Origin of the sequence: Streptomyces sp. RG80, from assembly GCF_040446465.1 — a bacterium.
Taxonomy (GTDB): domain Bacteria; phylum Actinomycetota; class Actinomycetes; order Streptomycetales; family Streptomycetaceae; genus Streptomyces.
Map to the genome: position 1 here is coordinate 1 of NZ_JBEAAJ010000012.1, position 226,387 is coordinate 226,387.

Below are 226,387 nucleotides of genomic sequence, written 5' to 3' on the forward strand. Positions count from 1 at the left end.
GCCCCTACCCGTCCCATCCTCCAGGGGCTGCCGCCCCTTCGACCCCGCACCCAGGGGGCTCCGCCCCCTGGACCCCCGACGGCCCTGAAGGGGCCTTGTCCTCAAACGCCGGACGGGCTGAAAGACACGACACGGACCGGCGTCGGGAAGTGCGGCCTCCGGCGGGTGGGTGGGGAGGCGCAGCCCCCTCCCGGGTGGGTGGGGATCGGGACGGCGAGACCTCGTCCTCGGACGCCGGGCGCGCTGAATTGTTGCGGATCGGTGCTGAGAGGCGTGGCCCCTTGGGGGGTGGCAGGTGCTCGTCCTCGGGCTGGCCCTGGATGGGCTGGAAGGAGTCTTAGGCCGCCAACGGGCTCTCGGGGTGGCGGGTTGTCATCCAGAGGCCGTTGCCTGGGGGGAGGGTGACCTGGTGGGGGTGGCGGAAGCCCAGGGGGCGTAGTTGGTCCATGTGGCGGGGGGAGAGGGTCAGGGCCACGGCGGGGGTGTTCTCGGCGTCCACGGCTTGCAGGCCTGGGGTGAGGAGGTCGGTGACCACTGTGCGGTCCCAGGCCTCCGAGTCGTCGGGTATGCAGACGGTGACCACCGTCCAGTGGGGCGCGGCGGGCTTGGCCTGCTTCAGTGCGGTCGACAGGAGCGGTTCCGCGGGCAGCGGGGTGGTGAGTTCACGGGCGAGGAGGCCGCTGAAGCGGGTGTGCGGGGACTCGGTGCCGGGCGGCAGCCAGACGGCGGCCGCGAGGAGGGTGCCGTCGACGCGCTCGGCCACCCAGACCTGGCCCTCCTCCAGCGCGTAGTGGGCCAGTATCAGGCGCAGGGCGCGCTGGGCCTGGTCCCAGTCCACGGCCGGGTGTTCCGGCGCCTCGAACAGGCGCACCACCGCGGGTACGTCCACCAGTCCCGCCCTGCGCACGGTGGTCCGGGCGGGCAGCGTCAGGATCGTCATCTTCGGGTTCTGCCTCTCACGCGGCCCGGCTCGCGCCGGTCAGTTCGACGGTCATGGGGCGAAGGGGTTCGGTGCGCAGGGTTTCGGTGCGCACCGGCTGGACGGGGAGCGACGGCGGCTTCCGGTCGGCCGCGCGGGGGTCACTGAGGAGGGTCACGCCGTGTACCGCGGCGGCGGCTCCGACGAGGGCCAGCAGGGTGCCCGTGGCGCCGTACTGGAAGCCTTCGCCGAGCAGGGTGATGCCGACGGCAGACGCGGTGACGGGGTTGACGAGGGTGAGCAGGGCGAGGGGGGCGCCGAGGCCGCTGCGGTACGCCCGCTGCGACAGCAGCAGGCCACCGACCGCGAACGCGACCGTGAGGACCGCCACCAGCGCCGTGCCCCAGGAGAGCGTCGGGCCGACCGCGAGCTTCTGCGAGAGCGTGGAGCCGACGCCGGAGGCGATGCCGGACGCGGCGGCGACGGCGAGGCCGCCCCGGGCCGCGAGCAGCGCGACGGCCGCGGTGGCCGCGAGTGCCACCAGCAGGACCTCCGCGGTGCTCAGGGTGTCGCTCGGGGCGTGCCCCGAAGCCGTGACGACCAGCAGGGTCATCAGGCCCGCGAGGGTGAAGGCCATACCGCTCCACTGCGCGCCCGAGGTCCGCCGCCGGGCGACCAGGGCACCGAGCGGCACCGCCAGCACCAGGCTCAGCGCGCCGAGCGGCTGGACCAGGGTCAGCGGGCCGTAGCGCAGGGCTACCACGTGCAGCAGCGCGCCGGAGGCGTTGAGCGCCACGGATCCCCACCAGGCCCCGCGGGCCAGCGCGCCGCGCACACCCTCGGTGTCGGCGGCGGTCCGCTCCTGGACCACGGCGGCCGCGGCGTAACAGATCGCCGAGATGAGGGAAAGGACCACGGCCACGAACATCGGAGAACCCGCCATCGTGGTCCACCTCCTTCTCGGGCACCGCGCCTTCGATACGAAACGGTTTCGTACTGAGAGACTACGAGGGGGCTTAGCGAAACGCAAGCGTTTCTCTAGCCGGGGTGGATTTCCGACGCGGACCTCACCTCACCGCGGCGAATCCGAACAGTTCCGGCACCCCGCCCGCCCCGGCCTCGACGGTCCGTTCCAGCCGCAGGCCCGCCGAGAGCGCGGCGTTGAGCAGGTCGGCCAGCGGAAGGTGCCAGGCGCCGACCCGGGCCCGTACGCCCGTGGGATTCCAGGAGTCGAGGGTGCGGGAGCGGTCGGCGTACCGCTCGTCCAGCACCACCCGTCCCGGCTCCCGCCAGTCGGCGAACGCGCCGACGAAACAGGGGTGGATCCCCAGGTGCACGAACCGGCCACCGGGCCGCAGCACCCGGGCGATCTCCCGGAGCACGGCGGCGTAGTCGGGGACGTCCGTGCTCGCCAGCACACACATCGCGGCCGGCACCGAGGCGTCGGCCAGTGGCAGCGCCGTCGCGTCGGCGACCGCCACCGGCAGCCGGGCCGCCGCGTGCCGGAGCTGGCCGTGCGAGAGGTCGACGCCGACCGGGGTCCGGCCGAGCTCCGCGGCCACGGACGCGTGGGCGCCGGTGCCGCAGCAGACGTCCAGACAGATCCCCTCGCCCGGTCCCAGCAGCTGCCTCAGGGTCGTATGCACGCGGTCGAAGTAGTCACCGCCCAGGGCCGGTGACATGTAGGCGTTGTACCAGTCCGCGTGGGCGTCGTACGCCGGTGTGGTCGTCATGTCCTTGATGCTGGTTACAACTCCCCCGTCGCAAACGGCTGTTCGCCGACGGCGTGCGCGGGCGAGGGCTGAGAAAGATCTTGAGCTTTTCCCGGGGAGTGCCGATGACTTCCGCGCCGGCCCCCGGTCTCATTGCCGTAACCGATCGACGACCGACCTACTGGAGTGAATCCCATGCGCATCGTGGTCAGCGAGTTCATCAGTCTTGACGGTGTGGTGCAGGCGCCCGGCGGTCCGCAGGAGGACACCGACGGCGGGTTCGCGCACGGTGGGTGGTCGCATCCGTACTTCGACGAGGAGCTGCTCGGCCCGGCGTTCAGCGAGGGGATGGAGCGGGCGGAGGCACTGCTGTACGGGCGGCGCACCTATCTGACGATGGCGGGGGCGTGGCCGGAGCGGGCCGGCGACCCCTTCGCCGACCGGCTGAACTCCCTGAAGAAGTACGTCGTGACCGACACCCTCACCGACTCCGAGCTGACCTGGCACAACACCACCCGGATCCCCGGCGGCGAGGCCGTCGCCCGGATCCGCGAGCTGCGCGAGACCGAGGGCGGCGAGCTGGCGATGATGGGCAGCCCCACTCTCGTGCGCGCCCTCATCGCCGAGGGGCTGGTCGACGAGCTCCAGCTCATCGTGATGCCGGTGCTCCTCGGCGGCGGCAAGTCGATCTTCCCGGAGGACGGCGGCAAGCGACCCTTCGAGTTGGTCTCCTCGGTGGCCGGCAAGACCGGTGTGCAGCTGTGCGTCTACCGGCCCGCCGCGACCGAGGGGTAGCCGCAAGGGGCGCGGGCGTCCTAGGCTCGAACCGGTATCTCTGACTGAGTCAGACATCCTCAGTCGCACATCCCGAGTCGACCACCGGGGGACGAGCACCATGACCGTCCAGGACATCCGCGCCTTCAACCGCTTCTACACCAACGTCATCGGCGCCCTCGACTACAGCCGCCACCTCTACGCCCCGTACACGCTCACCGAGTCCCGCGTCCTGTACGAGCTCGCGCACTCCCCGCGTACCGACGCGGCGGACCTGCGCGGCGAACTCTCGCTGGACGCGGGGTATCTGAGCCGGATCCTGAACAAGTTCGAGCAGGACGGGCTCATCGAGCGCACCGCCTCCCGGCGCGATCCCCGGCGCCGGCACGTCACGCTCACCGCGCGCGGCCGGGAGACCGCCGCGCTGCTCGCCGAGCGGGCGGACGAATCCGTGGGAGCGCTGCTGGCGACGGTCCCGTCCGGCGACCGGCCGCGGCTCGCCGAGGCGATGCACACCGTCCGCGAGCTCCTCTCCGACGGCCGCCCGCCCCGCCGCGACGACGTCCTGCTGCGCGAACCGGGCCCGGGCGACCTGGGCTGGATCGTGCAGCGCAACGCCGCCCTCTACACCGCGGAGCACGGCTTCAACGCCGACTACGAGGGACTGGTGGCCCGGATCGTCGCCGACTTCGCGGAGGACCACGACCCGCATCTGGAGCGGGTGTGGATCGCCGAGCTCGACGGACGGCCGGTGGGGTGCGTGATGTGCGTACGGGACGAGGCGCCGGCGACGGCCCGGCTGCGTCTGCTGCTGGTCGAACCGGACGCGCGCGGCCTCGGCATCGGCGACCGCCTCGTCGGCGCGGTCGTCGACTTCGCGCGCGGCGTCGGCTACCGCGACCTGGTCCTGTGGACCAACGACATCCTCAACTCGGCCCGGCACATCTACCAGCGGCACGGTTTCGTCCTGGTCGCCGAGAAGCCGCACCGCTCCTTCGGCAAGGATCTGGTCGGCCAGGACTGGCACCTGGATCTGCACGGCGTCCAGGAGTGACGCGTAGAGTCCGTGGACATGAAGCTGGCGTTCTCCACTCTCGGCGTCCCCGGTCTCCCCGTCCCCGAGGTGCTCCGCCTCGCGACCGCGCACGGCTATCACGGCGTAGAGCTGCGCGCGCATCCGGAGGAGGCGGTCCACCCGGGCATCGACGCGGCGCGACGCACCGATGTGGCCGCCGAGTTCAAGGCGGCCGGGGTGGAGATCCTGGGCCTGGCCGGGTACGCGCGCGTGGCCGCGCCCGGCGACGACGAGCCAGTCCTCGACGAGATCCGCGCCCTCCTGGACCTCGCCCACGACCTGGGCGCCCCCTACATCCGGGTCTTCCCCGGCGCGAGCCCCGAGCAGAGCACCGCCGAGGCCGACGCGACGGCGGCCCGGCGGCTGGGCACGGCGGCGGAGTACGCGGCCGACGTCGACGTACGCGTCCTGCTGGAGACCCACGACTCGCACCGCACCGGCGCCGACGCCATCCGCGTCCTCGGCCTGGTCGGTCACCGCCAGGTCGGCTCCCTGTGGGACGTCATGCACACCTGGCTGGGCGGCGAGCAGCCCACGGAGACCTACGCGGCGCTCTCCCCGTTCCTCGGATACGTCCAGGTCAAGGACATCTCCTCGCCCGACGACACCACCCCGCTCGCCCTCGGCGCCGGTGTCCTGCCGCTCGCCGAGTGCGTGGAGGTGCTCTCCCGGCACGGCTGGGACGGCTGGCTGTGCTGGGAGTACGAGAAGCGCTGGTACGAGCAGGCGGCACCGCTGCCGGGGCTGCTGGGCTCCGGGCGCGAGCACCTGGGACGGCTGCTGAACGAGAGCGCGTGAGTGAGCGCGTGACTTGAGCGCGTGACTTATTGAGTGGCCGGTCCGGGAGCGGCCCGTTAAGGTCCCGGGGTGCATCAGCCCGCCCCGTTCCCGGTCCCGCTCTCATGAGCCTGTCCGACGTCCTGCTCGACGTTCGGCCCCTGCGCACCTCCCCCGTCTTCCGGCGGCTGCTGTTCGGTCGCACGGTGTCGACGCTCGGCTCCTTCATGACCATGGTCACCGTCATGTTCCAGGTCTGGGACATGACGCACAGCACCGTGTGGAGCGGTGCGGTCGGGGTCGCGCAGGCGGTGCCGATGGTCGGGGTGAGCCTGTTCGCGGGGGCCTGGGCGGACCGGGTCGACCGCCGCTGGCTGTTCCTGACCGGCACCGTCGGCTCGGCGGTCTGCTCCCTGCTGCTGACCGTGCAGGGCTTCGCCGGCCACGCGCCGGTGGCCGTGGTCCTGCTCCTGGTCGCGGCCCAGACGTCGTTCGCCGCGCTCGGCGCCCCCGCGGCGGGTGTGTTCGTGCCGCGGCTGCTGCCCAAGGAGCAGGTGGCCGCGGGGCTCGCGCTCCAGCAGGTCACGGCCCAGGCGATGATGCTGGTCGGCCCGGCCGTCGCCGGGGTCGTGCTCGGCTGGTGGGGCATCGGCGTCTGCTATCTGGTGGACACCCTGAGCTTCGCCCTTTCCTTCTACGGCGCCTACGGCCTGCCCGCGCTGCCGCCCGAGGGCGACAAGTCCCGCCCGGGCGTCCACGGCGTCCTGGACGGGCTGCGCTTTTTGACCGGCCACCGCGTGGTGCGCGGCGCGCTGCTGACGGACCTCGCGGCCACCGTGCTGTCCATGCCGACCAGCCTCTTCCCGCTCGTCAACGAGGAGCGCTTCGGCGGCGATCCACGCACGCTCGGCCTGTTCCTGTCCGCGCTGGCCGTGGGCGGGGTCACCGCGACGGCCTTCTCGGGCCCGGTGACCCGGCTGGCCCGCCCCGGCCCGGTGATGCTGTGCGCGTCCGCGACCTGGGGTGCGGGCCTGTGCCTCTTCGGCCTGACGAGCAGCGCCTGGCTGGGGCTCGGCCTGCTCACGGTGGCGGGCGCCGCGGACGCCCTCGCCGTCCTCTCCCGCACGACCATCGTCCAGACCCGCACCCCGGACGCCCTGCTCGGCCGGGTCACGGCCGCCGAGACGGTGGTGGGCCAGGCGGGCCCGCACCTCGGCAACCTGCGTGGCGGCCTGGTCGCGGGCTGGACCTCGGGCGCGACGGCCCTGGTGGCGGGCGGAGTGCTGTGCGTGCTGGCGGTGGCCTACGTCGGTACGAGCACCCCGGAGCTGCGGACGGCCCGCGTCAAGGACGGGAAGTGAGCTCCGCCGCCGGGTCCAGGCACCACTCCAGTACGGCGGGCCAGGGGCCGTAACCGGCGTCCAGGTCCAGGTGGCCGGCGCCGGGGAGCAGCCGGGTGGGGAGGTCGAGGGGGTCGCCGTAGAGCGTCCGGGCGCCCTCCGGGCAGTAGGGATCGTCGTCGCCGGCGACGAGGAGGGTCGGGCCCGGGAGGGTGAACTCCAGTGGGGGCGGGGCGAATCCGGCGACCTCGGGGTACCGCGCGAGGACGGACGCGGAAGGCGGGGAGACCAGCAGGACCCGGTCCACGTCGGCCACCCCGGCCGTTCCCCGGGCCACGGCGTGGAGCCACAGCACGGCGGAGGCGCTGTGGGCGAGGACGACGTGCGGTGGGCCCTCGGCGAGGTGGCGGGCGAGTTCGCCGAGCCAGGTCTCCAGGTCCGGGTCGTCGGGGTCGGGCAGCTGCGGGTAGGTGACCCGGTGGCCGAGTTCGCCCAGCCGGTCGGCGAGCCAGTGCTGCCAGTGGCCCTCGGGGCGGTGGTTCTGCCAGCCGTGGAGGATGAGGTAGGCGGTCATGGTGCCGATGGTTTCCGATCCCCTCCCCTCGGTCCAGTTAACCTTTCTCGATGGAACCGGTAAGCGAGACCTTCACCGTGGATCTGCGCCGGCTGACCGTCCTGCGCGAACTCCAGCGCCGGGGCAGCCTGGCGCGTACGGCCGAGGCCCTGCATCTGACGCCGTCGGCGGTCTCGCAGCAGATCGCCGCGCTGTCCCGGGAGATCGGCGCGCCCCTGACGGAACGGGACGGCCGGGGCGTACGGCTCACCGGGCAGGCCCGGGTCCTGCTGGCCCACGCCGACGAGATCGCCGCCCAACTGGAGCGGGCGCGGGCCGACTTGGCGGCGTACGGGAGCGGTGGCCGCGGTTCGGTGACGATCGGCTGCTTCTCCAGCGGGATCCTGGGGCTGCTGCCGGGGGTGCTGCGGGGGCTGGCCGAGCGGCTGCCGCACGTCCGCGTGGACGTGGTGGAGGCGGAGCCACCCAACCTGTTCACGGCGCTGGACGCCGGTCAGGTGGATGTGGCGGTGGCCGTGGACTTCGCGGCGACCCCGCCCCACACGGACCGCCGCTACAGCCGGGACGACCTGCTGACGGATGTGCTGGACCTCGTCGTCCCGGCCGGTCACCGGCTGGCGGAACGCGAGGTCGTCGCCCTGCGGGAGCTGGCCACCGAGACCTGGATCACCGGGGACGCCCGCAGTTGCGTCGGCGCCATCACCCGCGCCGTCTGCGCGACCTCCGGCTTCACCCCGGACATCCGGCACGCCGTCGACGACTGGGCCGCCCTCGCGGCGCTGGTGGAGGCGGGGGCGGGGGTGGCCCTGATGCCGCGCCTGGTCCGGCCGTTGTACGCGCACCGGCGGCTGGCGGTGCCGGCGACCGAGGGCGAGCAGCCGTCCCGGAACATCTTCGCGGCGGTGCGCACGGGCTCGGAGGGGGATCCCGTACTGGCGGCGGTACGAGAGGAACTGCGCGCGTCCGCCGCCGAATTGACCACCCTCAGTGCGTGAGGCCCGGGTAGCGCGCCACCCGCTTCTCCAGCCGCTCCCGGCACTCGGGCCATTCCGCCGCCGTGATGGAGAAGATCGCGGAGTCCCGCAGCCGGCCGTCCTCGCCCGGCACCCAGGAGCGCGACCAGTTGCGCAGGACGCCCTCGAAGCGGGCGCCGACGCTCAGGATCGCCGCGCGGGAGCGCTCGTTGCGGGCGTCCGTCTTGAGGTCGACCCGGGAGACCTCCCACACCTCGAAGGCGTGCCGGAACAGCAGCAGCTTGGCCTCGGCGTTCACGCCCGTGCCCTGGGCCGAGCCGGCCAGCCAGGTGAAGCCCACCTCGATGGCGTCGAGGCGGTCCTCCGAGAGCCAACTGCGGGGCTCCCAGAAGGAGGTGGCGCCGACCGCCCGTCCCGTCGCCACGGAGATCTGCGCGTACGGGGCCAGGCGTCCCGTGGCCGCGCGGGCGAGCTGCGCGTCGACGTAGTCGGCCACCTCGTCGGCGCGCGGGACCCAGGTGAACTCGTACGTCCCCCGCTCCTCCTCCGCCGCCACGGCCAGTTCGGCGGCGTGCCGGTGCTCCAGCGGCTCCAGGCGCACCAACGCGCCCTCGAGGACCGGCCCTTCCAGGGTGAAACTCAAAGCCCGATGCTCCCTCGCAACTCGGCGAACGCCTCGTGGAAACCCGGGAAAGTCTTCCGTACGCACCCCGGGTCGTCGAACGAGATACCGGGCGCCCGCAGTCCGGTGACCGCGAAGGACATCACGATGCGATGGTCGCCGTAGGTCTTGATCTCGGCGCCCTCGGGCCGGCCGGACCGGATCTCGATCCAGTCGGGTCCGGTCGCCACCGTCACCCCCAGCCGCCGCAGGTTCTCCGCGCAGGCCTCCAGCCGGTCGCACTCCTTGACGCGGGTGTTCGCCACGTCCTCGATGCGCACGGGGCCGGAGGCGAAGGGCGCGATGGCCGCGAGGGTCGGCATGGTGTCGGAGATGTCCCGCATGTTGACCGTGAGGCCGCGCAGTTCGCCCGTACCGCGGACCGTCGTGCCCGCGTCCCCGACCGTCACGTCCGCGCCCATCCGGCGCAGTACGTCGACGAAGCCCAGGTCGCCCTGGAGCGCCCCGGTGCCGAGGCCCGGCACCGTCACCTCGGCGCCCGGTGTCACGGCCGCCGCCGCGAAGAAGTAACTGGACGTCGAGGCGTCGGGTTCGATCGCGTACGTCGTGGCGCGGTAGCCGCCCGGCGGGACCACGAAGACGTCCCCCTCCCGGGTCACCTCCGCACCGAAGGCCCGCATCATCGCGATCGTGATCTCCACATACGGCACGGAGACCAGGTCCGTCACCCGGATCCGCAGGCCCTCGCGGGTCAGCGGGCCCAGCAGCAGAAGCGCCGTCAGGTACTGCGAGGACTGGCCCGCGTCCAGCACCACCTCACCGCCCGTGACGCCGGCCGCGTGGACCGTCAGCGGATGGTGGCCCTCGGCCCGCTCGTGGCGCAGGTCCACGCCGAGGTCGCGCAGGGCGCGGGTGAGCGGGAGCAGCGGTCTGCGGCGCATCTGCTCCGAGGCGTCGAAGCGGTAGGTGCCGTGGCCCGCCGCCGCCAGGGTCGGCAGGAAGCGGGCCGTGGTCGCGCCGTCCCGGCAGTACACGTCGGCTTCCGGCACCGCGGGGCCCTCGGGGCGGCCGTCGACCTGCCAGGCGTCCGGGGTGCGGCCGAGGCGGTAGCCGAGCCCCGTCAGTCCCTCGGCGAAGCCCTCCGTGTCGTCCGACCGCAGGGGGCGTACGAGGGTGGTGACTCCGTCGGCCGCCGCCGCCAGGAAGAGGGCGCGGGCGGTGATGGACTTGGAACCGGGGATGTCGACTGCGGGCATGCCCACATGATCGGCCGACGGTGGCCCGCCGCGCCGGGACGTCCACGGGATGGACCACCGCGCGTCGCCGACCGTGTGCGCACCGCACAACCGTTGGCCCAAGGTGACGGCCCATCCGTCCCGTTGAACCCCGGAGCACCAACTTCCGGGATTCGGGGCCGACCCGGGAACCCGGCCCCACCCCCGCTCGTCCAACCCGCAGGCTGTCGGAGAGTCACCGCGGTGCGGTGTCGGCCTCGCTGCTGGCTGCGAACGCTGACCTACCCTCTCCGCCGCACCCCGGCCGACAGCACACCGCCATCGGCGCGCCCCCCTCCAACAGCGCCGATGGCGGCCCCCTCCCCCGGATCCACGCCGCGACGGACAACACAGCCACACCGCACAACACCCACTCCGGCCCCTCCGACCCACCCCCTGCTGGGGGCCCGGGGGTTATCCCCCGAAATGACGCAGTACCGCGGTGCGGTGTCGGCCTCGCTGCCGGCTGCGAACGCTGACCTACCCTGTCCGCCGCACCCCGGCCGACAGCACACCGCCATCGGCGCGCCCCCCTCCAACAGCGCCGATGGCGGCCCCACCCTCCCGACGGGCAACACAGACGCACCGCACGACATCCACTCCGACCACTCCCACCGACCCGCCCCTGTGCTGGGGTTCGGGGCTATCCCCGGAATGACGCAGTACTGTGCGCTCCCTTGACTGGCAGAAACTTCCCGGATATTGGTGACTTCTCGGAAGTTTCCTTCAACGGATCACCTCCGGAAGGAGCGCACGTGCCCTCCAGACGCACCGTCCTCGCCGCCACCGCGGGCGCCGCCACCAGCCTCGCCGTGGGCGGGGCCGCCTCCGCGGACGACAAGAAGCGCGACGAACACAAGCTCCGCTCCCTCGTCTCCCGTATGACCCTCGAGGAGAAGGTCGGCCAGCTCTTCGTGATGCGGGTCTACGGCCACTCCGCCACCGCCCCCGACCAGGCCGACATCGACGCCAACCTCAAGGAGATCGGCGTCCGTACGGCCGCCGAGCTGATCGAGAAGTACCGCGTCGGCGGCGTCATCTACTTCACCTGGGCGCACAACACCCGGGACCCGCACCAGATCGCCGACCTCTCCAACGGCATCCAGCAGGCGTCCCTCACCCTCCCCCGCGGCCTGCCGGTCCTGATCTCCACCGACCAGGAGCACGGCATCGTCTGCCGGGTGGGCGAGCCCGCCACGCTCTTCCCGGGCGCCATGGCCATCGGCGCGGGCCGCTCGCCCAAGGACGCCCACACCCTCGGCCGGATCGCCGGGCGGGAGCTCAGGGCCGTCGGCATCCGGCAGAACTACTCGCCCGTCGCCGATGTGAACGTCAACCCGGCCAACCCGGTCATCGGCGTCCGTTCCTTCGGCGCCGCGCCGGGCGCGGTGGCCCGGATGGTGGCCGCCGAGGTCGCCGGGTACCAGCGCTCCCGGCAGGTCGCGGCCACCGCCAAGCACTTCCCGGGGCACGGCGACACCGCCGTCGACAGCCACTACGGCTTCCCGGTCATCACCCACACCCGCGCCCAGTGGGAGAAGCTCGACGCCCCGCCGTTCCGTGCCGCGATCGCCGCCGGCATCGACTCGATCATGACCGCGCACATCATGGTCCCGGCCCTCGACGACTCCGGCGACCCGGCCACCCTCTCCCGCCCGATCCTCCAGGGCATCCTGCGCGAGGAACTCGGCTACGACGGGGTCGTCGTCACCGACTCCCTCGGCATGGAGGGCGTCCGCACCAAGTACGGCGACGACCGGGTGCCGGTGCTCGCGCTCAAGGCCGGCGTGGACCAGCTACTCAACCCGCCGAACCTCGCCGTCGCCTGGAACGCGGTCCTGAAGGCCGTACAGGACGGGGAGCTGACCGAGGCACGGCTGGACGAGTCGATCCTGCGGGTGCTGCGGCTGAAGTCGAAACTGGGGCTGTTCAAGGAGCCGTACGTCACCCAGGCCGGGGTGACCCGCACGGTCGGCATCCCCTCCCACCTCGCGGCGGCCGACCGGGTCGCCGAGCGGACCACGACCCTGCTGGTCAACAAGGGCGGCCTGCTGCCCCTGTCCAAGGGCAGGCTCCTCGTCGTCGGCGCCGACCCGGCCTCCCCGTCAGGTACGACGGGCCCGCCGACCGGGGTGCTGGCGGCCGCGTTCAACGAGCTCGGCTTCACCGCCACGGCCCTGTCGACCGGTACGGCACCCTCCGCGGCGACCATCGCCAAGGCGGTCGCCGCGGCGGCGGACGTGGACGCGGTGGTGGTGGGGACGTACAACGTCTCGGCGACCAGTGGCCAGAAGACGCTCGTCGAGCAGCTGGTCGCGACCGGGAAGCCGGTGATCGCGATCGCGATCCGCAACCCCTACGACGTGGCCCACCTGCCCACCGTGCCCGCCCACCTCGCGTCGTACGCGTGGACCGACGTCGAACTGCGGGCCGCCGCACGGGTGATCGCGGGCAGGGCGGCGCCTCGCGGGAAGCTGCCGGTGCCGGTGCAACGGGCCGATGATCCGGCCGCGGTGCTCTATCCGATCGGGTACGGACTGTCGTACCCGACGTAGTGCGCGTACGCCATGCACCCGGCGTACGCCCACCAAAGGGCGCAAAGCATCCCACATGTCTGGCGTGTGCCCGCCGCGGCGGGTCACGCTGGGCGGGGGGATCGCGATGCGTGAGAGATGTTCGGTGGGGATGGTGTGCGCACTGCTCGCGCTGCTCGTCGCCCTGCTGGCGGGGTGCCAGAACTCTTCGGGCGGCGGTGCCACGGACACCCACAGCCGGATCGGCGAGGTGGTGACGCCGACGCGCCCCTCGGGGTACGGGGCGGTGTTCCTCGGCGTCGACGAGTGCAGTTCCTTCGGGACGACCAGCTTCACCGAGGTGGCCTGCACCGGCGAGCGGGCGGCGGCGCGGGTCGTGGCGCGCTTCGACGGCACGGTGGCCGACGGTCCGCTGTGCCCGGGGACCACGGACTTCGTGCTGCACATCAGCGCCCAGAGCCCGGCCGGCGACGAGGACGGCGACGGCGAGGTCCCGCAGGGCTACGCCTGTATGCGCAACCTCACCCCGCCGCACCCGGGCGACCCGGGCGGTGGAGGCGGGCCGCGCACCATCGTCGGCGACTGCGTCTACGGCTCCGGCGACGGCCAGGTCCGTGAGACGTCGTGCGACGGCAAGGGCGAGAAGAAGCCGCAGTACGAGGTGACGAAGGCCGTCGCGAGCCGCGCCAAGTGCCCGGTGTCGACGGCGTTGTACGTGCAGCTGCGGGGCGAGAAGCCGGTGGGCTGCGCCCGGCCGGTCTGAGCGACGGCCGGGCGCGGCACCGGGGTTACGGACGCAGCGTGGGCTCGCGCTCCACGTCCCTGACGTCCAGCTTCCTGTCGAACTTCGCCAGCGGCTTCGCCTGGGCGACGGCCGCGTCGGAGACACCGGCCCAGTCCAGGATGCGGGCGGTGGCGAGGGCCTTCTGGTCGGCGACCAGACCGGCCACGTTCGCGCCGTGGTTCATGCCGGGCGCGGTGAAGACGTAGGAGTCCTTCGCGCCCTTGCCGAGGTGGAACGGCTCGGCGCCCCACGGGTCGTTCTGCCCGTAGACGTAGAGCATGTGGCGGGCGTTGTGCTTCACCCACGTGTCCACGTCGCGCATCGCCGACGGCTGGAACTTCGTCGGGATGTCCCGCGGCACGAAGTTGCGCGGCGGCTGGTAGCCGTAGCGGATGTACTTCTTCTCGATGTGCGGGAACTTGATCGTCGGCGCGCCGAGCTGGGTGGCCGCCTGGTAGTAGTACGGCGTGTACGGGGACAGACCCTGGTCGGTGTAGAAGGAGAAGCCGGAGACCGTGTCGATCGAGTTCCAGATCTGGTCGTCGGTCGCGGTCTTGGCGTCCGCCGGGATCAGCTCGTCGTCACCGCAGTTCTCCAGCAGGTTGTACTGCCAGTAGCCCCAGACGTAGTCGAGTACGACGGCCTCGTAGGCCTTGTCGAGGCTGCCGACGGTGTCGAAGGTGAAGCCCTCGGCGGCGGCGTACTCCGCGTACTTCTTCTCCAGCGGCTCGCGGCGTACGAGTGCCTCGCGCTGCACCGCGTTCAGGCGGTCGCGGCACTCCTTGGTGCCGACCTTGGCGAAGAAGCGGTCGTAGGCGGAGTCCTCGTTGTTCACCACGTCGTTGGGGGCGACGTAGGCGACGACGCCGTCCATGTCCTTCGGGTAGAAGCGCTCGTAGTAGGTGGCGGTCATGCCGCCCTTCGAGCCGCCCGTGGTGATCCAGTTCTTGGAGTAGATCTTCTTCAGCGCCTTGAAGACGCGGTGCTGGTCGCTGGCGGCCTGCCAGATGTCCAGCTTGCTCCAGTCGGCCGGGTCGGGCCGGGACGGGGTGAAGAAGCGGTACTCCAGGGAGACCTGGTTGCCGTCCACGATCTGGGTCGGCTCGCTGCGGCGGGGCGTCGTGGAGACGTTGTAGCCGCTGGTGAAGAAGACCGTCGGACGGGCGACGTCCTTGTGCAGCACGGTGATCCGCTGCTGGAACGTGCCCTTGGACGGGTGGCGGTGGTCGATCGGCTGGGTGAAGCCCAGGACGAAGAAGCGGTAGCCGGTGTACGGCTTCTCCTCGATCAGGCTCACACCCGGTATGGAGAGCAGCCTCTCCTTGATGTCGGTGGTACCGGTGGCCTCCGGCTGGGCGGCGGTGGCCGCCCCTGCCGTGCTCAGCGTGCCTATGAACACGGTGAACGCCAGCAGCCATCTGAGCGCCTTGCGCATGCACCCTCCCCTGTGAGACAGATGTGCGAGCGGAACGTATCGGAGCAACTCCCGTACGCACCAGGGGAGATAGGGAAAACCTTCGGATATTGGCGGGTTCGGGTGGGACCCGGCGCCCGCCCTACAGGCGAACCCAGCCGCCGGTCGAGTACGACCCGTTGCCGACCCGGCCCTTGATCCACACCTTGCGGCCCCCGACGTACGACTCCACCGGACCGGCGCGCTTGGTGTAGACGCCCTCGTCGCGGACGGCCTCGAAGCCGCGCGTCTGAAGGCTGACCATCATGGTGCGCGGGGAGCCGACCCGCTTGGGGACGGTGATGGCGCACAGGGAGGTGCCGCGCTTGTAGACCTTCACCGAGCCCGTGGAGAAGGTGTACGTCCGCACCTTGCGCCCCTCGCACTGTCCCCCGGCGGCCTGCGCCTCCCCGGGCACCGCGACCCCGAGCACCCCCGAAGCGGTCAGCACGGCAAGACCGACGGCCAGCCGCCGCCGCATCGCCCCCATGGCCACTGTCGTCCCTCCCGTACCCCGGCGATGAGCGTACTGGTGTACGGACGCACGACGTATGTCGGATGGTTGCACGACCGTCACCGGTTCAAGCCACGAGCCGCCCCCACGAACCGTCCGCCCCCCTCACGCCACCGCGGCCGCGTCCTCCCCCACGAACGTCCGCCACAGCGCCGCGTACCGGCCGCCGAGGGCCAGTAGTTCGTCGTGGGTGCCGTCTTCCGTGACCTTGCCGTGGTCCATCACGATTACTCGGTCGGCTCGGGCCGCTGTGGTGAGGCGGTGGGCTACGACGAGGGTGGTGCGGCGGCCTGCGAGGCGGTCGGTGGCCTGGTTGACCTGGGCTTCCGTGGCGAGGTCCAGGGCCGCTGTCGCCTCGTCGAGGAGGAGGATGTCGGGGTCGACGAGTTCGGCGCGGGCCAGGGCGATCAGCTGGCGCTGGCCGGCGGAGAGGTTGCGGCCGCGCTCGGCCACCTCGTGGAGGTAGCCGCCGTCGAGGGTCGCGATCATCTCGTGGGCGCCGACCGTACGCGCCGCCGACTCCACCTCGGCGTCGGTGGCGTCCGGGCGGCCGTAGGCGATGGCGTCGCGGACCGTGCCCTGGAAGAGGTACGCCTCCTGCGGGACGACCCCGAGCCGATGCCGGTACGAGGTGAGGTCCAGCGCCCGCAGATCCGTGCCGTCGACCGTCACCCGGCCCTGTGTCGGGTCGTAGAACCGCGCCACCAGCTTGACCAGGGTCGACTTCCCGGCGCCCGTCTCGCCGACGAACGCGACGGTCTGTCCGGCGGGGATCCGCAACTCCACGTCACCGAGGGCCTCCTCGGGTTCGTCGGCGGAGCCGTACGCGAAGTGCACGCCCTCGAAGGCCACCTCGCCCCGCAGCGAGAGCACCTCCAGCGGCTCGTCCGCCGCCTTCGTGGAGGTCGGCTCCTGGAGCAGCTCCTGGATCCGGCCGAGCGAGACGGTCGCCTGCTGGTAGCCGTCGAAGACCTGCGAGAGCTGCTGCACCGGCGCGAAGAACAGGTCGATGTAGAGCAGGTACGCCACCAGCGCACCGGTCGTCAGCGTCGCGTCGTCGATCCGCCCGGCGCCCGCGATCAGCACGGCCGCCGCGGCCACCGACGACAGCAGCTGCACGAAGGGGAAGTAGACCGAGATCAGCCACTGCCCCCGGATCCGCGCCTGCCGGTAGCTGTCGCTGCGCTCCGCGAACCGCGCCCCGCCGTCCCGCTCCCGCCGGAACGCCTGCACGATCCGCAGCCCGGACACCGACTCCTGAAGGTCGGCGTTGACCACCGACACCCGCTCACGGGCCAGCTCGTACGCCTTCACGCTCGCCCGGCGGAAGAAGTACGTGGCGACGATCAGCGGCGGCAGCGTCGCGAACACCACGAGCGCGAGCTCCACGTCGAGCACCAGCAGGGCGACCATGATGCCGAAGAAGGTGACGACCGAGACGAACGCCGTGACCAGGCCGGTCTGGAGGAAGGTCGAGAGCGCGTCGACGTCGGTGGTCATGCGGGTCATGATCCGGCCGGTCAACTCCCGCTCGTAGTAGTCGAGTCCGAGCCGCTGGAGCTGCGCGAAGATCTTCAGGCGGAGCGAGTAGAGGACGCGCTCGCCCGTCCGTCCCGTCATCCGCGTCTCACCGATCTGGGCCACCCACTGCACCGCCACGGTGAGCAGCCCGAGCAGCGAGGCCGCCCACACCGCGCCGAGGGCGAGTTCGCTGACGCCCGAGTCGATGCCGTGCCGGATCAGCACGGGCAGCAGCAGGCCCATCCCGGCGTCGACCGCGACGAGGCCGAGGCTGATCAGCAGGGCGTAGCCGAAGCCGTGCAGCAGCCGGCGCAGGCCGTACGACTCCTCCGGCGTGACCGCGCGGGCCTCGTCGATGTCGGGGGTGGCGTCCGCCGGCGGCAGCGCGTCGACCTCGGCGAGCAGCTCCGGCGTGGCCGGCATCCCGTCCAGGGCGGCGTCCCTCGGGCCGCGCTCCCCCGCCCACAGCCGGGGCGTGATGCCGCGCTCGGCGTCGAACTCCGCGTCCAGCTCCTCCCGTACGGAGGTGTCCTCGCAGGGCGCGACGGGCTGGGCGTGGCCGGGTGAGACGCCGCCGAGTTCGTCGGGGTCGGTGAGCAGCCGCCGGTAGAGGGCGGACCGTTTCTCCAGCTCCTCGTGGGTGCCGAGGTCGGCGAGGCGGCCCTCGTCGAGGACGGCGATGCGGTCGGCGAGGTTCAGGGTGGAGCGGCGGTGGGCGATCAGCAGGGTGGTGCGGCCCTGCATGACCTGCTTCAGCGCCTCGTGGATCTCGTGCTCGACGCGGGCGTCCACCGCGGAGGTGGCGTCGTCGAGGACGAGGAGCCTCGGGTCGGTGAGGATCGCCCGGGCGAGCGCGACGCGCTGACGCTGGCCGCCGGAGAGGGTGAGGCCGTGCTCGCCGACCTTGGTGTCGTAGCCCTCGGGCAGCTCGGCGATGAAACGGTCCGCCTGGGCGGCGCGCGCGGCCTGCTCGATCTCCTCCTGGGTCGCCTCGGGGCGGCCGTAGGCGATGTTGGCGCGGACCGTGTCCGAGAAAAGGAAGGAGTCCTCGGGGACCAGTCCGATCGCGGCCCGCAGGGATTCCAGGCTCAGCTCGCGGACGTCGTGGCCGCCGACCAGGACGGCGCCGTGCGTGACGTCGTAGAAGCGCGGCAGGAGGAGGGAGACCGTCGACTTGCCGGAGCCGGAGGAGCCGACGACCGCGAGGGTCTCGCCGGGGCGGATCTCGAAGCTGAGCCCACGCAGGACGGGCTGTTCGTCCTCGTAGCCGAAGGACACGTCGTCGAACTCGACGGTCGCGGGCGCGTCGGCGGGCAGTTCCTTGGTGCCGTCGGTCATCGACGGCTCGGTGTCGATCAGCTCCAGGACCCGCTCGGTGCCGGCGCGCGCCTGCTGGGCGACGGTCAGGACCATTGCGAGCATCCGGACCGGGCCGACGAGCTGGGCGAGGTAGGTGGAGAAGGCGACGAAGGTGCCGAGGGTGATGTGGCCGCGGACGGCCAGCCAGCCGCCGAGGGCGAGCATCGCGACCTGGCCGAGGGCGGGGACGGCCTGGAGGGCGGGGGTGTACCGGGAGTTGAAGCGGATGGTGCGCAGCCGCCCCGCGTAGAGCCGGCGGCTGACCTCCCTGAGCTTCCCGGTCTCCTGCTCCTCCTGCCCGAAGCCCTTGACCACGCGGACCCCGCCGACGGCCCCGTCGACCACGCCCGCGACGGCGGCGGCCTGGGCCTGGGCGTACCAGGTGGCGGGGTGCAGCTTGCTGCGGCTGCGCTTGGCGATCCACCACAGGGCGGGCGCCATGGCCAGCGCGACGAGGGTGAGCGGCGGCGAGAGCCAGGCCATGACGACCAGGGAGACCAGGAAGAGGGCGAAGTTCCCGATGGTCATCGGGAGCATGAAGAGCAGGCCCTGGATCAGCTGGAGGTCGCTGGTGGCGCGGCCGACGACCTGGCCGGTGGAGAGCTCGTCCTGGCGTCGCCCGTCGAGGCGGGTGATCGTCTCGTACATCTCGGTCCGCAGGTCGTGCTGGACGTCGAGGGCGAGGCGGCCGCCGTAGTAGCGGCGGATGTAGGTGAGGACGTAGACGACGACGGCGGCGCCGATGAGCAGGCCCGCCCAGGTGGCCATGGACCGGCTGTGGTCGCCGATGACATCGTCGATGATCACCTTGGTGATCAGGGGGACGAGGGCCATCACCGCCATACCGACGAGGCTCGACCCCAGGGCCAGGACGACGTCCTTCGGATACCGCCAGGCGTATCCGGCCAGTCGCCGTGCCCATCCCCGTTGCGGTGTCACTCGGGTGCCCTCCGTCGGTCCGCGGTCCTGATCTTCCGGAAGGCTGCAACGCGAAACGAACCGGATTTCATCCCTCCGCAACAATCGGACCGGGTGTCGCTCCTCATACGGGCTGAGTAGCGCACCGAGGAGTTCCGTGACCACGTCCGGGCCACCACCCGGGCCGGCGAGGACGTCTACCGCGCGCTGTCCCCGACGCCGGCCAAGGAGCCGTACGCCTCCCAGGAGGGCAGCTCGTCCTGTGTGGACGACTTCGGCTTCGACGAGACCGGCGTCGCCCGGGACGAGCCGTCCTTCACCTGGGACCTGGACTTCGCGAGCGACGCGGACTTCCGGAAGGCGGTGGCGTCCCTGCGGTCGAGAACGGCATCGGGACGACCGTCGACGACGGCATCCGGGTCACGCTCCACCTCGGGTACTACGACGGTGAGCCCGAGCTGCGCACGGAGGGCTCGTGCATGCGGTACCGCAGCAGCTACGGCGACGGATACACGTACATGTACGACGACAACGGGGACGGCACCGTCGACGAGTACGAGCGGCCGAGCTGAACTCCGGGACTCAGGGCAGCAGCCGCTGCTCCTTCGCCACCGCGACCGCGCCCGCCCGGGTGTCGACGCCGAGCTTGTCGTAGATGCGGCCCAGGTGGGTCTTGACCGTGGCCTCGCTGATGAACAGGGCCTTGGCGATCTCCCGGTTGCCGAGGCCCTGCGCGAGCTGGGCGAGGATGTCCCGCTCGCGGTCGGTGAGGGTGGGCCGCGGGCTGCGCAGGTTGGCCATGCCCCGCCCGGCGACCGGCGCCGACAGGGCGGTGCGCCCCTGGGCGGCGGCGTGGATCGCGGCGAACAGCTCCTCGGGGCGCTCCGCCTTCAGCAGATAGCCCGTCGCGCCGGCCTCGATGGCACGGGTGATGTCGGCGTCGGTGTCGTAGGTGGTGAGGACCAGGACGTGCGGGCCACCGCCGGGGGCCGAGGTCAGACGGCGCGTGGTCGTCACCCCGTCGATCCCGGCCCCGAGCTGGAGGTCCATCAGCACCACGTCCGGCGCCACCTTCGCGGCGAGCGCCAGCGCCTCCTCACCGGTGCCCGCCTCCCCGACCACCTCGATGCCCGGGGCGCTGTCGAGCAGGGCGAGCAGTCCGGCGCGTACGACGGCGTGGTCGTCGCAGAGGAGGATGCGGACGGGCGCCGCCTGGGCGGCATGCGTGGCAGGGGGTACGGGGTCGGTCATGGGCGGGCCTCCAGGATCTGTCGGTGTGCCGGCGGTGTTCCCACACGCCGGCAGATCAGGGCGGCAAGGCCGGTCGCCGCGGCGCGGGGCAGCCCGGCGGTCACGAGCGGGGCTCCAGGATCTGGCGGTGTGCCGGCGGTGTTCCCACTCGCCGGGCGATCAGGGCGGCGAGGCCGGTCGCCGCGGCGCGGGGCAGCCCGGCGGTCACGAGCGGACCTCCAAGACCTGGCGGTGTGCCGGCGGTGTTCCCACACGCCGGCAGGACAAGGCGACAAGGCCGGTCGCCGCGGCGTGGGGCCACCCGGGCGGTCACGAGCGGACCTCCAAGACCTGGCGGTGCGCCGGCCGTGTTCCCACCCGCCGGGCGATCAGGGCGGCGAGGCCGGTCGCCGCGGCGCGGGGCCACCCGGGCGGTCACGGTAGGGGCTCCGGGCGCTCCCGGGGTCCCTCGCCGGACAGCGGGATCGCGGCCGACAGGACCGTGCCCTCGCCGGGGGTGGACTCGACGGTCAGGGTGCCGCCGAGTTGTCGTACCCGGGCGCGGATCGCCGGCAGGCCGTGGCCGCGGGTTCCGGTCGGGGTGTCGGGGAGGGCCGCGGGGTCGAAGCCGTGGCCGTCGTCGGCGACGTCCAGGACGGCCTGGTCGTCGAGGAGGGTGAGGGTGAGCGCGGCGCCGGCGGCACCGGAGTGCTCCCGTACGTTGGCCAGGGCGCCCTGCGCGATCCGCAGCAGCGCCGACTGGACGCGGTCGGGCAGCGGGGAGGTACGGGCGCCGCCGTCGATGTGGGCGCGGACGGTGAGGCGGTCGCCGGACTCCCGGGCGGCGAGCGCGCGCAGCGCCTCTTCCAGGCTTCCGCCGCGGGCCAGGTCCGCGGGGGCCAGGTCGTGCACGAAGCGGCGGGCCTCGGTGAGGTTGTGCTCGGCGACCGACTCGGCGGTGCGGACATGGGCGCGGGCCTTGACCGGGTCCGACTCCCAGACCCGGTCGGCCGCCTGGAGCAGCATCTGCTGGCTGGACAGCCCCTGGGCGAGGGTGTCGTGGATCTCCATGGCGAGGCGCTGGCGTTCGGCGAGGGTGCCCTCGCGGCGTTCGGTGGCGGCCAGTTCGCGACGGGTGCGGACGAGGTCGTCGATCAGGGTGCGCTGCCGGGCCGCCTGACGCTGCATGTGCGCGAAGATCGCGGTGGCGAAGCTGGCCACGACCGCCGGACCGACGACCAGGTCGAGGTCGAAGCGGTGGGCGAGCTGGAGCTGGGCGACGATCACGAAGACGGTGAGTACGCCGACGAGGACGTACGCGGCGACCGGGGGCAGCCGGCGCAGGGCCACGTAGAAGAGCGGGACGGCCACCCAGGAGAAGCTGGGGGCCAGGGCGACCAGGACGGACCAGACGGCGACGACGCCACCGAGCCACAGCAGCCGCGGCGGCGCCCGGTGCGCGCGCTCGCGGAGCGGCCCGGCCGCGTACAGGACCGCGAGGACCACGGCCAGCGCGATCACCCAGGGGGCGCGGGCCTCGTCCTCGTGGCGGTGGACATAGCGGGCCATCGACGACGCCAGCAGCACGAGGAAGGTGACGTGCATGACGGCGGCGAGCCATCGGGCGTCGGGGTCGGCCGGGGTCGGGGCCGCCCCGTCGTGCCGTGGTGTCCGCATCGCGCCGGACCGCCTTCCCACTTCCCACCGAGCCCCTCGGAGGGCCGTGAACAGGACGAACACCTTCAGTGTCCCCCGCTCCGCACAAGGCGGGGGTCAACCGATCGGATGACCCCCGTATCGGCCGTCCCGCCCGCTGTGAGCAGCCAGAACGTCGACGGGGAGCGGCCGGGTCCGGGCCCAGGCTGGAAGCACACCGGACGTCGGGCCACCGACGCCGCAGACGAGTTCCAGGAGCCCCGAGCCATGAAGAAGTTCTCCCGCCGCGCCCGTGTCGCCACCGGCGGCGTCGTCCTCGCCGCCGCGGCCGCCGGAACCTTCGGCACCGTGTCCGCGAACGCCTCGGCGCCGGCCGCCGCCGAGGCCCGCCCCGCCACCGTGAAGGCGGCGGACACCGTCACCTCCACGCACCTGTCGATCGCCGCGGCCACCGAGGCGGCCGAGGCCGTCCTGGACGCGGCGAAGAAGGAGAACCAGCGGGTGTCCGTCGCGGTCGTCGACCGCAACGGCAACACCCTGGTGACCCTGCGCGGCGACGGCGCCGGCCCGCAGTCCTACGAGTCCGCGGTCCGCAAGGCCTTCACCGCGGTGTCCTGGAACGCCCCGACCTCCGAGCTGGCCGAGCGCCTGGAGACCGCGCCGAACCTGAAGGACATCCCCGGCACCCTGTTCCTGGCCGGCGGCACCCCGGTGACCGCGAACAACGCCCCGATCGCGGGCATCGGCGTCGCGGGCGCCCCGTCCGGCGACCTGGACGAGAAGTTCGCGCGGGCGGGGGCGGCGACGCTGCGCTAGGAAGCGGTCCGCACCCTCAGGTAGTAGAACCGCGTCGTCTGCACCGCGTTCTGGTTGTCGTCGCTGACCAGCAGAACCCGCCACGCGCCCTTGCTCCGACCCGTCACCGTCATGCCCTCGATGTTGTCGAGGAGCGGGTTGGGCTGGGGCTGCTTGGCGGTGGCGCCGAGGGTCGGGCAGTTCACCAGGTCGGCGAGCAGGGTCTTCTTGACCAGGCGGACGCCGTCCTGCCCCGTCAGGTTCTCGACGCCGCCGGTGTCGGTGGCGTGCCGCGGGTCGGCCAGGTACAGCCGGACGGTGTTGCCGACGCCGGAGGTGAAACCGCGTTCCAGGACGAGGAGGCGGCCGTCGGGCAGGGCCTGGACCTCGGGAACGCCGAGGCCGGTGTCGGCGCGGTAGGCGTACTGCCGGGCGAGCTCGAAGGCCTTGCCGTGCCGCTGCCAGGTCTGGAAGCGGACCGCGCCGGAGGTGTCGCCCGAGAGCGCGTACTCCATCGACGCGAGCAGCGTGTGGCCGCCCGGCAGCAGGGTCAGCCCCTCGAAGGTGCCGTTGGAGACGGCCCGCCCGGCCGGCGCGACCCGCAGCGCGTCGGGCACGGGGAGCCGGCCGAGTATCGCGCCGTCACGCGCGTACCGGCGTATGGACGGCTCGGTCTCCGAGGTGACCAGGCGGCTGCCGTCGCGGTCGATGACCAGGCCCTCGGAGTCGAGCGGCGCCCCGCTCTCGTCGGCGAGCGGGACGACCGACGTGGGCGCGAGGCTCTTCGCGTCCAGGCCGAACAGCGCCGAACGGTCGGACAGCGCGGCGAGTGAGCCGTCCCGGTCCACCGCGAGGGCGGAGAGGTTGCCGACGAAGGTGCCCGCGTACGTCGTCTTGTCGAGCGCGTCGGAGAAGCGGTCGATCGAGACGGACGGCGAACAGGCGTTGTTGTACGGGGCGTTGTCCTGCCGGGCGGCGGCGGGCCCGGCGGCGGACAGACAGGTGGCCGCCGCCAGGCCGGCGGTGAGGGTCGCGAGTACGGTTCTCATGCGCATGGCCGTCACCGTAGGGCGGGTGGGTGACGTGCGGGAGTCCGGCAGGCGTCAGGACGCGGCCAGGTCCTTGTGGATGACCTTCGCGACGCCCTGGATGGTCGTGATGCCGTAGTTCATGGTGCTGTTGCCGTGGGTGAGCACCGTGATCATGTAGTCGTGGCCGCCGCCCTTGAAGGTGCCGACGCTGTGCACCCGCCAGCCGTGCGTGGAGCGCTGCAGCCAGCCGTTCTTGACGTGCACGGCGATACCGGATCCGGCCCCGTACGGCGTGCCCCAGCGCTGGGACGACACGACCTGTCCCATCAGCTTGAGGATGTAGGCACGGGAGTTGTCACTGAGGACCGCGTTCTTCGCGGTGACCAGCTTGAGCAGCTTCTGCTCGTCGGTGACCGTGATCTGGGTCAGGCCCCAGTAGCCGTTCGCACCGGGCTTGGTCTGGGTCATGCCCGCCGCGGCGAGGAACCCCTTGATCTTCGTCATGCCCAGCTGCTTCCACAGCTTGCTGGTCGCGTCGTTGTCCGACTTGGTGATCATGGCCTTGGCGAGGGTGGTCTCGCGGTCGGTGAGATACCGGTCGTTCCTCTTCGCGTCCCACAACAGCGTGGCGAGCACGGTGACCTTGACGACGCTCGCGGAGTCGTAGGCCGTCCCGGCGCGCAGGGTGCAGGTGGTCTTGCTCGTACGGTCGTACAGCCCGATCGCGATGGTGCCCTTGCGGTTGGCGATCGCGGCCGTGATGTCCTTCTTCAGCTTGCCGGCGAGTCCGGCGGTGGCCGACGTACAGCTGACGGTCGGCGTGGTCGCCGCGGCGGCGGGCGTGGCGGCGACGACGCAGCCGACGAGCGCGGCCCCCGCCACCCATCTGGCGCGTCTGGATATCCCCTGAGTCATGCCCTGTTGACTCACAGGTTCGAGTGAAAGGTTGCACGAATTGGCGAATGGTTGTGCGATCCGTTACCCGCCCCTTGGGCAATTCACAGCAAACCGCCAGGTATGGCACAGCCCACGCCCACCCCGGCTTTGCACCATGCCCGGGTGACATCTGCCACCGATCCACACCCCCACACCGACACCGAGTCCGCCGAGCCGACCGGGTCGCCCCGATCCGCCGCGTCCGCCGACTGGCCACCGCCGACGCCACCCGCGGCGACCCCGGACAAGGCGCCCCGCTGGTCGCTCCCCGCGCTGCTCGCGATCCTCGCCCTGGCGGCGGTCCTGTACTCCTGGAACCTCTCGGGATCCGGCCTCAACAGCTTCTACAGCGCGGCCGTGCTGAGCGGTACGCAGAGCTGGAAGGCGTGGTTCTTCGGTTCGCTGGACGCGGGGAACTTCCTCACCGTCGACAAGCCGCCGTTCGCCCTGATGGTCATGGGGCTGTCGTGCCGGATCCTCGGCTTCGGCACCTGGCAGATGATGCTGCCGATGATCCTGACCGCCCTCGGGTCGATCTGGATCGTGCACGCGTCCGTGAAGCGCGTGTGGGGCCACGCCGCGGCGACGGTCGCCGCGCTGGTGCTGGCGCTCACCCCGATCACGGTCGCCATCAACCGGGACAACAACCCCGACACCCTGCTGGTGTTCCTGATGGCGGCGGGCGCGGCCCTCGCGCTGCGCGCCACTCGTGACGGCAGGCTGTGGCCACTGCTCGGCTCGGCGGCCTGCTTCGGCCTCGCCTTCAACACCAAGATGCTCCAGGGCTGGATCCCGCTGCCGGTCGTCTTCGCGGTCTATCTCTACGCCGCCAAGCCGAAGCTCGTGAAGCGGATCGTGAACCTGCTCCTCGCGGGCGTGGTCCTCGCCGTCTCCAGCTTCTGGTGGGCCGCCGCGGTCTCCCTGGTCCCCGCCGACGACCGCCCCTACATCGGCGGTTCGACGGACGGCACCGCCTGGAACCTGATCATGGGCTACAACGGCCTCGGCCGGATCTTCGGCGGCGAGGGCAACGGCGGGGGCGGCGGCGGTGGAGGCGGCGGCTTCTCCGGTACGGCCGGAATCGGGCGCCTCTTCAACGACGTCCTCGGCGGCCAGATCTCCTGGCTGATCCCCTTCGCGACGATCGCCCTGATCGGCGGCCTGGTCCTGTGCGGCCGCGCCCCGCGCACCGACATGACCCGGGCCGCGCTGGTGATGTGGGGCGGCTGGACAGGCCTGCACTACCTGACCTTCGCCATGGCCGAGGGCACCATGCACCCGTACTACACGACCGCCCTCGCCCCGGGCATCGCGGCCCTCGCGGGAGGCGGCGGCGTGATGCTGCTGCGCGCCTTCCGCGCCGACCGGCGCTGGGCCTGGGTGCTGCCGCTCGCTCTCGCGGTCACCGCGATCTGGGCGGCCGTGCTGCTGCGACGCGCCTCCGGCTGGAACACCTGGCTGTGGCCGACGATCCTCGTCGTCATGGCGCTGGCGATCGTCGGGCTGCTCCTGTTCCGGTCCGGCGGCAACACCAACAGGGCCCGGCTGCTGGCGGCTTCGGTCGCCGCGGCGGTCGCCGCCTCGGTGGCCGGTCCGGCCGCGTACGCGTGGTCGGTGCCGTCCGGTTCGGGCGCCGGCATGGGCGGTACGAACCCGACGGCCGGGCCGTCGACGGGCAGCGGTGGCTTCGGCGGGGGCGGTGGCGGACGGGGCGGGATGCCTGGCGGCACGGGTGGTCCCGGCGGTACCCAACAGGGCGGTCAGCAGGGCAGCCAGGCCGGCGGTCGAGCCGACGGTCAGGGCGAGGGCGGCTTCCCCGGCGGCGGGCAGCAGGGCCAGAACGGTGAGGCGGCCGGCGGCGGCCAGATGATGCCGGGCGGCGGGAACGGCGAGCTGCCGAGCGGCACGACCGGCGGCGCCCCTGGTGGCACCCCCGGCGGCGGTGGCGGCATGGGCGGCGGTACGAGCAGCGAGCTCATCTCGTATCTGAAGAAGCACCAGGACGGTGCCACCTGGCTGCTCGCGGTGTCCAGTTCGCAGAGTGCCGCGCAGCTCATCATGAGCAGCCGTGAGCCGGTCATCTCGATGTGGGGCTGGTCCGGCTCCGACCAGGCGATGACCCTGGCCAAGCTGAAGGAGCTGGTGAAGGCGGGCAAGCTGCACTACATCCAGCTCGGCAGCGGCGGCATGGGCGGTGGGCCCGGCGGCGGTTCGAGCCTGAGCACCGCGGTCACCGAGTGGGTGCAGAAGAACGGCACGGCGGTGAAGGAGAGCGAATACAGCTCGAACTCGACGTCGGGCACGTCCGGTTCGTCCGGCTCCTTGGATTCGTCCGACTCGTCGAACTCGTCGAACACCGCGACCGTCTACCGCCTGGACGCGTCTGACGTCGACTGACGTTCCGACCCTCGACGACCGCCGAACGACCCCCGACCGAAAGGCCGGGGGTCGTTTTGGTATGTCAACTCGCGTAGATCGGAGGCGATATGCCGTTTCCGGTCACCTGATCGACATCTACCGGCCATTTACAGGAGCGCATGTCCATGTCACGCTCCCGATTGCCCGCTCCATTCAACACGCGTAGAACGGACAGCCCCCGATGCCCGTGAATCCCATACGCACGCGCCGCTGGAAGTCCCTGGCGCTCACCGTCTCAGCCGTACTCGTCGGCTTCACCGCTCCCGTCGTCGCCTCGTCCCCGGCGGCGGCCACCACGACGGCGTACGACGCGACGTACTACAAGAACGCGATCGGCAAGACCGGTACGAGCCTGAAGTCCTCGCTGCACACGATCATCAGCAGCCAGTCGAAGATCTCGTACTCCGCGGTCTGGGACGCGCTCAAGGCCACCGACCAGGACCCGAACAACACCAGCAACGTGATCCTGCTCTACAGCGGTGTCTCGCGCAGCAAGTCCCTCAACGGCGGTGACGTCGGCGACTGGAACCGCGAGCACACCTGGGCCAAGTCCCACGGCGACTTCGGCGAGGTGACCGGTCCGGGCACGGACCTGCACCACCTGCGCGCCTGCGACGTCCAGGTCAACAGCATCCGCGGCAACCTGGACTTCGACAACGGCGGCAGCTCCGTCACCAACGGCGGCGGCTCCACCGTCGACTCCGACTCCTTCGCGCCGCGCGCCGCGGACCGGGGCGACGTGGCCCGCATGATCCTCTACATGGCCGTGCGCTACGAGGGTGACGACGGCTTCGCCGACCTGGAGCCCAACGAGAAGGTGGGCAACGGCAGCAACCCCTACATGGGCAAGCTCTCCGTCCTCAAGGCCTGGAACGAGGCCGACCCGCCCAGCGCCTTCGAGGAGCGCCGCAACCAGGTCATCTACGACACCTACCAGCACAACCGCAACCCGTTCATCGACCACCCGGAGTGGGTCGAGGCGATCTGGTAGGAGCCGCGAACGCGTGATGCCGGCCGGCCGCAAGGGAGTTGCCCTGCGGCCGGCCGTTCATCATGCTCGGGGCAGGGGGCCCATGGCAGAGAAGATCCGGAACGCCGTCCTGTGCGCGGCCGGGATGTGCTTCGCCCTCGCGGCACTGTCCTTCGGGCTCGTGCTCACCCTCGACACCCTGGCCGCCCGCCGGGCCTTCGACGGGGCCGGCGAGGTCACGGCGGTCGTGACACGGACCGAGTACGCCAAGCCGAAGCTGAAAGTGGACGCCGAGGCCATCGAGGTCACCCTGACGAACGGGTCCGGCACCGCCGCGACGATCGACGACGTCACGACCGCCCCCGACGGCCTCACCCCCGGAGACCGCGTTACGGTTCTCCACGACCCCGCCCGCCCGGGCCACGCCCTGTTCCCCAGCCAACTCGGCTGGAGCGCGCTGATGTTCCCGGGCCTCTCCTTCGCCGTGCTGGGCCTGATCCAGACACTCGTCGTGGCAGGCGTCGCGACGCGGGCCGTGCTCGTCCGGCGCACGCGGGGCGGACGTCTAGGCGAGATGCGTGGGCGCGAACATCCGGAGCAGCGCCGGGAGGACCACCACGGACGGACCCGGCGTTGACAGCGCCTTGCCCAGATCCGCCTCCAACGTCTCCGGCGAAGTCCGCACCCCCGGTACCCCGAAGGACTCGGCCAGCGCCACGTAGTCCGGGCGGGTCAGTTCGGTGGCCGTCGCCTCGCCGAAGGCGTCCGTCATGTATTCGCGCAGGATGCCGTAGCCGCCGTCGTCGACGATGAGCCAGGTGACGTCGAGGTCGTACTGGCGTGCCGTGGCGAGCTCCGCGATCGAGTACAGCGCGCCCCCGTCCCCGGACACCGCCAGCACCGGCCGCGTGGGATCCGCCGCCGCCGCACCCAGGGCCGCCGGGAAGCCGTACCCCAGCCCGCCCGCGCCCTGGGCTGAATGCAGCAGGTTGGGGCCCTTTGCGTCGAAGGCCGACCAGGCCCAGTAGGCGAGGATCGTCATGTCCCAGAAGGACGGGGAGTCGGCGGGCAGCGCCTTGCGGACCGCCGTCAACACGTCCTGTTCCAGGGTGAGTTCCTGGGCGGCGATACGCTCCGACACCTTCGTGAGCACCTCGCGCACCCGCTCCGGGGCCGTGGCGTCCTCCCTCGCGGTCACCGTCTCCAGCAGCGCCTGCAACGCCAGCCGCGCGTCCGCGTGGATGCCCAGCGCCGGATGGTTGGACTCCAGCTTGCCGAGGTCCGCCTCGATCTGGATCACCCGGCCGCGCGGCTTGAACGTGTGGTAGTTCGAGGAGAGTTCGCCCAACCCCGAGCCCACCACGAGCAGGACGTCCGCGTCCTCCAGGAAGTCCGTCACGTACCGGTCCTCGATCCAGGACTGGAGGGACAGGGGATGCTTCCAGGGGAACGCGCCCTTGCCGCCGGGCGTCGTGACCACAGGCGCCTTCAGCGCCTCCGCCAGCTGCTTCAGCTTGCCGCTCGCGTCCGCCCGTACGACTCCACCGCCCGCGATGATCGCCGGACGGGCCGCACGCGACAGCAAGTCGGCCGCCACCGCGGTCAGTTCGACCCGCGGCGGCAGCTCCTCCGGGAACGCGTCGCCGCCCGTCACCACCGGGATCAGGGTCTCCGCGAGCAGCACGTCCTGCGGGATCTCCACCCACACCGGCCCGTGCGGAGCCGTCAGCGCCGACTTCCAGGCCGCCTCGATCGCGGACGGGATCTGGGACTGGGTGCGCACGGTGTGGACCGACTTCACCACGCCCCGGAAGGACGCGGACTGGTCCGGGAGTTCGTGCAGGTAGCCGTGTCTGCCGCCGCCCAGCCCCGCCGTCGGGATCTGGCTGCTGATCGCCAGCACCGGCGCGGAGGCCGCCGCCGCCTCCTGGAGCGCGGCCAGCGAGGTCAGCGCGCCCGGGCCCGTCGACAGCAGCAGCGGGGCCGCCTCGCCCGTGATCCGGCCGTACGCGTCCGCCGCGAACCCCGCGTTGTTCTCCACCCGCAGACCGATGTACCGCAGGGACGACCGCCTGAGCGCGTCGAACATGCCCAGCGCGTGCTGGCCCGGCAGCCCGAAGACCGTCGTCGTGCCGAGCGCGGCCAGCGTCTCCACGACCAGGTCTCCGCCGTTCCGGCCGGCGGGCGGGTTCAGGGCGGCGGCGGTCTGTGCCTCCGTCGGGCGGAGCACCAGGTCGTGGTCGTGGGTCACTTCGAACGAGCCTCTGCAATCTGGCGGGACATGATCGTGGTCAGTTCGTACGCCGTGTGGGACGCGGCCACCGACGTGATCTCCGCGTGATCGTACGCGGGGGCCACCTCGACGACGTCCGCCGAGACCAGGTTGCAGGAGGCGAGCCCGCGCAGGATCTCCAGCAGCTCGCGCGAGGTCATGCCGCCGGCCTCGGGCGTGCCGGTGCCGGGCGCGTGGGCCGGGTCCAGGCAGTCGATGTCGATGGAGATGTACAGGGGCCGGTCGCCGATGCGCTGACGCAGCTGGTCGGCGACCTCGTCGGCGCCCCGGCGGTAGATGTCCGCCGAGGTGACGATGCCGAAGCCCATCTTCTCGTCGTCGGTGAGGTCCTGCTTGCCGTAGAGCGGACCGCGGGTGCCCACGTGGGAGAGCGCCTCGGTGTCGAGGATGCCCTCCTCCACGGCCCGCCGGAACGGGGTGCCGTGCGTGTACTCGGCGCCGAAATAGGTGTCCCAGGTGTCGAGGTGCGCGTCGAAGTGGAGCAGCGCGACCGGACCGTGCTTCTTGGCGACGGACCGCAGCAGCGGCAGCGCGATGGTGTGGTCGCCGCCCAGGGTCATCAGCCGGGCGCCGGTGCCGAGCAGCTCGTCGGCGGCGGCCTCGACCGTCTCGACGGCCTCGTTGATGTTGAACGGGTTCACCGCGATGTCGCCGCCGTCCGCGACCTGCGCGAGGGCGAAGGGGGAGGCGTCCTGCGCCGGGTTGTACGGCCGCAGCAGCCTGGACGCCTCGCGGATCGCGTTGCCGCCGAAGCGGGCGCCCGGCCGGTAGGAGACGCCCGAGTCGAACGGCACCCCGACGACGGCGACATCGGCCCGGCCGACCTCGTCGAGGCGGGGCAGCCGGGCGAAGGTCGCGGGTCCGGCGTACCGCGGGACGCGGGAGGAGTCGACGGGGCCGCGGGGCGTCTCGTTGCTGGTCATGAGGTACTGCCTTCTTTCCTACGCTTCATCGCATATGGAGCGATATGTACTACTTCTTGTACGACTCTACTGGGGAGCCGGGACCGGTTCGGACACGGGTTCGGGGGCGCCCCGGCCGGCCAGCCGCTCCCGCCAGGCGGCCAGCACGGCCGCGTCGGTCGCCGGGGTGGCCAGCGACACGACCACGTACACGGCGAGCGAGGACAGCAGGCCGTAGTAGACGGGCTCGTTGGCGAGGATGCCGTAGCCCGCCATCAGGCCGATGACGGCGAGACCGCCGACGATCACGGAGGCGAGCGCGCCCTGGGCCGTGCCGCGCTTCCACAGCAGACCGCCGAGGATCGGGACGAGGAGGCCGCCGACGAGCAGGTTGTAGGCCACCGTCAGCGCCTCGACGACGTTGTTCAGCGCGATCGCCGTACCGACCACGGCCACGCCCATGACGAGGATGAAGGCACGGTTGCCCCGCACCTCGTCGTGGTCGCCGGAGGCCATCCGGCCGCGCAGCCGGGACCAGATGTCGTTGTTGGCGACGGTCGCGCAGGCGATCAGCGCGCCGGAGGAGGTGGACATGACGGCCGCGAGCGCGGCAGCGAGGACCAACCCGCGTACGCCCACCGGCAGTTCGTCCTTGACGATGGTCGCGAAGGCGTCGTCGGCGTTGGCCAGGTTCGGGTAGAGCACCTTGGCCGCCGTGCCGATGACGGCGCCGGCGAGGGCGTAGGCCAGGCAGTAGGTGCCGGCGACCGTGCCGCCCCACTTGGCGGTCGTGTCGCTGCGGGCGGTGAAGACCCGCTGCCAGATGTCCTGCCCGATGAGCATGCCGAAGGTGTAGATCAGCACGTAGGTGAAGATCGTCTCGCCGCCGATGCCCAGCGGGTCGAAGTACTCGGTGGGGAGCTTCGCCTTCATCTCGCTGAAGCCGCCCGCCTTGACGACGGCGATGGCAGCAGGAGCAGCAGCACACCGACGGTCTTCACCACGAACTGCACCATGTCGGTGAGGGTGATCGACCACATGCCGCCGAGCGTGGAGTAGGCGACGACGATCGAGCCGCCGAGGACGATCGCGACGGTCCGGTTCATGTCGAAGAGGACGTCGAAGATGGTGGCGTAGGCGATGGTGGAGGTCACCGCGAGCATCAGGGTGTACGCCCACATGACCACGCCGGAGATGACACCCGCGCGGCCGCCGTACCGGAGGTCCAGCATCTCGGAGACCGTGTAGACCTTGAGCCGGGCGATGCGGGCGGAGAAGAAGACGGACAGGGCGAGGAGTCCGAGGCCGATGGTGAAGACCATCCAGGCGCCGGACAGTCCGTACCGGTAGCCCAGCCCCACGCCGCCGATGGTGGAGGCGCCGCCGAGGACGATGGCGGCCATGGTGCCGGAGTACATCGTGGGCCCGAGCCGGCGGCCCGCCACCAGGAACTCGCTCTTGGACCTGGCACGCCGCATGCCCCACCAGCCCATGGCCAGCATGCCGAGCAGATAGACGACGATCACTGTGTAGTCGACGGCCACGGGGGCCTCCTTCGCTCGGGTCGCCCGGGGGGTGGCGAACACCGACACTAGGTGGCCGGACAGTGGCTGCGAAGTGTACGTTTCATCCATTCAGGCTGTACGGAGTGAAGGAAACGCACATCATGCCGGATCCCGCGGTTCCGCCCACTCCCCCGGTGCCCCTCGCGGCACTCCTGGCCCGTGAGGACCTCGCCCTGCGGCAGATCGCGGGACCCTCCGACCCCGCCACGGTGATCCACTGGGCGCACACCTCGGAGATGGCGGACCCCTACCCGTATCTGCTGGGCGGCGAGCTCCTCCTGACCGCCGGAGTCCATGTCCCGGAGGCGGCGGGCTCGGGGACCTACTTCGACGACTACGTCTCCCGGATCGTGGCGGCGGGCGGCGCGGCCCTCGGCTTCGGTGTGGCGCCGGTGCACGACACGGTGCCGAGGGCGCTGGTGGCGGCCTGCGACACCTACGACCTCCCCCTCATCGAGGTCCCGCCCCGGACCACCTTCTCCGGCGTGGCCCGCGCGGTCTGGCAGCTCATGGCCCAGGCCCGCCTCGCCGAACTCCGCCGCGTCACAGAGGCCCAGCAGAGCCTGGCAGCAGCAGCCTCCCGCCCCGACCCGGTGCCGTCCGTGCTCCGGCAACTGGCCCGGCGGGTGGGGGGCCGGGCGGTGATCTACGGACCGGAGGGAGCCGAGCTGGCGACGGCCGGGCGGGAGCCGGGTGGCGAGGCGACGGCCGCGCTGGCGGAGCTCGCGGGGGTCGTACGCCCGGGCGGCGGGGTGTCCCGGGCGGGCGCCTCTACGCGACAGCCGGGCGCGGCAGCGGCACCGGCACCGGCACCGGCACCGGCACCGGCACCCGAGGCGGGCCTGCCCGGAGCAGCGAGCCGTATGCGGCCCCCCGGCCGACCGGCCCCCGGCGCCGACGGCCCCCGCCCGGCCTCCACCACCGCCTCGACCCCCACCGGCTCACCCCCGCGCACCGACACCGACCGACAGACCCCCGCCGCCACCCCGGCCGCGCCCCTTTCCCCCGACCGCCCCGCCCCCACCTCCGCCACCGACACCGTCGCCGGTACCCATCTCGCCGCCTACGCCCTCGGTGCCGGGCGGGGGTTCGTGCTCGGGGTCGCCTCGCCCGAGGGGGTGCCCGGGGATCACACCATCGCCTCCGTGGCCGCCGTGCTGCTCTCGCTGCTCACCGGCGAGCATCAGAGCGGGTCGGGCGCGGCCCGGTCCTCGGCGCTCGTGCGGCTGTTGCTGGGCGCCCCGCCCGAGGGTGTGGCGGGGCTGCTGGGGGCGGCGCGGTGGGTCGTCGTGCACGCACGCCCCGACACCCACGCCCCCGACGCGGTCGCCGCGTCCGCGCTGGGGGCGGCGCTCGGGTCGCCGTTGGTGGACCTCGCGGACGACGTCGTACGGGTTCTGGTGCCCGCCGAACGGGAAACGCCCCCGCAGCCCGGCTGGACCCTCGGTGTCAGCGCCCCCGTGGGCCCGCGCGACTGGCCGGCCGCCGATACCCAGGCCGCCCGCGCGCTGGCCCGCGCCCGGGCCACCCGCGCCGAACTCGTCCGGCACGGCGGCCGTCCCGGCCTCGCCGCACTGGTCCCGCAGGACGAAGCCGAGGCACACGCGCGTGCCCTCCTCGCGCCCCTCGAAGGCAACTCGGCCCTCACCGACACCCTGCGCACCTGGCTGTCCCTGCACGGGAGTTGGGACCGCACCGCCGTCGCCCTCGCCGTGCACCGCAACACCGTCCGCCAACGCGTCGCCCGTTGCGCGTCGCTGCTGGACACGGACCTGGACGACCCCGACGTACGCATGGAGTTGTGGTTCGCGCTGCGGCAGTGACCCGCGTCCCAGCGTCCGGGACGGCGGGCACTCCCACAGCGGTCTGCCTCACAATGGACACCATGCCGATACCCGGGACTCCCAGCCGCGCCGAGCTCGTCGACCACCTCGTACGGACCCGCATCGCGGGCGACGTCGCGACGCCCCGCGAGAACAACCTCTCCCACTACCGTCAGCTGGCCAACGGCGTCCGCAACTTCTGGCTCGGACTGGAGCTCGGCGACCGCTGGACCGACGAGCAGGACGTGCTCGCGGTGATGGCGGAGCGGGTGGGCGTGAGCGACGACCCGGAGCACCGGTACGGCCAGGACACCATCGACCCCGAGCTGACGGTGGACGGCCTGGACCGGATGGCGGCGCGGCTGCGGAAGGCCGCCGACGGGCAGCAGCGGGTGCTGTTCGCCACCGGCCACCCCGGCGGTCTCCTGGAGGTCCACCACTCCACGGCCGTCGCGCTGCGGGCCGCCGGCTGCGAGATAGTCGTCATCCCGGAGGGCTTGCAGACGGACGAGGGCTACGTCATGCAGTTCGCGGACGTGGCGGTCCTGGAGCACGGCGCCACGCTGTGGCACACCCACTCCGGCGAGCCGATGAAGGCGATCCTGAACGGCCTGGAGCGCGAGGGCCGTCCCCTGCCCGACCTGGTGGTCGCCGACCACGGCTGGGCGGGCTACGCCGGTCAGCACGGCGTCGACTCGGTGGGCTACGCCGACTGCAACGACCCGGCGCTCTTCCTCGCCGAGGCGGAGGGCACCGTGCAGGTGACGGTCCCCCTCGACGACCACGTCATCAGTCCTCGCCACTACGACCCGATGACGGCGTATCTGCTGGCGGAGGCGGGCCTGAAGTAGGCGTCGGGTCCAGGTGGACCCGACTGCTTCCGGGAACACCGCCCGCAGCCGCTGCTCGGCGAGTACGAGTACGGGTACGAATACGGCCTCGATCTCCGAAGTCCCGCGTGTCATGCCCCTCAGTGTTGGCGAGGTGCGCGGACCACGCCTTCCTGGATGACCGAGATGGCGAGCCGCCCGTCCTGGGTGTAGATGCGGGCCTGGCCTAGGCCGCGGCCCGCGGCGGCCGAGGGGGACTCCTGGTCGTACAGGAGCCACTCGTCGGCGCGGAAGGGGCGGTGGAACCACATCGCGTGGTCCAGGGACGCGCCGACGACGTCACCCGTCGCCCAGCCGCCGCGGCCGTGCGCGAGCAGGACCGAGTCGAGCAGGGTCATGTCGGAGACGTAGGTCGCGAGCACCACGTGCAGCAGGGGATCGTCGGCGAGCTTGCCGTTGGTGCGGAACCACACCTGGGAGTGCGGGTCGCGCGGCTCGCCGTACTTGCCGTACGGCGGCTCGTCGACATAGCGCAGGTCGATCGCCTCGCGGGCCTCCAGGAACCGCTCGACGACCGCCGGGTCCAGGTGGTCGTAGCCGCGCAGCCGGTCCTGGGAGGTGGGGAGGGTGGCCGGGTCGGGGGCGGCCGGCATGGGGGCCTGGTGGTCGAAACCGTCCTCGTGCCTCTGGAAGGAAGCCGACAGCGCGAAGATCGGCTTGCCGTGCTGGACGGCGACCACGCGGCGCGTGGTGAAGGAACGGCCGTCGTTCATGGGCTCGACCGTGTACACGATGGGGGCGCCCGGGTCCCCGGTGCGCAGGAAGTACGCGTGCAGGGAGTGCGCGAGGCGGTCCTCGGGGACCGTCCGTCCGGCGGCGACGAGCGCCTGGGCCGCGACCTGTCCGCCGAAGACCCGGGGGACGATCGCGGGCCGGGAGCGGCCGCGGAAGATGGTCTCCTCGATCTGCTCGAGGTCGAGCAGATCGAGGAGATCCTGAAGTGCCTGACTCATGGAGCCGACGCTACTGGTGAGGGATTTCCGGAACCTACAGCCCCATGTCCTTGGCGATGATCGACTTCATGATCTCGCTGGTGCCGCCGTAGATCCGGTTGACGCGGTTGTCCGCGTACAGGCGGGCGATCGGGTACTCGTTCATGAAGCCGTAGCCGCCGTGCAGCTGGAGGCAGCGGTCGATGACGCGGTGCGCGACCTCGGTGGCGAACAGCTTGGCGCTGGCGGCCTCGGCGGGGGTCAGCTCACCGGCGTCGAGGGCCTCCAGGGCGCGGTCCACGACGGCCTCGGCCGCGTCGACCTCGGCCTGGCAGGCGGCCAGCTCGAACTTCGTGTTCTGGAAGTGCGAGACGGGCTTGCCGAAGACGGTGCGCTCCTGCACGTACTCCTTGGCGAACCGCACCGCGGCCTTGGCCTGCGCGTAGGCGCCGAAGGCGATGCCCCAGCGCTCGGAGGCGAGGTTGTGGCCGAGGTAGTAGAAGCCCTTGTTCTCCTCGCCGAGGAGGTCCTCGACCGGGACCTTGACGTCGACGAACGCCAGCTCGGCGGTGTCGGAGGTCTTCAGGCCGAGCTTGTCGAGCTTGCGGCCGATGGAGTAGCCCTCGGACTTGGTGTCCACGGCGAACAGGGAGATGCCGAAGCGGCGGTCCTCGGCGGTGGGCGCGGAGGTGCGGGCGCAGACGATCACGCGGTCGGCGTGCACGCCACCGGTGATGAAGGTCTTGGAGCCGTTGAGGACGTAGTGCGTGCCGTCCTCGGAGAGCTTGGCGGTGGTCTTCATGCCCGCGAGGTCGGAGCCGGTGCCCGGCTCGGTCATCGCGAGGGCCCACATCTCCTCGGCGGAGACGAACTTCGGCAGGAACCGCTTCTTCTGCTCGTCGGTGGCGAGCATCTTGATGTACGGCAGGCCGAGCAGCACGTGCACACCGGAGCCGCCGAACTGCACACCGGCGCGGGCCGTCTCCTCGTACATCACCGCCTCGAACTTGTACGAGTCGATGCCGGCGCCGCCGAACTCCTCGTCCACGCGGATACCGAAGACGCCCAGCTCGGCGAGCTTGTAGTAGAAGTCGCGCGGCGCCTGGCCCGCGGCGAACCACTCGTCGTAGACGGGAACGACCTCGGCCTCGATGAAGGCCCGGAGGGTCTCCCGGAACGCCTCGTGATCCTCGTTGAACACCGTACGGCGCACCGCCGCCACCCTTCTTTGCGCCTAAACCGGCGCCGCTCTCGCGGATGTGGTTGCTCGCCGTGGGGGTTGCTCAATCAATGGTTGCGGTCCCATGGCTAAGCGCTTGCTCATCCACCGTACCGGCCAGTAGTGAGCAACGTCCAGAGGAACCCGTCCGTAACGCTCGTCACGCTGTCTCAGCGGTACCGGACCAGAACCGGCCGTTCGGTGATCCGTACGACGTCCTCCGGACCCGTCTCGCGCGTGGTGCCGTCGAGGTGGTCGACGCGGTACGCGCCCGGGCCCGCCGGGACGTCCGCCGTGCCGGAGAGGGTCCAGCGGATACGGCAGGGGTCGGGGGTCAGGAACTCGCACTGCCAGACGTGCTCCGGCAGCCCGATCTCCGCCCCGCGCCCGCAGGAGCGGATCTCGGCGTTCGCGAGCCACCGCTGGAGTCGGTCGACGAAGAGCCCGGCCAGGGTGGGTGCCTGGCCCTCGGCCTGGACGACGAGGGGGATCTTGCCGTTGCCCCAGGCGTAGAAATACATCCGCTCCACGATCCTGGCGTACAGGCCGGTCAGATAGAAGCGGACGGCGTGGTTGGCGGCCGTGTCCGGGTCCAGGGGGTCGTTGAGCTGGATCATCTGGCTGGTTCCCGTGCTCCACAGCGGCAGGTGGTAGCCCGCGAGCTGGAAGGTCCGCTCGACCCCGCGGACGGTCTCCAGCATGGTCTCCGGCGGGTCGGTCACGCTGCGCTGGAAGAGGTTGACTGCCGCCGCGTCGCAGTACTGGTAGGCGCCCGCCTCGGCGAACCGGAGCAGATACGCGTGGGCCGCGTCGTCCCAGAGGTCGGTGATCGAGGGAGCGACCACGCGCGCGTCCGGGCGGTACCGCCGGATGATGCCGCTCGCGCGCCGGGTCATCTCGACGAGCGTCTCCACGTCGCCGTTGTAGTGGTGCCCGTGGTTGGCCGTGATCCACGGCTCGTAGGCGTCGATACGGTGGCCCGCGTGCCGCACCACGGCGTGCACGAAGGCGTCCCAGTCGGCCAGGTCGTCCGGCGGGGCGGCCCGGCAGTCCTCCCGGTAGGCGGCCTTGCGACCGTTCGGGGCGGCCCAGCCGGGCGTACCGCCGAAGACGAAGGTGACGGGCAGACCGTGGCGTTCGGCGCCGTCGAGCAGCCGGTCCAGGGTGGCGAAGTCGAACACGCCCCGCGCGGGCTCCAGTTGGGACCAGCGGGTCTCGCTGTCCCACAGTCGCACCGCGCCCACCCGGAAGGCGGGCATGTCCCCGCTGAAGCTGTTCATCGTCACGCCGAACATCTCCGGGGCGACCGGCAACGGGGCCTGGGACCAGCTCTCCGCCCCGACCGGGGCACTCGCGAGCGGCCCTGGATCGCGCACCTCCGCCGGCCCCTGTCCCGTCGCCGCCTCCCAGTACCGCAGCAGGTCGTTGAGCTCGGCCGGTCTCGCCCCGCACTCCTTGGCGAACCTCAGGACGATGTCGTAGTCCCCCGGCACCGCCTGGCCGGTGCAGTACCGGTGCAGGGTGGAGCCGCTGATGAAGATCCGCCGGCCCAGCGCCTGGTAACTGAGCCCGCTGCGCGCCTTCAGACCGCGCAGCGCCGTGGCCAGCTCCCGTCCGCTCATGACACCCACCCCCGTGACGGCCTGCTCCACCCTCCCAGGCTTGTCCCGACACGTCTGCGTCATTCCTGGTCAACGGTGTGACGCGTGTCCCACGACGAGACGGGACAGGTGTCCTCTGGCCACCGGGGCGACCGACTCGGCACCATGATCGAGCGGGCCGGTGGGGAGGGGATGCCGGTCCGGCAGGGTTCACCGACCGGGTCGTGGCGCTCCGCGCCACGGCCTGACCCGTGGGCGGGGGGCGAGCCACCCAGCGCCCCCCGCCGTCACTCGGTCCCGGCCGTCACTCCGTCCCGGCCGCCGCGAACGCCCCCCGGGCCATCCGGTGCAGCAGCTCCGAGGTGGCCGCCCGTCCCGGCAGCGAGCCGGGGCGCCCCAGGTGCGGGGTCGAGTTCAGCAGCCCGAAGACCGAGTGCACGGCCGAGCGGGCCGTGGGTTCCGTCAGCCCCGGGTACATCTCGCGCACCACCTCCACCCACAGCTCGACGTACTGCCGCTGGAGCTGTCGTACGAGCTTGCGGTCGCTGTCGCGCAGGCGGTCCAGCTCGCGGTCGTGCAGGGTGATCAGGGGGCGGTCGTCGAGCGCGAAGTCGATGTGGCCCTCGATCAGGGAGTCCAGAACCTCCGACGCCGTGGCGCCGTCGGCCTCCGCCAGACGGTGCCTGGCACCCCGTAGCAACTGCTCGCTGATGCCCACCAGGAGCTCGGCGAGCATCGCGTCCTTGCCCGCGAAGTGGCGGTAGAGGCCGGGGCCGCTGATGCCGACCGCGGCTCCTATCTCGTCCACGCCGACGCCGTGGAAGCCACGCTCGGCGAAGAGTCGAGCAGCCTCCTTGAGGATCTGCTCGCGGCGGGTGGGGGCGTCGGTTCTGGTGGCCATGGAAGCAATTCTAGACAGGGAGGTTAGCGCTCGTTAACCTGAAGGAAATGCGTTAACGCTCATTAACAGGTGAGGGGATCGCGAGGATGCATCAGGCACCGGAGCTCCACAGCGCGGCGGACCCCGCGTCGGAGGCCTGGCGGGCCAATGAGCAGGGTCACCGGCAGCTCGTCGAGGAGCTGCGCGACAAGCTCGCCGCAGCCCGGCTCGGCGGCGGCGAGAAGGCGCGCGCCCGGCACACCGTGCGCGGCAAGCTGCTGCCGCGGGACCGGGTCGACGCCCTGCTCGATCCCGGCTCCCCCTTCCTGGAGCTCGCCCCGCTCGCCGCCGACGGGATGTACGAGGGCCAGGCCCCGGCCGCCGGTGTCATCGCCGGGATCGGTCGGGTCAGCGGGCGCGAGTGCGTGATCGTCGCCAATGACGCGACCGTCAAGGGCGGGACGTACTACCCGATGACGGTGAAGAAGCATCTGCGGGCCCAGGAAGTCGCCCTGGAGAACCGGCTGCCGTGTCTGTACCTGGTGGACTCCGGGGGCGCCTTCCTGCCGATGCAGGACGAGGTCTTCCCCGACCGTGAGCACTTCGGGCGGATCTTCTTCAACCAGGCCCGGATGTCCGGCGCGGGCATCCCGCAGATCGCCGCGGTCCTCGGCTCCTGCACGGCCGGCGGCGCGTACGTCCCGGCCATGAGCGACGAGGCGGTCATCGTCCGCAACCAGGGCACGATCTTCCTCGGCGGCCCGCCGCTGGTGAAGGCCGCCACCGGCGAGGTCGTCACCGCCGAGGAGCTGGGCGGCGGCGAGGTGCACTCCCGGGTCTCCGGGGTCACCGACCACCTCGCCGAGGACGACGCCCACGCCCTGCGGATCGTGCGGAACATCGCCGCGACGCTCCCCGCGCGCGGGCCGCTGCCCTGGTCCGTGGAGCAGCCGGAGGAACCCAAGGTCGACCCGTACGGCCTGTACGGCGCCGTGCCCGTCGACTCCCGCACCCCTTACGACGTGCGCGAGATCATCGCCCGCATCACCGACGGCTCCCGTTTCTCGGAGTTCAAGGCCGAGTTCGGGCAGACCCTGGTCACCGGGTTCGCCCACATCCACGGCCACCCGGTGGGCATCGTCGCCAACAACGGCATCCTCTTCTCCGAGTCCGCGCAGAAGGGCGCCCACTTCATCGAGCTGTGCGACCAGCGCGGCATCCCGCTGCTCTTCCTCCAGAACATCTCCGGCTTCATGGTGGGGCGTTCGTACGAGGCCGGGGGCATCGCCAAGCACGGCGCCAAGATGGTGACCGCGGTCGCCTGCACGCGCGTGCCCAAGCTGACCGTCGTCGTCGGCGGGTCGTACGGGGCGGGCAACTACTCCATGTGCGGCCGGGCCTACTCCCCCCGCTTCCTGTGGATGTGGCCCAACGCCAAGATCTCGGTCATGGGCGGCGAACAGGCGGCCTCGGTCCTCGCGACCGTCAAGCGGGACCAGTTGGAGGCGCGCGGCGAGGAGTGGGCCGCGGAGGAGGAAGAGACCTTCAAGGACCCGATCCGTGCGCAGTACGAGCGTCAGGGGAACGCTTACTACGCGACGGCCCGCCTGTGGGACGACGGGGTCATCGATCCCCTGGAGACCCGGCAGGTGCTGGGACTGGCCCTGACCGCCTGCGCGAACGCCCCGCTGGGTGACCCCCAGTTCGGCGTCTTCCGGATGTGAGGACTCATGTTTGACACCGTTCTTGTGGCGAACCGGGGCGAGATCGCGGTCCGGGTGATCCGGACCCTGCGCTCGCTGGGCGTGCGCTCCGTCGCCGTCTTCTCCGACGCGGACGCCGACGCCCGGCACGTCCGGGAGGCCGACACGGCGGTACGGATCGGTCCGGCACCGGCGGCCGAGAGCTATCTGTCGGTGGAGCGGCTCCTGGAGGCCGCCGCCCGGACCGGCGCCCAGGCCGTCCACCCCGGGTACGGCTTCCTCGCGGAGAACGCCGCCTTCGCGCGCGCATGCGCCGACGCGGGCCTCGTCTTCATCGGGCCGCCCGCCGACGCCATCGCCCTCATGGGCGACAAGATCCGCGCCAAGGAGACCGTCGAGGCCGCGGGCGTCCCCGTGGTCCCCGGCGGCCGCGACCCGGAACTGGCCGACGCCGCCCGCGCCCTGGGCGCCCCCGTCCTGCTGAAGCCCTCCGCGGGCGGTGGCGGCAAGGGCATGCGCCTGGTCCGGGACCTCGACCTCCTCGACGAGGAGATCGCCGCCGCCCGCCGCGAGGCCCGCACCTCCTTCGGCGACGACACCCTCCTGGTCGAGCGGTGGGTCGACCGCCCCCGGCACATCGAGATCCAGGTCCTGGCGGACGGCCACGGCAACGTCGTCCACCTCGGCGAACGCGAGTGCTCCCTCCAGCGCCGCCACCAGAAGATCATCGAGGAGGCTCCCTCGGTCCTGCTCGACGAGGGCACGCGCGCGTCGATGGGCGAGGCGGCGGTCGAGGCGGCCCGCTCCTGCGGCTACCGGGGCGCGGGGACCGTGGAGTTCATCGTCCCGGGCGACGACCCCTCCTCGTACTACTTCATGGAGATGAACACCCGCCTCCAGGTGGAGCACCCGGTCACCGAGCTCGTCACCGGCCTCGACCTGGTGGAGTGGCAGCTGCGGGTCGCGGCGGGCGAGAAGCTGGCCTTCGGCCAGGAGGACGTACGGCTGACCGGGCACGCGGTCGAGGCGCGGATCTGCGCGGAGGACCCCGCGCGCGGGTTCCTGCCGTCCGGCGGCACGGTCCTCAAGCTGTCCGAGCCCCAGGGCGACGGCGTCCGCACGGACTCCGGGCTCAGCGAGGGCACCGAGGTCGGCAGCCTGTACGACCCGATGCTGAGCAAGGTCATCGCCTACGGCCCGGACCGGGAGACCGCGCTGCGCAGGCTCCGGGCGGCGCTCGCCGAGACGGTGACGCTGGGCGTGCAGACGAACGCCGGGTTCCTGCGGCGCCTGCTGGCCCATCCGGCGGTCGTGGCGGGCGAGTTGGACACGGGGCTGGTGGAGCGGGAAGTGGCGGGGCTGATCCCCACCGACGTACCGGAAGAGGTCTACGAGGCGGCCGCCGCCGTACGTCTGGAGGCGCTGCGGCCGCGGGCGGACGGCTGGACGGACCCGTTCTCGGTGCCGAGCGGCTGGCGGCTGGGCGGGACCCCGAAGCCCGTCGCGTTCCACCTGCGGGTGCAGGACCCGGTGGAGTACGCCCCGCGCGGCACCGCCACCGTCACGGACGACCGGGTCTCGGTGACCGTGGACGGCGTCCGGCACACCTTCCACCGCGCCGCCGACTGGGTGGGCCGCGACGGCGACGCCTGGCACGTGCGCGACCACGACCCGGTGGCCGCCTCGCTCACCGGGGCCGCCCACGCGGGCGCCGACTCGCTGACCGCGCCCATGCCCGGGACGGTGACGGTCGTGAAGGTCGCGGTCGGCGACGAAGTGGCCGCGGGACAGAGCCTGTTGGTGGTGGAGGCGATGAAGATGGAGCACGTCATCGCGGCGCCGCACGCGGGCACGGTCGCCGAACTGGACGTGGCGCCGGGCGCGACGGTCGCCATGGACCAGGTGCTCGCGGTGATCGCACCTCACGAGGAGGCGACGGAATGACGCTCCCCCTGGCACTGCCCATGGTCGTACCGGAGAAGGGCCTGCCCGCCCGCGTCCGTATCCACGAGGTCGGCGCCCGCGACGGCCTCCAGAACGAGAAGGGGACGGTCCCGACCGAGGTCAAGGCGGAGTTCATCCGCCGCCTCGCCGACGCGGGCCTGACCACGATCGAGGCCACCAGCTTCGTCCACCCGAAGTGGGTGCCCCAACTGGCCGACGCGGAACAGCTGTTCCCGCAGATCGCCGACCTGCCGGTGGACCTCCCGGTCCTCGTGCCGAACGAACGCGGCCTGGACCGCGCCCTGTCGCTGAAGGCGAGCCGTGTCGCCGTCTTCGCGAGCGCCAGCGAGTCCTTCGCCAAGGCCAACCTCAACCGCACGGTGGACGCGGCCCTCGCGATGTTCGCCCCGGTCGTGACGCGGGCCAAGGAGGCCGGCGTCCATGTCCGCGGCTATCTGTCGATGTGCTTCGGCGACCCCTGGGAGGGCCCGGTCCCCGTCCCGCAGGTGGTGGACGTCTGCCGGGCACTGCTCGACATGGGCTGCGACGAGCTGAGCCTGGGCGACACCATCGGCGTGGCGACACCGGGGCACGTACGGGCGCTGCTGACCGAACTGACCGGTCAGGGCGTGCCCGTGGAGCTCCTGGGCGTGCACTTCCACGACACCTACGGCCAGGCCCTCGCCAACACCTACGCCGCCCTCCAGCACGGCGTCACCACCGTCGACGCCTCCGCGGGCGGCCTGGGCGGCTGCCCCTACGCCAAGTCCGCCACCGGCAACCTCGCCACCGAAGACCTCGTGTGGATGCTGCGGGGCCTCGGCATCGACACCGGAGTCGACCTCGACCGCCTCGTCGCCACCAGCGTCTGGATGGCCGAACAACTGGGCCGACCCAGCCCGTCCCGCACCGTCCGAGCCCTGTCCCACAAGGAGCAGTGACCCGCAATGGACCACCGACTCTCCCCCGAACTCGAAGAACTCCGCCGCACGGTCGAGGAGTTCGCGCACGACGTCGTGGCGCCGAAGATCGGCGAGTACTACGAGCACCACGAGTTCCCCTACGAGATCGTCCGCGAGATGGGCCGTATGGGCCTGTTCGGTCTGCCGTTCCCGGAGGAGTACGGCGGCATGGGCGGCGACTACCTCGCCCTGGGCGTGGCGCTGGAGGAGCTGGCCCGGGTCGACTCCTCGGTAGCGATCACGCTGGAGGCGGGGGTGTCGCTGGGCGCGATGCCGTTCCACCTCTACGGCACGGAGGCCCAGAAGCGGGAGTGGCTCCCCCGGCTCTGCTCGGGCGAGATCCTGGGCGCGTTCGGACTGACGGAACCGGACGGCGGCAGCGACGCGGGCGCGACCCGTACGACGGCCCGCCTCGACTCGGAGACGAACGAGTGGGTGATCAACGGCACCAAGTGCTTCATCACCAACTCCGGCACGGACATCACGGGCCTGGTCACGGTCACGGCGGTGACGGGCCGCAAGCCCGACGGCAAGCCCCTGATCTCCTCGATCATCGTCCCGTCGGGCACCCCCGGCTTCACGGTCGCGGCCCCCTACTCCAAGGTCGGCTGGAACGCCTCGGACACCAGGGAACTGTCCTTCGCGGACGTTCGCGTCCCGGCGGCGAACCTCCTCGGTGAGGAGGGCCGCGGCTACGCCCAGTTCCTGCGCATCCTCGACGAGGGCCGCATCGCGATCGCGGCGCTGGCGACGGGGCTGGCCCAGGGCTGCGTGGACGAGTCGGTGAAGTACGCCAAGGAACGGCACGCCTTCGGCCGGCCCATCGGCGCGAACCAGGCCATCCAGTTCAAGATCGCCGACATGGAGATGAAGGCCCACACCGCCCGCCTGGCGTGGCGCGACGCCGCCTCACGTCTGGTCTCGGGCGAGCCCTTCAAGAAGGAGGCGGCCCTGGCCAAGCTCTACTCCTCCACGGTCGCCGTCGACAACGCCCGCGACGCCACCCAGGTCCACGGCGGCTACGGCTTCATGAACGAGTACCCGGTGGCCCGCATGTGGCGCGACTCCAAGATCCTGGAGATCGGCGAGGGCACGAGCGAGGTGCAACGGATGCTGATCGCACGGGAGTTGGGGCTGGTGGGCTGAGTGAAATGACAGGCGGCCTGTGCCACACAGACGCAGGCCGCCTCCGTCTAGGCCCGCTCGCTCGATACTGTGTCGGAACAAGTACTGGTCCCTACGGCAACCGGACGCAACTACTGTTCAGAGCTCGACAGGTAAGAGATTTAACGGGGAGTGAATGGCAGAGGCCAGCAAATTTCTAAACCATTTGCTACATCATCTTGCGTTCGACGTACGGGAGAGCGACCTAAAAGGAATGGGAAAATGACTCTACCCCTGGACCTGGAAGACGCAATCGTTCAGCTAAGCGACAGAGCGTCGACCAAACGTCGCTCAGCCGCGAAGCGACTTAGTAAACTGGCAGACATTGAAGCAGGCCCAGCACTGCTCCATGCACTCCAACGCGAAATCACCCGCCCTCGCACTTGGGAAACCCAGTACGAAATCATTCAAGCCTTGGGAAATTGCAGTTACACTCCCGCCATTAAATTCTTGAGTGATCTAGCCAAAAAGCCTACTGAATTTACCGCGATACACTTGGCATTGGGGGACTCAATCATGAGGCTGCGAAGCCGGGAGGAGGGTTTCGCAGCCCCACTGGATTGGTGCCTGGATCGAGAAGAGCCATTGCTTGTCGATGGCGCCTTTCGCGCCATTGCAGCATTGCACGGAGCCCTGGACGCCGAGAGCATAGATCGCGTCCTGGCGTTCCTCGAACCACTGGACCCTTATGACGGACTACGCTATTGGGCCGCCGTCGCGGCCGCTCAGTGGCCCGGCGACCGGGTCTGCGCGTTCCTCGAGTCCTGTGCCACAGGCCCCAGGGCGGACGTGGCCGATGCCGCGGCCACGTCCCTGGAGATTCTGAGTCAGAGGACCTAAGGGAGCGTCCCTAATCCGCTGCTCCCCCGGGGTACCCCGAGTCAGGTCGCACCTTGCCACCAGGCAAGAGGATTTCCCTCCTCGTCAAAAACATTGCCGTACTCCCACTCCACGCCGCCTTCGGGAAGCGCACCCAAAAGCGACTCAATCGCGGGGAAACCGACCGTGACGGGAAACGTCAGGACTACCAACGACTCCAGCTCGCCATCGACCCTCCCGCCAATCTCGACCGAGGTATTTTTGAGGGATTCGATTACATCGCGAGCAAGCCCCTTGTGAAACACTTGAACCGCAACATTACCCCCGCGTTCAACTATCTTTGCGGTCTTGTTGCGCTCATCGTACGCGATCACATCGCCAGCTGCGATGCCTCTGAAGAATCCAGGCGATAGACGGACAAGGTAATGACCGTTGCCTATCGACTTGACAGCGACGACTTCATCGGCAGTGGCCCCAAGCTGGGACTCCACTTTGAGTCGAATACCAGCGAATCGGCTACTGCTAATCCCATCTTCCGAATCCGGCACCGCAACCTCCTCTCTCAGCACATGACATCCCTGGACTCGGGGCACCTCGGTTTTGGGCGCTGCTATTGCATGCCGCGCCTTCTATACAAAGGTTCGCCGAATCCAAGTTGCCACCATTAGCCCTGGCCTCGTTGACATGGCCTATCTGAACATTGTCGGGATTTCCGGTTTTCATTCCACAACGCCAGCACTGCAGAGTGCCATCACCTGCTGCCTGAGCATCGGTAATCATGCCATCCCGAATCGAACGACTGACGCTCTTTCTCGCTGTCGGACCGCCACGACTCGCGGCCATCTGAGCCGGCGAAGCAACTTCTCCGTCTCGCAGTACGAAGAGCGGAAGCTGGCAGGCTTGCGGTGCTCCTACGTTGGTGTTGTGAACTAGAACAGGAGTTGAACCCGCCAGCACATAGTACGTGTGAAGATCACTAACGGTGAGGTTGTGGACGGTCGCCGTCAGCACCGTCCAGCGCTCCACCGTGGTGACCTGAACCCGGACGCCAGCGCTCGTGCGCAGCCAATCCCCGCTGTTCAAGTCCGTGGCGTCGACCCATTCTCCGAGCTCGGGTACCCAGAAGGGGTGACCATCGGTCGCAGTGACCGACGCGGTCTTCGTCCCCGTCTTGCCGTCACTGTCGATGGTGATCTTGACAAGGTGCTTCAGACCGGTGCCTTTGATCTCGGCGGTGACCGTTTCGGTCTTGGTCTTACCGGTTTCAGGGTCGGTGGCGAGCACCTCGTCGCCGATGTCGACGTCTTCGATGGCCTTGGTGGTTCCGTCGGCCATCAGTACCTGTGTGTCAGGGAGGAAGCTGTTGCACCCCTCGGCAGCCTCTTCAGCGGCTTCCGCTGCCTTTTGGGTCTTCTTCCAGTCCTTGAAGCCGGCCCATAGCTTCTTGCCGAGACCATAGATGCGCTTACCGAGCGCATAGGCCTTGTCGAGCCGGTACCAGTACTTCGAGGCCAGTCGGCCGAGCGGACCGCCGCTGATGAGCGAGGAGATGATGTTGACGGCAGTCGAACCGCACGAGCCTAGGCTGCCAGTGGTGAAGCAGTCGAGTGCGTCGGTGATGCCGAGTTCGTCGGCGACGATCTGGGCCAGTTCCTTGGCTATGAGGATCGCGCGCTGCTTGGCCGCGGCCGCCTCGGCCTGCGCCTGGCGCTTCTTCACCTCGGCGGCGGAGTCGGAGCCCAGGGCTTGCTCGAGGGTGACGCCGGCGGCCTGTGCGTTGGCCGAGACCCGTACGGGTCCCGGCTCATGGCCGGGGGTGCTGTTCTCGCATTGAGGGCAGGGACGGGTCGGGCAGTCGATCTCGGCGCAGGTGCCGCTGGGGTCGGCGTTGACGACAGGGTTGTTGTTGCCGTACGCGTAGCCATTGATCTGCTGCGGGTTGGTGTAGTTGATGACCGGGTCGGCGGAGAGGAAGCGGCCGGTGTCCGAGTCGTACTCGCGTGCCCCGAGGGTGGTCAGGCCCGTGGACTCCTGGACGGTGCCGCCCACGAAACCCTTGTCGTTCACCCAGCCCGACGTCGAAGACGACGACTCGTCGCGTTCGTTGCCGAACGGATCCGACCTGCGGCGCTGCGTCGTACCCGTCTTCGCGTCGACCGAGAGCTGCGCCGTGCCCTGGTGGTCGGAGGCGAGGAAGTGGACGCCGTCCGCCTCCCGCATCGCGACCGTCGCGCCGCCGAAGCCGTAGTAACGCGTCGTCGTCACCTTCGACGTCGACTTGTCGTAGTGCAGCTCCATGCCGGGCAGGTAGAACGTCTTCTCGGTCGGGGTGTTGCGCAGGATGCGCTCACCTGTCGCGTCGTACTTGTACGACGTGACCGAGCCGTCGGCGTTCGTGACGGTCGTCAGCTCACCCTGCTTGTCCCAGGCAAGCGACTGGGTGTCGCCGGACAGGGCGCGGGTGGCCGTGCTGCCGGAGGCGTTGTAGGTGTAGGTGTCCTTGGAGGTGACCTCCGGGGTGGTGCTGGTCGCCGCCGTCTTCTCCGTCACGGACGAGACCGTGTGCGGGCCGGAGGCCGCGCCGTTGGGACCGGAGCCCTTCTCCCCGTACGCGTACGTACGACTTGAAGTCGCCGCACCGTTCAGGCCGTGCCGGACCTCGCTCGTCCGGTTGTTGAGCGAGTCGTAGCCGTACTCCGTCCAGTACGGAGACGTACCACCGACCGTCGAGGACGACGCACCCGACGCACACGCCGAGTCCGTGCTGCCCGTGCCCTTCGCGTCGTTGGGCGTCACCAACGACGTCCACGTCTCCGACAGCCGCTGCAGACCGTCGTACGCGAAGCACTGCACGTCGCTCGCCGCGCCGGTCGGGGTGTCCGCGATGGAGAGGACGTTGCCGATCGCGTCGTACGTGTAGTTCGCGTCGTACGCCCTCGCCGAGCCGCCCTCGACCGTTACCGACGAGTTGGTGAGGCGGTCCGTGCCGGTCTCGTAGGAATTGGTGATCCACGTCTTGCGCGTCGAGGAGACGCCCGTGTACAGCTCGATCTGCTCCAGGTTCGAGGTCGGGGAGTACGACGCGTCCGTCACATAACTACCGCCGGACAGCGACGTGTTGAGACCCACCGGACGCTGGAGTTCGTCGTACACGAAGCCCAACGCCTCGGCGCTGAGGTCACCCGCCGCCGGCAGGCCCTGGCCCTGCACCGTGCCGTCGTCGTTGTACTGGGTCGTGTACTCGTACGTGCCGCCGAGTTCCGGCTCCGCCGTCTTCGACAGGAAGTACTTCGTGGACACAGGCTTGTAGTCGTTGTCCACGTCGAGCGTCGGGTACGTCACCGACGAGTAGACCGCGCCGTCCTTGTACGTGTAGACCCCGTACAGCTCGCCCTTCACGGCGGTGTCGTACTTGGTCACCGACAGCTTGGTACCGGTCGTCGCCTCGCCCTGCCAGGTCGAGACCGTGCGGCCCAGTTCGTCGTAGACCGTGGACGTCTTGTCGCCGTTGATCGTGGTCGACGCCAGGCGGTCCAGTTCGTCGTACTTGTACGAGGCGGATCCCGTGTCCGGGTCCTTGGCCGTGTCCTTCAGGCCCAGCTGGTTGTAGGTGTACGACCACGCGTTGCCCGTGTCGTCCGTGACCTTCGTCAGGCGGCCCGCGTCGTCGTAGCCGTAGGACGTGGTGACCGCGTCGCCGTCCGTGGGGTACTGGATCTGGGTCGTCGTGCGCTCCCGGGCGTCCGTCACGACCGTGGTCTTCGTGCCGCCCGCGGGAGGCGTGGTCGTGACGCGGTCGCCACCGTACGCGTACGTCGTACGGTGCTGCTCCGTGCCCTGGACCTTGAAGATCGACGCCGTGGTGCGGCCCGCGCCGTCGTACTCCGTGACGGTCTGTCCGTCGAGGTCGGAGTTGAGCGGCTCGAAGAGCGTCGAGGACGGGGTGCCAGTGGTGTAGTAGGTGCCGTTCGTCTTCACCAGGCGCCCGGATCCGTCGTACAGCGTGTCGGCGACCATTCGGCCACCTTCGCCCTCGGTCTGCTCCTGACGAGGCCTCAGGAAGCCGTCGTACAGCGACCATTCACTGCCGTACGACGTCCCGTCGTTCTCGATCTTCTGGGTGTGGATCGCGGTCGGGGCGGTGTTACGGATCAGGTACTCGTACTTGATCGACGCCGTCAGGCCGATCCGGTCCGGGAGCCAGACCGAAGTCAGACGGCCCAGGCCGTCATAGACCAGCTCCGTGCGCTTGCTGTTCTGGTCCACCTTCGCGGACGGCACACCCCACTGCGGGGCGTACTCCGTGGACGTCGTCCAGCCGAGACGGTTGGTTGTCGTCGACTTCGTCGCCAGACCGTAGGTGTCCGTGTACGTCGTCGAGGACGTGTACGTCGACGTCAGCGCCGCCGTCTGCGCGTCCATGACCACCAGCGGACGGCCATAGTCGTCGTACGTGGTCACGGCCGTCGTCTGGTACGTCGCCGTCGTGCCATTGTGCGACTGCAGACGCTTGACCGTGGTCGGGTCGCCCTTCGTCGGAGCCGCGCCCAGGGTCGTCGAAGCGTCGTAGTAGGTCAGGTCGTCGGAGATGACGTCCTTGCTGCGGTCCGGGGTACTCGCGCAGTCGACGCCGACCTTCTCCACGCGCGAGATGTACGAGTACAAATGCAGGCTCGGGTTGTCGGCGTACTCGGTGCGGGTGCACTGGTTGTCGGCGACACCGACCTCGCCGTCGTCGTCCACCCGGACAGGTCGGCCGGTCTCATCGTCGTACGTCGTGGTCGACTTGGTGTGCCGCCAGCCGCCCACGGCGAGTGCGGTGTACGAGTCCGTCGAATCCGTCGCGACATAGCGGGCCTTGCGGGTACCGAAGTCCTCGCTCTGGGTCGCGGTCACTACCGTCCACGGCACCGTCACGGACTTCTGCGTAACGTTCGAGCCGTTGTAGGCGACCGTCTCCAGCTCCCGGCCGGCCTTCCAGTCGGTGTCCTCGTACGAGGTACCGAGGGAATCCGTGACCGTGGCGGAGCGGGAGGCACCGTTCTTGTCGATGTCACCGTCGAGGCCGCGGAAGAAGGTCTGCTCGGTTTTCGTGTTGGAGGCGGAGTCGGTGCCGTCGGAAGTGACGGTCCGGACCGTGCCGTAACCGCGCCAGTCGCTCCACGTGCGGTACTCGTCCTTGGAGATGCCGTCGGCCTTGGTCTTGCGCCAGCCCGCGTCACCCACGTAGGTGTACGACGTGACCTGGTCGGCGTTGCCGCCGGTCAGGTCGGTCTCGACGACCGACTCGACCACGTACTTGTGGAACCAGTCGGTCACCGGGTCCTCGGCTCCGGGCGGGTTCCACTTCACCGGGAAGCAACGCTTGGTGGAGGAGTCCTCCGCCGGGACGTTGGCCGACGTGCACTGCGTGGGCGCGTAGTTGACGCTGAGCGTGCCACCGCTCTCGTTCTTCACCGCCGAGAGGCGGAAGCGGTGGAACGGCTGAAGGTTGTCGCCGGACTCGTCCACACGGTTGGCCAACTGCTGGCCGTACAGCTCGACGGACGGCACGGACACATCAGTGCCGACCTTGCCGGTGTGGTCGATGGCGTTCAGCCACAGGGACTTGGAACCGTCGCCGTTGTCCGTGAAGACGTGGGAGAGGCTCCACTCGTCGACCGCGGAGAACGTCGCGTCACCGGTACGGATCTGCGTGGTGACCTTCGCGAGCATCTTGCGGGTCCAGAACGTGGGCGAGTTCTGGCCCGCGCACTTGGTCTCCGCCTTGCAGTTCTGGTCCCACGGCACGTCCGGCCAGCGGGCGGCCGTGCTGTCGGTGAGGTCGGAGGCCTCACAGTCGGTCAGGTCGCCGATGCAACGCTCGACGGTGGTGAAGACGACCCGGGCGGCCGGCTGGGTGGAGTACACCTTGCCCGCGCGCTGACCGTAGTCGATCCGCTTGAGGTAGCCGCCACGGATGTACGGCTTGCCGTTCTCCGTGGTCTTCAGACCCTGCGTGTAGTAATTCGTCTCCGTGCCGTAGTAGTACGACGTCACGTTGCCGTGCGAGTCGACGACGTGGTCGAGGTTCCAGCGCCAGGCCTGGGTGCAGTAGGCGTCGGCGAACGTGGCGTTGTAGCAGGGCTCCCCGGAGTCGTCGCCGTAGACCGGCTCGGTCCAGGTGGAGTTGGTCTCCTCGTTGCCGCTCGCGTAGCCCGGCAGTCGGTTCTGACCGAAGAAGTACTGGGTGCCGTCGGTGGTCGTGATCTTCCAGTACTCGCCATTGTTGTCACCGTTGGTGGCGCCGGTCAGGTGCTCGACCTTGGAGTTGTTGTCGGAGCTGATCCGCCACTCGCCGGTCTTGGTGTCCTTGATGAGCTGGCCCGAGGTGCCGCCGCTGAGCGAGAGGGTGGCGTTGTCGTACGCCCAGCAGTGGTCCCCGATGGTGTCGTCGTGGCCGTCGTCGGCGCATGCCTTGTAGCTGCGCTCGATATAGCCGGGGTCATAGGAGAAGCCCTGGCCGATCCACGAGCCCTGGTTGTTCGTCGTGGCCGTCTGGCCGTCGATCGTCTGGGAGTTGTAGCTCAGACCGACGCTCGGCTGCGTGCCGCCCGGGACGGGAGGCGTCGTGATCGGGTAGTCCCAGGTGAAAGCGCCCGACGAGGTGTTGACGCCCCACTCGGAGGACAGTGCCAAACCGGTCGCGTTGTAGTCGCCGCCGTCACCACTGCTGCCGGAAGTGGCGGCGACGACGGTGGCGGAGGCGGTGGCCGTCTCGGCATCGAGCAGCTGGGTCGAGGGCCCCGAGGAGTCACCGGCCGCCTGCACGGTCGCGGTGAGCGTCTGCTTCTCCGCGTTGTTCGTGCTCTTCAGGTACGTCGGTGTCGAACAGGCCTTCTTCTCGGGCGTCGTCAGTACACACTCGGGGTACCGCGCGAGCCGGAGCCGGGAACCGTAGCCGCCGCCGTAGGCGTTCGCGAAGTCGGAGTAGTCGAGGGTGACTTGTGCGGCGCCCTTAGCAGACTCGCCATCGGTGCGGCCGACCGTGAACAGGACTCCGTCGATGCCGGCGGCAGCCGTGGCCTTGCGGCCGAGCACCTCGACGCGGACGGAATCGGCGCCCTTGGAGGCGGACTTCGCGGAGAGGGGCAAGCCCTCGGCCTTGGCGGCTGCCTTGCCGGACAGGTCGACCTCGGCGCTGCCGGCCTTCGGCCAGTGCGTCTCGTCGGCCTGCTTGACGGCGGCCTTCTCAGCCTCGTCAGTCTTCTTGAACTTCTTGGCCTTGACGCTCTTGCCGTCGACAGGATCGTTCGCCTGTGTCTTCGGTTTGGTCAGACCTTCGGCGGCCGTGGCCGCGGGGGGCACGTACTGAGGGAGCAGGCCGATCGACAGGGACAGACCCAACAGCAACGCGGCCCGTTTACGGCCGGTGCGCCAGGCCGGTCTTGTCGACCGGAACCAGGGAGGCGAGGACATGACATCTCCATCTGAGTAGAGGGATGGCGACAGGTGAAAAGAGGCAGCCAGACGTGTGGGCGGGCGGCCACGCTGCCGCCCGCCCACACTGTCGGGGTGTTACGCCGAGGTCTCGGTCTCCTCGATGCTGGCGCCGGCCGGCATGACCGCCACCAGCGTCACCAGCGAGGCGTCCAACGGGCCCTGGTACATGCGGACCTCGTCGACCCCGCCGGAGAAGTACTCCCCGGCGGTGGCGCCGGCCAGGTTGCGGCCGACCTGGAGACGCGTGGTGCTGAAGTCCCAGGTGTTGTCCCAGGCGGCATCAGCCACCGCGACCCCGTTGACGTACAGGAGGACGTCGCCGAAGACAGCGTTGTAGACGAGGGTCAGGTGGTCGCCGTCGCCTTCCGAACTCGGCCGGTCACCGGCGTCGAGGATCGTGGTCGTCACCGGCGACGAAGAGTCCGCATCGGTCACCACCAGCTGCCAACGGGCCGCAGCCGCTGAGTACTTCACCCTGATCGCGCTGCCCTTGGTACCGGTCAGCGCCAGCACCGTCTCGTCCGCGGTCGGGCTCGCCGAGGCCAGCCGGGCACGGGTGGTCAGAGTGAAGCTGTCCTCCGCGGAGAGCGGTCCGGTCGCCGCACGGGTGGCGTAGGCGTTCGTGCCGTTGAGCGCCAAGTGACCGTCTCCCCAGAGGGGTTCGGCCGGCGGCACACAGTCGGGGTCGGCCTCGGGGTCGCAGGAGTCGTCCGGCTGATAGATCGCGGCGCCGCCGCCCAAGGTCAGGCCGGTGCCACCGTCCGTCTCCGGGGACAGGCCCGAGGTCGCCTCGTCCAGCTGCCAGTAGGAGAGCTGGTGCGGCTGGATGCCGCCGATCTCCTGGCCCTCTACGGGCGGGACGACACGGTCGTAGAACTTGACGTCGGCAACGCTGCCCTTGAGGGGGGCGGTGTAGCCGTCGAGGTCCAGCCTGCGGCCGACCTGTACGGGGCCGCTCGCGCTCCAGGTGCTGTGCCGGGCCTGGACATCGTTCGCGACGAGGGTGCCATTGACGTACAGCATCATCTTGCGGAGTTCGACGTCGTACACACCGATGAGGTGGGTCCAGCTGTTGATGACGGCCGTCGCGCCGGAGACCTTCCAAGTGCCGAGGGACTCCATGTCGCTGACCGGGATGCGGAAGGTCCAGGACGCGCTGTCCACGTCGTAGCCGAGTTCGAAGCCGGGTTGGCCGGTGCCGTCCTGGCTGACCACGGTCATGTTCGTGGTGGGCTTGGACGGCAGCATCACCCAGGCGCTCACCGAGAAGGTGCCCGCGGTGTCGACGGCGGGTGCGCCCGCGTCCAGGTAGGCGTTGTCGGTGCCGTCGAAGGAGGCCGCGGTGTCGGTCGTGCCAAGCGGGCCCTTGACCCCGAAGTCGACCCCGGAGCCGGCCGTGGCGTCGGGCGCACCGCTCGCACCGGCCGCCTTAGTTGCCCCCTTGGCGTCACCTAGGGTCCAGGCGGCGACCGGTGCGCGGCCGTCGCTGACCAGGAACACATGGGTCGTCGGCGTCTTCTGCGGGTTGCCGGCGCCGTCGATGGCGGTGACGTGCAGGGTGTACGAGCCTTCGCTCGGCGGCATCCAGCGGACTGTCGCCGGACCGCCTGTTGACACTGCGGCCACGATCTTCTTCGTGCTGTCGGCCTGCGGGCCCGTGAAGTAGTACGAGTACCCGGTCACGTCAGTGTCCGGCGAGTCCATCGTGAAGTCGCCGTAGTCGCCGACGCCCGCGTGCCAGGCCTCGTCGTCCGGGTACTCGGTCGAGGTGATCGTGGCCGACTTCGGCCGGTTGGCATCGTAGATGAACTCGCAGCGGGTCTGGTCACCGTCGGTGGACCAGGCGCCGTAGGCGGATTCGTCGACGGTGCCGTCTTTATCGGTGGTGCTGTCCTTACCTCGCACCGCCCAGGCGACCGTGGTGTTCGGCGGGATGGTGAAGCCCGCCTCGCCGTCACCGGAGACTTCCGCGCCGATGGTGTAGTAGAAGGTGGCCTGACCGGTCTGACTGCCCTTGGTCACGCCGACCGTGGTCTTCTTCGGCGTGGTGGCGTAGTGGACGACCTCGGTGCCGGAGCCGTTGGTCCACCAGACCTTGAACTGCGCCTGAAGCGACTCGGTATTGGAGCCAGTGTCGTTGTGGTCGTAGTCCTTGATGACCGCGGTGACGCGGGGTGCCTCGGTGACGTAGTGCTCGGTGGCACTGCCGTACTCACAGGAACCGCCCGGCTTCATCTGCAGGTCGTCCTGGTCAGGTTGGAGCGGCGGCCGGTTGTAGGTGACCTCCAGGTGCGCGTTGCCGCAGAACCGCTTCCAGTACGACGTGTCGGACTCACTGCCCGCCTTCAAGCGGAACGTCGTGGTGTCCCAGCCGTTGTCGGCGGCCTTCTGAACGGTGCTCGTGACGTCGAAGCGGACGTTCTGGTTCGTCGAGGTGCACGAACCGGCGTTGTCCGTCGGCGACTTGGAGCCGATGGTCTCCTTCGACGACGGCTGGTTCGACCAGGTCGTACCGGAGTTGATCGCGCTTGCCCCACTGCTGTTGACCCGGGCCAGCTGCACTTCGCGGGCGGCACTGCTGTACGTGAACACCTGGGTCACGGCGAATTGCGCATCGACGATGTGCTTGTCCTCGAAGCCCGCCGTCGGGATCGCGAAGAACTGCCGCTTGATGTCGGTGGCGGAGGCACAGAGAGCGGACACGTCGGACGGGCACTTGCCCACGCCCTCGTTGTCGCCGAACTTCCAGAAGGAGCTGCCCGCGTAGTACGAGGACACCAGAGCCCAGGCACTGCGGTTGGCGGTCTTGTACACCGGGTCGATGTAGACGGGGTAGACGGTGTCCGCGTCGGTGAGCAGTTCCTGGTCCGGCGTCAGGGTCACGGCGTCGGAGGAGACGTCCACGGCGACGTCGGAGACCTGAGCGCCCTGGGGCGGGGTGACGTCGGCGGTGGGGTCGACGGTGGCCTCCGAGGCGTTGCTCGCCTGGCCTGCGGAGTCCCACATCAGTGGCTGCGGCGCTTCGAAGACCGCGCCGCCGGAGCCGGTGTCGGTGGCGGTCAGCCCGCCGGTGGAGTCCTCCGTCACATCCAACGACGTGGTGTCGACGGGGAGTTCGAGTGAGGTGAGCTCAGGGTTGACCGCCGCTTTCTTGGTCTTGACCACCAGGACGTGCGAGAAGCCTTCGGCGCTCGCGGTGACCTTGAGGTCGACACCGGGCAGGACGTTGGCGTAGGTGGCGGTGGAACCGTCCAGCTTCGGCTTCGGCAGCTCGCCGGGCCAGTCGAGGGACAGGGCGCGCCCGTCTTTCTCGATCGACGCGAACGTCGGGTCGCCGCCACCCGAGAAGGACATGGTGGACAGGGCGGCCTTCGGCGCGATCGTGCCGTTCTTCTGCTTGACCAGGGTGGTGTCGATGTCCGTCCACTCGCCGTTCTTGCGGGTGCGGACGGGCTGGACATACTCGCTGACCGTGAAGGTGCCGTCGGGGTTGGCGACGGTGGTGCTGCGCTCGTCACGCAGGCTGAGGATCTCGACCGGCTTGCCGGACTTCGCCGCCTTGGCCTGGGCGGCGGTCGGGGAGAGCGCCGGAGAGGCTGTGTCCGTCGTGACCTCTGCCACGGCGGGTGTGGACACGACACTCAGACCGGGGGTGAGAAGGGCCGCGACGACGACGGCGACGACGGAGCCGCGTCGCACTGAGGTGCCGGATTTCATGGAGATGTGCCCTCTTCTTCTACTGCTTCTCGGCTCAGCGCTCATCGCGTGGCCCCGAGCGCCGCGCCCGCGTCGGGCAGTCCGCCGGATCCAGGCCGGTAGGTGGTGGCCCCGGTGCTGGTCGTGCCGTCGACGTCGGTCCAGGGCTGGACGTAGAGAACGCCCTTGGACGTGGCCGATTCCTTGCTGTAAGGCACGCCCACATAGAGGTAGGTGGATCCGGCGTTCAGGGCGAGGCCTGTGTAGTCGCGCGCCGTCGCCGTGCCGGGCAGGCCCGAGCCTCGGGTGAGGACCTTGTCGTTCGTGCCGATTGCCGTATCGAGCGGCCGGAAGATGTGGACGGCCCCCGCATCCTTGGCCGTCCCCGTGTCCTTGCCGGGTTCACCAACCGCGAGACGGACCGTGGCCGTGGTGGTCACGACGCTGGTGTCGGTGTTGGTGATCGCGACGCGCTGACCCATGAAGTCACCAGCGACGGCATCGCCCTCGAGGTCAGGGGTGCTGCCGTCCATCGCCGTGACCTGGGTGTACGCACCGGACGGCTGGACGCGAACCACCGCGACGCCGCCGGCGTCCGCCAGCGTTCCGACGTCCTCGCCGGGCATCCCGATGGCGAGCAGTACGTCGGAGTTGTACGTCTGGTCGCTCGGCCGATAACCGGTCATGGAGATCGAGGTGCCGAAACCGTCGTTGGCCTCCGGCGCACCGGCGATTCCGGTGCTGTCCTGATCCAAGCCCAGGAGCGGTGTAGGTATGCCGCCGGAGAGGGTGTGGCTGAACACCTGGACACCCCCGGCGAACTCCTGGTCGCCGATGCTCTCCCCCGGGCTGCCGACGGCGAAGTAGCGGTTGGTCCCGGCTAGCGAGGAGCCGAAACGGTCGTTGGCCTCGACCGTGCCCGTCACTCCGGTGGAGTTCTGGGAGACGCCGATCCTGGTACCGCCCTGGGCATACTCGATGAGCCCGGCGCCGATGTACGTCGTTCCGTCAACCGCGATGTTCTCTCCGGGGACGCCGACGACCAGGTACGGCGCGTTGCTCGCGGTCGCACCGGCCTTCAGCGCATAGCCGAACCAGTCGTAGGCCTCGGTCGTGCTGACCGAGTTGAACTCGCCCTGGGTGTAGCCCTCGATCGTGGAGCCGGCACCGATTCCGGTGGCGGTGCCGTGGACGACGTAGATCGCTCCGGCATCCACGAGTTGCGTGCCGCCGCTGGCGACGTCCTCGTACGGTGCGCCGACGACCAGGTCGGCGCAGCCGTCCTGGTCGGCGTCGTAGACGGCGTAGGAGGTACCGAAACCGTCACCGGCCTCCGCAGTCGCAGCCATTCCCGAGGTGGCCTGGGAGATCTCGGAGACCCCCTTGCCGCCGCCGAGCACGATGCGCACCAGCCCGGCCTTCTTGGCGCCATTCACCGGGGCATCCGGGTCCGCGAGCACCGTGTCGCCCAAGCCGTCGCCGTTGAAGTCGTTCGCCGTACCCGCCGTGCATGTGGCCGCCACGGCCTGTGGTGACGTAAGCGTCAGGCCCCCTGTAGCGGCCAGGAGCAGGCCGGTCAATGCGGCCAACCTCCCGACCAAATGTGTACGCGCGCACACTCCACCCCTTTTTCCCCTTTGGGTCCGCCCACGTTAGGACGCCCCCATGAATGACGTAAGAGGAGACTAAATACGAGTTAAATAAACACCGTCAATACCTATAGGAAAATTGGCACACCCGGCATTTGCGCAGACCGTGGCGATCCTTGCGTTACCTGCAGCAACCAGGGAGAAGCGGAGCGTTGCCCTAAATTCGCCACACAAGTGATCAATTCAGTCACCAAAGAACCCATATCGGTCACCACTTCACGAAACATTCACATGACCGGTGCGTGAGGGCCGTGATACCTTCATGAGACAACTAGGTGCGTCCATGTAAAAGTCGGGCGCTCATTTTGATTTTCCAGGAATGCACTGTCGCGATTATTTACGCGCCTCTAATTGCTCATTGCTCAGCAACCGGTCCGTCAGCGCGCGGGCGGCCAGGTAAGGTCCATGGAATGCCGAGAATCAAGGTCAGCGTGATCGTCCCCGTCTACAACACGGGCAAGTACGTGGACGAGTGCGCCCCGTCGCTGCTCGGGCAGAGCCTGCCAGCCGACGAGTACGAAGTGATCTATGTCGACGACGGGTCGACGGACGACACGCTGGGCCGCTTGGAGAAGATCGCCGCCGCGCACCCGAACGTCCAGGTGCACACCCGGCCGAACTCAGGCTGGCCGGGCGCCCCGCGCAACCACGGGATGCGTCATGCCACGGGCGAGTACATCCAGTTCGTCGACCATGACGACACGCTCGGGCCGGAGGCTCTGGAACGGCTGTATGAGCACGCGAAGCGGAACGACGCGGACGTCGTGATCGGCAAGATGTCCAGCACGATGGTGCGGCCCCGGCGGCTGTTCCGGCACACCGTGGACGCCTGCACGATCGAGAACGACGAGCTCATGCAGAGCATGTCACCGCACAAGATGTTCCGGCGGGCCTTCGTCGAGAAGCACGGGCTGCAGTTCCCGGAAGGGCCCTGGATCCTGGAGGATCTGCTCTTCGTCAGCGCCGCCTACCTCAAGGCGGAGCGGATCTCGATCCTCGCCAACTACCCCGCCTATTACTGGATGAAGCGGGATGACGGCGGAAACAACACCCAACACCGCTTCAACCCACGACACGGCTTCTGGCCCAACGCCCGCACCATCGTCCGCCAGATCAAGGACGGGACCACTCCCTCCAATGACATCGACGGGCTCCAGAACCGGCTGCTCCACCGCCTCTACCACATCGAGATCCTTTCCCGGGCGCGTGAGCCCGAGATCCTCCGCGAGGATCCGGTCGAGCAGCGACAGCGGTTCGAGGCGGCCCGGGAGATGGCGACTACGGAGTTCCCGGCGGCCGTACGGGAGGGCCTGCCCGCGATCTCCCGGCTGCGCGCCGAGCTCCTCGAACGCGGCGACTTCGACGGCGCCGTCGCCCTCGCCGAGCGTGTCCGCGGCGTCAAGGCCCGGAGTCGGATCGGTGGACTTCGCTGGGAAGGCGGCAGTCTCGTCGCCGACGTCACGCTGGACCTGCTTCGCGGGGACGGCGAGCCCCTTGTCCTCGTCGAACGAGACGGCAAGCAGTGGCTCGACCCGGAGCTGCTGGACGGCGTGCCAGGCATCGAGGACGGCTGGGAGGTTTCCGACCCCTTCCGGCTGGCGTACGGGGAACTGGTCGTCAAGGACCGGGACCGTGAGGACTGGTGGTACCCGGAGGGGGACCTGGAGGTGCGGCTAGAGGCACTCGAGGAGGGGCGGTCGCAGGTGATCGCCGCCGGGCGGCTGCGGCTGGACCCGGAGCGCCTCGCCGGTGGCCGGCCGTTGCAGCGCGGCGTGCACGACGTGTGGGCGTACATCCAGCTACTGGGCGTTGAGCGGATGCTCCGCGTGACCGGCGAAGCCGAGCCCGGCGCCCCGGCGGCCGCCGGCCCGGCACTGACCGGCGGCCGACTCGCGATCCCGTACTGGACGATCAAGGGCCAGCTCGCCCTCGACATCGACCAGCGGCAGCGCGAGCTCGGGCCCGACACGGACGGTCTCGCCGGAGCGAACCCCGAGCGCGCCCGACGCTCGCTCGGGCTCCCTTACATGACCGCGACGGACGGAGCCCCGCTGCCCGTCGAGGTCACCGTCGCCACCGTGAAAGTCGAGGCCAAGCTGCTCCCCGGCGCCGACGGCACTGCACGGCTGCGACTGCCCGCAACCCTCAAGAAACTCCCCGACGGACGCCACCCGGTCACCCTCCCGAAGGCGGAGACCCCGGTCGCGTACGCCGTCGTCCGTGACGGTGGCCTGCTGCGGCTGGAGGGGCCGGCGTATGAGGCAGACAGGGGCCGTCGGTTCCTCGATGCGGTCGGGGACAACCGTCAGGTGCGGCGCGTGCGGGGACAGCTAGGCAGGTAGGACGACGGGCTCAGCGCCCGCGGGTGGGCTGCTTGCAACCCGCCCGGGAACCTTACGGTGCACAGGCCGCTCGTAAGCGACTGGCGGATACCTTGAGGCGCCGCCTCTCACCCGCGCACACTGCACCATCGCAATCACCCGACCACTCTGCGAAGCCATCAGTACGCTTTGGGCATGGACTACGCGAAGATGCGCGCGATCGCCGAGGAACTCGGGGCTCACGCTGAGCGTCTTGAGGGAGCCTGGAGCGTCGAGATCGGCCCGTCGGGTCCGATACTGGCCATGATGTGCCCCTCGAAGCGGCACGAGGGCACCGTGCGCCGCATCCGCAACCAGCTCAACAAACAGCTCCCCTCCACGCACCCCGGCTACATCTGCGAGAACGGCCCCGAGATCGAGCACCCGGCGATCGGCCGCATGCGCCGCCCCGACGCCGTCGTCATCCCGGAGCACGTACTCGACGAAGAAGGCCTCGCCGTCGACGCCACGGAAGTCCTGGCCGCCATCGAGATCGTCTCCCCGTCCAACCCGAACAACGACTACGGCGACAAGCTCACCGACTACCCCGCCATGGGCATCGCCCACTACCTGATCGTCGACCCCCGCACCGGCACGATCGAGGTGCACTCGGAGCCTTGCAAGGGCCGCTACAGCAGCAAGGAACCGTACATCTTCGGGGACTCGGTGCCGTTCGGCCCATGGACGGTGGAGACGGCGGACTTCCGGCGCTACGGCAAGGCGGGAAGCGGCGGCGCCTGACGGAGCGAGTGAGGGGCGAGAACGGGCACGCCGTGCCGTCACCCAACACGCATTGATTTAAAAGGAGTTGGGTCACCCAAACCTCGACAGACCACGCCACAGGGCTCCCACAGCTTTCAATCAAAGGCACCCTCACCCCTGGACAAGATCTGAGGTTAGGCTAACCTACGTTCGAACTTGTCCGGCGGGCGCTCCGCCCCGTTCGAAAGCAGCCACACACATGTCCAATGCCAGAGCCACCCACCTCACCCGCCGTGGCATCCTCGCCGCGGGCGGCGCCCTCGGCCTCGGTGCCGTGCTCGCGGCCTGCGGCGACGACGACGCGAAAAGCGGTGGCTCTGACAAGGAGACGACCGCCGCGAAGTCGGGCCCCTGGACCTTCAAGGACGACCGCGGCACCGAGGTCAAGCTCGACAAGACCCCCGCGAACATCGTCGCGTTCACCGGTGTCGCCGCCGCGCTGTACGACTACGGCATCTCCGTGAAGGGCGTCTTCGGCCCGACCAAGACCGCCGACGGCAAGGCCGACGTCCAGGCCGGCGACATGGACATCTCCAAGGTCGAGATCCTCGGCAACGTGTGGGACCAGTTCAACGTCGAGAAGTACGCCGCGCTCGCCCCGGACGTCCTCATCACCACGATGTTCGACGACGCCGGCACCCTCTGGTACGTCCCCGCCGCCTCCGCCGAGAAGATCGCCAAGCTCGCCCCGAGCGTCGGCATCTCCGTCTACGACCGCCAGATCACCGAGCCGCTCCAGCGCATGTGGGAGCTCGCTCAGTCCCTGGGCGCCGACATGAAGGCCGCGTCCGTCACCGACGCGAAGAAGAAGTTCGAGGCCGCCGCGACCCGGCTGCGCGCCGCGGCGAAGGCGAAGCCCGAGATCAAGGTGCTGGCCGGTTCCGCCAGCCAGGACATCTTCTACGTCTCCGGCACCAACCTCTCCATCGACCTGGAGTACTTCAAGGCCCTCGGCGTGAACTTCGTCGAGCCCTCGGAGAAGGCCAAGGCGAAGGGCGGTGGTTGGTACGAGTCGCTCAGCTGGGAGAACGTCGACAAGTACAAGGCCGACATCATCATGATGGACGACCGCTCCTCGACGATCCAGCCGGCCGACATCACCGAGGCCACGTGGAAGAAGCTGCCCGCGGTCAAGGCCGGGCAGGTCATCTCGCGTTCGCCCGAGCCGATCCTGTCGTACGACAAGTGCACGCCGCTGCTCGAGACGCTCGCCGAGGCGCTCGAGAACGCGAAGAAGGTCAGCTGACCCACAGGGGAACTGCGGGGCTGTAGCTGGTCGCGCCCGCGCGGCGGAGCCGCAGATCGATACAGCCCCGCGCCCCTGAAAAGCATCCCCTCGCCCCCTGATCAGGAGCGCACCCCATGACCACCGCCGTCGTCGCCCCGTTCCGGTTCTTCTCGCTCCACGTCGTACGGACGATGCGGCTCGGTCCGTCTCTCGTCCGGGTCACCTTCGCCGGGGACGAGTTGCGGGAGTTCCACTCCCTCGGCTGCGACCAGTCGCTGTCTCTCTTCATTCCGCACCCGGGGCAGGACGCGCCGGTCGTGCCGATCGAGCTCGGGGACGGATGGTGGCAGGCGTGGCGTGAACTGCCCGACGACGTGCGGGCCGTGATGCGGTCGTACACACTGCGGTCCCTGCGTCGCGACCCCGACGAGATCGACATCGACTTCGTGCTGCACGGCGTCGAGCCCGGCGCCGCCACCCCGGCAGGGCCCGCCTCCCGCTGGGCCGCCGACGCCGGTGCCGGTGACCGGGTGCTGCTGCTGGGGCCGGCGATCGCCGACAACCGGGCCATCCGGTTCCGGCCGCCGCAGGACGCCGACCTGGTCGTCGTCTGGGGTGACGAGACCGCCGTACCGGCGGCCTCCGCGATCGTCGAGTCGCTGCCCGCCGGCACCCGTGCCCGGGTCTGGCTCGAGGTGCAGCACACCGAGGACATCCAGGATCTGGTGACCGAGGCCGACGCCGAGGTCACCTGGCTCGTCCGGGACCACCATCACGACGAGCCCGGCGTCGAGGGCTCCCCCATGGCCCTCGGCGCCATCAGAGACGCTCAACTTCCGGACGCCGAGCGGCCGTACGTCTGGATCGCGGGCGAGTCGAGCTGTGTGAAGCGGCTGCGCCGGCACTTCGTGGGCGAGCGGGGCGTCGACCGCCGCAGCGTCACCTTCGTCGGGTACTGGCGACAGGGGATGACCGAGGAGCAGCTCCGCGCCGCGGAGTAGCCCACCGACAGGTATCCCACCGACAGCTGTCCCACCGAGAGGCACCCACCGCCGTACACCCGACTCCCCGGCGTGCGGCGGTGACTGCTGTGCGCGCGGCGCCCACTGTGGCCGACGTGATCACAGTCACGCATGGTGCTGCGCTTGATCAGAGTTAGTTAGGTTAGGCTTACCTAAGTAACGCGAAGCGAGATCCGAAGATCGCGTCCCCACCCCCGTCCGACCCGCACGGACTGCTCCCCCCGGAGGACCCCCGCCATGCGCTCGCACCTGCTCAATGACACGACCGCGGAGCGGTACCGCAGCTCCGTGACCGAAGGTATCGAGCGGGTGGCAGCCAAACTCGCCGCCACCGACCGTCCGTTCACCGGTGTCACCGTCGACGCCCTCGCCCCGGTCATCGACGCGATCGACCTGGACAAGCCGCTGCACGACACCGCCGCGGTCCTCGACGAGCTGGAGGACGTCTACCTCCGGGACGCGGTCTACTTCCACCACCCGCGCTACCTCGCCCACCTCAACTGCCCGGTCGTCATACCGGCCGTGCTCGGCGAGGCGATCCTCTCCGCGGTCAACTCCTCCCTGGACACCTGGGACCAGTCGGCCGGCGGCACCCTCATCGAGCGCAAGCTGATCGACTGGACGACCGCACGGGCCGGGCTCGGCCCCAACGCCGACGGCGTGTTCACCTCCGGCGGCTCCCAGTCCAACCTCCAGGCCCTGCTCCTCGCCCGCGAGGAGGCCAAGACCGACTCCCTCGGCAAACTGCGCATCTTCGCCTCCGAGGTCAGCCACTTCAGCGTGAAGAAGTCCGCGAAACTACTGGGCCTCGACCACGACGCCGTGGTCTCCATCCCCGTCGACCACAACAAGCGGATGCAGACCGTCGCGCTCGCCCACGAGCTGGAGCGCTGCAAGGCCGACGGCCTCGTCCCCATGGCCGTCGTCGCCACCTCCGGCACCACCGACTTCGGCTCCATCGACCCGCTGCCCGAGATCGCCGAGCTGTGCGAGCAGTACGGCGTCTGGATGCACGTCGACGCCGCCTACGGCTGCGGACTGCTCGCCTCGGTGAAGTACCGCGACCGGATCGACGGCATCGAGCGCGCCGACTCGGTCACCGTCGACTACCACAAGTCCTTCTTCCAGCCGGTGAGTTCCTCCGCCGTGCTGGTCCGGGACGCGGCCACCCTGCGCCACGCGACCTACCACGCGGAGTACCTGAACCCCCGCCGGATGGTCACCGAGCGCATCCCCAACCAGGTCGACAAGTCCCTCCAGACCACCCGCCGCTTCGACGCCCTCAAGCTGTGGATGACCCTGCGGGTGATGGGCGCCGACGGCATCGGGCAGCTCTTCGACGAGGTGTGCGACCTCGCGGTGGAGGGCTGGAAGATCCTCGCCGCCGACCCGCGCTACGACGTCGTGGTCGAGCCCACGCTCTCCACCCTCGTCTTCCGCTACATCCCCGCTGCCGTGACCGACCCGGCCGAGATCGACCGCGCCAACCTGTATGCCCGCAAGGCCCTGTTCGCCTCAGGCGCCGCGGTGGTCGCGGGCACCAAGGTCCAGGGCCGCCACTACCTGAAGTTCACCCTGCTCAACCCCGAGACGACGACCGACGACATCGCCGCCGTCCTCGACCTGATCGCCGGCCACGCCGAGCAGTACCTGGGAGAGTCCCTTGACCGCGCGTCCTGAACACCCGACCAGAACCCATGACTTCGTGGGGATCGGGCTCGGCCCGTTCAACCTCGGCCTCGCCTGTCTGACCGAGCCCATCGACGAACTCGACGGTGTCTTCCTGGAGTCGAAGCCCGACTTCGAGTGGCACGCGGGCATGTTCCTCGAAGGCGCCCACCTGCAGACGCCGTTCATGTCGGACCTGGTCACCCTCGCCGACCCGACCTCGCCGTACTCCTTCCTGAACTACCTGAAGGAGAAAGGCCGGCTGTACTCGTTCTACATCCGCGAGAACTTCTATCCGCTGCGGGTGGAGTACGACGACTACTGCCGCTGGGCCGCGAACAAGCTGAGCAGCGTGCGCTTCAGCACGACGGTCGCGGAGGTCACGTACGAGGACGGTCTCTACGTCGTGACGACGACCGCGGGTGAGACCTTCCGCGCCCGCCACCTCGTCCTCGGCACCGGCACCTCCCCGCACCACCCGGAGGCCGTCCGCGGCCTCGGCGGCGACTTCTTCCACAACTCCCGCTATGTGCAGAACAAGGCGGAGCTCCAGAAGAAGGACTCGATCACGATCGTCGGCTCCGGCCAGTCCGCCGCCGAGATCTACTACGACCTCCTCGCCGAGATCGACGTATACGGCTACCGGCTGAACTGGGTGACGCGCTCCCCGCGCTTCTTCCCGCTCGAATACACCAAGCTCACGCTGGAGATGACCTCCCCGGAGTACATCGACTACTACCGCGAGCTGCCCGAGGCCACCCGCTACCGGCTCACGGCCGAGCAGAAGGGCCTGTTCAAGGGCATCGACGGCGATCTCGTCAACGAGATCTTCGACCTGCTCTACCAGAAGAACCTCGGCGGGCCCGTCCCCACACGGCTGCTCACCAACTCCTCGCTGAACGCCGCGCGGTACGAGAACGGCACGTACACCCTCTCCTTCCGCCAGGAGGAGCAGGAGAAGGACTACGACCTCGAGACCCAGGGTCTGGTCCTCGCCACCGGTTACAAGTACGCCGAGCCGGAGTTCCTCGCGCCGATCCAGGACCGCCTGGTCCGTGACACGCACGGCAACTTCGACGTCGCCCGCAACTACTCGATCGACACCACCGGCCGCGGCGTCTTCCTCCAGAACGCCGGCGTCCACACCCACAGCATCACCTCGCCCGACCTGGGCATGGGCGCGTACCGCAACGCCTACATCATCCGCGAGCTGCTCGGCAGCGAGTACTACCCCGTCGAGAAGACGATCGCGTTCCAGGAGTTCTCCGTATGAGCACCACCGCCCCACAGGTGGCCACCTACACCTTCCGCCCTCTCGACCCCCTCAAGGACGCAGAGCTCCTGCACACCTGGGTCACCCATCCCAAGGCCGCGTTCTGGATGATGCAGGACGCGAAACTGGAGGACGTCGAGCGGGCGTACATGGAGATAGCCGCCGACGAGCACCACCACGCGCTGCTCGGTCTCGACGAGTACGGCGTCCCCGTCTTCCTGATGGAGAAGTACGACCCCGCCCACCGCGAGCTGGTCGGCCTGTACGACCCGCAGCCCGGCGATGTCGGCATGCACTTCCTCACCCCGGCGACCGAAACCCCCGTGCACGGGTTCACCCGGTCCGTCATCACCGCCGTGATGGCCCACCTCTTCGAGGACCCGGCGACCGTCCGTGTCGTGGTCGAGCCGGACGTCTCCAACAAGGCCGTCCACGCCCTGAACGAGGCCGTCGGGTTCGTGCCCGAGCGCGAGATCCGCAAGCCGGAGAAAATGGCGCTGCTGAGCTTCTGCACCCGGGAACAGTTCGTGACGGCGACGGGGGTGGCGGCATGAGTCTCGCCGACGCCGTCGCCCACCTCTCCCCCGAGCGCTGGGAGCAGGCCAACCGCCTCCTCGTCCGCAAGGCACTCGCCGAGTTCGCCCACGAGCGGCTCATCACGCCGGAGGCCACCGCCGACGGCCGCTTCGAGGTCCGCAGCGACGACGGTCTGACCCGGTACCGGTTCACCGCCGTCCGCCGCGCCCTCGACCACTGGCAGGTCGACGCCGACTCGATATCCCGTCATCGGGACGGCGTCGACCTCCCCCTCGCCGCGCTGGACTTCTTCATCGAGCTGAAGCAGGCGCTCGGTCTGAGCGACGAGATCCTGCCGGTCTACCTGGAGGAGATCTCCTCCACCCTCTCCGGCACCTGCTACAAGCTCACCAAGCCGCAGATCCCGGTCGCCGAGCTCACGAAGAGCGGCTTCCAGGCCATCGAGACCGGCATGACCGAGGGCCACCCCTGCTTCGTCGCCAACAACGGCCGGCTCGGCTTCGGCATCCACGAGTACCTGTCGTACGCCCCCGAGACCGCGAGCCCGATCCGCCTGGTCTGGCTCGCCGCGCACCGCGACCGGGCGGCCTTCACGGCGGGCGTCGGCATCGAGTACGAGACCTTCGTACGGGACGAGTTGGGCGCGGAGACCGTCGAGCGCTTCAACGACCGCCTCACCGAACTCGGCCACGACCCGGCCGACTTCCTCCTCATCCCGGTCCACCCCTGGCAGTGGTGGAACAAGCTCTCCGTCACCTTCGCCGCCGAGGTCGCCCGCGGCCTGCTGGTCTGCCTGGGCGAGGGCGACGACGAGTACCTGGCCCAGCAGTCCATCCGGACGTTCTTCAACCGGTCCAACCCCGAGAAGCACTACGTGAAGACGGCCCTGTCCGTCATCAACATGGGCTTCATGCGCGGCCTTTCGGCGGCGTACATGGAGGCGACCCCGGCCATCAACGACTGGCTCGCCCAACTCATCGACAACGACCCCGTGTTGAAGTCGACGGGCCTGTCGATCATCCGCGAGCGCGCCGCCGTCGGCTACCGCCACCTGGAGTACGAGGCCGCGACCGACCGCTACTCGCCGTACCGCAAGATGCTGGCCGCGCTGTGGCGGGAGAGCCCGGTGGCCTCCCTCCAGGACGGCGAGTCCCTGGCGACGATGGCCTCCCTGGTCCACGTCGACCACGAGGGGAAGTCCTTCGCCGGGGCCCTGATCGAGCAGTCGGGCCTGACCCCCAAGGAGTGGCTGCGCCGCTACCTCACGGCGTACTTCACCCCGCTCCTCCACAGCTTCTACGCCTACGACCTGGTCTACATGCCGCACGGCGAGAACGTCATCCTCGTCCTGAAGGACGGCGCCGTCGAGCGCGCGATCTACAAGGACATCGCCGAGGAGATCGCGGTCATGGACGTCGACGCGGTACTGCCGCCGACGGTCGAGCGCCTGCGCGTGGACGTCCCCGAGGAGAAGAAGCTCCTCTCCATCTTCACGGACGTCTTCGACTGCTTCTTCCGCTTCCTCGCCGCGAACCTCGCCGCCGAGGGAATCCTGGAGGAGGACGACTTCTGGGGCACGGTCGCGGACATCACCCGCGAGTACCAGTCCTCGGTACCCGAACTCGCCGACAAGTTCCGCCAGTACGACATGTTCGCCCCCGAGTTCGCCCTCTCCTGCCTCAACCGCCTCCAACTCCGCAACAACAAGCAGATGGTGGACCTCTCGGACCCGGCAGGCGCACTTCAGCTGGTGGGCAACCTGAAGAACCCGATCGCGGGGTTCTGACACAAAGACAGACGGGCGCCCGGGGTCCGGTCCCCCGGGCGCCCGTCAGCTTTTAAGCCACCTGAGCCGCGACCCACCTAGGGGCGCGGGGAACTGCGCGACCAGCCCCCACCGAGCCCGCAGCCAAAATGTCACCAAGGAACCTGCGGCGACCGATAGAAGTCGATGCCGAGCGCCTCCCACCGCGGAGCCTGCGCAGCAAGCCGCACCTTGTACCGCTCCCAGTCATGCGTGGAAGCCGCCGACCACCCCAACTCCGCCGCCCCCGCAAGCCTCGGAAACGCCATGTACTCGACGTCGTCGGACTTGGTGATCGTCTCGGTCCACAACGGCGCCTCGACCCCCCGGACCGCCGAACCCGGCACCCCGGGAAGATAGTCACCCGGATCCCAGTCGTACGCCCGCTTCACCTCGACCAGCCCCGCCCAGTCCAGCCCCAGCGGAGTGTCGGCGGTGTACTTCATGTCGAGATAGATCCGGTCGGCCGGCGACAGAATCAGCCCGGTCCCGGCCCGCGCCGCCGCAGCCACCCGCTCCTTCTCCTCAGCCCCGGTGTCGTCCAGCCCCCAGTACTGCGCCAACGCCCCCTTCGCCGGCGTCGCCCCGGTCAGCTGATGCCAACCGACCACGGTCTTCCCGTACTTGGCGACGACCGGCTGCACCCGATCCATGAACTTGACGTAGTCCTCATGGCTCGTGGAGTGCGCCTCGTCCCCGCCGATGTGCAGATACCGCCCCGGCGTGATCGCGGCGAGCTCCCGCACCACGTCGTCCACGAAGTTGTACGTGACGTCCTTGCCGACGCACAGCGAGCTGAAGCCGACCTCGGTGCCGGTGTACAACGGCGGCGCCACACCGTCGCAGTTGAGCTCGGCGTAGGACGCGAGCGCCGCGTTGGTGTGCCCCGGCATGTCGATCTCGGGCACGACCTCCAGATACCGCGAGGCCGCGTACCGCACGATCTCCTTGTAGTCGGCCTTGGTGTAGTAACCGCCGGGCCCACCCCCGACCTGCGTGGAGCCGCCATACGTCGCGAGCCGCGGCCAGGAGTCGACGGCGATCCGCCAGCCCTGGTCGTCGCTCAGATGCAGATGCAGCTTGTTGACCTTGTACAGGGCGAGTTGGTCGACGTACCGCTTGACCTGGTCGACGGTGAAGAAGTGCCGGGAGACGTCGAGCATGGCGCCGCGCCATTCGTAGCGCGGGGAGTCCGTGATCGTGCCGCCCGCGACCAGCCACGGTCCCGGCTGCACCGAGTTCTTCTCGACGGCGGCCGGCAGGAGCTGGCGCAGTGTCTGGACGCCGTGGAAGAGGCCGGCGGGTTTGGCGGCGGTGATGGTGACGCCCTTGGCGCCACTGTCGAGACGGTAGCCCTCGGCGCCGAACGGCCCCTTGGAGAGCCGTAGTTGGATACCCCCACGACCGCTGGAGGTGACCGGCAGCGGGTACCCGGTCGAGGGGCGCAGGACGCCCGCGACGTACTCCCCGATCCGGCGCGCCTCCCGGGAGCCGTCGACGCGGATGCGGGTGTCGCGGGTGATGCGGTACGGCGATCCGCTAGGCGCGACCGACGCGGGCGCCGGGACCACCTCTTCGAGCGGTCTCGCCTCGCCGCCGGACGCCTCGGGTGCGGCCCCGACGGTGAAGGAGCCCGCGGCCGCGACCAGCAGCAGCGAGCCGAGCAGCCGGGTCATACGGGGAGTCGATCTGTGGCGCGGCCTCACCGGTGTCTCCCTTCAGCCCTGAATTGGTAGAGACCACTGTGCGGGGGTCGTCGAGCGGAGTCCACCCCCCTGGCCTGGAATGCCAGAATTTACCCATGGCGGAAATCATCCAGAAGGACGGCACCTGGGCTTTCGACGGCGACGCCCTGCGGCTGACCCCGGGACGCGACAAGAACGTGAGCCTGTTCCGCAAGACCTTGGGTGAACTGGTCGTCCCGCTGGGCGCGTTGGCGGGGGTCTCGTTCGAACAGGGCCGCAAGGCGGGGCGGCTCAGGTTACGGCTGCGGGACGGCGCCGACCCGCTGCTGCACGCCACCGGCGGCCGGCTGACCGAGCCCAACGACCCGTACCAGCTCGTCGTGGAGTCCGACCGTTACGGCGTCGCCGAGTACTTCGTGGACGAGGTCCGCGACGCCCTGACCCTCGACCAGGTGCCGGCCGCGCCGGTCGCCGAGTATCTGCTGCCGGGCCCGGCGGTGCCGCTGGCCGTCTCAGCCGGGGACGGCACGGCGAGCTTCGACGGGGAGCGCGTCCGGTTGGAGTGGAACTGGAAGACCGAGGACGCCAAGGCGGCCGCGGGCATCCGCACCCTCGCCGTCACCGACCTCGCCGCCGTGGAGTGGGTCCCGGCGGTCGGTCTGGAGAACGGCTGCCTCCGCTTCACCGTACGGAACGCGCCCACCAAGGCGCCGCCGAAGTACGACCCCAACTCGGTGGAGCTGTGGGGCTTCAAGAAGGACCCGCTGATGGCCCTTGTCGCGGCGGCCGTCCAGGCCAGGCTTCCGCACCCGGCCCGGGCGGCCGCCACCGACGTGGCGAAGACCCCGGAAGTACGACCGGAACTGCCCTCTGCTCCGGTCCCGTCCGCCGAGGACGACCATGACGCCCTCCTGCGCCGTCTGCGCGAGCTCGGCGAGCTGCGCCGCACCGGGGTGCTGACGGACGAGGAGTTCACCCTGGCCAAACAGGCGGTCCTCAAGCGGATGTGACAGCCCTCGCGGGAGGGCTACTTGGCCTTGCGCGCCACCGTGAAGTGGTCGATGCGGTCACCGGTCTCGGCGATGCCCGACACCTTGAGCTTGGCGTAGTGCCCGCGCGGCGCCGGTTCCACGTCCACCCGCAGGAACGAGTAGTTGAGGTAGCGCACCCGGGACCAGGCGACGGTCTCGTTGACCTTGCCGTCCTTGGTGTTGATGAAGGACGCGACGGACTCGACCTCGTTGAGGTGCCCCTCGTAGGAGTCCGGCGCGGTGAACGCGTAGAGGCTGCGCCCCGCCGCACCGGCCGTCACGTAGACGACGCCCTCGGTCTCGGAGTAGGCGGTCTCCCCGATCGGCAGCTTCTTGGCGACCTTGTCGCCCTTGATGACGTCGGTGCGCTCGTACTGGTGGTTGTGGCCGTTGATGACCAGGTCCACCGTGTACTTCTCGAACAGCGGCACCCACTCCTTGCGCACCCCGCCTTCCGAGGCGTGCGCGGTGGAGGTGCAGTAGGCGCAGTGGTGGAAGAACACGATGACGAAGTCGATGTCCTTGGCCGCCCGGTACTTCTTCAGCTGCCCCTCGAACCACGTGGTCTGGGTGCCGCCGGAGATACCGAGGTTGGCGGGGATCTCGTACGACACGTCGTTCGGGTCGAGCGAGATGATCGCCGTGTTGCCGTGGACGAAGGAGTAGACGCCCGGCAGGTTCTTCTTGTCGGGCCCGTTGTCGGGGAGGGTGAAGCGGGCCTCCTCGCCGCCGTAGCCGTTGGGCGAGTACCAGGCTTCCATGTCGTGGTTGCCGTAACTCACCATCCACGGCACGGACTTGGCGACCGACTCGGTCTGGGCGAGGAACTGGTCCCACACCCGCGAGTCGAAGCCGGTGTCGGCGCTCTTGCCCTGCCCCGCCGGGTCGGCGTACGCGATGTCGCCGGCGTGCAGGTGGAAGGCCGGGTTCTGGCCGAGGAGCAGGCTGTCGTTGGCGAGGCCGTGGTAGCTGACGCCCTGGTCGCCAAAGGCCGTGAAGGTGAACGGCTTCTTGTGCGCGGGGGCGGTGGTGAAGGTGCCCAGGGTGCCGGCGAGGTGCGGGGCGGCGGGGTCGAAGCCCTGGTGGCCGACGCCGTAGTAGTACGTCTTGCCGGGCTTGAGGTGGGTCAGCTTGGCGTGCACGTAGTACTGCGTGTGGTCGGCGCTGGCTCCGACGCCGGTCGGGGTGTAGAGGGTGCGGACCTCGGCCTCGATCTTGCGGGAGAGGTCCCAGGGGTGGGCGCCGACGCGGACGAAGGGCTTCTTGACGGCGACGGGCACCTGCCACGAGACGGTCATCTCGGTGCGCGCGTCGTTGCCGTAGGCGAGGTGGCGGCCGAAGGGGGCGACGAGCGCGCCGTCGACGTGCTCGGTGCGCGGGGTGGCCATCGGGGTGGCCTGTGCGGTGGCGCCGGGGACGAAGGCACCGCCGGTGACGGCGCCCAGAGTGACCGCGCCGCCCCTGATCATCGTGCGCCGGGAGAATCTGGCGCGCAGGTACTCGTGCTGCTCGGCCATGCTCATGCGGTCGGCGAGCTGCTCGGGTACGCCCATGCGAGGAATGTCCATGGCGTCTGAAACTCGTCTCCTCAGGCGACGAAGCGCAGGACGCGGGATGGACAGCGCGCGAACAGCCACTCATGAGAGATTCAATGTTCGCTCAAGGATTCCCTACAGAACCCTGCCCGAAATCGGGCAGGATTCTTGCGAACGTCTCGCTGATACCTCAGGATCTACCGGGTGCACGACGAACTCGTTGATCATCTGACGCGCTCCTCCTCTCTCAACCGGGGCGAGGCGCTGCGGGTGATCCAGGACGTGCTCGCCTACTTCGACGAGACGACCGAGGACTACGTCCGTCGCCGCCACCGCGAGCTCCAGGCCCAGGGCCTGGTCAACGCGCAGATCTTCGAACGGATCGAGGCGGACCTCAAATACCGGGCGGTCGCGCCGCCGGAGCTTACGCTCAGGCAGCTGCGCCGCATCGTCTACGGCTGAGGAATATCTGTATATGTGTGGAATCGTCGGATACATCGGGAAGCGCGATGTGGCCCCCCTCCTCCTGGAGGGCCTCCAGCGCCTGGAGTACCGCGGCTACGACTCGGCGGGCATCGTCGTCACGTCCCCGAAGACGGCCGGCCTGAAGATGGTCAAGGCCAAGGGCCGGGTCCGTGACCTGGAGGCCAAGGTCCCGGCGCGCTTCAAGGGCACCACCGGTATCGCCCACACCCGCTGGGCCACCCACGGCGCCCCCTCCGACGTCAACGCCCACCCGCACATGTCGGCCGACCTCAAGGTCGCCGTCGTCCACAACGGCATCATCGACAACGCCTCCGACCTGCGCCGCAAGCTGGAGGCGGACGGCGTCGAGTTCCTCTCCGAGACCGACACCGAGGTCCTCGTCCACCTCATCGCCCGCTCCCAGGCGGAGAAGCTCGAGGACAAGGTCCGCGAGACCCTCCGGGTCATCGAGGGCACCTACGGCATCGCCGTGATGCACGCCGACTTCAACGACCGCATCGTCGTCGCCCGCAACGGCTCCCCGGTCGTCCTCGGCATCGGCGAGAAGGAGATGTTCGTCGCCTCGGACATCGCCGCGCTGGTCACCCACACGCGGCAGATAGTGACTCTCGACGACGGCGAGATGGCCACCCTCAAGGCCGACGACTTCCGCACCTACACGACGGAGGGCACCCGTACGACGTCGGAGCCCACCACCGTCGAGTGGGAGGCCGCCTCCTACGACATGGGCGGCCACGACACGTACATGCACAAGGAGATCCACGAGCAGGCCGACGCCGTGGACCGCGTGCTGCGCGGCCGCATCGACGACCGCTTCTCCACCGTGCACCTCGGCGGCCTCAACCTGGACGCCCGCGAGGCCCGCCAGATCCGCCGCGTGAAGATCCTCGGCTGCGGCACCTCGTACCACGCGGGCATGATCGGCGCCCAGATGATCGAGGAGCTCGCCCGCATCCCCGCGGACGCCGAGCCGGCCTCCGAGTTCCGCTACCGCAACGCGGTCGTCGACCCCGAGACCCTCTACGTGGCGGTCTCCCAGTCGGGCGAGACCTACGACGTCCTCGCGGCCGTCCAGGAGCTGAAGCGCAAGGGCGCGCGGGTCTTCGGCATCGTGAACGTGGTCGGCTCGGCGATCGCCCGCGAGGCGGACGCCGGCATCTACGTGCACGCCGGCCCCGAGGTCTGCGTGGTGTCGACCAAGTGCTTCACGAACACCACGGTCGCCTTCGCGCTGCTCGCCCTGCACCTGGGCCGCACCCGCGACCTCTCGGTCCGCGACGGCAAGCGGATCATCGAGGGCCTGCGCAAGCTGCCCGCGCAGATCACCGAGATCCTGGAGGCCGAGGAGGACATCAAGAAGCTGGCCGAGGCCTACGCCGACGCCCGCTCGATGCTCTTCATCGGCCGCGTCCGGGGCTACCCGGTGGCCCGTGAGGCCTCCCTGAAGCTCAAGGAGGTCTCGTACATCCACGCCGAGGCCTACCCCGCCTCCGAGCTCAAGCACGGCCCGCTGGCCCTGATCGAGCCCGCCCTCCCCACGGTCGCGATCGTCCCCGACGACGACCTCCTGGAGAAGAACCGCGCCGCCATGGAGGAGATCAAGGCCCGCAGCGGCAAGATCCTCGCGGTAGCCCACCAGGACCAGGAGAAGGCCGACCACACGATCGTCGTCCCGAAGAACGAGGACGAACTCGACCCCATCCTCATGGGCATCCCCCTCCAACTCCTCGCCTACCACACGGCTTTGGCCCTGGGCAGGGACATCGACAAGCCCCGCAACCTGGCAAAGTCGGTAACGGTGGAGTAGACGCGCCCCTTCAGGGGCGCGGGGAACTGCGCGAGCAACCACAACGCTCCTGCACAGGCCAGACAACAGAACGGACCCCCACGTGTGCCACCTGCACGTGGGGGTCCGTTTTCATTGCCGGGGCCGCCCAAGTCCCCGGCATCGGCTGCCACTTAGCCGGTTGCCGTCACGCCCCGACCCGCAGCCCGCCTCGGAAGCACCGTCGGCCAGTGAGCCATCGCCGCAGTCGCCGCATACCAGGCGACCGCACCGGCCGCGACGGCGAACCAGCCGCCGACCTTGGCGAGACCGTCGTTGTCGGCGAACGCGGCGATGGCCATCAGCACCAGCGCCACGAAGAACAACCCGTAGGAGCCCTGCCCGAGTTGATCCCCGCCCGCGAGGGTCAGAGTCAGCACCACGAGGGCGAAGAGCACCAGGAACAGCCCGGCCGCGTTGGCGGATCCGGCATCCGAGACGGCCCAGGTGAACCACAGCGCGCCAAGCGCCGCGAAGGCCGTGCCGTTGGCGGTGTCACGGTCGCGGAAGGCCATCAGACCCGCGACGAAGAGGGCGATTCCGCCCACGTAATGGGCGATTGATACGGCGTCAGCGGCTGTCACACCGTCGATCACGTCGGTGTGGCCGAGTCCGAACGCCAGGAGGGTGATCCCGAGAGCGAGTCGGCCGACGATCGTGGTGGTTGCTCCCGCAGAGACGTCGTTGTCCACGGCGGGCTCCCTTCATGCTGTGCAGTTGTGCGGTGAGCGATATATGCCCTTCACAAGCGCACAAACACCTCTACGCGCGAGTAGATTTACGCGCGGCACAAGGGATTTCGAAAGCCGGACCGGGCGTTCCCACTTCGCATCTCACCTGGGAGAACGGCGAGTTACGGAATCACAACGACAGGCCGCTTCGCCCGCTTGGCGAGCCGCCCCGCGACGGAGCCGAAGATCCGGCCCACGATGCCGTGCGTGGAGCCGACGACGATCGCGTCCGCCTCGTACTCCCGCCCGACCTCTTCGAGTTCATGGCAGATGTCACCGCCACGCTCGACGAGGATCCACGGCACCTCGGCGAGATAGTCGGCACAGGCGAGCTCCAGACCGAGCACCTCGGTGCGATGGTCCGGCACGTCGACGAAGACCGGCGGCTCGCAACCGGCCCACACGGTCGTGGGCAGCCGGTTGGCGACATGGACGATGATCAGGCCCGACCCGGAGCGATGGGCCATGCCGATGGAGTACGCGAGCGCGCGCTCACTGGAGGTGGAGCCGTCGAAGCCGACCACTACGCCGTGCTTGAAGGCGGGGTCGCAGGAATGGCGTGGCTCTTCCGCCGCGAGGGGCTCGGCCGCCGTGGGATCGGCGACGGGCCGCTTGCGGTCCGCGGGTTCGAAGAATTCGTGACCGGCCATGGCTGTCTCGGCGTATCGATCCTTTTTGGGAGGGACGACAGTGTGCGGCGGAGCTGTGTCCGGGAATCATCTTCCCAACCCCATACCCCCAAGGGTACGGCGGCACGCTTTCTTAGCCCAGATCCCGCGCACGGTCGGTGGGGGTTCCAGGGAGCATGCACGAGGGTGCGCCCGTAACGCAATGGTTGCTGCGCTGTACAGGCGGTTTGCACAGGATTCCGGCCGCCGTACGGCTCTCCCGGCCGTTCGCGCAGTGACCGACCGCTCGAACACGCGTTGAACCCGGCAGTCACCCCCAGGGAGCAACGCATGTCCGGACACCGACCCCCCTCCGAGGACTCCGCCACGGACGTGGTCCGCTGGGCCGCGTTCAGTTGCGTCCTCGTCCCCGTGGTCCTTGTCTGGTACGGCTCCTCGCTCGCCGGCGCCGCCGGGACGGCCCTCGGTCTCGCCGCTGTCACGGCCGTCTGCCGGGTCCTGCTGCGCCAGTCGGAGCGCGGCGCGGCGCGGTTGCTCGCGGAGGAGAGCGCCCCTCATCGTGGTCGTCGTCACAGGACCGGAACCGGGTCCCATCGAGGCGGTCGTCACACCGGAGGAAACTCACCGGTCGCTTGACCGGTTTCCGCGCACGGACCCGTATCTTTTCAGCCAACTTCCGGCCATGGCGCATCCCTTGCCCGGACCACCCCCCTCCCCCCGTTCGACCTGCACGGAAAGGGTCCCCGGGGCCCCCCGCACCCTACGTGGATTGGCCACTACGACGAGGCGCACTTCCCTGCACGGCCCGTGAGTGCAACGCTTCGTGATCGAATGCTTCACGCCAAGTTGCCATGTCGACAATGTGCCGGTTGCCGAACTGGTCACCCCGGCACCACTGGACACAGTAGATTCGATCTTGACGTCTTACGGCGGGGGACTCGTGCAGGACCGAGGGGAAACGTGCAGGAGCGACACAACCGAGGAGCCGCGACCACCGAGGGGGGCTTAGCAGTATGAGCCACGACTCCACTGCCGCGCCGGAAGCCGCGGCCCGGAAGCTTTCCGGGCGACGCCGCAAGGAGATCGTCGCGGTGCTGCTGTTCAGCGGCGGCCCCATCTTCGAGAGTTCCATACCGCTGTCGGTGTTCGGGATCGACCGCCAGGACGCCGGCGTACCGCGCTACCGACTGCTGGTGTGCGGCGGCGAGGAAGGCCCACTGCGGACCACAGGGGGCCTGGAACTCACCGCGCCACATGGCCTGGAGGCGATCTCACGGGCGGGCACGGTCGTCGTGCCGGCCTGGCGTTCGATCACCTCACCGCCGCCGGAGGACGCGCTCGACGCGCTGCGCCGGGCGCACGAGGAAGGCGCCCGCATCGTCGGGCTGTGCACCGGCGCCTTCGTGCTGGCCGCGGCGGGTCTGCTGGACGGCCGTCCCGCGACGACACACTGGATGTACGCACCGACGCTGGCCAAGCGCTATCCGTCGGTGCACGTGGATCCGCGCGAACTGTTCGTCGACGACGGCGACGTGCTCACGTCCGCCGGCACGGCGGCCGGAATCGATCTCTGTCTCCACATCGTGCGGACGGACCACGGCAACGAGGCGGCCGGGGCACTGGCCCGCCGACTCGTCGTGCCCCCGCGCCGATCGGGCGGCCAGGAGCGCTACCTCGACAGGTCTTTACCTGAGGAGATCGGCGCCGACCCGCTCGCCGAGGTCGTCGCCTGGGCGCTGGAGCACCTCCACGAGCAGTTCGACGTGGAGACGCTCGCCGCGCGCGCGTACATGAGCCGTCGTACCTTCGACCGCCGCTTCCGCTCGCTGACGGGTTCCGCCCCGTTGCAGTGGCTGATCACCCAGCGGGTGCTCCAGGCGCAGCGGCTGCTGGAGACGTCGGACTACTCGGTGGACGAGGTCGCGGGCCGCTGCGGCTTCCGTTCGCCGGTGGCGCTGCGCGGGCACTTCCGCCGCCAGCTGGGCTCGTCGCCGGCGGCGTACCGGGCGGCGTACCGGGCGCGGCGTCCGCAGAGCGACAAGCCGGCCGACAGTGACGGAGTGGGCGGACCACTGGGCCCGGCGCCCGTCCTCCATCCGGACAGCGGCCCGGTCCCGATCCAGTCCCGGCGTACGGCGGCGGCGAGCTCGCTGGGCCCGGCGGCCCAGCTCTCGGCGAGCCTGCCGGGGCAGCGGAGCGGATCGTAACGGCGCACTGAGACGCCGGACGGGGTGAGGGAACTCATCCCGTCCGGCGTTCCGTCATGAGCCGGGGCCCGCTGCGACGCCGGGCATCCCAAAAGGCGACGTCAGCTTTAGGGTGGTCGCATGAACGATCGCATGGTGTGGATCGACTGCGAGATGACCGGCCTCTCGCTGTCCGACGACGCGCTCATCGAGGTTGCCGCCCTCGTCACCGACTCCGAGCTGAACGTACTCGGCGAAGGAGTGGACATCGTCATCCGACCGCCGGACCGGGCGCTGGAGACGATGCCGGAGGTGGTGCGTCAGATGCACACCGCGTCCGGGCTGCTCGACGAACTCGCCGCCGGCACGACGCTGGCCGACGCCGAGGAGCAGGTCCTCTCCTATATCCGCGAGCACGTCAAGGAGCCCGGCAAGGCCCCGCTGTGCGGCAACTCGGTCGGCACGGACCGCGGCTTCCTGCTCCGGGACATGCCGACGCTGGAGGACTACCTGCACTACCGGATCGTGGACGTCTCCTCGGTGAAGGAGCTGGCCCGGCGCTGGTACCCGCGGGCGTACTTCAACAGCCCCGAGAAGAACGGCAACCACCGCGCCCTCGCCGACATCCGCGAGTCCATCGTGGAACTGCGCTACTACCGCGAGGCCGTCTTCGTACCGCAGCCCGGGCCCGACTCGGACACCGCGAAGACGATCGCCGCGAAGTACGTCCTGCCTGCTCAGTAGGCGTGTCAGGGAGCGCCGGAGGGGCGCCGTAAAAGCCGTGCGCGAGCACCCCTTCGGACCCTGTACACTTTTTCTCGGCCGGTCGGAAACGACGGAAACAGATCACCGGTCATGGTGGGTGTAGCTCAGCTGGTAGAGCACCTGGTTGTGGTCCAGGATGCCGCGGGTTCGAGTCCCGTCACTCACCCTGAGTAATCAGCCGGTGACCTCGGTACAGAGGTCACCGGCTGATTCATTTGTCCCCCGGGAGCCCGCGTGCACGCCGAACCCATTCGCACCGCCCGCCTCGACCTCCTCCCCCTGCGTGTGGACCACGCCGAGGAGATGTCCGCCGTGCTCTCCGATCCGGCCCTGCACACGTTCATCGGCGGCGCGCCCCTGACGGTCGAGGAACTGACGGCGCGCTACGAACGCCTGGTCACCGGTTCCCCGCACCCGAACGTCACCTGGCTCAACTGGGTTCTGCGCAGCCACGCCGACGGGGCTCTGATCGGCACCGTCCAGGCCACAATCACCGGCCGCCACGAGGCGGAGATCGCCTGGATCATCGGCACCCCCTGGCAGGGCCGCGGCCTCGCCTCCGAGGCGGCCCGGAGCCTGGTCACCTGGCTGGTCCGCCACTACGTCCGCACGATCGTCGCCCACATCCACCCCGACCACACGGCCTCCGCCACCGTGGCAACAGCAGCAGGCCTGACCCCGACCGAAGAGGAACACGACGGCGAGACGGTCTGGCGCCTGTCACTGAACGCGTGAGGCCGCCGCCAACTACGGGCCCGGGGTGACAAGTTCGCCCCCGTAGTGCCGCCGATCCCGCCTCACGACGACGCTCGCTCCACCAACTCCGTGGCCAGTACCACCTGTCGGCGTTCCAGTTCGCGGGACGCGGCCGGGCGGCGGTCCGCGATCTCGGTGAGGAGGAGGTCGATCATGTGGCGGCCCATTTCGGCGATGGGCTGGCGGACGCTGGTGAGCGGTGGCTCCATGTGGCGGGCGATCGCGGAGTCGTCGTAGCCGACGAGGGCGACGTCGTCGGGGATGCGGCGGCCCGCCTCGCGGAGCGCCTGGCGGGCGCCGGCCGCCGTGACGTCGGAGGCGGCGAAGACCGCGTCCACGTCGGGGGCGCGGGCGAGCAGCCTCGCCATCGCCCGGGTGCCGCCCTCCTCCGTGAAGTCGCCGGCCTCGATCAGCGCCTCGTCCACCGCCACGCCCGCCTCGCGCAGTGCGTCCCGGTAACCGTCGATACGGCGCTGGGCACCGTACACGTCGAGGCGACCGGTGATGTGCGCTATGCGGGTGCGACCACGGGACAGCAGATGCTCCACCGCCTGGCGGGCACCGCCGTAGTTGTCCGAGTCCACCGAGGGCAGCGTCTCCCCCGCCGAGCGCGGGCCGCTGATGACCGCCGGTATCTCCAGCTGGGAGAGCAGGTCCGGCAGCGGGTCGTCGGCGTGCACCGAGACCAGCAGGACACCGTCCACCCGGTGCGCCGCCAAGTACTGGGCCAGGCGCCGCCTTTCACGGTCGTTGCCCGCGAAAATCAGCAGCAGCTGCATCTCCGTCTCGGACAGCTCGGCCGCCACGCCCTTCAGCATGTCCGAGAAGTACGGCTCCGCGAAGAACCGGGTCTCCGGCTCGGGGACGACGAGCGCGATCGCGTCCGTGCGGTTCGCCGCCAGGGCCCGCGCCGCCGTGTTCGGGACGTAGCCGAGCTCCGTGACCGCCGCCTCCACCGCCGCACGGGTCGCGTCACTGACCCGCGGCGAGCCGTTGATCACCCGGGAGACCGTGCCGCGGCCGACTCCGGCACGCGCGGCCACCTCTTCGAGGGTCGGCCGGCCACCGCTCCGGCCCCGCGCTCCGTGGCTTGCCATTGGCTCCGCCCTCCACCGTCGTCATCACGCTGGCCTGGAATCTAACAGCCCCGTCGAACCCCCGAGCGCCCCCGGGGGCGGCCACCTGCGGACCTCCGCCGGCGACTCGGTGGCCTTGCGCGCACCGACCGGACAGGCTGAAAGTGGTCGGCCGGTGTTCGACGTCCGAGTTAGTTAACAGGCCGATAACCGAAGACATATCTCCGTGCCGACTCCCTTGACACCCCCGCCCAGACCGGCGAGTCTTCAACTCATCACTGGTGGGAGCGCTCCCACAGTACCTGACACATACACATCCCGCACGTTCCCCGCCCGAGCCGCCGCGAGAACTAACGGGCCCAACAATGCAGTTGGCCGGGGGGTCGGCACGTCAGGGCAACAGGAGGACTCAATGCGAGCACGTACCCGAACCGCCCGTCGCAGGGTGGTGGTCCTCGCGGCCGTAGCGTCGCTGGGCGCCGGGCTGCTGGCCGGCTGTGCCGACGACGGTAAGGACGACGAGGGAGGATCGTCGTCCGGGGGCGGCGGCGGCAAGACCAAGATCACGCTCGGCCTCTTCGGCACCGCCGGCTTCGAGGAGTCCGGCCTGTACAAGGAGTACGAGAAGCTCCACCCGGACATCGACATCCAGCAGACCGTCGTGGAGCGCAACGAGAACTACTACCCCGCGCTGATCAACCACCTCACCACCAACAGTGGTCTCCAGGACATCCAGATGGTCGAGGTCGGCAACATCGCCGAGATCGTCGGGACCCAGTCGGACAAGCTGCTCGACCTGTCGAAGTACGGCAAGAAGAGCGACTACCTCGAGTGGAAGTGGGAGCAGGCCACCACCAAGGACGGCGCGACCATCGGCGTCGGCACCGACATCGGCCCGATGGCCATCTGCTACCGCACGGACCTGTTCAAGGCGGCCGGTCTGCCCACCGACCGCGAGGAGGTCGGCAAGCTGTGGGCCGGCGACTGGAACAAGCTGGTCGACGTCGGCAAGCAGTACAAGGCGAAGGGCCCCAAGGGCACCACCTTCCTGGACTCCCCCGGCGGTCTGCTCCAGGCGATCGTCAGCGGTGAGAAGGAGCGGTTCTACGACGCTTCCGGCGAGGTCATCTACAAGACGAACCCGGCCGTCAAGAACGCCTTCGACCTCACGGCCCAGGCCGCCGAGGACGGGCTGATCGGCAACCAGACGCAGTTCCAGCCCGCCTGGGACACGACCATCGCCAACAGCAAGTTCGCGGCGATGTCCTGCCCGCCGTGGATGCTCGGCTACATCAAGGGCAAGTCGAAGCCCGAGTCGGCCGGCAAGTGGGACATCGCCCAGGCGCCGAAGTCCGGCAACTGGGGCGGGTCCTTCCTGACCGTGCCCAAGTCCGGCAAGAACACCGAGGAGGCCGCGAAGCTGGCCGCCTGGCTGACCGCGCCGGCGCAGCAGGCCAAGCTCTTCGGCGTCCAGGGCAGCTTCCCGAGCACCCCGGCCGCGTACGACTCGACCGAGGTGAAGAGCGCCAAGAACGACATGACCGGTGACGCGCCCATCGGCACGATCTTCGCCGAGGCCGCCAAGAACATCCCCGTGCAGACGATCGGCCCGAAGGACCAGATCATCCAGCAGGGCCTGACCGACAACGGCGTCGTCCTGGTGACCCAGGGCAAGTCCGCCAAGGACGCCTGGAACAACGCCGTGAAGACCATCGACAACAACCTGGACCAGTGACCCGTATGACCACTGGGCACGAAACCGCCGCCGCGCCCCCCGCCAAGGAGGGGGGCGCGGCCCCGGCCCGCCCGCCCGCTGGGCGCTCCGACGACGAGCGCCGCCGGGCCCGGCTGTCACGGCGCTGGCAGCGCGACATGCGCTGGAGCCCGTACGCCTTCGTCTCGCCGTTCTTCCTGCTGTTCCTGGCGTTCGGCCTGTTCCCGCTGATCTACACCGGCTGGGCCTCGCTGCACCAGGTGGAGCTGACCGCGCCCACCGACATGAACTGGGTGGGCTTCAAGAACTACACGCGGATCTTCGACGACGACTTCTTCTGGAACGCGGCGAAGAACACGCTGACCATCGGGATCATCTCGACGGTGCCGCAGCTGCTGATGGCGATGGGCCTCGCGCACATCCTCAACTACAAGCTGCGTGCCTCGACCTTCTACCGGGTCGCGATGCTCGCCCCGTACGCAACGTCGATCGCCGCCGCCTCGCTCGTCTTCGTCCTGCTCTTCGGCCGTGACTACGGCATGATCAACTGGATGTTGAACCAGGTCGGCATAGACAACATCGACTGGCAGAACGACAAGTGGGCCTCGCAGATCGCGGTCTCCAGCATCGTCATCTGGCGGTGGACCGGATACAACGCGCTGATCTACCTGGCGGCGATGCAGGCGATCCCGCAGGACCTGTACGAGTCCGCGGCCCTGGACGGGGCCAGCCGCTGGAAGCAGTTCCTCCATGTGACGCTGCCCGCGCTGCGGCCGACGATCCTGTTCACGGTGGTCGTCTCCACCATCGGTGCCTCCCAACTCTTCGGCGAGCCACTGCTGTTCGGCAAGGGGCCCTCAGGCGGAGCCCAGCACCAGTTCCAGACGCTCGGCCTGTATCTGTACGAGCAGGGCTGGGTCAACCAGCACCTGGGCCGTGCCTCCGCGATCGCCTGGACGATGTTCCTGATCCTCATCGTCATCGGGATCGTCAACTACGTCATCTCGCGCCGGCTGCGCGCCAGTAGTTAGGAGAACCGGCCGTGACGACGACACTGACTCCGCCCACCGACACGCCCCCGCAGAAGGCCAAGCGGGTACGGCGTCCCAAGGCCGCCAGGGCGGGCGGCACCCTGCACGGCGGCCCGATCGCGTATCTGATCCTGGTCCTGTTCACGCTCGTCTCGCTGTTCCCGCTGGTGTGGACAGCGATCGCCGCTTCCCGCGACAACCAGCGGCTCGCGCAGAACCCACCACCGTTCTGGTTCGGTTCAGGACTCTTCGACAAGCTCGAACTCGCCTGGACCGACGCCAACCTGGGCGAGGCGTTCGTCAACACCACGTTCGTGGCGGGGGTTTCGTCGATCACCATCGTCTTCCTGTCGACGATCGCCGGGTTCGCCTTCGCCAAGCTGCGGTTCAAGGGCCGCAACGCCATGATGCTGATCGTGATCGGCACGATGATGGTGCCGCCGCAGCTGAGCGTGATCCCGCTGTACATGCTGGTCGCCGAGCTCAACTGGGCCGACCAGCTCCAGGCGGTGATCCTGCCCTCGCTGGTCAGCGCGTTCGGTGTGTTCTTCATGCGGCAGTACCTGCTCCAGGCGCTGCCCGACGAGATCATCGAGGCGGCCCGGGTCGACGGCGCGAGCAGCTGGCGGGTGATCTGGCACGTGGTGTTCCCGGCCGCCCGGCCCGCGATGGCCGTGCTCGGCATGCTGATGTTCGTGCAGACCTGGAACGACTTCCTGTGGCCGTTCCTGGTGCTCACCCAGCACGGCAATCCGACCGTGCAGGTCGCGGTCGCGGGTCTGGGCAGCGGCTACACGCCCGACCAGTCCCTGATCATGGCCGGCGCGCTGCTCGGCACGCTGCCGCTGCTCATCGTCTTCGCGATCTTCGGCAAGCAGATCGTCGGCGGCATCATGCAGGGCGCTGTCAAGGGCTGATCCCCTTTCTTCCCAGGGGCCGGGTCACCGCCGCCTCGGCCCCTTTCCCTCCCCCCATCTACCCGTCGGTCTCCACGACCTCCAATGGGAGCGCTTCCATGCCTGAACCCGCAACGCCGGCGACCCCGGTGACCTTTCCCCCCGCCTTCCTCTGGGGCGCCGCGACCTCGGCGTACCAGATCGAAGGGGCGGTGCGGGAGGGCGGCCGTACGCCCTCGATCTGGGACACCTTCAGTCATACGCCCGGCAAGACCGCGGGCGGCGAGCACGGTGACATCGCTGTCGACCACTACCACCGCTACCGCGACGACGTGGCGATGATGGCGGACCTCGGCCTGAACGCGTACCGCTTCTCGATCTCCTGGTCCCGGGTGCAGCCGACGGGCCGGGGCCCGGCGGTCCAGGTCGGTCTGGACTTCTACCGCCGGCTGGTGGACGAGCTGCTCGACAAGGGCATCAAGCCGGCCGTCACCCTCTACCACTGGGACCTGCCGCAGGAGCTGGAGGACGCGGGCGGCTGGCCGGAGCGTGACACGGCGTACCGGTTCGCGGAGTACGCGCAGATCGTCGGCGAGGCGCTCGGCGACCGGGTGGAGCAGTGGATCACCCTCAACGAGCCCTGGTGCAGCGCGTTCCTGGGGTACGCGTCGGGCGTGCACGCGCCCGGTCGTACGGACCCGGCGGCCTCGCTGAAGGCGGCGCATCACCTGAACCTGGCCCACGGGCTGAGCGCTTCGGCCCTGCGCTCGGTGATGCCGGCCCGCAACTCGATCGCGCTGAGCCTCAACTCCTCGGTGGTGCGCCCCCTTACGCAGGACCCGGCGGACCTGGCCGCGGCCCGGAAGATCGACGACCTGGCCAACGGGGTCTTCCACGGCCCGATCCTGCACGGCGCCTACCCGGACTCGCTGTTCGCGGCGACGGAGCTGCTCACCGACTGGTCCTACGTCCAGGACGGCGACCTGCGGGCGATCAACCAGCCGCTGGACGCGCTGGGCCTCAACTACTACACGCCTGCGCTGGTCTCGGCCGCGGACAACGACCTCGCCGGTCCGCGCGCGGACGGTCACGGCGCGAGCGACTTCTCCCCGTGGCCGGCCGCGGACGACGTGACGTTCCATCAGACTCCGGGCGAGCGCACGGAGATGGGGTGGACGATCGACCCGACCGGTCTGCACGACCTGATCATGCGCTACACGCGCGAGGCCCCGGGCCTGCCCCTCTACATCACCGAGAACGGCGCCGCCTACGACGACAAGCCCGACCCCGACGGCAAGGTCCACGACCCCGAGCGCATCTCCTACCTCCACGGCCACCTCGCCGCGGTCCGCCGCGCGGTCTCGGACGGCGCGGACGTCCGCGGCTACTACCTGTGGTCCCTGATGGACAACTTCGAGTGGGCGTACGGCTACGAGAAGCGCTTCGGCGCGGTCTACGTCGACTACTCCACCCTCGCGCGTACGCCGAAGTCGAGCGCCCTCTGGTACGGCCAGGCGGCCCGCACCGGCACGCTGCCTCCGGTACCGGAGGTCTGACGGGGGCCCGGACCGTCACAGGACGGGGGAGAGGGGCGCGGCATCCGAGGGGGATGCCGCGCCCCGGCCCGTGGGGGGCGTTGTCTGCCGGCCGTCAGTTGTGGGCGGTCAGTTGTAGGCCGTCAGTTGTAGGCCGCGAAGGCCTTCGAGAAGGCATGCTCGCTCTGGAGGATGGAGCTGCACGTGGCGTCGGCGTGGTTCTTGGCGCCGCCGGCGCACTGCTTGTCACGGGTGCCCGACCACATCGACAGCCAGCCGAGGCCCTTGGACTTGGCGAAGTTCACCAGCTGGGTGGCGTCCTCGACCTTGAAGATCTCGGTGGTGACGTCGTTGACGCCGATCATGGGGGTCAACGCGACGGCCTTCCAGGCGGCGCTGTCGGAGAGCCCGAGGACGCTCTTGACCTGGGCCTGGGTGGCGGTGGCGGCCTGTTCGGCGTAGGTGCCCATGTCGCCGCTGTACGCCGGGCCGTAGTCCATCGCCATGATGTTGACGGTGGCGATGTCGACGTTGTTCTGCTTCGCGTTCGACAGGAGGTCCACGCCGGCCTGCGTCAGGCCCTCCGGCATCACCGGGAGGGTGAAGGAGACGTCCAGGTCCGGGTGGGCCTGCTGGAGCTTGGCTATCGCCTGGGCGCGGCGGGTGTTGGCCGCGGTGTCGGGGAGCGCGCCGCCCTCGACGTCGAAGTCGACCTTGGTGAGGTCGTAGGCGGCCACGGCCTTCTCGTACGCCGCCGCCAGCGCGGTCGCCGACGAGCAGGTCGTCGCCAGCTCCGAGCCCGCCGCGCCCCCGAACGACACCCGGACATCGCCGCCCTTGGCGCGCAGCGCGCCGATCTGGGCGGCCACGGCGTCGCTCGCGAGGTCGGTCACGCCGCCCCACTTCGGGGTGCAGCCGCCGCCGTCGGTGATGAAGGCGAGGTTGTAGTCCTTCACGCCGGTGGCCGCCGCGGTGGCGACCAGGTCGAAGGCCGGGTAGAGGGAGGTGTCGACGTAGGGCGCGAAGCCGGCGCTCGTGGTCGTGCCGGTGCCGGTGCTGCTGGTCGCGGACGGGGAGGCGGTGGGGGTGGGGGTGGCTGTCGGGGTCGCCGTCTGCGTGGGGCGGCCGGTCGGTTCGGGGGTGGCCGTGTCGTCCGCGGAGCACTCGGCGCCGTCCACGAGACAGCCGCTCGGGTCGCCGGTGCCGTTGACGACGAAGCCGACGGTGACCGACTCGCCGGCGGCGAGGCCGTCGGTGTCCCACTTCGGGGGCGTCACGGTGACGTGCCGCCCGCTGACGGCCGACTCGGCGTTCCACAGGGAGCTCAGCCTCGCGCCCGAGGGCAGGTCGAACTCCAGCTTCCAGTCGGCGTCCGTCCCGCCGCTGTTGTTCGTCACGACGTACTGGGCGGTGTAACCCGTCGACCAGTCACTGGTCTTCGTGTACGCCGCCCCGATGCCGGCCGCCTGGGCGGTGCCGGTGAGGAGGATCGCGCCACCGCCGACCACGGCCGCGGCGACGGCCCCGGCGATCACCTTGTTTCTGCCGCTGACCTTGCGCCGGTGCGTGCTCATCGCGTGCCTGCCTTCGTGGTTCGGGGGTGGGGTGCGGCAGCACGCTAGCGAGCCCGAATCGGGCAAATGACCTGTTCAGGACGGGGGTTGGAGATCTTAGGGCGCGCTTAAGGATGGGATCGGGGACGGTTAAAGGTCGAGACCAATCTGCCGGTACGGCGTCTGCGCACCCGGTGCCCCCGGCGCTCGGGCGCCCGCCCGTCCAGCTGGATCCAGATCCGCACCTCGGTGCCGCCCAGCACCGACGAACCGATCCGCACATCGCCGCCGGTCTCCTCCGCGAGCCGCCGCACGATGTCCAAGCCAAGCCCGGTCGAGCCCGCGCTGCCCGACCCGCGCCCCCGGGCCATCGCCGCCTCGGGGTCGCGTATGCCGGACCCCGCGTCGGAGACCAGCACGATCACCGCGTCCTCCCCGTTGTGCACGTCCACCGCGAAGGCGGTGCCCTCCGGGGTGTGCCGGAAGACGTTGCCGAGCAGGGCGTCGAGGGCTGCCGCGAGGTCGGCGCGGGCCACGGGTATGCGCACCGGCCGCTCCACGCCGGCCACCCGCACCTTGCGGCCCTCGTCCTCGGCGAGCGCCGACCAGAACGCCATCCGCTCCCGCACCACCTCGGCGGCATCGCACCCGGCGCCTGGCCCGGCGGCCGCGGTCTGCGGCTTGGCCTCCCGCGCCGTACGGATGATGGTGTCGACCTCGCGCTCCAGCTGGGCCACCGCGGCCCGGGTCTGCTCGGCGGCGGGCCCGTCCCCGAGCGAGGCCGCGTTGAGCCGCAGCACGGTCAGCGGTGTACGGAGCCGATGGGACAGGTCGGCCGCCAACTCCCGCTCGTTCGCCAGCAGTTGTACGACCTGGTCGGCCATGGAGTTGAACGCGACCGCCGCCAGCCGCAGTTCCGTCGGCCCCTCCTCCGGCACCCGCGAACCCAGCTTCCCCTCTCCCAGTTCGTGCGCGCCCTCGACGAGTCGCTGCGCGGGCTGCACCATCCGTACGCCCAGCCGGTCGGCGACCGCGACCGAGCCGACGATCAGCGCGAGGCCGACCCCGGCGAGCACCGCCCACGCCGTGGCGACGCCGTTGCTCACCTCGGACTCGGGGACGTACACCTCGACGACCGCGATCTCTCCGGAGCTCAGCGCGACCGGCTGGAGCAGGGTGGAGCCGCCGCCCACCTCGCTGGTGGAGGCGCGGCCCAGTTTCCGGACGGTCGCGATGTCACCGTCGGCGGCCCGCTGCCGCCCGATGTCGACGGCCTTGGCGCCGGCGGCCGCCGGTATGTGCACGGCCATCTCCGCCTCCGAACCGGCGGAGGCGACGACCCGCTCCAGCTGGTCCCGGTCGGTGGTGATGGACAGGGCGGGGGCCACGGCCGCGGCCTCCCGCTCGGCGTTGGAGAAGGCGCGGTCCCGGGCCATCTCCTTGATGACGAGTCCGAGCGGGATCGCGAAGGCGACCACGACCATGGTGGTGACCGCCAGACAGACCTTGACGAGTGCCCACCTCATCGCAGCGGCTCCCCACCGGGTGGCTCCAGCTTCACCCCGACGCCCCGCAGGGTGTGCAGATACCGCGGCCGCGCGGCGGTCTCGCCCAACTTCCTTCGCAGCCAGGACAGATGGACGTCGATGGTCTGGTCGTCGCCGTAGGTCTGCTGCCACACCTCGGCGAGGAGTTCCTTGCGGGGGACGACGACACCGGGGCGGCCGGCGAGGAAGGCGAGCAGGTCGAACTCGCGGCGGGTGAGGTCGAGGCGGACGCCGTCCAGTTCGGCCTGGCGGCGCAGCGGGTCGACGGTGAGGCCGCCGACGCGGATCACGGACTCGGGCGGTGCCTCGCCGCCGCCGGCCCGGGACCGTCGCAGGACCGCGGCCATCCGCGCGGAGAGGTGCTCGACGGAGAACGGCTTGGTCAGGTAGTCGTCCGCGCCCGCGTTGAGCAGTCGGACGATCTCCGTCTCGTCGTCCCGTGCGGTGGCGATGATCACAGGGACGTCGGTGATGCCGCGCAGCATCTTCAGCGCCTCGGAGCCGTCCAGGTCGGGCAGGCCGAGGTCGAGGATGACCACGTCGAAACGGTGATGGGCGACCTCGCGCAGCGCCTCCAGTGCCGTACCGACACTGCGCACGATGTGCGCGGCGTCGGTGAGATGCCGGATGAGCGCCGAGCGTACGAACTGGTCGTCCTCGACCACGAGCACACTTGCCATGCGCCGCACCGTACGCCATGCGGGTCAGCCCCATCCGGTGCCTGTGGACAACTCGGATCTGTGGACAACGGGTGGGACGGGTGAGGCAGTATGGCCCGCGATGCGCAGAGGACTCATACACGTACTGGCTTGGTCGCTCGCCACGGGCGCGGCGGTCACGCTGTCGTGGTGGGGTGTCCACACGGTGATGGCGGGCACGGCCTACGACCCTCCGCGCGCCCTGCCGATCACGGCGGCGGACGCGACGACGCAGGAGTCCAAGCCGCTGGCCTCGTCCACGGCCCGGCCGACCCCGTCGAAGAGCCCGTCACAGGGCCCGGCGCGGAAACCGTCCCCGGCGCCGACGCCGTCGAGGACGCCCGACGCCTCCCCTTCTCCCACCCCGTCGGGCCAGGTCAGGAGCTACGACACCGAGGGTGGGCGCGCGGTGTTCGACCTCGGCGAGGCCTCCGCGACGCTGGTGTCGGCGACGCCGGCCGCGGGCTGGTCGATGCAGGTGTGGAAGACGGAGACGTGGATCCGGGTGGAGTTCGCCTCGGGCGCGGACCGGGTGTCGGTGTTCTGCACATGGCACGACAGCGCGCCCCGGGTGGAGGTCGGGACCTACTAGTCGGGACGTACTAGCGGAACACCGAGGGCGGGGGTGCCGGGGAGGCGACCGCCGCCGTGTCCGTCACCGGTGCCGCGCCTCCCGTGAAGTCGGTGAGGGGCTTGCCGTGTTCGACGCGGCCCGGGTGGGGGTCGGAGGCGGCTCGGCGGGTGAGTTCGGGGACGGGGAGCGGGGCGTCGGAGGCGACCAGGACCGCGTTGCCGAAGCGTTTGCCGCGCAGGACCGTGGGGTCGGCGATGAGGGCCAGGTGCTCGAAGCGGGCGGCGGCTGTCGCGATCTGGCCGCGCAGATGGGCGAGCGGGGGGCCGTCTGCGAGGTTGGCGGCGTAGACGGCGGCGGGCTTGAGGGCTCGGCGGACCTCGTCGAGGAACTCCGTCGAGGTCAGATGGGCGGGGGTGCGGGCTCCGCTGAAGACGTCCGCGATGACGAGGTCGGCCCAGCCGTCGGGCACCTTGGCGAGCCCTTCGCGGGCGTCCGTGGAGCGCACCCTGATCCGGGCGCCGGGGTCCAACGGCAGCTCGCGGCGGACCAGTCGGACGAGAGCCTCGTCGCGCTCGACGACCTGCTGGGTGGAGCGGGGGCGGGTGGCGGCGACGTACCGCGCGAGGGTGAAGGCGCCGCCGCCGAGGTGTACGGCGTGGACGGGCTTGCCGGGCGGGGCGACGAGGTCGATGACGTGCCCGAGGCGCCGCTGGTACTCGAAGGCGAGGTGCGCCGGGTCGTCCAGGTCGACGTGCGACTGCGGTGCCCCGTCGATGAGCAGCGTCCAGGCACGCGCGCGTTCCCGGTCGGGTATGAGCTCGGCGAGACCGCCGTCGACGGCCTCCACGACGGCTTCGACGACCGCTTGGCCGCGCCGGCCGCTCCTGGACTTTCCCATGGGCCCATTGTCGCAAGGGGCGGAGGGCGGCGCCGCCGGGAGGGCGTCAGCGGCAGTTGTCGGCCGCCTCGATCAACCGGGCCGCCTCCCCCAGCGCCGCGCGCAGCACCGCCGGGTCCGTCGCGAGCTCCGCCTCTCCGGGGGGCAGCAGCCAGTCGGAGCCCGCCACGGGCGGCTCGGGGTTCAGTCGCAGCCCCCGCCCGTCGGTCTCCGTACAGGTGCTGCCCGGGACGTCCCACGCCGCCGCGGTGCCCGGCGGGACCACGAAGCCGAGGGTGTCGCCCCCGTCGTCGTGCAGTACGGGGCCCACCGCGTCCCCTGATCCGCCGCGCCGCAGGATGTCGACCGCCTCCAGCCCCTGCCGGGTCGGCACCGTGACGAGGTCGCACCCGGCCTCCGGGGTCGGTGGCTCGCTGCACTCCGTCAGCGGCAGACACACCTCGATGCTCTGACTGGTCTCCATCCCGGCCTCCACCACGGAACCCCTCCTCGTAACGAGCGGGTCGGGAGACGGGCGGCTCCCGGTCCTGTGTGGTTCAACGCGCGACGGCGTCAACGGCTACGGCACAAGTCAGCCGCAAAGGATGGCAGTTCATGGCAGATCCAGGATGAGATATCCGGTTTGTAGCCAAACCCCGCGTGGCGGGTCCGTCACAGCGGGTACGTTCTTGCCCGCTGGAAAAAGGGTGTCACACGTACAACTCACCCCGAATCCGGCATGGTTCGACGGTTCGCACGAGAGGACCCGGCCATGGCGTCGTCAACGATGACCTCGTCCCAGTCCCCCAGGCCGCCACGGCCGAACCTCGCGTTCCGGGAGTTGCGCGGACAGCGCTCCCCGGCCGAGTTCGCCGCGGCGGTACGACGGGCCGCCCGCGAGATCGGCGAGCGGGTCAGCTGCGACGCGCGCTATGTGGGCCGGGTCGAGGCGGGCGAGATCCGCTGCCCCAACTACGCGTACGAGCGGGTGTTCCTGCACATGTTCCCCGGCCGCACGCTCACCGACCTGGGGTTCGCGCCCCGCTCGTCCGTACGCGGACGCGGAGCGCGCGCCACCGAGGTCGCGCCCCCGGCACCCGGCGCGAGACCCGTGCACGCCACGGGTGAGACGTGGGGGGCGTACGAGCCGTATGACACGCAGGACCCCTACGAGACGTACGACAACGAGGAGAGCGACGTGCTGCGTCGCGCATTCATGACCGGCGGGGGCGCCACGGTGGCCGCCGCCTCACTGAGCCCCATCGGGCTCGCCTTCGACGCCACGGCGGCACAACGCCCCGTGCGCAGGGTCGGGGCGGGCGAGGCGGACGCCCTGGAAGAAGCGGTCCGCAGGATCCGGGTGCTGGACGACCGGCACGGCGCGGACGGGCTGTACCGGCGCGCGGCGGCCCCGTTGCGCGCCGCGTACGCGCTGCTGGACGCCGGTGCGACCCGGCAGACCACCGCCGACCGGCTGCACTCGGGCGCGGGTGAACTCGCCATCTCGGTGGGCTGGCTCGCGCACGACTCGGGCCGCTACGACGACGCGCGCTCGCACTACGCGGAGGCGCTCGCGACCGCCCGGATGACCGGCGACCCCGCCCTGGAGTCGCACGCCTTCTGCAACACGGCGTTCCTCGCGCGCGACGCGGGACGTCCGCGGGAGGCGTTGCGCGCCGCGCAGGCCGCGCAGCGGGTCGGGCGCGTCCTCGGCTCCGACCGGCTGATGTCGCTGCTCGCGCTGCGCGAGGCGGGCGGCTGGGCCGGACTCGCCGACCGCACCGGCTGCGAACAGGCACTGGCCCGCGCCCAGGCCCTCTACGAACGGGGCCCGTCGGACGCCGACCCCGAGTGGATGAGCTTCTACGGCGAGGCCGAGCTGGAGGGCCTGGAGGCGCAGTGCTGGTCGTCCCTGGGCGACTGGCCGCGCGCGGCACGGCACGCGCGCCGGGCGGCGCAGCTCCAGGATCCGCACTTCACCCGGAACATCGCCCTGTACACGGCCGAGCTGGCGGACGACCTCGCGCGCGGCGGGCGCCCCGACGAGGCCGCGACGGCGGGGATGCGGGTGCTGGATCTGCTGGGCCAGGTCCAGTCGTCCCGGGTCCAGTCGATGCTGGCGGGGACGGCCCGGGTGCTGCTGCCGCACCGGCGGGCCTCCGGGGTCTCCACGTTCCTGGAACGGCACGCGGGTCTGCCCAGATCCGCCTAAGCGCTCCGCTGGAAGTGCCGCGTGGTGCCGTCGTTCGGCTGCGGTGCCGTTGTGGCTGGTCGCGCCCACGCGGCGGAGCCGCATATGTCACAGCCCCGCGCCCCTTGAGCGCATTGCCGAACCGTAGTCGACTTCGCCCAGCCTGCTTAGCCGACCAGATGTCCCAGGTCGTTCCAGCTCTCGACGGCCGGCTCCCCGTAGGCCCAGCCCAGCACCGACAGCGAGGTGGGGTTCAGGCGGATGCGGGCGGCGAAGTCCAGCGGCAGGCCCAGCCAACGTGCCCCGATGGAGCGCAGGATGTGCCCGTGCGCGAAGACCAGGACGTCCCGGTCCGCCGCGCGGGCCCAGGCGACCACCTCGTCCGCGCGGGCCGTCACCTCGGCGAGGCTCTCGCCCTCGGGGACACCGTCGCGCCAGATGAGCCAGCCGGGTCGAATGGCCTGGATGTCGTCCGGCGTCATACCCTCGTACGCGCCGTAGTCCCACTCCATGAGCGTGTCCCAGTCGGTCGCGCGCTCGCCGAACCCGGCGAGTTCGCACGTCTCACGCGCGCGTGACAGTGGGCTGGTGCGCACCTCGACACCAGCTAGACCGTCGAGTGGCGCCCGGTGCAGACGCTCCCCGAGGAGCTTCGCACCACGGCGGCCCTCCTCCAGGAGGGGCACATCGGTCCTGCCGGTGTGTTTCCCGGCCAGCGACCACTCGGTCTGTCCGTGCCGGGCCAGCAGGATGCGCGGTGCCATGGGATGAGGAACCTTTCAGGGAAAAACACGGGCGGGCCACCCCCATCATCCCGCACCCTGTGCGGGGGCAACCCGCCGGGCGATCTCTGCGTCCTAGAGGGCCGAGGCCCCTCGACAGGGCCAAAACACATACACCGTAAAGTGGTAAGACCGGGCAACCGGACGCCGCGACCAGAAGGGGGAGGCGATCGGATGCCGCACGCCGAGACACCAGGCATCGAGGCTGCCTCGCGAACCCGCCTGCGCTGGTGGACAGAGCTGCCGCTGCTCGTCCTGGTGTACGCCTGCTACTCGGCGGGCCGGCTCCTCGCGCGGGGCGACGTCACGCACGCCGTCGACCACGGTCTGGCGATCCTGAAGGTGGAGAAGTTCCTCCACATCAACGCGGAGCACCCGCTCAACCGCCTGTTCACCAGCCAGGCCTGGATCGGCGTACCGGCCGACTTCTGGTACGCGTCACTGCACTACGTGGTCACCCCGGCGATCCTGATCTGGCTCTTCCGGTCTCGCACGGTGCGCTACCGCGCCGCCCGCACCTGGCTGATGACCTCGACGTTCATCGGCCTGATCGGCTTCACCCTGCTGCCGACCTGCCCGCCGCGGCTGCTGTCGGAGAGCTACGGCTTCGTCGACACGATGGCCCAGTACAGCTCGTACGGCTGGTGGGGCGGCGAGGCGAGCGCGCCCCGGGGCATGGGCGGCATGACGAACCAGTACGCGGCCATGCCGAGCCTGCATGTGGGCTGGGCCCTGTGGTGCGGCGTCATGCTCTGGCGCTACGGCGGAACGCGTATGGCGAAGGCCGCCGGTGTCGCCTACCCGCTGATCACCACGATCGTGGTGATGGGCACCGCCAACCACTACTTCCTCGACGCGGTCGCGGGCGCCGCCGTCATGGGTGTCGGCCTGCTGCTGGCGCCGCTGGTGATGCGCGGCGCGGACCGGTTCAAGGCGCGCGCGGCAGTGGTCCTCACGCCTGCCGCGGCGAGCACTCCCGGCACTCAGGCCTCAATTGTCAGTGCCGGATGCCAGACTTCCGCGGGTGAGCGAATTCCACGGCAGCGCGAGTCACTCCTCGGAGCCGGAGCCGAGCCGAGTGCCTCTCCCACGGACGCGGGGGACGGCGCTCCGGCAACAGCTCGCTGAGCTGCGCGGTCCCGACGTACCGGCCAAGGCGCTGGATGCCCGCGCCCTGGCCGCCCTGGCCGCCAACCCGGGTTGCAGACGGCGCGCGATCCTCGACGGCGCCGGGGTGAACAAGGCGGCGCTGGCGGGCGCGCTCGGCTCGCCGTCGGCGTTCGGGCAGTCGCAGTTCGCGCTCACCCGGGGCAACGCCTTCGAGGCGAAGGTCAAGGCGGACGGCGGCGCGGAGCTGCTGCGGCTGGTCCACGAGCGGCTGGACCCGGCCGCCGAACCGCCCGTCGACGCGCGCGTGCCCGAGCTGACCGCGATCGGCCCCGAGGGGCGCACCGCGCGTACGGCGCTGGCGCTGCGCGAGGCCACCGAGGCGGCCGGCGCGTGGACGCTGCTCGACCACCCCATGCTCGCGCTGGACGTCGCGGGCTCCCCCGCCTTCCTGGAGCCGGACGCGGTGGTGGTGCACCCGGACGGCGGCTGGACGGTCGTGGAGATCAAGTCCTTCCCGATGCTGGACGGTTCCGCGGACCCGGCGAAGGTCGGCGCGGCCGCCCGGCAGGCGGCGGTGTACGTACTGGCGCTGGAGCAGGTCGCCGCGCGTCTCGACCCGGCGCCCGAGGTCCGCCACCGGGTGCTCCTGGTCTGCCCCAAGGACTTCTCCAACCTGCCCACCGCGTCCGCCGTCGACATCCGCAAGCAGCGCGCGGTGACCGACCGCCAGCTGGCCCGTCTCACCCGGATCCAGGACATCGCCGACACCCTCCCCGAGGGCACCTGCTTCGACCCCGCCCGGCCCGCCGAGGAGCTCACGGCGGCCGTCGAGTCGGTCCCGGCGACCTACGCGCCCGAGTGCCTGGCCGCCTGCGAGCTGGCCTTCCACTGCCGAGGCCGCTCCCGCGAGACCGGCGCGGTGACCTCCCTGGGCCGGTCCGTCCGCGCCGAGCTCGGCGGGCTGACCACCGTGGCGGACGTCCTGGCGGCGGCCCACGGCACGGCGGGCGACCCGCGGGACCCGGTGGTGGCGGCCCTGCGCAGAGCCGCGGAACTGCGGGCCGAGGCGCTGTCGGCGACGGGCACGGAGGCACCGGCATGTCACTGATCGCCACCCTCGCCCGTCTGGAGGCCGTCAGCACCGGCCGCGCCCAGCCCGCCGCCACGGTCCGGCATCGCCACCTCGCCGACCGCCCCCTGGTCTTCGTACCGCTCACCACCGCCGGTGAGGCCGGTGCCCCGCTCGGCGCGCTCGTCGGCACCGACCGGGACGCCCCGCGCCTGCTGGTCGTACCGCAGCCGCGCGACCGCGATCTCAGGTTCCAGTTCCTGGCCGAGCTGGCGGACGTCGTGCTGCCGTACGTGGACACGTACGCCGAGGACGTCGAGGCCGCCGAGCGCAACGAGACCGATCCGGAGACCGGCAAGCGGGTCAAGGTCGAGGTCGAGCTGTGCGCGGACGCCCCGCAGCTGATCGTGCCGAGCCGCGCGGGCATCGACTTCGTACGGCTGCTGGGCCGCTCCATGCGCTTTCGGCGTACGGCCGAGCAGGACCCGGAGGCCCCGCACCCCGCGCCGCCGCGCGTGCCGTTGCTGGGCCGGTGGCTGACCCACTTCGGGGAGCGGGCCCGCGTCCCCGGCTCCTCCCTGCTGCTCGCCACGACGGAGGTCCTGTCCCGGCACTGGGCGACCGGCCAGTCCACCCTGGAGGACCAGCACCTCGGCGCGCTGCTCGCCTGGATCGATCCCCCCGAGGGCGCGACCGGCGCCGAGGCCGCCCTGGAGGCGGAGCTCGGCCGGGACGCGAAGGGCCAGCTGCTGCATCCGCCCGCCGGCCCGGCCACCGACCCGGCGTTCGACAACAAGCTGCTCGCCCCCGCCATCGAGCGCTACGACCGCGCGCGGACCGCCCTGGCGGCCGCCGAGGACGGTCTGGAGGCGGACGACCGGCTCGGTGAACTCACCGGCGCCGAGCGTGAGATCAGGGAGCTGGTCGCGAGCCGGACCCGCCCCACCTGGGACGCGGTGTGGCGCGGCCTCGACCTGCTGCGGGCGCTGCCGGAGGGCACGCGCGTGCAGGAGCGCTGGACCCGGGACCGCTGGTCCTTCACCAGCCACCGCGACCGTGTCCTGGCCGGCGAGCCCCCGCAGCCGCGCCGCGACGACGCGGTGACCGCCGCCAACAAGCTCGCCACGCGCGAGCGCGAACAGGCCCGCCTGGAGGCGCAGGAGGCCCTGGACGACCCGTTGGTGATGGCGGGTCGGCGGCTGTCCGGGGAGGCGTTCGCGGGCGAGGTCACGGATGTCGTCATGGTGTACAGCGACGGCAAGCGCCCCAGCCCGCGCCCGCTGGTCACGGTCCGCACGGACGACCGGCCGCACCTCGCGGAGCGCGCGAAGGTGTACCGCTCCCTGAACGGCAAGCCGCAGTCGGCCGAGTTCGTCGGCCACGAGGACGACGGGGCGCTGCTCGTCCTGCGCGTCCTGGACAAGATGGGCCGTGGCAAGGAGCCCGAGGCCGGTTCCGTGCCGGAGAAGGGCGACCGGCTCTGCTTCACCCTGTTCGAGCACGAGCAGCGGGGCGGCGCGAAGCTGCCCGACCCGGAGGACACGCCCTGGACGCACGGCGGCCCGCCCGGTGAGGCCGTCCAGGAGGCCGCCGATCGTCCGACCGAGGAGGACGTCCTGTGACCACGGTCTTCGATCCCGGCGCGGCCGCCGCGCAGGCCACCGACGCGATCCTCCACCACACCCTGCACAGCGATCGGCGCGGTGTCGTCGTGGACTCCCCGCCCGGGGCCGGCAAGTCCACGCTGGTCGTCCGCGCGGCCCTCGAACTGGCCGAGGCGGGGCGCCCGCTGATGGTCGTGGCGCAGACGAACGCCCAGGTCGACGACCTGGTCCTGAGGCTCGCGGAGAAGAATCCGGACCTGCCGGTGGGCCGGCTGCACAGCAGTGACGCCGACGCCTACGACAAGGCGCTGGACGAGCTGCCGAACGTACGGAAGTCGGCGAAGCCGGCGGACCTGGCCGGGCTCCCGGTCACCCTGTCCACCGCCGCGAAGTGGGCGCATGTCAAGGTCGACGAGCCGTGGCAGCACGCGATCGTCGACGAGGCGTACCAGATGCGCTCGGACTCGCTGCTGGCCGTGGCCGGTCTGTTCGAGCGGGCGCTGTTCGTGGGCGACCCGGGGCAGCTGGACCCGTTCGCGATCGTGGGCAGCGAGCAGTGGGCGGGGCTGTCGTACGACCCGTCGGCGTCGGCGGTGACGACCCTGCTGGCCCACAATCCGGAGCTCCCGCAGCACCGCCTGCCGGTGTCCTGGCGGCTGCCCGCCTCGGCGGCCCAGCTCGTCTCGGACGCGTTCTACCCGTTCACGCCCTTCCGCAGCGGCACGGACCACGGCGACCGGAGCCTCGCCTTCGCGGTCCCGTCGGACGGTTCGGGTCCGGACCGGGTGATCGACGAGGCGGCGGTGTCGGGCTGGGGCCTGCTGGAGCTCCCCGCGCGGCACACCCCGCGCACCGACCCGGAGGCGGTACGGGCGGTGGCGACGGTGGTGCGCCGCCTGCTGGACCGGGGTGGCGCGGCGACCTCGGAACGCGGACCGGACCCGGCCCCCCTCACCTCCGACCGCATCGCCGTGGGCACCGCCCACCGCGACCAGGCGGCGGCGGTCCGCGCGGCCCTGGCCGAGCTGGGCGTCACGGAGGTGACCGTCGACACGGCGAACCGGCTCCAGGGTCGGGAGTACGACGTCACGGTCGTCCTCCACCCGCTGTCCGGCCGCCCCGACGCCACCGCCTTCCACCTGGAGACCGGCCGCCTCTGCGTCCTCGCCTCCCGCCACCGGCACGCCTGCATCGTGGTCTGCCGCGCCGGGGTGGGCGAGCTGCTGGACGACTATCCGTCGACGGAACCGGTACAGCTGGGGACGGTGGTGAAGTTTCCCGACGGGTGGGAGGCCAACCACGCGGTGCTGGCGCGGCTGGCGGAGCACCGGGTGGAGTGGCGGCCCTGATGGGGCGCTGCGAGCGCGGCCCCGACAGGCACCCCCTCCGCCGGGGGCGGCCGATGATTACAGCCCCGGGCGGCTGGGAAGCCAATCACGCGGTGCCGACGCGGCCGGCGGAGCACCGGGTGGGGCGGCGCCCTTGACGAACCGCCGTGCTCGCCGCCACCGCCCTCGGGCCTCCCTTCCGCCCCTTGAGCTGCCCTTTACCGCCTACTTGCGGCCCCGCGAGACAATGGACGACGGCCCACTCCGCAGGAGGGTCATCGGCACCGTACGAGGAGGAGAAGACATGGCGGAGCCCACGCCGCGTCGGCACGAACCGCGGCTACGCCCCGCGCCCCTGCTCTTCGAGCCCGCGCAGGCGGCCGCCGATCCGGAGCACTTCTTCGACCTGGAGTCCATCGACGACCCCAGAGCGCTGCTGGACCGGGCGACGGAGCTGACGCTCGCCTTCCGGGCGGCGACGGACCGTGCCGTGGAGTTCCAGGCGATCGCGGCGGCCCAGCTGGCGGATCCGCGGCGGTTCGACCGGCTGACACCGGCGGACATCGCGGAGCGGGCGGAGTGGACCGAGGACTACGCCAAGAAGATGGTGGAGTTCGGCCGGGACCTGATGAGGGGTGCCGAGGGCAAGGGCACCATCGACCCTGCGTAAAGCTCTGGCATATGCCAGGCGAGCAAGATACTCCTCCGCGCCTTCCCTTGTCCCGGTTTCCGGCAACCCTCTGAGACGGAACGCTCACGCCCGGTACACCTGGAGTCATGAGCGACACAACCAAGGAGCTCTTCTCCGACCGTTCCGACGTCAGCGGGGTCACCGCGGACGGCGCGGAGTGGCTCGCCTCGGCAGGAACGTATCCGCGAAGCACGCTGGCCCTCTGGGAGGACCGGCCGGACGCCCCGGTCGTGCTGCCCTGCGGTACCGCGTTCGACGTCGTGAACGTCCCCGCGGTCTTCGGGCGCCGGGTGCTGGACCAGCTGTGGGACGAGGGCCCCGGTTCCGGGCCGGTCGCGGTGTTCCGGGGCCGGATGCTGCTGTTCGCCGCGCCGGGCACGGCACACCGGCTGCCCTCGCTGCTGCGGTGGGAGGAGTTCGGCCGCTCGAGCGCGGTTCCGCCGCTGCTGTGCCACGGCTCCGGCGACGCCGTGACCGTCCCCGCGCCACGGCCGACGGGGGCCGTCCCGACCCCCCTCGACAGCCGCTGGCTCGTCGCCCCGGACACCCGTCACCCCTGGTTGCCGGGCCCGGAGATCCTGCTGTGGGCAGCCGTACGAGCGGCCCGCGCGGCCGTCCGCATATCGATTTTTCCTCCCGCCGATCAGGATGCTAAGGTCTACGACGTCAGCAGGCGCCGCTAGCTCAGTTGGTTAGAGCAGCTGACTCTTAATCAGCGGGTCCGGGGTTCGAGTCCCTGGCGGCGCACAGACACGAAGGCCCCTCGCAGGTGCGGGGGGTTTTCGCTTTTCCGGCGCGGATTCTCACGGGCGCCGTGGGGGTGGCTGGGGGTCTGGGGGTTAGCCCCCAGGGGATGCAGCATCAGCGGGTCCGGGGTTCGAGTCCCTGGCGGCGCACAGACAATGAAAGGCCCCTCACCCATGGTGAGGGGCCTTTCGTGTGCTCAGGGACAGCGGTCAGCCGGTCGTGAGTCGTACCGTCCACTGGCCCGATGTCGTTCGGCCCTCCACCTCCACGCGTACGTCCTCTCCCGGCACCGTGAAGCTCTCGCCGAGGGCGATGGGGGCGTCGGCGAGGGGTGGGTAGACGGAGCGTTCCCAGCAGGCCTCGGTGTGGGGGTGGGCGTCGATCACCTGGATGGGGCCGCCGCCGGAGGCGGAGCCGGCCTTCACGCGGTAGACGAGGACCCCCTCGCGGCAGGTCGCCGTGTCGTTGCCGACCGCGCCGCGCGCCTCGAAGGCGAGCGCGCTGTCGGGCCCGGTGCGGACGACCGCGAGCTTGGTGCCCCGGCCGAGGCCGAAGGCGGCCGGGCCCCCGGCCGGGGCTCCCGCCCCGAGCGGCTCCAGTGTCAGCCGGGTCGAGCCCCGTACGCAGGTCACCTGCCGCGGCTCCAGCCAGCCCAGCTTCCACTTGTGCCAGGCGAACAGGTCCGGGGCCAGCCCGAACTGGCTGCCCATCAGGTCCCAGTCGCCGACGTAGGTGTCCCAGTCGCCCTTGCCGTCCACCGGCCGCTGGTAGAGGTCGGGCAGGTCGAAGACGTGCCCGGTCTCGTGGGCCAGGACGAGCCGGTCCGGCGGGTGCTGCTCGAAGACCGTGACGACCCGGCGGATGTCCGTCCCGTCGGCGCGCATCGGGGTGTCCAGATTGACGACCTTCGTGGCGTCGGAGTCCACGCCGGGCGCGTCCGGGTCGGCGACGAAGTAGACGACGTCGTAGCGCGAGAAGTCCACCTGCCCGTCCGCCGCGCCCAGCGCGTCGCGCAGATAGGCGGCTCGGTGGGACGGGCTCCAGTCCCGCTGTATGGCGTACGCGGTGGACGGCTTCGGCATCCGGATCCAGTGCGGCAGCGGGTGCGGGCGCAGGGCGAACCTGCCGTAGGAGGCCTGCTCGAAGAAACGGCTGGTCGCGGGGAAGTGGTCGGCGGCGAGTTCGCCGGGAGCGGTTCGCGGGGTCGCGTCCGGGAATGACAGGAACACCATCACCGCGTCCAGAGTGCGGGTCGGGCGCGGATAGGCGGCGTTCCAGGTGTCCAGACCCTCGGAGTGGTGCGCCTGAGTGCGGGTCAGGGCGCACGGGCCGGCCGAGAAGGGTTCGGCGACCGAGGGTCCGGTGATGAGGGAGGTGGCGGCCAGGGCCGACATGGTGGTGAACACGGCCGCAGCGCTGCGCAGTCGGGGGCGCGGGAAAGGGCGCGGCACAGGGACCTCCGGGTGCGGTTCGCGGGACACCGCACCCAGCCTGTGTGACATTGTCGTACTACGCCCTGTTTGTCTGCACCAGACGAGTGAGTACGGCGAAGAACCGTCAGAAGCGACACCCCGAATCGCTCACGGAACGTCACACCTGGTCGGGCGCCCTCAACAAGCCGTCCAGGTGCGGGCAGAAACGATCTGTCAGAAGCACCGGTTGGTCGGGGACACTGGACGGTGGCTGGAAGGGGTGGGGGCCAGCCTCTATGATCGGCACACTTTCCTGCACGGACAGAGATCGAGTGCACGCGGGAGCGAACGGTGAGCGGAACCTCCGAAGGGCCGACGCCCGCGGCAGATCTCGACCGGGCGGTCGTCACGGACAGTGACTTCAGTACGTCTCCTCGTACTGCATCCCCGGCATCCCCGGCACCCCCGGCCTATCAGTCGGCGTTCGTGGCCGCGCCGCTGGCCATGGCGGTCGTGGACCGCGAGGGCCTGGTCGTCGGCGCCAACAGCGTGCTCGGCGAACTCCTCGGCAGCGTGCCCGGGGCACTCGCCGGGCAGGTCGCCGCCGAACTGGTGGACCTGGCCTCGGACGCCCGTACCTGGCAGGCGTACCAGGAGGTGCTGCGCGGCCGGCAGGCCCGGCTGCGGTGCACCCGCCGGCTCAAGCATCCCGACGGCCAGTCCGTGTGGGTGCAGGTCACGGTCGCGCCGCTGGGCACGGGCGAGCCCGGGGTGCTGATGTCCATCGCCGACATCAGCACCCAGCGCGAACTCCAGGCCCGGCTGCGGCACTTGCAGATGCACGACCCGGTGACCCGGCTGCCCAACCGCACCCTGTTCTTCGAGCGGCTCTCGGCCGCGCTGGAGGCGGAGTCGTACGCGCAGGGCGGCACCGGGCGGATCGGGCTCTGCTATCTCGACCTCGACGGCTTCAAGGCGATCAACGACACGCTCGGACACCGCGTCGGGGACCGGCTGCTGGCCGCGGTGGCGGAACGCCTGACGCGCTGCGCCGACGAGGCCGGCCTGACCCGGGGCAGCGCACCGCTGGTGGCCAGACTCGGCGGCGACGAATTCGCCCTGCTCGTCGAGGACTCCACCGGCACCGACCAGCTGGCGGACCTCGCCGAGGCCGTACTGAAGGCGGTCCAGGCGCCCTTCGACATCGCGGGCCGGCGGCTGTCGGTCTCCGCGTCGATCGGCGTCGTGGAACGGCACGCGGCCGGCACCACCCCCACCGCCCTGGTCCAGGCCGCCGACACGACCCTGTACTGGGCCAAGGCCGACGGCAAGGCCCGCTGGACGCTCTTCGACCCCGAGCGCAACGCGCACCGCATGACCCGCCAGGCGCTCGCCTCCACACTCCGACCGGCCATCGAGCGCGGGGAGTTCGTCCTGGAGTACCAGCCGCTGGTCTGCATGGAGGACGGCCGGCTGCGCGGTGTCGAGGCGCTGGTGCGCTGGAACCATCCGCAGTTCGGCATGCTGACGCCGAATCGGTTCATCGGACTGGCCGAGGAGGACGGCTCGATCGTGCAGCTCGGCCGCTGGGTGCTCGCCACCGCCTGCCGGCAGGCTCGGCAGTGGCAGCTGGACCATCCCGACGAGCCGCCGATCTTCGTCAGCGTCAATGTCGCGGTGCGCCAGGTGTGGGACTCCGACCTGGTCGAGGACGTCGCCGACATCCTCGCCGAGACGGGCCTGGCCCCGGGCCTGCTCCAGCTGGAGCTGACGGAGTCCGCGGTCATGGGCTCGGCGGGCCGCCCCCTCCAGGCGCTCCAGGCGCTCAGCGACATGGGCGTCCACATCGCCATCGACGACTTCGGCACCGGCTACTCGAACCTCGCCTACCTCAGCCGGCTGCCGGTCGCGGTCCTGAAGCTGGACGGCTCCTTCGTACGGGGCTTCCAGTACGAGGGGACGGGCGCCTCGCCCAACCCCGCCGACGAGGTCGTGGTCGAGGCGATGATCCAGCTGGCCCACCGGCTGGGGCTGACCGTCACCGCCGAGTGCGTCGAGACCTCCGCCCAGGCCTCCCGGTTGCGCAGCATCGGCTGCGACACCGGCCAGGGGTGGCTGTACTCGCGGCCGGTGGCGCCGGATCGTATCTCCGAGCTGCTCGTCGGTCAGGCGGTCGGCAACCCGTAGGCGTCGGCGATCAGTTCGTACGAGCGCACGCGCAGGTCCGCGCTGTGGGCGTGGGACGTGATCATGAGCTCGTCGGCGCCGGTGCGCTTGTGGAGGTCGTCGAGGCCGGCACGGACCTCGTCGGCGGTGCCGTGGATGACGTTGGCGTTCCAGGACGTGATGAAGTCGCGTTCCATGGGGCTGAACTCATAGGCCTCCGCCTCCTCGGGGGTGGGGACGAGGCCGGGGCGGCCGGTGCGCAGCCGGACCATGTTGAGGCTCGCGGCGAGGACCTGGCGGCGGGCCTCCTTCTCGTCGTCCGTGGCGAGGGCGGAGACGCCGATGAGGGCGTACGGCTCGTCGAGGACCGCGCTCGGGCGGAAGGACTCGCGGTAGAGGTCGAGGGCCGGGACCGTGTTCTGCGCCGAGAAGTGGTGGGCGAAGGCGAAGGGCAGGCCCAGGGTGGCGGCCAGACGGGCGCTGAAGCCGGAGGAGCCCAGCAGCCAGATCGGCGGGCGGTGCGGGGACTGGACGCCGCCGGGGGACGTCGACTGGATCGGGCCGGGGACCGCGTGGATACGGGCGTAGCGGTGGCCGTCGGGGAAGTCGTCGTCCAGGAAACGGGTCAGCTCCGCGAGCTGCTCGGGGAAGTCGTCGGCGCCCTCGTGGAGCGTCTGGGTGCGGCGCAGGGCCGCGGCGGTGGCGCCGTCGGTGCCGGGGGCTCGGCCGAGGCCCAGATCGATACGGCCCGGGGCCATCGCCTCCAGCGTGCCGAACTGTTCCGCGATGACCAGCGGGGCGTGGTTGGGGAGCATGACGCCGCCCGAGCCGAGGCGGATGCGGTCGGTGTGGGCGGCGAGGTGGGCGAGGATCACGGCGGGGGACGAGGAGGCCACGCCGGGCATGGAGTGGTGTTCGGCGACCCAGTAGCGGTGGAAGCCGCGGGACTCCGTCAGTTTGGCGAGGTCGACGCTGGTGCGCAGGGCCTGGGTGGCGGTGCGGCCGGCGCCGACCGTGACGAGGTCGAGTACGGAGAGGGGGACCGGTGCCGTGCCCTGTACGGTGCCTCGGATCTCGTCTGCCGTCACGGGGGTGCCTCCTGGTGCTGTGCCGTCCACTGAGTCTTGGGGCGGTAACAGGAGGGAGGCTCCGGTTATTCCTTCTCCCCCGCCGCCCTTACCCGTTCCCATCCCCAGGGGCGCTGCCCCTTCGACCCCGCTGGGGGCTGCGCCCCCAGACCCCCAACGGCCCGAAGGGCCTCGTCCTCAAACTCCCCCAGAGGGGGTGCCCCCAGACGGGCTGAAAGACCTACACCTGCACGATCGGCTCCTTCGTGAACAGGGCACCCAGATTCGGCGCGTTCACCCTCCGGTCCGCCAGCCTCAGCCCCTCCCAGACCGTGACCTGGTTGGCGGTCAGGATCGGCTTGCCGAGTTCCTTCTCCAGGGAAGTGATGTGCGCGGCGGTGTGCAGGGCCGTGTCCGGGAGGAGGAGGGCGTCGGCGTCCGCGGTGTCCGCCTGCCTCGCCAGTGCGAAGATCTCCGCCTCGCCCCAGGTGCCGACCTCGGCGGCCGTGATGATGCCGGCGCCCTTCAGGCCGGTCACCTCCAGGCCGCCCGCGCGCAGGAACTCCGCGAAGAGTCCCGCCACGTCGTCCGGGTACGTCGCTCCGACGGCGACCCGTCCCGCCCCGATCTCCCGCGCCGCGTGCACGAAGGCGAAGGACGTCGAGGAGGCCGGCATGCCCGCGGTGCGGGCGAGGGTGCGGACCTGGTCGTGGGCGCCCTCCCAGCCGTAGACGAAACTGCCGCTGGTGCAGGCCCACACCACGGACTCGGCGCCCGCCATCCGCAGTTCCTCGACGCCCGCCGCGAGGCGCTCGGCGGAGCCCATGCGGCGCAGGGCGTCGGGGCGGTGGGCGTCCTCGCCGATGTCGGTGTGGACCACGTCGAGGCGGACGTCGCTGCCCAGGAGCTGCTCGATGCGCGGATAGTCGTCCTCGGCGGAGTGGCCCGGGTAGAGAAATCCGAGTGCGGTCATGTCCAGCCTTCCTGCTGCTCTTCGTCCGGCAGTACGGGGCGCACGGGGCCGATCCTGGCCGCCGGATCGATCAGCGCCTGGTACGGCCCCACCGCTCGGGTACCCAGTCGGCGCAGCGCAGCCCACATCGTCACCTGGTTGGCCGAGATCACCGGAAGACGCAGCTCCGCCTCCAGTTGCGGGATGACGTCGTACGTCGGGAGGTTGGTGCAGCTGATGAAGAGCGCGTCGGCCTCGCCCCGTACTCCGCGGACCGCCTTGCGGGCCATCGCGGCGACCTCGCGGTACGGGACCTTCCAGATGTGCCTGGTCAGACCCATGAAGGCACAGCCCGTGACCGATATGCCCGCCTCCGCGACGTACTCCTCCAGGGCCCGGGTGACCGACACCGTGTACGGGGTCACCAGCGCCACGCGGTGGACGCTGAGGTCGATCAGGGCCTCCAGGAGGGCGCCGGACGTCGTCACCGACGGGACCGCGCCGGCCCTCGTCATCGCCTCGCACATCGCCCGCTCCCCCGCGACCCCGCCGACGAAGCTGCCCGAGGTGCAGGCGTAGGCGACGACCTCGGGCGCGATGGCGTTCAGGGTGCGCACCGCGTCGTGGAGTGTCTCGTGCTCGCTGACGAGGCGGGCCAGGTCGAGGCTGACCTCGACGGGCACGTACGGCGTCCGGGTCAGATGCAGTGACACCTCGTCCGGGACCCAGCGCCACAGCTCGCGGTCCAGCGCGAAGTCGAAGGGGGCGACGACACCGACACCGCGCTGGGGGCGCGGTCCACCGAGAAAAGAGAGGTCCATGGCGGACACCGGCCTCACGGTGAGAGACGGGGGGACAACGGACCGTACACGCGCCCGTGTTGACGAAGGTAGGTTCGGGTGCGAGCGTGGTCAATCCGCGCATGTCAGACGCCTGTGGAGGAACGGCTTCGGATGACCGCCCCCACCCTGCTCGTCCTGGACGCCGATCCCCTCCCCCGCCTCGGCAGTCTCACCGGCCGCGCGCGTGTCGAGCACACGGACGCGTCGACGCTGGCCGAGCGGCTGCCGTACGCCGACGTGCTGCTGGTCTGGGACTTCACCTCCCACGCGGTCCGGGCGGCCTGGCCGGGCGAGGGGCCGCGACCGCGCTGGGTGCACACGGCGAGTGCGGGCGTGGACCATCTGATGTGCCCCGAACTGGCCTTGTCCGACACGGTGGTGACCAACGCGCGCGGTGTCTTCGACCAGCCCATCGCGGAGTACGTCGCCGCGCTGGTCCTCGCGATGGCGAAGGATCTGCCGCGGACGCTGGACCTTCAGCGGGAGGGTGTGTGGCGGCACCGGGAGTCGCGGCGGGTGGCCGGGACGCGGGCGGTGATCGTCGGTTCGGGGCCCATCGGCCGGACGATCGCCCGTACTCTCAAGGCACTTGAGATCACGACGGCCGTCGTCGGCCGCACCCCGCGCACCGGTATCCACGGCCCCGGCGAGCTGGACCGGCTGATCGCCCGCGCCGACTGGGTGATCGCGGCGGCGCCGCTGACGGAGCAGACGTACGGGATGTTCGATGCCCGGCGGTTCGGGGTGATGCAGCCGTCGGCGCGGTTCGTGAACGTCGGGCGGGGTCAGCTCGTCGTCGAGGAGGCGCTGGCGGACGCGCTGCGCAAGCGGTGGATCGCGGGCGCCGCGCTGGATGTGTTCGAGCATGAACCCCTCGGCCCGGACAGCCCGTTGTGGCAGGTACCGGATCTGATCGTGTCCCCGCACATGAGCGGCGACACGGTGGGCTGGCGGGACGAACTGGGCTCGCAGTTCCTGGAGTTGTACGACCGCTGGGCGGCGGGCAAGCCACTGCTGAACGTGGTCGACAAGAAGCGCGGGTACGTACCAGGGCACTGACACGACTCCGGAGGGGCGGATGACGGAGCTCACCGAACTGACCGCAGTACAGCTCGTCGACGGTTACCGCAAGGGCGAGTTCAGCCCCGTCGAGGCGACCCGGGCGGCGCTGGAACGGGCCGAGCGGATCCAGCCGGAGGTGAACGCGTTCGTACGGCTCACCGCGGACGAGGCGCTCGCCCGGGCGCGGGAGTCCGCGGACCGCTGGCGGCGCGGTGAGCCGGCGGGGCTGGTCGACGGGGTGCCGGTCACGGTGAAGGACATCCTGCTGATGCGCGGGGCGCCGACCCTGAAGGGCTCCAAGGCGCTGCCGGAGCAGGGCCGTTGGGACGAGGACGCGCCCTCGGTCGCCCGGCTGCGCGAGCACGGGGCGGTGTTCCTGGGCAAGACGACGACACCCGAGTTCGGCTGGAAGGGGGTCACGGACTCGCCGCTGTCCGGGGTCACCCGCAACCCGCACGACCCCTCGCGCACCGCGGGCGGCTCCAGCGGCGGCGCGGCGGCGGCCGTGGCCCTCGGCGCCGGGCCGCTGGCGCTGGGCACGGACGGCGGGGGCAGTGTCCGTATCCCGGCGGCCTTCTGCGGGATCTTCGCGCTGAAGCCGACGTACGGGCGGGTGCCGCTGTATCCGGCGAGCGCCTTCGGCACCTTGTCGCATGTGGGGCCGATGACCCGGGACGCGGCGGACGCGGCGCTCATGCTGGACGTCATCGGAGCACCGGACGCACGGGACTGGTCGGGGCTGGGGCCGGCCGCCGCTCCGTACACCGGCGCGCTGGACAAGGGCGTGCGCGGTCTGCGGGTCGCCTACTCCCCCTCCCTCGGCGGACAGGTGCGGGTGCGGCCGGCGGTCGCGGCGGCGGTACGGCGGGCGGTGGAGCGGCTGGCCGGGCTGGGCGCGTACGTCGAGGAGACCGACCCCGACTTCACCGACCCCGTGGACGCCTTCCACACCCTGTGGTTCAGCGGGGCGGCCCGCGTGACACAGCAGTTCGGGCCGCACCAGCGGGAGTTGCTGGATCCGGGACTGCGGGAGATCTGCGGGCTGGGGGCGCGGTACTCGGCGCTGGACTACCTCGCCGCCGTGGACGTCCGGATGGACCTCGGGCGCCGGATGGGCCGCTTCCACGAGACCTACGACCTGCTCCTCACCCCGACCCTGCCGATCACCGCCTTCGAGGCGGGCGCGGAGGTGCCGAAGGGTTCGGGGCACCGGCGGTGGACCGGGTGGACGCCGTTCACCTACCCCTTCAACATGACGCAGCAGCCCGCCGCGTCCGTCCCGGTGGGAGTGGACGGCGACGGACTGCCGGTGGGGCTCCAGATCGTGGCCGCCCGGCACCGGGACGATCTGGTGCTGCGGGCGGCGCACGCGCTGGACGGGGTCAGGCCCTTCGGAAACTGAGCGTCTCCCCGGCGGCCCCCGACCGCCAGAGGTCGTTGCACCCCTCGGCCATCTCCGCCAGCCCCTCCACCACCTGCCCCCAGACGATGCCGGGCACCCACCCCACGTCACCGTTGAGGAGGAGGTTGTTGCGCTCGTAGAAGAGGGCCAGGTCGACGACCGTGGTGCCGGCGCGGACCTCGCGGTCGTAGCCGTACGCCTTGGTGCCGAGCTCGGTGCCCGCGAAGGAGAAGTAGCACAGGTCGCCGGGGATGGGAGTGACGGTCGGATTTTCCAGGGGTGGCTCTGCTGGTGCGAACGGCGGGAACAGGGCGTAGATCTCGTTGCGGGCGTATTTCGCGTGGTAGACGTCGCCGGTGAGCGGCAGGGAATCCCAGACAGCAGCGCAGGTCACGGGCGCGCGGTCGGTCAGCAGCTTTGCCGTACAGGTGATTCCCCGCTTGACCAGCGAGACTTCGACGTAGCGGTCAGCCATGCGTTCCATAGTGCATACATCGCGTGCGCTCGGGTAGCCGCGCCGCCATGGCTCCACCGATTCGGAACGACAGAGACACATCAGGGACCGGAACCACGCGTCGATCGCTGCTCGCGGGGGTGGCGGCGCTCGGTGCGCTGGGGGCCGCCGGCTGCTCGCGGGTGGCCACGGCTTCGACCACGGATGGCGGTGATCTGCTCGAACGCCTCAGGGCGGCGGGTGTCGTACGGCTGGGAATCGCCGGCGAGATCCCGTTCGGGTACATCGACAGGGACGGTGAGCTGACCGGTGAGGCGCCCGAGCTGGCGAAGGCGATCTTCAAGCGGCTCGGGGTGGACCGGGTCCAGCCCGTTCCCACCGAGTTCGGCTCGCTCATACCGGGACTGAACTCCCAGCAGTTCGACGTCGTGGCCGCCGGGATGTACGTCAATCCCGAGCGCTGCGAGCAGGTCATCTTCGCCGATCCCGACTATCAGATGCTCGACTCGTTCATCGTGCGTAAGGGCAATCCGAAGGGGCTGCACGACTACCAGGACGTCGTGGAGAAGAAGGCCAAGTTCGCCACCGGGACCGGGTACGCCGAGATCCAGTACGCCGTCGACGCGGGGTACAAGGAGAGCGACATCCTGATCGTCCCGGACCAGGTCGCCGGGCTCAACGCCGTGGAGGCCGGGCGGGCCGACGTGTTCGCCGGTACGGCGCTCACCACCCGCGAGGTGGTCAAGAAGTCCGCCAAGACCGAGGCCACCAAGGCCTTCGCGCCCCTCGTGGACGGCAAACCCCATGTCGACGGCGGCGCGTTCGCGTTCCGGCCGACCGAGACGAAGCTGCGGGACGCCTTCAACGTGGAGCTGCGGAAGCTGAAGAAGAGCGGGGAGCTGTTCCGCATCCTCAAGCCCTTCGGGTTCACCGAGGCCGAGATGACCGACCTCACCGCGAAGGAGCTGTGCGGCGGAGGTGCGGGCGGATGACCACCGGACTGTGGGAACTCGTACTCAAGGGCGTCTGGACCACCGTCCAACTGCTGGTGTTCAGCGCGCTGGTGGCGACCGCCGTGTCGTTCGTCGTCGGTGTCGCGCGCACCCACCGGCTGTGGATCGTGCGGTTCCTCGCCGGCTTCTACACCGAGGTGTTCCGCGGGACCTCGGCGCTCATCATGATCTTCTGGGTGTACTTCGTCCTGCCGCTCGCCTTCGGCTGGCAGCTGGTGCCGATGTGGGCGGGCACGCTCGCGCTCGGGCTGACGTACGGCGCGTACGGCTCGGAGATCGTGCGGGGCGCGCTGAACGCGGTGGACCCGGCGCAGAAGGAGGGCGGGATCGCGCTCAGCTTCACGCCCTGGCAGCGGATGAAGCTGATCCTGCTGCCGCAGGCGGTGCCGGAGATGATCCCGTCGTTCTCCAACCTGCTGATCGAGCTGCTCAAGGGCACCGCGCTGGTGTCGATCATCGGCATGGGCGACCTGGCGTTCAGCGGCAACCTGGTGCGGCTCGCGTTGCAGGAGAGCCAGGAGATCTACACGTATCTGCTGGTCATCTACTTCGTGATCGCCTTCGCTCTCACCCGTCTGATGCGGGGCCTGGAGAAGAGGCTGAAGTCGGGGGTCGGCAAGGAACCGGAGCGCGGGGTCACCGCGCGTGAGCTCAAGCGCGCCGAGACCACGGGCGTCGGAGGTGGTGTCGCATGAAGTGGGACTGGGGAGCGGTCGGCGACTTCATGCCGCAGTTCTGGGACGGCCTGCTGGTCACCTTGCAGGCACTCGCCCTGGGCTCGGTGATCTCCTTCGCGCTCGGCCTCGTGTGGGCGCTGCTGATGCGGGCACCGACCCGCTGGGTGACCTGGCCGGTCGGCGCGGTCACCGAGTTCATCCGGAACACCCCGCTGCTGGTGCAGCTGTTCTTCCTCTTCTACGTGCTGCCCGAGTGGGGCCTGACCTTCTCCGCGCTGACCACCGGTGTCTTCGCGATCGGTCTGCACTACTCGACGTACACGATGCAGGTCTACCGGGCCGGTATCGAAGCGGTGCCCGTCGGTCAGTGGGAGGCCGCGACGGCGCTGAACCTGCCGGTGACCCGGACGTGGCGGGTGGTGATCCTGCCGCAGGCGATCCGCCGGGTGGTGCCGGCGCTCGGCAACTACGTCATCGCGATGCTCAAGGACACGCCGCTGCTGATGGCGATCACCGTCCTCGACATGCTCGGTCAGGCGCGGCTCTTCTCCCAGGAGCACTTCCAGTTCACCGAGCCGCTGACCGTGATCGGCGTGGCCTTCATCCTCATCGCCTATCTGGCCTCCCTCCTCGTGCGAGCCCTGGAGCGTCGTCTTGTCCACTGACATACAGCCCGAGAACAACCCCACCGACCGCCAGAGTCCCGGTGAGCTGATCCGCCTGGAGAACGTCACCAAGCGGTTCGGGGACAACACCGTCCTCGACCACCTGGACTTCTCCGTCGACGCGGGCAAGCACGTCACGCTCATCGGGCCGTCCGGGTCGGGCAAGACCACGATCCTGCGGCTGCTGATGACGCTGACCAAGCCCGACGAGGGGATCATCACCGTCGACGGGCAGCAGCTGTTCCCGGCGCCGGAGAAGCAGGTCCGCGAGATCCGCAAGCAGATCGGGATGGTGTTCCAGCAGTTCAACCTGTTCCCGAACATGTCGGCACTGCGGAACATCACCGAGGCCCCGGTCACCGTGCTCGGCATGAGCAAGGACGAGGCGGAGGAGCGCGCCCGCGAGTTGCTGGACCTGGTGGGGCTGGCCGACAAGCGCGACGCCCGCCCCTCCCAGCTCTCCGGCGGCCAGCAGCAGCGGGTGGCGATCGCGCGGGCGCTGGCGATGCGGCCGAAGGTGCTGCTGCTGGACGAGGTGACCTCCGCGCTGGACCCGGAGCTGGTGGCGGGCGTCCTGGACGTGCTCAGGGACATCGCCCGCAGCACCGACATCACGATGCTCTGTGTGACCCACGAGATGAATTTCGCCCGGGACATCTCGGACCAGGTCCTGATGTTCGACTCCGGGCGGATCATCGAGGCGGGTCCGCCGGAGAAGATCTTCAGCGAGCCGGAGAAGGACCGGACGCGGGAATTTCTCAGCGCGGTGCTCTGACTTCAGGGAGTGAAGGGGCCTGCGGGCGAGGTCCAGCGGCTGGGGCATGACTTTGGCATATGCCAGGAGGTCAGCGCCCCAGCTGAGAGGGATGGAATCTCGTCAACAGGCCCTCACTTCAAGCCTCTTGCCCGTTATCGTGGAAGGGATTCGCTGTCCGGATACGGCCCAGTTACAGAGCGCAGGGGGAACACCGTGGCGCTGAAGCACGAGCCGACCGCGCCGTACCACTCGGCTCAGGACGCCCTGCGCGTCCTGGAGACCGTGGCGCGGCACACCACCGGAGTCACCGACACCGACCTCGCCCGGCAGACCGGCATCGACCCGGAGCGCCTGACCACGCTCCTGAGGATGCTGCGCCGTGAGGGCTACGTCGAGCAGGTCACCGACGGCGCGTACGTCACGGGGGACGCGCTGACCCGCCTCGGCTCCGCGCACGACCGTGAGCAGGCCCTGCGCGAGACACTCCAGCGCACCCTGGACCGACTGCGCGACTCGGTCGGCGCGGCGGTGTACCTCAGCCGGTACGTCGACGGTGAGATCAAGGTCGCCCAGTACGCCGACGGCCCGACGACCCCGGTGGTCAACGAGTGGGTCGACTTCCGCTACTCCGCCCACGCCACGGCCATCGGCAAGAGCCTGCTGGGGCAGCTCGACCACAACAGCCGCCGCGACCATCTCTCCCGGCACAAGATGGCCCGCCTCACCTCGCGGACCATCACCAGCGACCGGCTCCTGCTGCACCGCCTGGAGTCCCAGCCGCCCACCGTCCCCCACCTCGACCTCCAGGAGTACGCGGTGGGCACGGTATGCGCGGCCGTCCCGATCACGGCCGGCTCCTCCGTGGGCTGCCTGGCCCTCTCCCTCCCGGTCGAGCACGCCCACCGGCTCCGCCAGGCAGCGGACGCCCTGAACAGGAACGCGGCGCCCGTACTCCTCTCCCTGGCCATCTGAGCGTGGTCAGAAGCACCCCCGCGGACCAGGTAGTATTTTCTCTGTCGCCAGCCGCGAGACACAGATCCAGCGGAGGGCGTGAGTCATGCGCCGCTAGCTCAGTTGGTTAGAGCAGCTGACTCTTAATCAGCGGGTCCGGGGTTCGAGTCCCTGGCGGCGCACCTCAGAAGGGCCTCTCGTGGGAGCGAGGGGCCCTTCGGGCTTTTGTAGGGGGGCCAGGTCCTCCGGGGTCAGTTTTCGGTAGGTCGGTTCTCCGGGTGGGCGCCACCACACTGGGTCGGGGCAGTGGAGGGCTTCTCTGCGTAGTTGGGCTCGGTGGATCTTGTTGGTGACTGTGACCGGCATCTCGTGTACGACTCGTACGAAGCGGGGGGCCATCTTTGTGCCGAGGTCGGGCTGGGCGGCCAGGAAAGCGGTGAAGGTGTCCGGGTCGAACGTGCCGGCGAGCGTCGCCATGACCTGGTCGCCGGTCACCGGGTCCGGGATCGCGTACACCGAGACGGCGCTCGCACCCTCGTAGCGCGCGAGGATGTTCTCGATCATCGCGGCGGCCAGGTTCTCGCTGTCGACGCGGAGCCGGTCGTCGGTGCGGCCCGCGAAGTACAGGAACCCGTCGGCGTCCCGGCAGAACAGGTCCCCCGTCCAGTACCAGCCGTCCCGCCGCCGCTCCTCCTCCGCCTCGGCATTGCGCCAGTACCCCTCGAAGGGGTTCGGCCCCTGGTTGACCAGCTCCCCTATCGCCTCGTCGCCGTTCAGCAACCGCCCGGCCCCGTCGAAGACGGCCACCGCGCACTCGGCTCGCGTCTCCGGATCGAGTACGACGAGCCCAGGCCCCGCCCGCCCCACCGCCCCGGCCGGCGTCCCCGGCGACCACTGCACGGCCGCCCCGCCCTCCGAGGACCCGTAGCCCTCCACCAGCCGCACCCCGAACCGCCGCTCGAAGGCGGCCGCGTCCACCGCCCCCGCCTCCGTACCGAAGCCCATCCGCAACGGGTTGTCCCGGTCGTCGGCGCGCTCCTCCGTGGCGAGGACGTAACTCACGGCCCGGCCCACATAGGTGAAGTACGTCGCCCGGTACCGCCGTACGTCCGACAGGAACCCCGACGCCGAGAACCGCCGCCGCAGCGCGACGCCCGCCCCTGCGGCGAGCGCGGGCGCCCAGTCGGCGATCACCGCGTTGCCGTGGAACATCGGCATGCAGACGTAGTGGACGTCGTCGGGGCGTACGCCGAACTGGTCGACGAGCGCGTGGCCCGCGGCGGCCAGCCGACCCTGCGTGCAGATCGCCGCCTTGGGTGCGCCGGTGGAGCCGGAGGTGAAGTAGAGGAGGAGGCGGTCGCTCGGGATGGCCGCGGTGGCGTCCGGTCGGGCGTCCGTGTACGGCGCGAGCAGGGCGTCGTACTCCTCCGTGCCGGTCACCAGCACGCTCACGCCGGGGAGTTCGAGGCCGGCGAGGAGTGGCAGGTGGGCCGGTTCGGTGACCAGGACGCGGCACTCGGTGTGCAGGATGTCGCGGGCCAGTTCGGGGCCGCGGCGGGTGGGGTTGACGCCGGCGACGGCGGTGCGGGCGAGAGCCGCGGCGCTCAACCACAGGGGGAATTCAGGGGTGTTGTCGAGGAGGACACCGATGTGCGCACCGGGACCGGGCGGCAGCAGATCGGCCAGCAGCGCCGACCGGGCCGCGGCGCCCGCCGCCACCTCGTGGTGGGTGAGCACCCGCTCCTCGAACCACAGCCCCGGCCGGTGGTCGTCCCACCGGGCGGCGACGAGCTCCGCGACCGTACGCGTGTTGGACTCCATGGCGGCGCACGGTAATTGATGGACCGTCAGATGTGGAGCCTCGCGGACTCACGGACTCGGCAGTCTCACGGGGTCATCGTCACTCCGTCGATCACGACGACCTCCGTGGAGCCGTCGTAGCCGTCGTCGCTGCCGAACCCGTCGGACATCTGGTGGTACGTGACCATGAAGCCGATGCAGAACACCACGGCCACCCCGAGGAAGGCCAGGATGAAGCCGGTGGACGCCGCCAGCCTGCCATTGCTCGGCGTCTTGGCCGTGGCGACCACCCGCTCGCCCTCGGCGTAGTAGACGGTGACGAAGTCGCCCTCGAGGATCGTCGCCGGGCCGTCCTCCTCCTCGAAGCGGACCGTGCGGCCGTCGCGGGCGGTGAACTCGTAGACGTGGTGGAGCGTGGTGCTCACCGAGGTGTCGTTGCCGCCGCCGTGCGTCGTCGTGAACACCCGCAGACAGCGCCCCTCGGCGGTCAGGCCGCTGCTCCAGGCGCTGCGGATCTGCATCGAGCGGTGCAGCACGCGGTAGGCCATGTAGAGGACCACGGCCAGGATGAGGGTGGGTACGGCGTAGAAGATGAGATCCATGGTGCTTCCCCCGAGGTCAGAGCACTGGTCGGTGCTGATCGTGAGGGGAACCTACCCGCCCGGAGTGCCGGACTGTCTCAAGCGAAGCTCAGAGTTCCGGCATCGTCGTCCAGGCGTAGAGGATCGCGATGACGGCGGCCCCGATGAAGAACAGCCCGAAGACCATGCCCGCCGTGTCCTTGCCGGGCTGCGGCTCGGACGCCGTGGCCTTCTCGGGGTCGACCGGCGTGTAGTAGACGAGGACCTGCTCGCCGCTCTCGCGGTCCCGGGGGCCGCCGCTCTCCTTGAAGCGGATCGCGACGCCGCCCTCGGTGGTGTAGTCGTACTCGTGCCACTGCACGCGCCGGGCCACGTTGTTGACCATCTGGGTCGTGGCCCAGGCGCGCACCACCCGGGCCTGCGCGGTCAGTCCGCTCTCCCAGGCGGCTCGCCGCTCCCTGGTCCGGCGTACGAGCGCGTACCCGCCCCAGACCAGGAGGGCGATCAGCAGGGGCATCACTATGTCGAAGTAGGAGTCCACGAGACGCGGACCCTACCGGAGTTGATCAGAACGTCACGTCCGAGCAGGCGTAGAACGCGTTGCCGGTGTCCGCGATCGTCCACACCGCGAGGATCACGTGCCGGCCGCTGAGCCCGGACGGCAGGGTTCCGCTGTGGGAGAGGGTGGCCGGGGGCTGCTGGTTGTTGTACGGGACGGTGAGGAACGGGGTCAGGTTGAGGTCGGAGCGGGCCAGGTTGTGGTTCTGGTTCCAACCCGGCTTGGTGACGTAGTACTTGAAGTCGGTGGTGGCGTGGCGGGCGGTGAACTGCCAGCGGAAGGTGTAGCTCTGACCGCCCGTCACCTTGGTGGCGGGCCAGGCGCCGCCCGAGGGGGTGCGTGGCGAGCTGAGCTGGGCGAACCGGCTGTGGCCGCCGCTGCATATCGTCCCGTCGGCCGGGCCGGACCCGGGGAAGCCCTTGAGGCCCTCGACGCTCTGCGGCTCCCACTGGATGTCGCCGCAGTTCGTCACGGTGCCGTTCTGGCAGAGCTTCTGCCGGCTGATGGGGAGGTCGGTGTAGCCGTGTCCGCTGGCGCCGCCGGAGGAGAGCACGAGGGCTCCGGCCGTGCTGAGGGCCAGCGCGGCGGCGTACCACTTGGTCTTTTTGCGCATGCTGCCGCTCCCTGGAGAACGTGGGGGAAGTTCAGTGAGGCGGTTCAGTGAGCCGTGCAGGTCTAGACCAAGTCCCAGATTATTGCGACTACTTGAGCATGTCCAGACCAATCACTGACCCGACTCCCCACGCCTCACTGACCGCTCTCCCCCCGCCCCGCGCAGAACGCCACCGTCAAGTCCTTGACCAGCGCCTTGCGTTCGTAGTCGTCCAGTTCCACCAGGCCGCGCATGGTCAGCCGGGTCACGGTGTCCTCCACCGAGTCCACGACCGACGTCAGCACGGTCGCCCGGTGCTGGGCGTCCAGCGCGGCGATCCGGCGGCGGTGCATCGCGGCGGCGACCTCGGGGGCGTACTCGACCCGTACCGGCTGCACCGAGAACACCTCCAGGCCGACCGGCCCCGCGTCCGCCGCGACCAGGCGGGTCAGCGCGTCCGTAGCCGAGTCCACCGAGGTCCGCGCCGAGCCCGGCGGCTCCACCGGCACCCGTACCAGCGCCGCCTCCACGCACTCGCGCAGATACGTCTCGTGGTCCTCCACGCCCAGCGTGGCCCGCGCGGTGTCCCGCACCCGCCACACCACCAGGACGACCACCCGCAGCGCGACCCCGTTGCCGTCGGCGGCCGGCATCGGGTCGCTCCGCCAGTGCCGCAGCCGTACGTCGACGCGGCGGCGCAGCAGCAGCGGGTTGACCCACATCAGACCGGTACGCCGGACCGTGCCCCGGTAGCGGCCGAAGAGGCCCAGCACCCAGGCCCGCCCGGTCCGCCCGCGCGCCAGCCCGCCGAAGCCGAACAGACTCAGGGCGCCGGCCCCCGCGTACGCCGCCCACTGCGCGGGGCCGAGGCCGGCGCCCGCGTACTCCGGCAGCCGCAGGGCCTCCACCGCGAGCGGCGACAGCGCGCCCGCCCACCACGAGGTGGCCACGCACCCGGCCACCCCGCAGGCGCCGGCCAGCACGCCCGCCGAGCCGGGCAGCACCCGGGCGGGCCGCTCGGCCAGCGCCGGGTCGACCTCGGCCGCGGGCCGCGGCCCGGCCGGCGCCGGACGCCGGAAGCGCGGCTGCTCGCCGGTGCCCTGCCGGCGCCCCACGACCGCGGGGCTCAGCGGCACGGAGCCCGTCTCCGGGTCGTCGCGGAACAGCAGATGTACGGGGATCTCGGTGGTCGCCTCGTTCTGGATCAGCCGGACGGGCCGGGCGCCGGCCGTGATCTCGGCGGGCCCCTCGGATCCCGGGGACTCGGGTGTGGGTGAAGTGGTCGTCGTGCTCATGGGTGCCTCCAGCCTCCGCGCCAGATGCGTCATGACAGTGGATGGGTGTTGCCGGGTGCTGCCGGGTGCTGCCGGGTGTGCGGGAAGGCGGCTAGGGCGGGCTGCGGTGGGCTACTTGAACAGCCGCCGCCAGGTCTCCGGCCCCGGGTAGCCGTCCGCCGCGCCGCCGCGCCAGCCCTGGGCGCGCTGGAAGGCCTCCACGGCCCGGCGGTCCGCCTCGCCCCAGCGCGGTCCTGGACCGGTCGTGTAGTACTTGCCGAACCCCTTCTTCACCAGCTGCTTTCCGAGCAGGGTGACGTACTTGTTGCTGACGCCGGGCCGGAACATGGCCCGCCCCGGATAGCCGGACACCCCGTGCGAGGAGGGCGCGGGCGCGGGTGCGGGTGCGGGTGGTGCGGCTGTCCCGGTCCGGATGTCCTTGCCTTCCCCGGTCACCAGCAGCGCCCAGGTCTGCGGCCCCGGCAGCCCGTCCGCGTCCTTGCCCCGCCAGCCCTGTGCCTGCTGGAAGGCCTGGGTGGCGCGGCGGTCGGTGTCCGTCCAGCGCGGTCCGGGGCCGGAGGTGTAGTAGGGCCGGGCACCGCGCTCGACGAGCATCTGGCCCAGCCGGGTGACGTGCTTGTTGTTGGCGCCGGGGCCGAAGTAGGCGGCGCCGGGGTACGGGGTGTCCGTCGGCTCGCTGGGTTTGTCGCTGCCGGCGGTGCCCGCCATCAGCCCCTTGTAGCGGTAGGCGGTGTAGCGGGCCGAGTTGCTCCAGTACGCGTACGGGGTCGCCTGCCGGCGGGCGCGCGGGCGGGTCTCCTCGTAGGCGATGTAGTAGGTGTGCGTGTAGTCGGTCCAGCCGCCGAAGATGACCACGTGGCTGCCCGCCTGCGGGTCCGCCGGGTTGTGGAAGAGCAGGATGTCGCCGGGCTGGAGGTCGTCCTTGGGGATCTTGACGCCGTACTGGTCGAGGCTGCCGGTCCATTCGTTCCCGGGCAGGTTCCAGGCCATCGAGACGAACCCCGAGCAGTCCTGGCGGTAACCGTCGGACCAGTACTCCGACATGCTGTACGGGACCTGCGCGGCGACCCAGGTCTTGGCCCGCTTGATGATGTCGGCGCGGGTGGTGGCCGGTGTCCTGATCACCGCGGGCTTGCCGCCCGGGCCGTGCAGCGGGGTCTTGCCGCCCTGCGGGGTGTCGGGCTCGTCGCCGGTGGGAACACCGGGGCGGGCGGCGGGGTTGGCGGGGTGCTCCGGGGTGTGCGGGGCGGCGAAGGCGGGGGCGGTGTGGCCGACGAGGGTGGTGGAGGCGGCCGCGGCGAGCAGGACGGCTCGGTGGGCCGCGGGGTGGCGGCCGGTGCGGGAGTGCGGCAGGACGCGCCGCCAGTGGACGCATCCGGGGCAGTCGCAGTCGCTCGCGGGATCGAATTCCTCGAATACCGGAGTCTCCATGCGCTGCCCCTCACACTCCAGATGGAAATGTCCGCGATTGTGCACGTTCGTCAGTTTCTCAACTGTCGTCCGGACGCGCATGTTGACGGTCCGAATGATGTACGGCACCCCCTTCCACCCCTGGTGAGGCGGTCAGGAGCACCCCGGGAGGTCGGGTAGAGTTCTCCGGGTCAGCAAGCGCCGCTAGCTCAGTTGGTTAGAGCAGCTGACTCTTAATCAGCGGGTCCGGGGTTCGAGTCCCTGGCGGCGCACAGACAGTGAAAGCCCCTCGCAGGCGCGGGGGGTTTTCGCTTTTCCGGCGCGGATTCTCACGGGCGCCGTGGGGGCGGCTGGGGGTCTGGGGGTTATCCCCCAGGGGATGCAGCATCAGCGGGTCCGGGGTTCGAGTCCCTGGCGGCGCACCGACAGTGAAAGCCCCTCGCAGGGTGGTCGGCTCGTCCAGGAAGAGGATCCGGGGGCGGCCCACCAGGCTCGCGGCCAGGTCGAGCCGGCGGCGCATACCGCCGGAGAAGGTGGCGATGGGGCGCTTGGCCGCCTCGGTGAGCGAGAAGTTCTCCAGGAGCTGCGCGGCCCGGGTTTTCGCGTCCCGTCGGGACAGTCCGAGCAGCCGGCCGATCAGGACCAGGTTCTCGGCGCCGGACAGCGTCTCGTCCACCGAGGCGTACTGGCCGGTCAGACCGATCAGCTGCCGTACCCGTACCGGGTCCTCGGCGATGTCGTGGCCGCCGATCGTCGCGCGGCCCGCGTCGGGCCGCAGCAGGGTGGCCAGGATGCGCACGGTGGTGGTCTTGCCCGCGCCGTTGGGACCCAGGACGCCCACCACCTTGCCGGCCGGGACCTCCAGGTCCACCCCGTCCAGGGCGGTGAAGTCGCCGTACTTCTTGACCAGCCCCTCGGCCCGGATCGCGTAGGACATCGTCATCTCCTCGTCAGCTGCCTGTCGTTCTCGATGGACAGGACTGTGCCGGGGTGCGCTGACAGAGCGCGGACAGCGCGCTGACACGGCTGACGGGCGCGCTGACAGGACGGGCGGGGGCTGTCAGGGCGTCTCGTTGAACTGGACGGGCTCGTGGGCCGTATGGAACGACAGGCCACGCCCTGAGGCGACGGTCCGGTGCGCCGACCGAGCGTTTCACGCCACCCCGCACCGGGGTTCGGACAAGGGGTGGCCGAGCAGGTGCCGGAGGCGTTCCGGGACGCCTTCCACCGCGTACGCACGGATCTCGGGGGTGTCGCGCGTGATCCGTGGATCATCCGTCGGTGACACCGGGAGATCTTGGATGCGGTACCGTCCGGGGACGCGATACGGGCAGGGGAGGCTATAAGGGAGCACTTCGGAAACTTCCGTGCCCTACTGTCCACAACCTCCCCACACGGCCCCCACAGGGGCCACAATGAACGCGTATGACCGGTAAACACCGCGTTTCGCATCTTGCGATCATGCTGGGCACCGTAGAAACCTGGTTTCCAAGATGCTGCGGATACGCGGCAGTTGGGGGGCACGGAGCCGGTTGCCGGTCCGGCGGGGAGAGGGGCCCCGTTCGAAAGACGATGCCGAGGGGGGCATCATGCAACCGGAAGGTCGCAGTTCCATGTCTATTGGTGTGGAGAATGTGGTGACTGCGGCCCACCACTGATACGTCTGTGAAGAGTCGAGGGGGACTCGAGCAGTCGTAAGGAACCGACAAAGCACGCGATGACTCGCGTGTGGGGGGATGACTCATGACGTCGACGCCGACGGGCGCCCGGCAGAACTTCGACGACCCGTCTCAGACCACTCAGCTCAGGGTGGCCTCACAGACCCGGACGGGCGCGTTCCGCCGGATCAAGAAGACGCTTCCGAAGTATGACTACGAGCACTACAGCCGCCTCGCAGGTCCCCTCACCCAGCCCGATCCGTCGAAGCCCTACAAGGTGGAGTACCGATCGCTGATCTCGCAGGAGACGCACCGCATAAGGGTCGCGCTGATGCTGGCCGCCGCGCCGGTGCTCTCCCTGGTCCTGCTGTTCTGGCTGCTCCAGCCCGAGCACTGGACCGAGCGCGACTACGTGGACTTCGAGTGGCTGCCCGCGCTGGACATCGTGATGCTCGTCTCGATCGGCCTGATCGAGTTCTTCCGCTGCATGAACGTGCTGTCGAACGCGCACGCCACCCTGGTCGCCCGCGACCCGATCCCGGTGGTGCCCGAGACCGGCACGAGAGTGGCCTTCCTCACCTCCTTCGTACCCGGGAAGGAGCCCTTGGAGATGGTCACGAAGACCCTGGAGGCGGCGGTCAAGCTGCGCCACCGGGGCCTTCTGCATGTATGGCTGCTCGACGAGGGCGACGACCCCGAGGTCAAGGAGGTCTGCGCCCGGCTCGGCGTGCACCACTTCTCCCGCAAGGGCATCGCGAAGTGGAACCAGGCCAAGGGCCCGCACCGCGCCAAGACCAAGCACGGCAACTACAACGCCTGGCTCGACGCGCACGGCGACGACTACGACTACTTCGCCTCGGTCGACACCGACCACGTGCCGCTGCCCAACTACCTGGAGCGGATGCTCGGCTTCTTCCGTGACCCGGACGTCGGCTTCGTCATCGGCCCGCAGGTCTACGGCAACTACGACAACTTCGTCACCAAGGCCGCCGAGTCGCAGCAGTTCCTCTTCCACGCCCTCATCCAGCGCGCCGGCAACTACTACGGCGCCCCGATGTTCGTCGGCACCTCCAACGCGGTGCGGATCAGGGCGCTCAAGCAGATCGGCGGCCTGTACGACTCGATCACCGAGGACATGGCCACCGGCTTCGAGATCCATCGCCACAAGAACCCGGCGACGGGCAGGAAGTGGCGCTCGGTCTACACCCCGGACGTGCTCGCGGTCGGCGAGGGCCCCAGCGCCTGGACCGACTTCTTCACCCAGCAGATGCGCTGGTCCAGGGGGACGTACGAGACGATCCTCAAGCAGTACTGGAAGGGCTGGTACTCGCTGCCGCCCGGCAAGCTCTTCAACTACACGATGATGATCATCTTCTACCCGATGTCCGCCCTCAACTGGATCCTCGCGGCCCTGAGCTGCGCGCTGTTCCTGGGCCTGGGCGCCTCGGGTGTGAACATCGACCCGACCGTGTGGCTGATGCTCTACGGCAACGCCTCCGCGCTCCAGATCGGCCTGTACGTCTGGAACCGTCGGCACAACGTCTCGCCGCACGAGCCGGAGGGCTCCGGCGGTGTGGCCGGCATGGTGATGTCCGCGCTCTCCGCGCCGCTGTACGCCAAGGCCCTGATCGACTCCGCGCTGCGCCGCAAGAGCAAGTTCGTCGTCACCCCCAAGGGCGACTCGGCCAGCCCCGACCGGTGGTTCGGGACCTTCCGCTACCACTGGTACTTCATCGTCATCTTCGGCGGCTCGATCGCCGCGGGCTTCGTCTACGGCCACTCGCACCCCGCGATGATCATCTGGGCGATCTTCGCCATGCTGATCACCGCGACGCCGATCTTCGTCTGGCGGCACATGCTGCGCCAGGAGAAGAAGAAGCCCGCCGAGGAGCCGCAGAACCCGGCGGTCCCGGCACAGCAGCAGTACCAGCCGCAGCCGCTGCCGGCCCAGCACGCCCCGGCCCAGAAGCCGAGCTGGGCCGCCTCGAACGCCTCCCACACCGGCGGCGGGGGCGGCGCCGGCGGGGGCAACGACCAGACCATGCAAATCGCCCTGGGTGGACTTGGGGGACGTAAGGAATGAACGACCGTGCCGGACGCCGTCGTGCCCGTCGCCTAGCGATAGGCACGGCGGTGGTACTCGCACTGGCCGGGATGAACGGGCCGTGGCTCTACCGCTTCGGGACCGAGAAATACCACCAGTACCAAATCAACAAGCCGGAGTACAAAGCCGAGAACGGCAAGTGGGAGGTCGTCGACTTCCCCGAGGAGTACCGGCAGAACACCATCCACGCGGCGCTGCTGCGCACCGGCAAGGTGCTGCTCGTCGCGGGCTCGGGCAACGACCAGGACAACTTCGACGCCAAGAAGTTCGACACCCGTATCTGGGACCCGGTCAAGGGCACCATCAAGAAGGTGCCCACGCCCAGCGACCTGTTCTGCACCGGCCACACCCAGCTGGCCAACGGCAACCTGCTGATCGCGGGTGGTACGAAGCGGTACGAGAAGCTGAAGGGTGACGTCACCAAGGCCGGCGGCTTGATGATCGTCCACAACGAGAACCCGGACGAGCCGATCACGCTGCCCGCGGGCACCAAGTTCACCGGCAAGGAGAACGGCCAGACCTTCGTCTCGAAGGACCCGGTCGTGGTGGAGCGGGCGGAGAAGGTCTTCGACAAGAAGACCGGCAAGTTCCTGCGCAACGACCCGGGGCTCGGCCGTATCTACGTCGAGGCGCAGAAGTCCGGTCGCAAGTACGAGACGGGCACCCAGGACAACTACCGCGTCCAGGGGCTGTCCGGCACCGACGCCCGCAACACCTACGGCATCGCGCAGAAGCTCGCCCTCGACAAGAAGGACTTCCAGGGGATCCGGGACGCCTACGAGTTCGACCCGGTCGCCGAGAAGTACATCAAGGTCGACCCGATGAACGAGGCCCGCTGGTACCCCACGCTCACCACCCTGAGCGACGGCAAGGTCCTCAGCGTCTCCGGCCTCGACGACATCGGCCAGCTGGTGCCGGGCAAGAACGAGGTCTTCGACCCGAAGACCAAGACCTGGACGTACCTGCCGAAGACCCGCCAGTTCCCGACCTACCCCGCGCTGTTCCTCATGCAGAACGGCAAGGTCTTCTACTCGGGGTCCAACGCGGGCTACGGACCGGACAACGTGGGCCGTGAGCCGGGCGTCTGGGACGTCGACAGCAACAAGTTCACCAAGCTCCAGGGGCTCAGCGACCCCAAGCTGATGGAGACGTCCGGCACGGTGCTGCTCGCGCCCGCGCAGGACGAGAAGTACATGGTGGTCGGCGGCGGCGGGGTCGGTGAGTCCGCGCAGTCCAGCGACAAGACACGGATCGTCGACCTGAAGGCCGACAACCCGAAGTTCGTCGACGGGCCGACGCTGGAGAAGGGCACCCGGTACCCGAACATCTCGGTCCTGCCCGACGACTCCATCCTGGTGTCGGGCGGCTCGGAGGACTACCGCGGGCGGGGTGACTCCAACATCCTCCAGGCGCGGATCTACCACCCGGAGACCAACACCTTCGAGCAGGTGGCCGATCCGCTGGTGGGCCGGAACTACCATTCCGGGTCCATCCTGCTGCCCGACGGCAGGGTGATGTTCTTCGGCTCCGACTCGCTCTACAGCGACAAGGCCAACACCAAGCCGGGCGAGTTCGAGCAGCGCATCGAGATCTACACGCCGCCCTACCTCTACCGGGACTCACGGCCGTCGCTGTCCGGTGGTCCGCAGACCATCGAGCGCGGCGACTCCGCGACGTTCACCTCGCAGCACGCCTCCACGATCAAGAAGGCGCGGCTGATCCGGCCCAGTGCGGCGACGCACGTCACGGATGTCGACCAGCGGTCGATCGAGCTGGACTACAAGGTGTCCGGGGACAAGATCACGGTGACCGTGCCGAAGAACAAGAACCTGGTGCAGTCGGGGTGGTACATGCTGTTCGTCGACGACGATCAGGGGACGCCGTCGAAGGCACAGTGGGTGAAGGTGCCGTAGCGCTCCCGCGGCCAAGCCGCGAATCGGCAAGTCCCCGCGCCCCTGAGGGCGCGGGGACTTGCCGTTACTTGGAGGCCTTCGCCAGGTTCAACGCGTACTCCGACCACCATTCGCCGGCCTTCGGGCCGCCCTTGCACTCGCCGTCCGACTCTCCCGGCCGCTTGACCCAGACGTACGCGTCGACCAGCGGGTCCGCGGTCTTGGTCGTCGGGGTCTCGCCCAGGGCCCGGCCGGGCGGGTTGCACCAGCGTTCGTCGGCCTTGCCGCCGGTGTACGGGCCGTTGCCGTTGCGGCTGGTGTCGATCACGAAGTGCTTGTCGCCGACCTTCGCCGACAGCTGCTTGCCGTAGGCGATGGAGTCCTCGGTGGAGTAGAAGTTGGAGACGTTGACCGAGAAGCCGTCGGCCTTGTCGACGCCCGCCCACTTCAGCGGCTCGAAGATCTGGTCCGGGTGGCCCCAGCCGGCGTTGCCCGCGTCCAGGTAGACCTTGGTGTTCTTCAGGGACTTGAGCTTGGTGATGGCTCCCTGGAGAAGGTCGTAGCGCTCCTCGTGGAACTCGTCCTGGGTGCAGCCGTCGACCAGGTGCAGGACCGCGTCCGGCTCCAGGATGACCGTCGCCGGACGGTCCCCGATGCCCGCGGCCACCCCGTCGATCCAGCTCCGGTAGGCGTTGCCGTCGGCGGCGCCGCCCTGCGAGTAGTTGCCGCAGTCGCGGTGCGGGATGTTGTAGAGGACCAGCAGCGCCGTACGGCCCGCCGCGTCGGCGGCCTCCGTGAAGCCGCGCGCCTCCTCCTCGGGCTTCTCCGTGCCGATCCACTGCCCGGTGGGCTGCTCGGCGATCTTGCGGATCTGCTCCGCGTCCGTGTCCTTGCCGGCCTTCTCGTACTCAGCGACCTGCTGCGCCGCGTTGCCGTCCGGATTGACCCAGAACGGGTCGCTCTCCTTGGGCTGTTGAGTGATCTTGGCGCCGGCCGACCCCTCCGGATCGTCGTCCCCGGACGACGAACATCCGGCGATCAGCAGTGCCGCCCCCAGCACCATCGCCGACGTCCTCGATCCGGCCCCCCTCGTGCCGTACATCCCACTCCCCCTCGGTGTGGCAGTCCAAGGCTCAATCCTGACATACGCGTCCTGGGGCACACGAGATCGCCCGAGCCTTGTCGGGGAGCTGTTACAGCACCCATGGTCGGGGTAGGCGCGCGCTGGGAACGGGGGCGGGCGGACAGGGAAAGGGAGTGGGCGGGGATGCACCACACCACCCGGGAGATCCGGCTGGCGACGGCACTCGTGGAAGCGGCGGACACCCTGTCCGACGGCTTCGACACCGAGGACTACCTACGACGGCTCGCGAACCACTGCGTCGACCTGCTGGCCGCGCAGGCGGTCGGGGTCATGCTCATCGACGGCGGGCGGACCGTGTCGCTGACGGGCAGCAGCGCCCACGAGCAGATGGCGCTCGACCTGCTCCAGGCCCAGCACAGCGGCGGCCCGTGCCTGGACACCTACAGCTCCGGCAAGCCCGTCCCGCCGGTCTCGATCAGGACGGCCCGCGCGGCGTCCCGCTGGCCGGAGTTCACCGAGCGGGCACTGCGCCACGACGTCGTCACCACCTTCGCCGTACCGCTGCGCCGGCGCGAGAGGCCGTTCGGCGCGCTCAACGTCTTCGTGCCCACGCTGGTCGCGAGCGCGCCGCCCGACGGCGATCCGGAGCTGCTGCTGGCCCAGCTCATCGCCGACTCCGCGGCCGTCGGGCTCCAGAACAACGCCCGGTACCACCGCTGCCGGACCCTCGCGGGCCAGTTGCAGGAGGCCCTGTCCAGCCGGGTCCGCATCGAACAGGCCAAGGGCATGCTCGCCGAGCGCTGGCAGACCCGCGCGGACGAGGCGTTCATCGCCCTGCGGCAGTACGCGCGCCGCCGCCGGCTGCCGCTGGACCGGGTCGCGACCGCGGTCATCCAACGCACCTCGGACGACGCGGAGTTGCGGCGGGAGTTCGACGGGACGGCCTAGGGGCCTTCCTGGAACCGGGTCCGACCTGGGCATAGGAGAGGCAGAAACGAGATTTCGGCCTGGCGTCAATTCTCCACTAGGCCTCGGCCTGCATCCGCTCTATCGTTTTCCTACGGAAGGCCCCAGCCCCCGGCCGACTGACCTCCACATCTGGCTCACAAGCCTCCCGCGCCGGTCGCCGGGTTACTCCCGCAGCCCGTGCGCGCGCGGTTGAGGACCAGCCCGGTCGGCGGCTTCGGGGGGAGCGGGCCGTCGACCGGGCCAGGTGGCGGAGTCGATGTGCGAGGCCGGTGTGAAGGTCGGTTCTAGAGCCCGGTTCCTGTCAGGTACGCCGAGACGATCACGTTCGCCGTGTAGCTGCGGCTCGCCCGGTCGAAGGTGCCGCCGCAGGTGATGAGGCGCAGTTCCGACCGGCCCGCCTCGTGGGTGCCGTAGGCCTGGCGGGCGTCGAAGCGGTCACGGGCCACGACCTGGACGTCGTCGACGGTGAACTCGGCGACCCTGCCGTCGTCCCGGATCACTCGGACCGTCTCGCCGGGCTTCAGCGCGCTGAGCTTGTAGAAGACGGCCGGCCGGGTCTCGGTGTCCACATGCCCCACCATCAGCGCGGCCCCCGCCGCCCCCGGCTTCACCCCGGCCGCGTACCAGCCGACCACGCCCGCCTGGTCGTAGGGCGGCGGGTCGATCGCGCCGCCCCCGTCCAGTCCGCGCGCCACCACGGGAGCCTGCACGCCGAGCCCGGGGATGTCGATGCGCTGCGGCGACGCCGGGTTCAACGGCCGTGTGGGAGGCGGCAGTTCGATGTCGGGCGGGCGTCCCACCGCCGCCACGTCGCCCGTCGTCGGCGCCGATATCCCATGCCGTACGTCGGTGACCTCCCGGCCCCACGACCACAGCCCGAGCAGCAGTAGCGCCCAGGCCACCCCGGTGAGGAGACGGCCCGATCCGAAGGAGCGCACGTCAGTCCGTCCCACGGCTCCGGCGGACCCTCCGCAGCGCGACCGCGGCGGCCGCCGCCACCCCGGCCAGCACCAGCCCCGTCACCGTCTGTGCGGTCCCGGGTCCGGCGGCGCGCGCCTCGTCCACCGAGGCGAGACGGGCGGTACCGCCGCCGCCCGCCTGGACGGGGGCGACGGGCGAGGTGTGCGGCGAGGGGCGCGTGCCCTGGTCCACCACGGTCAGGACGCTCTTGCGGGACGTGTCCCCGCAGGTCACCTGGACGTCGTAGGAGCCCGCCTTGAGTTCGCTGCGGACCCTGGTCTCGCCGGTGAGGGTGCCCTGGGTGTCGGCAGTGGCGGTGAGGCGTACGTCGGCCACGAAGGCCGCGGAGGTCGCGGTGCCGGTTCTCGTCGTGCAGCCGTTCGCCCGGAGGGTGATGTCGGTGCCGGGGGCGGGGGACGACGGGGTGGTCGTGACGCCGGTCGTGCCCTCCGTGTCGGCCGCTTGCGCCGCGTGCGCCGCCGGTGTCGTGAGGGCGGTGACGGCCAGCAGGGCGGTGCAGAGCGTGAGGCGTAGTGAACCCATCGTGAACCTCCAGATATGTGGAGAGTCCCCCGGTGGCGGCGGCCCCGCATCCTCAGAGGGCCGCCGCTGCTCCGTACGAGCGTTCTTTCAGACGAGGTCGACCAGGTCCGCGATCGAGTCCACGACCTTCGAGGGGCGGTACGGGTACTTCTCGATGTCCGCGTCCGTCGTCAGGCCGGTACGGACGAGGAACGTCACCATCCCGGCCTCGAGCCCCGCCAGGACGTCCGTGTCCAACCGGTCGCCGATCATCGCGCTGGACTCGGAGTGGGCACCGATCGCGTTCAGGCCCGCCCGCATCATCAGCGGGTTCGGCTTGCCGACGAAGTACGGCTTCTTGCCGGTCGCCGCGGTGATCAGGGCCGCGACCGAGCCCGTGGCGGGCAGTACGCCCTCGGGTGAGGGGCCGGTCTCGTCGGGGTTCGTCGCGATGAACCGCGCGCCGTTGTTGATCAGCCGGACGGCCTTCGTCATCGCCTCGAAGGAATAGGTCCGAGTCTCACCGAGAATGACGAAGTCCGGGTCCGTGTCGGTGAGGATGTAGCCGGCGTCGTGCAGGGCCGTGGTGAGACCCGCCTCGCCGATGACATAGGCGGAACCGCCGGGCCGCTGGTCCTCCAGGAACTTGGCGGTGGCGAGGGCCGAGGTCCAGATGTTCTCGACCGGCACGCTGAGGCCCATGCGGTTGAGGCGGGCCTGGAGGTCCCGTGCCGTGTAGATCGAGTTGTTGGTCAGCACCAGGAAGGGCTTTCCGGAGTCGCGGAGCTTCTTCAGGAAGGCGTCGGCGCCGGGGATCGGTACGCCCTCGTGGATGAGTACACCGTCCATGTCGGTGAGCCACGAATCGATGGGCCTGCGGTCTGCCATGTGCGGGATCTCCTGCCGTACGCATGTACGCGGTGCTGCGTCGGGCCCAGCCTAGACAGTGGCCGGATCTTGAGGGAATGGCCGACTTCCGGTTGGTTCAGCTACCGGCTGGTTCGGCGTCCGGCTGGTTCGACTCCCGGCTAGTTCGGCTTCCTGGCGTTTGCGCGGCGGCGGGCGAGGAGGAGGGTGCCGGCTGTGGTGAGCAGGAGGGCTGCGGCGGCGAAGGTGCGGGTGGGGGTGAGGCCGGTGCTGGCCAGTTCGTCGAAGGGGGCGTCGGCTTCGGGGTCGGGCGGTGGTTGGGGGGCGGTTTCGGTTTCCACCGTGAAGCGGTAGTCGTTGGACTGGCCCACCCAGTCGCCGTCATCGTTGTGGCGTTGCACCACTGCGGCGTTGGCCGTGATGGCGTTCGGTGCGGCGTCTGAGGTCAGCGCCAGTCGTACCTTCACCGTGAGCGACTTGCCTGGGCCTACGGTGAAGCCCTTCCCGCCGAATGCTCCTACCAGTTCGTCCTGGTCCGTCGTCTCGAAGCGGACGGGGTGGGGGCTGCCTCCGTCGTAGAACTCGAGTTGGGGCTGGTCGGGTTCGAGGGTGTGGTTCTTGTCCACGAGGACCACTACCGGGTGGATCTTTTCGCAGGTCTGCCGGGTGGTGTTGGTCAGGTCCAGGTACCAGGTGCCGTAGCCGCCGCCCGCTTCGTAGGCTTCGGGGCCGCCGTGGAGGCGGGTGGTGAGGGGGAAGGTGCCGGCGTCGGTGGTGGTGCAGGTGGGCGCCGCGTGCGCGGGGGGTGCGGGTGTTGTCAGGAGGGCGGCTGCCGCGGCCAGGGGGAGGGTGGTGAGCGTGAACAGTCGCATGAACACATGACCATGGCGGGTGGGGGTGGGGAACGGGGCGTGGCGCTCCGGGTGGGGGTGGAATGCCGCCCGATCGGCGGGTGGGGGTGGGGAACGGGGCGTGGCGCTCCGGGTGGGGGTGGAATGCCGCCCGATCGGCGGGTGGGGGTGGGCGTCCTATGCCTGCGGCGGCCCCTTGCCGTTTGGTGGGGGCTCGCGTCGCGCACTTCGGTTCGTCGTGAGTCGGTGCCGCACCGGGGGGTGTCCGTCCTCGGTCGGGCGCCACTGTTTCGTCCAGGCTGTGCTGTCCGTTTGACGCCCGACGCTGCGGGCGGACACCCCCCGGTACGTCCCCTGCTCGCCGTTGCGCCGGTGCGGGTGCGTTCCTCCTAGGGTGCCGGCCGGGTCAGCCTTCGGATCTGCCGAACAGGGGGGCCAGGAGGAGTTGGGCCGCGCCCTCCGCTACGGCTCGGGTGCCCGCTTCGGCCAGGCGGACTGGTACGGCGGCCTCGCCCCGGGCTCGTTCTGCCAGTACCGCCCTTACTCGTCGTAGGAACGTCTCCGGCTTCGCCTCGATCGTGCGGCCGCCCAGGAGGACTACGTCGATGTCCAGCAGGCCTACGAGGTTGGCGGCGCCGGCGCCCAGGACCCGTGCCGCTTCCTCGGTGTTGCCCTGGGAGACGGCCGCCAGGCACAGGGCCTCGATGCAGCCTCGGTTTCCGCAGCCGCACGGGGGGCCGTCCAGTTGGATGACCTGGTGGCCGAACTCGCCCGCGCCGGTGCGGGCGCCGCGGTGGACCTTGCCGTCGATGACCAGGCCCGCGCCTAGTCCCGTACCCAGGTGCAGGTAGGCGAAGGAGCCGCCGTCGGTCTCGGCGGCCAGGCCCAGTGCCGCCGCGTTGGTGTCCTTGTCCACGACCACCGGGAGGTCCGTGTGCCTCGCCAGTTCGTCGCGCAGCGGGAAGCCGTCCCATTCGGGGAAGCCGGTCACTCGGTGCAGTACGCCTCGGTGGTGGTCCAGGGGGCCGGGGAGTGCCACGCCGAGGCCGAGGAGGGGGCGGGCGCGTGGGAGGGGGGTGTCTGTCGTCGTCGGTTGCGTGGACAGGAGGGTTCTGGTTTCTGCCACTACCGCCGTCACTACCGCTTTCGCGCCTGCTCTCAGGTCCACCGGCACGCAGCGCTCCCCCACCACGGTTCCGTTCAGGTCCACCAGTACCGCTCTGAGTTCGTCCCGGTCCAGGTGGACGCCGATCGCGTGGCCGGCCTCGGGTACCAGGCGCAGTACCGTGCGGGGCTTGCCGCCGGTGGAGGCGCGGTGGCCTGCCTCGGTCGCCAGGCCCTCCTCGCGGAGTCTTGCGGTGATCTTGCTGACGGCCTGGGGGGTGAGGCCGGTGCGGTCGGCCAGTTCCAGGCGGCTGATGCCGCCGGCTCCCGCGGTGCGCAGGAGGTCGAGGACCAGGGCGGTGTTGTGGCTGCGCAGGGCGAGCAGGTTCGCCCCGGGGCGTCCGCCGCTCGTCACCGTCTTCGTCCTGTCCACCTCGCCATTCTCCCTGTCGCTTGCACTTTGGCAACAGCGTTGCGAAAGTGGGAGTCATGACTGGTACGACTGATACGGCTGGTACCCCTGTCCGTGTGGGCCTCATCGGCTACGGCCTCGCGGGCTCCGTCTTCCACGCCCCGCTGATCGCCGCCACCGAGGGCCTCGTCCTCGACACCGTGGTCACCTCGAACCCCGAGCGTCAGGGGCAGGCTCGCGCCGAGTTTCCGGACGTCCGTGTGGCCGCCTCGGCCGAGGAGCTCCTCCAGCAGCGGGCCGGTGAGCTGGATCTGATCGTCGTCGCGTCCCCGAACAAGACGCACGTGTCGCTCGCGACCGCCGCTCTGGAGGCAGGTCTTCCGGTCGTGGTCGACAAGCCTGTCGCCGGTACCGCGGCGGAGGCGCGGCAGCTGGCCGCGCTCGCCGAGGAGCGGGGGCTGCTCCTCTCCGTCTTCCAGAACCGGCGCTGGGACAACGACTTCCTGACCCTGCGGAAGCTCCTGGACGGCGGCGAGTTGGGGGACGTCTGGCGGTTCGAGTCGCGGTTCGAGCGGTGGCGGCCGCAGCCCAAGGGTGGGTGGCGGGAGTCCGGCGACCCCGCAGAGATCGGAGGTCTGTTGTACGACCTTGGCAGCCATCTCGTGGATCAGGCGCTCGTTCTCTTCGGCCCCGTCAGCGCCGTGTACGCCGAGTCGGACATCCGGCGGGCCGGTGCCTCCGTCGACGACGACACCTTCATCGCGCTCACCCATGCGAACGGGGTACGGACGCAGTTGTACGCCACCGCCAACACCGCCCAACTCGGGCCCCGTTTCCGGGTGCTGGGCTCGCGGGCCGGCTACGTCAAGTACGGCCTCGATCCCCAGGAGGCGGACCTGCGCGAAGGCAAGCGCCCGGAGAGCGGCGCGGCGTGGGGGCTCGAACCCGAGTCGGCGTGGGGTCGGGTGGGTGCCGGTGAGTCGCCGGTGACGGGGGGCGGTCGGGCCGAACCGACCCTCCCGGGCGACTACCCCGCTTACTATGCGGCCGTGGCGAAAGCCCTGCTCGACGGCGGTCCCAACCCGGTGACCGCACTGGAGGCGGCCGCGGCTCTCGACGTGCTCGAGGCGGCCCGCCGTTCGGCCCACGACGGAGTGGTGGTGAAGCTGTGACGCACAGTGGTGAGTTGACTCCGAAGTTCCATCCCGAACTGACTCCGCCCCTCGAGGAGTTGGAGGCCCAGGAACGCCGTCTGGTCTTCCGCCAGTTCACCTACGAGGACGCGTGGGCACTGGGGTCCCTGCTCGTGGACATGGCCCGTGAGCGGCAGGCGCCGGTCGCCGTCGACATCCACCGCGCCGGCCAGCAGCTCTTCCACGCCGCCCTCCCGGGCTCCACCCCGGACAACGACGCCTGGATCAACCGCAAGCGCCGGGTAGTGGAGCGCTACGGCTCCGCCTCGTACCTGGTCGGCGCCCGCTTCCGCGCCAAGGGCACGACCTTCGAGGAGAGCTCGCGTCTGGACGCGGACGAGTACGCGGCTCACGGAGGGTCCTTCCCGATCACCGTGGAGGGCGTGGGGGTGGTGGGTGCGGTGACGGTGAGCGGTCTGCCGCAGCTCCAGGACCACAAGTTCGTGGTGGAGGCGCTGGAAGAGTACTTGGAGAAGAACGTGTAGGTGACATACCGAAGGGGCGCGGGGAACTGCGCGACCAGCCACGCACGGCCCGCGGCTGACGTACAACCGCAGTTCCCCGGCCAACCCAGCGGAGCGTCTACGCGTCTTTGAACTCCTGCCGTTGACGGCCCAGCCCTTCGATCTCCAGCTCCACCACATCCCCCGCCCGCAGGAACGGCTTCGGCTCAGGCTGCCCCAACGCCACCCCCGCCGGCGTCCCCGTGTTGATGACGTCCCCGGGGTACAGCGTCATGAACTGGCTGACGTACCGCACCACTTCGGCCACCGGGAAGATCTGCTCGGCCGTGGTGCCGTTCTGCTTCAGCTCACCGTTGACCCAGAGCTTGAGGGAGAGGTTCTGCGGGTCGGGGACCTCGTCCGCGGTGACCAGCCACGGGCCCAGCGGGTTGAACGTCTCGCAGTTCTTGCCCTTGTCCCAGGTGCCGCCGCGCTCGATCTGGAACTCCCGCTCGGACACGTCGTGCGCCACCGCGTACCCGGCGACATGGGCGAGCGCCTCGGTGTCCGACTCCAGGTAGCGGGCCGTACGTCCGATGACCACGGCCAGCTCGACCTCCCAGTCGGTCTTCTCCGACTTGCGCGGTACGAGCACGGTGTCGTGGGGGCCCACGACGGTGTCCGCGGCCTTGAAGAAGATCACGGGCTCGGCGGGCGGCTCGGCCCCCGTCTCGCGGGCGTGGTCGTGGTAGTTCAGGCCGATGCAGACGATCTTGCCGATCCGGGCCAGCGGCGGTCCGACGCGCAGTCCGGTGGCGTCCAGTGCGGGCAGCTCGCCGGTCTCCGCGGCCGTGCGGATCCGTCCGAGTGCCACGTCGTCGGCGAGCAGCGCTCCGTCGATGTCCGGGACGAGACCGGAGAGGTCTCGCAGTGTCCCGTCGGCGTCGAGCAGCGCGGGCGTCTCCGCTCCCGCCGTACCGACTCGCAGCAGCTTCATGATCACAATCTCCCTCGATCGCGGGGCGTCATCCCATGGGTGCAGCCATCGGATGACTGGTCGATCCTCCAAGGTCGGCGTCCGGTCCGCAATACCCGGTTCACGGACTGGACCGGTGCCTCAGCGGTGGAGGTCAGCGATAGAGGAAGGCCCGCTCCACCGCGCTCCAGGTCGTGCTGGTGACGACGTACAGCGCGGCCGCCAGGGGCACCACCGCCACGGTGAAGAGCGTGAAGAAGGACATGAACGGCATGACCTTGGTCATCGCCCCCATCCCGGGCACCGGCTGCCCGTCGGCCACCGCCGGCACGGCCTGGTTCGCGGCCATCATCCGCTTCGTACGGCGGTAATTGAAGACGGCGACCGTCGCGACGAGGGCGAACAGTCCGACGTACACGAGTCCGGCTCCGCCGAACATCCCGCCGGTCGCGAGTGCGTCCGCCCAATGGTCGCCGAGAGGGGCTGCGAACAGCTGGTGGGTCAGGAGCTGGTTGTTGGTGTTCGAGAACAGGTGGTAGAGGAGGAAGAACGCCGGCATCTGGCACAGGCTCGGCAGACAGCCGGACAGCGGGGACACCTTCTCCTCGGCGTGCAGCGCCAGGACGGCCTTCTGGAGCTTCTCGGGGTGCTTGGCGTGCTTCTTGCGGAGCTCGGCGATCTTCGGCTGGAGTTCGGTACGGGCCTTCTGTCCGCGCGCCGCCGCCCGAGACAGGGGGTGGACGAGGAGTCGTACGAGCGCGGTGAACAGGATGATCGCGCCGGCCGCGGCGGACGCGCCGAGCAGCGGCTGGAGGAGGTCGGCGAGGTGCTCGACCAGGGTGGCGAAGACGGACATGGGTGAGCCCTCCGGGGGTCTCGTCAGTGCCGGGAGTCCGGACGCGGCGGTCCGGGGTGGGATGGCGGCATGACGACCCGCGTGGGGGCCGGCTGTGGTGGGGCGGGTCCCTACGCGGTGGTCGCCTGGAGGGCGTGTCCGGGGGCGCGGGGCCTGGTGCGGCCCTTGGCGTCCGGGTCGCGTTGTGGCAGGAAGGCCGTACGGCGGTCTCTGTCGCGGATGGCCGTACGGACCCGGGTGGGCGGTACGGCGGGCGCGCAGCGCGAGACGACCAGGGAGCAGGCGGCGAAGGCGGAGCCGGCCGCCGCGGTCGCGGCGAGGGCGACGGTGGCGGAGAGGCTGCCGGTGTCGAGCAGGGCGACCTGGAGGAGCAGGAGCAGCAGGGCCACGGCGGGGCGCGGGTTGCGGTGCGCGTCGCGGATCATGGGCTGCTCCTCCTCTCGTACGTCCGAGTGTCCTGCCCTTGGTTATACCTGATGCCTCGGACAGTCTCAGCGGGGCCGCATCGACCGGAGCTCGGCCCAGACCACCAGACGGTACCTGGAGGTGTACTCCGGGGTGCAGGTGGTGAGGGTGAGGTAGTAGCCGGGGGCGGTGTAGCCGTGGGTGGGGCGGACGGTCGAGCGCGGGATCCTGGCGATCACTCCCGAGTCGCGGGCCGAGGTCTGGGCGAGGGTCCGGTCGACTGCGTACGTGTAGACGGCGTCCTTCGTCTCGACCTCGACCGTGTCCCCGGGGGCGAGCCGGTTGATGTACCGGAAGGGCTCGCCGTGGGTGTTGCGGTGCCCGGCGAGGGCGAAGTTCCCGGCCTGGCCCGGTTGCTGGGTGCCGGGGTAGTGGCCGGCGTAGCCCTTGTCCAGGACCGCCTGCTTGCCGATGCCCTCGGCTACCGGGACGCGAAGGTGGAGGCGGGGGACGGTGAGGATGGCGTAGGCCTGGGACCAGGTGGGTTGCCGGATGCGGGTGGTGGGTTGCCTTGGCCCGTGCCGGGTGGTGCTCGCGTCGCTGGTGCCCGTCTCGTCGGTGCTCCTCGGTGTGGGGGCGTCGGTGGCCGGGGCCCCGCCGGTGTCCCACTCCCGCTCCAGCGCCTCCACCTTGCGCTCGGCGCCCTCCCTGGCCTCGCGGTTGGTCCACCACAGTTGGTGGACGACAAGGAGCAGCAGGACGACCCCGGCGGTGACGAGGAGTTCGCCGCCGGTCCACAGCACGCGCCGACGACGGGCGCGCCGACGCCGGGTGCCGTGTCCCACGACCGGAACGCGCATGCCGTACACCGCCCTCCGCCCGGGTACGCCGCTCTCACCGGGCCCGCACGATAGGCGCTGCCCCTTCAAGTGGCCAGGCCCACCGAGCATCAGCCCAGTCGTCTCCCCCACCGTCCCTCCAACCATCACCCCTTCTCATAACCGTTGGAGAAATAGAAAGCCGGACAGAAAGTCGACGGAAAGAAAGCGCTGTCACACCTCTCGACAACCCCACCCACCACACCCGATGCTTCGTGATGGCACGCGGGGGGCGCGTGGGCGAGCCATTACTTCGAGCCCCACGAGAGGCGGACAGGACAGCCATGATCCGACGCAGAACGCTGCTGACAGCCGCAGGAGGCACCCTCCTCGGCAGCGCCCTGGCGACGGGCACCGCACGCGCGGACGCCACGATCGCCGTCAACCCCGGCACCTCCTACGGCAATTGGGAAGGCTGGGGCACCTCGCTGGCCTGGTGGGCGAATGTGTTCGGCGCCCGGGACGACTTCGCCGACCTCTTCTTCACCACCAAGTCGACGACGTACAACGGCACCTCCCTGCCCGGCCTCGGCATGAACATCGCCCGCTACAACCTGGGCGCGTGCAGCTGGAACTCGGTGGGCGGCCAGTCGATGGTGGCCTCCGCCAACATCCCCGCGTTCAAGCAGATCGAGGGCTACTGGCAGGACTGGAACAACGAGTCCCCCACGTCCTCCGCCTGGGACTGGACCGCGGACGCCACCCAGCGCGCGATGCTGACGAAGGCGGTGGCGCGCGGCGCGACGACCGAGCTGTTCGCCAACTCCCCGATGTGGTGGATGTGTTCCAACCACAACCCCTCGGGCGCCTCCGGCGGCGGCAACAACCTCCAGACCTGGAACTACCGCCAGCACGCTTCCCACCTCGCCTCCGTCGCCCTCTACGCCAAGAACAACTGGGGCGTGAACTTCGCGACCGTCGACCCCTTCAACGAGCCCTCGTCGTCCTGGTGGACGGCGACCGGCACGCAGGAGGGCTGCCACATGGACTCGGCGGTCCAGTCGGCCGTACTGCCGTACATGCGCAGCGAGTTGAACAGCCGGGGCCTGTCGGGCATCAAGATCTCGGCCTCGGACGAGACGAGCTACGACCTCGCCCGCACCACCTGGAACTCCTTCAGCTCCACGACGAAGGGGTACGTCGACCAGGTCAACGTCCACGGCTACCAGGGCTCGGGCGGCCGTAGGGACCTTCTCTACACGGACGTCGTCACGACCTCCGGCAAGAAGCTGTGGAACTCGGAGACCGGCGACAGCGACGGCACCGGCTACAACATGGCCTTCAACCTCCTCTACGACTTCCGCTGGCTGCACCCGACGGCGTGGGTCTACTGGCAGGTCATGGACCCGACCGCGGGCTGGGGTGTCATCAAGTACGACGCGAGCACCCTTCAGGCCGGCGCGATCGAGACGAAGTACTACGTGCTGGCCCAGTTCAGCCGTCACATCCGCCCCGGCATGCGCATCCTGGACACCGGTGTGAGCTACGCGACGGCGGCGTACGACGCGACGGCGAAGCGCCTGGTCATCGTGGCCCTGAACACCTCGACGTCGGCCCAGACCCTCACCTTCGACCTCTCCCGCTTCACCACGGTGTCGGGCGGCTCCGGCGGCGTGGTCCCGCGCTGGAACACGGTGACGACGGGCGGCGACAAGTACGCGTCGTACTCCAACACCTTCCTGAACGGGAAGTCGGTGGCGGTGCCGTTCGCGGGGAAGGCCGTGCAGACGATCCAGATCGACGGGGTGACGATCTAGGGCGCCCATACGGTTGTGGGGGCTGCTGTCGTGGGTGGGCTGCGGGTTCACGGCGGGTGCGGCCGGTCGGTCCGGTTCGCACCGGGCGCGGTGGTCGTACGTCCCTGGCGGCCCGGTGGTCACGTGTTCCTGGCGGTGGCCGGCCGGTAGTGCTGGTGGAGCTGCCAGGCCGTGACCGCCACGGTCGGTAGGACTGTGGCGGGCACGACCCACGTCGGCAGGCCGATCCACACGGCCGGCAGCCCCACCCCCACGCAGGCGACCCCCGTGACGATCAGCAGGATCTTCCCGAACGGCCGCCAGGTGAACGGCTCGTGGCGGAGCGGCCGGGCGATCCGTACCGCGCCGAAGACCAGCCCAAGTGCCGCGAGGAGCCACAGGAACAGGCCGATGGCGACGGTCATCTGCGGCTCGTCGCGGGGCGCGTCGGAGGTGTTCTGCGTGAGCCCGTCCTTGCCGACCGACATGACCCCGCCGCGCCAGACGGTGCCGGTGATCCGGTCGCCCGGCTCCAGCCGCTCCAGCACGGGATCGGGGTCGCCGAAACGCACCTTCCCGTTCCAGAAGGGGGTGCCGGTCAGGATCGCCGTGTAGGTGTCGGTCCGTGACTGCGGTTCGTTCCGCGTGCGCTCGACGGTGAAGGTGACGGTACGCAGGCAGTCCTCGTGTGCCGTGAGCGCCTCCGCCGTACCGCCCGGGCACGGCTCGGCGGTCTGGTACGCCCGGTACCGCTCGGCGTTGTCGGGCAGCCAGGCGAAGAGCACGAAGTAGCCGCCGACCGCCGGGACCAGGGCCAGCATGATCAGCAGGACACCCATGAGCCACGCCCGCACCGCGGACCGCCGCTCCGGCTCCACCCCCGTCACCATCATCGGCCGCCCCACCCCCTGTAGCTGTGGTTCAAGCCTCTACCAACCCCGAGCAGGCATTCAACGAGGCCTCCGGGCAGCCACAGCCGCCCCTTCCCTTCCGTGACCCGGCAACCACCGGAAGCGGTTCCGGCTCCCGCCGATGGGCCTGGCCTGCGTATATCTCTCCTCCGTAAGCCAACGGCAGTACGGTGTCCCCCATGCGCCCCGACACGCCTGCCGAGAACGTCGACCACACCGCCGAAGCGGCACGCCTGGAGCGGACCGCCGGCCTGTATCCCGAGGACGCCGAGGCCCTGCTCCTCCAGGCCGCGGCCCACCTCGAACTGGCCGGCGACCGCCCCGCCGCGACCGCCCTCTACGACAGCCTGCTGGCATCGCAGACCGGCCTGGAGAACCCCTTCCTGGTACGCGCCCTCAAGGCGTCGAACCTATGGGAGTACGGCCATGAGGCGGAGGCCCGCGCCATCATCGAGGGCGTCCGGGCGGCGGCGCCGCAGGACCCGGCGCCCTGGGTGATCGTGGCGGAGGCGCTGGAGTCGCACGACGAGCTGGAGGCGGCCCAGGAGACCTTCACGGAGGGCGCCCGCCGGCTCCTCACCGAGGGCACGCCCGCCCCGTACTCCACGCACCCCCTGCTCTTCGGCCGCCACCGGGTCCGCCGGATGCTGGGAATGGGCCACGACGAGTGGGACATGCTCGCGGACACCCTCCACACCTCCCCGGTCCCCCTGGACGAACTCCACGACCCCAAGCGGGTCTGGTCCCTGGGCTCGGACAACCCGGCGGAACTGGCGGCGGAGATCTCCCGCCTACGGGCCGAACTCGGCACCTACCGCCAGGCCCTCTCCCGCCCCTTCCCGGTGGCGGTCCTGCACTGGTCGGCGCCCGAACTCGCCGAGCTGGTCACGGCGTACCCGTCCCTGGCCGACGAGTACCCGTCTCACGACGAGCACCTGTCGACCATAGAGGCCTCCCTGCGGGAGCTGGCCGCCTCGGGCACGCCGAACCTCGGCATCGTGACCGGCACGGTCCCCTCGTACGAGGCCTTCGCGGCCTCCGAGAGCTCCTCCCCCGCCGACACCACGCTGCTCCCCCAGTACGCGACGACCCTGGCGGCGCGGGGCCGGGCCGTAGCTTGGCCGCCGCAGCGGGGCACGGCGTGCTGGTGCGGGTCGGGGCGGGTCTACGGGGAGTGCCACGGGGTCGGCGCGTAGCCGAACTGGTTTCCCCTCAGGCGCCGGGGCTCTCGCTGAACCTCTTGAGCAGCCCCTGCGCCGTGTTCTCCTCGGAGTCGATGTCCACGAGCTCGGCGCCTTCGTAGGTGACGGTCTCCGCGCCGCGCGCGAACATGGCCCGCTCGTACTCGGTGAGCGCGGCCTCGATGTCCTCAGGGTGCGCAGCGATCGCCTTGCCGAGTTCAGCGCCGTCGAGCATCGCGAGGTTGGCGCCCTCGCCGTTCGGGGCCGCGAGGTGTGCGGCGTCGCCGACCAGGGTCACCCCCGGCACCCGGTCCCACCGCAGGCCGGTCGGCAGGGCGTAGTGCGGGCGCAGTACCGGCGGGGTGTCGCCGTCGGTGATCAGCGCGGTGAGCTCCGGCGCCCAGCCCTGGAACTCCTGCGCTATCCGCGCGCCGACCGCGTCGGCATCGGCATCAGCGAAGTCGATGGCCGCGAACCAGTCCAAGGGCCGGGAGAGCGCCACGTACGTGTGCAACGTGTCGCCGCTCTCCCGGTGCGCGAAGAGCTCCGCGCCGGGCGAGGGCGCGATCAGCATCCCGCCACCGACGGCCTTCGCGGCGGCCGGATGCCGGGTGTCGGCGTCGTACAGATACACCTCGACGAAGGACGTGCCCACGTACGCGGGTACGGCGTCGGAGACGAGCGGCCGCACCCGCGACCAGGCGCCGTCCGCGCCGACGAGCAGGTCGGCGACGATGGCGGTGCCGTCCGCGAAGGTCACCTCATGCCGCCCTCCACCGAGCCCACGCACCCCGCTGACCTTGCACCCCCACCGCACGGCCCCCTCCGGCAACGACTCCAGCAACACCCGCCGCAACTCGGCCCGCAGCACCTCGGGGCGCCCGCCGGTCCCGTCGTCGGCCTGATCGAGCAGCACGGTCCCATCCCGGTCCAGCACCCGCATCGCCTGCCGCCCCTCCAGCACGATCCCCCGGAACTCCTCCATCAGCCCGGCCGCCTCTACAGCGAGCTGCCCGTTGTAGTCATGGATGTCGAGCATCCCGCCCTGACCCCGAGCCTCCGCAGACGCCTCGGCTTCATAGACGGTGACCGCAATGCCGCGCACGTGCAGCACCCGGGCGAGGGTGAGCCCGCCTAGACCGGCGCCGATGATGGTGACGTGGGGGGTGGTGCTTGCGGTCGTGGTTGTGGTCGTGGTCGTGGTCGTGCTGGTCGTCGCGTTCATGGTGGTGGCTCCCTGGGTATCGAGGCCGCCGGGGGCTCCGACGGGCGGTACCTGAGACGGTGCCGGGTGGCGCCTACAGGGGTCCGATAGGGGGCCGACAGGTCCTATACGGGACCGACAGGGCGCCCGACAGCTGACAGAAACGCCGGGTCCCGGCTACGCCCCACCCACCGACCGATAGCCGCCAAACCATCCCGGCGTGCTGGCGAGACGCGACCGCGCGTGCCCATCCCCGGCCCACCCGTCAACCGACGGCACCTCTCGCCCACCTTGGCCACCCGTCCCTCCGGGCCGCCCGCTCGCTTCTCCCCCGTGCCAGAGCGGCCCGGGTCACGGGTGGCCCGGAGGGCCATCGCCGCAGGCGACGCGAAGCGCCCTTGAGGCGGGACGCGGAGGCACGACACTGGCCGAGAAGCGGGTGGTCCAACGGCAACTGCGCAGAAGGCGAGTGCCGTCATCACCGTAGAAGCGGCCCTGCGCAAGCAGGCGTCGATCTCGGCGTCGTTCGCTTCTGGGATCCCGTACTGCCGGCCATCTCAAAAGGCAATGCAGAAAAGGGACTTATCGAACCAGTTCGGCGTTCTACCTCCTTCTATGTCCTACCTTTGCAGTACGGTCACATTTACCGTCTGAGCTGAAGGGCTCACGTCTTCGGAGTGGCCCTGACCTGTGCACTTTGAGGAACAGATGCCCTACGAGCCCGGCACCGTCTGGCAGTACGACGTCCCCACGACCGGCAGCACACACCTGCCGCCAGACGCCGGCTACGGCAGAGCACTGACCAACCAGGGTTACGGCTTCGAAGTCGCCGTGGCGGACCTCATCGACAACTCGATCGACGCGGGCGCTGACAAGATCGTCGTGCACTTCCTGCGTGACGCCGAACGGATCCTGACCCTGCTGATCATCGACAACGGCAAGGGAATGGACGAGGCCGGGCTAGACGGCGCCATGACGGTCGGGAGGCGTCGCGCCTACGGTGACAACGCCCTCGGCATGTATGGCACCGGCCTGAAGGCCGCATCGCTCTCGCACGCTTCCTCCCTCACTGTGGTCAGCCGCACGAAGCGCAGCCGCGCCGCGGGCCGTCGCCTCACCGCGGAGGGGATCCAGGACAGCTTCCGGTGTGACACCGTCGACCATCGCTACGCCCAGGATCTCGTCGACCGGTATGACGGCATCATCGAGTGGCATGGCACGGTCGTACGGTGGGACCAGGTCCGTGCCTTCGAAACGGTGACGCTCGGGCAAAGCGACCAGTATCTATCTCAGGCGATCGCCCGCCTTGAGACCCACCTGGGCCTCTACCTGCATCGCTTCCTGCAGCGCGGTCTGCAACTGGACATAGCCGTATGGGACGTGAGCAGCAGCGCGAACGAACTCGGTGAAGAGGTGGACCACATCGCCGTAGAGGCGCTGGATCCCTTTGGGTACAAGGTGCCTGGCAAGAAGGGATATCCGCGGCAGTTCACGGCGCCCGTGGAGGGCATCGGAGACGTGCGCCTGACCGCCCACATCTGGCCAGCCAAGTCAAAGCAGGCGGGCTTCCGGCAGATTGGTGCGCTAGCGGAGCGCCAGGGTTTCTACTTCTACCGCAACGACCGCCTCGTCCAGGCGGGCGGCTGGAACGGCCTGCGTAACCCCGAGGGCCATCTTGCGCTGGCCCGGGTAGCCGTGGATCTCCCCGCACACGAGAACAGCGTCCTGAGTCTCGACGTGAAGAAGGAAAGAGTCACGGTCACCCCCGCCTTCACCCTCGGCGTCGACAAAGCCGTGGATTCTGACGGAAACACCTTCCACCAGTACCTCGGCGACGCCGAAACCGCCTACCGGGACGGTTCAAGGCGCACGGAGATCGTCCGTAAGCCGGTAACTCCACCCGGCAAGGGCCTCGATCCAAGGGTCAAGCGGGTCATCAAGGAGGAGCTGCCGGAGAAGCCTGGCGAAGAGCCGATCACGTTCACCTGGGCCGCGCTTCCCCAAGACCGCTTCTTCGACCTGGACCGCGAGAACAACACTGTCATCCTCAACAGGGATTTCCGGGAGGACTTCAACGACGGCAGGCGCGGCGGAGCGAACGACACTCCAGTCACAAAAACCCTGCTGTACCTACTCCTTGAGGACTGTTTCGGGCTTGGCCGCTGGGAGCGAAGCCGCCAGGACCGTGTGGATTACTGGAACACCATCCTCCTGGCCTCTGCTGAGGCGCACCGCACGCGGCGTACGCAGGCACTGTCCTGACCTGTCCTACGACACTTGCCCTGGCTCCCCCTGACTGGTGATTGAGGCCCACACATGAGCTCCACTTCTACCCACGTTCTCCTGGACATTCATGCTTCCGCTCTCGCAGGCATGATCAGCGGTCCTAAGCATTTCGAACGCTGGGCCGCAGTGGCCGCCGATGAGGACTATCCAGACGCGGATCTCAGCGAAGAGCGCTTCCACGAGTGCCTCGTCGGTGCGGACGAGGCACTGACAGCTCTCTGGCGCCGCCATCTCACCGCGTGGGACTTCGCAGAAGCTCCTGCGTGGGCGCTCGATATCCCCGCCCGGACCGAAGAACGACGCGGGCTCATTTACGACCGGCTCAAGTTCGGCAGCGATCTGCGGAAAGCACTGGACAGTGCCGTTCCTGTGGCGAAGATTCCCGGCCCTACCGTGATCACTCGCGAGTTCACTCCCTGGTACACCTCGGAGCGCAGGGCCACCCGGCCCTTCTACTGGAAGGCGTACGAGGGGAAGCTCCGCGCCAAGGGCTGGTCCGACGCGGCAATAGCCAGCTTGGACGAAGCGAGCCGAGCGGTCGTGGAACGCCTCACCGACCCGGAGCAGCCCGCAGCCCGGCAGGCGAAGGGACTGGTTGTCGGATACGTCCAGTCAGGCAAGACAGCGAACTTCACCGGAGTCACCGCCAAGGCGATCGACGCGGGCTATCGCCTCGTCATCGTCCTCGGCGGAACCCTCAACCTTCTGCGCGCACAGACCCAGCGGCGCCTCGACATGGAGCTGATCGGCCAGGAGAACATCCTGCGCGGTGCCGACATTAACGACCTGGACTCCCTCGTCGGCGTCGACTACGTCAGCGACGACGACGCCGACTGGCCCCACTTCGTTCAGCACGGAGGACGCCCCTCCGCTCTTGGTGCCTTCGACATCGAGCGCCTGACGACCCGGGACAGGGACTACAAGAGCCTCGCCCAGGGCATCCGCGCCCTGGAGTTCGAGAAACGCGAACCCACCCGCCCACTGCACGACCCGGCGAACCTCCATCACACCGCGGCTCGCGTTCTCGTGGTGAAGAAGAACAAGTCCGTCCTCACCAAACTCGTCAAAGACCTCAAGCAGATCCACGGCCTGCTCGGCGAACTCCCCGCCCTGATCATCGACGACGAGTCCGACCAGGCTTCCGTGAACACACTGGACCCGAAGAAGTGGGAGGCCGGTACCACCGACCGAACCGCGATCAACGGGCTGATCTCCCAGCTCTTGAGGCTGCTTCCACGAGCTCAGTACGTGGGCTACACGGCAACCCCCTTTGCCAACGTCTTCGTTGACCCCGGTGATGACGAGGACATCTTCCCCAGCGATTTCCTGATCTCGCTTCCTCGACCGGCCGAATACATGGGCGCCCAGGACTTCCACGATCTGGACTCTCCGGTAGCGGAAGATGAGCGGACATTCGCCAACTCGCAGGAAAAGGCGCACGTACGCGGAATCTACGACTCGACAGGCGACCGCCTCCAGGAAGCTATGGACGCCTTCGTCCTGTCGGGCGCCCTCAAGCTCTACCGGGCCGATCACGGCGTCCCAGGAGCCCCGTTCCGGCACCACACGATGCTCGTACATCAGTCCGTACGCAAGGACGATCACGCCGAGCTCGCATTGCGCATCAACTCCATGTGGCATCAAGCGGGATACAGCTCCGCAGCCGGCCATGAACGCCTTGCCTCCCTATGGACCGCAGACTTCATCCCGGTGAGCGAGGCACATGCATCTAACCTCCCGTCGCCTGCGTCGTACGAGGAGCTCCGCCCATACGTCAGTGAGGCAAAGCGGCGCATCGGTTCAAACGGCCAGCCGGTCATCGTCGTGAACGGTGACAGTGACACCTACTTCGATCAGCTCGATCTCGACTTCGACAGGACCCCACACATCTGGAAAATCCTGGTCGGAGGTACGAAGCTGTCGCGTGGCTTCACCGTGGAGGGCCTGACTATCACCTACTACCGGCGCACCACCCAGCAGGCGGACACCCTGATGCAGATGGGCCGCTGGTTCGGGTTCAGGCCCGGGTACCGGGACCTCGTCAGGCTCTACATCGGGCGGGAAGAGACCTTCGGCCGGGACAAGACCGCGGATCTGTACGAGGCATACGAAGCGGTCTGCCGGGACGAGGAAATCTTCCGGGAGCAACTTGCCCAGTTCGCCGTAGTGGTCGATGGACAGCCACAGTTGACGCCAATGGAAGTGCCTCCTCTGGTCGCACAGCACCTGCCCTGGGTCAGGCCATCAGCACGCAACAAGATGTTCAACGCGGAACTCGTGGAAATCCGGTCCCCTGGCCGCCCCATCGAGCCAGCCTCGTATCCGCTGAACAACAGCGCGGCCCACAAGCGGAACACGGAACGCTGGCGGCCGCTGCTGGACAGACTCGGCACGTCGCCGGTCTCGTTCAGCAATCCTCCGGACGGCTCCAGCTCGCTGACGCGCACCTTCGAAGCGCTTACTGGGATCATTGCTCACGATGATCTCCTGAGCGTGCTGTCCCAGCTTGAGTGGGAGCGTCCGCGTTACTTCGACCCCCACCTGACCTATCTGAGGCAGCTTGACGGATCGCTGGCCAAAGTGGACGACTGGCTTCTTGTCTCCCCACGACTGGCTTCAAGCAAGCGGGTCGAAGCCGGCATCCTCGGCTCCGCGCCGCTGTCCCTGGTCCGACGAAAGCGACAGGCCGGCAAGACGTCCTTCGGGCGTATTGCCAGCGTCGAACACCGCATGGCGGCACAGCGGCTCATTGACAACGCAGCCGCAACCCCCGGACTCCACTCGGATCACAGCGCCGAAGTCGGCCCCACAACCGGTGTCATCCTTCTGTACCCCGTCGTCGACGGGGACAGCCACAGTGACGTCCACGCCGTCGTACGCAACGGGTCTGCCGACCCATCAAAAATCGTGATGGCCTTCACCCTGATCCCGCCTACTTCGGCTATGAGTGCGGACCGCCGTCTGGTGCGGTTCCGTGCGAAGGACTCCAGGCACCGCAACAACGCTACGATTCCGGTCACTGAACTTGCGCCCGGGTTGCCGTCGGTGTGAGGCCTAGTCCGGTCCAGCGAGTCATCCGTCAGTGGGGGCGGTGCGGCATCGGTCTCCATCGACCAATTTCATCCAATGGCATCACGTTAATGCACGGGGATATGATTTGCTTCCGTTCGAAGAAGACGATGTAAACGCGGCCAATTGGATCGCCAACCAAGAACTTCTGAAGCTGGACCCAGAGCTCAAGAAGGTCGCAGAGCATATCCGATCTCTTGACCCGACCGGGCAACGGTTCGCTTCCGTTCTCCGCGAAACGATCGACCAGCTGCTCAACGGCGAGGCGACGGGTCGGTTCGCATGGAAGCAGCTTTTCAAGACCGAAAAGACTCACGCGGGTACGCTTGTCGAAATCAATCTGCAACGGGAGTTCAGGTTCGATGATGGCGGTGACGTAGGGGGCGATAGTAAGCACCCTATGGATTACCGGATCCTTGGCATAGATGTTGACTGCAAGTTCTCCCAGGATTTTGGCGGATGGATGATACCGCCCGAGGCGATGGGCTACCTGTGCCTCCTGGTCTGGGCAGACGACTACAAGAGCAGTTGGAGTGCTGGGCTCTTCCGGGTGCGCGAAGAATGGCTCAACACGGGCAGTAATCGCGATAAGAAATTGACCCTGAAGGCGGAGTACCGGAAAAGCAAAGTACTCTGGATCTGGCACGAGGCGAAGCTTCCCGAGAATGTTCTTCTGCATCTACCAGAGTCCACGCGAAAGCAGATTCTCCTCGAAGGCCCACGCAAGGGGCAGCGGCGGGTAATTGAATTGTTTCGCAGGGTGCAGAATCGGCGCATTGGACGCGGCGCCGTTCGCACCGCGGCGCAGCAACTCGACTACATGGCACGTATCCGGGAAGGTGAAAACCGAGCTCGGACGGTGCTCCGCGAGGAGGGCATCGTGATCGCTGGGCCTTACAGCAAGCATCGGGCTATCGCCCAACAACTGGGAGCCGAGGTGCCGCAGCGGGGAGAGTTTGTAAGCTTCCGGCTAGCTGAAGCAAAGCCACATCACGGCAACAGCCCGTCGGTTGAGTTGGAGGGGCGCAACTGGGTTCTCGCCACTCCAGAGGATCCGCCGGAAACGGCACCCCGCCTGCCCAAGGTCACTGGCGAAGAAGAATCCTAACCAAGCAGGAACGCCGTCGGAGGTGAGGAGACAGGATGGCGAGCAACGAGACATGGGAGCCCCCTGCCGGTTCCTGGGCCTCTTCAGCTGGCCGACGTCGCAACATGCAGGCCATCCGGAACCGTGACACCAAGCCGGAATGGCTCATCCGAAGGCTCGTCCATGCCCAGGGACTGCGCTACCGGGTCGCAGCCAAGCCGCTTGCGGGGCTTCGGCGGACGGCAGACATGGTCTTCGGCCCGGCGAAAGTGGCCGTCTTCATCGACGGCTGTTACTGGCACGGCTGCCCCGAGCACTACGTGCCGCCGAAGACCAACCCGGGCTACTGGTCCGACAAGGTCGCCCGGAACATGGCCCGCGACCGGGACACCGACCAGCGCCTCGAAGAGGCAGGCTGGACGGTGCTCCGGTTCTGGGAGCATGAGCCATCCGAGGACTGCGCCGCACGCATCGCGGCCGAGGTCGAGAAGCGCCGCAGCGCAGTCCGGAAAGCCAAGCCCGACAGCTAGCCCTTCTGATCGCGCTCCCGTGCCGCTTTCAGCACATCGATGATCGATTCACCGATGGCCCGCGCAACAGGCGGCGGGAACGCGTTTCCGACCTGCCGGTACTGAGCCGTCTTGCCCCCGCTGAACTCCCAGTTCAGCGGGAAGCCCTGGATGATCGCGGCCTGCCGCACCGTAAGCATCGGGCCACCGGCGCCGAACAGATCCCTGCCCTCGGTGCCCGTCGGCATCCCGTTCACAGGCGCGTTGGCCACACCCATACCCGAGACCCCCAGCGCCTTCCATGCATTCTTGGCCCGGCTGGGACCGAGATCGGCGCCCCCGTGCTTCTTGGAGCCGCCTACAAGGGTGGGCGCCACATCCTTGTCAGCCTTCTGCTTCCAGTCATCGAAGACCTTCTGCGCCTGGACGGCCTGAGCCCCCTTGAGGAACGGCTGGATACGCTCCTGCATGGTCTCCTCAAGTGCCTTGAAGACCGAGACTCTCTCGACACTGGGCGCGGGGGCTTCGTACTTCAGATCCCTGAGGACATCCCGTCGGAAGGCGACAAGGATGGAGCGGGGCCGGAGCTGCGGAACGCCGAACTTCTCCGCCTCAAAGACCTGCCACCCCACGACCTCATAGCCAGGCAGCCCATCGTCGCTGGGCTCCATCTCTTCAAGCTGGGCCTGAATTCGTGACCTGTAGTCATCGAACTTGGCATCCATGAGACCCCGGACGTTCTCGATCATCACGGCTCGGGGACGGATCTGCTCGGCCAGGACCAGGATGCGCGGGAAGAGATCACGCTCATCGTCCTCGCCCAGCTGCTTGCCAGCATGCGAGAACGGCGGGCACGGCACGCCACCGGCCAGCAGGTCAATGTCGCCCCGGCGGTAGAGGCCGGCACTCTTCTCCAGGTCCCGCTCTGGCTCAAACTCCACCACGTCTTGGCAGAGAACATCGCAGTTGTCGCGCTCCCATGCCCACTTCGGGTGCACCTCGATGTTCTCGCGCAGAGTCGCTGCCGCGAACTTGTCGATCTCAATCAGCGCCAGGTGCCCGAAGCCCGCCTGATGCAGGCCAATGGCCTGGCCGCCAGCTCCGGCGCAGATCTCGATTGACGTGAACTCAGGCTCCCGCACCTCGGTGGTGACGTCCTCGGGTTCCTTCGTGTGGGTCATGCCCCCTCCTTACAGCCGTACAGCGGCAGACACATCTTGCAGTCCACCATCACTGAGGGTGACAGACCCCACTGACAACGAGACCTAGCCAATCTTGCAGTACGCCCCGCGGTTCGCTGAACGCACCCTCCGCCGCGCCGAACACTCATACGATATTGCCCATGCGGATACCTGCCTGGACCGAGGATGAACTTGTACTGGCCGGGGCCCTTGTCGTGAGGAACGGATGGCGGGAGCTGCGGACCAACGATCGCGAGGTCCAGGAGCTGTCGGAACTGATCCGTTCGCTGCCGATCCACACGCCGGAGGAACGTGCGCTTCCTGGCTTCCGCTCCCCTGACAGCGTCAGCCGCAAGACCAGCGACTTCATGACGAACCACAAGCTGCACACCGGCAAGGGCACCCGATGCGGCAAGCCCACGCTTCTCATGATCGAAGCCTTCACGGAACGTGAGGCTGAGATGCTTCAAGCAGCCCAGACGCTTGAAGAAGGCATCGGCTCGGGTCAGCTCCAGCTCATTCCCCCGCAGCCGGATGAAACCGACGAGTCGGGGGCCACGGCCATCGAGGGCCGGCTCCTCACCCGCTGGGCGCTTGCCCGTGAGCGAGACCCGAAGCTCCGTAAGCGCAAGATCGAACAGGTACGCCGCCTCAAGCAGGTACTGCGGTGTGAGGTCTGCGACTTCGATTTCGCCCGTACCTACGGAGACCTGGGCGAGGGGTACATCGAAGTGCACCACGTCACTCCCCTCTTCATCTCCGGGGTCCGGGAGACCAGACTCGACGACCTCGCCTGCCTGTGCGCCAATTGCCACCGCATGTGCCACAAGAGCAGTCCCGGAGAATCCTGGCGCACTCCAGGCGCCCTGCGGGAGCAGATACGCAAGTCTGCTCAAGGGGTCACCCACTAGGCGGCCTCAGCTTCGGCCTCGTAGTGCATCTGGGCCCGGTCAAGGATGTCGTCCGGGTCGAGGCCTCGGGCGGCGGTCCAGTGCAGCAGGTCCGCGATCAACTCGACCGCTGATTCTTCAAGGCCGATGCCTCGATTGCTCTGCCGATGTTCGGGGCCGCAGCCGGGCCCCTGGTAGACCTCCAGCATCTCGACCGCACGCTCGATGCGTCGGCAGGCACTTCCTGTGCCGATCGAGATCTCACACCAGACCGCCTTGCCCACGGCGGTGAGGACTGTGCCCCAGTCCACTGCTAGCGCGGCCAGCAGGTGCAAGCCGCGTCCGCACTCCTCGTCGCAGCCCCCGGACTTGAGCAATGGCATCCGCCGGCTCTTGTCGTGGACTTCGAGCCGCAGCCGTTCTCCCACGTGCTCAAGGATCAACGTCGCTGATGCTCCTTCGCCAACGTGCTTGACGACGTTCGTCGCCAGTTCCGTGACGAGCAGTTCCGTCTCATCAGCAGCAGTCGGCACACCCCACCGGCTCAGCTGCTTCGAGGCGGCTCTTCGCAGCAGGCTCACTTCTCTCGGCGCCGCTTCAAAGGGCAGCACACAACGGAGTCGGGGTCCGGTGACTTCGTAGCCAGGCATGGCCACTCCTCCCTCCAGCCACGCTAGTGCTGCGCCTGCCGTGTCCGAACGACTGCACTGCGTAGCGGCCTGTGAGCGAGCATGGCACAGAGAACTCTCACTGTGTAACTTCTCATGAGAATCCATCGGGTGAATCTGATGGTGGGTCCGCCTGCCCGCTGCCTAGCCTGAGGTGGATCTCCGGGCCCAGCCCGGCTCGTGCGAAGGAGCCGCATGTCAGTACGGACGACGACCCGCCGCCGCCAACTAGGGGCGATGATGCGCAAGTTGCGGGCTCGCAAGGGGCTCACCCTCGAGGAGGCCGGACAGCTGGTCGGCGTATCGAAAGCGACGGTCAGCCGCTACGAGACGCAAGCCGGACCGGTCAAGTGGATCGTCGTGGATGCGCTTTGCCGCGAGTACGGGGCAACTGAGGCCGAGCGCGTGGCCGTTGTCGGGCTGGCGAAGGATGCCAAGCAACAGGGCTGGTGGAGTTCCTTCGCCGACTCCATCCCAGAGAGCATGAATCTGCTGCTCACACTCGAGGACGACGCTGTACGCGAGAGCCACTTCTCTTGCGTTTACGTGCCTGGGCTCCTGCAAACTCGCGCGTACAGCACCGCGTTGCAGAAGGCCAACGAGGTGCCTCTGGACGCGGCGGAGATTGAGCGGCTGGTCGACATCCGGATGAGGCGGCAGGAGATCCTCACCCGTCCCAAGCCGCCGCAACTGTGGGCGATCCTCGACGAGTCCGTGATCCGCCGTGTCGTTGGATCGCCCCAGGTCATGAAGGAGCAGCTCGACCGGCTCCTCGAAGCCAACGAGTCCCCCCACATAACGCTTCAGGTGCTGCCCTTCTCCAAGGGAGCCCATGCCGCGGCACTTGGGAGCTTCGTCATCATCGGCGGCACCGAACCGGCCCTCGATGTGGTGTACGTCGACTTCCACACCGGCTCGCTCTTCCTGGAGAAGGACGAGGAACTGGAGCGCTACAGACTTGCGTTCGAGTACCTCCGGGCGCAAGCGTTGGACATGGAGGCCTCCTCGGCCCTGATCCATCGCGCCCACAAGGAGCTCTGAATGTCTGCCGACCCCCAGTCCCTCTCCGAGCCCGACTGGTTCAAGTCGTCCTACAGCGGCGGCAACACGACCGAGTGCGTGGAAGCCGCCTTCATACCCAGCGGTGTTCTCGTCCGTGACTCCAAGCAGCCTCAGCGCGAGATGCTCAGAGTGTCGGCCGCCGCATGGGCCAACTTCGTGGCCGCTACCCGCGGTGGCCACTGAGAGGCAGGGATACCTTCAGCCCCGATTCGCTGCCACAGCCCCCGTGTAGGTCTCCCGCGTCAGGTCCTCGGCCTGGATGCCGATCCCTTTTAGGAACTCTCGGATGGCGTCCAACGCCGAGCCCACCTCTCGCTCAGCGACAAGTGTCTCCACCTCAAGAAACGTCCCGTCGATCTCAGGCACCCGCACCAGCGTGGCGAGCATCAGTCGACCGCGGGCCTCGAACTCATAGTTCCGGCAGTGCTTCTCGAAGGCGATGACCTCGACATGACCGAGTCCGCGCAGAATGGCGTGCGCCGCCTCCGCGTCCTCGACACGGGTCTCATACTCGGGCTTGGACCCGGAGTCCTCGTCGACCGCGGCGTCCTTGAACGTGAGCACGGTGCGTGAGCCGTCCGCGCCATGCACCGTACGGACGCGCAGCTCCTGGTCTACTTTCTCCAGGGAGCCGTCAGGACGGTCGTAGTACGTGTCCCGATAGACCTCGACGCGAGCCACGGCGATCTCGTCCAGCCTCTGCTGTACCACCTCGGGTGCGTGAACTCGCGCCTTCAACTCCGCTTCGATCACGAACCGTTCCCCTCTCCTGGTCAGACCGTGCGCTGCGCACCAGTGATCACTGCCTCGAACATCCTGCGGAAGCCCCGGAACAGAGGGCCGTGCGGCGTCTCCATGATCTTGTAGGTCGCCGATTCATGCCCCTCCCAGCCCGCGTCGAAGGCGCCGGCGAACAGAGTGGAGTCCGTGCGGATCAGCCGCCAGGTGGGCAGCATGCTGTACAGCCATACGCTGATGTCACATGAGTCGGCCAACTCCCGGAGCCGCGCCTCGGCCAGACGCACCCCGCTGGCTAGAGACTCGGCGGACTCCCCGATCTCAGCCGCCCGTTTACCCAGGGCCTCGCTCTCGGGGTCCAGGAGGGCAATCCGTGCCCGGAGTCCTTTGCCTCCGCGTTCGCGCGGCAGACACGCACGCAGAAGGCTGTCGTTCAGGCCGACGAGTCCCAGTCCGCGTACGGCGAGAACGTCCAGCTCCTGTGCCTCACGGGCCTGCTGCTGGATCTCCTCAGCGGCCGAGATCTGCGCGGCGTAGACCCTGACAACTTCAGGGAATGCGGCGAGGTCGAAGGCGGAGTTGCCGGAGCGCTTCTCCCGGCTCGCCGCCAAGCCGAGCAGATGCCGGGCGTCGTCGGGCATGCGCAGGCCATCCGCGATGCGCTCATAGACATCGAGGCGGGACACTTCACGGCGGCCGTTGATGATCTCGTTGACGCGAGCCTGCGTCATCCCCGCCGCGACGGCGATACGGGACTGGCTGGCACCGGAATACTGCTGCGCGTGCCGGAAGACGGCGCCCATGTTCCGCGCCCGTAGGGCCTCTCTCACCTCAGGGCGTTCCCACGCCCAAGCGGGGAGTTCGATTGGCCCGTGCGGCGTGGTCATCGCCGATCAACCCCCGCTATCCGCAGCTGAGATGGGAATCCATCTCACTGTGAGATTACCGGTCGGGTATCGAGGCGGCACTCTTCATCACCCGATGGTGGCCACATGAACGCTTCCACTCTCGACTGGCTGCCTGTCGGCAGCTCTGTTTCCCTGCTCCCCGCCGGCAAGTGGTGGGATGCCGTGAAAGTCCCGGGCCCAATGGCCTTGGAGGCGCTCGTGCGGCTACATGGAGAGTCTGGAGCCGTCATCGAGGATCCGTGGGCCGATGTCTATTACTGGTTGGTGCCCGCAGGGAAAGCCTCGACGTGGGCCATGCCCACGGCCGCCAAGATCGCGGTGCTCAGTGCCTGCGCACACCTCGTCGTACCGGGACCACAATGCACGGTTGGGCCGCGATGGCATATCCCGCCTTCCCGCAGCAGTCTCCTTGCTGACCCGACGATGCTGCACAACGCATTGGTGCGTGCCATTGCGGTCGTCGCCAAGCTGCCCTCAGACCAGGCGTACAGGGCTCTTCTCGGTCACTACGACGAGTGCCCGGGCTGCGCACATGGTGGGAAGAGCTGCGGCGAATGGTGCACCCACAACACGGCCCCCTGCGCAGTGGGGCGTCAGCTACGCCAGGCTTGGGTGGGGGTGCGGTGGTCTTGATCTGCTGTCATTGCCAAGTCGGCATCCGGCCTGATGAGCCCTACGAAACGCACGTGCATGACCGTGCGTCGGGCCCTCCGTATGTGACGTACAGCCATCGCGGCGTATGCCCTGACGAGCTCCACTCCTGCCTGCCAGAGAGCGCGGGCGCCATCTAGCAGGTGTGGGGCGCGGCCACGGACTACAGGCCCGAGGCAGGTCCTGCCCACGCGCCCACCCCGCCCCGCCCCAGCAGTACTGGTTCCCTACTCAGAGGCCGCCCGGCGCACCTTGTCCCGCCGCCGCAGCAAAAGCACCCCGCCCGCAACCGCCGTAAGCCCCGCCGTAGCACTCCAGGCAACGACATCGCTGGACCCAGTAGCCGCAAGATCCTTACCCGACCCCGGAGTTGCGGACGCGGAGGAGCCCGCCTGCGGTCGCGCCCCCGAAGCCGCGCCGGACGCAGAAGCCGAAGGACCGGAACTCGCACTCGGCGCCGGCGAACCCCCGACCCCTCCGGCCCCCGCGTCCCCCTTGTCCCGAGTGAACGCCAACGTCCCGAACCCCAGTTGGTCGTACCCCCCGCTGTTGGGCCCGTAGTCCCCGCCCCCGCCCTCCGGGGAGGACTTCGCGGCGATCTGGGTGAGGTAGGTCGCGGACAGGCCCCGTCGCTTGGTGTAGTGGTTGGCGATCATCGCCCAGATGGGCCGGGTCATGGCGGGGTCGACGCCCGCGGCCTCGGTCACGGTCTCCTTGCCGGACCAGCCGTTGATCGCGCCCTTGGCCCGGGTGTTCGCGGTGAAGGGCACCTGCCCGCCCATGCTCCACTTCGCCACGTACTGCGCGCCCTTGAGGAAACGGCTGTCGTCGTAGCCGTACAGGTCGATGCCCTGGTTCCACGCCATCTCGCAGAACGTGCCCATCAGGCCGACGCCCAGCAGCGCGTGCCCCTGGTCGCGGCCCGCCTCCAGCCACTCGGCGAGTCCGTCGTCGCGTACGACGGGTATGGCGTGCTTGATCGAGCCGAGGCCCTCGCCGTGCTTGAAGTAGTCGACGGCGCGGGCGACTTGGGCCCTGTCGTCGCAAAAGATACCGGTGGCCAGGACGCAGGCCATGGCGGTCAGGTCCCAGTTGGTCCAGTAGTTGCTGATGACCGCGCCGTTGTGCCGGACGAGGAAGTCGTCGCTGAGTGGCGCGAAGACCCCGCTCAGCATCTCCTTGAAGCGGTCGAGCTCGAAGTCCGGGTGGTCGCGGACGAGTTCGGCGGCGTTGGCGATCTGGTAGCCGTACAGTCCGGCGGCGAGGAAACGGTCCGCGTTGCCGCCGAGCGCCGTGAGCTTGGCCGACCAGGCGTTGAGGATCGCCACGGCGGTGTCGGCGTGGGCGCTGTCGCCGCTGACGTGGTAGCGCAGGCTGTTCTGGTAGGCGGCGTGGATGTCGTTGTAGAGGACGGCGTAGTTCTGGCCGGTGCCGCCGCGGATGACCGTGGCCTGCGGGTTGGGCGTCCAGCCGCTCTGGGCGTGCCGGTTGGCGGTCAGTTTGGCGTACCCGGCGGTGTAGGGCGCGGCGCCCGCCGTCACCTTGGCGCGCATGCGGGCCAGGTCGGTGCCGGTGTGCAGCAGACCGGGGTGCGCGTAGGCGGAACCGGCGGCATGGGCGGCCGGGGTCGTCGCGAGCACGGCCGTACCGACGCCGAGCCCGACGCCGACGGCTCCGGTCGCCTTGAGCATGGTGCGGCGGCTGATCAGTGAAGTCAGGGAAGTCGAAGTCACGTGCGTCATTCCTCGCGTGCCTGTGGCTGGGGACGGTGAGGAGACGCGAGGGTGGGGAGGCGGATAACAGAAAGTCCACGGCGCTTGCGAGGAGGCACCACCCATGACCGTCCGCCGGATCATGCCCGACTTCCAGGTCGACTCCGAGGAGTCCATGAAGGCGAGCAGCGACTTCTACGGCCTGCTCGGCTTCCGCGAGGTCATGAACATGGGCTGGGTCGTCACCCTCGCCTCACCCAGCAACCCCACGGCCCAGATCAGCTTCTTCACCGAGGAACGCACCGCGCCCGTCGTCCCCGACCTCAGCGTGGAGGTGGAGGATGTCGACGCGGTGTACGCGCAGGTCATGGCGGCGGGCGCGGACATCGTACGAGAGCTGCGGGACGAGGAGTGGGGCGTACGGCGCTTCTTCGTACGGGATCCGAACGGCCAGGTCGTGAACGTGCTGACCCACCGGGACCAGCTGCCGTCGGACCAACCCCCCTCGGCCTAGGCGCCGTTGGACGCGGGCTCCCAGTCCGGGCAGTACTCGACGTGCACTTTGGGCACCGTACGGTCCAACAGGCCGGAGGCCGGGTGCAGTTCGGCGCACGCGTGGCCGTCGAAGCGGCGCATACGGCGGTCCCGGCCCGGCCCGGTGTCGGCCAGGTCGAGGAAGTCCGCGGCGGCGTCCGCGAAGGGCAGTGCGCTGCCGCTCAGTACGAGGGTGTCGGCGGCGGTGGTGAGGCGGAGCCGGTCGCGGAACCCGGCGTGATGGGCGCCGGGGACGAGCCGGTCGCTGTCCGAGGGGAAGTCGGCCCGCCGGAACTCGACGGTGTGCGGGCTGCCCTGCCCCAACCGCCCCCGCACCTCCTTCCACCGGGAGGCCGGGAACTGCGTCGAGTGATGCACCAGCAGCAGATCACGGGCGCGGTACGGCTCGGGCAGCGCCGTTCCGACGGGCCGCTCCTCGTGCCTGCGCAGCGGGAGGTGGACCAGCGAGCGCGGCGAACGGGCGGCCAGCAGCCAGGCCGCCGCCAGCTCGGCCGCCGCGGCACGGTCCACCCAGAGGTCCAGCCAGTGCTCACTGTCGTAGCAGAGCGCACGGCTCAGCCCGGTCGTACGCAGCACCCGGTACTCGTCCGGTCCGAGCCGCACCCGGTGCTCGGTGACGCCCAGTCTCATCCCACCCCCTCGCCGACAGCTCAGCCCCGCCGGTCCGCCACGGCCCACGACGCGAGGGCGACGGCCCCCGCCACCCCGAACACGGCGGGCCAGGCCCCCACCTTCTTGGCCAGCGGATGCGACCCGGCGAAGGCGGCGACATACCCGGCCGTCAGCGCCCCGGCCGCCTTCCCGCCGGCCTGCCGCCGCCACTGCTGCGCGGCCGCGGCCCCGGCGGCAGCCAGCACGACCCCGCCCAGCTGCCGCTTCTTCGTCCAGCGAGCCACGCCGTACCCACCGACGAGCCCACCCGCCGCGACCACCGCGCTGGGAACCTTCGCCATGTCCGTCTCCTGCCGATCACGATCGGGGTGTCCCGATCGCCGTGCCTGATCCCGGTCTCCCGATCGCCGTATCGCTGTAGCGCGACCGCGGTATACCGAGGTCCTGAGCTTCCGAGGCTAACCCCGGCCCCGGCTGCCGGCCCGAACCTGAGTCGGGGGTTGTCAAGTTTCCTCCTCCGAGTTATATAAGAAGGCGTCAGGGCATCGCACCCCAGTTTCTGACGAGAGGAGTGACCTGTGATGCTCATGCGTACGGACCCCTTCCGCGAATTCGACCGACTCGCGCAGCAGGTCTTCGGCGCCACCCGCCCGGCAGCCATGCCGATGGATGCCTACCGGTCAGGGGACGACTTCATCGTCCACTTCGACCTCCCCGGCATCGACCCCGAGACGATCGACCTCGATGTCGAACGCAACGTCCTCAACGTCCGCGCCGAGCGCCGTTCGCCCGCCCCCGAGGGCGCGGAGACGATCGTCGCCGAACGTCCCACCGGGACCTTCACCCGCCAGCTCTTCCTCGGCGACACCCTCGACACGGAGCGCATCGACGCCTCGTACGAAGCCGGGGTCCTGACACTGCGCCTCCCCGTGGCCGAACAGGCCAAGCCGCGCCGCATCCAGATCACCGGCGACGGCCGGGAACGCAAGCAGCTGAGCAACTGAGCAGTTGAGCGACTGAGCGACTGAGAAACCGAGCAACTGACCGCACACCGGCGAGCGCCCCGCACGGCTGCTCCGCGGGGCGCTCCCGGCCATGGACGACGAAGGAGAGACAGCCAGGCATGGGCAGCTGGACTGAACTGGTGGAACTGGTAAGGGAATCGGGCAGCTACCCGACCGCGGCAGAGGCGGAACACGTCACCCGCGTCGTCCTGATGGCCCTCGGGAGCCATGTCACCGGCGACGAACGCGTGGACCTCGCCAAAGCCCTGCCGGAGCGGGCCGCGAGAGTCGTCGCCTCCCAGATCCCGGCCCATCGACCTCTGACAGCCGCGGAGTTCGTGGAATCGGTCGCGGCACGCATGGAGGGCGCGACCACGGCGACGGCCCGCTGGGACGTCAGCTCGGTGCTCAGCGTCCTGCCGAGGGTGGTGGGCGAGACACTGACCGACCGGATCCTCGACCAACTCCCGCCGGGGTACGCCCTGTTGTTCGGCCGGGCGGAACTGGCCCGGGCGGTCTGAACCCGACGTTCCGATTCCGCGAACAGCACGGCCGGCGTGCCGTCGGATTCCCCGTGTGGTCTTCTGGGCGAGCGCAGACACCGCACAACTCACCGGCGAGGGAGCACACTTGCCCCACCTCACCACGTCCGACGGCACGCACCTGGCCTACCGCGACCACGCCCCACCCGGGCCGACGGCAGGCAAGACCCTGCTCCTGCACGGCCTCGCGGGCCACATGGGCGAGTGGGACGCCCTGCTCCCGGCCCTCCTCACCTCCGGCTTCCGCGTGGTCACCTACGACGCCCGAGCCCACGGCGCGAGCACCCGCCGCCCGCCGACGGTGACACGCCAGTCGTACGTCGACGACGCGGCGACCCTGGTCACCGAACTCGCCCTCGCCCCCGTGACCCTGATCGGCCAGTCCCTGGGCGGCCATACGGCGATGCTGCTGGCGTCGGCGCGTCCGGAACTGGTGGACGCGCTGATCCTCGTAGAGGCGGGTCCGGCGGGGCCGAGTCCGGAGGTGCCGGCGCAGATCGGCGGCTGGCTGGACAGCTGGCCGACGCCGTTCCGCTCCCTGGAGGAGGCCGAGGGCTTCCTCGGGCACGAGGGGTGGGCGCGGGGGCTGGAGGAGCGGGCGGACGGCTGGTGGCCACGGTTCGACCGCGACCGGATGGTCGACTCCCTCACCGAACTCGCCGAGAACGCCTACTGGCAGGAGTGGTCGCGCGTCAGCTGCCCCACGCTCGTCGTCCAGGGCGAGAAGGGCACCATGCGGCCCACGGAGGCGACCGACATGCGGGCCCTGCGCCCGGGCACGCGGGTGACCGTGGTGCCGGACGCCGGCCACGACGTACACCTGGAACAGCCGGAGCGGCTGGCGGAGGCGATCGAGCGGTTCCTGTGACACGGGTGCCGGGGCGCACGAAATGCCGTGACATCAGGGGTAGTTGAGCCGGGCGTCCGAGCAGCCGACGTCTGTACCGCCGTTCCTGGGCGGCCCCGCGTGCCACGGACGCACTCTCGCCGCAACCTACAACTTTGCAGCTGCACCCCGAGCCGACACAGGGCAGCCTGAACAGGCAGCCTCCCGCTGCACCGGGCACCGACCACAGCCCGTCCCACTTCGGCACTTCATCGACCGGGGGAGCAACACATCATGCGTAATCGACTGAAACTCGGGGCCGTTGCCCTTGCGGCGGCCTTCGGAGCGGTCATCACCGCGGGACCTCCGGCGGCGGCCTCCGACGACGAGTTCTGGACGCGGAGTTGCGGCAGCAAGTACTACGCCTTCTCCGACAACTACACCTCCTGGACCAAGAAGTACTCGGGCGGCGACTGCTCGGGCCACGCCTGGGTCCGTGTCAAGGTCGACGGGAAGTGGCAGAGCTGGAAGCACTCCGCCAACCAGGCCACGATCGAGAAGGACGCCGGGACCATCGAGCTGAGCGAGCACAAGGGGTGCGAGACCTGCAAGGTGTACTTGCTGATTCCCTGAGGTCCGGCGGGGGCTGCCCTTTCCTGGGGGCTGAGGGACACGAACCGGCGTCGGAAAGGGCCGCCCATCCCGCCGTAACGATCAAGCCGTAGCCGCCCGAGACCCCGCCCCCGAAGCCCCCGCCGCCGTCAGCGGACGCGCGATGTCCTCCAAAGACCGTCGCTCCGCCCGCACCGCCAGCATCGCCGCCACCAGCCCCGCGATGCACATCAACGCCGCGCCGATCTGGAAGGCGAGGACCGTGTCGCCCACTCGGCCCGTTTCCGTGAGGTTGGCGAAGAGGAGGGGGCCGCTGATGCCGCCCGCTGCCGTGCCGAGGGCGTAGAAGAAGGCGATGGACATGGCTCGGGTCTCCATGGGGAAGATCTCGGAGACGGTGAGGTAGGCGCTGGACGCGCCGGCGGAGGCGAAGAAGAGGACCGCGCACCAGCAGGCCGTCAACGTCCCCGCATCCAGCGCGCCTCGGTCGAAGAGCCAGGCCGTGCCGAAGAGCAGGAGGCCCGAGAGGAGGTAGGTCGAGGAGATCATCACTCGGCGGCCGACCGTGTCGAAGAGCTTGCCGAGGAGCAGTGGGCCCAGGAAGTTGCCGATGGCGATGACCGCGAAGTAGTAGCCGGTGTTGCCGGTCGGGACGTCGTAGAACTTGGTCAGGATCGCGCCGAAGCCGAAGGTGATGGCGTTGTAGAGGAACGCCTGGCCGATGAAGAGGGCGAAGCCGAGGACGGCGCGTCGGCGGTATTTCGAGAAGACCGTCCGGGCGATCTCCACGAACGTCACGCCGCGCCGCTGGTGGATCGTCAGCTCGGCGTCCGGGGACGGTGGCGGCAGCGGCTCGCCCCTCTCCGCCTCCACCTGCTCCTCGATGGACGAGACGATCTGTTCCGCCTCCTGCTCCCGGCCGTGGATGAGCAACCACCTGGGGCTCTCCGGGACATGACGTCGTACCAGGAGGATCACGAGGGCCAGCACCGCGCCCAGTGCGAACGTCAGTCGCCAGCCGAGGTCCTTGGCCAGTACGGATGTGTCCAGCGCGACGATCGACAGGAGCGAGCCGACCACCGCGCCCAGCCAGAAGCTTCCGTTGATCATGAGGTCGACCCGGCCGCGGTACTCCGCCGGGATCAGCTCGTCGATGGCCGAGTTGATCGCCGCGTACTCGCCGCCGATGCCGAACCCCGTCAGGAACCGGAACGCGAAGAACCACCAGGTGGAGAAGGAGACCGCGGTGAGCGCGGTCGCCGCCAGATACACCGCCAGGGTGATCATGAAGAGCTTCTTGCGGCCCCATTTGTCGGTCAGGCGGCCCCAGAACAGTGCCCCCGTGCATGCTCCGGCCACGTACAGGGCGGCGGCCAGGCCGGTCACCTCACCGGAGGTGATCGGCAGGCCGCTGCCGGGTTCGGACAGCCGTCCCGCGATGTTGCCGACGACGGTCACTTCGAGGCCGTCGAGGATCCATACGGTTCCCAGTCCGAAGACGATCGTCCAGTGCCAGCGCGACCATGGGAGACGGTCGAGTCGCGCGGGGATGTTCGACGTCACGGTGCGGCCGGTCTCGGCCTGAGCGGTGGTCATGGGCTCCCTCCTCCACGTCGAGGCCACATCGAGGCCGCGTCGAGGCCGCATCGAGCTCAAGGCCACATCGAGGCCTCACTTAGTGAGAACCCGTGCCGAGTGCCCGTGAAGGACCCCTTCTACGCCCCCAACGCCCGCGACAGCGTGTAGATCAGCAGCCCGGCCAGTGAACCCACCACCGTGCCGTTGATCCGGATGAACTGGAGGTCCCGGCCGATGTTCGCCTCGATCTTCTTCGTGGTGTGCTCGGCGTCCCAGCCGGCCACGGTGTCCGTGATCAGGGAGGTGATCTCGCGGCGGTACGTCGTCACCACGTAGACCGCGGCGCCCTCGACCCAGCCGTCCACCTTGGCCTGGAGCCGGGGCTCCACCGCCATCCGCGCCCCGAGCGAGAGCAGGGACGCCCGCACCCGCAGCCGTAGCTCACTGCGCTCGTCCTCGGCGGCGGAGACGATCATCGAGCGTACGGCGGTCCAGGCGGACGCGATCAGGTCCTGGACCTCGCCCCGGCCCAGCACCTCGCCCTTGAGCCGCTCGACGCGCGCGCGGGTGTCGGTGTCGGACTGGAGGTCGGAGGCGAAGTCGGTCAGGAAGCGGTCCAGGGCTCCGCGGGCCGGATGCGAGGGCATGTCCCGCATCTCGGTCACGAAGCGCAGGAGCTCCTTGTAGACGCGCTCGCCGACCTTCTTGTCGACGAACCGGGGGGTCCAGCCGGGGGCGCCGCCCTGGACGGCGTCCATGACCTGCTCGTCGTGGAGGACGAGCCAGTCGTGCGCCCGGGTGACGACCAGGTCCACGATCCGTCGGTGGCCGCCGTCGGCGACGATCTTCTCCAGCATCTTGCCGATGCCGGGCGCGATCTCCTGGGCGTCGGCCCGCCGGGTGATCGCCTCGCCCACGACCGCCTGCACGTCCGAGTCCCGCAGCACGGTCAGCGCCCCGCGCAGGGCCGCCGACAGTTCCGCCGTGACCCGGTCGGCGTGCTCGGGTTCCGCGAGCCAGGCGCCGAGGCGGCTGCCGATGCCGACCGCGCGCAGGCGCTGCCGTACGACGTCCTCGGAGAGGAAGTTCTCGCCGACGAACTCGCCCAGGGAGACGCCGAGCTGGTCCTTCTTCGTCGGGATGATCGCGGTGTGCGGGATGGGCAGGCCGAGCGGGTGGCGGAACAGCGCCGTGACCGCGAACCAGTCCGCCAGCGCGCCGACCATGCCCGCCTCGGCGGCCGCGGCGACATACCCGGCCCAGGGGCCCGCGCCGTGGTGCGAGGCCACCTTGGCGAGCACGTACACGAACGCCACGAAGAGCAGCAGACCGGCCGCCGTGGCCTTCATCCGGCGTACGCCGCGCATCTTCTCCTCGTCGGCGGCGCTGAACGCGGTCATCGCGCGGTTAACGGTGCCGGGCGGGCGGGCATGCTGCTCTACGTCCGCGGTATCCGATTCGCCTGGTTTCGTGCGTTCCATCCACTCCACCCGTTCGTGATCCCCGTACACATTGTCCCTTCCTGACCGACTCCTGGAACGGAACAGGAGTTCCCGACGTCTGTCAGGTGGGGGGAGCTCGCTCTCGAACTCCGGTGGCCCAATGGGGGGTCTGTTCAACCACCCCTCATCTCATGACGCATCATGAGGTGATCACATCGGAGCCTCGGGCTCCCGTCTGCCCGAGGAGAACCGCACCGCATGACCAGAAGAAGTGGTTATGCCCTGCTTTCCGGGATCATCGCCCTGATCGTGGCGCTTTCCGCCGCCATATACGTCGGTGTCGCCGCCGACGACGGCAGCACCAGGGAGCGCAACACGGTCGCCCAGGGCGCCGGACCGCGCAACCCCGCCGCCCCCGCCTCCACCGGCACCTGGGTCGGCGCGTGGTCCACCTCCCCGGCGGGCGCCGAGCCCGGCACCGAGACCGAGGGCATGGCGGGCCGCTCGGTGCGCAACGTCGTACACGCCGCCATCAGCGGTACGAGTGCCCGCATCACGCTCTCCAACCTTTACGGCCAGTCCCCGCTGACCATCACGCACGCCTCGATCGCCGTCGCCGCGAGCCAGGACAGCGCCGCCGCGGCCACCGACACCATGCGGCGCCTCACCTTCGGCGGCAACACCACCGTCGTCGTCCCGGCCGGCGGACAGGTCATGAGCGACGCGGTGCGGATCGCCATCGCGTACGGCAGCGACGTCCTGGTCACCACGTACTCCCCCACCCGGTCCGGGCCGGTCACCTACCACCCGCACGCCCGGCAGATCTCCTACGTCGCCGACGGGGACCTCACCGAGGACGTGACGGGGACGGCGTACACCGAGCAGACCCCGTACTGGCGCTACCTCACCGCGCTGGACGTGCTGAGCAACGAGTCGGACGGGACCGTCGTCGTGCTCGGCGACTCCCTCACCGACGGCATCACCTCCACCGAGGGCGCCAACCACCGCTGGACCGACGTCCTTTCGGACCGGCTGCGCACCGCGATCGAGGCCGGCCGCGACCTGCCCCGCTACAGCGTCGTCAACCAGGGGATCAGCGGCAACCAGGTGCTCGCCAACGGGCTGGGGCGCCCCGCCGACAACCAGAGCGGGATCGGGCGCTTCCCGCGCGACGTGCTCGGCCGCACCAACGTCAAGGTCGTCGTCATCGACCTCGGCGTCAACGACATCCTCCGCAACCCGCGCCTGGCCGACCCCGACCGGATCCTCGACGGCCTGCGCACCCTGGTCCGCCAGGCCCACGCCCGCGGCATCAAGGTCGTCGGCGCCACCCTGATGCCCTTCCAGGGGCACCGCGGCTACACCGGGGCCCGCGAGGACGTCCGGCAGCGGATCAACGCAGAGATCCGGGACGGCAAGGTCTACGACGCGGTCGTCGACTTCGACGAGGCGCTCCGGGACCCGTACAACCCGCGCCGGCTGCGCTCCGACTACGACTCCGGGGACCGTCTGCACCCCAGCGACAAGGGGTACGCGCGGATGGCGGAGGTGTTCGACCTGGAGGACCTGAAGGGATCGGCGCCGGCGGAGCTCTAGTCGTCGTACCGGTCCCGGCGGTCGCGCCTGTCGTGGCGGTCCCGCATCAGGTCCCGGTGGCCGTCCAGGAGGCGGCGGTGGGCGTCCTGCACATCCTCGCGGAACCCCTCGTGCAGCTCGCGCATGGACTCCTTGCGGTCCAGCTTCTCCTGCTTGCGCTCGGCCCGCAGACGCTGCCGATCCGCCCTGGGCAGCTTCCGGTACACCTCGACGCCGCCCATCAGCGCGAGCCCGGTGACGATCACCCGCGGGGCGTCCGGATCGTCCGGCACGTCGTGCGCGCGCTCGTCGAAGCCGCCCATGATCCCGAGCCCGCGCACGACGACCTCGACACCCGGCGGCACGATCACCTCGATCCCGCCCATGATCGCCACACAGTTGATCTCGACCTCACGGTCCGCGAAGTTCGCCTCGCGCAGATCGATCTCACCGCCGCCCATGAAGGCGAAGCCGGTGAACCGCCTCGGCACGGTCCAGCGCCCCTTGCGCTGGAACCCGGCCATGACGGCGACGCCCCACGTCGACGAGCCCTCGCCACCGGTGATCCGGGAGGCCCAACTCCCGTCCGCCACCGGCTCCTTGCGCAGGTTCACCGCCGGCAGGGGGGAGGTCGGCAGGTCGCGGGTGATCGGGGTCAGCTCACCGTAGGTCCGCGCCTTGTACGTCGCTTCCAGCCGCTCCTCGAACTCCTCCATGTCGAGACGGCCCTCCGCGAGGGCGTCCCGCAGGATCTCGGATACTCGCTCACGGTCGGCGTCGGAGGCACGAAGGTCCGGGCCGGGGGGCCTGGGGGGTGTCCCCCCAGAAGACACAGCTTCCGTCATGGATTCAGCCTACGAGTTAGCGCCTCGGGCGGCTACGAGACCGCTTTCTCGGATTGCTCGGCGTACATTTTGGCGATCACCGCTTCGATGTCCGGCTCCCGCACCGACAGGTCCACCAGCGGATACTCCGCCGCGATCCGCGCCACCAGCGGCGCCGCCGACTCCGACGCGGGGAAGGCGAGCCACTGACGCGGCCCCTCCACCCGTACGACCCTCGCGGGCGCCGGCGCCTCGATCGGCGGCAGCTCCCGCTCCAGGTCCACCACCAGAGTCCGCTCGCTCTCCCCCGCCTCGTGCAGGCCGGCCAGCGGACCGTCGTACATCAGGCGCCCGTGGTCGATGACCATCACCCGGGAGCAAAGCTGCTCGATGTCCTGGAGGTCGTGCGTGGTGAGCAGGACCGTCGTGCCCCGCTCCGTGTTCAACTCCCGCAGGAAACCACGGACCTTGGCCTTGGAGATGACGTCGAGGCCGATCGTCGGCTCGTCCAGGTACAGCACCTCGGGGTCGTGCAGCAGCGCCGCCGCGATGTCACCGCGCATCCGCTGACCTAGGGACAGCTGGCGCACGGGGACGTCCAACAGGTCGGCCAGTTCGAGGAGTTCGACACAGCGGTCGAGGTTCTCGCGGTAACGGGCGTCGGGGATGCGGTACATGCGGTGCATCAGCTTGTAGGAGTCGATCAGGGGCAGGTCCCACCACAGGGTGGTGCGCTGGCCGAAGACCACGCCGATGCGGTGCGCGAGGCGGGTGCGCTCACGGGAGGGGTCGATGCCCGCGACCCGCAGCCGGCCGCCGCTCGGGGTGAGGATGCCGGTCAGCATCTTGATCGTGGTCGACTTGCCGGCGCCGTTCGGCCCGATGTAGCCGACCATCTCGCCGCGCGCCACGGTGAAGGAGATCGAGTCGACCGCCCGCACCTGGCGACGTTCCCGTTTCAGGAAACCGGTCTTCTTGCGCACGTCGAAGACCTTCTCGACATGGTCCAGTTCGATGAAGGCGTCCATCCGCTAACTCCCCGTACTCCGATACGACCCGAGCCCCGCCCGCCACGCCAGCCCGGCCAGCGCACAGCACCCCACCGCCACCAGCGGCGGCGCGAAGGCCGCCCACTCCGGCAGGTCCAGCGGGTACGGCCGCCCCAGCACATAGGAGGCCGGCACCCAGTTGACGAAGGCGAGCGGCAGCATGAACGTCACCCCGCGCACGAAGTCCTTCCCGAACACGGTCGGCGGGTACTGGAGCAGGGTCGTACCGCCGTAGGTGAACGCGTTCTGCACCTCGCTCGCGTCCTGCGCGTAGATCTGGAAGGCCGCGCCCGCCACGAACACCGCGCCGAAGATCACCGCGCCGCTGAGCACCATCACCGGCACCAGCAGCACCTTCGCCGCACTCCAGTCGACGTCGACCGTCGCCAGCGCCCAGATCAGCACGACCGCGCCCTGGGTGATCCGGCCCAGCCGGCGCAGCGCGAAGTTGTCCGCGCCGATCTGGGCGAGCACCGGCGCGGGCCGGACCAGCAGGGTGTCGAAGGAGCCGTCGCGGATCCTGGTACCCAGGACGTCCATCGAGCCGAGCACCAGGTCGGCGAGCCCGAAGGCGGTGACCGACAGACCGTAGAGGAGGGCGATCTCCGGCAGTGTCCAGCCGCCCAGCGAGTCGACCTGCGAGAACATCAGCAGGATCCCGACGAAGTCCAGGCCGGTCACCGTCAGGTTGCCGAACACCGTGATCACGAAGGAGGTGCGGTAGGTCATCGACGAGCGGATCCACATCCCGGCGATCAGCAGATAGGCCCGCAGCCCCTCGCGCACCCGGGACCTCTTCAAGACCTCAGCCACCCTGCACCACCACCCTGCGGGTCGCCGCCGACTGGAGCAGCCGTCCGGCCGCCAGCAGGACCACCGCCCAGGTCGCCTGGAAGGCGTACGCGCCGAGCGGGGCGGTCTCCCCCATCAGCACGTCCGCCGGCATCTGGATCTGGGCAGCCCACGGCAGCGCCCGCACGATGTCGCCGTACACGCCCGGGAAGGCGTTCAGCGGAAGGACCATGCCCGAGCAGAAGATGCCCGTGATCATCACGGCCTGCGAGATGCCCTGCCCGTCCATGAGCCAGAACGCGCTCAGCGCGGCCAGATAGCGGATGCCGAAGCTGACCACCATCGCCAGGAACAGCGCCACGGCCAGGGCCGCCCAGGAGGTGACGTCCGTGGGCAGCGCCATCGGGAAGAACAGTGCGCCGAAGACGAAGGGGATCACGCCGCGCCCCAGCAACTGGAACAGTGACCGGCCCAAGTCGCTCGCCAGCCACCACAGTTGGAGGTCGGCGGGCCGGTAGAGGTCGACCGCGATCTCACCCGTGCGGATCCGGCCCATCAGGTCCTTCTCCGCGCCGCCGCCCTGGATGGCGAGCGTCGAGTAGAGGCACTGGCCGAGCCATACGTAGGTGACCGCCTGTGTCTGGTCGTAGCCCCCGAGATGGGGTTTCTCGTCCCACAGCGCCAGATATGTGTAGACGAGGATCACGCCGAAGACGGTGTTGGTGAACACCCCTGCGAGCGTCGCCGCCCGATAGGTCGCGTAACGTCTGAATCCCCCCGCCGCGACGGCCACGTACAACCGCCCCGAACCCATCAGCCACAGCCCTCCTCGGCCCGCCCGGACACCGAAGCGCAGGAGCCTAGCCCGGCGATGGTGAGCCACGCCACCCGTTTTTCGGGCAGACGCGTGCCGCTCGCCGGGAACGGAACGCATGGTGCGAGAGTCTTCAACAGGGGACGCAGAAGGCGTACGAGGGCGTATGGCGACGACGTACGACGTGAAGCCGTAAAAACGTAAAGACGTAAAACAGGAGTCCGTGCACGACATGAGCGACGAGCCGCAGCCGCAGCAGCCGAACCAGGGCTGGGCACCCAGAGAACCCCAGGCGGCCGAAGCGCCCGGCGGGAAGAAGCCCAAGCGGCCCAAGCGGACCGGGTGGCGGCGGATCATCCCCACCTGGCGCATGGTGCTCGGTACCTTCGTCCTCGGGATACTGCTGCTGATCGGCCTGTTCTTCCTCGGCTACTCGCTGGTGAAGATCCCGCCCGCCAACGCCCTCGCCACCAAGCAGTCCAACGTCTACCTGTACGCGGACGGCTCCCAGCTCGCCCGCGACGGCGAGGTCAACCGCGAGAACGTCAGCCTCTCCCAGGTCTCCGTGGCGGCCCAGCGCGCCGTACTGGCCGCCGAGGACCGCGACTTCTACTCCGAGTCCGCGATCGACCCCAAGGCGATGCTGCGCGCCGGCTGGAACACCGCGACCGGCAAGGGCACCCAGTCGGGCTCCACGATCACTCAGCAGTACGTGAAGAACTACTACCTGGCCCAGGAACAGACCGTCACCCGCAAGGTGAAGGAGTTCTTCATCTCCATCAAGCTGGACCGGGAGAAGTCCAAGGCCGAGATCCTCGAGGGCTACCTCAACACCAGCTACTTCGGCCGCAACTCCTACGGCATCCAGGCCGCCGCCCAGGCCTACTACGGCAAGGACGCCACCAGCCTCTCCGCGGCCCAGGGCGCCTATCTCGCCGCGCTGCTCAACGCGCCCAGCGAGTACGACGTCGTCGCCCACCCGCAGAACAAGCCGGCCGCCGTGGCCCGCTGGAACTACGTCCTGGACGGCATGGTCAAGGAGGGCTGGCTCAAGCAGTCCGAGCGCGCCGGCCTGAAGTTCCCGATGCCGAAGGAGGCCACCGTCTCCACCGGTATGTCCGGGCAGCGCGGTTACCTCGTCAACGCCGTCAACGACTACCTGGCCGAGAACAAGATCCTCACCGCGGACGAGCTCGACGCCGGCGGCTACCGGATCACCACCACCATCCAGAAGAGCAAGCAGGACGCCTTCGTCGACGCCGTCAACGACAAGCTGATGGACAAGCTCGACAAGAAGGACCGCAAGGTCGACTCCTACGTCCGCGCGGGCGGCGCCTCGGTCGACCCGAAGACCGGGCAGGTCGTCGCCATGTACGGCGGCATCGACTACGTGAAGCAGTACACGAACAACGCCACCCGCCGGGACTTCCAGGTCGGCTCCACCTTCAAGCCCTTCGTGTTCACCTCGGCCGTCGAGAACGCCTCCACGACCCAGGACGGCCGCACCATCACCCCGAACACGATCTACGACGGCACCAACAAGCGCCCCGTCGAGGGCTGGACCGGCGGCAGCTACGACCCCGCCAACGAGGACGACGTGTCGTACGGCGACATCACCGTCCGCACCGCCACCGACAAGTCGGTGAACTCGGTGTACGCGCAGATGGCCGTCGACGTCGGCTCCGACAAGGTCGAGCAGACCGCGATCGACCTCGGCATCCCCTCCGACACCCCCGACCTGAACGCGTCGCCGTCCATCGCGCTCGGGGTGAACACCGCCAGCGTCCTCGACATGGCGGAGGCGTACGCCACGCTCGCCAACCACGGCAAGCACGGCACGTACACGATGATCAAGAGCATCACCAAGGACGGCAAGGACGTCGTCGAACTGCCGAAGCGGAAGAGCTCCCAGGTCGTCAGCCGCGAGGCCGCCGACACCACGACCTCCATCCTCCAGAGCGTCGTCGACAACGGCACCGCCACCGCCGCCCAGGCCGCGGGCCGCCCGGCCGCCGGCAAGACCGGCACGGCCGAGGAGGACCAGGCCGCCTGGTTCGCCGGCTATACCCCCGACCTCGCCACCGTCGTCGCGGTGATGGGCCAGGACCCGGTCACCGCCAAGCACAAGTCGCTCTACGGCGTGATGGGCCTGCCGCGCATCAACGGCGGCGGGGCGCCCACCGAGATCTGGTCCCAGTTCACCAAGACCGCCCTCAAGGGCAAGTCGGCCACCGAGTTCGACCTCCAGCTCCAGGAGGGCGCCGACGTCGTCGAGACGCCCTCGCAGGAGCCGAGCTTCGAACCGCCGGAGGACACCGAGGGGCAGGACAACGGCGGCACGACCGACGGTGGCCAGGACACGGGCGGCCAGACCGACGGCGGCACGACGGGCGACACCACGACCACCGGCGGGACGACCGGCGACACCACCACGGGTGGCACGACGGGCGACACGACCACCACGGGCGGGACGACCGGCGACACGACCACCACCGGCGGCGGTACCACCGGGGACACCACCACGGGTGGCACCACGGGAGACACGTCCACCGGCGGCACGACGACCGGTACGACAGGCGGTACGACGGCGGGCGGGGACCCACCGAATCAGTGACCGGAGGTCGCCTTCAGCCCCACGACGGCGACCAGCAGCAGACACACGAAGAAGATCCGGGCGGCGGTGGCCGGCTCCCCCAGCACCACCATGCCGAGCACCGCCGCCCCGGCGGCCCCGATGCCCACCCACACGCCGTACGCGGTACCGATGGGAAGGGTCTTGGCGGCGTGCGACAGCAGCACCATGCTCGCGACGATCCCGGCACCGGTGAACAGACTGGGAACCAACCGGGTGAAACCGTCGGTGTACTTCATCCCGATCGACCAGCCGACCTCGAGCAGACCGGCGACGACAAGCAGAACCCAGGCCATGACAGGCACCTCCGAGACGCGGATTTCTTCACGGGGTGCGTCGTCTTTGCGTTACAGCCCGGTACGGCGCGTCTCGTCGGGTCGTCCTTCGAAGATAGCAAAGCTACGACAAAAGGGGCCGGTGACGATGGTCACCAGCCCCTTCCGGCTTGGATCTACAGGTACAGGCCGGTCGAGTCCTCGGAGCCCTCGAACCGGTCCGCGGCCACGGCATGCAGGTCGCGCTCGCGCATGAGCACATAGGCGACGCCCCGCACCTCGACCTCGGCCCGGTCCTCGGGGTCGTACAGAACCCGGTCCCCCGGCTCGACGGTCCGTACGTTCTGCCCGACCGCGACGACGTCGGCCCAGGCCAGCCGCTTGCCGACAGCCGCGGTGGCGGGAATGAGGATGCCGCCACCGGAACGCCGCTCGCCCTCACCGGCGTCCTGCCGCACGAGTACACGGTCGTGCAGCATCCGGATGGGCAGCTTGTCGTGCGGGGTGTTGTCTCTGTTGGCGCTCACGGCTGAGAACCTACCTGCCTGAAGGGGTTACGTCCGCGCCCGGGTCGGCTCTTACGCCCTACGACGCCGGGTGCCCAGGGCGAGCAGCCCCACGAGCCCCACGGCGACGAGCGCCACGGGCACGATGCGCTCGAGGCGGGGGGCGCCCTCCTCGTCGACGAACCGGGCCTTGGTGTCGCTGACGACCCGGTTGACTCCGACGTAGGCCCGCCCGAGGGTGTGGTCGATGTTGGAGACGACCTTGGCCTTGGCGTCACCGACGATCGTCTTCGGGTGCACACGCACCCCGATCTCATCGAGGGTCTCGGCCAGGGTCTCGCGGCGGCGCTTGATGTCCGCCTCGATCTGCGCCGGGGTTCTGGTGTCCGACGTGTCCGCCACCGTACGGCCTCCGAGGTGTCTGCTGATGCTGTTGCGGACAGTCTGTCAGTTCGCCGGGCGACCGCACTGTCAGCACCCCCGGTTAGGCTGGCCCGATGAGCGAGCGACTCCAGCCCGGGGACGTGGCCCCCGCCTTCACCCTCCCCGACGCCGACGGCAACGACGTGTCCCTCTCGGACCACAAAGGCCGCAAGGTCATCGTCTACTTCTACCCGGCGGCCCTGACCCCCGGCTGCACGAAGCAGGCCTGCGACTTCACGGACAACCTGGAGGTCCTGGCCGGCGCCGGCTACGACGTCATCGGCATCTCCCCCGACAAGCCCGAGAAGCTGGCCAAGTTCCGCGACAAGGAGAACCTCAGGATCACCCTCCTCGCGGACCCCGAGAAGACGGTCACCGAGACCTACGCGGCCTACGGCGAGAAGAAGAACTACGGCAAGACCTACATGGGCGTCATCCGCTCCACGATCATCGTGGACGAGGAGGGCAAGGTCGAACGGGCCCTGTACAACGTCCGAGCGACAGGCCACGTAGCGAAGATCATCAAGGACCTGGGTATCTGACACCTCGCTTCCGCAGACCGAGCGGCCCACACCGGGATGACCTGGTGCGGGCCGCTTCACATGTCGGGCGTGACTGTCCGATCAGCGGTTCGTTACTCCGTACGGGCCACGAACGCGTGGCCGGGAACGGAGGGGAACGGTATGGGGGCCAGCGCGTATCCGAGGGAGCGGCTCGAGGAGGCGGCTCGGGGGGCTCGGACGTTGTCTGAGGCGTTGGGGACGCTGGGGGTGGACCCTCGGAGCTCGACGCGGCGATACGTCTACGAGCGGATGAAGAAACTCGGGGTGGATGTCTCGCACTTCGAGCGGGAGGGAGTGAAGTGGACGCGGGAGCTCCTTCAGGAGGCGGTCTCGGCGTCGACGAACATGTGCGAGGTGCTGCGGCATCTCGGACTCGAGGTCGTCGGCGGTCACCACACGCACATCAGCCGTCGGATCAAGACGTACGGCATCGATGTCTCGCACTTCCAGATGCCGACGCAGCGGGGCAGGGTCTGGCGCCCCCGCACAGCGGAGGCTCTGCTCGTCGAGCAGCCAGTCGGTCAGGCGCGGCGCGTCCCGAGTGATCGGCTCAGGTGGGCGCTGACGACCACGGGCATGGCGGAGCGCTGCGCCATGTGCGGCATGAACGCGGTCTGGCGGGGCCACCCGCTCCCCCTGGAGGTCGACCACGTCGACGGCAACTGGCGGGACAATCGGATCGAGAACCTGCGGCTGCTGTGTCCCAACTGCCACTCGACGACGGACAGTTACCGGGGGCGCGGCAAAGGCAGGGCTTCATGAGCGGCGGCGTGCAGTACACCCGCGAACGGCTGGTCGAGGCTGCCGCGCAGTGCTCCAGCATCGAGGAGGTCATCGCCTTCTTCGGCACACGGCCGTACGGCCGGCTTCGTCGCCACCTGTTCCGGCGCTTCGAGCACTTCGGGATCGACGTCTCGCACATGCCCCGTCAGAGGCGGATGAAGGCAGCGCCCACGAAACCGACCACTGACGAGTTGCGCCTGGCGGTCGAGGGAGCAACCTCCATCGCGGGTACGCTCCGCGTCCTGGGAAAGGACCCCTACAGCAGCAGGCTGCGTGCCGAGTTCCACTGCTGGGTCGCCGAGGATGGTCTCGACATCTCTCACTTCCTGGGGCAGGCGCATCAACGCGGCGGGCCAGGCACTACGCCTCTCCGGCGCGCCGGGGACATCCTGGTTCGACACGACGCCACACGGCGAACCAGGACCCACCTGCTCCGCCGCGCACTCCTGGAAGTGGGTGTGCCTGAGGAGTGCGCCGAGTGCGGCACCGCCCCCGAGTGGCTCGGCAGGCCCATGACGCTGGAGGTCGATCACATCAACGGGGACTGGAGCGACGACCGGCGGGAGAACCTGCGATTGCTGTGTCCCAACTGCCACGCGATCACCAGCACCTGGTGCAGGGGAGGCAACAGGTCGCGACCAAGTACCAGTAAGCTGTAGGTGGGGCCGTAGCCCAATTTGGCAGGAGGCACCACTTTTAGGTAGTGGACAGTGCGAGTTCGAGTCTCGTCGGCCCCACCTTCAGGGCGCGGTTCCCCACAGGGGCACCGCGCCCTGCCGCACTCCTCAGCCCAACAGCTCCCGCACCACCGGCACCAGCGCCCGGAACGCCTGACCGCGATGGCTGATCGCGTTCTTCTCCTCGGCCGTCAACTCCGCGCACGTTCGCGTGTCTCCCTCCGGCTGGAGGATCGGGTCGTAGCCGAAGCCGTTCGTGCCGACGGGAGCGTGCCGGAGTACACCCCTCAGGCGGCCCTCGACCACCCTCTCCGTGCCGTCCGGCAATGCCAGGGCTGCTGCGCAGGCGAAGTGGGCGGCTCGGTGTTCGTCGGCGATGTCCGAGAGTTGGGCCAGGAGAAGGGACAGGTTGGCCTTGTCGTCGCCGTGCTTGCCTGCCCAGCGGGCCGAGAAGATGCCCGGGGCGCCATTCAACACGTCTACGCACAGGCCCGAGTCGTCGGCCACCGCCGGGAGGCCCGTCGCCTGGGCCAGGGCGTGGGCCTTGAGGAGTGCGTTTTCGGCGAAGGTCACGCCGGTTTCCTTGACGTCCGGGATCTCCGGGTACGCGTCCGCGCCGACCAGGTCGTGGGGCAGGCCTGCGTCGGCGAGGATGGCGTGGAGTTCGGTGATTTTCCCGGCGTTGCGGGTGGCGAGGATCAGGCGGGTCATGGGGTCCAGTATTGCCGTCTCACCCGGCCCGCCCGGCCCCGATTACGACGTACAGACCTTCGTCAGCTCGCCCGCCGCGTCCGTGATGGGGCTGAGGTCGGGCGTCTCGTCGCCGTTCTTCACTGCCGTACGGACGTTGTTGACGGCCTCGTTGAGGTTGTCGACCGCGGTGTTGACGTCGGCGTTGTCGGTCTTGTCGCCGATGTCGTCGAGGTTCTTGTCGATGGAGGCGAGGGCCTCGTCGATCTGGGTCGGGTCGTTGGACGCGTTCTCGACGGCCTGCTGGAGGTCGGTCACGCTGTCGGCGACGGCCTCGGCGGTCTGGACGCAGTCCAGGGCCTTGTTGACCGCGTCGCAGCCGGTCGTGAGTCCCACCGTCAGTCCGACGGCCGCCACCACTGCGGCGATGGCGGTACCTCGACGGCGTCGGCTCTCGGCCATGGTGATGATCCTCCCTTGCTCAGCCCCAAGGGCCCCCGTGTACTGGCCGGGCGTACAGCGGTGTGCCGTACGCCCGTACCCGTAGTGACGCGAGCGCGGCCGGGCGGGTTGCCCGTTCCGCCCGCTTTTCTTGGCGCGTCCTTTACTCTTCGAGGACGGTATCAAGGGCCTTGCGCTGGAGGACAGCGAGTTCCGTGCAGCCCGAAACCGCCAGGTCCAGCAGGGAGTTCAGCTCGTCGCGGGCGAAGGGCTCGGCCTCCGCGGTGCCCTGGACCTCGACGAAGCGGCCGTCGCCGGTGCAGACGACGTTCATGTCGGTCTCGGCGCGGACGTCCTCCTCGTAGCAGAGGTCCAGGAGCGGGACGCCGCCGACGATGCCGACCGAGACCGCGGAGACGGTTCCGGTCAGGGGCTGGCGGCCGGCCTTGATCAGCTTCTTGCCCTGGGCCCAGGAGATCGCGTCGGCCAGTGCCACGTACGCGCCGGTGATGGCGGCGGTACGGGTGCCGCCGTCGGCCTGGAGGACGTCGCAGTCGAGGACGATGGTGTTCTCGCCGAGCGCCTTGTAGTCGATGACCGCGCGCAGCGAGCGGCCGATCAGGCGGGAGATCTCGTGAGTGCGGCCGCCGATCTTGCCGCGGACGGATTCGCGGTCGCCGCGGGTGTTGGTGGCGCGGGGCAGCATGGAGTACTCGGCGGTGACCCAGCCCTCGCCGCTGCCCTTGCGCCAGCGGGGGACGCCTTCGGTGACCGAGGCGGTGCAGAAGACCTTCGTGTCGCCGAAGGAGACGAGGACGGAGCCCTCGGCGTGCTTGCTCCAGCCGCGTTCGATGGTGACGGGGCGGAGCTGTTCGGGGGTGCGGCCGTCGATTCGAGACATGGCGCTGAGCCTAGCGGCACATACGGAAGGGGCTCCTCCCGCGGGTGGGAGGAGCCCCTTCGACGGTGAGCCCGGTGGCTCACATCATGTCTTCGATCTCCGCGGCGATGGGGTCGGCGTCGGTGCCGATGACGACCTGGATCGCGGTGCCCATCTTGACGACTCCGTGGGCGCCGGCGGCCTTGAGGGCGGCTTCGTCGACGAGTGCCGCGTTGTGGACCTCGGTGCGCAGGCGGGTGATGCAGCCCTCGACTTCTTCGATGTTGTCGATGCCGCCGAGTCCGGCGACGATCTTCTCTGCCTTGGTGGCCATGTCGGTCTCCTCATGCACAGTTGGCCCAACTTCGCGAGCGATTGCGCCGAACGTACCGAAAGATGACGTCACAGCAACCCAATCGTCCGTAACTGGTCTACACCACCTGACAGGCGGTCGCCAACTCATGAGTTCTGAGAACGAGACCGAGATCTCGCCCGCACGCCGGCGCTGGCAGTCGGCGTTCCAGGGGCTTCAGAAGATGGGACGGAGCCTTCAGCTCCCCATCGCCGTCCTGCCGGCCGCCGGCATCCTCAACCGGCTCGGGCAGCCGGACGTGTTCGGGGACGACGGGCTGGGGTGGACGAACGTCGCCAAGGTGATGGGCGGCGCGGGTGGGGCCCTGCTGGACGGTTCCCTGGGGCTGCCGCTGCTGTTCTGTGTGGGTGTCGCCATCGGCATGGCGAAGAAGTCGGACGGTTCGACGGCGCTGGCCGCGGTGGTCGGGTTCCTCGTCTACTACACCGTGCTGCGGCAGTTCCCGGAGGACTGCGCGGTCGGAGCGAGGGCGCTCGACAAGATCGGCTGCCAGGCCGCGGACAACTCGGTGTCCGCCTTCAGCTATCAGAACCCCGGTGTCTTCGGCGGCATCATCATGGGGCTCCTGGCCGCGTTCTTCTGGGCGCGCTACCACCGTACGAAGCTCGTCGACTGGCTCGGCTTCTTCAACGGCCGCCGACTCGTCCCGATCATCATGGCGTTCGTGGCGATCGCGTTCGCGGCGCTGTGTCTGTGGATCTGGCCGCCGATCGGTGACGGGCTCGAGAACTTCAGTGACTGGCTGAGCGACGCGGGCGCGTGGGGTGCGGGCATCTTCGGTATCGCCAACCGGGCGCTGCTGGTGATCGGGCTGCACCAGTTCCTCAACGTGCCCATCTGGTTCCAGTTCGGCACGTACACCAAGCCGGACGGCACCGAGGTGCACGGCGACATCAACATGTTCCTGGCGGGCGACCCGGACGCGGGTCAGTTCACGTCCGGGTTCTTCCCGATCATGATGTTCGCGCTCCCGGCGGCGGCGCTCGCCATCACGCACTGCGCGAAACCGCACCGCCGCAAGGAGGTCGGCGGTCTGATGCTCTCGGTCGCGCTGACGTCGTTCGTCACCGGTATCACCGAGCCGATCGAGTACTCGTTCCTGTTCATCGCGCCGCTGTTGTACGTGGTCCACGCGTTGCTGACGGGTGTGTCGATGGCGGTGACGTGGGGGCTCGGGGTGCACGACGGGTTCAGCTTCTCGGCCGGGTTGATCGACTACGTCATCAACTGGAATCTGGCGACGAGACCGTGGGCGATCATCCCGATCGGTCTGTGTTTCGCGGTCCTCTACTACGTGATCTTCCGGTTCGCGATCACGAAGTTCGATCTCAAGACTCCGGGCAGGGAGCCGGAGGAGGAGGTCGAGGACGTCACGAAGGTCTGACCGTACGTAGCGTTCCGGTTGCGGAATTGACGGGTTCCTTATATCGGCCTCCATCGTGTACAACAGGTCTACACCACTGAGTGGTGTAGACCACCACCCGATGGAGGACGTATGAGCACCGCCACCGACACGGCGGCCCCCGCGAAGAAGCGGGGATCCGGTCTTTTCCAGGGCCTGCAGAAGGTCGGCCGCAGCCTTCAGCTTCCGATCGCCGTGCTGCCGGCGGCGGGCATCCTGCTCCGACTCGGCCAGCCCGATGTCTTCGGCAAGGACGGTCTGGGCTGGGGCAAGGTGGCGGATGTGTTCGCCACCGCCGGCGACGCCGTGTTCGCCAACCTCCCCCTGCTGTTCTGCGTGGGCATCGCCATCGGCTTCGCCAAGAAGGCCGACGGTTCGACCGCGCTCGCCGCGCTGGTGGGCTTCCTCGTCTACAAGAACGTCCTCACCGCGTTCCCGATCACCGACGCCAAGGTCACCAAGGGCGCCGACGTCGCCGCCACGTACAACGACCCCAAGGTCTTCGGCGGCATCATCATGGGCCTGATAGCCGCCGTCACCTGGCAGCGCTTCCACCGCACCAAGCTCCCCGACTGGCTGGGCTTCTTCAACGGCCGCCGTCTGGTGCCGATCCTGATGGCCTTCATCGGCACCGCCGTCGGCGTCTTCTTCGGCCTGGTCTGGGAGCCCATCGGTGATGTGATCACCAACTTCGGTGAGTGGATGACCGGCCTCGGCGCCGTCGGCGCGGGCATCTTCGGCGCGATCAACCGTGCTCTGCTCCCCGTCGGCATGCACCAGTTCGTCAACACCGTGGCCTGGCAGGAGATCGGCTCCTTCAAGGACTCCACCGGTGCCGTCTGGCACGGTGACCTGCCCCGCTTCTTCCACGGCGACCCGACCGCCGGCCAGTTCATGACCGGCTTCTTCCCGATCATGATGTTCGCCCTCCCGGCGGCCGCCCTGGCGATCACGCACACCGCCCGTCCCGAGCGCCGCAAGGCCGTCGGCGGCATGATGCTCTCGCTCGCGCTGACCTCGTTCGTCACCGGTATCACCGAGCCGATCGAGTTCGCGTTCATGTTCATCGCGCCGGTGCTCTACGTCATCCACGCGGTCCTGACCGCCGTCTCCATGGCCGTCACCTGGGCCCTGGGCGTCCATCACGGCTTCAGCTTCTCGGCCGGCGCGATCGACTACTTCCTCAACTGGAACCTGGCCACCAAGCCCTGGATGATCATCCCCATCGGTCTGGTGTTCGCGGCGATCTACTACTTCACGTTCCGCTTCGCCATCATCAGGTTCAACATCGCCACCCCGGGCCGCGAGCCCGAGGAGGAGGTCGAGGACCTCACCAAGGCGTGAGACCCGACCGCCGTACGGCATGACGAAGGCCCCGGAACCGGGCAGGTTCCGGGGCCTTCGTGCACGTACGAGGACTCAGATCTCGTACGACACCCTCGGCGCCGCCAGTTCCACCGGACCGTCGTACACCGCGCGCGCGTCGGCCAGGTTGGCCCGCGGGTCGGTCCACGGGGGGATGTGGGTGAGGACCAGGCGGCGGGCGCCTGCCCGGGTCGCCGTCTCGCCCGCCTCGCGGCCGTTGAGGTGCAGGTCGGGGATGTCCTCCTTGCCGTGCGTGAAGGCGGCCTCGCACAGGAACAGGTCGGTGTCCCGGGCGAGTTCGTCCAGGGCCGGGGTGACACCGGTGTCGCCGGAGTACGTCAGCGACCTGCCGCCGTGCTCGACGCGGATGCCGTACGCCTCGACCGGGTGCGCCACGCGCTCGGTGTGGACGGTGAACGGGCCTACCTCGAAGGTGGACGGCTTGACCGTGTGGAAGTCGAAGACCTCGCTCATGGAGGAGGCGGAGGGGGTGTCGGCGTAGGCCGTGGTCAGACGGTGTTCGGTGCCCTCGGGGCCGTAGACCGGGATGGGGTCGCAGCGGCCGCCCTCGTGGCGGTAGTAGCGCGCGACGAAGTACGCGCACATGTCGATGCAGTGGTCGGCGTGCAGATGGCTGAGGAAGATCGCGTCGAGGTCGTAGAGACCGCAGTGGCGCTGCAGCTCGCCAAGGGCACCGTTGCCCATGTCGAGAAGCAGCCGGAAGCCGTCGGCCTCTACGAGGTAGCTCGAGCAGGCCGATTCCGCGGACGGGAACGACCCCGAGCAGCCGACGACGGTGAGCTTCATAAAGCAGAAACCTCCGCTGGCGGGAAATCCAGAAGATCGGGAGACGGTGACTCGGGGTTCGTGCGGTGCGTCGAGCGTAAGGCGCAAAACCCCCCGTCGCTCCTCCGCCAAGGGCCGTTGTGGGCGAACTCACCTGTGGTGTCACCGGTTCGGCTGGACCGGGGGCGCGTGCGGCTTGCGAGAAGGCGCGCGGGGCGGATCGTGCGCCGGTAACGTCGTCCTCATGGACACGTCCTGGTGGTTGGCGCTCGCGGCGGTGGTGCTGCTCGCGTTGGTTGCCACGCTCGTGGACGGGTGGGGGCGGGGGAGCAGGCCGCAGGGGCGCAGGACGCGGCCGCCGGGGCGTCCGGGGCGGCGGACCGGCGCCGCGCGTCCGCAGCCCGCGGAGATCTGGTGGGCGAACGTGCCCTTCGAGGACGGGCCGGGGGCGAAGGACCGGCCGTGTCTGGTGCTCGCGGTGCGCGGGCGGCGCGCGGTCGTCGCGAAGATCACCAGCAAGTACCACGACGAGCGGGCCGGGGTGATCCCGTTGCCGCCGGGTGCGGTGGGCGATGCCCATGGCCGCGCGAGCTTCCTGGAGACGGACGAGCTGCGCGAGGTGGCGGTGTGGGACTTCCGGCGGCGGGTGGGGGTGGTGGACCCGGTCCTGTGGGACCAGGTCCGTCACCTGGCGAGTTAGGGCCTCAGGCCCAGAGCTGGCCCTGCAGGGTCTCGATGGCCTCTTCCGTCGTCGCCGCCGTGTAGACGCCCGTCGAGAGGTACTTCCAGCCGCCGTCGGCGACGACGAACACGATGTCCGCGCTCTCCCCCGCCTTCAGCGCCTTGTTGCCGACGCCGATCGCGGCGTGCAGGGCCGCGCCGGTCGAGACGCCCGCGAAGATGCCCTCCTGCTGGAGGAGTTCCCGGGTGCGGGTGACCGCGTCGGCCGAGCCGACGGAGAAGCGCGTGGTCAGGACCGAGGCGTCGTAGAGCTCGGGTACGAAGCCCTCGTCGAGGTTCCGCAGCCCGTACACCAGGTCGTCGTAGCGCGGCTCGGCGGCGACGACCTTGACGTCCGGCTTGTGCTCGCGGAGGTAGCGGCCGACGCCCATGAGGGTGCCGGTGGTGCCGAGGCCCGCCACGAAGTGGGTGATGGAGGGCAGGTCCGTGAGGATCTCCGGGCCGGTGGTGGCGTAGTGGGCGCCCGCGTTGTCCGGGTTGCCGTACTGGTAGAGCATCACCCAGTCGGGGTGCTCGGCGGAGAGTTCCTTGGCGACCCGTACGGCGGTGTTGGAGCCGCCTGCCGCGGGCGAGGGGATGATCTCCGCGCCCCACATGGCGAGCAGCTCCCGGCGCTCCTGCGAGGTGTTCTCGGGCATCACGCAGACCATGCGGTAGCCCTTGAGCTTGGCGGCCATGGCGAGCGAGATGCCGGTGTTGCCGCTGGTCGGCTCCAGGATGGTGCAGCCCGGGGTGAGGCGGCCGTCCTTCTCCGCCTGCTCGATCATGTGCAGGGCGGGGCGGTCCTTGACCGAGCCGGTGGGGTTGCGGTCCTCCAGCTTGGCCCAGATGCGGACGTCGTCGGACGGCGACAGCCGCGGCAGGCGCACCAGAGGGGTGTTGCCCACCGCGGCCAGCGGGGAGTCGTAACGCATCGAGATCAGGCCATGCCGCCGGCCACGGCCGGCAGGATCGTGACGTTGTCGCCGTCGGCGAGCTTGGTGTTGATGCCCTCCAGGAAGCGGACGTCCTCGTCGTTGAGGTAGACGTTGACGAAGCGGCGCAGCTCGCCGCCGTCCACGATGCGGGCCTGGACGCCCGGGTGGCGGGTCTCGAGGTCGGCGAAGAGCTCGGCGAGGGTGTCCCCGTTGCCCTCCACCGCCTTCTGGCCGTCGGTGTAGGTGCGGAGGATGGTGGGGATGCGGACCTCGATGGCCATGGCTCAGGGCTCCTGTCGGGAAGTGTCTGGTCGGTGGGCGCGCGGCAGCGCATTTCAGCAGGTCGTGCGTGTGTGGCGCGCCGCGGCTCACGGCCGTACGGCGGCAGGGGGCAGCGTCAACAGATGGCGCTGGCGAGCCTGCACAGGTCGACGTGCAGCCGCGCCACGAGCAGCATGCCCGGCGTCTTCTCGCTCACGTCGTCAAAAACCATGGGCTCATCGTATCGATTCCCGGTCCGGGTCCCGGAATGTGATCCCACATGGTGGACGGTTTCCGGCCGGGGAGTGAGACCGGCCTGTTCAGGCGGCCCGGTTCGGGGCCATGGCTCAGGCGGATGCGCGCAGCACGAGCCGGGTCGGTACGACGACCGAGGGCAGGTCCGAGGGGCGGTCGAACAGCAGTCGGGCCATCAGCCGGCCCATGCCCTCCACGTCCTGATGGACGGTGGTCAGCGGCGGCTGCGTCGACTCCGCGATCTCGGCGAGGTCGTCGAAGCCGACGACGGCCACGTCCTCGGGGACCCGGCGCCCGTGCCGCTCCAGGATCTCCAGGGCGCCGGAGGCCATGAGGTCGGAGGCGGCGAAGACGGCGTCCAGGTCGGGGCGCCGGTCCAGGAGGGCGGCCATGGCGTCGGCGCCGCCCCGCCGGGTGTAGTCGGCGCGTTCGATCAGGTCGTCGGGGGCGTCCGGGAGGACGTCGCGGTATCCGGCGAGGCGCTCGGCGGCGGACTGTTCCTGGTCGTGGGGGCCGGTGATGGTGGCGATGCGCTGGCGGCCCAGGGAGGTCAGGTGCCCGACGGCCTGCCGGGCTCCGCCGCGGTTGTCGCCGTCGACCCAGGCGTGGCCGCGGACGGTGTCGCCGTCGCGCAGCAGGGGGCGGCCGCCGAAGACGGCGGGCAGGCCGAGGCGGCCGATCATGTCGTGCAGCCGGCCGCCGGGGTGCAGGGAGAAGAGGATGGCGCCGTCGACATGGCCGCCGCCGAGGTAGTCGGCCACGCGCGCGTGGTCCTCCGGGTCGTCCAGGAAGAGCAGGACGGCCTGGGCGCCGTGGGCGGCGAGCTCCCGGCGGATGCCGCGCAGCAGGCAGTCGAAGTACGGGTCGAGGAAGAGCCGGTTGTCCGGCTGGTCCGCGACGACGGCGACGGCACCGGTGCGGTGGGTGACGAGCTGGCGGGCGGCCTGGTTGGGGACGTAACCCAGCTCGGCGATGACCCGCCGGACCTCTTCGACGACCTCGGCCCGCACCTTGGGCTCGCCGTTGATCACCCGCGAGACCGTCGATCTCGACACCCCGGAACTGCGCGCGACGTCCTCGATCGTGGGGCGCTGTCCGTGCGGGCGTCGTGTCAACACCGTCTCCGATGGGGCGAGTTGGTCGGGCGTACGGTGATCAGTATGCCGCCCGGCACCCCGCTCAGTACGCCTCGACGACCGTGACCTCCTCCTCCGTGATCGCGCCGTCGACGATCCGGTAGGAGCGGAACTGGAACTCGCCGAGGCCGTCGGTGTCGGCGGTGGAGACCAGGACGTAGTGGGCGCCGGGCTCGTTGGCGTAGGAGACGTCGGTGCGGGAGGGGTAGGCCTCGGTGGCGGTGTGGGAGTGGTAGATGACGACCGGCTCCTCGTCGCGGTCGTCCATCTCCCGGTAGAGCTTGAGGAGATCGCCGGAGTCGAACTCGTAGAACGTGGGCGACATGGCCGCGTTCAGCATCGGGATGAAGCGCTCGGGGCGGTCGGAGCCGGCCGGGCCCGCGACGACGCCGCACGCCTCGTCGGGGTGGTCCTTGCGCGCGTGCGCGACGATCTGGTCGACGAGGGCCTGGGTGATGGTCAGCATGCTGGCCAGGATAAGCAGAGGGGCCGCCCCGTACCGACAGGTGGTACGGGGCGGCCCATATGCCGGACGTCTTGAGCGGCGACGGCAGGGGGTTCCACGAGAACTCCCGGCCGCTGGACGTCCGTCAGGAGTGGTCAGCCGACCTTCTCGAACTCCGGCTCGCGCCGATCGGCGATCTCCGGATTACGACTCTTCAGCACAGCCCAGCCGATCCCGAGCGCGGCGGCCCAGCCGGCCATCACGTACAGGCAGACGCGGGACTCGGAGTCGTAGGCGATGAGGCCGGTGACGAAGAGCAGGAAGGCGATGGCGACGTACGAGCCCTTGGAGCCGCCCGGCGCCGGGAAGGAGGAGGCGGGCAGGCGGCCGGCCTCCACCGCGCGGCGGTACAGGACGTGGCTGATCAGGATCATCAGCCAGGTCCAGATGCCGGCCGCGGTGGCGACGGAGACGACGTAGCCGAAGGCCTTCTCCGGGACGATGTAGTTGAGGACGACGCCGATGCCCATGAAGAGGACGGAGATCGTGATGGCGAGGGCCGGGGTCTTCGTCACGGACAGCTTGTTGAAGGCCTTGGGGGCCTCGCCGCTGTCGGCCAGGGTGCGGAGCATGCGGCCCGTGGAGTACATCCCGGAGTTGCAGGAGGAAAGGGCCGCGGTCAGTACGACGAAGTTGACGATGCCGGCGCCCGCCGGGATGCCGATCATCGCGAAGGCCTTCACGAAGGGGCTGACGCCGGGTGCGAACTCGGTCCACTTCACGACGCAGAGGATGACGGTGAGGGCACCGACGTAGAACAGGCCGATGCGCCAGGGCAGGGTGTTGATCGCCTTGGGGAGGGTCTTCTCGGGGTTCTCGGACTCACCGGCGGTGACGCCGACGAGCTCGACGGCGAGGTAGGCGAACATGACGCCCTGGAGGGTCATCAGGGACGAGCCGATGCCCTTGGGGAAGAAGCCGTCGAAGGCCCAGAGGTTGGAGACGGCGGCGGTGTCGCCGGCGGCGCTGAAGCCGAAGGTGAGGACGCCGAGGCCGATCACGATCATGCCTATGAGGGCGGTGACCTTGATCATCGAGAACCAGAACTCGATCTCGCCGAACAGCTTCACCGAGATCAGGTTGGCCACGAAGAGGACGACCAGGAAGGCCAGCGCGGAGGCCCACTGCGGGATGTCCGGGAACCAGTAGTGGATGTAGATCGCGGCGGCGGTCAGTTCCGCCATGCCGGTGACGACCCACAGCAGCCAGTACGTCCAGCCGGTGAAGTAGCCGAAGAAAGGGCCGAGGAACTCGCGGGAGTACTCCGCGAAGGAGCCCGAGACGGGGCGGTAGAGCAGGAGTTCGCCGAGCGCCCGCATGATGAAGAAGATGATGACGCCGGCGACCGCGTACATCAGGATGAGGCTGGGGCCCGCCTTGGCGATGTTCGCCCCGGCATTGAGGAAGAGACCGACGCCGATGGCGCCGCCGATCGCGATCATCTGGACCTGGCGGCTGCCGAGGCCGCGCTCGTAACCCTCTTCCGACGCGTTCGGGGCCTTCTCCGAACCTGTGTCGACCTGAGCGGAGGTCATATGTGTGGTGCGCCTTTCTCCATACCGACCCGGGCCTCTCGTCGGCCTCGGATCGGTTCTCGATCCCCCCGGATGAATGGAGCGGAGCGGGCTCGGGGAAGAACGGGTGCGTTCCTGAGCTTCCCCGGGTTCGCTCATGCCAGGCCGGCGGTGGCCGGCGCGGTGGCGCACCCGGTCGAACATACGGGTGGTGTTCGCCGGGCGGTCGTGAAGATTTATCACGGCGGAAACATTGATCGCCCGGGCGGTAAGTGACGCACGACACAGGGAGAAGTGGACAAAAAACACCCCGGCGGGCATTCATGGCCGCCGGGGTGACGCGATCGTTATTCGGATTTGAGCGTCCTCTGAGCGAACACAAGAGGGGCGCGAAACCGCCACAAGTCAGGGCAGAAGTGTGGAGACGAGCGTCTCCTGGAGTCCGCCCAGCCACAGATAGGCCATCACCATCGGCTTGCGGGGGTCCTCGTCCGGGAGCCGGTAGAGGAGGTCGGTGTCCTCCTCGTCGGTGATCTCCAGCCGGGAGCCGATGGCGAGCCGCAGGTCGTTGAGGGCGCCGAGCCACTGCTTCGACTCCTCCGGCGACAGCTTGAGCACCGCCCCGCCGTCGTCCACCGGACTCAGCGCGTCCAGGGTGCGGATCACCGCGAGGGCGCTGTCCCGCTTGCCGGCCCTGAGGTCGTTCTCGGTGTAGCGGCGGAACTCCGAGGAGTACGCCTTCTGCTCCTCGGCCTCCTTGGGCCCGGGCGTGCCCTCGGGGTCGCTGTAGGCGTCCGGGAAGAGCCGCCTGAGCACCGGGTCGGAGGGCGGCTCGCTCGGGCCCTCCGCGAACAGCTCGGCGAGCGGGTCGTCGGAGGCGTCCTCGGCGGGGCCGGGGCCGATGAGCTCCAGGAGCTGGACGGCCAGCGACCGGATGATGGAGATCTCGACGTCGTCGAGCGCGACGGCCGCGCCGCCGCCGGGGAGCGGTTCGAATTGTCCAGGCATGAAGGTCAGTTCAGCTACTTCCGGTCCTGCTGGAGGGTGGCCCACAGACCGTAGCCGTGCATGGCCTGCACGTCGCGCTCCATCTCCTCGCGACTGCCGCTGGAGACGACCGCCCGGCCCTTGTGGTGAACGTCGAGCATGAGCTTGGTGGCCTTGTCCTTGGAGTACCCGAAGTAGGCCTGGAACACGTAGGTCACATAGCTCATGAGGTTGACCGGGTCGTTGTGGACGATGGTGACCCAGGGGACGTCCGGCTCGGGGACGGCGAAGACCTCTTCCGCCGACTCGGTACGTTCGATCTCTACGGGAGCGGGTGACGTCACAGGGCCCATGCTGCCACGGCCACTACAAATCGTCACACTGACGTAAAGGGGTGTAGCATCCCTTGCCATGAACACAGCGGACCTTGGGCTGCCGGTGGATGTTCCCTCGACGGCGCTCTTCACGGATCAGTACGAGCTGACGATGCTCCAGGCGGCACTGAAGGCGGGTACCGCCGAGCGGCGGAGCGTCTTCGAGGTCTTCACCCGGCGGCTGCCGGAGGGGCGGCGCTACGGCGTCGTCGCGGGCACCGGGCGGGTCCTGGACGCCATCGAGAACTTCCGCTTCGACGCGGGCGTCCTCGGCTTCCTGCGGGAGCGGGACATCGTCGACGAGGAGACCCTGGACTGGCTCGCCTCGTACCGGTTCTCCGGTGACGTCTGGGGCTACCCGGAGGGCGAGGTGTACTTCCCGGGCTCGCCGATCATGCGGGTGGAGGGCTCCTTCGCCGAGTGCGTGCTGCTGGAGACGGTGATCCTCTCCATCCTCAACCACGACTCGGCGATCGCCGCGGCCGCCTCGCGGATGGCCTCGGCCGCCGGGGGCCGCCCACTCATCGAGATGGGCGCCCGCCGCACCCACGAGCTCGCGGCCGTCGCCGCCTCGCGCGCCGCGTACCTCGGCGGCTTCGCCTCCACCTCCGACCTGGCGGCGGGCTTCCGCTACAACATCCCCACCGTCGGCACCTCCGCGCACGCCTTCACCCTCCTGCACGACCGGGAGCGGGACGCCTTCCAGGCCCAGGTGAACTCGCTGGGCCGGAACACCACGCTGCTCGTCGACACCTACGACGTCGCGGAGGCCGTCCGCACGGCCGTGGAGGTCGCGGGGCCCGAGCTCGGCGCCGTCCGCATCGACTCCGGGGACCTGCTCCTCGTCGCCCACCGGGTGCGACAGCAGCTGGACGAGCTGGGCGCGACCGACACCAAGATCATCGTGACCTCGGACCTCGACGAGTACGCCATCGCCTCGCTCGCGGCGGCGCCCGTGGACGCGTACGGCGTCGGCACCCAGCTGGTGACCGGCTCCGGGCACCCGACCTGCTCGATGGTCTACAAGCTGGTCGCGCGCGCCGAGTCCGCCGACGTCAGGGCGCCGCTGGTGCCGGTCGCGAAGAAGTCGTCCGGCGGCAAGAGCTCCGTCGGCGGGCGCAAGTGGGCGGCCCGGCGGCTGGACGCGGACGGGGTCGCGGAGGCCGAGGTCGTCGGCACGGGAGCTGTGCCGGGCGAGCTCGCGGACCGGCAGCTGCTGGTCGAGCTGGTCAAGGGCGGCGAGGTCGTGGCACGCGAGCCGCTGGACGTCGTACGCGACCGGCACATCGCCGCGCGGGACGGGCTGCCGCTGTCGGCGACCCAGCTCTCGCGCGGGGAACCCGTCATTCCGACGGAGTACGTACAGGGGCGCTCGGGTAGCCAGTAGGGGGCTGAACCAGGCTCCAGGGCGGGTGCGCCCTCCCGCAGCGCCGTCGAAGTCTCTAGGCTCGTAAGTTCACTCTTAGTCGAAGGACACCCACCATGCGCCGCGCCTTGATCGTCGTCGACGTACAGAACGACTTCTGCGAAGGGGGCAGCCTCGCGGTGGCCGGGGGTGCCGATGTGGCCGCCGCCGTCACCGAGCTGATCGGGCAGGCGGCCGGTTCCGGGTACCAGCACGTGGTGGCCACCCGCGACCACCACATCGCGCCCGGCGGCCACTTCGCCGACAACCCCGACTACGCGCACTCCTGGCCCGCGCACTGTGTCGCCGGCACCGAGGGCGTGGGCTTCCACCCGAACTTCGCCCCCGCCGTCGCCTCCGGCGCCATCGACGCCGTCTTCGACAAGGGCGCCTACTCGGCGGCCTACAGCGGCTTCGAGGGCGCCGACGAGAACGGCGTCCCGCTGGCCGACTGGCTCCGGGCCCGGGAGGTCGTGGAGGTGGACGTCGTGGGCATCGCGACCGACCACTGCGTACGGGCCACGGCGCTGGACGCGGCCCGCGAGGGCTTCCGTACGCAGGTGCTGCTCGACCTGACCGCGGGTGTGGCCGCCGAGACGACCGACCGCGCGCTGGAGGAGCTGCGCCAGGCAGGCGTGGAGCTCTCGGGGAAGCCGGTCGTCGCCTAGGGCCTGCGGTCGCGCCGGGCGGCCGGCGGTTACGCCGAGGCCGCCGGCCTTCTCATCAGCGCCCGGATCGGGTGCCACAGCTCCTGGGCGAGCTCCGGCCCCATGGCGACAGCGTTGTCAGGGGCCGTGCGCCATATCAGGCCGTCCGGGTGATGGAGGACCGCGGTGACCTCGTCCGGGGTCGGCGGGGCCCCGTTGCCGCGCAGGTAGACCGCCCGCAGGCCCAGGTTGCGGAGCCTGGTCAGGGCTCGTGCGCGGTTCTGGGCGTGGACGAGGACACGGACGCAGCCCGTGCCGTCGGTGGTGGGTCTGGGCAGGTTCAGCGCCACCACCACGCTGCCGGTCGGCAGCTTGCAGAAACCTCCTGCGGCCATGCAGTCACACCCCCGTGTGCACCGGTGTCAATAAGAAAGTCATCAGGACGCACCTAAACACGATCGGCGGCGACCCGCCAGGGGGTCACCGCCGATTCGCTTCTGACCTGCGCAAATGCCGGTTACTTCACCGCACGACCCACTTCGAGCCAGATCATGGAGCCGTTCTTGGCCTCCTTGACGATCTTGATCTTGGTGTTGGTGTCAGTGAGCTTCACGCCCGCGAACGGAGTCGTCGCGTCGTAGTACGTGCTCGTGTGGTCGTTGAAGACCGACACGCCCTTCGACGAAGGGATGCGCGTCGCGACGTCCGCGTTGTGCAGCGTGACGCCGTCCGTGCGGGACAGGCTGAAGGGCGAGTCGTAGGACTGGATGCGGCTGCGCATCGGCGTGCCGTCGGACCACTTCAGCGCGGTCGGGTGCGAGTCGATCGGCAGCAGCAGACCGGTGCCGGCGTGCTCGCTGGTGTTGTTGTCCGGCTGGGAGGTGTCCCACTTCCAGATCAACAGGCCGTTCTGGTACGGGAAGTGCTCCACCCAGCTCGGACGGGTCTTGGAGAAGCCGTAGTTGTAGGGACCGACCTTCAACGTCCGGTCGTACGACACGTATTGGCGGTTCTCGGCGATGTAGTACTGGGCATAGTCCTTGGTGAAGGAGGCGCCCACGCGCGAGAAGCCCTTCGCCGTCCAGGCCGCGTCCGCGCTCTCGGCGTCGTCGGCGAACAGCGCGGCGCCGTCGGCGGTCACCGAGATCCGGTCCGCCGCGAAGCCCTGCTTGGCCACGCCGCCGTCGGTGTAGTAGCGGAAGCGCAGGTCGATCTTCTGACCCGCGTAGGCGTCGAGCGGGAAGGACAGCTTCTTGTACGTCTCCGAGAAGCCGGTGATCGTGGGCTTGCCGCCGGCGTCGCGCGGGAGGGCCTGGCCGTCGGCCGTGCCGTCGATCGGGGTCCAGTTGGTGCCGCCGTCGGTGGAGACCTCGGTGTAGAGGTAGTCGTAGTTCTCCTCGGTGGCCCACCAGCCGTCGAGGGTCAGCGTCGCCGCGGACCTGCCGGTGAGGTCGACGGAACGGGCCAGCGTGTTCTTGAGGTTGTTGCCGCTGCCGCTCCACCACTGGGTGGCGCCCTGCGCGGGGGCCACGATCTCGGTGGTGACCGACTTCTTGGGCAGCTCGACGACGAGCGCCTGCTTGTTCTTGCTGTTGTACTCGGCGAGCCCCAGCTTGTGCTTGGACTTGGTCGCGGCCTTCGCCACGTCGTAGTCCAGCCAGCCCAGTTGCAGCTTGTCCCAGGCGGTCATGTCGCCGGGCATGTCGCCGATGGTGTCCTTGCCGGTGCCGAGCCAGGAGCCGGAGGACATCAGGGTCCAGAAGCCGGTGGAGTTCTCGCCGCCGGAGGTGTCGTAGTGGTCCGGCAGACCGAGGTCGTGGCCGTACTCGTGGGCGAAGACGCCGAGTCCGCCGTTCTCCGGCTGGATGGTGTAGTCGCCGACCCAGATGCCGGTGTCGCCGACCTGGGTGCCGCCGAGCCGGTTGCCCGTGGGACCGGTGGCGCCGGCGTCGGTGCCGAACGCGAACCAGCGGTGCGCCCAGATCGCGTCCTCGCCCTGTGCGCCGCCGCCCGCGGACTCGTCCTCACCGGCGTGCACGATCTGGAAGTGGTCGATGTAGCCGTCGGGCTCGTTGAAGTCGCCGTCGCCGTCGAAGTCGTTGCGGTCCCACTGGTCGAACTGGGCGATGTCGGCCTTGATCTGCGCGTCGGTGCGCCCCGCTGCCTTCTGCTGGGCGACCCAGGCGGTGACGCCGTCCTGGACCGCGTTCCAGGCGCAGGTGTCACAGGAGTTGGAGCCGTAACGGGCCTCGTTGTAGGGGACCTTGACCCAGTCGGTGACCTCGCCCTCCACCGAGTAGCGGCCCGAGGACTGCTTCTCGTAGTAGGTCTTCATCGAGGCGGTGCCGTCGCCGAAGTAGAGGTCCTCGTAGTGGGCCTTGTTGTAATCGGCCTGCCAGGCCGTGGAGTTGTCCTGGGCGCGGTCCGGCTGGGCTATCTCGTTGTGCGCCGGGCCGGCGGTGCCGCCGTAGCGGCTGTCGATCCGGTCGCCGAACTCGACGAGGATCGTGAAGATCTTGTCGGTCCGCTCGCGGCCCAGCTCGACGTACTTGCTGTCGCCCTTGCGGCTCTTGAGCTCGACGACCTGGGAGCCGTCACGGTTCTGGACCGTGGCGGCGCCGGATATGACCTGCTTCAGCGCCTCTTCGCGCTGCGCCTCGCGGGTCTTGGAGAGCGGACCGTCGAAGTCGTGCTCCCGGGTGGTCTTCGCCGGCTGCGGGTCCGTGCGGTTCACGGCGGCCGGCGCCGTGTTGGTGTCGGCCTGCGCCACGGTGAACGCGGAGATCGTCGCCGTCGCGGCGGCCAGTGCGACGGTGGTCGCGGCCGCTCTGAACGTCCAGGGTCTGCTGGGCACTCGAGTCTTCCTCCCCTAGTCAAGTGACGGCATTTGACTAAAGGTTCGGAAGAAAAGACAGACCTTGACTTGGACAGGACAACTGCACTATGCGGAGCAGGATGTCCGATTTACGAACACCTCGCGAGGATCTCGATCGACCCTCGACCGGCGCTCGCGCCTGTCCATTTCATGGACGGTATGACTCCGTGCGCCCCCCATGCACCGGTACTGTTGGTTAGGTCACGCTTACCGTTCGTTCCGCTCGGGCATGCACGCGAATAGAGTCTCTTGGCGGAACGCCCCAAAACCGGCGGAAAGCCAGGCCGACACCCCCCGTGGACCCCCACTTCCGAGGACACGATTGCCATGCCTCGTCCGACTGCCGCACAGCTCGCCTACGGTTCATTCACCGTGATCTTCTCGACGCTCGCCATGCTGCTGCTGTCCCAGACGAGTTCGGGTGTGGGGATCGCGGTCATCGCCCTCGCCGCGCTCGCCCTCGGGCTGCTCGTCGCCATGACGGTGCCGATGCCCAAGTCCCGTGTCGTCGCGGTACGCAAGCCCGCCACCGAGACGCCCGCGACGACGGAAACGCCCGTGTCCGCCTCGGTCACCGTGCTGGCGACCGAGCCGGTGCACGAGCGCGCCGCCTCCTGATCTCACCGACGCGGGTGGTCAGTTGGTGCTGACCACCACCGTCTTCGCCGCCTTGTCGTGCAGGCCCTGCTTGTAGGGCTTGTCGAAGAAGCTCCAGCCGCCCGAGATCGCGGTCCAGATGCAGGCGCAGCAGAACGCGAACGGGATCCACAGCACCGCCGAGCGCATGAGCGCGGTCTGCACGGAGGGCGTGGAGCCGTTCTCCAGGTTCGCCACCCGCATGCCGAGCCACTTCTTGCCGAGCGTCTGGCCGGAGCGGCTGATCAGGACGGTGTCGTAGGCGATGTAGAGCACGGCCGTGATGAACGACTGCGTGAACGACTTGCCGTACTCGACCTTGTCGGGGTCCACGTCGTACTCGTTGACGCCGAAACCCCAGGTGAGCAGCGCGACCACGATGAGGACGAGGATCAGGTCGATGATCCTGGCGAGCGTGCGCTTGCCGCTGTCGGCGAGCGGGGGCATGCCGGCGAGTGGGTCGGTGGGATAGCCCCCGCCTCCGCCGCCGTACGGGTCGCCACCGCCGTAGGGGCTACCGCCATAGGGACTGCCACTGCCTCCGTACGGCGGGGGCTGACTGCCGTACGGCGAGCCCGCGTCGCCCGGTGGCGGGGGCTGCTTCCTGAACGGGTCGTCTTCCGGCGGCTGCTGGCCGGAGCCGGGGGGCGGTTCGCTGCTCATGGCCCGAGTCGACCGCGAACCCCCCGGCTCCGCATCCGGCGAGCGGCCGTCCGGGGTACGGAATCCGGTGGCCCTTGTGCCGTATCCGGCTATCCCGCTACGAACGTATGTGCGGCCTTGTCGTGCCAGCACTGGCGCCACGGCCTGTCGAACAGGCCCCAGACGACACCCACGACACCGATCGCGAGCAGCCCGGGGACGCTGTAGACGAGCCAGCGGCGCAGGGCGGCGCCGAAGGACGGGGGTTCGCCGCCCTCGATGTCCCGCACCTCAAGACCGAGCAGCTTCTTGCCGAGGGTGCGGCCCCACTTGGCGGTGGGCAGCGCCTCGTAGAGGACGCCGAAGACGAGCAGGACGGCGAGGACGACACCGAGGTAGACCGAGGTCGTGCCGTCCAGGAGCCAGACGGTGACGGTCTCGCCGGAGAGCTTGGCCGCGTCGATCTTCTCGTTGACGTGGTCGAGCGCCTTGATGCCGAGCGGGAAGGCCGCCGCGCCGGTCACGCCGAGCAGGACGACGGTGTCCAGCAGCCGGGCGGTGAGCCGCTTGCCGAGGCCCGCGGGACGGGCGGAGGCCGCCCGCCGGGCGGCCGCCTGGAAGACGTCCTCCACGGGCGGCTTCCAGGGCGTGACGGGCTGGTCCTCACCGGAACCGGAGGGCTCGGCGAGGCGGTGCACCTGCTGGGCCCAGGAGGCCTGCCCGCCACCGGCGCCGCCGGCCATGGGCGTGGACTGCGCGGGCACGGAGGGCGTCGGAGCCGGGGCCGGGGCCGGCGTCTGCTGCGGTCCGGAGGGCGTGGTGGGTACGGGCGCCTGGACCTGCGCGGCCGCGGCACGGTCCGCGGCGGCCTTGCCGGCACCGAAACCGGGGGCACCGGGGGCAGCGGGCGCGGACTGCGGACCCGACACCGCGCCGGGTGCCGACGGAGGGCCGAAGCCGCCCGCCGCCTTGCCGTCGGACCGTGCGCCGCCCGTGCTCCCGCCCTGCGCCCCACCCTGCGGTGCCGTGCGCGGGGAGAGCGCCCGGAAGGTCATGGTGCCCTCGTCGCCGACGGGGCCACCGGGGGCGGGGACACCGGGAGTCGCGGCACCGGCGGGGGCGGCACCGAAGGCGGGACCGGCCGGGGCCGGGCCGTTGAACGCCGGGCCACCGCCGGACGCGGACGCGCCGCCGGCCGTCGGCCTGCGGAACACGAAGGTGTTGCCCGAGGGGGGCGCGTCGGACTCCGCGGGCGGGATCGACGCGGTGCCGTCCCCGCTGGTCGTGTCCGAGGGAAGACGGGGGTCGGTGCCCGCCGCGGCGCCCCAGGAGACGCGGCGGTCCTGGTCGCCGCCGAAGCCGGACTGGTGGTTGCGGTCGGCGCCCCAGGCGGACGCGGGCTCGGGGCGGCTGCCGTGCTGGGCGTCGGACGGGGCGGCCGCGGGCTGCGGGTCCTCGTCGAAGAAGTGCGGGCCCGTCTCCTCCACCGGCGAGGGCGCCGCCGAACCACCCTGCGGGGGCGCGGGGGCCTCGCCGTCGGACGGGGCCGGACGGCTCGTGCCCGGTACCCAGGAGGCACCGTTCCAGTACCGGACGTATCCAGGAATGGACGGGTCCGGGTAATACCCCTCGCGGGGCCTGTCGTCACCGGGTGCCGGGGTTGGGGCGCTCATGTCCGTCGTCCCGTATCTGCTCGGGGGTGAATATGGGGGGCTCCACATCTATCAGACCGGCGCAACCCCCCACCGCCAGTCCCACCGGACCCACACGTTCGAGACGTACTGAAAAAAGTTCTCCGAACCCGCGTAATGCTCGCGGGCCCACCCCGCTCTCCACTTCTGCGGGCCCACCACAGGGACCCGCGCGAGCGGAGAGGAACCGTACGACATGCACTACACCGTGGTGGAACGCGAACTGGAGCTCAAGCTCATCCTGTCCCCGGAGCGGAGCATCCCGGTCCCGGCCCGGCTGAGTTACCGCACCGACGACCCGTACGCCGTCCATGTCACCTTCCACATCAACTCCGACCATCCGGTGAACTGGACGTTCTCCCGCGAGCTGCTGGTGGAGGGAGTGTTCCGGCCGTGCGGGCACGGGGACGTGCGGGTGTGGCCGACCAAGGCGGAGGGGCGCAGCGTCGTTCTGATGGCGCTGAGTTCACCCGACGGTGACGCCCTGCTGGAGGCACCCACCGCCCAGGTGTCCGCCTGGCTGGAGCGCACGCTGCGCGTGGTGCCCCCGGGGACTGAGGGCGAGCAGCTCGGGATCGACGACGCGCTCGACCAGCTGCTCGCCCGGTGACCTCGCCCCGGCGCGGGTCAGAACAGCTTGCCCGGATTCAGGATCCCCAGCGGGTCGAAGACCTGCTTGATCTGCCGCTGCATCTCCACCCCGACGGGTCCGATCTCACGGGCCAGCCATTCCTTCTTCAGTACGCCCACGCCGTGCTCGCCGGTGATCGTGCCGCCGAGTTCCAGGCCGAGGGCCATGATCTCGTCGAAGGACTCGCGGGCGCGCCGGGACTCGTCGGGGTCGGCGGCGTCGAAGCAGACCGTGGGGTGGGTGTTGCCGTCGCCGGCGTGGGCGACGACACCGATGGTGAGCTGGTACTTCTCGGCGATCCGCTCGGTGCCCTCGAGCATCTCGGCGAGCCGGGAGCGGGGCACGCACACGTCGTCGATCATCGTCGTGCCCTTGACCGCCTCCAGTGCGGTGAGCGAGAGCCGCCGGGCCTGAAGCAGCAGCTCCGACTCGGCCACGTCGTCGGCGGGCACGACCTGCGTGGCGCCGGCCGCCTCGCACAGCGCGCCGAGGGCGGCGAGGTCGGCGGCCGGGTCGGTGGTGTCGAAGGCGGCGAGCAGCAGGGCCTCGGTGGTCTCCGGGAGTCCCATGTGGGCGAGGTCGTTGACGGCCTTGACCGTGGTGCGGTCCATCAGTTCGAGGAGGGACGGCACATGTCCGCCCTCCATGATCCGGCACACCGCGTCGCAGGCGGCCGCCCCGGAGGCGAACTCGGCGGCCAGCACCAGCTGCTCGGGCGGCTGCGGGCGCAGGGCCAGGGTGGCCTGTACGACGATGCCGAGCGAGCCTTCGGAGCCGACGAACAGGCGGGTCAGGTCGTAGCCCGCGACGCCCTTCGCGGTCCGCCGGCCGGTGGACATCAGGCGGCCGTCGGCGAGGACGACGTCGAGTCCGAGGACGTACTCGGCGGTGACGCCGTACTTCACACAGCACAGGCCGCCGGAGGCGGTGCCGATGTTGCCGCCGATGGTGCACATCTCCCAACTGGAGGGGTCCGGCGGGTAGTAGAGGCCGTGTTCGTTGACGGCGCGGGAGAGGGTGGCGTTGATGACGCCGGGTTCGACGACGGCGACGCGGTCGACCGGGTTGATCTCCAGGATGCGGTCCATCTTGGTCAGGGACAGCACGATGCAGCCGTCGGAGGCGTTGGCGCCGCCGGACAGGCCCGTGCGGGCGCCCTGCGGGACGACCGGGACGCGCAGTTCGGTGGCGGTGCGCATGACGTGCTGGACCTGCTCGACCGTGCGCGGCAGCACGACCACGGCGGGGGTGCCGGCCGGGCAGAAGCTGGCCATGTCGTTGGCGTAGGAGGCCGTGACGTCCGGGTCGGTCAGGACGGCCTCGGCGGGCAGACCGACCCGGAGACGGTCGACCAGGTTTCCCGTCACCTCGTCGCGGGGCGCTTCGATACGGCTCATGATCACAGCGTCGCACCGACGGCCATCGGTGTGAACCCCGTCCGCCGCAGTCGTCGGATGCCGGGGTGTGGTCGTCGTATTGACGCATGGTGAGCGCCATGGAGAGCCAAGAGGAGGTGGCCCCTCCGCGTGCGCGTGCGGGCCGACGGGTTCTGATCGCCGCCGTCACCGGATGTCTGGTGCTCGGCGGGACGCTGATGGTGCTGCCGTGGCAGCCCTCGCGCACCCGGGCACCCGCACCGCCGGCGCCGGGGGCGCAGGCGCGGGCCGCGGTCACCGCGGGGGTGCCGGCCGCACTGCCCGACCTCGCGGTGCTGATCGGGGAGCGGGAGGCGCATCTGCGCGGGCATCCGAGGGACGCCGAGTCGTGGGCGGTGCTGGGGGCGGCGTATATGGAGCAGGGGCGGCGGACCGCGCAGAGCGGGTACTACCCGAAGGCCGACCAGGCGTTGCGCAGGTCCCTGAAGGTGCGTAGTACCGCCGAGGCGCTGGGCGGCATGGCCGCGCTGGCGAACGCGCGGCGCGACTTCCCGGCGGCGAAGCGGTGGGGCGAGGCCGCGCTGAAGCGGGAACCGAAGCGCTGGACGACGTATCCGGCGCTGATCGACGCCTACACCGGTCTGGGCGACTGGAAGGCGGCGGGGCGGGCCCTGGAGCGGTTGCAGGAGCTGCGGGGCGGGCCGGCCGTGATGGCGCGGGCCGGCGGGGTCTACCGGGACCGGGGCTGGCGTGAGGACGCGATGGCGCAGTTCACGGACGCGGCGGCGGGGGCCGGGGCGCCGGCCGAGCGGGCCGCGTATCTGGAGCGGGTGGGGCAGCTGGCCTGGGAGCGCGGCGACCGTGAGCCGGCGCTGCGGCACTTCCAGGAGGCGGTGCGCCTCGACCCCGACCAGCGGGCCGCGCAGGCCGGTCAGGGGCGGGTGCTGGCGGCGCTGGGGCGGACGTCGGAGGCGCTGAGCGCCTACCGGATGGCACTGGCCAAGCGGCCGGATCCGCAGTACGCCCTGGAACTGGGCGAGTTGTACGAGTCGGTGGGGCTGCGGCAGGCGGCCGAGGTCCAGTACGACCTGCTGCGGGAGCGGGTGCGCGGCGCGGCGGCGGGCGGGGCCGACGAGGAGCTGGTGCTCGGGGTGTTCGAGGCGGACCACGGGTTTCCGGATGAGGCGGTGCGGCGGCTGCGGGCCGAGTGGCGGCGCCAGCCGGGGATCGCGGTGGCCGACGCGCTGGGGTGGGCGCTGCACCGGGCCGGTCAGGACGAGGAGGCGCTGCGGTACGCCATGGTGGCGACGGACCGGACGAAGGGCGGCGGCGTCCGCAGTGCGCCGTACGCCTACCACCGGGGCATGATCGAGCGGCAGTTGGAGAAGTACGGGCCGGCGCGACGGCACCTTCAGGAGGCGCTGCGGATCAACCCGTACTTCTCGCCGCTGTGGGCGCGGTCGGCCCGGGAGGCACTGACGGCGCTGGGTGAGCCACCGGTGGCGGAGGTGCCGGTGGAGGAGGTGCCGGTGGCGGACGCGAAGGCGGAGCCCTAGAGCGCTGCGGTGCCGATGAGCGCGTTGCGGGTGACCAGCGCGGCCAGTTCGTCCTCCGTCAGCTTTTCGGTGCCGTCCGGGCGGCGCGGGAGCACCATGTAGCGGGACTCGGCGCTGGAGTCCCACACCGTGATGTCCGTGGCGTCGGGCAGCTCCAGGCCGAACTCCCGCAGGACCGCCCGGGGTTCGCGCACCACGCGGGAGCGGTAGGCCTCCGACTTGTACCAGCTCGGGGACGGGCCCAGGAGGCGGAGGGGGTAGCAGGAGCACAGGGTGCAGACGATGACGTTGTGGGTGGTGGCCGTGTTCTCGACCACCCGCAGGCGCTGGTAGGAGCCGTCCATGTAGCCCAACTCCTGTACGGCGGACGTCCCGTCGGCCAGCAGCCGGGCCCGGTACGCCTCGTCGGTCCAGGCGCGGGCGACGACCTTCGCCCCGTTCGCCGGTGACGACGCGGCGAGGAACGCGTCGATCGCCTCGTCCACCTTCTCGCCGGTGATCACACCCCGCTCCTCCAGCAGGGTCTCGAGCCGGCGCACCCGGCGGGCGATCGTGGCATCGGTGTGGTGGTCACCGCTCATCTTCACGGTCCTCTTCCAGGTAGCTTTCCCACAGGTCCAGTACGACGTGGTGGTCGCCCTCGCCCCACAGGTCACGGGCCTCGAAACGGACCGCGTAGATCTGCTCGACGGGCGCGTCCCCGCGCCCCTGCGCGCTGACGTCGGGCAGTTCGTCCGGGCCCTCCGGCTCGACCACCACGCCCCGCTTGCCGCGCGCGTAGCGGGGCAGGCGGGTGTGGTGCGGCGGGTCGTGGGGGAAGGTGCGCACCCGGGTGCCGGGCGGGAAGCGGTCAGTCATCGAGCTCACCCGGTTCGATGACGCCCTTGCGTTCCAGCAGGACGTGGATCGCGGTGAACCAGCGCTCGTAGTACGAGGCCGCCAGGTACTCGGCGGGCGGCATCGACTCGATCGCGTCCCGGAACTCGTTGGTGTTGAAGATCCCCTGTCCGCGCAGGGTGTTGAAGAGTCCGACGACCCGCGCCTCCCAGTCCGCGTGGAAGGGCTCGGTGTCGTCGGCGGTGTCGATGGCGCCGAAGCCCTCGGTGCCGCCGACGTCGTTGATCCTGGCCATGGGGTCAGCCTACGTACGTTCTACGGCGTCGGCTTCTTGTAGTAGAGGGAGAACCTGCGCGCCCCGGCGGTCCCGGAGGCCAGCCCCAGATAGAGCCGGGCCCCGCCCTTGCGGCGGACGGCGACGCCCTCCGGCTCGCGGTGGGTGAGGGAGCGGCCGGCCTCGGTGCGCAGTCGCTGGACCAGTTCGCCGGAGGTGATGTCGACGCAGGAGACGTGCGCGTTGCCGTGCCCGGCGGGCGGGTTGTTCTCGGTGTCGTAGGCGGTGCCGGCGAGCTGGTAGAGGTGGTCGCGGTAGAGGGCGTAGCCCTGGAAGGGGATCTTCTTGTCGGGGTGCGGGTCCGGCTGGGCGAGGTCGGTGACGTGGTCGTCGTAGTCGCGGGCGACGAAGGTGTCGAGGTCCCAGATCCGGTAGCGGGGCTTGCCCTTGAGGCGGTAGCGGACGGCTATGCGCTTGCCGGCCATGCAGACCGAGGGCTGGTTGTTGGTGGAACCCGGTATCGGCTTGCGGATCTTGACGTCCTCGCCGGTGCGGGTGGCGCCGTCCTTGAACCGGAAGCGGGTGACGCCCTGGCCGTAGCCGCCCTTGGAGTCGGCCTCGGTCCAGATCCAGACCTTGCCGTCGGCGGCGTTCTGCACGCCCATGCTGACGCCGTGCCCAAAGCCCTGGAGGAACATGTGGCCGAGCAGCTTGCCGTCGAGGTCGAGCTTGTTGAGGCACAGGTTGCCGGCGCCGATGCCGCCACGGCGGACCTGGAGGACGTAGAGGTGCTGGTGCACCTCGTCGAAGGCGAAGGACTGCAGGACGGTGCCCTCGTGGAGGGCCTTCTCCTTCAGCCAGCATTTCGCCGGTACGTCGAGGTCGATGCGGTCGGTCACGGTGTCCCCTGGTTCCTGTGGACGCCCGGGTGGTGCCCACAGGACCAGAGAGTGTCAACTTCCGTTCACCGGTTTCAAGGTTCTGCGAAAGCGCTTGTCAATTCACGCGGGATTCACAGGTTGCCGCGCCGCTCCTGCTCCCGCTCGATCGCCTCGAAGAGGGCCTTGAAGTTGCCCTTGCCGAAGCCCATCGAGCCGTGCCGCTCGATGAGTTCGAAGAACACGGTCGGCTTGTCCTGGACCGGCTTGGTGAAGATCTGGAGCAGATAGCCGTCCTCGTCGCGGTCGGCGAGGATCTTCAGTTCACGCAGGGTGTCGACGGGGACGCGGGTGTCGCCGACCCACTCGCCGAGGGTGTCGTAGTAGGAGTCGGGGGTGTCGAGGAAGCGAACTCCCGCCGCCCGCATGGTCCGTACGGTCTCGACGATGTCGTTGGTGTTGAGCGCGATGTGCTGGACGCCCGCGCCGCCGTAGAACTCCAGGTACTCGTCGATCTGGGACTTCTTCTTGGCGATGGCGGGCTCGTTGATCGGGAACTTGACCTTGAGCGTGCCGTCGGCGACGACCTTCGACATCAGCGCGCTGTACTCGGTGGCGATGTCGTCGCCCACGAACTCCTTCATGTTCGTGAAGCCCATGACCTTGTTGTAGAAGCCGACCCACTCGTTCATCCGGCCGAGTTCGACGTTGCCTACGCAGTGGTCGATGGCCTGGAAGGTGCGGTGGGCGGGCGGCTCGACGAGGGGGGCGGCCGCCGTGAAGCCGGGGAGGTAGGGGCCGTCGTAGCCGGAGCGGTCGACGAGGGTGTGGCGGGTCTCGCCGTAGGTGGCGATCGCGGCGAGTACGACGGTGCCGTGCTCGTCCTTCAGCTCGTACGGCTCGGCGAGGGAGCGGGCGCCGTGCTCCAGGGCGTAGGTGTACGCGGCGCGGGCGTCCGGGACCTCGATGGCGAGGTCGATGACGCCGTCGCCGTGCTCGGCCACGTGCTGGGCGAGGAAGTGGCCCCAGGTGGTGGCGGGCTTGATCACGGAGGTGAGGACGAAGCGGGCGGAGCCGTTCTCCAGGACGTAGCTCGCGGTCTCGCGGCTGCCGTTCTCCGGTCCGGAGTAGGCGACCAGCTTCATGCCGAAGGCGGTGGAGTAGTAGTGCGCCGCCTGCTTGGCGTTGCCCACGGCGAAGACGACCGCGTCCATTCCCTTGACCGGGAAGGGATCGGCCTGCCGGGCGGTGTCGGGAGTGTGGTGAGTGGTCTGCGTCATAGCCGCAGCCTTCTCCTGCGGCGGCAAGGTGCGCAATAGTTTGCGTTTCGGGTGTGCAATATGACCAGTGCCCGATGCGTTTCTGCGGGCTCTCTGTACAGGATGACCACTGGGAAGGGCGGCTCTCGTGGGGATCGACGGGCTGGACGGACGGATCATCGTGCTGCTGGCGCGGGAGCCGCGGATCGGGGTGCTGGAGATGTCCCGGCGGCTGGGGGTCGCGCGCGGCACGGTGCAGGCGCGTCTGGACCGGCTTCAGTCGAATGGCGTCATCCGGGGCTTCGGACCGCAGGTGGACCCGGCCGCGCTCGGCTATCCGGTCACCGCGTTCGCCACGCTCCAGATCCGGCAGGGGCAAGGGGCGGACGTACGGGCCCACTTGGCGACCGTGCCGGAGGTGCTGGAGCTGCACACCACCACCGGCAGCGGGGACATGCTGTGCCGGCTCGTGGCCCGCTCCAACGCCGATCTCCAACGTGTGATCGACCTGGTTGTCGGTTTCGATGGAATCGTCCGGGCCGCCACGGCGATCGTCATGGAGAACCCCGTTCCACTGCGGATCATCCCGCTGGTGGAGCAGGCGGCCGAGGACGAGGACAGGACCTAGACGAGGACAGGCCTAGCTGCCGTGGGGTGACCGCGTGTGAACTTCTGGGAGTACCTGGGCAGCCGGCATCAGCAGTTGCTCTCGGATGCCTGGCAGCACGCGAGTGCCGTCTTCCAGTGCATGATCGTGGCGACGGTGATCGGCGTTCTGATCGGTGTGGTCACCTACCGCAGCGAGTGGGCCGGGAACCTCGCCACCACGGCCACCTCGACCATTCTGACCATCCCCTCGCTCGCCATGATCGGTCTGCTCATCCCGGTCGTCGGGCTGGGTGTGCCGCCCACGGTGATCGCGCTGACCCTGTACGGGCTGCTGCCGATCGTGCGCAACGCGATCGTCGGGCTGCGCGGGGTCGACCCCTCGCTGGTGGACGCGGCGAAGGGCATCGGGATGTCCCGGCCGGCCCGGCTGGTGCGCGTGGAGCTGCCGCTGGCGTGGCCGCCGATCCTGACCGGCATCCGGGTCTCGACCCAGATGCTGTTGGGCATCGCGGCCATCGCCGCCTACGCCTCCGGGCCCGGCCTCGGCAACGAGATCTTCCGCGGTATCGCCTCGCTGGGCAGCAAGAACGCGCTCAACCAGGTACTCGCGGGAACGCTCGGGATCATCATCCTGGCCCTGCTGTTCGACGCCGCGTACGTCCTGATCGGACGGCTGACCATTCCCAGGGGGATCCGTGTCTGAAGCCTCCGGTGCCTCCATCGAGTTGGAGAACCTGACCAAGAGGTACCCCGGCAATCCACAGCCCTCCGTCGACGACGTCAACATGGAGATCAAGGCGGGCGAGATCGTCATCTTCGTCGGCCCGTCCGGCTGCGGTAAGTCGACCACGCTCAAGATGATCAACCGGCTGATCGAGCCGACCGGCGGCCGGATCCGGATCGGCGGCGAGGACGTCACCGACATCGACCCGGTGAAGCTGCGCCGCAAGGTGGGCTACGCGATCCAGTCGGCCGGTCTCTTCCCGCACATGACGGTCGCCCAGAACATCGCGCTGGTGCCGAAGATGGTCGGCTGGGGCAAGGGCCGGATCAAGGACCGGGTGGAGGAGCTCCTCGACCTGGTGGGCCTGGACCCCGGCGAGTTCCACGACCGCTATCCCCGTCAGCTCTCCGGCGGCCAGCAGCAACGTGTGGGCGTGGCGCGGGCGTTGGCGGCGGATCCGCCGGTGCTGCTGATGGACGAGCCGTTCGGCGCGGTCGACCCGATCACCCGTGACCATCTCCAGGACGAGCTGATCAGGCTCCAGCACGAGCTGCACAAGACGATCGTCTTCGTCACCCACGACTTCGACGAGGCGATCAAGCTCGGCGACCGGATCGCCGTCCTGCGCGAACGCTCGCACATCGCGCAGTTCGACACCCCGGAGGCGATCCTCACCAACCCGGCGGACGACTTCGTCTCCGGGTTCGTGGGCGCGGGTGCGGCACTGAAGCGGCTGAACCTCACCCGCGTACGGGATGTCGAGATCACCGACTATCCGACGGTGACCGTCGACGACCCGCTCCAGCACTTCTTCAACAAGCTCCGGGACAGCGGTACGAACGAGATCCTGCTGCTCGACAAGCGGCGCCGCCCCTACAAGTGGCTGCGGCGCGGCGACCTGATGCGGGCGAAGGGCTCGCTGGCCCGCGCGGGCACCCTCGTGAACGACACGGTGACGCGGGACGCGACCTTGCGGGACGCCCTGGAGGCGGTGCTCACCGACAGCGCGGGGCGGGTCGCCGTCACCGGGCGGCGCGGGGAGTACACCGGTGTCGTCGACATGGAGACGCTCATGAACTCCGTGCACGAGCTGCTGGAGGCGGACCGGCTGGATGCCGTGGAGCACCAGCACGAGCTGGAGGAGCTGCGGTCGGCCCGGACGCACGCCGAGCAGGAGGGCGACGGAGGGGAGACGAAGGCGTGACGATCCCCGAGCTGGAGGAGGCGGAGGAGGCGCAGGAGCACGAGGAGCGGGAGGCGCCTCCCGGGTCGGCCGGTGCTCGGCGGCGGGTCACCTGGCAGAAGCTGACCTTCCTGCCGGCGGTACTGGTGGCGGTGCTGCTGGCGACCTGGCTGTGGTTCCAGCAGGCGGACCTGGACTCCATCTCCGAGAACGCGCTCTCCAACGGGCAGGTCTCGAAGGCCCTTTGGCAGCATGTGAAGCTGACGGTGATCTCGACGTTCTTCGTGCTGATCATCGCGATCCCGCTGGGCGTCCTGCTGACCCGCAAGGCGTTCCGCCCGGCCACCCCGGCGGCCATGGCGCTCGCCAACATGGGCCAGGCGACCCCGGCGATCGGCCTGCTGGCGCTGCTGGTGATCTGGCTCGGCACGGGCATGAAGGCGGCCCTGATCGGCATCATCATCTACGCCGTGCTCCCCGTGCTGTCGAACACCATCGCCGGCCTCAAGGCCAACGACCCGACCCTGCTGGAGGCCGCCCGGGGCATCGGCATGTCCCCACTCGGGGTGCTCTCCCGCGTCGAACTCCCGCTGGCGGTCCCGCTGATCCTGGCGGGCGTACGGACGGCGCTGGTGCTCAACGTCGGTACGGCGACCCTCGCGACGTTCGGGGGCGGCGGCGGTCTGGGAGTGCTGATCACGACCGGCATCACCAACCAGCGCATGCCGGTGCTGATGCTGGGCTCGATCCTCACGGTCGTTCTCGCGCTGCTCGTGGACTGGCTGGCCTCGCTGGCCGAACTGGTCCTGCGGCCACGGGGATTGGAGGCGGGGACGTGAAGCGCGGACGCGTACTGACGACGGCGTGCGTGCTGGTTCTCGCCGCCGCGTGCGGACTGACCAGCGGCTCCCCCATGGTCGACGACGTCGAGCCCGGCTCGATCGGACGGGGCGAGCCGCTGAAGGGCGCGAGCCTCACCGTCACCTCCAAGGAGTTCACCGAGCAGCTGATCCTCGGCGCGATCATGGGCATCGCCTTCCAGGCGGCGGGCGCGGACGTCCTGGACCGCACCGGCATCCAGGGCTCGATCGGGGCGCGGGAGGCGGTCAAGTCCGGTGACGCGGACGGGATGTACGAGTACACGGGCACCGCCTGGATCACGTACCAGGGCAACAGCGAGCCGATCGCCGACCCGCGGGCGCAGTGGGAGGCGGTGCGGAAGGCCGACCTGAAGAACGGACTGACCTGGCTGCCGCCGGCGTCCCTCAACAACACCTACGCCCTCGCGATGAACCGGTCCCACTACAAGAAGTACGGCACCAAGACCCTGTCCGACGTGGCCGCGCTGTCGAAGTCGGACCCGGGGGCGGTGACGCTGTGCGTGGAGAGCGAGTTCGCCAACCGCGCGGACGGGCTGCCGGGGATGGAGAAGGCGTACGGGATGAGCGTCCCGGCGAACAACGTCACCCAGATGGACACCGGGATCATCTACACCCAGGCGGCGAAGGGCAGTTGCACGTACGGGGAGGTGTTCACGACCGACGGCCGCATCAGGTCCATGGACCTGGTGGTGATGGCGGACGACAGGAAGTTCTTCCCCAACTACAACGCGGCGCCCGAGATCAACTCCAAGGCGCTCAAGAAGTGGCCGGCGATCGCGGAGGTCCTCGACCCGGTCACCGCGAAGCTCGACAACAAGGTCGCGCAGGAGCTGAACGCCAAGGTGGACGTGGCCGGGGAGGACCCGCACCAGGTGGCGCTGGACTGGATGAAGGAGGAGGGGTTCGTGAAGGAGGGCTAGCGGTTCCTGGTGACTAAGGGGGGTTCAGCAGCTCGGTACCGAGCCCTTGCCCGTCTCCAGGGCCACCAGCGCGCTCACCGCGCCCTTCAGCGTGGTCACCGGGACCAGCCGTAGCCCCTTCGGCAGTTCCGCCTCCGCGTCCGCGCACTCGTCCTTGGGGACCAGGAAGACCGTCGCCCCGTCCCGCTTGGCGGCCTGTGTCTTCAGGGGCACGCCGCCGACCGCGCCCACCGTGCCGTCCGGGTCGATGGTGCCGGTCCCGGCGATGGTGCGGCCGCCGGTGAGGTCGCCGCCGCTGCCGTCGCCGTCCAGCTTGTCGATGATGCCCAGGGTGAAGAGCAGACCCGCGCTGGGGCCGCCCACGTCGGACAGCTTCAGGGAGACCTTGACGTCGTCGTCCTTGAGGTCCAGGTAGTTCAGGGCGGCCTGGGTCGCCGCGTCCTGGGACTCCTTCATCTGCGCGGTGTTGTGCCGCTCGATCTCCTTGGTGGACTGCCCGCTGGGGTAGACCGAGTCGTGCGGCATGACCGCGCGGTCCTTGTCGAACCACGCGCCGAGCACATCGCCCAGCGAGACGCGCGTGTCCGGGTTGGTCGCCTCGATGGTCGTCATCCGGAGCTGGCCGCTGGTGTCCCGGGTCGGCGCGCCGGAGATCGTGATCACCGGGGTGCCCTGGTTCTCGCCCAGAACGTTCGCCGTCATACCCGGCTGCGCCAGCGAGAACGGCAGCGGTGCCAGCGCCGCGGTGGCGATCAGAGCCACGACGGGCAGGGCACAGACGGCTACGGCCTGGGGGCGTGTGAGGCGAGAGAGCACGGGATCAATCTACGGGACGGTGAGTTCCGGCCAGGTGCGGGAGGGCGGCCCCACGGCGGCGTACGACGGACGTACGACCGGCTCGGGCCCGCCCTCACGTGTCACCGCAGTGCCTCGGCCACCTCCCGTGCCGCGTCCACGACCCGCGGCCCGACCCGTTCCGGGACGGCGTCGGCGAGCATCACGACGCCGACGCTGCCCTCGACGCCCGTGACGCCGATCAGCGGGGCGGCGGCGCCGCTCGCGCCCGCCTCCAGTTCGCCCTCGGTGAGGGTGAAGCCGGGGTCCCGGAGGGGTTGGACGCGGGCGGAGAGGATCGCTCGGCCGGCGGCCCCGCGGTCCAGGGGATGGCGGAATCCGGCCCGGTAGGCCACGTGGTAGTCCGTCCACGTGGGCTCGACCACGGCGACGGCGAGTGCCTCCGCCCCGTCGACCAGGGTGAGGTGGGCGGTCGCCCCTATGTCCTCGGCCAGGGAGCGCAGGGCCGGCAGAGCCGCCTCGCGCACCAACGGATGCACCTGACGGCCCAGGCGCAGCACTCCGAGCCCGACCCGGGCACGTCCGCCCAGGTCACGCCGTACGAGTGCGTGTTGCTCCAGGGTGGCGAGCAACCGGTACACAACGGTCCGGTTCACGCCCAGTTTGTTGGATAGCTCGGTGACGGTCAGCCCGTGGTCCGTATCGGCCAGCAGCTTGAGGACACGCAGTCCTCGGTCGAGCGTCTGAGAGGTCTCCGCGGTCACGACGCCCACTCCTCCAAGTGGTGAGGTCGGCGGCCCTGTCGCGGGGATGCGTCATCGAGTCCCGTCGCTGACGCGCTTCAGAGGCCGCCGATCGGCCGGCGATCCGGAGCGATTTCCGGACCGCGTCGCTTCACGGCTGCGCTCCGCGGCGGCGCTGCCACGGGGCGTGTGCGTAGCGGGACAGTAGCGAAGGCGGTTCGCTGAGCGGAAGGCTCCGTCCAGAATCCGGGCAGTGGCCGGTACGGAGCACTCCTTTTGTCCTGATACGTACGGCGCACAGCAACTTGCGTGCGCAGCATTTGACACGCCCCGCGCCCTGACTGGGCCGGGCTCGGACGGGCTCACCGCATCCGGGTGGCCCACTCCTGCACCTTGGCGATCCGCTGCCGTAGCTGTCCGGCCGTGGCCTCCGCGCTCGGCGGGCCGCCGCAGACCCGTCGCAGCTCGGTGTGGATCACGCCGTGCGGCTTGCCGCTCTGGTGGACGTACGCGCTGACCATGGTGTTGAGCTGCTTGCGGAGCTCCATCATCTCCTTGTGCGAGACGACGGGCCGGCGCTCGGCGGGCAGCTCGAGGAGGTCCGCCTCGGAGTCCGGCTTCTTGCGGCTGTGCGCGATCTGCCGGGCCTGCCGCTTCTGGAGGAGCAGCTGCACCTGGTCGGGTTCGAGGAGCCCCGGGATGCCGAGGTAGTCCTGCTCCTCCTCGCTTCCCGGATGGGCCTGCATACCGAACTCGGCGCCGTCGTAGAGCACCCGGTCGAAGACGGCCTCGGACTCCAGCGCCTCGAAGGAGAACTGCTCCTGCTCGCCGGTGTCCTCGTCCTGCTCCTTGTTCGCCTCGTCCATCTCCTGCTCGGACTCGGCGTACGGGTCCTCCTCGCCCTCCTTCTTCGGCTTGTCGAGGGCGTGGTCCCGTTCCACCTCCATCTCGTTGGCGAAGGTGAGCAGGTCGGGGACGGTCGGCAGGAAGACGGAGGCGGTCTCGCCGCGCCGCCGGGACCGTACGAAACGGCCGACGGCCTGAGCGAAGAAGAGCGGGGTGGAGATGGTGGTGGCGTAGACGCCGACGGCGAGGCGCGGCACGTCGACGCCCTCGGACACCATGCGGACGGCGACCATCCAGCGGTCGTTGCTCGCGCTGAAGTCGTCGATCCGCTTGGACGCGCCCGTGTCGTCGGAGAGCACGAGGGTCGCCTTGGACCCGGTGATCTCGCGGATCAGCTTGGCGTAGGCGCGGGCGGAGTCCTGGTCGGAGGCGATGACGAGGGCGCCGGCGTCCGGGATGGCCTTGCGCACCTCGGTGAGGCGTTGGTCGGCGGCGCGCAGCACGCTCGGCATCCACTCGCCGCGCGGGTCGAGCGCGGTACGCCAGGCCTGGCTGATCGCGTCCTTGGTCATGGGCTCGCCGAGCCGGGCGGCGATCTCGTCCCCCGCCTTGGTGCGCCAGCGCATCTGCCCGCTGTAGGACAGGAAGATGACGGGCCGGACGACATGGTCGGCGAGCGCGTTGCCGTAGCCGTAGGTGTAGTCGGCGGCCGAGCGCCGGATCCCGTCGTTGCCCTCCTCGTACGTCACGAAGGGGATCGGGTTGGTGTCGGAGCGGAACGGCGTACCGGTGAGCGCGAGGCGACGCGTGGCCGGCTCGAAGGCCTCCAGGCACGCCTCGCCCCAGGACTTGGAGTCACCGGCGTGGTGGATCTCGTCGAGGATGACGAGGGTCTTGCGCTGCTCGACGCGGTTGCGGTGCAGCATGGGCCGCACGCCGACACCGGCGTAGGTGACCGCGACCCCGTGGTAGTCCTTGCCGAGCGGGCCCGCGCTGTACTCGGGGTCCAGCTTGATCCCTATCCGCGCCGCCGCCTCGGCCCACTGCTTCTTGAGGTGCTCGGTCGGCGCGACCACGGTCACCTGCTGCACGACATGGTGGTGCAGCAGCCAGGAGGCGAGGGTCAGCGCGAAGGTCGTCTTGCCGGCGCCGGGGGTGGCGACGGCGAGGAAGTCGCGCGGCTGCTCCTGGACGTATCTCTCCATCGCCCCTTGCTGCCAGGCACGCAGCTTGCTGGCGGTGCCCCAGGGGGCGCGGCCGGGGAAGGCCGGAGAGAGGTGATGGGAGGAGGCGGCGGTGGTAGTCACGGTCTCCGTTAAAGGGTTGGGCGGCTCGGCTGGGTATGACAACCGGGCCACCCTACCGGCGGCCCGGTCATGTCAACGTGCGGACGAGGCCGGGTCACCCGTGGGTGGGATCGAGGTCACATGGCTTCGTGGAGAGCCCTCAGTCGCCGCGCGATCACGCCTACGTCGTCCAGCCCGCCGGACGCCACTTCGATGACGAGCTTGTAGGCCTCGTCCTGGTCGACACCAACCATCTCGGTGCCGTTGAAATCGAGGAACACGACCGTACTCATCCAGGCCATGCGCTTGTTGCCGTCCACCAAGGGGTGGTTGACGGCGAGCGAGTGAAGCAGCGCGGCGGCCTTCTCGAACAGGTCCGCGTACGCCTCGACGCCGAACATCTGAGATCGGGGGCGATGCGCGGCCGAGCTGAGCAACCCCAGATCACGCACCGCGACGTCCTGCCCCCCGCACGCCAGCTCGGCCAGGTCCAGGGCTTCCTGGACCGTGAGGTACTTCATCTACTCCCCCAGCCTCCTCAAGAGGCCGGCGTGCGCCGCGGCGTACTTTGCCCCGAGGCGCCGCACCGTGGCCCCGTCCGCCTCCTGCTCCAGATACCGGTCGATCGCCTGAAGCACTATGGCGTGCATGCTGCGCCCCTCCTCCTCGGCACGCAGCCTGAGCGCCTCCTGCTGGTCGTCACGCAGACGTAGGTTCATAGCCATACCACGACGGTACCAAAAGTGGGGTCAAACTGGTACCACTATCCCGCCTACCCCTCCTCCAGCAACCCCGACGTGGCCACCAGATACCCCAGCTGTGCCCGGCTGCCACTGCCCAGCCGTAAGGACACCTTCCTGATGTGCTCCGCGACGCTGCGGCGGCTCATGCCCAGGCGGCGGGCTATGGAGTCGTCCGTCTCGCCGGAGACGACCGCGCGCAGGATCGTCTGCTGGAGGTCGGAGGTGACCTCGGGCTTACGGCGTTCGGCGGGGTCCGCGGGGTGGACGGGGGTGGAGCGTTCCCAGGTCTGCTCGAAGACACGGGCGAGGAAACGGACCAGGGCCGGGTCGCGGATCTCCAGGGCACCGTCCGCGCCGTCCTTCGACAGCGACACGAAGGCGACCGAGCGGTCGCAGACGATCAGCCGCTCCACGACCTCGGCCAGGGTCCGGACCTCCGCCCCCGCCGCGGTGACCCGCTCGATGTACGCCATGGTCGGCCGGTGCGTGTGCACGGTGTGCTGGTACAGGGTGCGCTGCCGCACCCCGCGCCGCAGGGCCCGCAGATCGCGGCCGAGGGCCTCGCGCAGGGTCGCCTCGGCGCGGCCGCCGCCCGGCTGGGCGGTGAGCAGTTCATGCCGGCAGTCCCCCACCGCCGCCTCCAGGGCCGCGCTGATCACCGCCTTCTCGGTGAGCCGGACCAGCGCGGGCAGGACCGAGCGCCGCTCACGCGCGTACACCGACTCGAAGGCGGCCAGCCGCGAGGACGCCGACCGCAGGGCCCGGCGCTGCTCGGCCATCCGGTCCTCCATCGCGGACAGCACGGCGAAGCGCGCGGCGTCCGGCGGCACCGGCAGACACCAGCCGGGCGCCTCCGCGTCGGCGACGACGAGCCCGAGCTCCGTCAGACAGCGAGGCACCTCGTCGGCCGGCACCCGGCCCTCGCGCAGCGCGCCCCGGTACACCGACAGCGCCCGCGGACAGGGGCGGGTGGGGCGCGTTTCGCGGCAATCACACGTGCGTGGGTCGAAATGATCACGCTTCACAAGTGTGCAGATTACATTCATGAGCCCTTGACTCTCAGGCCGAACTCCGCACCGCCTGACTAGTGTTCGACGGGTTCTGTCCCCCGGGTCCGCCCCGCACGCACCTCGCCCTGTTGCCGTCCGCGAAGGAAGTCGAGCATGCCGGAACCCGTCACGGCGTCGGTGCGGGAACACCGGTACCGCATCCTGGTCGCGGGCTACGCCCTGTCGTCGTACGGCAGTTATCTCAACGTCGTCGCGCTGAACCTGTACGTCTACGCCGTCACCGACCGCGCGCTCGCCGTCGGTGCCTTCATGGCCGTACGGCTGGCCGCGGGGATCGTGGCGGGGCTGCTCGCCGCTCCGATCCTGGCCCGGTGGTCGGCGCGGTCCGTCATGTTCTGGGTGAACGTGGTGCAGGCGGCCGTGCTGGCGGTCCTGGTGGCGGCGCCCGACACCCTGCGCACCCCGGTGCTGTTCGTCGTCTCGGCGGTGGGCGGGATCACCGGCACGGTCTTCCTGGTCGCGCTGCGCGGCACGGTCATCCCGGAGATGGTCGCCGAGGACCGCCGTACCTGGGCCAACTCGCTGATGGTGAGCGGCCGTTCGCTGGCGATGGTGGCCGGGTTCGCGTCGGCCGGCGTGGTGGTCTCGCTGCTCGGCTACACGGCGGCGTTCCTGCTGGACATGGCCACGTTCCTGGTGTGCGCGGTGGCGGTGGCCCAACTGCCCGCCACCCGACGGCGGAAGACGGACCCGGACGAGGATCCTTCCGATCCGGCGGAGGCGGCGACCGAGGGCGGCAAGAAGCGCCGGAAGCTGCCCGCCGCGGTGGTCGTCCTGGCCGGCGCGCCGGTGCTCGGCCTGATGGTGCTGCTGCGGGGCGTCGACGCGCTCGGCTCGTCCTCCCACAACGCGGCGCTGCCGGTGTACTCGACGGAACTGGACACCGGCAGCCCGGCCACGTTCGTCAGCGTCTTCTGGTGTGTGTGGGCGTTCGGCAACATCGTGGCCCAGCAGATGATCCAGCGGCTGCCGCGGCGCTCCGAACAGGCGCTGGGCGCGCTCGGCTTCGGGCTCGGCACCATCGTGATGTCCGGCGCCTTCATCCTGGCCTTCGCCGGGCTGCCCTGGACCGCGACCGTGCTGATCGCCCTGCTCGCGGGGGCGGCCGACGGGCTGACCGAGGTGTCCTACACCCAGCATCTGCAAGCCCTGCCGGACACCCTGCGCACCCATGCCTTCGGGTTGTCGGCGACCGTGGAGAGCTTCGGCTTCGGCGCCGGGATGATCGCCGTCGGCGCCGCGCTCGACGTGTTCTCACCGCTGTCGGTCGTCGCGGTCGCACACGGGGTGGCCATCGTGATCGCCGTGCTCTTCGTGGCCCTGGTGCTGCGCCGCCGTTCGACGGAGCCGGCGGCCGCGGGCACGGGTGCGGAGGCGCGGGCGGAGGTGTGAGGCGGGCCCGGACGTCGAACCGTCGAGCCGTTGCGGAAGGGGGAGTTGGGGTGCCGGAGGACCGACGTGTGGCGGTCATCGGGATGGCGCTGAGGTTCCCGGGAGCGGGGACCGCCGAGCGGTACTGGCGCGACATCGAGGCGGGCCTCTCCCACGTACGACGTTTCAGCCGGGCCGAGTTACGAGCCGCGGGGGTCTCCGACGACCTCCTCGACGACCCGGACCTCGTCGGCGCCGGTGCGCTGCTGGACGGGATCGACGGGTTCGACGCGGCGTTCTTCGGGATGACCGGGCGCGAGGCGGAGGTGACGGACCCGCAGCAGCGGCTGCTCCTGGAGTGCTGCCACCACGCCCTGGAGGACGGCGGCTACGCAGGCTCGGATGCCCGGATCGGGGTGTACGGCAGCGTCGGGTACCGGCTGTACTCGCTGCACAGCTATCTCGCCAACAACCTCGCGGACGTGCCGGGCGACGACTGGATCGCGCAGAAGCAGGTCCAGGTCGGCAACTATCCCGACTTCGCCGCCAACCGGGCGGCGTTCCGGCTCGGACTGCGCGGACCCGCGGTCAATGTGGCCACCGCCTGCTCCAGCGCCCTCGTCTCGGTCCATCTGGCCTGTCAGGCGCTGCTGGCGGGCGACGCCGAACTGATGCTGGTGGGCTCGGCGGCCCTGCACCTCCCCCAGATCACCGGACACCGGCACGTCAGGGGCTCCACGATCTCGCGGAGCGGCACGGTACGGGCCTTCGACGCGGACGCCGACGGCACGGTCGGCGGCAACGGGGTCGCGGCGGTCCTGCTGAAGCCGCTGGCGCGGGCGCTGGCCGACGGCGACACCGTGCACGCCGTGATTCTCGGCTCGGCGGTCACCAACGACGGTGACGGCAAAGGGGGGTTCGCGGCGCCCGGGGTCGCCGGGCAGCGGGACGCGGTGCTCGGCGCGCTGGAGCGGGCGGGGGCGCCGGCCGACTCCATCGGCTATCTGGAGGCGCACGGCACCGGCACGTTCAAGGGCGACCCGATCGAGTTCGCCGCGCTCACCGAGGCGTTCCGCGCGCATACGGACGGCACGGCCTTCTGCGCCCTGGGCTCCACCAAGCCGGCCATCGGCCACCTGGACAGCGCGGCGGGCCTGGCCGGCCTGATCAAGGCGATCCTGGTGCTACGGCACGGGGTGATACCGCCCCTGGCGAACTTCCGCCGAACCAATCCCCTGCTCCCGCTGGAGAGCAGCCCGTTCGTCATCCCGACCCGAGCCACACCGTGGCCGAGGGCGACCGGGGTACGGCGGGCGGGGGTGCACTCGATCGGCATGGGCGGGACCAACGCGCACGTGATCCTGGAGGAGGCGCCGGGGAGAGGACCGGAGGGCGCGGTCGGGGACGGGGCGAGGGGCAGGCCGGAGGGTGTGCCCGGGGGCGGGGCATGGGGCGTGCCGGAGGGCGCGCCCGGGAACGGGACGAGGGGTGTGCCGGGGCACGGGGGCGCGTCGAGAGACGTGCCGGATGCGGTGGGGGGCGAGCGGGACGCACCCGCGCTGCTGCCGCTGTCGGCGCGAACCCCGGAGGCGCTGACCACGTACGCCCGTGCCTTCCGGGACGAACTGCTGCGGCGCCCCGACCTCGCCCCCGCGGATCTACTGACGACGACCGCGCTCGGCCGCCGCCACCTGTCCCACCGGCTGGTCGTCACCGCACCCTTGGTCGAGGGCTTGGACGCCTTCCTCGCGGGCGACCCGTCGGGCCCCCTGACCGGCACGGCCGACCGCCCCGCCTCCCCCGCCTTCCTCTACAGCGGCCAGGGCACCGGCGGCCCCGGCATGGCCGCCGCCCTCGCCGCCCGCTTCCCGGTCGTCGCCGAGGTGCTGGCGGAGTGCGCCCGGGTCTACGAGGAGGAGACGGGCGAGACCGACTTCCTGGACCGGATCAGGGGCGGGGTCGGCACACGCAGGCCTGCCCACCCCGGCACCGCTTCGGGGGCCCGCCCTCTCGGTCCACCCCCCGCCCCCTGGGGCACCGACTTCGCACAGCCCGCCATCTTCGCGCTTCAGGTCGCTCAGACCCGGCTGTGGCGGAGTTGGGGGGTGCGGCCGGTGTCGGTGGCCGGGCACAGTGTGGGGGAGTTCGCGGCGTTGTGTGCGGCCGGGGCGTTGTCGCTCGCCGACGGGATGCGGTTGCTGTGTCGGCGGGGACGGCTGATGCAGGGCACGGCGCCGGGCGCGATGCTCGCCGTGTTCGCCGACCGGGACCGGGTCCGGCGACTCGCGGCAGAGGTCGGACAGGTGGAGCTCGCCGTGTCCAACGGGCCCGACCACCACGTGCTGGCCGGTCCCCCCGACGCCGTCGACGAGGCGCACCGACGGCTGACCGGGCAGGGCCTGACCGGCGTACCGCTCCCGGTGGACCGCGCCTTCCACAGCGCCCTGCTCGACCCGGTCCTCGACGAGCTGCGGGCGGCCGTCGAGAAGGCCGAACTACGGCCGGTGGAGGTCGAGTTCGTCAGCGGGCTGGACGGCGTCGCCCATCCCCCGGGCTGGCTGCCCGACGCCGACCACCTCGTGCGCCAAGCCCGGCACACCGCCGACTTCCACGCCGTACTGCGCACCCTGGCCGACGCGGACGTCCTCCTCGAACTCGGCCCCGACGCCACCCTGACCCGGCTGGCCCGCCGGGCGGTCCCGGACACCCTCGGCGTCCCCACCGGACGCACCCCGGACGACGTGTGGCGGGCGTTCGCCCGGCTGCACTGTGCCGGCGTGCCCGTCGACTGGGCCGCCCTGCTCGACGGGTGCGGCGGCCGCCGTGTCCCGCTGCCCACCTACCCCTTCGAGCACCGGTCCTACTGGATCGGCCCGCCACCTCCGGCGCCCACCACGGCCGTACCCGCGAACGAAGCCACGCACGAACCCGATGGGGAGAACGACGTGACCGACCAGGCAGTACTCAAGCGCGTACTCGAACTGACCGCACAGCATCTGGGATACGACCAGGACGGGCTGCGCGCCGGGGAGACCTACGTGGGACTGGGCGCGGACTCCCTGCAACTGATCGGCATGCTCCGGCAGTTGGAGGGCGAGTTCGGGGTGCGGCTGGCCTTACGGGAGCTACTGGAGGACGCGGGGTCGCCGGAGCTGACGGCACGGCTGATAGCTGAGCGCGTGGGGCGGTCGCTGCCGGAGCCGCGGGCCGAGCTCATCGACGTACGGAAGGTGCCGGAGCAGCGGCGGGACGCGGTGCCCTCCGAGGCTCCCGGGTCGGCTTCCGAGTCGGCTTCCGAGTCGGCTTCCGAATCAACGGAGTTCGCCAGCCGCGCCGAAGTCGCGGAGCTGCGGCGGCAGATCGACCTGCTGGCCGAGACGCAGGCCTCGCTGATCACCCAGTTGTCCGACGCCGTCGCGCTGCTCACCGCCGAGCGGGCCGGTCGATGAGCCCGGTCACGGCGGCGGACCGTGCCGCGGCACTCTCGCGCGGGCTGGACGAGCAGTTGGCCCGCGCACGCCGGGACGCCACGGGTCCGGCCCCCGACTCCGCCGCCCCCTCCGTCCACGGCCCCCGCGTCACCCTCTCCCCCGACTCCGGCATGGCCGGCGCCGGCGCCACCGACTCCCAGCGCGCGCACGCCATCGACCTCGCCCGGCGGCTTTCCGAACGCACCCGGACCTCCAAGGAGCTTGCTCAGGCCCGGCGTTCGATGCTGGCGGACAGCCGGGCCGTGGTCGGGTTCCGGCGCGCGACGAAGGAGACGCTGTACCCGCTCGCGGCCCGCGAGGCACGCGGCGCGCGGCTGACGGACGTCGACGGGAACACGTACACCGACATCACGATGGGCTTCGGCTCCCTCCTGCTCGGTCATGAGCCGGAGTGTGTGACGGAGGCCGTGCGCGCACATCTGGACGGCGGCGGGCTGCGGTTCGGGCCGCGACCGGTCGAGGCGGGTGAAGTCGCCGAGCTGCTGGCCGAGTTCACCGGTATGGAACGTGTCGCGTTCGCGGCGTCCGGCACCGAGGCCAACTCCGCCGCGATCCGGCTCGCCCGCGCCGCCACCGGACGCGACCGGATCGTCATGTTCCGCGGCTCCTACCACGGCCACATCGACACGGTGCTCGGCCGCCCCGGCCCGGGCAGCGGCGCCGTGCCCGTCTCCCGGGGCATCCCCGACAGCGCCGTCGCGGAGCTGATCGTCCTGGAGTACGGCAGCCAGGAGGCCCTCACCACCATCGACGCGCTCGGCGACCGGATCGCCGCGGTCCTCGTCGAGCCCGTGCAGTGCCGCAACCCCGCCCTGCGCCCGGTCGCCTTCTTACGCGAGCTGCGCGAACTGACCCGGCGGCGCGGCATCGTGCTGCTCTTCGACGAGATGCTCACCGGTCTGCGCCCGCACCCGCGCGGCGCCCAGCACCACTTCGGCGTCGTGCCCGACCTCGCCACCTACGGCAAGGCGCTCGGCAGCGGCTTCCCCGTCGGGGCGATCGCGGGCCGCGCCGACATCATGGACGGTGTCGACGGCGGCTTCTGGCGCTACGGCGACGACAGCCGCCCCACCGCCGAGACCACCTTCTTCGGCGGGACCTACCTCCAGCACCCCCTGTCGATGGCGGCGGCCAAGGCGGTCCTCACCCATCTCGCCGCCGAAGGGCCAGGACTCCAGGAACGCCTCAACGCCCGTACCGACGCCCTCGCCGACGACCTCAACCGGTTCTTCGCCGACGAGGAGTTCCCGCTGGAAATGGCCCACTTCGGGTCGATGTTCCGTTTCACGCACCGCGCCGACATGGAACTGCTCTACCAGCACCTGCTGTTGCGCGGCATCCACATCTGGGAGTGGCGCAGCTTCTACCTCTCCACCGCCCACACCGACACCGACATCGAGCGGGTCGCGGACGCCGTGAAGGGGTCCCTACGGGAGCTGCGGGAGGCGGGCTTCTTCCCGACGTCCCGGCGCGTCCGCGCGCGACGTGTCGAGCCTCAACGCCCGCACAGACAACCCGACTTCGGGGTGTACTTCTTCGGCGACTACCCCGACGCCGACAGCACGTCCGCCTACGACCGGCTCGTCGACACCGCCCGCTTCGCCGACGAGCGGGGCTTCAGCTCGCTGTGGCTGCCGGAGCGGCACTTCCACTCCTTCGGCGGGCTCTTCCCCAACCCGGCCGTCCTGGCAGCCTCGTTGGCGCGTGTGACGAGCCGTATCCGGCTCAACGCCGGTTCCGTGGTGCTGCCGCTGCACGATCCGGTGCGGATCGCGGAGGAGTGGTCGGTCGTCGACAACCTCTCCGGCGGCCGGGTCGGCCTCGGCTGCGCGACCGGCTGGCACGCCCAGGACTTCGCGCTGCACCCGGACCGGTTCGAGCGGCGCAAGGAGATCGCCTTCGCCCACCTCGACGAGGTGACCACGCTGTGGCGCGGCGGCAGCGTGCGGCGTACCAGCGGTGAGGGCGAGCCCATCGACGTGACGGTCCACCCGCGCCCTGTGCAGGAGCTGCCGCCGATGTTCCTCGCCACCTCCGGGCGGCGTGCCTCGTACGAGGAGGCGGGGCGGCGCGGGCTCGGGATCGTCACCAACCTGATGGGGCAGACCGTCGCCGAACTCGCCGACAACGTCCGCCACTTCCGCAAGGCCCGCGAACAGCACGGCCTCGACCCCGACACCGGCCGGGTCACCGTCCTGCTCCACACCTACCTCGGCACCGACCACGCCACGGCTCGCGCGCAGGCCCTGGAGCCGATGAGCCGCTATCTGCGTTCCTCCCTCCAGATGCGTTCGGCGGCGAGCGCGGTGGGCGCCGGGCCCGAGGACGTGGCCACGGCGAGCGAGGACGACCTCGACTACCTCTTCCGCCGCGCCTACGACCGCTACTGCGACGAACGCGCCCTGATCGGCACCCCCGACACCTGCGCCCCCCTGGTGGCGGCGCTGCGCGAGGCGGGCGTCGACGAGATCGCCGCGCTGGTCGACTTCGGCATGCCCGCCGAGCGGATGCGGGCGGGCCTGGAGCACTTGGACACACTGCGGCGGCGCACACGGGAGGCGGAGGTGGATACGGCCCGCCCGGACACCGGCGGCCACCGCGTCGGCCCCGCCACCGACGCCCAGCGACGGCTCTGGCTCGCCGCCCGGCTGATCGCCGACCCGGCCGCGTACAACGAGATCCAGTCCGTACGGCTGCGCGGCCCCCTCTCCGAGCAGGCGCTGCGCACCGCGGTGACCGGGCTCGTCGAGCGGCACGAGGGGCTGCGGACGGTGTTCCGCGCCGCGGGGGACACGGTCGAGCAGGTCGTACGACCGGACCTGCGACCGGAGTTGACGGTCACGGACGTCGACGGGGCGGAGGCGGTGGCCGCCGTCCTGCGCGAGGAGAGCGGACGGCCGTACGACCTCGCCGAGGGCCCCCTGTTCACGCCCCGGCTGCTGCGCCTCGCCGCGGACGACCACGTACTGGTCCTCGGCCTGCACCACATCATCACGGACGCCCACTCGGCCGGGCTGATCGCCGCCGACCTTGAGGAGTTGTACCGGGCGGCGGTCGAGCAGCGGGAGCCGGTGTTCGCGGCACCGGCGGGAAGCACGCTCGGCGAGCCGCGGGGCGAGGAGGACTACGACCCCGCCGATCTCGACTGGTGGCGCGCGTACCTGACCCCCCTGCCGCCCTCCCCCGCGCTGCCCACGGACCGGCCGCGCGGCCGTCGGGTCGCCGGGCGCGGCGCGGCCGAGGAGGTCTCGTGGGACGCGGGACGGGCCGGACGGTTGCGGGAGTGGAGCGGGCGGCAGGGGGTGACCCTGTTCGCCACGCTGCTCACCGCCTGGCAGCTGGTGCTGCGGGAGCGGTCCGGGCAGGACGAGTTCCTGGTGGGCTCGACCTTCGGGCGCCGCCGTCCCGGCACCGAGAACACCGTCGGCTTCCATGTCGCCGTACTCCCGCTGAAGGCGTCCCTCACCGACACCACCGGGCTACGGGACGCCGTACGGGCCACGCGGGACGCCCTGTTCGACGCCGACGCCCATCAACACGTCAACGTGGACGCCCTGTTGGCCGCCGTCAATCCCGAACCCGGGCACCCGCGCCCACTGGTGACCATGTCGGCCGACCTGGACGGCGTGCCCCTGTCCCGACTCCGGCTCCCCGGACTCACCACGGAACAGATCCCCGGCGGCACCGAATCGGCCCCGCTGGAACTGGCGTTGGCCGCCCTGGACACCCGTGACGGCCTGCGGCTGCGGATCCGCTACGACGCCGACCTGTACGACGCGTCGACCGTACGGGGGCTGCTGGCAGACCTGGACCGGGTGCTGGAGACCATGGCGGGCGGCCGGGCGGTGACGGTGGCGGACACCAAACCGGCCGACGCAACGCCAGGCGCCGAGACGCCGGGTGCCGAGACCCTGCGTACCCTCTGGTCCTCCGTCCTCGGTACCGACGACCTCTCCGACACCGCCGGCTTCTTCGACCTGGGCGGCAGTTCCATCGCCGCGATCCGGCTGCACAACCGGGTCCGGGACGCCCTCGGCGTCGAGTTCTCGCTGGCGGACTTCTTCGCCGAGCCGACGCTCGGCGCGCTGGTCCGGACGCTGGCAGGAGGCGATACGGCCTCTGACCGCGCCCCCGTCACCGACCAGCAGGCCCGGATGCTGGCCGCCCAACCCGCCCTGCCCCGGCCGCAGGTCTACAACGTGCCGACGCGCATCCGCCTCACCGGCCCCGTCGACACCGACGCCCTGCGCACCGCGCTCACCGAGCTGGTGCGGCGCCACCACTCGCTGCGGACCCGGTATGTGCGGGACGGCGAGGGTGTCTGGTGGCAGGAAGTCGTGGACGTCGCCCCGCCACCGCTGCGGATCGTCGACTACAGCCGGCTCCCCGCCGAACGGGCCGCCCGGCGCGCCGACCAGGCCTGCCGGGCCGCGGCCGACGAACCCTTCGACCTCACCCGTCCGACCCTGCCCCGGCTACGGCTGCTGCGGGTCGCGCCGGACGAATGGGTGCTGATGTTCGTCGTGCACCACATCTGCACCGACGGCTGGTCCCACGGAGTGCTCCTCGCCGAGCTGGCCGCCCTCTACACCGCCGCCGCGTCCGGCACCGACCCCGCCCTGCCCGCGCCCTCGGCCCAGCCCGCCGACCACGCGCGCCGTCAGCTCGAACGCCGGGGCGCGGCCGAACGGGCCCGGCGGGCCGCGCACTTCGTCGAGCAGCTGGCCGGCGTACCCACCCGTCTGGACGTGCCCACGGACCGCCCCCGGCCCGAGCGGCTCAGCGGCGACGGCGACACCGTCCGCGGCCACGCTCCGGCTGAACTGCGGCGCAGGGTCGAGCGGTTCGCCGCAGCGCGGCGGGTGACTCCGTTCGCCGTGGCGGCCGCCGCGCTCGGCGTCACCGTGGCCCGGCTCTCCGGACAGCGGGACCTGCTGGTGGGGGTGCCGTACGCGAACCGGGACGGCAGCGACACCGAGACGCTGGTGTCGCTGGTCTCCACCAACCTCCCCGTGCGGGTCCGGGTCCGGCCCGAGGAGACCTGCGCCGAACTGGTCGCCCGCACCGGCGCCGAGACGCTGGCCGCCATGGCCAACGTCCTGCCGACGGCCGAGGTGTGGCAGGCGCTGCGGGCGGCGGGCGTGCGCGAGGTCCCCGAGGTGGTGTCGTGCCTGCTGGTCTTCCAGAACACCGACGACGTCGAGATCGAGATCCCCGGGCTCGGGGTGCGGGTCGACGACGTGGCACCACCGGCGGCACGCACGGAGCTGACGTTCGGACTGACTCCGCGGCGCGATCCGGCGCTGGGCTACCGAACGTATGTCGAATATTCGACGGACCTGTGGGACAGGAACTCGGCGGAGCGGATCCTCGACTCCTACCTGTCCGTCCTCGACGACCTGTGCGACAGCCCCGACCGCGTGGTCGGCGAGCTGCTCGCCCCCCACCACCCCGGAGAGGCATAACCGCATGACCAAGGGCATCGATCCGACGCACGACGAAGACCTCCTCGCCTTCCTGGAAGCCGCCTCCTCGCCGTATCACGCGGTGGCGCAGGCCGTGCAGCGCCTGGAGAAGGCCGGCTTCGAAGAGCTGCGGGAGACCGAGGAGTGGACCGGCCACAGCGGCGGCCGGTTCGTCGTACGGGGCGGCGCGCTGCTCGCCTGGTACGTCCCCGAGGGGGCGCCCGCGCACACGCCGTTCCGGATCATCGGCGCCCACACCGACTCCCCCAACCTGCGGGTCAAGCCGACCCCGGACACCGGTTCGGCGGGCTGGCGCCAGGTCGCCGTGGAGATCTACGGCGGGGTACCGCTGAACACCTGGCTCGACCGCGACCTCGGCGTCTCCGGCCGGCTGACCCTGCGCGACGGCACGGCGAAGCTGGTCAAGATCGACGAACCCCTGTTGCGGGTCCCGCAGTTGGCGATCCACCTGGACCGTACGGTGAACGAGGGCCTGTCCCTCGACCGGCAACGGCAGGTGCAGCCCGTGTGGTCGCTGGGCCGGGCGGAGCCGGGCGCGCTGCTGCGGCGGGTCGCGGCCGGCGCCGGGCTCGACCCGGCCGACGTGCTGGGCTGGGACCTGATGCTGCACGACGTGCAGAAGCCCGGACTGCTGGGCGCCGAGCGGGAGTTCCTGGTCTCGGCGCGGCTGGACAACCTCGTCTCCGTGCACGCGGGCGCCGCCACCCTGGCCGCCGTCGCGCAGTCCTGGCCGGGGGGCGCCGAAAGCATCCCGGTGCTCGCCGCGTTCGACCACGAGGAGGTCGGCTCCGGCTCCGAGACCGGCGCCCAGGGTCCGCTCCTGGAACGCGTCCTGGGCCGGGTGGTGAGCGCGCGGGGCGGCGGCGCCGAGGACTGGGCGCGGGCCCTGGCCGGCACCATCTGTGTCTCCGCCGACATGTCGCACGCGGTGCACCCCAACTACAGCGAGCGGCACGACCCGGACAACCATCCGCTGCCCAACGGCGGCCCGGTGATCAAGGTCAACGTCAACCAGCGGTACGCCACCGACGGCACCGGCTTCGCCGCGTTCGCCGCCGCCGCGGAGCGGGCCGAGGTGCCCTGGCAGCGGTTCGTGTCCAACAACGCCATGCCCTGCGGCACCTCGATCGGGCCGATCACCGCGGCCCGGCTGGGCGTGACCACGGTGGACGTGGGCGTGCCCGGGCTGTCCATGCACTCCTCGCGC

At 70.0% G+C, this 226,387-nt stretch carries 196 protein-coding genes, 5 tRNA genes, 2 pseudogenes and 1 riboswitch (1 of these 204 cut by a window edge); of the genes and pseudogenes, 98 read left to right on the plus strand and 105 right to left on the minus strand.

Annotation, left to right across the window (positions count from 1 at the left end):
• Window positions 1–337 precede the first annotated feature (337 nt).
• The 3 genes from ABKA17_RS36445 to ABKA17_RS36455 form a co-directional block, all read right to left on the minus strand.
• Window positions 338–940 (minus strand): hypothetical protein, encoded by a 603-nt coding sequence (locus tag ABKA17_RS36445; protein WP_353696651.1) that lies wholly within the window; start codon window positions 938–940, stop codon window positions 338–340.
• Between the two features lie 16 nt (window positions 941–956).
• Entirely contained in the window at window positions 957–1,862 is a 906-nt protein-coding gene (locus ABKA17_RS36450) for a DMT family protein (RefSeq protein ID WP_353696652.1), read from the minus strand.
• A gap of 124 nt (window positions 1,863–1,986) precedes the next feature.
• Window positions 1,987–2,652: a class I SAM-dependent methyltransferase gene (locus tag ABKA17_RS36455; protein ID WP_353696653.1), complete on the minus strand. Its 666-nt coding sequence runs from the start codon at window positions 2,650–2,652 to the stop codon at window positions 1,987–1,989.
• 174 nt (window positions 2,653–2,826) lie between these two features.
• On the opposite strand from ABKA17_RS36455, the gene ABKA17_RS36460 reads away from it, so the two are divergent.
• The 4 genes from ABKA17_RS36460 to ABKA17_RS36475 all read left to right on the plus strand — a co-directional run bounded on the left by ABKA17_RS36460 (window position 2,827) and on the right by ABKA17_RS36475 (window position 6,618).
• Window positions 2,827–3,426, plus strand: coding sequence for a dihydrofolate reductase family protein (locus tag ABKA17_RS36460; protein WP_353696654.1), 600 nt, complete (start codon window positions 2,827–2,829; stop codon window positions 3,424–3,426).
• A 100-nt stretch (window positions 3,427–3,526) separates the two neighbouring features.
• Window positions 3,527–4,459, plus strand: a complete 933-nt coding sequence (locus tag ABKA17_RS36465; RefSeq protein ID WP_353696655.1) for a bifunctional helix-turn-helix transcriptional regulator/GNAT family N-acetyltransferase — start codon at window positions 3,527–3,529, stop codon at window positions 4,457–4,459.
• 18 nt (window positions 4,460–4,477) lie between these two features.
• Window positions 4,478–5,278: a sugar phosphate isomerase/epimerase family protein gene (locus ABKA17_RS36470; protein ID WP_353696656.1), complete on the plus strand. Its 801-nt coding sequence runs from the start codon at window positions 4,478–4,480 to the stop codon at window positions 5,276–5,278.
• Between the two features lie 104 nt (window positions 5,279–5,382).
• Window positions 5,383–6,618, plus strand: a complete 1,236-nt coding sequence (locus ABKA17_RS36475) for an MFS transporter (RefSeq protein ID WP_353696657.1) — start codon at window positions 5,383–5,385, stop codon at window positions 6,616–6,618.
• Here the strand turns inward: ABKA17_RS36475 and ABKA17_RS36480 are convergent.
• Window positions 6,602–7,171 (minus strand): alpha/beta hydrolase, encoded by a 570-nt coding sequence (locus tag ABKA17_RS36480; protein ID WP_353696658.1) that lies wholly within the window; start codon window positions 7,169–7,171, stop codon window positions 6,602–6,604. The two genes, ABKA17_RS36475 and ABKA17_RS36480, sit on opposite strands and share 17 nt — an antisense overlap.
• A 50-nt stretch (window positions 7,172–7,221) precedes the next feature.
• Here ABKA17_RS36480 and ABKA17_RS36485 point away from each other — a divergent pair, with 50 nt between their 5' ends.
• On the plus strand, window positions 7,222–8,166 hold the full coding sequence (locus ABKA17_RS36485; RefSeq protein WP_353696659.1) for a LysR family transcriptional regulator: 945 nt from the start codon (window positions 7,222–7,224) through the stop codon (window positions 8,164–8,166).
• On the opposite strand, the gene ABKA17_RS36490 is transcribed toward ABKA17_RS36485, so the two are convergent.
• Together ABKA17_RS36490 and aroA are read right to left on the minus strand one after the other, a co-directional pair.
• Entirely contained in the window at window positions 8,156–8,788 is a 633-nt protein-coding gene (locus ABKA17_RS36490) for a GNAT family N-acetyltransferase (RefSeq protein WP_353696660.1), read from the minus strand. The two genes, ABKA17_RS36485 and ABKA17_RS36490, sit on opposite strands and share 11 nt — an antisense overlap.
• Window positions 8,785–10,023, minus strand: coding sequence for a 3-phosphoshikimate 1-carboxyvinyltransferase (aroA, locus tag ABKA17_RS36495; RefSeq protein ID WP_353696661.1), 1,239 nt, complete (start codon window positions 10,021–10,023; stop codon window positions 8,785–8,787). Before aroA ends, ABKA17_RS36490 begins: the two co-directional genes overlap by 4 nt.
• Before the next feature lie 773 nt (window positions 10,024–10,796).
• Here aroA and ABKA17_RS36500 point away from each other — a divergent pair.
• A complete protein-coding gene (locus tag ABKA17_RS36500) occupies window positions 10,797–12,596 on the plus strand; it encodes a glycoside hydrolase family 3 protein (RefSeq protein WP_353696662.1) in 1,800 nt (599 codons plus the stop codon).
• A 106-nt stretch (window positions 12,597–12,702) separates the two neighbouring features.
• On the plus strand, window positions 12,703–13,338 hold the full coding sequence (locus ABKA17_RS36505; protein WP_353696663.1) for a hypothetical protein: 636 nt from the start codon (window positions 12,703–12,705) through the stop codon (window positions 13,336–13,338).
• Between the two features lie 25 nt (window positions 13,339–13,363).
• Here the strand turns inward: ABKA17_RS36505 and ABKA17_RS36510 are convergent, their stop codons facing one another.
• The 6 genes from ABKA17_RS36510 to ABKA17_RS36535 all read right to left on the minus strand — a co-directional run bounded on the left by ABKA17_RS36510 (window position 13,364) and on the right by ABKA17_RS36535 (window position 22,031).
• The gene (locus ABKA17_RS36510) at window positions 13,364–14,794 is read right to left on the minus strand and encodes a S28 family serine protease (RefSeq protein ID WP_353696664.1); all 1,431 of its coding nucleotides are present in this window, start codon (window positions 14,792–14,794) and stop codon (window positions 13,364–13,366) included.
• A gap of 121 nt (window positions 14,795–14,915) precedes the next feature.
• Window positions 14,916–15,302 carry a hypothetical protein gene (locus tag ABKA17_RS36515; protein ID WP_502994495.1) on the minus strand — a complete coding sequence of 129 codons (387 nt, stop codon included), beginning with the start codon at window positions 15,300–15,302 and terminating at the stop codon, window positions 14,916–14,918.
• A 129-nt stretch (window positions 15,303–15,431) separates the two neighbouring features.
• Window positions 15,432–19,145: an ABC transporter ATP-binding protein gene (locus ABKA17_RS36520; RefSeq protein ID WP_353696666.1), complete on the minus strand. Its 3,714-nt coding sequence runs from the start codon at window positions 19,143–19,145 to the stop codon at window positions 15,432–15,434.
• 176 nt (window positions 19,146–19,321) lie between these two features.
• Window positions 19,322–19,555 (minus strand): hypothetical protein, encoded by a 234-nt coding sequence (locus ABKA17_RS36525; protein ID WP_353696667.1) that lies wholly within the window; start codon window positions 19,553–19,555, stop codon window positions 19,322–19,324.
• Between the two features lie 151 nt (window positions 19,556–19,706).
• Window positions 19,707–20,375 (minus strand): response regulator, encoded by a 669-nt coding sequence (locus tag ABKA17_RS36530; protein WP_353696668.1) that lies wholly within the window; start codon window positions 20,373–20,375, stop codon window positions 19,707–19,709.
• Window positions 20,376–20,789: 414 nt separating this feature from the next.
• The gene (locus ABKA17_RS36535; protein WP_353696669.1) at window positions 20,790–22,031 is read right to left on the minus strand and encodes a sensor histidine kinase; all 1,242 of its coding nucleotides are present in this window, start codon (window positions 22,029–22,031) and stop codon (window positions 20,790–20,792) included.
• Between the two features lie 246 nt (window positions 22,032–22,277).
• On the opposite strand from ABKA17_RS36535, the gene ABKA17_RS36540 reads away from it, so the two are divergent.
• Window positions 22,278–22,826, plus strand: coding sequence for a GlcG/HbpS family heme-binding protein (locus ABKA17_RS36540; protein WP_353696670.1), 549 nt, complete (start codon window positions 22,278–22,280; stop codon window positions 22,824–22,826).
• Here ABKA17_RS36540 and ABKA17_RS36545 read toward each other — a convergent pair.
• Both ABKA17_RS36545 and ABKA17_RS36550 read right to left on the minus strand, forming a co-directional pair.
• Window positions 22,823–23,860, minus strand: a complete 1,038-nt coding sequence (locus tag ABKA17_RS36545) for an esterase-like activity of phytase family protein (RefSeq protein WP_353696671.1) — start codon at window positions 23,858–23,860, stop codon at window positions 22,823–22,825. The two genes, ABKA17_RS36540 and ABKA17_RS36545, sit on opposite strands and share 4 nt — an antisense overlap.
• A gap of 48 nt (window positions 23,861–23,908) precedes the next feature.
• Window positions 23,909–24,751, minus strand: a complete 843-nt coding sequence (locus tag ABKA17_RS36550) for a serine hydrolase (protein ID WP_353696672.1) — start codon at window positions 24,749–24,751, stop codon at window positions 23,909–23,911.
• Window positions 24,752–24,895: 144 nt separating this feature from the next.
• On the opposite strand from ABKA17_RS36550, the gene ABKA17_RS36555 reads away from it, so the two are divergent.
• From ABKA17_RS36555 to ABKA17_RS36565, 3 genes are all read left to right on the plus strand, one after another.
• Window positions 24,896–27,169 carry an ArnT family glycosyltransferase gene (locus ABKA17_RS36555; protein WP_353696673.1) on the plus strand — a complete coding sequence of 758 codons (2,274 nt, stop codon included), beginning with the start codon at window positions 24,896–24,898 and terminating at the stop codon, window positions 27,167–27,169.
• A 202-nt stretch (window positions 27,170–27,371) separates the two neighbouring features.
• Window positions 27,372–28,181 carry an endonuclease I family protein gene (locus tag ABKA17_RS36560; RefSeq protein ID WP_353696674.1) on the plus strand — a complete coding sequence of 270 codons (810 nt, stop codon included), beginning with the start codon at window positions 27,372–27,374 and terminating at the stop codon, window positions 28,179–28,181.
• Between the two features lie 82 nt (window positions 28,182–28,263).
• Complete coding sequence (locus ABKA17_RS36565; RefSeq protein WP_353696675.1) at window positions 28,264–28,797, plus strand: DUF3592 domain-containing protein; 534 nt, start codon at window positions 28,264–28,266, stop codon at window positions 28,795–28,797.
• Here ABKA17_RS36565 and ABKA17_RS36570 read toward each other — a convergent pair.
• The 3 genes and pseudogenes from ABKA17_RS36570 to ABKA17_RS36580 form a co-directional block, all read right to left on the minus strand.
• Window positions 28,726–30,411: a thiamine pyrophosphate-binding protein gene (locus tag ABKA17_RS36570; protein ID WP_353696676.1), complete on the minus strand. Its 1,686-nt coding sequence runs from the start codon at window positions 30,409–30,411 to the stop codon at window positions 28,726–28,728. The two genes, ABKA17_RS36565 and ABKA17_RS36570, sit on opposite strands and share 72 nt — an antisense overlap.
• Entirely contained in the window at window positions 30,408–31,376 is a 969-nt protein-coding gene (speB, locus tag ABKA17_RS36575; protein WP_353696677.1) for an agmatinase, read from the minus strand. Before speB ends, ABKA17_RS36570 begins: the two co-directional genes overlap by 4 nt.
• Before the next feature lie 66 nt (window positions 31,377–31,442).
• Window positions 31,443–32,899, minus strand: a pseudogene (locus tag ABKA17_RS36580) (sodium:solute symporter family protein).
• A gap of 122 nt (window positions 32,900–33,021) precedes the next feature.
• On the opposite strand from ABKA17_RS36580, the gene ABKA17_RS36585 reads away from it, so the two are divergent.
• Together ABKA17_RS36585 and ABKA17_RS36590 are read left to right on the plus strand one after the other, a co-directional pair.
• On the plus strand, window positions 33,022–34,743 hold the full coding sequence (locus ABKA17_RS36585) for a PucR family transcriptional regulator ligand-binding domain-containing protein (protein ID WP_353696678.1): 1,722 nt from the start codon (window positions 33,022–33,024) through the stop codon (window positions 34,741–34,743).
• A gap of 62 nt (window positions 34,744–34,805) precedes the next feature.
• Complete coding sequence (locus ABKA17_RS36590) at window positions 34,806–35,594, plus strand: phosphatase (protein ID WP_353696679.1); 789 nt, start codon at window positions 34,806–34,808, stop codon at window positions 35,592–35,594.
• A 119-nt stretch (window positions 35,595–35,713) separates the two neighbouring features.
• Here the strand turns inward: ABKA17_RS36590 and ABKA17_RS36595 are convergent, their stop codons facing one another.
• From ABKA17_RS36595 to ABKA17_RS36610, 4 genes are all read right to left on the minus strand, one after another.
• Window positions 35,714–36,586, minus strand: a complete 873-nt coding sequence (locus ABKA17_RS36595) for an acyl-CoA thioesterase (RefSeq protein WP_353696680.1) — start codon at window positions 36,584–36,586, stop codon at window positions 35,714–35,716.
• A 34-nt stretch (window positions 36,587–36,620) separates the two neighbouring features.
• On the minus strand, window positions 36,621–37,778 hold the full coding sequence (locus ABKA17_RS36600; RefSeq protein ID WP_353696681.1) for an acyl-CoA dehydrogenase family protein: 1,158 nt from the start codon (window positions 37,776–37,778) through the stop codon (window positions 36,621–36,623).
• A 176-nt stretch (window positions 37,779–37,954) separates the two neighbouring features.
• Entirely contained in the window at window positions 37,955–39,406 is a 1,452-nt protein-coding gene (locus ABKA17_RS36605; RefSeq protein ID WP_353696682.1) for a helix-turn-helix domain-containing protein, read from the minus strand.
• 283 nt (window positions 39,407–39,689) lie between these two features.
• Complete coding sequence (locus ABKA17_RS36610) at window positions 39,690–40,286, minus strand: SACE_7040 family transcriptional regulator (RefSeq protein ID WP_353696683.1); 597 nt, start codon at window positions 40,284–40,286, stop codon at window positions 39,690–39,692.
• 86 nt (window positions 40,287–40,372) lie between these two features.
• On the opposite strand from ABKA17_RS36610, the gene ABKA17_RS36615 reads away from it, so the two are divergent.
• The 4 genes from ABKA17_RS36615 to ABKA17_RS36630 are packed head-to-tail and all read left to right on the plus strand — an operon-like array spanning window position 40,373 to window position 46,020.
• Window positions 40,373–41,989 (plus strand): carboxyl transferase domain-containing protein, encoded by a 1,617-nt coding sequence (locus tag ABKA17_RS36615; protein WP_353696684.1) that lies wholly within the window; start codon window positions 40,373–40,375, stop codon window positions 41,987–41,989.
• 6 nt (window positions 41,990–41,995) lie between these two features.
• On the plus strand, window positions 41,996–43,912 hold the full coding sequence (locus ABKA17_RS36620; protein ID WP_353696685.1) for an ATP-binding protein: 1,917 nt from the start codon (window positions 41,996–41,998) through the stop codon (window positions 43,910–43,912).
• Between the two features lie 8 nt (window positions 43,913–43,920).
• Window positions 43,921–44,853, plus strand: coding sequence for a hydroxymethylglutaryl-CoA lyase (locus ABKA17_RS36625; RefSeq protein ID WP_353696920.1), 933 nt, complete (start codon window positions 43,921–43,923; stop codon window positions 44,851–44,853).
• 6 nt (window positions 44,854–44,859) lie between these two features.
• Window positions 44,860–46,020, plus strand: a complete 1,161-nt coding sequence (locus ABKA17_RS36630) for an acyl-CoA dehydrogenase family protein (protein ID WP_353696686.1) — start codon at window positions 44,860–44,862, stop codon at window positions 46,018–46,020.
• 899 nt (window positions 46,021–46,919) lie between these two features.
• Here ABKA17_RS36630 and ABKA17_RS36635 read toward each other — a convergent pair.
• The 4 genes from ABKA17_RS36635 to ABKA17_RS36650 all read right to left on the minus strand — a co-directional run bounded on the left by ABKA17_RS36635 (window position 46,920) and on the right by ABKA17_RS36650 (window position 59,558).
• Window positions 46,920–47,405, minus strand: a complete 486-nt coding sequence (locus ABKA17_RS36635; RefSeq protein ID WP_353696687.1) for a DUF4265 domain-containing protein — start codon at window positions 47,403–47,405, stop codon at window positions 46,920–46,922.
• Window positions 47,380–54,315, minus strand: a complete 6,936-nt coding sequence (locus ABKA17_RS36640; protein ID WP_353696688.1) for a polymorphic toxin-type HINT domain-containing protein — start codon at window positions 54,313–54,315, stop codon at window positions 47,380–47,382. The genes ABKA17_RS36635 and ABKA17_RS36640 overlap by 26 nt, the downstream gene beginning before the upstream one ends.
• A gap of 99 nt (window positions 54,316–54,414) precedes the next feature.
• On the minus strand, window positions 54,415–58,056 hold the full coding sequence (locus ABKA17_RS36645; RefSeq protein WP_353696689.1) for a LamG-like jellyroll fold domain-containing protein: 3,642 nt from the start codon (window positions 58,054–58,056) through the stop codon (window positions 54,415–54,417).
• Window positions 58,057–58,097: 41 nt separating this feature from the next.
• On the minus strand, window positions 58,098–59,558 hold the full coding sequence (locus ABKA17_RS36650; protein WP_353696690.1) for an FG-GAP repeat protein: 1,461 nt from the start codon (window positions 59,556–59,558) through the stop codon (window positions 58,098–58,100).
• A 536-nt stretch (window positions 59,559–60,094) separates the two neighbouring features.
• On the opposite strand from ABKA17_RS36650, the gene ABKA17_RS36655 reads away from it, so the two are divergent.
• The 8 genes from ABKA17_RS36655 (at window position 60,095) to ABKA17_RS36690 (ending at window position 70,320) form a co-directional block, all read left to right on the plus strand.
• Window positions 60,095–62,026, plus strand: coding sequence for a glycosyltransferase family 2 protein (locus ABKA17_RS36655; RefSeq protein ID WP_353696691.1), 1,932 nt, complete (start codon window positions 60,095–60,097; stop codon window positions 62,024–62,026).
• Between the two features lie 174 nt (window positions 62,027–62,200).
• Complete coding sequence (locus ABKA17_RS36660) at window positions 62,201–62,785, plus strand: Uma2 family endonuclease (RefSeq protein WP_353696692.1); 585 nt, start codon at window positions 62,201–62,203, stop codon at window positions 62,783–62,785.
• A gap of 220 nt (window positions 62,786–63,005) precedes the next feature.
• Entirely contained in the window at window positions 63,006–64,052 is a 1,047-nt protein-coding gene (locus ABKA17_RS36665) for an ABC transporter substrate-binding protein (protein ID WP_353696693.1), read from the plus strand.
• Window positions 64,053–64,168: 116 nt separating this feature from the next.
• The gene (locus tag ABKA17_RS36670; protein ID WP_353696694.1) at window positions 64,169–65,035 is read left to right on the plus strand and encodes a siderophore-interacting protein; all 867 of its coding nucleotides are present in this window, start codon (window positions 64,169–64,171) and stop codon (window positions 65,033–65,035) included.
• A 258-nt stretch (window positions 65,036–65,293) separates the two neighbouring features.
• On the plus strand, window positions 65,294–66,736 hold the full coding sequence (gene desA, locus ABKA17_RS36675; RefSeq protein ID WP_353696695.1) for a lysine decarboxylase DesA: 1,443 nt from the start codon (window positions 65,294–65,296) through the stop codon (window positions 66,734–66,736).
• Window positions 66,720–67,997 (plus strand): lysine N(6)-hydroxylase/L-ornithine N(5)-oxygenase family protein, encoded by a 1,278-nt coding sequence (locus tag ABKA17_RS36680; protein ID WP_353696696.1) that lies wholly within the window; start codon window positions 66,720–66,722, stop codon window positions 67,995–67,997. The genes desA and ABKA17_RS36680 overlap by 17 nt, the downstream gene beginning before the upstream one ends.
• Window positions 67,994–68,551: a GNAT family N-acetyltransferase gene (locus ABKA17_RS36685; RefSeq protein ID WP_353696697.1), complete on the plus strand. Its 558-nt coding sequence runs from the start codon at window positions 67,994–67,996 to the stop codon at window positions 68,549–68,551. Before ABKA17_RS36680 ends, ABKA17_RS36685 begins: the two co-directional genes overlap by 4 nt.
• Entirely contained in the window at window positions 68,548–70,320 is a 1,773-nt protein-coding gene (locus ABKA17_RS36690) for an IucA/IucC family protein (protein ID WP_353696698.1), read from the plus strand. Before ABKA17_RS36685 ends, ABKA17_RS36690 begins: the two co-directional genes overlap by 4 nt.
• 131 nt (window positions 70,321–70,451) lie before the next feature.
• Here ABKA17_RS36690 and ABKA17_RS36695 read toward each other — a convergent pair whose 3' ends face one another.
• Window positions 70,452–72,014 (minus strand): beta-N-acetylhexosaminidase, encoded by a 1,563-nt coding sequence (locus ABKA17_RS36695; RefSeq protein ID WP_353696699.1) that lies wholly within the window; start codon window positions 72,012–72,014, stop codon window positions 70,452–70,454.
• 125 nt (window positions 72,015–72,139) lie between these two features.
• Between ABKA17_RS36695 and ABKA17_RS36700 the strand changes: the two genes are divergently transcribed.
• Window positions 72,140–73,033 carry a DUF4429 domain-containing protein gene (locus tag ABKA17_RS36700; RefSeq protein WP_353696700.1) on the plus strand — a complete coding sequence of 298 codons (894 nt, stop codon included), beginning with the start codon at window positions 72,140–72,142 and terminating at the stop codon, window positions 73,031–73,033.
• A 17-nt stretch (window positions 73,034–73,050) separates the two neighbouring features.
• Here the strand turns inward: ABKA17_RS36700 and ABKA17_RS36705 are convergent, their stop codons facing one another.
• Window positions 73,051–74,607 (minus strand): purple acid phosphatase family protein, encoded by a 1,557-nt coding sequence (locus tag ABKA17_RS36705; protein WP_353696701.1) that lies wholly within the window; start codon window positions 74,605–74,607, stop codon window positions 73,051–73,053.
• Between the two features lie 186 nt (window positions 74,608–74,793).
• Here ABKA17_RS36705 and ABKA17_RS36710 point away from each other — a divergent pair, with 186 nt between their 5' ends.
• Window positions 74,794–75,051, plus strand: coding sequence for a hypothetical protein (locus ABKA17_RS36710; RefSeq protein WP_353696702.1), 258 nt, complete (start codon window positions 74,794–74,796; stop codon window positions 75,049–75,051).
• Window positions 75,052–75,064: 13 nt separating this feature from the next.
• Window positions 75,065–76,882 carry a glutamine--fructose-6-phosphate transaminase (isomerizing) gene (glmS, locus tag ABKA17_RS36715; RefSeq protein ID WP_353696703.1) on the plus strand — a complete coding sequence of 606 codons (1,818 nt, stop codon included), beginning with the start codon at window positions 75,065–75,067 and terminating at the stop codon, window positions 76,880–76,882.
• Window positions 76,883–77,034: 152 nt separating this feature from the next.
• On the opposite strand, the gene ABKA17_RS36720 is transcribed toward glmS, so the two are convergent.
• Both ABKA17_RS36720 and ABKA17_RS36725 read right to left on the minus strand, forming a co-directional pair.
• On the minus strand, window positions 77,035–77,592 hold the full coding sequence (locus ABKA17_RS36720; protein WP_353696704.1) for a GPR1/FUN34/YaaH family transporter: 558 nt from the start codon (window positions 77,590–77,592) through the stop codon (window positions 77,035–77,037).
• A gap of 161 nt (window positions 77,593–77,753) precedes the next feature.
• Window positions 77,754–78,281 carry a universal stress protein gene (locus ABKA17_RS36725; RefSeq protein ID WP_093908257.1) on the minus strand — a complete coding sequence of 176 codons (528 nt, stop codon included), beginning with the start codon at window positions 78,279–78,281 and terminating at the stop codon, window positions 77,754–77,756.
• A gap of 309 nt (window positions 78,282–78,590) precedes the next feature.
• Here ABKA17_RS36725 and ABKA17_RS36730 point away from each other — a divergent pair, with 309 nt between their 5' ends.
• From ABKA17_RS36730 to ABKA17_RS36750, 5 genes are all read left to right on the plus strand, one after another.
• Window positions 78,591–78,896 (plus strand): hypothetical protein, encoded by a 306-nt coding sequence (locus ABKA17_RS36730; RefSeq protein WP_353696705.1) that lies wholly within the window; start codon window positions 78,591–78,593, stop codon window positions 78,894–78,896.
• A gap of 377 nt (window positions 78,897–79,273) precedes the next feature.
• Complete coding sequence (locus tag ABKA17_RS36735) at window positions 79,274–80,467, plus strand: helix-turn-helix domain-containing protein (protein ID WP_353696706.1); 1,194 nt, start codon at window positions 79,274–79,276, stop codon at window positions 80,465–80,467.
• Window positions 80,468–80,587: 120 nt separating this feature from the next.
• Window positions 80,588–81,190 carry an oligoribonuclease gene (orn, locus tag ABKA17_RS36740; RefSeq protein WP_353696707.1) on the plus strand — a complete coding sequence of 201 codons (603 nt, stop codon included), beginning with the start codon at window positions 80,588–80,590 and terminating at the stop codon, window positions 81,188–81,190.
• A gap of 114 nt (window positions 81,191–81,304) precedes the next feature.
• Window positions 81,305–81,377 (plus strand) — tRNA-His (locus ABKA17_RS36745).
• 68 nt (window positions 81,378–81,445) lie between these two features.
• A complete protein-coding gene (locus tag ABKA17_RS36750) occupies window positions 81,446–81,946 on the plus strand; it encodes a GNAT family N-acetyltransferase (protein WP_353696708.1) in 501 nt (166 codons plus the stop codon).
• Between the two features lie 62 nt (window positions 81,947–82,008).
• Here ABKA17_RS36750 and ABKA17_RS36755 read toward each other — a convergent pair whose 3' ends face one another.
• Window positions 82,009–83,064, minus strand: a complete 1,056-nt coding sequence (locus tag ABKA17_RS36755) for a LacI family DNA-binding transcriptional regulator (protein ID WP_353696709.1) — start codon at window positions 83,062–83,064, stop codon at window positions 82,009–82,011.
• 391 nt (window positions 83,065–83,455) lie between these two features.
• On the opposite strand from ABKA17_RS36755, the gene ABKA17_RS36760 reads away from it, so the two are divergent.
• From ABKA17_RS36760 to ABKA17_RS36775, 4 genes are all read left to right on the plus strand, one after another.
• Window positions 83,456–84,778, plus strand: coding sequence for an ABC transporter substrate-binding protein (locus tag ABKA17_RS36760; protein WP_353696710.1), 1,323 nt, complete (start codon window positions 83,456–83,458; stop codon window positions 84,776–84,778).
• Between the two features lie 5 nt (window positions 84,779–84,783).
• Window positions 84,784–85,788, plus strand: a complete 1,005-nt coding sequence (locus ABKA17_RS36765) for a carbohydrate ABC transporter permease (protein WP_353696711.1) — start codon at window positions 84,784–84,786, stop codon at window positions 85,786–85,788.
• Between the two features lie 11 nt (window positions 85,789–85,799).
• Window positions 85,800–86,705, plus strand: coding sequence for a carbohydrate ABC transporter permease (locus ABKA17_RS36770; RefSeq protein WP_353696712.1), 906 nt, complete (start codon window positions 85,800–85,802; stop codon window positions 86,703–86,705).
• A gap of 98 nt (window positions 86,706–86,803) precedes the next feature.
• On the plus strand, window positions 86,804–88,240 hold the full coding sequence (locus ABKA17_RS36775) for a GH1 family beta-glucosidase (protein ID WP_353696713.1): 1,437 nt from the start codon (window positions 86,804–86,806) through the stop codon (window positions 88,238–88,240).
• 122 nt (window positions 88,241–88,362) lie between these two features.
• On the opposite strand, the gene ABKA17_RS36780 is transcribed toward ABKA17_RS36775, so the two are convergent.
• The 3 genes from ABKA17_RS36780 to ABKA17_RS36790 all read right to left on the minus strand — a co-directional run bounded on the left by ABKA17_RS36780 (window position 88,363) and on the right by ABKA17_RS36790 (window position 91,999).
• Entirely contained in the window at window positions 88,363–89,793 is a 1,431-nt protein-coding gene (locus ABKA17_RS36780; RefSeq protein ID WP_353696714.1) for a glycoside hydrolase family 18 protein, read from the minus strand.
• A 107-nt stretch (window positions 89,794–89,900) separates the two neighbouring features.
• Window positions 89,901–91,298 carry a sensor histidine kinase gene (locus ABKA17_RS36785; RefSeq protein ID WP_353696715.1) on the minus strand — a complete coding sequence of 466 codons (1,398 nt, stop codon included), beginning with the start codon at window positions 91,296–91,298 and terminating at the stop codon, window positions 89,901–89,903.
• Window positions 91,295–91,999 (minus strand): response regulator transcription factor, encoded by a 705-nt coding sequence (locus ABKA17_RS36790; protein WP_353696716.1) that lies wholly within the window; start codon window positions 91,997–91,999, stop codon window positions 91,295–91,297. Before ABKA17_RS36790 ends, ABKA17_RS36785 begins: the two co-directional genes overlap by 4 nt.
• 100 nt (window positions 92,000–92,099) lie before the next feature.
• On the opposite strand from ABKA17_RS36790, the gene ABKA17_RS36795 reads away from it, so the two are divergent.
• Window positions 92,100–92,609, plus strand: coding sequence for a hypothetical protein (locus tag ABKA17_RS36795; RefSeq protein WP_353696717.1), 510 nt, complete (start codon window positions 92,100–92,102; stop codon window positions 92,607–92,609).
• Window positions 92,610–92,619: 10 nt separating this feature from the next.
• Here the strand turns inward: ABKA17_RS36795 and ABKA17_RS36800 are convergent, their stop codons facing one another.
• Window positions 92,620–93,489 carry a spermidine synthase gene (locus ABKA17_RS36800; RefSeq protein WP_353696718.1) on the minus strand — a complete coding sequence of 290 codons (870 nt, stop codon included), beginning with the start codon at window positions 93,487–93,489 and terminating at the stop codon, window positions 92,620–92,622.
• A 46-nt stretch (window positions 93,490–93,535) separates the two neighbouring features.
• The gene (locus ABKA17_RS36805; protein WP_353696719.1) at window positions 93,536–93,952 is read right to left on the minus strand and encodes a hypothetical protein; all 417 of its coding nucleotides are present in this window, start codon (window positions 93,950–93,952) and stop codon (window positions 93,536–93,538) included.
• Between the two features lie 288 nt (window positions 93,953–94,240).
• Between ABKA17_RS36805 and ABKA17_RS36810 the strand changes: the two genes are divergently transcribed.
• Entirely contained in the window at window positions 94,241–95,680 is a 1,440-nt protein-coding gene (locus ABKA17_RS36810; protein WP_353696720.1) for an NsdA family TPR-like regulatory protein, read from the plus strand.
• 146 nt (window positions 95,681–95,826) lie between these two features.
• On the opposite strand, the gene ABKA17_RS36815 is transcribed toward ABKA17_RS36810, so the two are convergent.
• Window positions 95,827–96,423: a histidine phosphatase family protein gene (locus ABKA17_RS36815; RefSeq protein ID WP_353696721.1), complete on the minus strand. Its 597-nt coding sequence runs from the start codon at window positions 96,421–96,423 to the stop codon at window positions 95,827–95,829.
• A gap of 3 nt (window positions 96,424–96,426) precedes the next feature.
• Here ABKA17_RS36815 and ABKA17_RS36820 point away from each other — a divergent pair, with 3 nt between their 5' ends.
• The 7 genes from ABKA17_RS36820 to ABKA17_RS36850 all read left to right on the plus strand — a co-directional run bounded on the left by ABKA17_RS36820 (window position 96,427) and on the right by ABKA17_RS36850 (window position 102,990).
• Window positions 96,427–97,569, plus strand: coding sequence for a phosphatase PAP2 family protein (locus ABKA17_RS36820; protein WP_502994497.1), 1,143 nt, complete (start codon window positions 96,427–96,429; stop codon window positions 97,567–97,569).
• Window positions 97,520–98,659 carry a hypothetical protein gene (locus ABKA17_RS36825; RefSeq protein ID WP_353696723.1) on the plus strand — a complete coding sequence of 380 codons (1,140 nt, stop codon included), beginning with the start codon at window positions 97,520–97,522 and terminating at the stop codon, window positions 98,657–98,659. The genes ABKA17_RS36820 and ABKA17_RS36825 overlap by 50 nt, the downstream gene beginning before the upstream one ends.
• Window positions 98,650–100,242: an amino acid adenylation domain-containing protein gene (locus ABKA17_RS36830; protein ID WP_353696724.1), complete on the plus strand. Its 1,593-nt coding sequence runs from the start codon at window positions 98,650–98,652 to the stop codon at window positions 100,240–100,242. The genes ABKA17_RS36825 and ABKA17_RS36830 overlap by 10 nt, the downstream gene beginning before the upstream one ends.
• Complete coding sequence (locus ABKA17_RS36835) at window positions 100,239–101,573, plus strand: AAA domain-containing protein (protein ID WP_353696725.1); 1,335 nt, start codon at window positions 100,239–100,241, stop codon at window positions 101,571–101,573. Before ABKA17_RS36830 ends, ABKA17_RS36835 begins: the two co-directional genes overlap by 4 nt.
• Before the next feature lie 283 nt (window positions 101,574–101,856).
• Entirely contained in the window at window positions 101,857–102,222 is a 366-nt protein-coding gene (locus ABKA17_RS36840; RefSeq protein ID WP_353696726.1) for a DUF8844 domain-containing protein, read from the plus strand.
• Between the two features lie 107 nt (window positions 102,223–102,329).
• Window positions 102,330–102,926, plus strand: a complete 597-nt coding sequence (locus tag ABKA17_RS36845; RefSeq protein ID WP_353696727.1) for a bifunctional DNA primase/polymerase — start codon at window positions 102,330–102,332, stop codon at window positions 102,924–102,926.
• Window positions 102,917–102,990: transfer RNA gene (locus ABKA17_RS36850), tRNA-Lys, on the plus strand. Before ABKA17_RS36845 ends, ABKA17_RS36850 begins: the two co-directional genes overlap by 10 nt.
• A gap of 209 nt (window positions 102,991–103,199) precedes the next feature.
• Here ABKA17_RS36850 and ABKA17_RS36855 read toward each other — a convergent pair.
• Complete coding sequence (locus tag ABKA17_RS36855) at window positions 103,200–104,471, minus strand: M6 family metalloprotease domain-containing protein (RefSeq protein ID WP_353696728.1); 1,272 nt, start codon at window positions 104,469–104,471, stop codon at window positions 103,200–103,202.
• Window positions 104,472–104,753: 282 nt separating this feature from the next.
• Here ABKA17_RS36855 and ABKA17_RS36860 point away from each other — a divergent pair, with 282 nt between their 5' ends.
• A complete protein-coding gene (locus ABKA17_RS36860; RefSeq protein WP_353696729.1) occupies window positions 104,754–106,589 on the plus strand; it encodes a putative bifunctional diguanylate cyclase/phosphodiesterase in 1,836 nt (611 codons plus the stop codon).
• Here the strand turns inward: ABKA17_RS36860 and ABKA17_RS36865 are convergent.
• The 3 genes from ABKA17_RS36865 to ABKA17_RS36875 all read right to left on the minus strand — a co-directional run bounded on the left by ABKA17_RS36865 (window position 106,568) and on the right by ABKA17_RS36875 (window position 109,408).
• Window positions 106,568–107,656: an LLM class flavin-dependent oxidoreductase gene (locus ABKA17_RS36865; RefSeq protein WP_353696730.1), complete on the minus strand. Its 1,089-nt coding sequence runs from the start codon at window positions 107,654–107,656 to the stop codon at window positions 106,568–106,570. The genes ABKA17_RS36860 and ABKA17_RS36865 overlap by 22 nt on opposite strands.
• Window positions 107,657–107,876: 220 nt before the next feature.
• Entirely contained in the window at window positions 107,877–108,608 is a 732-nt protein-coding gene (locus ABKA17_RS36870) for a maleate cis-trans isomerase family protein (RefSeq protein ID WP_353696731.1), read from the minus strand.
• Complete coding sequence (locus ABKA17_RS36875) at window positions 108,605–109,408, minus strand: maleate cis-trans isomerase family protein (protein WP_353696921.1); 804 nt, start codon at window positions 109,406–109,408, stop codon at window positions 108,605–108,607. The genes ABKA17_RS36870 and ABKA17_RS36875 overlap by 4 nt, the downstream gene beginning before the upstream one ends.
• A 132-nt stretch (window positions 109,409–109,540) precedes the next feature.
• Here ABKA17_RS36875 and ABKA17_RS36880 point away from each other — a divergent pair, with 132 nt between their 5' ends.
• Entirely contained in the window at window positions 109,541–110,488 is a 948-nt protein-coding gene (locus ABKA17_RS36880) for a D-2-hydroxyacid dehydrogenase (protein ID WP_353696732.1), read from the plus strand.
• A gap of 19 nt (window positions 110,489–110,507) precedes the next feature.
• Window positions 110,508–111,893, plus strand: coding sequence for an amidase (locus ABKA17_RS36885; RefSeq protein ID WP_353696733.1), 1,386 nt, complete (start codon window positions 110,508–110,510; stop codon window positions 111,891–111,893).
• On the opposite strand, the gene ABKA17_RS36890 is transcribed toward ABKA17_RS36885, so the two are convergent.
• The gene (locus ABKA17_RS36890; RefSeq protein WP_353696734.1) at window positions 111,874–112,368 is read right to left on the minus strand and encodes a DUF3830 family protein; all 495 of its coding nucleotides are present in this window, start codon (window positions 112,366–112,368) and stop codon (window positions 111,874–111,876) included. The genes ABKA17_RS36885 and ABKA17_RS36890 overlap by 20 nt on opposite strands.
• 47 nt (window positions 112,369–112,415) lie before the next feature.
• Between ABKA17_RS36890 and ehuB the strand changes: the two genes are divergently transcribed.
• The 6 genes from ehuB (at window position 112,416) to ABKA17_RS36920 (ending at window position 116,592) form a co-directional block, all read left to right on the plus strand.
• Window positions 112,416–113,339, plus strand: a complete 924-nt coding sequence (gene ehuB / locus ABKA17_RS36895; RefSeq protein ID WP_353696735.1) for an ectoine/hydroxyectoine ABC transporter substrate-binding protein EhuB — start codon at window positions 112,416–112,418, stop codon at window positions 113,337–113,339.
• On the plus strand, window positions 113,336–114,055 hold the full coding sequence (gene ehuC, locus ABKA17_RS36900; protein WP_353696736.1) for an ectoine/hydroxyectoine ABC transporter permease subunit EhuC: 720 nt from the start codon (window positions 113,336–113,338) through the stop codon (window positions 114,053–114,055). The genes ehuB and ehuC overlap by 4 nt, the downstream gene beginning before the upstream one ends.
• On the plus strand, window positions 114,052–114,702 hold the full coding sequence (ehuD, locus tag ABKA17_RS36905; RefSeq protein ID WP_353696737.1) for an ectoine/hydroxyectoine ABC transporter permease subunit EhuD: 651 nt from the start codon (window positions 114,052–114,054) through the stop codon (window positions 114,700–114,702). Before ehuC ends, ehuD begins: the two co-directional genes overlap by 4 nt.
• Complete coding sequence (ehuA, locus tag ABKA17_RS36910) at window positions 114,692–115,477, plus strand: ectoine/hydroxyectoine ABC transporter ATP-binding protein EhuA (protein WP_353696738.1); 786 nt, start codon at window positions 114,692–114,694, stop codon at window positions 115,475–115,477. Before ehuD ends, ehuA begins: the two co-directional genes overlap by 11 nt.
• Window positions 115,478–115,672: 195 nt before the next feature.
• Window positions 115,673–116,431, plus strand: coding sequence for an IclR family transcriptional regulator (locus ABKA17_RS36915; protein ID WP_353696739.1), 759 nt, complete (start codon window positions 115,673–115,675; stop codon window positions 116,429–116,431).
• Between the two features lie 87 nt (window positions 116,432–116,518).
• Window positions 116,519–116,592, plus strand: a tRNA-Lys gene (locus ABKA17_RS36920).
• Here the strand turns inward: ABKA17_RS36920 and ABKA17_RS36925 are convergent.
• The 6 genes from ABKA17_RS36925 to ABKA17_RS36950 form a co-directional block, all read right to left on the minus strand.
• Window positions 116,558–118,231 (minus strand): long-chain-fatty-acid--CoA ligase, encoded by a 1,674-nt coding sequence (locus ABKA17_RS36925; RefSeq protein ID WP_353696740.1) that lies wholly within the window; start codon window positions 118,229–118,231, stop codon window positions 116,558–116,560. The genes ABKA17_RS36920 and ABKA17_RS36925 overlap by 35 nt on opposite strands.
• Before the next feature lie 65 nt (window positions 118,232–118,296).
• Complete coding sequence (locus ABKA17_RS36930; RefSeq protein ID WP_353696741.1) at window positions 118,297–118,812, minus strand: DUF3592 domain-containing protein; 516 nt, start codon at window positions 118,810–118,812, stop codon at window positions 118,297–118,299.
• A gap of 88 nt (window positions 118,813–118,900) precedes the next feature.
• Window positions 118,901–119,332, minus strand: a complete 432-nt coding sequence (locus tag ABKA17_RS36935; protein WP_353696742.1) for a DUF3592 domain-containing protein — start codon at window positions 119,330–119,332, stop codon at window positions 118,901–118,903.
• A 25-nt stretch (window positions 119,333–119,357) separates the two neighbouring features.
• The gene (locus ABKA17_RS36940; RefSeq protein ID WP_353696743.1) at window positions 119,358–119,963 is read right to left on the minus strand and encodes a lytic polysaccharide monooxygenase auxiliary activity family 9 protein; all 606 of its coding nucleotides are present in this window, start codon (window positions 119,961–119,963) and stop codon (window positions 119,358–119,360) included.
• Window positions 119,964–120,097: 134 nt separating this feature from the next.
• Window positions 120,098–121,237 (minus strand): SPFH domain-containing protein, encoded by a 1,140-nt coding sequence (locus tag ABKA17_RS36945; protein WP_353696744.1) that lies wholly within the window; start codon window positions 121,235–121,237, stop codon window positions 120,098–120,100.
• A 111-nt stretch (window positions 121,238–121,348) separates the two neighbouring features.
• The gene (locus ABKA17_RS36950; RefSeq protein ID WP_353696745.1) at window positions 121,349–122,668 is read right to left on the minus strand and encodes a peptidoglycan-binding protein; all 1,320 of its coding nucleotides are present in this window, start codon (window positions 122,666–122,668) and stop codon (window positions 121,349–121,351) included.
• Between the two features lie 177 nt (window positions 122,669–122,845).
• On the opposite strand from ABKA17_RS36950, the gene ABKA17_RS36955 reads away from it, so the two are divergent.
• Window positions 122,846–122,919: transfer RNA gene (locus ABKA17_RS36955), tRNA-Lys, on the plus strand.
• A gap of 131 nt (window positions 122,920–123,050) precedes the next feature.
• On the opposite strand, the pseudogene ABKA17_RS36960 reads toward ABKA17_RS36955, so the two are convergent.
• Window positions 123,051–123,584, minus strand: a pseudogene (locus ABKA17_RS36960) (ATP-binding cassette domain-containing protein); the annotation flags it as partial.
• 806 nt (window positions 123,585–124,390) lie between these two features.
• Between ABKA17_RS36960 and ABKA17_RS36965 the strand changes: the two are divergent.
• Complete coding sequence (locus ABKA17_RS36965) at window positions 124,391–126,388, plus strand: glycosyltransferase family 2 protein (RefSeq protein ID WP_353696746.1); 1,998 nt, start codon at window positions 124,391–124,393, stop codon at window positions 126,386–126,388.
• A complete protein-coding gene (glxA, locus tag ABKA17_RS36970) occupies window positions 126,385–128,322 on the plus strand; it encodes a radical copper oxidase GlxA (RefSeq protein ID WP_353696747.1) in 1,938 nt (645 codons plus the stop codon). The genes ABKA17_RS36965 and glxA overlap by 4 nt, the downstream gene beginning before the upstream one ends.
• Window positions 128,323–128,386: 64 nt before the next feature.
• Here glxA and ABKA17_RS36975 read toward each other — a convergent pair whose 3' ends face one another.
• Window positions 128,387–129,403: a glycoside hydrolase family 6 protein gene (locus tag ABKA17_RS36975; RefSeq protein ID WP_353696748.1), complete on the minus strand. Its 1,017-nt coding sequence runs from the start codon at window positions 129,401–129,403 to the stop codon at window positions 128,387–128,389.
• 165 nt (window positions 129,404–129,568) lie between these two features.
• On the opposite strand from ABKA17_RS36975, the gene ABKA17_RS36980 reads away from it, so the two are divergent.
• Complete coding sequence (locus ABKA17_RS36980; protein ID WP_353696749.1) at window positions 129,569–130,333, plus strand: GAF and ANTAR domain-containing protein; 765 nt, start codon at window positions 129,569–129,571, stop codon at window positions 130,331–130,333.
• Window positions 130,334–130,638: 305 nt separating this feature from the next.
• Here the strand turns inward: ABKA17_RS36980 and ABKA17_RS36985 are convergent, their stop codons facing one another.
• From ABKA17_RS36985 to ABKA17_RS37005, 5 genes are all read right to left on the minus strand, one after another.
• The gene (locus tag ABKA17_RS36985; protein WP_353696750.1) at window positions 130,639–131,307 is read right to left on the minus strand and encodes a class F sortase; all 669 of its coding nucleotides are present in this window, start codon (window positions 131,305–131,307) and stop codon (window positions 130,639–130,641) included.
• Complete coding sequence (locus ABKA17_RS36990; RefSeq protein ID WP_353696751.1) at window positions 131,294–131,857, minus strand: hypothetical protein; 564 nt, start codon at window positions 131,855–131,857, stop codon at window positions 131,294–131,296. The genes ABKA17_RS36985 and ABKA17_RS36990 overlap by 14 nt, the downstream gene beginning before the upstream one ends.
• An 87-nt stretch (window positions 131,858–131,944) precedes the next feature.
• Complete coding sequence (locus ABKA17_RS36995; protein WP_353696752.1) at window positions 131,945–132,724, minus strand: HAD-IIA family hydrolase; 780 nt, start codon at window positions 132,722–132,724, stop codon at window positions 131,945–131,947.
• Between the two features lie 140 nt (window positions 132,725–132,864).
• Window positions 132,865–133,575, minus strand: coding sequence for a hypothetical protein (locus tag ABKA17_RS37000; protein WP_502994501.1), 711 nt, complete (start codon window positions 133,573–133,575; stop codon window positions 132,865–132,867).
• A gap of 385 nt (window positions 133,576–133,960) precedes the next feature.
• Entirely contained in the window at window positions 133,961–135,091 is a 1,131-nt protein-coding gene (locus ABKA17_RS37005; protein WP_353696754.1) for an ROK family transcriptional regulator, read from the minus strand.
• A 56-nt stretch (window positions 135,092–135,147) separates the two neighbouring features.
• Here ABKA17_RS37005 and ABKA17_RS37010 point away from each other — a divergent pair, with 56 nt between their 5' ends.
• Both ABKA17_RS37010 and ABKA17_RS37015 read left to right on the plus strand, forming a co-directional pair.
• Entirely contained in the window at window positions 135,148–136,242 is a 1,095-nt protein-coding gene (locus ABKA17_RS37010; protein WP_353696755.1) for a Gfo/Idh/MocA family protein, read from the plus strand.
• Complete coding sequence (locus ABKA17_RS37015) at window positions 136,239–136,748, plus strand: heme-degrading domain-containing protein (RefSeq protein WP_353696756.1); 510 nt, start codon at window positions 136,239–136,241, stop codon at window positions 136,746–136,748. Before ABKA17_RS37010 ends, ABKA17_RS37015 begins: the two co-directional genes overlap by 4 nt.
• 97 nt (window positions 136,749–136,845) lie before the next feature.
• Here ABKA17_RS37015 and ABKA17_RS37020 read toward each other — a convergent pair whose 3' ends face one another.
• The 4 genes from ABKA17_RS37020 to ABKA17_RS37035 all read right to left on the minus strand — a co-directional run bounded on the left by ABKA17_RS37020 (window position 136,846) and on the right by ABKA17_RS37035 (window position 139,803).
• Window positions 136,846–137,703: a fumarylacetoacetate hydrolase family protein gene (locus tag ABKA17_RS37020; protein ID WP_353696757.1), complete on the minus strand. Its 858-nt coding sequence runs from the start codon at window positions 137,701–137,703 to the stop codon at window positions 136,846–136,848.
• Window positions 137,704–137,836: 133 nt separating this feature from the next.
• A complete protein-coding gene (locus tag ABKA17_RS37025; RefSeq protein ID WP_353696758.1) occupies window positions 137,837–138,538 on the minus strand; it encodes a YidC/Oxa1 family membrane protein insertase in 702 nt (233 codons plus the stop codon).
• Between the two features lie 110 nt (window positions 138,539–138,648).
• On the minus strand, window positions 138,649–138,963 hold the full coding sequence (locus tag ABKA17_RS37030) for a DUF6412 domain-containing protein (protein ID WP_353696759.1): 315 nt from the start codon (window positions 138,961–138,963) through the stop codon (window positions 138,649–138,651).
• Window positions 138,964–139,029: 66 nt separating this feature from the next.
• Entirely contained in the window at window positions 139,030–139,803 is a 774-nt protein-coding gene (locus ABKA17_RS37035; RefSeq protein WP_353696760.1) for a class E sortase, read from the minus strand.
• A 302-nt stretch (window positions 139,804–140,105) separates the two neighbouring features.
• Here ABKA17_RS37035 and ABKA17_RS37040 point away from each other — a divergent pair, with 302 nt between their 5' ends.
• The gene (locus ABKA17_RS37040) at window positions 140,106–141,578 is read left to right on the plus strand and encodes a glycoside hydrolase (RefSeq protein WP_353696761.1); all 1,473 of its coding nucleotides are present in this window, start codon (window positions 140,106–140,108) and stop codon (window positions 141,576–141,578) included.
• Window positions 141,579–141,697: 119 nt separating this feature from the next.
• Here the strand turns inward: ABKA17_RS37040 and ABKA17_RS37045 are convergent, their stop codons facing one another.
• Window positions 141,698–142,450, minus strand: coding sequence for a hypothetical protein (locus tag ABKA17_RS37045; protein ID WP_353696762.1), 753 nt, complete (start codon window positions 142,448–142,450; stop codon window positions 141,698–141,700).
• Window positions 142,451–142,647: 197 nt separating this feature from the next.
• Between ABKA17_RS37045 and ABKA17_RS37050 the strand changes: the two genes are divergently transcribed.
• The gene (locus tag ABKA17_RS37050) at window positions 142,648–143,664 is read left to right on the plus strand and encodes an SEC-C domain-containing protein (protein WP_353696763.1); all 1,017 of its coding nucleotides are present in this window, start codon (window positions 142,648–142,650) and stop codon (window positions 143,662–143,664) included.
• Between the two features lie 16 nt (window positions 143,665–143,680).
• Here the strand turns inward: ABKA17_RS37050 and ABKA17_RS37055 are convergent, their stop codons facing one another.
• Window positions 143,681–144,874 (minus strand): FAD-dependent oxidoreductase, encoded by a 1,194-nt coding sequence (locus ABKA17_RS37055; protein WP_353696764.1) that lies wholly within the window; start codon window positions 144,872–144,874, stop codon window positions 143,681–143,683.
• Window positions 144,875–145,561: 687 nt separating this feature from the next.
• Between ABKA17_RS37055 and ABKA17_RS37060 the strand changes: the two genes are divergently transcribed.
• From ABKA17_RS37060 to ABKA17_RS37075, 4 genes are all read left to right on the plus strand, one after another.
• A complete protein-coding gene (locus tag ABKA17_RS37060; RefSeq protein ID WP_353696765.1) occupies window positions 145,562–147,115 on the plus strand; it encodes an ATP-binding protein in 1,554 nt (517 codons plus the stop codon).
• Between the two features lie 54 nt (window positions 147,116–147,169).
• A complete protein-coding gene (locus ABKA17_RS37065) occupies window positions 147,170–150,190 on the plus strand; it encodes a Z1 domain-containing protein (protein WP_353696766.1) in 3,021 nt (1,006 codons plus the stop codon).
• A gap of 106 nt (window positions 150,191–150,296) precedes the next feature.
• Complete coding sequence (locus ABKA17_RS37070) at window positions 150,297–151,316, plus strand: NaeI family type II restriction endonuclease (RefSeq protein WP_353696767.1); 1,020 nt, start codon at window positions 150,297–150,299, stop codon at window positions 151,314–151,316.
• 35 nt (window positions 151,317–151,351) lie between these two features.
• Window positions 151,352–151,825 (plus strand): very short patch repair endonuclease, encoded by a 474-nt coding sequence (locus ABKA17_RS37075; RefSeq protein WP_353696768.1) that lies wholly within the window; start codon window positions 151,352–151,354, stop codon window positions 151,823–151,825.
• On the opposite strand, the gene ABKA17_RS37080 is transcribed toward ABKA17_RS37075, so the two are convergent.
• The gene (locus ABKA17_RS37080; RefSeq protein ID WP_353696769.1) at window positions 151,822–152,985 is read right to left on the minus strand and encodes a DNA cytosine methyltransferase; all 1,164 of its coding nucleotides are present in this window, start codon (window positions 152,983–152,985) and stop codon (window positions 151,822–151,824) included. The two genes, ABKA17_RS37075 and ABKA17_RS37080, sit on opposite strands and share 4 nt — an antisense overlap.
• A 161-nt stretch (window positions 152,986–153,146) precedes the next feature.
• Between ABKA17_RS37080 and ABKA17_RS37085 the strand changes: the two genes are divergently transcribed.
• Window positions 153,147–153,896 (plus strand): HNH endonuclease, encoded by a 750-nt coding sequence (locus ABKA17_RS37085; RefSeq protein WP_353696770.1) that lies wholly within the window; start codon window positions 153,147–153,149, stop codon window positions 153,894–153,896.
• Here the strand turns inward: ABKA17_RS37085 and ABKA17_RS37090 are convergent.
• Window positions 153,893–154,525 (minus strand): ATP-binding protein, encoded by a 633-nt coding sequence (locus ABKA17_RS37090; RefSeq protein ID WP_353696771.1) that lies wholly within the window; start codon window positions 154,523–154,525, stop codon window positions 153,893–153,895. The genes ABKA17_RS37085 and ABKA17_RS37090 overlap by 4 nt on opposite strands.
• A gap of 213 nt (window positions 154,526–154,738) precedes the next feature.
• Between ABKA17_RS37090 and ABKA17_RS37095 the strand changes: the two genes are divergently transcribed.
• Both ABKA17_RS37095 and ABKA17_RS37100 read left to right on the plus strand, forming a co-directional pair.
• Entirely contained in the window at window positions 154,739–155,584 is an 846-nt protein-coding gene (locus ABKA17_RS37095) for a helix-turn-helix domain-containing protein (protein ID WP_353696772.1), read from the plus strand.
• Window positions 155,585–155,788, plus strand: coding sequence for a DUF397 domain-containing protein (locus ABKA17_RS37100; protein WP_353696773.1), 204 nt, complete (start codon window positions 155,585–155,587; stop codon window positions 155,786–155,788).
• Window positions 155,789–155,803: 15 nt separating this feature from the next.
• Here ABKA17_RS37100 and cyaB read toward each other — a convergent pair whose 3' ends face one another.
• The 3 genes from cyaB to ABKA17_RS37115 all read right to left on the minus strand — a co-directional run bounded on the left by cyaB (window position 155,804) and on the right by ABKA17_RS37115 (window position 159,593).
• The gene (gene cyaB / locus ABKA17_RS37105; RefSeq protein ID WP_353696774.1) at window positions 155,804–156,358 is read right to left on the minus strand and encodes a class IV adenylate cyclase; all 555 of its coding nucleotides are present in this window, start codon (window positions 156,356–156,358) and stop codon (window positions 155,804–155,806) included.
• 20 nt (window positions 156,359–156,378) lie between these two features.
• Window positions 156,379–157,146, minus strand: a complete 768-nt coding sequence (locus ABKA17_RS37110) for a helix-turn-helix domain-containing protein (RefSeq protein ID WP_353696775.1) — start codon at window positions 157,144–157,146, stop codon at window positions 156,379–156,381.
• 983 nt (window positions 157,147–158,129) lie between these two features.
• Complete coding sequence (locus ABKA17_RS37115) at window positions 158,130–159,593, minus strand: alginate lyase family protein (protein WP_353696922.1); 1,464 nt, start codon at window positions 159,591–159,593, stop codon at window positions 158,130–158,132.
• 145 nt (window positions 159,594–159,738) lie between these two features.
• Here ABKA17_RS37115 and ABKA17_RS37120 point away from each other — a divergent pair, with 145 nt between their 5' ends.
• Complete coding sequence (locus tag ABKA17_RS37120) at window positions 159,739–160,128, plus strand: VOC family protein (RefSeq protein WP_353696776.1); 390 nt, start codon at window positions 159,739–159,741, stop codon at window positions 160,126–160,128.
• Here the strand turns inward: ABKA17_RS37120 and ABKA17_RS37125 are convergent.
• Together ABKA17_RS37125 and ABKA17_RS37130 are read right to left on the minus strand one after the other, a co-directional pair.
• The gene (locus ABKA17_RS37125) at window positions 160,125–160,799 is read right to left on the minus strand and encodes a hypothetical protein (RefSeq protein WP_353696777.1); all 675 of its coding nucleotides are present in this window, start codon (window positions 160,797–160,799) and stop codon (window positions 160,125–160,127) included. The genes ABKA17_RS37120 and ABKA17_RS37125 overlap by 4 nt on opposite strands.
• A 20-nt stretch (window positions 160,800–160,819) precedes the next feature.
• Window positions 160,820–161,122 carry a hypothetical protein gene (locus ABKA17_RS37130; RefSeq protein WP_353696778.1) on the minus strand — a complete coding sequence of 101 codons (303 nt, stop codon included), beginning with the start codon at window positions 161,120–161,122 and terminating at the stop codon, window positions 160,820–160,822.
• Between the two features lie 240 nt (window positions 161,123–161,362).
• Between ABKA17_RS37130 and ABKA17_RS37135 the strand changes: the two genes are divergently transcribed.
• The 4 genes from ABKA17_RS37135 (at window position 161,363) to ABKA17_RS37150 (ending at window position 163,786) form a co-directional block, all read left to right on the plus strand.
• Window positions 161,363–161,785, plus strand: a complete 423-nt coding sequence (locus ABKA17_RS37135; protein ID WP_353696779.1) for an Hsp20/alpha crystallin family protein — start codon at window positions 161,363–161,365, stop codon at window positions 161,783–161,785.
• Between the two features lie 119 nt (window positions 161,786–161,904).
• Window positions 161,905–162,306, plus strand: a complete 402-nt coding sequence (locus ABKA17_RS37140; protein WP_353696780.1) for a DUF2267 domain-containing protein — start codon at window positions 161,905–161,907, stop codon at window positions 162,304–162,306.
• Between the two features lie 109 nt (window positions 162,307–162,415).
• Entirely contained in the window at window positions 162,416–163,195 is a 780-nt protein-coding gene (locus ABKA17_RS37145) for an alpha/beta fold hydrolase (RefSeq protein ID WP_353696781.1), read from the plus strand.
• A 252-nt stretch (window positions 163,196–163,447) separates the two neighbouring features.
• On the plus strand, window positions 163,448–163,786 hold the full coding sequence (locus ABKA17_RS37150; RefSeq protein WP_353696782.1) for a hypothetical protein: 339 nt from the start codon (window positions 163,448–163,450) through the stop codon (window positions 163,784–163,786).
• An 81-nt stretch (window positions 163,787–163,867) separates the two neighbouring features.
• Here ABKA17_RS37150 and ABKA17_RS37155 read toward each other — a convergent pair whose 3' ends face one another.
• Window positions 163,868–165,361, minus strand: coding sequence for an MFS transporter (locus ABKA17_RS37155; protein ID WP_353696783.1), 1,494 nt, complete (start codon window positions 165,359–165,361; stop codon window positions 163,868–163,870).
• Window positions 165,362–165,480: 119 nt separating this feature from the next.
• A complete protein-coding gene (locus ABKA17_RS37160; protein ID WP_502994502.1) occupies window positions 165,481–166,854 on the minus strand; it encodes a DUF445 domain-containing protein in 1,374 nt (457 codons plus the stop codon).
• Between the two features lie 189 nt (window positions 166,855–167,043).
• On the opposite strand from ABKA17_RS37160, the gene ABKA17_RS37165 reads away from it, so the two are divergent.
• The gene (locus ABKA17_RS37165) at window positions 167,044–168,381 is read left to right on the plus strand and encodes an SGNH/GDSL hydrolase family protein (protein WP_353696785.1); all 1,338 of its coding nucleotides are present in this window, start codon (window positions 167,044–167,046) and stop codon (window positions 168,379–168,381) included.
• Here the strand turns inward: ABKA17_RS37165 and ABKA17_RS37170 are convergent.
• The 4 genes from ABKA17_RS37170 to ABKA17_RS37185 are packed head-to-tail and all read right to left on the minus strand — an operon-like array spanning window position 168,378 to window position 171,839.
• A complete protein-coding gene (locus ABKA17_RS37170) occupies window positions 168,378–169,205 on the minus strand; it encodes a DUF1707 SHOCT-like domain-containing protein (RefSeq protein ID WP_353696786.1) in 828 nt (275 codons plus the stop codon). The two genes, ABKA17_RS37165 and ABKA17_RS37170, sit on opposite strands and share 4 nt — an antisense overlap.
• 32 nt (window positions 169,206–169,237) lie before the next feature.
• Entirely contained in the window at window positions 169,238–170,212 is a 975-nt protein-coding gene (locus tag ABKA17_RS37175; protein ID WP_353696787.1) for an ABC transporter ATP-binding protein, read from the minus strand.
• A 3-nt stretch (window positions 170,213–170,215) separates the two neighbouring features.
• Complete coding sequence (locus tag ABKA17_RS37180; protein WP_353696923.1) at window positions 170,216–170,980, minus strand: ABC transporter permease; 765 nt, start codon at window positions 170,978–170,980, stop codon at window positions 170,216–170,218.
• Window positions 170,981–171,038: 58 nt separating this feature from the next.
• The gene (locus ABKA17_RS37185; RefSeq protein WP_353696788.1) at window positions 171,039–171,839 is read right to left on the minus strand and encodes an ABC transporter permease; all 801 of its coding nucleotides are present in this window, start codon (window positions 171,837–171,839) and stop codon (window positions 171,039–171,041) included.
• Window positions 171,840–172,071: 232 nt separating this feature from the next.
• Between ABKA17_RS37185 and ABKA17_RS37190 the strand changes: the two genes are divergently transcribed.
• Window positions 172,072–174,453 carry a transglycosylase domain-containing protein gene (locus ABKA17_RS37190; RefSeq protein WP_353696789.1) on the plus strand — a complete coding sequence of 794 codons (2,382 nt, stop codon included), beginning with the start codon at window positions 172,072–172,074 and terminating at the stop codon, window positions 174,451–174,453.
• On the opposite strand, the gene ABKA17_RS37195 is transcribed toward ABKA17_RS37190, so the two are convergent.
• From ABKA17_RS37195 to ABKA17_RS37205, 3 genes are all read right to left on the minus strand, one after another.
• Window positions 174,447–174,767: a DMT family transporter gene (locus ABKA17_RS37195; protein WP_327717350.1), complete on the minus strand. Its 321-nt coding sequence runs from the start codon at window positions 174,765–174,767 to the stop codon at window positions 174,447–174,449. The two genes, ABKA17_RS37190 and ABKA17_RS37195, sit on opposite strands and share 7 nt — an antisense overlap.
• 34 nt (window positions 174,768–174,801) lie before the next feature.
• Window positions 174,802–174,871, minus strand: a riboswitch (guanidine-III (ykkC-III) riboswitch).
• A 51-nt stretch (window positions 174,872–174,922) separates the two neighbouring features.
• Window positions 174,923–175,225 carry a GroES family chaperonin gene (locus ABKA17_RS37200; protein WP_206327683.1) on the minus strand — a complete coding sequence of 101 codons (303 nt, stop codon included), beginning with the start codon at window positions 175,223–175,225 and terminating at the stop codon, window positions 174,923–174,925.
• 99 nt (window positions 175,226–175,324) lie between these two features.
• Complete coding sequence (locus ABKA17_RS37205; RefSeq protein ID WP_353696790.1) at window positions 175,325–175,654, minus strand: DUF3618 domain-containing protein; 330 nt, start codon at window positions 175,652–175,654, stop codon at window positions 175,325–175,327.
• A gap of 95 nt (window positions 175,655–175,749) precedes the next feature.
• Here ABKA17_RS37205 and bcp point away from each other — a divergent pair, with 95 nt between their 5' ends.
• The 4 genes from bcp to ABKA17_RS37225 all read left to right on the plus strand — a co-directional run bounded on the left by bcp (window position 175,750) and on the right by ABKA17_RS37225 (window position 177,758).
• The gene (gene bcp, locus ABKA17_RS37210; protein ID WP_353696791.1) at window positions 175,750–176,217 is read left to right on the plus strand and encodes a thioredoxin-dependent thiol peroxidase; all 468 of its coding nucleotides are present in this window, start codon (window positions 175,750–175,752) and stop codon (window positions 176,215–176,217) included.
• Between the two features lie 141 nt (window positions 176,218–176,358).
• Complete coding sequence (locus ABKA17_RS37215) at window positions 176,359–177,000, plus strand: HNH endonuclease signature motif containing protein (RefSeq protein ID WP_353696792.1); 642 nt, start codon at window positions 176,359–176,361, stop codon at window positions 176,998–177,000.
• Window positions 176,997–177,680 (plus strand): HNH endonuclease, encoded by a 684-nt coding sequence (locus tag ABKA17_RS37220; protein WP_353696793.1) that lies wholly within the window; start codon window positions 176,997–176,999, stop codon window positions 177,678–177,680. The genes ABKA17_RS37215 and ABKA17_RS37220 overlap by 4 nt, the downstream gene beginning before the upstream one ends.
• A 2-nt stretch (window positions 177,681–177,682) precedes the next feature.
• Window positions 177,683–177,758: transfer RNA gene (locus tag ABKA17_RS37225), tRNA-Leu, on the plus strand.
• A gap of 48 nt (window positions 177,759–177,806) precedes the next feature.
• Here the strand turns inward: ABKA17_RS37225 and rdgB are convergent.
• From rdgB to ABKA17_RS37245, 4 genes are all read right to left on the minus strand, one after another.
• Window positions 177,807–178,409: an RdgB/HAM1 family non-canonical purine NTP pyrophosphatase gene (gene rdgB / locus ABKA17_RS37230; protein WP_353696794.1), complete on the minus strand. Its 603-nt coding sequence runs from the start codon at window positions 178,407–178,409 to the stop codon at window positions 177,807–177,809.
• A gap of 42 nt (window positions 178,410–178,451) precedes the next feature.
• Window positions 178,452–178,850 carry a hypothetical protein gene (locus ABKA17_RS37235; RefSeq protein ID WP_353696795.1) on the minus strand — a complete coding sequence of 133 codons (399 nt, stop codon included), beginning with the start codon at window positions 178,848–178,850 and terminating at the stop codon, window positions 178,452–178,454.
• A gap of 142 nt (window positions 178,851–178,992) precedes the next feature.
• On the minus strand, window positions 178,993–179,730 hold the full coding sequence (rph, locus tag ABKA17_RS37240) for a ribonuclease PH (RefSeq protein ID WP_353696796.1): 738 nt from the start codon (window positions 179,728–179,730) through the stop codon (window positions 178,993–178,995).
• A gap of 79 nt (window positions 179,731–179,809) precedes the next feature.
• Window positions 179,810–180,043: a PTS sugar transporter subunit IIB gene (locus ABKA17_RS37245; RefSeq protein ID WP_171144364.1), complete on the minus strand. Its 234-nt coding sequence runs from the start codon at window positions 180,041–180,043 to the stop codon at window positions 179,810–179,812.
• Between the two features lie 127 nt (window positions 180,044–180,170).
• Between ABKA17_RS37245 and ABKA17_RS37250 the strand changes: the two genes are divergently transcribed.
• On the plus strand, window positions 180,171–181,466 hold the full coding sequence (locus ABKA17_RS37250; protein WP_353696797.1) for a PTS transporter subunit EIIC: 1,296 nt from the start codon (window positions 180,171–180,173) through the stop codon (window positions 181,464–181,466).
• Window positions 181,467–181,577: 111 nt separating this feature from the next.
• Entirely contained in the window at window positions 181,578–182,828 is a 1,251-nt protein-coding gene (locus ABKA17_RS37255; RefSeq protein WP_353696798.1) for a PTS transporter subunit EIIC, read from the plus strand.
• 75 nt (window positions 182,829–182,903) lie between these two features.
• On the opposite strand, the gene ABKA17_RS37260 is transcribed toward ABKA17_RS37255, so the two are convergent.
• A complete protein-coding gene (locus ABKA17_RS37260) occupies window positions 182,904–183,656 on the minus strand; it encodes an MBL fold metallo-hydrolase (RefSeq protein WP_353696799.1) in 753 nt (250 codons plus the stop codon).
• A gap of 223 nt (window positions 183,657–183,879) precedes the next feature.
• Between ABKA17_RS37260 and ABKA17_RS37265 the strand changes: the two genes are divergently transcribed.
• Window positions 183,880–184,335 carry a type II toxin-antitoxin system PemK/MazF family toxin gene (locus ABKA17_RS37265; protein ID WP_353696800.1) on the plus strand — a complete coding sequence of 152 codons (456 nt, stop codon included), beginning with the start codon at window positions 183,880–183,882 and terminating at the stop codon, window positions 184,333–184,335.
• 4 nt (window positions 184,336–184,339) lie between these two features.
• Here the strand turns inward: ABKA17_RS37265 and ABKA17_RS37270 are convergent, their stop codons facing one another.
• The 8 genes from ABKA17_RS37270 to clpS all read right to left on the minus strand — a co-directional run bounded on the left by ABKA17_RS37270 (window position 184,340) and on the right by clpS (window position 190,304).
• Window positions 184,340–185,290: a PLP-dependent cysteine synthase family protein gene (locus tag ABKA17_RS37270; RefSeq protein WP_353696801.1), complete on the minus strand. Its 951-nt coding sequence runs from the start codon at window positions 185,288–185,290 to the stop codon at window positions 184,340–184,342.
• A 5-nt stretch (window positions 185,291–185,295) separates the two neighbouring features.
• Complete coding sequence (locus ABKA17_RS37275) at window positions 185,296–185,574, minus strand: MoaD/ThiS family protein (RefSeq protein WP_353696802.1); 279 nt, start codon at window positions 185,572–185,574, stop codon at window positions 185,296–185,298.
• 116 nt (window positions 185,575–185,690) lie between these two features.
• Window positions 185,691–185,786, minus strand: coding sequence for a putative leader peptide (locus tag ABKA17_RS37280; protein ID WP_310736469.1), 96 nt, complete (start codon window positions 185,784–185,786; stop codon window positions 185,691–185,693).
• 115 nt (window positions 185,787–185,901) lie between these two features.
• Complete coding sequence (locus tag ABKA17_RS37285; RefSeq protein ID WP_353696803.1) at window positions 185,902–186,924, minus strand: LacI family DNA-binding transcriptional regulator; 1,023 nt, start codon at window positions 186,922–186,924, stop codon at window positions 185,902–185,904.
• Window positions 186,925–186,988: 64 nt separating this feature from the next.
• Window positions 186,989–187,411 (minus strand): M67 family metallopeptidase, encoded by a 423-nt coding sequence (locus ABKA17_RS37290; protein WP_353696804.1) that lies wholly within the window; start codon window positions 187,409–187,411, stop codon window positions 186,989–186,991.
• Window positions 187,412–187,545: 134 nt separating this feature from the next.
• Window positions 187,546–188,985 (minus strand): amino acid permease, encoded by a 1,440-nt coding sequence (locus ABKA17_RS37295; protein WP_353696805.1) that lies wholly within the window; start codon window positions 188,983–188,985, stop codon window positions 187,546–187,548.
• 384 nt (window positions 188,986–189,369) lie between these two features.
• Window positions 189,370–189,972 (minus strand): DUF2017 domain-containing protein, encoded by a 603-nt coding sequence (locus ABKA17_RS37300; RefSeq protein WP_353696806.1) that lies wholly within the window; start codon window positions 189,970–189,972, stop codon window positions 189,370–189,372.
• Between the two features lie 14 nt (window positions 189,973–189,986).
• A complete protein-coding gene (clpS, locus tag ABKA17_RS37305; protein WP_353696807.1) occupies window positions 189,987–190,304 on the minus strand; it encodes an ATP-dependent Clp protease adapter ClpS in 318 nt (105 codons plus the stop codon).
• 58 nt (window positions 190,305–190,362) lie between these two features.
• On the opposite strand from clpS, the gene ABKA17_RS37310 reads away from it, so the two are divergent.
• Both ABKA17_RS37310 and ABKA17_RS37315 read left to right on the plus strand, forming a co-directional pair.
• On the plus strand, window positions 190,363–191,712 hold the full coding sequence (locus ABKA17_RS37310; protein WP_353696808.1) for a nicotinate phosphoribosyltransferase: 1,350 nt from the start codon (window positions 190,363–190,365) through the stop codon (window positions 191,710–191,712).
• A gap of 95 nt (window positions 191,713–191,807) precedes the next feature.
• Window positions 191,808–192,398 carry an isochorismatase family protein gene (locus ABKA17_RS37315; RefSeq protein WP_353696809.1) on the plus strand — a complete coding sequence of 197 codons (591 nt, stop codon included), beginning with the start codon at window positions 191,808–191,810 and terminating at the stop codon, window positions 192,396–192,398.
• 29 nt (window positions 192,399–192,427) lie between these two features.
• On the opposite strand, the gene ABKA17_RS37320 is transcribed toward ABKA17_RS37315, so the two are convergent.
• Both ABKA17_RS37320 and ABKA17_RS37325 read right to left on the minus strand, forming a co-directional pair.
• On the minus strand, window positions 192,428–192,772 hold the full coding sequence (locus ABKA17_RS37320) for a hypothetical protein (RefSeq protein WP_353696810.1): 345 nt from the start codon (window positions 192,770–192,772) through the stop codon (window positions 192,428–192,430).
• 122 nt (window positions 192,773–192,894) lie between these two features.
• Entirely contained in the window at window positions 192,895–195,231 is a 2,337-nt protein-coding gene (locus tag ABKA17_RS37325; protein ID WP_353696811.1) for an immune inhibitor A domain-containing protein, read from the minus strand.
• 348 nt (window positions 195,232–195,579) lie between these two features.
• On the opposite strand from ABKA17_RS37325, the gene ABKA17_RS37330 reads away from it, so the two are divergent.
• Window positions 195,580–195,870, plus strand: a complete 291-nt coding sequence (locus ABKA17_RS37330; RefSeq protein WP_353696812.1) for a hypothetical protein — start codon at window positions 195,580–195,582, stop codon at window positions 195,868–195,870.
• Between the two features lie 18 nt (window positions 195,871–195,888).
• Here ABKA17_RS37330 and ABKA17_RS37335 read toward each other — a convergent pair whose 3' ends face one another.
• On the minus strand, window positions 195,889–196,551 hold the full coding sequence (locus ABKA17_RS37335) for an RDD family protein (protein WP_353696813.1): 663 nt from the start codon (window positions 196,549–196,551) through the stop codon (window positions 195,889–195,891).
• An 89-nt stretch (window positions 196,552–196,640) separates the two neighbouring features.
• Window positions 196,641–198,203 (minus strand): RDD family protein, encoded by a 1,563-nt coding sequence (locus ABKA17_RS37340; RefSeq protein WP_353696814.1) that lies wholly within the window; start codon window positions 198,201–198,203, stop codon window positions 196,641–196,643.
• Between the two features lie 214 nt (window positions 198,204–198,417).
• On the opposite strand from ABKA17_RS37340, the gene ABKA17_RS37345 reads away from it, so the two are divergent.
• The gene (locus ABKA17_RS37345; RefSeq protein WP_353696815.1) at window positions 198,418–198,831 is read left to right on the plus strand and encodes an SsgA family sporulation/cell division regulator; all 414 of its coding nucleotides are present in this window, start codon (window positions 198,418–198,420) and stop codon (window positions 198,829–198,831) included.
• Window positions 198,832–198,848: 17 nt separating this feature from the next.
• On the opposite strand, the gene ABKA17_RS37350 is transcribed toward ABKA17_RS37345, so the two are convergent.
• On the minus strand, window positions 198,849–200,255 hold the full coding sequence (locus tag ABKA17_RS37350) for an FAD-binding oxidoreductase (protein ID WP_353696816.1): 1,407 nt from the start codon (window positions 200,253–200,255) through the stop codon (window positions 198,849–198,851).
• A gap of 92 nt (window positions 200,256–200,347) precedes the next feature.
• Here ABKA17_RS37350 and ABKA17_RS37355 point away from each other — a divergent pair, with 92 nt between their 5' ends.
• Complete coding sequence (locus ABKA17_RS37355; protein ID WP_353696817.1) at window positions 200,348–201,784, plus strand: tetratricopeptide repeat protein; 1,437 nt, start codon at window positions 200,348–200,350, stop codon at window positions 201,782–201,784.
• Here the strand turns inward: ABKA17_RS37355 and nthA are convergent.
• From nthA to hppD, 5 genes are all read right to left on the minus strand, one after another.
• On the minus strand, window positions 201,781–202,365 hold the full coding sequence (nthA, locus tag ABKA17_RS37360; RefSeq protein WP_353696818.1) for a nitrile hydratase subunit alpha: 585 nt from the start codon (window positions 202,363–202,365) through the stop codon (window positions 201,781–201,783). The genes ABKA17_RS37355 and nthA overlap by 4 nt on opposite strands.
• Window positions 202,355–202,642, minus strand: coding sequence for an SH3-like domain-containing protein (locus ABKA17_RS37365; protein WP_353696819.1), 288 nt, complete (start codon window positions 202,640–202,642; stop codon window positions 202,355–202,357). The genes nthA and ABKA17_RS37365 overlap by 11 nt, the downstream gene beginning before the upstream one ends.
• Window positions 202,635–202,916, minus strand: a complete 282-nt coding sequence (locus ABKA17_RS37370) for a hypothetical protein (protein ID WP_353696820.1) — start codon at window positions 202,914–202,916, stop codon at window positions 202,635–202,637. The genes ABKA17_RS37365 and ABKA17_RS37370 overlap by 8 nt, the downstream gene beginning before the upstream one ends.
• A gap of 20 nt (window positions 202,917–202,936) precedes the next feature.
• Window positions 202,937–203,794 (minus strand): phage baseplate protein, encoded by an 858-nt coding sequence (locus tag ABKA17_RS37375; protein WP_353696821.1) that lies wholly within the window; start codon window positions 203,792–203,794, stop codon window positions 202,937–202,939.
• Window positions 203,795–203,907: 113 nt separating this feature from the next.
• Complete coding sequence (hppD, locus tag ABKA17_RS37380; RefSeq protein WP_353696822.1) at window positions 203,908–205,053, minus strand: 4-hydroxyphenylpyruvate dioxygenase; 1,146 nt, start codon at window positions 205,051–205,053, stop codon at window positions 203,908–203,910.
• Window positions 205,054–205,180: 127 nt separating this feature from the next.
• Between hppD and ABKA17_RS37385 the strand changes: the two genes are divergently transcribed.
• From ABKA17_RS37385 to ABKA17_RS37405, 5 genes are read left to right on the plus strand one after another with little or no spacing between them, the layout of a single operon-like run.
• A complete protein-coding gene (locus tag ABKA17_RS37385; RefSeq protein ID WP_353696823.1) occupies window positions 205,181–205,660 on the plus strand; it encodes an Lrp/AsnC family transcriptional regulator in 480 nt (159 codons plus the stop codon).
• A 36-nt stretch (window positions 205,661–205,696) separates the two neighbouring features.
• Window positions 205,697–206,344, plus strand: a complete 648-nt coding sequence (locus ABKA17_RS37390) for an ABC transporter permease (RefSeq protein ID WP_353696824.1) — start codon at window positions 205,697–205,699, stop codon at window positions 206,342–206,344.
• Window positions 206,337–207,569, plus strand: a complete 1,233-nt coding sequence (locus ABKA17_RS37395) for a betaine/proline/choline family ABC transporter ATP-binding protein (protein WP_353696825.1) — start codon at window positions 206,337–206,339, stop codon at window positions 207,567–207,569. The genes ABKA17_RS37390 and ABKA17_RS37395 overlap by 8 nt, the downstream gene beginning before the upstream one ends.
• On the plus strand, window positions 207,566–208,387 hold the full coding sequence (locus tag ABKA17_RS37400) for an ABC transporter permease (protein WP_353696826.1): 822 nt from the start codon (window positions 207,566–207,568) through the stop codon (window positions 208,385–208,387). Before ABKA17_RS37395 ends, ABKA17_RS37400 begins: the two co-directional genes overlap by 4 nt.
• Window positions 208,384–209,349, plus strand: a complete 966-nt coding sequence (locus tag ABKA17_RS37405; RefSeq protein ID WP_353696827.1) for a glycine betaine ABC transporter substrate-binding protein — start codon at window positions 208,384–208,386, stop codon at window positions 209,347–209,349. The genes ABKA17_RS37400 and ABKA17_RS37405 overlap by 4 nt, the downstream gene beginning before the upstream one ends.
• Window positions 209,350–209,373: 24 nt before the next feature.
• Here ABKA17_RS37405 and ABKA17_RS37410 read toward each other — a convergent pair whose 3' ends face one another.
• From ABKA17_RS37410 to ABKA17_RS37435, 6 genes are all read right to left on the minus strand, one after another.
• Window positions 209,374–210,165 carry a YlbL family protein gene (locus tag ABKA17_RS37410; RefSeq protein WP_353696828.1) on the minus strand — a complete coding sequence of 264 codons (792 nt, stop codon included), beginning with the start codon at window positions 210,163–210,165 and terminating at the stop codon, window positions 209,374–209,376.
• A gap of 101 nt (window positions 210,166–210,266) precedes the next feature.
• Window positions 210,267–210,908: an IclR family transcriptional regulator gene (locus tag ABKA17_RS37415; protein WP_353696829.1), complete on the minus strand. Its 642-nt coding sequence runs from the start codon at window positions 210,906–210,908 to the stop codon at window positions 210,267–210,269.
• A gap of 341 nt (window positions 210,909–211,249) precedes the next feature.
• On the minus strand, window positions 211,250–213,040 hold the full coding sequence (locus ABKA17_RS37420; RefSeq protein ID WP_353696830.1) for a DEAD/DEAH box helicase: 1,791 nt from the start codon (window positions 213,038–213,040) through the stop codon (window positions 211,250–211,252).
• Between the two features lie 116 nt (window positions 213,041–213,156).
• Window positions 213,157–213,540 carry a type II toxin-antitoxin system death-on-curing family toxin gene (locus ABKA17_RS37425; protein WP_353696831.1) on the minus strand — a complete coding sequence of 128 codons (384 nt, stop codon included), beginning with the start codon at window positions 213,538–213,540 and terminating at the stop codon, window positions 213,157–213,159.
• Complete coding sequence (locus tag ABKA17_RS37430) at window positions 213,541–213,738, minus strand: Arc family DNA-binding protein (protein ID WP_353696924.1); 198 nt, start codon at window positions 213,736–213,738, stop codon at window positions 213,541–213,543.
• Between the two features lie 53 nt (window positions 213,739–213,791).
• Window positions 213,792–214,706 (minus strand): LuxR C-terminal-related transcriptional regulator, encoded by a 915-nt coding sequence (locus ABKA17_RS37435; RefSeq protein WP_353696832.1) that lies wholly within the window; start codon window positions 214,704–214,706, stop codon window positions 213,792–213,794.
• Between the two features lie 219 nt (window positions 214,707–214,925).
• Here ABKA17_RS37435 and ABKA17_RS37440 point away from each other — a divergent pair, with 219 nt between their 5' ends.
• From ABKA17_RS37440 to ABKA17_RS37455, 4 genes are all read left to right on the plus strand, one after another.
• Complete coding sequence (locus tag ABKA17_RS37440; RefSeq protein WP_353696833.1) at window positions 214,926–216,224, plus strand: MFS transporter; 1,299 nt, start codon at window positions 214,926–214,928, stop codon at window positions 216,222–216,224.
• A gap of 68 nt (window positions 216,225–216,292) precedes the next feature.
• Entirely contained in the window at window positions 216,293–219,652 is a 3,360-nt protein-coding gene (locus tag ABKA17_RS37445; RefSeq protein ID WP_353696834.1) for a type I polyketide synthase, read from the plus strand.
• The gene (locus ABKA17_RS37450) at window positions 219,649–225,159 is read left to right on the plus strand and encodes a MupA/Atu3671 family FMN-dependent luciferase-like monooxygenase (RefSeq protein ID WP_353696835.1); all 5,511 of its coding nucleotides are present in this window, start codon (window positions 219,649–219,651) and stop codon (window positions 225,157–225,159) included. Before ABKA17_RS37445 ends, ABKA17_RS37450 begins: the two co-directional genes overlap by 4 nt.
• 4 nt (window positions 225,160–225,163) lie before the next feature.
• On the plus strand, window positions 225,164–226,387 hold the 5' portion of the coding sequence (locus ABKA17_RS37455) for a M18 family aminopeptidase (RefSeq protein ID WP_353696836.1). It continues 69 nt past the right edge of the window; 1,224 of the gene's 1,293 nt are visible here — the first part of the coding sequence; it begins with the start codon at window positions 225,164–225,166; the stop codon falls past the right edge of the window.

Excerpts from the sequence above, each read along its gene's own strand:
- ABKA17_RS36595 (WP_353696680.1), bottom strand. The coding sequence starts at position 36,586 with ATGAGTCAGGCACTTCAGGATCTCCTCGATCTGCTCGACCTCGAGCAG.
- ABKA17_RS36705 (WP_353696701.1), bottom strand. The coding sequence starts at position 74,607 with ATGGGCGTACCCGAGCAGCTCGCCGACCGCATGAGCATGGCCGAGCAG.
- ABKA17_RS36695 (WP_353696699.1), bottom strand. The coding sequence starts at position 72,014 with ATGACCCGGCTGCTCGGCTCGCTGCTGCTGGTCGCGGCCGCGGGCTCC.
- ABKA17_RS36585 (WP_353696678.1), top strand. The coding sequence starts at position 33,022 with ATGCCGGATCCCGCGGTTCCGCCCACTCCCCCGGTGCCCCTCGCGGCA.
- ABKA17_RS37150 (WP_353696782.1), top strand. The coding sequence starts at position 163,448 with ATGCGTAATCGACTGAAACTCGGGGCCGTTGCCCTTGCGGCGGCCTTC.
- ABKA17_RS37175 (WP_353696787.1), bottom strand. The coding sequence starts at position 170,212 with ATGGACGCCTTCATCGAACTGGACCATGTCGAGAAGGTCTTCGACGTG.
- ABKA17_RS37100 (WP_353696773.1), top strand. The coding sequence starts at position 155,585 with ATGTCTGCCGACCCCCAGTCCCTCTCCGAGCCCGACTGGTTCAAGTCG.
- nthA (WP_353696818.1), bottom strand. The coding sequence starts at position 202,365 with ATGAGCGGTGACCACCACACCGATGCCACGATCGCCCGCCGGGTGCGC.
- ABKA17_RS37200 (WP_206327683.1), bottom strand. The coding sequence starts at position 175,225 with ATGCTGCACGACCGTGTACTCGTGCGGCAGGACGCCGGTGAGGGCGAG.
- ehuD (WP_353696737.1), top strand. The coding sequence starts at position 114,052 with ATGAAGTGGGACTGGGGAGCGGTCGGCGACTTCATGCCGCAGTTCTGG.
- ABKA17_RS37330 (WP_353696812.1), top strand. The coding sequence starts at position 195,580 with ATGCCTCGTCCGACTGCCGCACAGCTCGCCTACGGTTCATTCACCGTG.
- ABKA17_RS36790 (WP_353696716.1), bottom strand. The coding sequence starts at position 91,999 with ATGGCAAGTGTGCTCGTGGTCGAGGACGACCAGTTCGTACGCTCGGCG.
- ABKA17_RS36605 (WP_353696682.1), bottom strand. The coding sequence starts at position 39,406 with ATGAGCGGACGGGAGCTGGCCACGGCGCTGCGCGGTCTGAAGGCGCGC.
- ABKA17_RS36980 (WP_353696749.1), top strand. The coding sequence starts at position 129,569 with ATGCACCACACCACCCGGGAGATCCGGCTGGCGACGGCACTCGTGGAA.
- ABKA17_RS37190 (WP_353696789.1), top strand. The coding sequence starts at position 172,072 with ATGAGCGACGAGCCGCAGCCGCAGCAGCCGAACCAGGGCTGGGCACCC.
- aroA (WP_353696661.1), bottom strand. The coding sequence starts at position 10,023 with ATGCCCGCAGTCGACATCCCCGGTTCCAAGTCCATCACCGCCCGCGCC.
- ABKA17_RS36925 (WP_353696740.1), bottom strand. The coding sequence starts at position 118,231 with ATGGAGTCCAACACGCGTACGGTCGCGGAGCTCGTCGCCGCCCGGTGG.
- ABKA17_RS36815 (WP_353696721.1), bottom strand. The coding sequence starts at position 96,423 with ATGGCACCGCGCATCCTGCTGGCCCGGCACGGACAGACCGAGTGGTCG.
- speB (WP_353696677.1), bottom strand. The coding sequence starts at position 31,376 with ATGACCAGCAACGAGACGCCCCGCGGCCCCGTCGACTCCTCCCGCGTC.
- ABKA17_RS37080 (WP_353696769.1), bottom strand. The coding sequence starts at position 152,985 with ATGACCCACACGAAGGAACCCGAGGACGTCACCACCGAGGTGCGGGAG.
- ABKA17_RS37255 (WP_353696798.1), top strand. The coding sequence starts at position 181,578 with ATGAGCACCGCCACCGACACGGCGGCCCCCGCGAAGAAGCGGGGATCC.
- ABKA17_RS37030 (WP_353696759.1), bottom strand. The coding sequence starts at position 138,963 with ATGATCCGCGACGCGCACCGCAACCCGCGCCCCGCCGTGGCCCTGCTG.
- ABKA17_RS37365 (WP_353696819.1), bottom strand. The coding sequence starts at position 202,642 with ATGACTGACCGCTTCCCGCCCGGCACCCGGGTGCGCACCTTCCCCCAC.
- ABKA17_RS37355 (WP_353696817.1), top strand. The coding sequence starts at position 200,348 with ATGGAGAGCCAAGAGGAGGTGGCCCCTCCGCGTGCGCGTGCGGGCCGA.
- ABKA17_RS37060 (WP_353696765.1), top strand. The coding sequence starts at position 145,562 with ATGCCCTACGAGCCCGGCACCGTCTGGCAGTACGACGTCCCCACGACC.
- ABKA17_RS36515 (WP_502994495.1), bottom strand. The coding sequence starts at position 15,302 with ATGGGGGCGATGCGGCGGCGGCTGGCCGTCGGTCTTGCCGTGCTGACC.
- ABKA17_RS36615 (WP_353696684.1), top strand. The coding sequence starts at position 40,373 with ATGCATCAGGCACCGGAGCTCCACAGCGCGGCGGACCCCGCGTCGGAG.
- ABKA17_RS36775 (WP_353696713.1), top strand. The coding sequence starts at position 86,804 with ATGCCTGAACCCGCAACGCCGGCGACCCCGGTGACCTTTCCCCCCGCC.
- ABKA17_RS37025 (WP_353696758.1), bottom strand. The coding sequence starts at position 138,538 with ATGTCCGTCTTCGCCACCCTGGTCGAGCACCTCGCCGACCTCCTCCAG.
- ABKA17_RS36800 (WP_353696718.1), bottom strand. The coding sequence starts at position 93,489 with ATGGGAAAGTCCAGGAGCGGCCGGCGCGGCCAAGCGGTCGTCGAAGCC.
- ABKA17_RS36830 (WP_353696724.1), top strand. The coding sequence starts at position 98,650 with ATGTCACTGATCGCCACCCTCGCCCGTCTGGAGGCCGTCAGCACCGGC.
- ABKA17_RS36480 (WP_353696658.1), bottom strand. The coding sequence starts at position 7,171 with ATGACCGCCTACCTCATCCTCCACGGCTGGCAGAACCACCGCCCCGAG.
- ABKA17_RS37095 (WP_353696772.1), top strand. The coding sequence starts at position 154,739 with ATGTCAGTACGGACGACGACCCGCCGCCGCCAACTAGGGGCGATGATG.
- ABKA17_RS36820 (WP_502994497.1), top strand. The coding sequence starts at position 96,427 with ATGAGGAACCTTTCAGGGAAAAACACGGGCGGGCCACCCCCATCATCC.
- ABKA17_RS37370 (WP_353696820.1), bottom strand. The coding sequence starts at position 202,916 with ATGGCCAGGATCAACGACGTCGGCGGCACCGAGGGCTTCGGCGCCATC.
- ABKA17_RS36810 (WP_353696720.1), top strand. The coding sequence starts at position 94,241 with ATGGCGTCGTCAACGATGACCTCGTCCCAGTCCCCCAGGCCGCCACGG.
- clpS (WP_353696807.1), bottom strand. The coding sequence starts at position 190,304 with ATGGGCCCTGTGACGTCACCCGCTCCCGTAGAGATCGAACGTACCGAG.
- glxA (WP_353696747.1), top strand. The coding sequence starts at position 126,385 with ATGAACGACCGTGCCGGACGCCGTCGTGCCCGTCGCCTAGCGATAGGC.
- ABKA17_RS37120 (WP_353696776.1), top strand. The coding sequence starts at position 159,739 with ATGACCGTCCGCCGGATCATGCCCGACTTCCAGGTCGACTCCGAGGAG.
- ABKA17_RS36755 (WP_353696709.1), bottom strand. The coding sequence starts at position 83,064 with ATGGCAAGCCACGGAGCGCGGGGCCGGAGCGGTGGCCGGCCGACCCTC.
- ABKA17_RS36945 (WP_353696744.1), bottom strand. The coding sequence starts at position 121,237 with ATGAGCACGACGACCACTTCACCCACACCCGAGTCCCCGGGATCCGAG.
- ABKA17_RS36940 (WP_353696743.1), bottom strand. The coding sequence starts at position 119,963 with ATGCGCAAAAAGACCAAGTGGTACGCCGCCGCGCTGGCCCTCAGCACG.
- ABKA17_RS37260 (WP_353696799.1), bottom strand. The coding sequence starts at position 183,656 with ATGAAGCTCACCGTCGTCGGCTGCTCGGGGTCGTTCCCGTCCGCGGAA.
- ABKA17_RS36505 (WP_353696663.1), top strand. The coding sequence starts at position 12,703 with ATGCGTGAGAGATGTTCGGTGGGGATGGTGTGCGCACTGCTCGCGCTG.
- ABKA17_RS36690 (WP_353696698.1), top strand. The coding sequence starts at position 68,548 with ATGAGTCTCGCCGACGCCGTCGCCCACCTCTCCCCCGAGCGCTGGGAG.
- hppD (WP_353696822.1), bottom strand. The coding sequence starts at position 205,053 with ATGACGCAGACCACTCACCACACTCCCGACACCGCCCGGCAGGCCGAT.
- ABKA17_RS36845 (WP_353696727.1), top strand. The coding sequence starts at position 102,330 with ATGAGCGACACAACCAAGGAGCTCTTCTCCGACCGTTCCGACGTCAGC.
- ABKA17_RS36470 (WP_353696656.1), top strand. The coding sequence starts at position 4,478 with ATGAAGCTGGCGTTCTCCACTCTCGGCGTCCCCGGTCTCCCCGTCCCC.
- ABKA17_RS37020 (WP_353696757.1), bottom strand. The coding sequence starts at position 137,703 with ATGAAGCTGCTGCGAGTCGGTACGGCGGGAGCGGAGACGCCCGCGCTG.
- ABKA17_RS37115 (WP_353696922.1), bottom strand. The coding sequence starts at position 159,593 with ATGCTCAAGGCGACCGGAGCCGTCGGCGTCGGGCTCGGCGTCGGTACG.
- ABKA17_RS37440 (WP_353696833.1), top strand. The coding sequence starts at position 214,926 with ATGCCGGAACCCGTCACGGCGTCGGTGCGGGAACACCGGTACCGCATC.
- ABKA17_RS37265 (WP_353696800.1), top strand. The coding sequence starts at position 183,880 with ATGGACACGTCCTGGTGGTTGGCGCTCGCGGCGGTGGTGCTGCTCGCG.
- ABKA17_RS37065 (WP_353696766.1), top strand. The coding sequence starts at position 147,170 with ATGAGCTCCACTTCTACCCACGTTCTCCTGGACATTCATGCTTCCGCT.
- ABKA17_RS36510 (WP_353696664.1), bottom strand. The coding sequence starts at position 14,794 with ATGCGCAAGGCGCTCAGATGGCTGCTGGCGTTCACCGTGTTCATAGGC.
- ABKA17_RS36565 (WP_353696675.1), top strand. The coding sequence starts at position 28,264 with ATGGCAGAGAAGATCCGGAACGCCGTCCTGTGCGCGGCCGGGATGTGC.
- ABKA17_RS36870 (WP_353696731.1), bottom strand. The coding sequence starts at position 108,608 with ATGACCGCACTCGGATTTCTCTACCCGGGCCACTCCGCCGAGGACGAC.
- desA (WP_353696695.1), top strand. The coding sequence starts at position 65,294 with ATGCGCTCGCACCTGCTCAATGACACGACCGCGGAGCGGTACCGCAGC.
- ABKA17_RS36760 (WP_353696710.1), top strand. The coding sequence starts at position 83,456 with ATGCGAGCACGTACCCGAACCGCCCGTCGCAGGGTGGTGGTCCTCGCG.
- rdgB (WP_353696794.1), bottom strand. The coding sequence starts at position 178,409 with ATGACCCGCCTGATCCTCGCCACCCGCAACGCCGGGAAAATCACCGAA.
- ABKA17_RS37290 (WP_353696804.1), bottom strand. The coding sequence starts at position 187,411 with ATGCTGACCATCACCCAGGCCCTCGTCGACCAGATCGTCGCGCACGCG.
- ABKA17_RS36445 (WP_353696651.1), bottom strand. The coding sequence starts at position 940 with ATGACGATCCTGACGCTGCCCGCCCGGACCACCGTGCGCAGGGCGGGA.
- ABKA17_RS37250 (WP_353696797.1), top strand. The coding sequence starts at position 180,171 with ATGAGTTCTGAGAACGAGACCGAGATCTCGCCCGCACGCCGGCGCTGG.
- ABKA17_RS37125 (WP_353696777.1), bottom strand. The coding sequence starts at position 160,799 with ATGAGACTGGGCGTCACCGAGCACCGGGTGCGGCTCGGACCGGACGAG.
- ABKA17_RS36780 (WP_353696714.1), bottom strand. The coding sequence starts at position 89,793 with ATGAGCACGCACCGGCGCAAGGTCAGCGGCAGAAACAAGGTGATCGCC.
- ABKA17_RS37320 (WP_353696810.1), bottom strand. The coding sequence starts at position 192,772 with ATGGCCGCAGGAGGTTTCTGCAAGCTGCCGACCGGCAGCGTGGTGGTG.
- ABKA17_RS37135 (WP_353696779.1), top strand. The coding sequence starts at position 161,363 with ATGCTCATGCGTACGGACCCCTTCCGCGAATTCGACCGACTCGCGCAG.
- ABKA17_RS37165 (WP_353696785.1), top strand. The coding sequence starts at position 167,044 with ATGACCAGAAGAAGTGGTTATGCCCTGCTTTCCGGGATCATCGCCCTG.
- ABKA17_RS36890 (WP_353696734.1), bottom strand. The coding sequence starts at position 112,368 with ATGGCTGACCGCTACGTCGAAGTCTCGCTGGTCAAGCGGGGAATCACC.
- ABKA17_RS37090 (WP_353696771.1), bottom strand. The coding sequence starts at position 154,525 with ATGCCTGGCTACGAAGTCACCGGACCCCGACTCCGTTGTGTGCTGCCC.
- ABKA17_RS37050 (WP_353696763.1), top strand. The coding sequence starts at position 142,648 with ATGCGCCCCGACACGCCTGCCGAGAACGTCGACCACACCGCCGAAGCG.
- ABKA17_RS37180 (WP_353696923.1), bottom strand. The coding sequence starts at position 170,980 with ATGTGGATCCGCTCGTCGATGACCTACCGCACCTCCTTCGTGATCACG.
- ABKA17_RS36485 (WP_353696659.1), top strand. The coding sequence starts at position 7,222 with ATGGAACCGGTAAGCGAGACCTTCACCGTGGATCTGCGCCGGCTGACC.
- ABKA17_RS36735 (WP_353696706.1), top strand. The coding sequence starts at position 79,274 with ATGAGCCACGACTCCACTGCCGCGCCGGAAGCCGCGGCCCGGAAGCTT.
- ABKA17_RS36460 (WP_353696654.1), top strand. The coding sequence starts at position 2,827 with ATGCGCATCGTGGTCAGCGAGTTCATCAGTCTTGACGGTGTGGTGCAG.
- ABKA17_RS36610 (WP_353696683.1), bottom strand. The coding sequence starts at position 40,286 with ATGGCCACCAGAACCGACGCCCCCACCCGCCGCGAGCAGATCCTCAAG.
- ABKA17_RS36640 (WP_353696688.1), bottom strand. The coding sequence starts at position 54,315 with ATGTCCTCGCCTCCCTGGTTCCGGTCGACAAGACCGGCCTGGCGCACC.
- ABKA17_RS37140 (WP_353696780.1), top strand. The coding sequence starts at position 161,905 with ATGGGCAGCTGGACTGAACTGGTGGAACTGGTAAGGGAATCGGGCAGC.
- ABKA17_RS36475 (WP_353696657.1), top strand. The coding sequence starts at position 5,383 with ATGAGCCTGTCCGACGTCCTGCTCGACGTTCGGCCCCTGCGCACCTCC.
- ABKA17_RS37345 (WP_353696815.1), top strand. The coding sequence starts at position 198,418 with ATGCACTACACCGTGGTGGAACGCGAACTGGAGCTCAAGCTCATCCTG.
- ABKA17_RS37310 (WP_353696808.1), top strand. The coding sequence starts at position 190,363 with ATGAACACAGCGGACCTTGGGCTGCCGGTGGATGTTCCCTCGACGGCG.
- ABKA17_RS37280 (WP_310736469.1), bottom strand. The coding sequence starts at position 185,786 with ATGGTTTTTGACGACGTGAGCGAGAAGACGCCGGGCATGCTGCTCGTG.
- ABKA17_RS37450 (WP_353696835.1), top strand. The coding sequence starts at position 219,649 with ATGAGCCCGGTCACGGCGGCGGACCGTGCCGCGGCACTCTCGCGCGGG.
- ABKA17_RS37430 (WP_353696924.1), bottom strand. The coding sequence starts at position 213,738 with ATGAACCTACGTCTGCGTGACGACCAGCAGGAGGCGCTCAGGCTGCGT.
- ABKA17_RS37040 (WP_353696761.1), top strand. The coding sequence starts at position 140,106 with ATGATCCGACGCAGAACGCTGCTGACAGCCGCAGGAGGCACCCTCCTC.
- ABKA17_RS37170 (WP_353696786.1), bottom strand. The coding sequence starts at position 169,205 with ATGACGGAAGCTGTGTCTTCTGGGGGGACACCCCCCAGGCCCCCCGGC.
- ABKA17_RS36630 (WP_353696686.1), top strand. The coding sequence starts at position 44,860 with ATGGACCACCGACTCTCCCCCGAACTCGAAGAACTCCGCCGCACGGTC.
- ABKA17_RS37000 (WP_502994501.1), bottom strand. The coding sequence starts at position 133,575 with ATGCGACTGTTCACGCTCACCACCCTCCCCCTGGCCGCGGCAGCCGCC.
- ABKA17_RS36560 (WP_353696674.1), top strand. The coding sequence starts at position 27,372 with ATGCCCGTGAATCCCATACGCACGCGCCGCTGGAAGTCCCTGGCGCTC.
- ABKA17_RS36880 (WP_353696732.1), top strand. The coding sequence starts at position 109,541 with ATGACCGCCCCCACCCTGCTCGTCCTGGACGCCGATCCCCTCCCCCGC.
- rph (WP_353696796.1), bottom strand. The coding sequence starts at position 179,730 with ATGTCTCGAATCGACGGCCGCACCCCCGAACAGCTCCGCCCCGTCACC.
- ABKA17_RS36785 (WP_353696715.1), bottom strand. The coding sequence starts at position 91,298 with ATGAGGTGGGCACTCGTCAAGGTCTGTCTGGCGGTCACCACCATGGTC.
- ABKA17_RS37155 (WP_353696783.1), bottom strand. The coding sequence starts at position 165,361 with ATGACCACCGCTCAGGCCGAGACCGGCCGCACCGTGACGTCGAACATC.
- ABKA17_RS36995 (WP_353696752.1), bottom strand. The coding sequence starts at position 132,724 with ATGGCAGACCGCAGGCCCATCGATTCGTGGCTCACCGACATGGACGGT.
- bcp (WP_353696791.1), top strand. The coding sequence starts at position 175,750 with ATGAGCGAGCGACTCCAGCCCGGGGACGTGGCCCCCGCCTTCACCCTC.
- ABKA17_RS37335 (WP_353696813.1), bottom strand. The coding sequence starts at position 196,551 with ATGAGCAGCGAACCGCCCCCCGGCTCCGGCCAGCAGCCGCCGGAAGAC.
- ABKA17_RS37110 (WP_353696775.1), bottom strand. The coding sequence starts at position 157,146 with ATGGGCGCCGTCTTCCGGCACGCGCAGCAGTATTCCGGTGCCAGCCAG.
- ABKA17_RS37300 (WP_353696806.1), bottom strand. The coding sequence starts at position 189,972 with ATGCCTGGACAATTCGAACCGCTCCCCGGCGGCGGCGCGGCCGTCGCG.
- ABKA17_RS36765 (WP_353696711.1), top strand. The coding sequence starts at position 84,784 with ATGACCACTGGGCACGAAACCGCCGCCGCGCCCCCCGCCAAGGAGGGG.
- ABKA17_RS37085 (WP_353696770.1), top strand. The coding sequence starts at position 153,147 with ATGCGGATACCTGCCTGGACCGAGGATGAACTTGTACTGGCCGGGGCC.
- ABKA17_RS37035 (WP_353696760.1), bottom strand. The coding sequence starts at position 139,803 with ATGCGCGTTCCGGTCGTGGGACACGGCACCCGGCGTCGGCGCGCCCGT.
- ABKA17_RS36540 (WP_353696670.1), top strand. The coding sequence starts at position 22,278 with ATGAAGAAGTTCTCCCGCCGCGCCCGTGTCGCCACCGGCGGCGTCGTC.
- ABKA17_RS36885 (WP_353696733.1), top strand. The coding sequence starts at position 110,508 with ATGACGGAGCTCACCGAACTGACCGCAGTACAGCTCGTCGACGGTTAC.
- ABKA17_RS37130 (WP_353696778.1), bottom strand. The coding sequence starts at position 161,122 with ATGGCGAAGGTTCCCAGCGCGGTGGTCGCGGCGGGTGGGCTCGTCGGT.
- ABKA17_RS36685 (WP_353696697.1), top strand. The coding sequence starts at position 67,994 with ATGAGCACCACCGCCCCACAGGTGGCCACCTACACCTTCCGCCCTCTC.
- ABKA17_RS36670 (WP_353696694.1), top strand. The coding sequence starts at position 64,169 with ATGACCACCGCCGTCGTCGCCCCGTTCCGGTTCTTCTCGCTCCACGTC.
- ABKA17_RS37195 (WP_327717350.1), bottom strand. The coding sequence starts at position 174,767 with ATGGCCTGGGTTCTGCTTGTCGTCGCCGGTCTGCTCGAGGTCGGCTGG.
- ABKA17_RS37045 (WP_353696762.1), bottom strand. The coding sequence starts at position 142,450 with ATGATGGTGACGGGGGTGGAGCCGGAGCGGCGGTCCGCGGTGCGGGCG.
- ABKA17_RS36875 (WP_353696921.1), bottom strand. The coding sequence starts at position 109,408 with ATGGACCTCTCTTTTCTCGGTGGACCGCGCCCCCAGCGCGGTGTCGGT.
- glmS (WP_353696703.1), top strand. The coding sequence starts at position 75,065 with ATGTGTGGAATCGTCGGATACATCGGGAAGCGCGATGTGGCCCCCCTC.
- ABKA17_RS36655 (WP_353696691.1), top strand. The coding sequence starts at position 60,095 with ATGCCGAGAATCAAGGTCAGCGTGATCGTCCCCGTCTACAACACGGGC.
- ABKA17_RS36990 (WP_353696751.1), bottom strand. The coding sequence starts at position 131,857 with ATGGGTTCACTACGCCTCACGCTCTGCACCGCCCTGCTGGCCGTCACC.
- ehuC (WP_353696736.1), top strand. The coding sequence starts at position 113,336 with ATGACCACCGGACTGTGGGAACTCGTACTCAAGGGCGTCTGGACCACC.
- ABKA17_RS37010 (WP_353696755.1), top strand. The coding sequence starts at position 135,148 with ATGACTGGTACGACTGATACGGCTGGTACCCCTGTCCGTGTGGGCCTC.
- ABKA17_RS36620 (WP_353696685.1), top strand. The coding sequence starts at position 41,996 with ATGTTTGACACCGTTCTTGTGGCGAACCGGGGCGAGATCGCGGTCCGG.
- ABKA17_RS37075 (WP_353696768.1), top strand. The coding sequence starts at position 151,352 with ATGGCGAGCAACGAGACATGGGAGCCCCCTGCCGGTTCCTGGGCCTCT.
- ABKA17_RS36590 (WP_353696679.1), top strand. The coding sequence starts at position 34,806 with ATGCCGATACCCGGGACTCCCAGCCGCGCCGAGCTCGTCGACCACCTC.
- ABKA17_RS36725 (WP_093908257.1), bottom strand. The coding sequence starts at position 78,281 with ATGGCCGGTCACGAATTCTTCGAACCCGCGGACCGCAAGCGGCCCGTC.
- ABKA17_RS37295 (WP_353696805.1), bottom strand. The coding sequence starts at position 188,985 with ATGACCTCCGCTCAGGTCGACACAGGTTCGGAGAAGGCCCCGAACGCG.
- ABKA17_RS36730 (WP_353696705.1), top strand. The coding sequence starts at position 78,591 with ATGTCCGGACACCGACCCCCCTCCGAGGACTCCGCCACGGACGTGGTC.
- ABKA17_RS36965 (WP_353696746.1), top strand. The coding sequence starts at position 124,391 with ATGACGTCGACGCCGACGGGCGCCCGGCAGAACTTCGACGACCCGTCT.
- ABKA17_RS36700 (WP_353696700.1), top strand. The coding sequence starts at position 72,140 with ATGGCGGAAATCATCCAGAAGGACGGCACCTGGGCTTTCGACGGCGAC.
- ABKA17_RS36660 (WP_353696692.1), top strand. The coding sequence starts at position 62,201 with ATGGACTACGCGAAGATGCGCGCGATCGCCGAGGAACTCGGGGCTCAC.
- ABKA17_RS37275 (WP_353696802.1), bottom strand. The coding sequence starts at position 185,574 with ATGGCCATCGAGGTCCGCATCCCCACCATCCTCCGCACCTACACCGAC.
- ABKA17_RS36665 (WP_353696693.1), top strand. The coding sequence starts at position 63,006 with ATGTCCAATGCCAGAGCCACCCACCTCACCCGCCGTGGCATCCTCGCC.
- ABKA17_RS36450 (WP_353696652.1), bottom strand. The coding sequence starts at position 1,862 with ATGGCGGGTTCTCCGATGTTCGTGGCCGTGGTCCTTTCCCTCATCTCG.
- ABKA17_RS37425 (WP_353696831.1), bottom strand. The coding sequence starts at position 213,540 with ATGAAGTACCTCACGGTCCAGGAAGCCCTGGACCTGGCCGAGCTGGCG.
- ABKA17_RS36530 (WP_353696668.1), bottom strand. The coding sequence starts at position 20,375 with ATGACCGACCCCGTACCCCCTGCCACGCATGCCGCCCAGGCGGCGCCC.
- ABKA17_RS37215 (WP_353696792.1), top strand. The coding sequence starts at position 176,359 with ATGGGGGCCAGCGCGTATCCGAGGGAGCGGCTCGAGGAGGCGGCTCGG.
- ABKA17_RS36545 (WP_353696671.1), bottom strand. The coding sequence starts at position 23,860 with ATGCGCATGAGAACCGTACTCGCGACCCTCACCGCCGGCCTGGCGGCG.
- ABKA17_RS37270 (WP_353696801.1), bottom strand. The coding sequence starts at position 185,290 with ATGCGTTACGACTCCCCGCTGGCCGCGGTGGGCAACACCCCTCTGGTG.
- ABKA17_RS36805 (WP_353696719.1), bottom strand. The coding sequence starts at position 93,952 with ATGGAGACCAGTCAGAGCATCGAGGTGTGTCTGCCGCTGACGGAGTGC.
- ABKA17_RS37315 (WP_353696809.1), top strand. The coding sequence starts at position 191,808 with ATGCGCCGCGCCTTGATCGTCGTCGACGTACAGAACGACTTCTGCGAA.
- ABKA17_RS36950 (WP_353696745.1), bottom strand. The coding sequence starts at position 122,668 with ATGGAGACTCCGGTATTCGAGGAATTCGATCCCGCGAGCGACTGCGAC.
- ABKA17_RS37340 (WP_353696814.1), bottom strand. The coding sequence starts at position 198,203 with ATGAGCGCCCCAACCCCGGCACCCGGTGACGACAGGCCCCGCGAGGGG.
- ABKA17_RS36795 (WP_353696717.1), top strand. The coding sequence starts at position 92,100 with ATGCGCAGAGGACTCATACACGTACTGGCTTGGTCGCTCGCCACGGGC.
- ABKA17_RS36550 (WP_353696672.1), bottom strand. The coding sequence starts at position 24,751 with ATGACTCAGGGGATATCCAGACGCGCCAGATGGGTGGCGGGGGCCGCG.
- ABKA17_RS37185 (WP_353696788.1), bottom strand. The coding sequence starts at position 171,839 with ATGGGTTCGGGGCGGTTGTACGTGGCCGTCGCGGCGGGGGGATTCAGA.
- ehuB (WP_353696735.1), top strand. The coding sequence starts at position 112,416 with ATGGCTCCACCGATTCGGAACGACAGAGACACATCAGGGACCGGAACC.
- ABKA17_RS36645 (WP_353696689.1), bottom strand. The coding sequence starts at position 58,056 with ATGAAATCCGGCACCTCAGTGCGACGCGGCTCCGTCGTCGCCGTCGTC.
- ABKA17_RS36455 (WP_353696653.1), bottom strand. The coding sequence starts at position 2,652 with ATGACGACCACACCGGCGTACGACGCCCACGCGGACTGGTACAACGCC.
- ABKA17_RS37055 (WP_353696764.1), bottom strand. The coding sequence starts at position 144,874 with ATGAACGCGACGACCAGCACGACCACGACCACGACCACAACCACGACC.
- ABKA17_RS37245 (WP_171144364.1), bottom strand. The coding sequence starts at position 180,043 with ATGGCCACCAAGGCAGAGAAGATCGTCGCCGGACTCGGCGGCATCGAC.
- ABKA17_RS36975 (WP_353696748.1), bottom strand. The coding sequence starts at position 129,403 with ATGTACGGCACGAGGGGGGCCGGATCGAGGACGTCGGCGATGGTGCTG.
- ABKA17_RS37220 (WP_353696793.1), top strand. The coding sequence starts at position 176,997 with ATGAGCGGCGGCGTGCAGTACACCCGCGAACGGCTGGTCGAGGCTGCC.
- ABKA17_RS36465 (WP_353696655.1), top strand. The coding sequence starts at position 3,527 with ATGACCGTCCAGGACATCCGCGCCTTCAACCGCTTCTACACCAACGTC.
- ABKA17_RS37235 (WP_353696795.1), bottom strand. The coding sequence starts at position 178,850 with ATGGCCGAGAGCCGACGCCGTCGAGGTACCGCCATCGCCGCAGTGGTG.
- ABKA17_RS36930 (WP_353696741.1), bottom strand. The coding sequence starts at position 118,812 with ATGGATCTCATCTTCTACGCCGTACCCACCCTCATCCTGGCCGTGGTC.
- ABKA17_RS36535 (WP_353696669.1), bottom strand. The coding sequence starts at position 22,031 with ATGCGGACACCACGGCACGACGGGGCGGCCCCGACCCCGGCCGACCCC.
- ABKA17_RS36840 (WP_353696726.1), top strand. The coding sequence starts at position 101,857 with ATGGCGGAGCCCACGCCGCGTCGGCACGAACCGCGGCTACGCCCCGCG.
- orn (WP_353696707.1), top strand. The coding sequence starts at position 80,588 with ATGAACGATCGCATGGTGTGGATCGACTGCGAGATGACCGGCCTCTCG.